Source organism: Pseudohongiella acticola (assembly GCF_001758195.1).
Classification (GTDB): Bacteria; Pseudomonadota; Gammaproteobacteria; order Pseudomonadales; family Pseudohongiellaceae; genus Pseudohongiella; species Pseudohongiella acticola.
Genome location: NZ_MASR01000001.1, coordinates 1614640 through 1845325 on the forward strand (window position 1 = coordinate 1614640; position 230686 = coordinate 1845325).

Sequence of the window (230686 nt, forward strand, 5' to 3'; positions counted from 1 at the left end):
GGGCACCAAAAAAAGCACGGATACAACCAGCTCTACTACTGGCAAATCTGCCGCCCGACAACCTGCTCCTCCGCCCGTGGTCGATAAAAAGGAAGCACGAAAACAGGCCGCCATCCAGCGCGAGCAACTGGCACCGCTGAGACGTGAAGTGCGCACGCTGGAAAAAACCATGGAGAAACTCAGCGCCGAACTGAGCGTACTGGAAGACAGACTCGGTGACGCCTCTCTTTATGAAGACAGCCGGCGCGATGAACTGACTGAATTGGTGCGCCAGCAGGGTTACTGCAAGGCCGAACTCAGCCAGGCCGAAGAAAACTGGCTGGAAAAAAGTACCGAGCTGGAGGAGCTGCTCGCGGAATAGTCTTATTCGCGAGTGGCCTGCAACTCTATCTGGTAAATAACGCGAGCATTATCCCGCAATGTAACCACCTCGACGGTATCGCCCGCTTCCCTGGCTTCCAGCACCGTAAGCAGATCATCCTCATTCGTCACCACGCTACCATCGACTTCGACAATGACATCGCCGAGCACGATGCCCTGCCGCGTCTCAGTCAGTCCGCGCATGCCCTCACGTTCCGGGCTGCTGCCCTGCAACACATCCAGCACAATCACGCCCTCAATGCGCCAGCGATTACGGTAATAATCGGCGTACTGCGGCGGGAACAGGCTGATGCCCAGTGTCGGTGTTTGCACACGGCCAAATTCAATCAGCTCCGGCACAATTTTTTTCACCGTATTCACCGGTATGGCAAAACTGATACCGGAGCTGGCACCACTGGGACTGTAGATAGCAGTGTTGACGCCAACCAGCTGCCCCAGCGAATTAAGAAGCGGGCCACCCGAATTACCGGGGTTGATGGCAGCATCGGTCTGTATCACATCACGAATCTGGCGCCGCGTAACCGAGTTGATCTCACGCCCCAGCGCGCTGATTACGCCTACCGTTAATGTGGTATCCAGACCAAACGGATTGCCAATGGCCAGTACCTTGCGCCCTACTTCCAGCAATCCCGAATCACCCAGTGCGACCGGCGTCAATTGCTCGGCCGGTGCATCAATGCGCAACACAGCCAGGTCCTTGTCCGGCTCTGCCCCGACGACCTGTGCCTGCCAGGCTGTGCCATCCTGCAGTGTCACGGTGACCCGGGAAGCATTTTGAATAACGTGGAAATTGGTGACGATATATCCGCGTTTGTCCCAGACAAACCCCGACCCACTGCCTTGCGGTATTTCTTCCGGATTAAGGTTAAATACGGAACGTCGCACCATGCGTGAGTTGGTAATGTACACCACAGACGGACTGGCACTTTTGAAGACGTCAATGTTGTTTTCTTCGTCGTTGGTGCGGAAACTGTCGTAGTCGGCGGCAAGCGCTGTGGTGGAGGCGGTGATAGCGGTAAAACCGAAAAGCAGCAGGGCAAGGAGGCGTTTCATAGGGTACTCCAGTATCTCTATCGACGTTTAGGGATGATGGCGGCGCCTAAAAGCAAATTCAAGGACTGATGTCAGTGGCATGGAGCCATGAGGCAGATGTGGGCGGGGCCACATCAACCCCATGACTCCTGTCAGGGCCAGTGGCTCGGCGTCAATCAACGGCCGTCAGGGTGGTGTCGGGCCGTTGTAAATTTCCTGCCAGTGGATCACCCGGTCATGGCTGCGGAATTGACCAAACTCCAGCTGCGCACGCGGGTTTTCATCATAATCCGCATCAATTTCCGGCCAGCGGAATTGCAGGAACGGCAGCCCCAACTCATCCAGGTCAAGCTCGACGTCTACCGTGCCACTGTTGCCTTCACCTGCCGCTGTTGCGGTAAAGGTTTCATCACTGGGGTTGGTGCCACTTTCAACGCCCTGTACCTGGCCGTTATGGAATTCAGTGGTCTGCGGCGTCACAATTTCAGTCTCGCCGTCATCCAGATTGCCAGTATACGTACCAGGCACCAGCGTCAATTCGTCCGCATCAATGATGGTACAACTGTCATCCGTATTCACCACAAAGCGCTCACCATCGAAGTATTCGACCCGGAAGGTGATAGCCAGATCTTCCGTTTCCGGCCCAAAGGCATTGTTGATAAGCAGGCGTCCGTAACGGAAATCATGCTCGGCAATCAGATTGTACTCCGGCGTTGCCTCGGTGATTTCAGTATCCAGATCACCCGGATCCAGCGTCACACCGTCACTGTCGATAGGCACAAAGGCAATCAGCGTATCCTCGAAGGGGCCATCGGGCACGGCCGGATCGGCTCGACTGAACGCCAGATTACCTTCCAGTGCCAGTTCGCCGCCCTGAACGCTGGACCAGGTCGCCTGATAATTTGCAGGTATTGAGATATTGTCCAGACGCGCACTCAAGTCGTTGTTGTCCGCGCTTGCGACCTCTTCAATGGCCCGGAAATTGAGCTGAGCGTAGGTGGCCAGTTTGGCAAAACCACCGCGATAATTCACTGTCGTTGCGCCCTGAATATTACGCGCCACCAGATCCAGCTCTATGCCAAAAGGTTCGTCCATATACGTGAACAGAGACGGCGGCACGCAACTGGCTGCGACTCGCGGCAACAGCGCCGTGGTCACTACGTCAAAGCGGCGCGGATAGAAGCGCCCAACATCGTTGACCACCCCCCGTATGACATCGGTGCCAAGATAGGCCAGCGCATTGTTGCCGCTATCCACCAGTTCTGCCTGCATGTCGATAATGCCCACTTCGTTGTAACTGATACTGGCACTACCGGTGCCTTCAATGGCACTGTAATTGTCGAAGTTGTTAAAGGTCAGCGTATCGCTGGTCAGGGAACCCCGCACACCGCCAAGCGCTTCGGCCTGATTCTCCAGCACCGTCAATCGGACTCTATAGTCATCTGCCTGTCCATCGGAGTCATAATAGAAATTGGGTGTTGGCCGGTTGTCATAAAGATTTGCACCGACGTCGGGCTGGCCATCCTGATCGGCATCATCATCGACTGCCTGCCAAGCCATGGCGGTCACCAGCGTATCAAAACCTTCACCGGCGTAAACAAACACATTCCCGTCCGAATCAGTCGCCAGAGAATCAGCGGTATTGCCGGCACGATCCGGGAAGTTGTCCGCCGGCTGACTGTCGGCACGATCCAGCCCTTCGTCACCCGGGAAGTCGATGGCAAAACCGAAAGGCCGAACCACAAACAGGTTACTGATGCCGGTCATGTAGTCGTTGGAAACGCCCGGTGGGTTCAGCGGGTCATCAGGCAAGGTGTCACCAAAGAAACCAAAGGGAATATTGTAACGGCTGTGCAGCTGCATGCGGCCCACATCAGAATAATTCAACTCAATGGTGGCTCCGATATCACCAGATGGCTGCGTGATGAAATCCAGTTCAACCTCAGTATAGGCCGAGGCACCAGCGCCGCCGTTGTCATCCACCAGTGCGACCGCCTCTCCGTTAACAGTGAAGCTCTCTCCACTGACGCAACTGTCATTGTCATTACACTCTGCAGCAATTTCGATCGGCAAGGTCTGTCCCGCGTCAAACAGCGGCACACACTGCATCGGGTCCTGATCCGAGCTTCTGACACCCTGCACGGTCAACAGATGCCCCAGCGGTGCAACATTGGAAGGCTTGCCGGCAATCTGTGTGCCGATAGTGTAGTTGTCCTGGGTTTCGTTGTAGAACACCAGGCCGGCTTCGGCTATCTGCAAGGTCGGGTCTTCACTCGAGTCCTCCGTTGCCGTGCTGGTCTGGCCCTGAACACTGATATTGACCGGTGTCATGGCGCCAGCCGGCACGGTGTAATTCAACAACAGGCTGACTGATTCTTCGCCTTGCGGGAAGGCATAAGTGGCAACACCATTGTCGGTCTGGCTGGCTATCGGTGTCAGTGTACCGCCACCGTTAAGCACCCGGGCCCAGACCCCTTTGGCCGGTGAAACACTGATATTAATGGTCTCACCGTTGGCGCTGATGTCGCCGTCGGCTGCGTCATGCGCGGTAATGGTAATGGGGGTTCCGACGCAGGAAATACCAAAGCCGCTGTGCGAGATGGCATAGTGATTCAGCGAACCCGAGCCAGTGTAGCCACACTCATCCGTGGCAGTCGCTATTTTCACGTTGTCGATAAAGAAACGACCGGTGACTGCATACCCATTGGCAATCCGGAACCGGATCTGAGACGTTGTGCTCAGATTGGGATTGCCGCCCAATGCCGTGGTCAGGTTCAACGATGCCATACCACTACCGCTTGCACTGGCGCTGGTGTACGACGCCAGTTGCGTCCACGCCGGGTTCCCAGTGCTGGTGCCTCGCGCCTCAACAACCACCTGGTCTGTCGGGGCAACACCGGTAAAATTGTAGTTAAAGCTCAGCACGACAGCTTCCGTGGCCGGCACTGACGCCAGGTTAAAGGTACGCATCAACGAAGGCTCAATGCTGTTATTAATGGCGTAATTATTCGAGCGCAGGCGCAACTTCTGATGCCCCGGAATGTTGTTGACATCATTGATTACCCTGACATTGCCAGTTGCGGGACTGGCAACAATTGCCGCACTTTCGCCGTCGACTTCAGTCCAGTCACCAGTCCAGTTACGGGTACCGTCATTACGGCTGTAGGACACCGTGTTGAACAGGTCTTCCCAGGTGATTTCAGTCAACTCGTCGTTAAAGACAAAGTTGGGACTTTCACTGGCCAGCACACTGGCGATGCCGTTAGTGGCGGTAATTTTGATAGTCGCCGTCTCATCATAACTCAGCCGCAAGACTACGGTGCCGTTATCATCCGGGTCGAAACGATAGACTGCCGCGCCATCATCCAGCGTGCCATTGTTGAGTGAGCCCATGACCCCTGTGTGTTCAGACCAGTTGCCCACGCCGGTACTGGTGGCAAGTCGCACAGAACCGTAGTAATCGGTGTCACGGTCGTGTGTCAGTCCGTCATGTTTGCTGATCCGCACCAGAGCAAAAGCGCATACACTGCCCGCCTGTACTACTCTGACACTGAAGTGACCATGATAGCCGTCTTCCACAAGGTGCAGGGCATCAAGGCGCCGCTCAGCGGCAGTCGGTTGAGCCAACACGTCTGGCGTAAATACGCCCAGCTCCTGGTCACCCAGGAACAGATTCTCGGTAGTATTGTCGGTACGATTCAACTGGGTAACGTCATCACGGGTGACAACGGTGCCATCCACCGGGTCCATGGCCGGATCATCACCGATGATCGCGGTTTCGTTGTCCACAGACAGCGCCAGCGTATCTATGGTTGCTGTCGGGTCATTGGGATCTACGCGTACGTAGAAGGCATCCAGATCGACATTGCCGTTGCCCTCTGTGGCACCAAAGACATCGTCGTCACTGCCCTCCAGATAAACAGACGCGGTCACATTGGCGCCGCTGCGGTCCAGCGCAATGATGTCTGACGACGTAAACGACAGGCTGTCGAAACTCGTGGTTGCCCCGCCGGTCGTGGACAGCAACACGGTGCATTCAGAATGGTTCGCACTGGCTGGACAATCATCATTGATGTAGACGCCATTGATGTTAACGGAGGCGAAATTATCAAACACCGTTGAACCCTGCAGGAACATGAACGCCTCGCCGGTAATCGGGTCGTAGCGCACCAGGTCCCAGGGTTCAAACGCCAGATTGTTGGTACCAATGACACTGCTGCCATTCGCGGACAAAATGATGTGACCATTCTTCAGCAAGTGCACCGCATTGATATCATCGATGCGGCTGCCATTGCTCACGCTGTCATCGAAGAACATCACCGCCTCATCGGTCTGTGGGTCATAGATGATCAGGTCATGGTTTTCAAAATTGTTCAGGCCGCCAATTGATGTATCGTTGCCGGGCGTTGATACCGACAACAGGAACCGTTCCTGACCCGCAACTGGCGGGCCAACAATCGTGCTACTGTTGGTAGACGTATTGTTGCTCTGGAAATTATCGAAGTTGCCGTCACCAGCAACCACCTGCGCCGTGTTGACCACATTGGTCCGGGCACTGCCAGTGACCAATACATCAAGCAGCAATGTCGTGCTTTCATTGAGCGCCAGTTCGCCGTCAAATTCACAATTCAGTGTCGGTGTCAGTGTGCTGCAACTCCACTCCGTGTCAGTGCTGCTGAAACCGGTAAAGGTAACGCCCGACGGCTGGACATCAGACAGGGTAAAGGGCACGGTGGTGTCATCAGGCCCCAGATTGGTCACCACCAATTGGTACTGACCGGGCTGATCAACTTCAAGTGAATCAACCAGAGTCTTGACGATACGCAGATCGGTACGAATACCCTGCACGGTGGAGATCACACTGGCGACATTGTTATTGCTGTCAGTTTTCGCAGTTACCGTGTTCGGGTTTATGGCGCCGCCCTGTAAGTCGTATTTGTTATCAAACTGCGGTGAGCGATCACAGGTACTTTCCAGTGGCACCAGACCGGTTGTGGTGGGCGTGCAGTTGCCTCCGGTATGGACGCCACGGGCTGTCACCGTGCGATTGTTCTGGTTCAACGTGAACACATCAGGACCACTCAGGTCCACATCGATATCAATCACAGGCAAGTCTGCGCCCGATGCCAGCGGGGTCACGTTGCCAATATCATAGGTGCAGGTAAATGCACCATCGGACGGCGCCAGCGTGACATTACAGGACCAGCCGGTACCCACGACCTGACCGGCATTGGCAAATGTCATACCTGCCGGCAGTTGCATCGCCACTGTGACCACGCCAGTGGCATCTCCGCCAGTCGACGTGCCGTTACCGTTATTGGTCACCGTTATCTGGTAGCTGCCGTCGCCGTTGACTTTGAAGTCACCGCTTTGACTGAGGAAAACTTCAATGTCGGCAATCGGGAAATTGGTAACACTGATAATTTCCGATACCAGCATCACCAGATCCTGACCGGAGCTGTAGCGCGTAGTGATGCGCTCAGCCTCATTATTGGGCTGGGAAAAATCAAACAGTGTTTCGTTACCCAGATAATGGGTATCGATGTCGACACCGTAACTGCTGCCGATTCGATCGCCGCTACGACCCGAGAGCTGTGCATCCGGGCCAGGAAAGTCAATTTCATAACCATCGTCATTCTGGCTATTTGTAATTATTCCCGGCGGCTCATTTTTTCCAATCCAGGAATAGAAGGGTGGATCAACGCCATTGTCATACAGCTCAAAGATGGGGCGCGTGATGGTACCGTTAAATTCATTGTTGATGGGGTTATAGCTGTTGGTGTGTTCCTGCGACATATTGTTGAACACGACCGAATCCGGCGCATCCTGAATGCCCAGAGACTCGTCGCCATTGTTCAGCGTCTCATCGCCTTCAAGCGTAAAGTGGGTGACCTGGCCATTAGGAAGGTATCGATCTTCGTCATAGGTCGCCATTCTGAAATTCCGTGGCACCAAGGTGAACGAAGCCCACTGGAAGGGTTGAAAGCCATGGAACAGGTTAACCACCCGCAATTGTTCATCATCATTGTCGTAAACAACAACCAGAGACCAACCGGCCGCGCAGGTCGCGTTATTATCCCAGTCACCGGTATTGGACACGGCAAAATCACTCACCCGGTAGTCACCGTTTTGGGTAACCAGCTCTGTGACATCAGCATAGCCGGCAAAAAAGTCCACTTCTGCCGTTGATGTACCAATAATATTAAAAATTTCGTCAGCAACAATCTGAAACTCGGGATCACCGTCACGGCCGAATGTCACGGTATCGTCCACCTGTGCCGGACTGCCCTGGCCCGCCCAATACAAGTACGCGGCCCGGACACTGGAACTGGGCGGCATATCCAGTTCCGCTTCGGTACCGACTGAGAAATCGACGAATGAACAGTCTACAGCACCATTAACAGCCGGATTGGAAGCCTGGTTGCGCAGAGAAGCACCAATCGCCCTGTAACTGATAGCGCCGGAATAGGTTTTGTAAAGAATCACCGGCTCAAAATCTTCCGCCAGCGGCACGCCTTCTACTCGCGGCTTGAATGCCGCAACGATATGCGCATTGATCGTTGGATCAACGTTTGTATCGATGTTACCGCCGGCGTTAAATGGCTCCACGACCGTAATAACGCCCAACGAACTTAACACACCAGCGGATCCACCCGAGTACCCATTGGCCGGTCTCGACTGTAATTCTGCTACTCTTGGCGGCGGGTTTGTTTGCCCGGTGTCATAACCGCCCCACACGCCCACCAAAGGTGACGGTTGCGCTGCAAGATAGTGATACAAAGAGTTAGCCGGATTACCATAGGTGTCGTTGGCGGTGGCGCTAAAAATGAAAGAATTATTAGCCTGTGTCGTAATTGTTGTGGTCGCGTCATGCCTGAAAGTGGTGCCATTCACAGCTTCACTGTAATTCGTTCCATTGAGCGGGCCGGTCGCAGGGTTAGCTGCTTCCACAGGGATTTCCTGAGCCACACCAATGACACTGGTCAGACAGATTGTGGTACTGGTACCAGCAGCGCCGCCGTTGAAGACACCGTCAAATGTTCCGGCACCCGTCGGCAGGTCGTCACCAAAAATTGCCCACATTTCCACGGCGACATCGAGTGAATACGGACCTTCATTATTGAACTGACGCTTGATCACCGCCATTGCGTCACCATCGAATGTCGCTGACGTGCCGGTGTTGACACTGGCACGATTCTCGATCTGGTGCGTGGTCATCAACACCATACGGGAGTCTGTCCCCGCTATCGGGCTGGCAGCCGGGATGGCAATACTTGCCTCATTGGTCGGCAGTCCACTGTTACCCTGACCACCCTGGTCTGTGCAAACCGGCCCGGCGAATATCTCCGGGAAACAGCCAGTATAAAACAGGGTTGGATCCGCGGATGTTGCCTCAACGATGAGCCCTTCATCATCCACCACATCAAAATTGTACTGTGCCGGCGACGCACTGCTGAACACCAGCGTTACCTGCCCGCTACCAGAGAAGGTATAGTCCGCGACACCGGCATCGGCACCCGAAGGCGCCGGCAACGCATCATAACTGCCGCCGTTTTCATACCAGTCACCGCGACCAACGTTGTTGGTGATGCGCATGACGCCTTCAAAGTCCGATGCGATTTGGGCGTCACGGTCACGAACGGTAAACTGCACCTGTGTGATGCTACAGGCGTTGCTTTCCGCTTCCGGCAAAATAATCTCGAAAGTACACAGCTCTATTTCAAGATTCTGGTCATACATGTTTGCACTGTTGCCTGCATCCTGATTGACATCGTCCGTGATGTTTATATTTACCGGGCCACTGCCACGACGATGCCGGAAACCGAGAGAAATCGTACCGTCATCGGTGTCCTCGAATTCATAGGTGGCAAAACCATCTTCGGCAAACGCATCGCTCAGCGTACCGTCAGACAGACTGATATCTTCCCAGCTGCCAAATCCGGTTGATGTGCTCAGTTCTACCTGTCCTTCATAATCGTCAACAGCATCGCCATCACGATCAACAATGGTGATATCAACCTGGGCTATCGAACATACATCCGAGTCGTTACCATCAGGGAATTCAATTCTGAATACGCAATTTTCGTAGTCAATGGTCGGATCAAAGTTGCCTGAGGGCTGTGCAACGTTAGCCGCGACAATATTAAAATTGATGGTCGCATCCGTCTCGACAGCAAAATCCAGGGTAATTTCACCTTCGTCTGTCAACTGGAAGGAATAAGAGGCACTACCATCTCCCGGACCCGAAGTCAGGGCGCCAAATGCATCCGCAGCGACACCTGTCTTACTCCAGTCGCCTGTGGTAATGCCCACCGTACTCAGGTTGATGGTGCCGGTATAGGGAATGACCGTTGCAGACGCATTGACCACACGAATACGAACTTCTTCCACGCGACACACACTGGAGTCCAGCGCAGTGACATCACCCGGCAGGAAGATACGGAACGAACAGGCACTCACGGTCAGCTGACCATCATCGTCGCTGATGGTGGCCACATCACCGTCTTCAGACGTGATATTGAATGTGTAATTGCCGGCGACATTGGTATAACCCAGTGTCACCTCACCGTCATCGTCCTCATCAAAGGTGTAGGTCGCGATGCCATCGCCCACGGCGCCGTTACTGAACTGCCCTTGTGCGCCAAAGGTATTGCTCCAGTTACCTGTTCCGGGCGAGCTGCTGATGGTGACTTCACCAACGTAATCGAGCAAGGGCTGATCGTCTGCGCCAAGCACGGCAAACGTGATCGGTGACGCAGCACAGACACCACCCTGAATATTGTGAGATACAGTGAAGGAACACTGCCCGATCTCCAGCGGTGGACCATAGTTCTCCGTTTCAATGGAACCGGAGTTAGCATCAAACGACAGACTCGCGTTGGCAGTGGTTGTATAAAACTCCAGATCTACGGTACCGGTGTCAGTGCTGATGAACTCATAGGTCGCCGAGCCATTGCCCAGGTTGGTGAAATTGCCCGGGAAACCCGATACCACATCATAATCACCATTATTGGCATCATTGGTGATGGTCACTGTGCCTTCAAAGTCCGTTACCGGGTCACCGGATGAGTCCACAACATTGATCGTGATTACGGTAAATGGCGAACAGGTGCTGCTGAGGGCGGCATGCTCGATTTCAAAATGTGGCCCGGCTATGATCTCAATATTGTTGGAGACCACAGAGCCTGTGGTGCCATTGACGGTGAAACTGAGCGTCCGGTTGCCGGTTGTACCGGTAATGCTGAGGCCGTTAAAAATCGCCTGGCCACTGGCATTGGTCTGAACGGCTGTTGTACCACCCAGGGTGCCGCCACCGCTGGCGATGGCAACATTGACTGTCGCATTCTGTACCGGGTTGTTGCTGGCGTCTCTCAGCACAACTCTTGGCGCCGTGGCAAATGCCTCGCCACTCTGCGCTGTCGTTGACGGCTGCACGTCCATGGTCAACCTGGGCGGGGCATAACGAACGATAACAATACCCGAGCCACCCGCAGCACCGTTGATCGAGTTATTACCGCCACCACCACCGCCGCCCCTGTTGGCGGTACCTGCAGTAGCAGGTGTGTCGTTACGACCACCGGCACCGCCACCGCCCTGACCACCGGCACCCGGATTGGACGAGTTCTGTGAAGCACCACCGCCACCACCACCGGCATAAAAAGTCGGTGTGCCGCTGATACTGTATTGCAGACCAACACCACCCTGGCCGCCATTTTCATTGGCATTGCCCGGGATATCCTGACCGGCGCCGCCAGCGCCACCGCCCCCGGTTGCAGGTGCGCCACCAGGTGAGCCGGGCATGTTGCCGCCACGAAAACCGAAACCGGTCGTTGCTGCCCCCGGTTGTGTTGCAACACCACCATTATTGCCGCGTGAACCGCCACCAGAACCGCCGCTGCTACCCTGCGCATTGCCACCGGCGCCGCCGCCGCCGCCCAGTGCAGTCAAACTGCCAAACACGGAATTGCCGCCATTAATACCATTGGCATGCCCGGTCCCCGGACCGCCAGCACCGCCGGCACCTACAGTGACCGCAACCGAACTGCCGACGGCAAAACCGGTCCTGTACACCAGGCCGCCTGCACCGCCGCCGCCCGCGCCCGCTGTCGAGAACGCACGGGAAGTACCACCACCCCCGCCACCGGCGACCACCAGCACATCCACCTGAGAGACACCTGGCGGACGGTTGAACGTACCCGAAGACGTAAAAGTATGGGTGATAAAGGTTTGCGTTGGGGCGATATAACGCACGATCACGATGCCGCTGCCACCGTTGGCGCCTGGGGTGCCGCCGTTATTACCGGAACCGCCACCGCCGCCACCGGTATTGGCCTGGCCCGCAGTTGCGGTGCCGGGTGATGAAGGCGGACCGCCAGCGCCACCGCCGCCCTGGCCTCCCGTGCCGGCGGTGCCACCACCATTACGCTTACCGCCACCGCCACCGCCACCGAACCAGCCAGCCTGACCGACACCGGTGCCAACGACTGCGCTAAAATCAAGGCCCGCACCACCGTTACCACCGGCATTGTCAGTACCCGCACTACCCGCCGCACCGGCACCACCGCCGCCACCGCCAGCACGGTTGGCGGCGGTTGTAGACGAACTGCCCGCACCACCATTGGATCCCTGCCCTGCAGTGCCGTTACCCGCTGGCCTTGGAGCATTTGCTGTCGTGCCGCCACCACCACCACCAGAGCCGCCATTGCCACCGCCCGCCGTGCTTTGAGCCCCACCCTGACCATAGCCGCCACCCAGTGATACTTCGGCACCAAAGGAGGAATTGCCACCATTTTGACCATTGCCAGAAGTGTCATTAGTCGTAGAAATGGCGGCACCGCCTGCACCGCCTGCGCCAACGACAACGGCATAGGAAGGCTGATTGACAGTAACGTTAGTCAACGCACGCACCCCGCCGCCACCGCCGCCGCCGCCATAGGTGCTGCCGCCACCGCCACCGCCACCCACAATGAGCACGTCCAGACTGCTCAACCCGGACGGAGGAGTAAAAGTCCCGTTGCTGTTGAATACGTGTACCGTGTAGGCACCCTGGGTGCTGATGGTGCCCCCAGTCCCGATCAATGGCGTGCTAACCTGCCCGATGGTGCCGCCAGTGCCCCTGACATTCACCGGACCCGGCACCTGCGCAATGACCAGACCCGCTGCCACCAGAACGCCTGCCAAAGCCCAAACGCCGCGCACGCACCAGCGCCACAAACTGGCTTCGTGGTCAGCGGTCGTTTTTTGAACTCGGGTGGCCTTTCGCCGTTCTTGGCGCATAGTCAAACGTTACCAACAAATTAACGATTTATTATTCACTTAGGGCATTATATCGGGTAAGGACTGCTTAATTGGTTCACAGTAGCAATATGCCCACTAATTGTCCCCATATTTACCCGATGCGAGGACAGTTTAGATTGCAAAATTGTGCACCCGAACACAAAATACAAAAAGAAATCAGACAGAATCAGCCAACCACACGGGGTCTACCATGGAACTGGAATACAAAATCGTGCAATCCACCACACCACACTTTGCCAAAGCCGCCAATCTCAAGGCCATTCTGGATGAGGAAGCGCAGGCAGGCTGGCAACTGGTGGAGAAGTTCGATAACTACAAACTTCGCCTTCAGCGCGACATCAGTCATCGTGCTGGCGACGCTGCACGCAATGTTGATGCCTATCGCACCCAGGTTGGTTTGAGCAATTTTGTCACGTATGGTTCAGCCACATTACTGACGCTGGCCGTGGTATACGCGATTTTCCGACTGGTCGGGACATTCTAGGATACCCTGGCCAGGCTCAGCCCTCCGCCGCCGATGAGCGCCTCACTCGGCAAACGTGGTTCTCACCTGAACCGTACGGCTGACATCACCACAGATACCTGTGCTGGTAATGGTGTAGTAGTTGAGACTGTCAATGGTTGTGTCCAGTTCGCAGGTCACTTCCGCCGAACACTGGGTCAGCCCTTCAGCGGCAAACTCGTAAATGCGGGGGCTGCCTGCGTTATCAGGGCAGATCGCGTTGGTATCATATTGCGGAAACTCATCCGGCGGAAACAGCGCATTCATGGCAAAGCCTGCGCCTGATTCCGCCGCGTAGAAAGCGCGTGTCAGACGCAACTCCTCTTCAAAGGTTTCCGCATTTTGCGAGACCAGCAAATTGATGGCGACAGCAATACTGGCCATCAGCGTAATGACAAAAATCGCCGCTGGAAGCCCCACTCCCCGTTGTCGCGCAGGCATGTTTGTCTTTAAGGCAGAGTATTCAGGGCACATTGCGCATCAAGACCTCATGCTTCAGATTGACCACGTCTCCCTCGCTGGTAAAGCTCAGGTCCATGGCTATGATGGCGTTTCGCCTCAGTGTTGGTTCCAACACGTTGAAGGCAGTTCGTCCGCTATTATCCAGGCTGTCACTGATCAAAATCCGGTCAGGCGCCGTCGCCTCCAGGCAGCTCGGGGTGGATGGTGTGCACTGGATTTCCTGCATACCATAATCCTGGTAACGAAACAGACGATCGCCGACCAGGCAGAAACTGACCGGAGACCGGGCGACATAAAAGCGGTCGACCGGTGAGCGCCGGGTAAAGCGATGCGTTGCATCAAGCCGCACGGTGACAACACCATCGGCACCACCGGTATCTTCCAGCTCATCAATCAGCGCCATCGGGCCAGGATTGTCAAACTCATACAGGGCTTCCGTGCTGATCGGATAAATGACGGCATAAACCTCAGCCGGTGACGTGTAAGTGAGCGTCGGATTAAAATCAACGGCTTCAAAGGTGTCATCACCGGAGCCGGTAAACGGTGCATCGCGATAACTGCTGGCGCCGGTAAATGGCATGAACTCCAGGCACTGATCGCCGCCCGGCTGTGCCGTGGTCACCCGGATACTGTTAGGCACGGCGTTATGTAACTCCAGGGCTATTCTGTCTACAACGGTTCTGCCCGATGATGCCAGCTTGTTGCGGTTGCCACTGGCCGCGAACCCTTCCACCGAGTCGCCAATGTAATTGACGATGCCGATCGCTATAATCGATGACACCACAATCGTGATGACCACCTCGATTATCGTAAAACCGCGCTGGCGGCCAGTTTCAATAGTTGGCTTTGTAGACACTGAAACTCCACTCGCTGAACATTGAGGCATGATTAACAGTGACGGTAATCAGCTTGGCATCCTGTACATCGGTCAGATCATTGGGCTCTGAGGCCAGCTCTTCTTCTGGTTGACCGACCCCCAGTTGCAAATAACGGACTGTTACGCGGACACGAAAATTGTCGTAGCCCAGCCGATCCATGCCTTCTGCGTCCTGCAGGGGCGTGGCCTGATCCAGGCCCTCGTCCAGACCATGATAATCATCAACATCATCATAATCTTCGCGATCTGTTTCGCCACCATCAAGCCCAAAATCGACTTCGTCGGTGCAATTGCTGCGACAGGGGGGAATACCGCGCGGTGCCGTGCGCTCATCAAAGCGTTTGGCCAGAATCTCGTCCAGATAGCTCTGCGCCAGTGCCACCGCTCTTGTTTCCAGCAGCACATCGGAGCTGCGGGAGACGGCGCCAGAAATGGCCGCAGACACACCGACCAGGGCAACAGCCAGAATAATGATGACGGCTACCAGTTCAATCAGCGTCAGACCGCGCTGCCGACCCGGTAATGTTTGATGTGGTTTATTCAACGCAAGCCCCTACATAAGCGAATCCGGACGGAGAAAAACACACCGACATGGCCGGGTCATTGTTGATGCACAGACGCGCGCCAGTGCTGACATCCTCAGGAAACCCGGGGGCGCCGGTGACGCCGCCATCAAGCAAGTCACCCAGTTCATTGTAATTAAGCACCATCGGCGTTGCCAGTGACACCACCGATCCGCCACCCACCACATCGCAGCTTGCCAGCTGATTCACATCACCGGAAGGAATGACTTCCGCCAAATCGGTATTGATGGTTTCCACGACGCCGGTTTCGTCTTCAATGCGGAATTGCAGGCTGTTGCCGATTGGCTGTATATGCAGGCTGACATCAGTTCGCCCGATGGCTTTCTGCTGGGCGGAGCGTGCAATCGACACAAGTTGATCACGCGCGATAATGGCATTGTAGGTGTCGCTGCGCAGAGTTCGAGTCATGGCAACAGCGGCGACAATGCCGATGACAAAGATCACAATGACCAACTCAATAACGGAAAAGCCGTCAGACTGTGTTTTATGATTGGGCATCAACAAGCTCCTGCCTGAGATTGCGATAACAGCACAATTACCGGGCTATTTGCAATCTGTAGCAAAAAAAACGGGCGCCTTATGACGCCCGTTTTTTTATTTCCGTAGTCATACCAGTTTAACTGACATGATCTTGTACGCTATGTCCAGACTTACGGAACCGCAGGGCCGTCGAAAGTAGTCATGGCTGTGTACAGGTCAGCAGCACTGGTGTAGCTCGCTACACGACCGTTCCACGGAGAGTACAGGATGAAGCGGTTGTTGTTTTCCGATTCCGCTGAGTACGCATATATGCAGGCAGGCGCGTTTTGCTGGTGGTTACGGGCTGCGCCAGATGCATTCGCGGCGACACCAACGTCAGAGTTATTCTGAAAGCCAGTGTTTACCTGAACGTTGGTACGAACGAAAGCCTGGAAGTCTGCAGCGCTAGCTGTTTGGGCCGTTTCTACGGCAGTTCTGACCGCTGCTGCATCGCCTGAAGCATCCAGAGTAGCTGTAGCAGCTGCAATCGTGGGAGCACCTGTCTGCAAAATACCGCTGAACACAGCTACACAGTCATCTGAATCGTAAGCCGCCAGCGTGGCAACCGTTTCAGTTGCATACGGGTAACCGCTCGCACGGCCTGAAAATGCGGTTTGCTGTACATATACAGAAGCGGTAGGGGCCGCAGTGGCTGCTGTATAGTTAGCAGAGTCCGCTGCAAATCCTGGCGCTACCAGCAGGCCATCGTATGAAGCCAGTGACGTATCAGTTGACGGCTGGCCGCGGGCAACCCACTCAGCACGATACAAAGCCGTACCCGTGGTGAAACCACCGGCCGTTGCTTCAAACGCAGAATCGTGCGCCTGGGTTGTTACATCAATAAATCGTGGCAGTGCTGTGGCTGCCAGGATGCCCAACAGCAGAATCACGACCACCAGCTCGATGATAGTGAAACCCTGTTGCTTGTTCACTCGTTGCATTTGCATGTTGTTGCTCCTTTGATCGTAGATCCCGTCTTAGCCGGGCATTCGATACTTCTATCACTACTTCGTTAATACGCCGGCAGATGCCGACAGATTTGGTTTAGAGAACCCGAGCTAATCTTTGCTCGTCATCAACTTAACAATCGTACTTAAACCAGGTTTGCTCTAGCTGGCGATCATGCTAACAGCAGTCCTGGTGCATCGCTATGCTGAAACCGCCTAATCATCCCTAAATTGGCCATATCAGGGTGTTTTTGCCTCGTTTTGCCCCAAATTCGCTGACAAAGCACATTTTTATCCATATTTTATATTTATATTTCAATGACCTATGTCGCTTTGTGCCCGGTTTTTACCCACCCCTACTGGGTACTTGTCAGACCTTCCAGAGACTGCGGGATCTCTGCTTGCGACTGCGCATCAGCCCGTGTTTCTGCTATTGCATCCATATCCAGCGGTACCCGGCGCCACTGGTAGGGCACTACAGGTGCCAGTGTCAGGCCCTGCCAGCCTTCGCCGGGCGCCGCATCTTCAGCCCGCAGACTACTGATCCGGAAGCGTATCTGGTCGCTTGGCTGGTTGCCATTGTCACCGACGGCGTAAAGATTCTGTGTGTTTTCAGCCAGATAAACCAGTTCTCCACGGCCAGTATCAAAATACCAGACGCGCCGGGGCATGGTGCGTGGCTCCACAATGGCAAACTCACCGACATAGTTGCTGGGCGCTTCCAGCATCAGGTCCATCGGATTGCTGCCTTCCAGCGAATCGGTACGTCCACTCCAGTTGCCACGGGCAATCATGTCAATCATCTGCAGGTTCACACCGGCTTTCAGTTGCGCCAACACCGCAGTAAAATTGGCGCGTTCCGCCTCACCGGGGAAGTCCCGGTAGCGGTTGATGACCGTGGCAAACAGGATGGAGGACACCAGCAGGTATACCACCAGCTCAAACAGTGAGAATCCTGTCTGCCGTGCATTACCTGGCCCTTTGCTGCCATTGCTCTTGTTCATAAATCCGCCTTGACCGTGTCAGTTGTTTACCGCGCTGCTGAGATCCCAGATGGGCAGGAACACACCCAGCGCCAGAACCAGTACCATGCCGGCAATAAACATGATCAGTATGGGTTCGATAACTTCACCAAGACGCTTGAGATCATACTCAACCTCGGCGTCATAAAAATCTGCCACTTCTTCCAATAGCTGGTCAATTGTGCCGCTTTCCTCGCCAACCGCAATCATCTGCAGCACCAGCGGCGAAAACATGTCTGCCGCTACGGCTGTGTTGTACAACGATTCACCGCGCGAGATACCATCGCGCATTCTCAGCACCCGACCGGCGACGAACTTGTTGCCCACAGCCCCCGCAACAACGCCCATACCATGCACAATCGGCACACCGGCTTTCATGATCATTGAGAATGTACGTGAAAAGCGTGCCAACGCGATGCGTTTAAACACAGGCCCTGCCAGCGGAAGTTTCATTTTCTGATGATCCCAGATCAGGCGTCCGCGCCGACTTCGCACCCACACCTTGAAACCAACGATGATGGCCACCGTTGCGCCCAGCAGAAATTGCCACCACTGCACGACAAAATCCGATATTCCTATCAGGATTCGCGTTTCCAGCGGCAATTCAGCCCCCAGACGGGCAAAGGTTTCCGAAAACGCCGGAATCACAAAGTAGGTGATGATGGCCAGCGCCACCGCAATGGTTATCACCACAAAGGTCGGGTAACGGGTAGCGCTCTTGACCTGTTTGCGCGTGTTCTTTTCCAGTTCCAGGTAGCGACTGATCTGCTCAAAGGCCAGATCGAGCCGACCGGTGTTCTCGCCGACATCTACCAGTGACAGGAACAGTGGCGAAAATACCTTGGGGTGATGTCCAAGCGCCGTGGACAAACTCTGGCCGGATTCCAGGCTGGCCAGCACTTCCGTCATCAACTGTTTGAAGCGGGGGTTTTTCATGGAGCCCATCAGCCCCGTCAGGGCACGGTCCAGAGGCAGACCGGCTTTGGTCAGGCTTTGCATCTGGCGACTGAAAATGATCAGTTCGGTAATATCGATTTTTTTTCGCAGCAACACTTCATTGATCTGCTGCATTGCGCTCTGTTCGGGTTGATTGCCTGGCCGTTTGCGTGTTGCAGGCCTCGGGCCTGCCGCCTCCGGAGGCGTGACAATGCGACCACGACTCGCCCGACCCGCTTTGATATCAATGGGTGTCATGCCCTGACCCAGCAGTTCGCCCGCCGCGTCATCCAGCGTTGCAGCATCAACTGCGCCAGAAATCAGCGCACCGCTGGCGTTTCTGGCTTTGTACTGGAACATGGGCATGAATTAATTCGCTCCGGGCTGTTCGCCTGTGCCCGGTTCATTCACCGTCTGCACAGGCTGACTTTCTTCAAGTTTGAAATCACCCTCTTCATCAATCTGTTCAGCTACCCGGTAGACTTCCTCCAGGCTGGTTACGCCATTCATGGCTTCCGCCAGCGCACTGACCACCAGCGGCCGATAACCTTTACTTTTGCGCGCCGCTTTTACGAACGCTGAAGAATCAGACCGGCGTAACGCATCAGCCATGTCATCATTCAATACCAGTAATTCGAAGACACCAATACGACCCCGGTAACCCGTGTTGTTGCAGCGGTGGCAGCCACTGGCTGCTTTCAGGGCTATATCACTGGTCTGTCCCGACCCCATGACATGGGCGATCCAGCTTCGCTCGCGGTTGTCCGGCGTGTAATCCACATAACAGTTATCACAGAGCCGTCGCACCAGTCGCTGCGCCAGTACTGCACGAATCGCGGTGGCCGCCAGGAACCCTTCGGCACCCATATCCACCAGACGCATGGCGCTGGATACTGCGTCATTGGTGTGCAGCGTCGACAACACCAGGTGACCGGTCATGGCGGCACGCAGCGCAATCTCGGCGGTTTCCTGGTCCCGGATCTCACCGACAAGCAGAATGTCCGGATCCTGACGCAGAGCAGCGCGCAGAACCTTGGCAAAACTCAAGCCGATCTTGGGGTTGATTTGAACCTGATTGATCCGACTGAGGCGATATTCCACCGGATCCTCGACGGTAATGATCTTTTTGCCAACATCATTGAGCTCCTGCAGAGCGCCATACAATGTCGTGGTTTTACCAGAGCCCGTAGGACCGGTGACCAGAATCAGGCCATGCGGCATGTGCACAAGTTTGCGGAACTGCTCCAGCATTTCGCCGTGCATGCCCACGTTATCCAGATCAGCAGCACCATCCGTCTGATCCAGCAGACGCATTACCACCGACTCGCCATGCTCCACTGGCATGGTCGACAGACGCACATCAATGCGGCGCTCCTTCACCTTCAGGCTGAAACGGCCATCCTGAGGCAGGCGTTTTTCGGAAATATCCAGCCCTGACATCAACTTCAGACGCAGAACCAGCGCGGGTGCAATGCGTCGCTCCTTCACCACCTGCTCCTGCAGCACCCCGTCTATGCGTTGCCGGATGCGCAAAACCTGCTCATCGGGTTCGATATGAATATCGGAGGCCCGGATCTGCACGGCATCCTGAAACAGTGATTGCAGGAGTTTTACCACCGGTGCATCACTGTCGTCGGACGAAGGTGCCAGCGACGCCAGGTCGAATTGGCCGTCAGTCAGTTCATCATCAAGCTGTTCGGCAAATCCGGCAATTTCGTCGGTCCGCCGATAGACCAGGTCCAACGTGGCAAGTAATTCACTTTCACGCACAACAGCCTGATCGATGGGCTGCTGCAACATGCGCTCAAGCGCATCAAACGCGTAGATGTCGGTCGGATCGGCCATGCCCACCAGCAGCGCACCGCCTTTCTCCGACAGGACAATGGCGCGAAAGCGGCGGGCGTGGGTTTCAGATAGTTTTTGCACCGCCAGTGCATCAAAGCGGTAACGGCGAAGATCAACAAACGGGATGTTCAATTGTTCGGACAGGAAACCCAGAAAGTTGTCTTCCTGCACAAATCCCAGGTTGATAAGCGTCCGCCCCAGGCGCAGCCCGGTTGATTTCTGCTTGACCAGCGCCTGCTGCAGCTGATCCTCACTGATCACACCGTTTTGCACCAACAGGTCGCCAATGCGGATTTTCTGTTTGATCGCCATGTGTGGCTCCGTTCAGTTCAGGCCGGCGGCCTGGCGCAAGGCCTGCAGTCTCTGCTGGCTGTTCTGCCGCAGGTTGGCACTCAGCTCGCCAGAGCGCAGCGCGCGTTCGTAAGCGTTCGCCGCCTCCGAGGTGCGCCCCTGTGCATCCATGGAAGCGCCCAGACCGTACCACCAGCGCCCTACCGTCTCGTCATGCTGCAGCAGCATCTGATAGCTGACAACGGCACTGTCAAATCGTTGCGATGACAGATTGGCTGTCGCCAGCAGGTCGTGATATTCCGGGTCGGCACTGACCGACGGTGCGCTGTTATTCAGCAGTGCCAAAGCGTCTTCGGCACTGCCCTGACCCAGTAACAACCGTGCTTTGATCTTGCGATAACCGTGAAAACGGGGCGCAATCGCCAGACCCATATCCACAACCTGCAGTGCCCGTTCATTTTCACCCTGCTGGATCAACAGTTTCGCCAGCGTTTCTCGCGATCGATGTGCCTCGGCGTTTTCGAAAGTGAAGCTGTCCAGTGTCTGCAACGCGCTCAGACGCTGACCACTGCTCCACTGTTCCAATGCCAGTTGTACCTGTTGCCGGTCGCTGTCTTCGAAACTCATGGCGCGCGGACTCCGCGAACTGCTGCCGCCCGCCGTCAATGGTGCGGCTGTCGATGATGTCACGTCCGGCTGCAGGGACACAGGTGCCGCCTGCGTGTCCTGCGAGAGCGTGCGTGTTGCCGTCTGAGCTGTCGCCGGTGCGGTGTCAACTGACCAGTCCTGAGGCTGCCAGTCGGTTTCAACCGGCGCAGAAGGGATTGATTGCGCTTGAGCCTGCTCGCGCAGCGCCTGATTCTGCTGTTCCAGTCGCGCCAATCTCGCTTCCAGTTCAGACAGCGCCGCTGTGTCCTGAACAGCGACGGCAGCTGTTGTAGCTGTTGGACGTGCCTGGGACTCGCCCGGGGTCAATGCTACCGCTGCGGTGCTGTCAGGCGCCGGGGCTGTTGTGGTAGTTGCTGTACGGGCAGGTGCTGTGCTGGCAGTTGCAGTTCTGTCGGCCGCAACCATCGTTTCGGTCGCTTCCTCGTTAGGCGTGATTTGCACGGGTGCCAGCGAACCACTACTGCCGTCCTGCGTTACCATCAGGAAAACAATCACTGCCAGTGTCAACACGCCCACTGATGCCACCAGCGCAACAATCTTAGCGCGCGAGCTGCGTATCGACGCCCCCTCTGTGGCAGGCACCAGTTTTTCCGAGCCGAGACCTCGGGTCGGCGCTTCACGTCGGCGCACATCCAGGTCCCGCAACATGTCATTAACCAGGCTCATAGATATCCAATTTCCTGTTCGCTATGGTAACCACAGCGAAAACTCATCGCAGGTAATAACCCACCAGATAAACAATTAATGCAACACAACCTGCGGCCATCACGGCGCTGGCGGCGGCATATTGCCTGACACCGCCCTGAGGCAGGCTGACTCCTTCGGTGTCTTCAATCGCTTTACGCATGTGTTCGCGATCGACCACGCGCTCACCTCGACCAAACGCAACCATCAGGGCCTTGTGACAAAGAATATTGACGATTCGTGGTGTGCCGTTGCTGGCATTAAACACGTCATCGAGGGCCTTGCCAGTAAATACCGAAGGCCCGTTGTATCCCGCAGTGGCAAGCCGGTGCGAAACATACCGCTCAAGCCCTTCCCGGTCGAGCGATTCCAGACGGTAGGAGAACGTGATCCGCTGCAGCAATTGTCGCAGTGATTTCTCTCGCAACATCTCGTCCAGTTCTGGTTGCGCAAACAGCACCACCTGAAAAAGCTTGGTCTGTTCCGTTTCCAGATTGGTCAGCAGCCGCAATGCCTCCAGCGTCTTTTCTGGCATGGCGTGGGCTTCATCAATAAAAAGAATCACCTGACGCCCTTCTGCTGAGTAGTTCATCAGGACTTTGGTAATTTTCTTGAGCAGACTGTGATGCCCGATATCGGAATCCGCTTCCAGTCCCAGCTCTTCGGCGAATGCAAGGAACAGCCCTTTGGGGCTAAGCACTGGATTTGCTATATAGGCAGTGACATAGGTGTCCGGATTCTCTTCCAGCGTATTTAGCACTTTGCGGCACAACATGGTTTTGCCCGTACCGACTTCGCCCACAACCTTGATAAATCCTTCCCGGTTGGACACGGAAACCATAAGCATATTGTATGCCTTATGGTAGCTGGCCATGTTCAGAAAGAACTCGGTATTCGGCGTCAGCGAAAACGGCAGTTCCTTGATGGCAAAGTGCTCTAGATACATCGCACTGTCCTGTGCTGGTTAGTTGGCAAACGGATTGATGTCATTTCGCAAACGCTGCAGGCGTTCATTGCCCTCACGAAGCAGGCGTTGCTCAGACAGATCATTGGCGATTAACGGTCGCAGCAAAATAATAAACTCACTTTTGACTGTGGTCCGACGGCGCTGATCAAAAACGCCGCCTACCAGCGGGATATCATTGGCAACTGGAACACCCGCTGCGTCATCCAGGCTGCGCTCGTAGGCCAGACCACCCAGGACCACTATACGTCCATCGTGCGCGCGAATAATACTGTCCAGTTCACGAACCGAAGGCCGGGCCAGCGGCACCTGTTCCCCAGCAATCTGCTTGGTCTGCTCGGTCACCGTGGTGATGGTCGGGTGCACGTGCAGAGTGATGATGCCGTTGTCACTGATCTGCGGCGTGATGTCCATGGAAATGCCGGAGAAAAACGACTGCAGGTTGTTGCCTGAGGTCTGCGTTGTTGAGGTTCCGGTACTGATCACACTGGAGCCGACACCGGTCTGGAAAAATTCGGAATCACCGTCCTGAAACACTGCTTTCTGATTGTTCATGACCTTCAGACTGGGGCTGGACAATACCTGCGTGGTACCGCGCGACTCCAGTATTCTGAAGACAGCATCAAAATCAGTAAAATTGGTGACGACTGCCAGCGGATTGGAAATGGCGTCAATACTGGAGCCGTTATTGCCGCCACCGAATGCGGCGTTGACTTCGTTGTCACTGGCAGCCAGACCAGCCGGACCAAAGGTGTCAAAATCGATGGCAGTCTGGAAGCCCTTGTTGAGCACCACCTCCAGAAACTGCACCTGAATGGTGACTTCGCGTGACAGTATATCCTGTGTACGCTCCAGATACTCGGCCACTCGATCGAGATCGCGCGGGTCCGCTGTGACCATGATCAGGCCCACCTGCGGCTGCACAATCACTCGTGAAGTATTTACAGCAGCACCTGCGCCTCCTTCCAGGCCTGCCAGCACACCGCTGCCGCCAGATGACTGTGCCACTGTGTTCTGTAACATTTCCTCCAGGGTCTCCTGAATACTGTCCCAGAAATCGGTTTCAGTGTCCGTGGATACCTGGCCGCCACCGCCAGCGCCACCGCCGCCGCCAGCACCACCGCCGCCGAGACCACCTCCGCCGCCGCCAAGTCCGCCGCCGCCGCCGCTGATCCCACCGCCACCGCCACCAATGCCGCCGGATGACCCACCACCGCTGCCCGATGCACCACTGGTGACCTGAACACTCGACGACCCCGACCGAGCGACATCAAGGTAGTCGATATTAAAAATGCGCGTCTGCATGCCGGGTGGACGAATCTGGTAGATGTTGTCACGGCGACTGATCTGGTAACCGTAGGTTTCCTGGACAGCCTGCATCACTTCATCAATGGTGACATTGGGCAGGTTGATACTGATTTCCCCGCCAACCTGCGGGTTAACCAGAACTCCGTAATCGGTACCAGCCACCAGATTGTCAAAAAAGTTCTGGGCACTTTCGCGTGACGCAACCACATTAAAACGTTCGGCCACCGGCGTCAGCAAATCATCACTCAACGCCATATCCGGCATCAGATCATTCACCACCGCCTGACTGGGCGCATCGGCCGTGACTTCGACATAGGATTGCTCCGCATCTTCCAGAATCACCTGCATGTCATCCAGCATGCTGACGTCCGGCGGCTGCCTGGCGCCCATGGCTTCGCAGGCAACCAGAAACACGCAGACGGACAACGTCAATCCGACTCTGATTCTGGCTGCCAGCCCGAATTGGTTTATATCTTCTGCCATCTCAACCATTCCCACTCCGTCGATGTGCCCGCAGGGGCACCTCCACTTATATCAATTCTCGACTGGTGTTCTGACCGGGCGCAAAAACCGCGTCAGCACCTGCTCCTCGCCATCAATCAACAACACGACTTCACCTGGCCGTATTTCAACAACCGGGGCTCCCTCAATTTCATCGCCCACCGTCACCTGGGTATCATTGATCACAGCAACGGGACTCAGGCCTCCGGCACGCACAAAACTCAAGCTCAGCTCGCTCAGGCGTGGCCCTGATGCCGCTGCTGACTCCGTTATCCTGATGTCCGTCACCGCCCAGGGTGGCTGCATGGGGTCGCGGAAGGTTTCCCCATCTATGGTCACGCTGCGGCCCTGCGCCAGAGCCAGCCCCGAGACAAAAAACAGCGAAAGCAGCATCAACCTATACACCAACAAAGCCCTCCTCTGTGCTCAAGGTGTGAATTTCAAGTCGAATAGTGCCCACCGGCCATTCAGTCCTGGCAAAGGTAATCTGATCCCAGAAAAATCGCTCGCTGAAGCCTTCTATACGCTGCAGATACAGAATCAGGCTCAGATAGTCACCCTCAAGGTCAAGCATCAAACTGTGCTTGAAAACCTGCTGACCAGTTGCCAGGCCATCAACTTCCTCAGAAATATCTCGATTCTGGTCTGTAGCAGCCCCGGGCGATGTTTGTCGCATTGGCTGCGGATCGCGATTTTCAACTTTGACCAACTCAAGGCCAGACTGGCTTTCCAGAATCGAGGTCAACAACCGCGTCATCGATTGCGGCGTCACCAGATTGCCGGCGAGTTGCTCAATGTCGCCCTGTAATTCCGCCTGCGCTGCGATGGCCCGTTCTATTCGCTGCCTGGCCGCCTGATTGGGGTCCTGAGTGGCTGATATTTCTGCCTGCCGTTCACGCTGCTGCATCACTGCCAATTGCGATCCGGCGGCAGTGATCTGCCGCGACAGGGCCGTATTTGCGTCCCGGCGCGGTGTCAGGTACAAAGCATTGAATGCCCAGACGACCAGCACGACCAGCAGGAGCCCGATCAGGCATTTTTCTGCCATTGAGCGACTGTCGAAGCTGTCTTCAATACGACGTATCTGGTCTTTTGGGCTCATCAGTTGGTCTCCAGCACAAAATCGTACACAGGCTCGTCAGTGCCTGCCCGTGTTCGTGTTGATGTCAGACGACTGAAACGCTGGTTGCGGATTTCGCTGTCTCCCATGCTTAAGCGACCGACAAAGTCAGGCAACATAGCGGCCTGTTGCGCACTGCCTTGCAGAAGCACGTGCGACGCGTCACCGCTGATGCTGAATTGCCGCAACCAGAGCCCGGGAAACGACGCCCGGGACAGATCCTTCAGGTGCTCAGAGTAACCGCTCAGATTGCCCAGTGTTGTTGTACTCATGAAATCATACAATTCACGCGATTGCGCCAGTCGCTGCTCCCGGCTTTCCATTTCACGAATCAGCGCCTGATCGGTGGCGCGGCCCGCGACATCGCGCTCAATCTCTTCTGTGCGTTCGGTCTGCGCATTCAAGGCCGCCTGCGCCACTTCCAACTGATCGGCTAGCCGCCCTGACTGCCAGGCAGTCCAGCCGGCATTCAACAACAACACGGTCACAATGGCGACCAACACCAGTGACAAACGCGCAGCGTTCAGCCAGTCACGGCGTGGTCGCAACTCCGGCAGCAGCAGGTTGATCTGTTGCGTGGTTGCTGCCATTACTGACCTCCCCCAACCAAATCTGTGCGCAAGCCCGCACCTATTGCCATCATGCATGCACCTTTCATTTCTGCAGTCACTGAATCGGGAGACGCCAGCTCATGGATGTAATCAAGCACCCCGACTGGCGCCGCCAGTGCTTCGCCCAGGCTGTTCATCATCGACTCGGTATCCTTGAGTCGGGGCGCAATCATGATCTGGTTGATGGGATTTTGCCCCATCTGACTTTCGTAATAGTCCAGAGACCGCTGAATCTCCAGCGCCAGCCGGTCTCGCACCATTTCCCAGTCATCCTGCATGAGCGCGTCGGGCCCTACTTGCGTGTTGATCTTGCGCGTCAGGTAAAGCTCACCGTTGCGGCTGACATTCATGGTGCTGCCGCTTTCTTTCAGTGAAATGAATGCCAGGCCATTGCGATCATCCATCACCTGAGTGCTGATATTGCGCATCGCCAGTTCCGGAATATCGATGGACTGAAGCTGGAGACCGGCGCGATCGACGGTATCAATCAGCTCTGCCACCGCGGTTCGCGAGGCAGCCACGGCATATACCATTTTGCTGCGGCCCTGAAACGCCTGCTCGGGCAAGGCAAAAACATCAACCACCGCCTGATCGACAGGCATGTCCAGCAAGTCCTTGATCTTCCAGCGCACGGCAGCACTGACTTCGTCTTCTGCAACCTGTGGCGACTCAACCAGGTAAATATTGTAATCCCGCGGCCCCAGCACACAGCTGCATTCGGCACCGACAAGGCCTGCCTCAGCCACTATATCGGCCAATTGCTGGTGACGTGAAGTCGTGGCAGTGATATCCCGCCTGACGCAGTTCTCCAGAAACACATCGTCTCGCGTGCGCGTGATATGAGCCAGCGCGATACGCTGGTCATTGATCGACAAGCCGACCAGACCTTCCGCGCGCTTTTTCTTACCAAACAATGCCAGCAAAAACCGTCTCCTTTCCCCAGCGCCTAAAATTGTTGAATTATAAAGCTTAAGTAGCCAGATTCTATAGCAAAAAGCCGGCTTCAGGGGTATATTTGGGGTCTATTTGACAGAATAAATTGAATAACGACTTGATACATATCGTTTTGTACCAACCCGAGATCCCGCCCAATACCGGCAACATCATCCGTCTGGCGGCCAATACCGGCGCCTGCCTGCATCTGATCGAACCACTGGGTTTTGATTTAAGTGAAAAGAGCGTGCGGCGCGCCGGACTTGATTACCATGCGCTAAGCAACGTAAAGCGCTGGCAAAACTGGACGCAATTCCTTGAAGGGTCTGCAGTGCAGCGGTTGTTAGCGTTTACTACCAAAACTACGCAGAGCTACAGTAGCGTGCTGTACCAGGCTGGAGACGGATTATTGTTCGGACCGGAAACCCGAGGGTTGCCCGCTGATATTCGGGAAGCACTGCCAGCGTCGCAACTCGTGCGAATCCCCATGCAGGCTGACAGCCGTAGCCTGAATTTATCCAATTCAGTGGCAATTGGCCTGTATGAGGCGTTGCGTCAGACCGGATTCTCCGGCCTCACCTAGCAGCGGCCTGTTGAAAACGTTTTACAACAGGCCGCTCAAGTGCAGATCAGGCTTGCGGAGCGGCCTGGCCCTGCTGCTCTTTCTGTGCTTTTGATTGCGCGTAAACGGCATCAAAATTGACCGGTGCCAGCATGACAGGCGGGAAGCTGCCGCGCACAACCAGTGCGTCGATAGTTTCACGTGCATACGGGAACAGGATGTTCGGGCATACAGTGGCCAGTGCGCGCTCAAGGTCGCCTTCGTTGAAACGGTCCAGCGTGAAAATGCCCGCTTGCTGAACCTCCACCAGGAACGCAATTGCATCTTCCTGTTTGGCTTCGATTGTCAGACGCAGGACAACGTTGTAAACGCCCTCGTCCAGCTTCTCGTTGCTGGTGTTCAGGTTAAACGTGATCTTCGGCGCCCACTGACCCTTGAATACATCCGGGCTTTTGGGGGATTCGAAAGAGGTGTCCTTCAAGTAGATGCGCTGCAGTGCAAACATCGGACCCTGTTGCTGGTCGCCCTGTGCGGCGGCCGCGTTACCATTCTGGTTGTTTTCGTTCTCTGCCATGATAAAACAGTCTCTCTTGCTTTCAGTCGTTTATGAAAAATTCAAACCTTACTACGGTGTTACCTGTTGTCTTGCCTGACCTCTTCCTGCCCGGCCGGCGCTTCCGCGGTCCTGCCGTCTTCGGGCTGCGACGCTTCCGGGGCTACTGATCCGGCCTCATCACTGGCACTGACTGCCGGGCCCGCTAGCGGGTCGGCCACCGGGGCCAACTCAGGCGCTGAGTTTGCGGTAGCTTTGTCACCTTTACGGGGCCGGGGTTTAGCAGCTTTTTTGCCTGCCTTCTTATCAGCCCCTTTTTTATCAGCGCCCTTGGACTTCTCAGCCTTCTGTATCAAAGGCAGATTCTGCGCCCGCCACTCGGCCATTCCGCCGCGTAGCTTTACAACCTGATCAAAACCCGCACTGCGCAGAATCTTGCAGGCATCTCCCGAATGCTGTCCCATTTTGCATACAACAATAATGGGGCGGGATTTCATTTTTTCCAGCTCTTTATCCGGACCCGCAACCTGAGCACCGAGTTTTGTGTGCGGGATGTGCACCGAATCAACAATGTGCCCGGTGTCATAATCCTTTTTTTCGCGGATATCGAGCACCACAGCATCGTTGCGGTTGATCATCATCACCGCCTGCTGCGGACCCACAGCCTGCGCACCAGTCTTGCTGCGATGAAAAATCAGCGCCAAAGCCAGTGCAATCCAGATACCCACAAGTACCAGATTATTACCGATAAATTCTAAATACTGCTCCATGACGTCTAAAGCCCTGAAATATCCTGATGTGGTATCAATGCGGTGTTACGCCGTTGCAAGGCTGCGAAGTATACACGGCTGTGGCCGGCAATGGTACTTTGCCACCGTTTCCGCGATAATAATGACCAGAAATCCCACAACGCATAGAGGCCATTCATGACCGCCAACACGCCGCGCCGCACTGCCCTGCTACTGATTCTTGATGGCTGGGGCCACCGCGAAGAAACCGACTCCAATGCCATCGCTGCTGCCAACACGCCGGTATGGGACCAACTCTGGCGCGAATGCCCCCATACACTGATTACGACATCGGGTATTGATGTGGGACTGCCCAGTGGCCAGATGGGTAATTCCGAAGTCGGTCACATGAACCTGGGCGCAGGGCGCGTGGTGTATCAAAGCCTGACCATGATCGACAAGGCGATTGAGACCGGTGATTTTTTTGACAACAAGGTACTGGCCGACGCCGCCAGCACGGCTGCCGCCAACAAAAAATCACTGCATATCATGGGCCTGCTGTCACCCGGCGGCATCCACAGTCACGAAAACCATATTCTGGCAATGATCAAACTGGCAAAAGACAAGGGCGTGAAACAGGTTTACCTGCACGCCTTTCTGGACGGCCGGGACATGCCTCCGCGAAGCGCCATGGCGTCACTGCAGAAGGTGGAAAAAGCACTGAACGATGCCGGCATCGGACGCATTGTGTCTATTGTCGGGCGTTATTTTGCCATGGATCGTGACCAGCGCTGGGATCGCATGCAGAGCGCTTATGACCTGATCACGCTGGGCGAGGCCGACTATCACTCCGATTCAGTTGATGCTGCACTGAATGCTGCCTATGCGCGCGAGGAAGATGATGAGTTCGTCAAAGCGACCCGCATTGGCGACGCCGTCCCCATGACCGATGGCGACAGCGTGGTGTTCATGAATTTCCGTGCCGATCGCGCCCGCCAGCTCGCCAATGCCTTCGTGAATCCAGAGTTCGACGGTTTCGAGCGCAAATCTGCGCCCAGGCTCGCCGAGTTTGTCACACTGACGGAATACTCGGCCGATCTGAAGTCATTCACACATTGTGCTTACCCGCCCCAATCCCTGCACAACACGCTGGGCGAATACCTGGCCAGCCAGGGCCGTACCCAGTTGCGCATTGCTGAAACCGAAAAATATGCCCATGTCACATTTTTCTTCAGCGGCGGACGCGAGCAGCCTTACGAGGGCGAAGACCGTATTCTGGTGCCTTCACCCGATGTTGCCACCTATGACCTGAAGCCGGAAATGAGCGCACCGGAAGTCACCGACAAACTCGACGCCGCCATTCGTTCTGGCGAATACGACGCCATCATCTGTAATTATGCCAATGGCGACATGGTGGGCCACACCGGCAGTTTTGAAGCAGCGGTAAAGGCGGTGGAAACACTTGATAAGTGTCTGGGGCAGTTGATGAAGGCGATTCGCGATAGTGGCGGCCAGTGTCTGATCACTGCCGATCACGGCAACGTGGAGCAGATGCTGGATGCCGAATCAGGTCAGGCGCTGACCTCGCATACCAGCGGCCCGGTGCCTCTGGTTTATGTCGGCGAACGCACCTGGCGCTTCACGCAGGAGGGAGCGCTGTCTGACATTGCACCGACACTGCTCAAACTGATGGACATGGAGGTGCCGGCCGAGATGACCGGCCATGTGCTGATGGCACCATGACGGCGACTGCGGCAGACACGCGCGACAGACGCATGATGCCCGCCGTTGCGCTGGTTTTCGGGCTGGGGCTGGCAGCGCTCAGTATCGCCTGGCCCGCCCATGCGCAGCAGGAAGCAACGGAGGCGCAACTGGCCGCGCTGGATGACAGCATCGGGCAGATCGAGAACTGGCTGCAACAGGCGCGCAGCCAGCGCTCAGAAGAGGAAGCGGCGCTCAGTGAGCTGAACCAGCGTATTGACGACATCAATCAGGACATCGCCAGCAATCAGCAGGATATCGCGCGCCTGGATGCGGAACTGGGCGAGCTGAATCAGCAGCAGGACCGGCTGCTGGCCGACAGCGAAACCCAGCGCACCATTGTTGCCCGCGCCCTGCGCGCCAGCTACATCAGTGGCGGTGACAGCCAGTTGCAACTGTTATTGACGCAACAGGATCCGACGACCGCTCAACGTATGATGGTTTATTTTAGTGCTTTCAACGAAGACCGTTTGCAGCAGATTCGTCAGTTTCAGCAAACGCTGGAGGCACTGGCGCAGACACGCGCCGACATTGATCAGACCCAGACCACGCTGGCCACAAGCAATGCCGCGCTGGCAATCCAGCGCGAAAACCTGGAGAACAGCCAGCGCGAGCGCACCCGCCTGATTGCCAGCCTCAATGCCGACATGGCCCTGCGCCGCAATGAACTTGAGCAACTGCTGCAGGATCGTGAGCATCTGCAGGAACTGATTGACGAGATCAATCGTATTATCGTTGATATCCCCGCGCCGGAAGACGCAACGCCGTTTGCTGAGGCCCGTGGCGAGCTGCCCTGGCCAGTCAGCGGCGACATACTGGCCCGCTTTGGCCAGACCTATGGCGGCAGCCTGCAGCGCCAGGGCATTATCATCGGCACCGAATCCGGCACCACGGTCAGAGCCGTGCACAATGGACGGGTGGTGTTCGCAGACTGGCTGCGAGGATCCGGCAACCTGATTGTAGTCGACCATGGCAACAGCTATATCAGCCTGTATGCCCACATGCAGAATTTCACCAAAGGGACCGGGGACTGGGTCAATCGGGGTGAGGCGCTGGCCGTGTCGGGAAGCGATGCTGGCAATGGCGCGCCGGGTGTGTATTTCGAAATCCGGCAGAACAGCCGGACACTGAATCCGCAGGACTGGCTGACCGCCGCTGACTGAATGGCTACCCAGCGAAGCCGCAAGCGCATAGAATGCAAATCAGTACGGTCTTAACAGCTAATCACAGGATCGCAGGAGCAGACATGTTGTCAAGTATCACCGCCTTTGTCACAGGCAGCACGAATCACACAATCGCAACCGCCGGCAGACATCACAGTGTCGCCCGCGTGCGCGGCGTTTGTCAGCGTGCACTGCTGCTGGCAATGTTCGCCACCGGTATGGGAGCTGCCTTCAGCGCTGCTGCCCAGCCAGTGGTCGAACCCGAAGCAGGCATCATTGACCTGGATGCGAGCGACGCGCCCCCGGAAGTCACCGGCGTTGATAGCACCAACAACATCAGTTCTGACAGCCGTGTCCGACCCTTGCCTATCGAAGAGGTCCGCCTGTTCGCTGAAGCCCTGGAGGCGATTCGTACCGCCTATGTGTCAGATATCGACGACCGGACCCTGATTGATTATGCCATCCGCGGCATGCTGGCCGGACTCGATCCACACTCTGCTTACCTGAGCGCAGACGATTACGACAACCTGCAGGAAAGCACCGAAGGCGAGTTTGGTGGCCTGGGCATTGAGGTCGGCGAAGAAGACGGTTACATCAAGGTCATCACACCGGTTGATGATACGCCAGCGGCACGCGCAGGCGTGATGCCAGGCGACCTGATTGTGGAAATCAACGGCCGCCCGGTTCGCGACATGCTGATCAATGATGCAGTAGAAATGCTGCGTGGCGAGCCCGGCAGTGATGTCGACATTACCCTGATGCGCAATACCGAATCCGAACCCATTGACGTCACCCTGACCCGCGAAGTGATCTCTGCTACCAGCGTGCGTCATCGCATGCTCGAGCCGGGCTTTGGCTATCTTCGCATCGCTCAGTTCCGGACCAACACCGGACGCGACGTTGTTGATGCTCTCAATGAAATGAAAGAGTCAAATGGCACACTCAATGGTCTGGTTCTGGACCTGCGCAACAACCCGGGTGGCATTCTGCAGTCATCGGTCCAGGTGGTTGATGCCTTTATCTCCAGCGGCCAGATCGTTTACACCGAAGGTCGCTTTGACGATTCCGATGGCAATTTCTTTGCCACCAGCGCTGACCCCAGCGACGGCGTACCGCTGGTGGTGCTGATTAACACCGGCTCAGCCTCGGCTGCCGAAATTGTTGCCGGCGCACTACAGGATCAAGGCCGTGCCGTTATCATGGGCACACGCAGTTTTGGCAAAGGTTCGGTTCAGTCGGTGTTGCCACTTAACAACGAACGCGCCCTTAAGCTAACCACGTCGCTTTACTTTACTCCGTCCGGCCGTTCAATTCAGGCGCAGGGAATCGAGCCCGATATCGTTGTTGATGAAGCGCTGGTGACACGCCAGATGCCACGACGCGGCATCTACTCTGAACGCGACCTGGAGGGTCACCTGCCTGGCGCCGACGAGTCAGAGCCAGGCAACAACGCACCGACCCCAATTACCAGTTCGGAACAGATTGTGGTCAGTGACTACCAGTTAAACGAAGCCCTGACGCTGCTCAAAGGCTGGCACATCATGGAGAGCGGGCGGCAACGTCGCCAGAGCGAGGAATGAACAAACACGTCGACAGCTTCATCAAGCGCTGGCGAAGCTTCGCGGCACAACCGGGTAATACCCATATCGCGTTGGCGGCTGCGTTGTTGTCTGGACTGATTCTGATGGTAGCGCTGGCTGACAGCGATCCTGACGGCACCGAACAGGCGGCTTTCGATACACCTGATGAAGCCACCGGCAGCATGATCAGTGACACCGCTAGTGATAGCAATAATAACGGAGTCAGCGATACAAGCACACTGGATTTCACTGAGACGCCTGCCACCGACACAGCTGGAATTGACGCACCAGCGCCGGAACACACGATAGCTGCCAACGCCGACGAGCCTGTCGTCGACACTACGGTGATTGCCGTCAACCGACTGGCCATCATACTGGATGACATCGGCTACAACGCCGAGGCTGGTGAACGAGCGGTCAACCTTCCGGGCGCTATCACCTACGCCGTATTGCCGTTCACACCACACGGCAAAATGCTGGCACAGATGGCCCATGACGCCGGCAAGGAAGTCATGCTGCACGCACCGATGAGTAATCTGGCAGGCATGGCACTGGGAGAAGGCGGACTGACTCTGACCCTGACCGAGGCAGAATTCACGCAGACCCTGCGCGCAGCAATTGCTGACATCCCTCACATCGCCGGCGTCAACAATCACACGGGCAGTGAGCTGACCGCCGTCGAACAGCCCATGCAATGGGTCATGCGGGAACTGAAAGCGCAGGACCTGTTTTTTGTCGACAGCATGACCACCGGTAAAAGTGTGGCGGCAAGAGTCGCTCTTGAGAATCAGGTGCCTACGATGAAACGGCACGTCTTCCTGGACAACGAAGCCTCACACGAAGCAATCGATCGCGAGTTTAAGCGCGCACTGGACATCGCGCGCAGCCAGGGTTTTGCCGTGGCGATAGGACACCCCTATCCGGAGACACTTGAGTATCTGGAGCAGGCACTGGACGACCTGCCCGCACTTGAAATTACGCTGGTGCCTGCCTCAGCGCTGCTCACGTTTCCCTGACCGGTTTTAATCATCGGCTTACAGGCTCGCGATGGTGCCAGCGGTCAACTGCTGTGGCGCAACGTGAGTCTCCACAAGCAAAGCCAGAAACCCAGCCTTCGCGTCAGCTAATATCCAGCCGCATGGTAATGCCCTGATCGGCCATGAACTGCTTGGCCTCGGGGATACTGTGTTCGCCAAAGTGGAAAATGCTGGCCGCCAGTACCGCGTCCGCACCGCCTTGGGTCACGCCATCGGCCAGGTGCTGCAGATTGCCAACGCCACCGGATGCGATCACGGGAACATCAACCGCATCGCTGACCGCCCTGTTCAATTCCAGATCAAAGCCAATTTTGGTGCCGTCACGATCCATGCTGGTGAGCAGGATTTCACCGGCGCCATAACTGACCATGCGCTTGACCCAGTCAATGACATCCAGGCCCGTCGGCTTACGACCACCGTGAGTGAAGATCTCCCATCGGCCAGGTTCGTCTACTGCGCTGACTCTTTTAGCGTCGACGGCAACAACAATGCACTGCGAACCAAATCGCTGCGCTGCCGCACGCACAAATTCAGGACTGGTCACCGCGGCAGTATTGATCGCTATCTTGTCTGCACCCGCGTTCAGCATGGTACGAATGTCTTCCAGAGTCCGAATACCGCCGCCCACGGTCAGCGGAATGAACACCTGACTGGCGATGGCTTCAACGGTCTTGACCGTAGTTTCCCGGCCTTCGCTGGAGGCCGTGATATCAAGAAAGGTTATTTCGTCGGCGCCGGCGTCACTGTAACGTTTTGCGATCTCGACCGGGTCACCTGCGTCACGGATATCAAGAAACTTGACGCCTTTGACAACACGACCCTTGTCGCAGTCCAGGCAGGGAATGATGCGCTTAGCCAGTGCCATATTACGCTCCCGCCCCGGTGTTCTCTGCGCCGCCGGCAAAGCGGTCGCAGTATGCCTGCGCCTGCGCCAGGTCCAGCGCACCTTCATAGATCGCGCGACCGGTAATGGCACCCATGATACCCGCGCCGACCTCAGTTCTAGCAACCTGACACAAGCCTTCTATGTCATCCATTCGACTGACACCACCAGAGGCAATGACCGGTATTGTGGATGCGCGCGCCAGCCGCAGGGTGGCTTCGACATTGACACCCTGCATCATGCCATCACGGGCAATGTCGGTATAAATAATTGCTTCAACGCCATTGTCGGCAAACTGACGGGCGAGATCGACGACATTGACCGTAGACACTTCCGCCCACCCGTCGGTCGCTACCCAGCCATCTTTGGCGTCGAGCCCGACAATGATACGACCCGGAAACGCTTTGCAGGCTTCGGCCACAAACGGCGGATGCCTGACCGCCTGGGTGCCGATGATCACATGTTTAACACCGACATTGAGATAATATTCAATGGTCTCAAGATCGCGGATACCGCCGCCGATCTGCAATGGCAGGTCCGGATAGGCTCTGGCGATGGCCTCCACAATTGCGCCGTTGACCGGCTCCCCGGCAAACGCGCCGTTCAGGTCGACCAGGTGAAGTCGACGCGCCCCCTGATCTCTCCAGTGACCTGCGGTTTTGACCGGGTCGTCGGAAAAAACCGTGGAATCTTCCATGCGGCCCTGCCGCAGCCGCACGCACTGGCCGTCTTTAAGATCGATTGCAGGGATTACCAACATTGTTCACACCTTGACATAAAATTTTGAAACTCTGACTCGCGACTGTTGTTCAGACGCGCCCGTCCCAGTGCAGGAAATTGTTCAGCAACTGCAGACCGCAGTGCTGACTCTTTTCCGGATGGAATTGCACAGCAAATAAAGAGTCCTTGCTCAACGCCGCCGCGAACACTTGACCGTATTCAGTGACACCTGATACTTGATCATCATTATCCGGCGCGACAAAATAGCTGTGCACAAAATAGAACCGGCTATCATCTGCAATGTTATGCCACAGGGGATGTTCGCCACGTTGCTGAACACAGTTCCATCCCATGTGTGGGACTTTTAAGCGCTGACCGTCCACATCAAGCAGGCTGTTGCCGCCACCAAATCGCTTCACTGAGCCGGGCAGCAGCCCCAGACAGTCAACGCGACCATTTTCTTCACTGCTGTTCATCAATGCCTGCATACCAACACAGATAGCCAGCACCGGTTTGCCTTGCGCCAGCGCCTCAGTGACGATGGCATCAACACCCAGTCGACGTATTTCTGCCATGCAGTCGCGGATGGCGCCAACGCCTGGGAAAATAATGCGGTCGGCGGCCAGAATACGCTCTGCATCACCGGTAACATCGACGCGGACGTCTTTGCCCAGACTTTCCATTGCTTTGGCAACAGAATGGAGATTGCCCATGCCATAGTCTATGACGGCTACGTTGTTCATAATTCAGAGGGTCCGGATTTTTTCAAACTGGCTTTAACCAACTGGCTGCTTACAAACTGCCTTTGGTCGACGGAATCACGTCCGCGCTGCGCGGATCAATTTCCATCGCCATACGCAGAGCACGGCCGAAGGCCTTGAACACGGTCTCAACCTGATGGTGGCTGTTCTGGCCGCGCAGATTGTCGATGTGCAGCGTCACCAGCGCGTGATTGACAAAACCCTGGAAGAACTCATAAAACAGATCGACATCAAAGCCACCCACCGAGGCTCGGGTAAACGGCACATTGAACTCAAGACCCGGGCGGCCGGAAAAATCGACCACGACACGGGACAGGGCTTCATCAAGCGGCACATACGCGTGCCCATAGCGGCGGATACCTTTGCGATCCAGCGCCTTGTAAAACGCCTGACCCAGGGTGATACCCAGATCTTCCACTGTGTGGTGAGCATCTATGTCCAGATCGCCTACGGCATGAATGTCCAGATCGATCAAACCATGACGCGCTACCTGATCCAGCATGTGATCAAGAAATGGCAGGCCGGTCTGGCACTTAAGTTCGCCGCTACCATCCAGGTTCACGCTCACGCGAATCTGTGTCTCTTTGGTATTGCGCTCTACACTGGCCTGACGATCGGGCTTTTCTGTGGTCATGGGTGTGCTCATGGATAAATCCCGGGCTGATTCGCTCATTCGAATAAGAAACGTGAAAATGCGCGCGCATTATACGCCTTTGCGAGCCCCAGGGGCCAGCTTTGCTGACCCGCGCTTTGTTTGTGAATGCTGCCAACGCCACCAACACCAGCGATGACGTGCTACTGCAAGCACTGGGACTGTGAGCTGCTGCCCATACCCGGGACAGTCAACTGGACACAGCTCGTCCCAGCTAGTATGGTCTGTAACGATTCACAAGTATGTGTATTGACACGCAAGGTGCCAGCCCTGACAGGCTCAGCCGCAGACTGCACTCTGGTGCTCGCGCTGTAACGGCATACCATCAATAAGTCACGCGCTGTTGTTTAGTCGCGCTACATCTTTGTATTTAAAATACATTTTTAGGTTTCAGCAGTATCATGCTAACCGCGATTGCAGCAACTCCGGTGACGTTGTAAAGGAGTTAACCATGATTAAGAAATTACTCGGCCTGCACGCCCTGTTTGCGCTCATTTTTACTGCCAGCGTTGCGCATGCCCAGCAGGCCGCACCGACTGAACCTGCTGCCGATGTGCCACAAAGCGCTGCTGACATTGACGCCGACCTGAAAGCAAAGTTTGTTGATGCCTATGGTGACATCATGTCTATTCAGATGCGCTATGCCGAACAACTCCAGGCTGTCACTGACGAGAATCAGGCCAGCACCCTGCAACAGCAGGCTCAGGCGGAGATGCAGGAAGCAGTAACTGACAACGACATTTCCATTCAGCAGTATAACCAGATCATCCAGCTGGCGGCCGCCGACGAGGAGTTGATGGCTGAACTGGAGACTGCGATAGCTGAAGAGATGGAGTCCTGAGACTTCATTCCGGACTCAGGGAGTGAGCCAGCCGAAGGCCCGCGAGTACTGCTCGCGGGCCTTTCTGTATCTGCACTCTTTGCTACGCTACAGCCACCTGAACCGCCTCGGCGAATCGTGCATTGGCCGCACTAATCCGTTAAACTTTTAAGTCCTTCCCCCACATTGCGGTACGGGACGCCAGAATCTATGTCGAAACTATTCAAGTATCTGATTTTCCTGCTGGCCGGCCTGGCAGTATTTGCTGTCGTGCTGGCGTTCATTCTGTTCTCTGTCATCGACCCCAATCGCTACAAACCCGCGATTGAAACAGCTGTCTCGCAACAGGCGGACATGCAACTGCGCATCAACGGGGACATCGACTGGACATTCCGCCCAGTGTTTGGCCTGAGCATAACTGATGTCAGTCTGCGCAACGGCGTCACGCCGCAGGAACTGGCCGCCTTCTCCAATATTGCACTGAAGCTTGATATCGGCAGCCTGCTGTACGGAAACCTGGCCGTACAGGAACTGGTAGCCGAAAACCTGCATATCAACTGGTTTGTTGATGCTCAGGGTCAGGCCAACTGGCTGGTTAACACTGACAGCAGCCCGGCGGCGCCGGAACAGCCCGGCGCCAGCAGTACTGACCTTCCCATAGACATTAACATTGCCGAAATACGCGTCATTAATGCCAGTATCGCCGTCCGCGACCTGAGCAATAATATTGACACACGCCTGCAGAATATAAACCTGAGCAGCCAGAACACCAACCTGGAGAACCGCCCCTTCCCACTCGAACTCAGTATGCGCCTGATCAATGAAGTCAGCGGTCAGGATCTGACCATGGAACTGGCCTCCACCGCGCAGGTCGATTTCAACGGCGGCAATATCAATCTTGATGACCTGCGGCTTAATGTCAGCCCGCTGGTACTCAGCGGCGACCTCAGTGTCAGCGATTTTCGTAATGCCATGCGCTGGCAGACCAGTCTGTCCAGCAATACCTTTAACCTGAGTCATCTGCTGGCGAACTTTATGGCCATTGATGAAGACAGCATGCCTGCGCACAATGAACAGCAATTCAGCATTCAGAACCTGCAGGCCAATGGCGATAGCACCGGCGCTACGCTTGGCGGACTGACCATTGCGCTGGACGGGACCACAGCGGAGTTACGCGGCGACTACCTGTTTGCCACTGACACCCGGCAGGCATTACTGGCTTACAACCTGACAGCAGATGCAATCGACCTGGATGCCCTGCTGCCGGCAACTGCGAACACCGAAACCGCTGCTGCCACCGATGCTTCAGACTCGCAACCAGGCTCGGCGACCGTGACCAGCAGCGCCGACACCGCACTGCCCATTGATTTCCTGCGCAGCATGAATATCCGCGGCGAACATCGACTTGAATCACTGGCTATGTCTGGCCTGCAATTCGCGCCGGTGGCGTTCGGCCTGCAACTGCAGGACGGTGTGCTTAATATCGACACCCAGCCAGTCGGATTCTATGACGGCGAGCTGGACGCCACCATCAATCTTGATGCCAGTGCATCGCCGGCACAGCTGGCCGTCGAGACCGGGCTCAATAATATCAGTGCCAGCGCCCTGACCGCCGATATGCCAAGACTGGATTTTTTCACCGGCCGCTTTAATGCCAGCACCACCCATATGATGCAGGGCGACACGGTAAACGCGCTGTTCGACAGTATAGATGGCGCCAGCACACTGCAGGTCAATGACAGCTCGGTCAACATCACCATGCTCAAACGCGTGTTCTCGGCCATTTCTGTGCTCAGCCCAAGCGGCAATATCGCGGCGCAGTGGCCCGACGTTGTCCGTTTCAACAATGCCGAGGCATTCCTGATTTTTGTTGATGGCATTGATGACAATCAGGAGCTGAATGTCCGCCTGGACAACTTTGACATCAGCGGTACCGGTGGCATTGACCTGGCGGCGGGTGAGTTCGATTACCGTCTTGATTTCTCCATTCTTGGGGAACCGGCATTACAGACCATACGCGTTAATGAAGATTTCCAGAATGTTGCCTGGCCGGTGCGTTGCGATGCCGCTTTCGACGATGCGGCGCTGCAATACTGCAGCCCGGATCTGCAACGTGTACGCGAGGTGTTTGCAGCCATCGCCAGGGACGAAATTCAGCAACGTGCCAGCGAGGCACTGGGTGAACAGGTTGACCGGCTGCGCAACCGGATTCAGGATCTGTTCCAGAACCAATAACATGCTGACAGTCTTTGGCGGAACACCACGTTGACTAATCTGATCGATACCGAGGCCGTGCTGGAGTGGTTTTACCAGCACGGCCGTCATGACCTGCCCTGGCAACAGTCCACGACGGCCTACCGGGTCTGGGTGTCGGAGATCATGCTGCAGCAGACGCAGGTGAGCACGGTCATTGCTTATTATCAGCGATTCATGGCGCGCTTTCCTGATGTGCAATCACTGGCCTCGGCACCGCAGGATGAAGTGCTGCATTTATGGACCGGCCTGGGCTACTACGCCCGTGCGCGTAATCTGCATAGAACCGCCCAGATGATTTGCGAGCAATACCAGGGGGAGTTCCCGCCCGACATTGAGGCATTGACCGCATTGCCCGGTATCGGCCGCTCTACCGCCGGGGCCATCCTGGCGCTGGCGATGGGACAGCGCGGCGTCATCCTGGATGGCAACGTAAAGCGTGTTCTGTGCCGGTACCACGCGATTCAAAGCTGGTCCGGAGAAACCCGAACACTGGCGCGGCTCTGGCAGATTGCCGAGGACACGACGCCGCAGAAGGAGATTGCGGCCTATACACAAGCAATGATGGATCTCGGCGCCACCGTGTGCACTCGCAGCAAACCTGCCTGCTCAAACTGTCCGCTGCAGTCCGGATGCGAGGCCTACAACCAGGGCATCACCTCGCAATTGCCAGTCAGCAAACCGAAAAAAACCTTGCCGCAGAAACAGACATACATGATTCTGTGTTATCACGACGATGCCACGGTCATGTTGCAACAGCGTCAGTCCAGCGGTTTATGGGGCGGCCTGTGGAGCCTGCCGGAGTGTGCTGACGATCAGGCACTGGCAGACTGGTTGCAAAGCCATGGCAGCGAACAGGATGAGCGGTGGCCCGCGCTGCGCCATACGTTCAGCCACTTTCATCTGCACATTACACCCGTGCTGGTGCGTGCTGCAGCATCGCCGCAGGTAAAGGATTCTGCCGGTTACCTTTGGTATCCACTGGACCATTCTCTCAAGCTCGGCCTCGCTGCTCCGGTCAAAAAATTGCTGGACCGGCTGGCTGGACACCACACACTAAACACAGACCAATCTTAGAGGGACACCATGAGTCGCACCGTATTCTGCAAGAAATACCAGAAACAACTGCCGGGCCTGCCCATGCCGCCGTATCCGGGAGCGAAAGGCCAGGAGCTGTTCGACAATGTCTCCGCTCAGGCGTGGCAGGACTGGCAGAAACAGCAGGTCATGCTGATTAACGAAAAGCACCTGAGCATGGCCTCGGCTGACGACAGGCGCTATCTGCAGGAGCAGATGGACCGTTTCTTTGCCAATGAGTCGTTTGACAGCGCCAGCGGCTATGTCGCCCCTGAGGCTGACCCGGACTCAAAGCCGGACGGCGAGTAAATCACGCCAGGCTTTTGTGCCCCGAAGACTTGACTAAGGCCGCCGCAACGGTTTTAATACGCGCCTTGTTGTGGCCGCAGCCTCAAACGCAGCCCCTCAACAAGGCAAGAAAAGATATGCCCAGATAGCTCAGTTGGTAGAGCAGAGGATTGAAAATCCTCGTGTCGGTGGTTCGATTCCGCCTCTGGGCACCATATACAAAAAGCCTCGCAATAGCGGGGCTTTTTTGTATGTGGAGCGTAGAGGCCGGATGAGAGCCACCGACCTGGTTCGAAAAACTGCGGCAGCAGTTTTCAACGAGTGCGACAGCACGAAGCCCGCAGGGGCCAAACAGCCCAAAGCTGTTTGGATTATTCCGCCTCTGGGCACCATATACAAAAAGCCTCGCAATAGCGGGGCTTTTTTGTATGTGAGGCCTTTCTGTCAGCTCCTAGCAGAGGCCAATCGGCCTGACGCAGTTCGGCTTCTTCCGCCTCTGGGCACCATTTAATCATTGATATTCAAACGATTCCCAAATACCCTCCTTTAGCTACGCCATAGCGCACCAAAAGCACCCTATAGTATTCTCAGCAATCACAACACCGAACAAAGCTTAATTTAGAGGCAACGTGTAAAAAAACCACTAGAGAGATCCGTGATGGAAAAACATCGGATACATTTTTGGGATCGCTGCTTCTTCAGGCGAGATATATCATTTCCTGAAAATAGTATGAGTTCTTCGATCCGCCGCCTGTCTATTGCTGTTGTCATCGCCGCAAACGAACCCTTTTTGTTTCGAGACGACAAGAATCGGGAAGAAAGTTTTCAAGGTATTATTCTCGGCCCGACTGTAAATGACGCCAGCATTCGCGCAATCGATTCCCATATCACCACCTTCGATGCATTTATTACGACGCCAACGTATAGGGATTTGCTTCATGCCCTGGATGGAAGATCTTCAAGGCCACTCACCGTTGCAGAACTACGCTCTACTCAACAAATTTGTAGAGAAAATTTTAACAAAACACTAAACCAGGCAGAGATTTCCCGGCTCTTCGACTCGGTTATGTACACGCTGTGTGACAAAAATTCGGCCCGTGCTCTCGACCCCAGGATCAGCAAAGTATGTGCTCTTGTGGAAAAACATCCTGCCAATGAAATAACAATCAAGTCACTCGCCGATCACGTACATCTTTCAGATTCCAGATTGCGGGCACTCTTTAAACAAGAGATGCAATGCACGCTCTCTTTGTATATTCGCAATGTATCTGCCTGGAAAACCGTACCAATGCTGGCCAGGGGCATGAACTTCACTGAGGCAGCGCAGGAAGCAGGGTTCCATGACTTGTCTCACTACCATCGAGCTGTGTCCGAAATTACAGGAGGCCCGCCGAGCAACATAAAGGATAAAAAATTCAGCGTGTCTTTCGGGTTCGATTCCAACTAGCCAGGCAGGGGCTAAAAGTCAGTCGATTGGTACAAGCGAAACATTCGCCCGCATCCTATACTCTTCTCCAATTGTCATATCTATGTGACATCCCGGAATCTTTTGGAGAAGAGACCAATCATGACACCCAAAGATCTTAAGACATTGAAATTATTAAAAATAAAACCTGCTGTCAGACGCGGCATAGCGGCGACACTGCTCGCCGGACCGATGGTTCTGTTTTTTGGTAGTGCTTCCTCAAATGAAGAGGAATTTTCCCTTTCTTTCTTTGGTTTCGAAGAAAGCGCTTACACGGACGAAGGTGCAGCCGGCCTGAACCAGATCCTTTCCGGAACGATGTTTGATTTGGCAATACCTTTAAGCGCTCTGCAGTTTCAGCAGGTGGTTGCTGCCAACCAGGCAGACGCACTAGGATATGATGCCTCTTCACTGGCAGGTAAGTATTACAGTGAAGGCTCCCTTCCTTCAGTGACGGAAGAAGCCGGATCTCCCCTGGATCTTGGTCTTTCACCATTCGAACGCGACGGCAAGCAGTACGCAAGCCTGAATTGCTTTGCCTGTCATGCTGGCGTCGTTAATGGCGTGGTTGTTGCTGGACTTGCCAGTAACAGCATCTTGCAGGAAGCAACTGCTCTAACCGATGTTCGGGGAGAGGTCGTACGAGGCGATAACTATGGCCAGTATGCCGTCTGGAACCTGGCGGCAAGCCTTGCCGATCCTGCAAAAACTGGCCTGTTAACGTCAGACGAAGAGACAGAGCTCACGGAACTCATGCAGAACACAACACGACCGCCAGTACAGGCAATGCCCTGGTGGACCATGAAGTACAAAGTTCGTGATTACTGGTATGGCGATGGTGGCCCTTACGATGCGGCTCATTTTTCGCTGAATTTTAGTATCGGAAACGAGCGCATTAACGACCGCCATGCAGAGCATGTTGAAATGACGGCTCGAGCTCTGGCATTTGCCAGGGAAACAGTATCACCGGTCTATCCTGAGCAGCTGGACGCCTCACTTGTAGAGATGGGAGCTCAAATTTTCCATGGGGAACTGGAGCCGGCAGACAGGTCTACATTTGCTGCATGCTTTCAATGCCACGGCGAATACACCAAAAACCCTTCTGCCCCAGACTATAGTTCGCCAGGGTCCTGGATTGTGAACTACAGCGGTTCGGAAATACTAAGAAACGTCGGAACGGATCCCAGCTATAGCGAAGTTATTGCAGAGTTCGGGCCCGTTATCGAACACCTTGATAAACTCGCCACTTACTATGAGGCACAAGGAACGCCTGAACTAACGCCGGTGGATAAACCATTGGAAGGGATCGGATATATTCCACCACCTCTCGTTGGCGTGTGGACGACAGCCCCCTATTTTCACAACGGCTCTGTTCCCACGATTGAAGCCGTGTTGAATTCAAAACTACGTCCTGAAATCTGGGTGAGGGATCAAAGCCCCTATGCCTATAATTTTGAAAGTGTGGGAATGGAGTACACGACACTATCCCAAGGACAATACGATGACCTGGCCGCCACCGCTGCCGCCGCCCCGGAGAAGAGTCGAGCTAGAATCGATATGACCTATATTTACAATACCAATAACTTTGCTAGAGGAAAGATGGGGCACACCTGGGGGGACTCCTTAAGCAATGAGGAGCGCATGGCCGTTATCGAGTTTTTGAAGAGTCTGTCAGGGCCAGATATGCCGCCAGCGTCACCAGGACAACAACAGGCCAATCTGTAACTTACGGATTTTAGCGCCCAACACAAAAAAGCCTCGCGGTAGCGGGGCTTTTTTGTGTTGGGCTGATTTGCATGTGGCTCGCAGAGACTCGGGGATCGCTGGTTCCGGGCAGCAGCCCGAAGTTTCAGGATCCACGCACTCCTAGTGCTTAAAGATCACGTAAAACGCATGAATAACGCCTGGAATAAATCCCAGCATGGTCAATAAGATATTGAGCCAGAACGGAAATTTTATGCCTACCTCAAAAAAGACACCCAGCGGTGGCAACAGTACAGCAAAAATCATTTTAATCGGATCTGTCGGTGTAAATGCCATGATATTCCCTCTCCATGATTGCTAACCAAGAGTCTCCACCATAACATACACCGGCAGGCGTGCGCTCACGCCCCATTCGCACGGCCACCGGGAGTGCTTACATCATGATTGTCGAAACGCCTCGCCAGGACCAGCTTGTTGATCAACCCCACCGAATTGAAAAAGACCTGCTAGGCCCTCTGGCCGTGCCGGCGGAAGCTTACTACGGTGTCCAGACTCAGCGTGCGCTGGAGAACTTTGTGTTGTCTGGCGTACCACTGGCACACTTCCCAAAGCTGATTCTGGGCCTGGCCATGGTAAAAAAGGCTGCTGCCGCCGCCAACCGCGACATCGGTGAACTCAGTGCAGCCAAGTACGACGCTATCGCCCATGCCTGCGATCGCCTGATCGACGGCGAATTTCACGAGCAGTTTGTTGTGGACATGATTCAGGGCGGCGCCGGCACCTCCACCAATATGAACGCCAATGAAGTCATCGCCAATGTGGCTCTGGAATACATGGGGCACGCCAAGGGTGAGTACAAACATTTGCACCCAAATAACGACGTCAATATGTCTCAGTCCACCAATGACGCCTACCCGACCGCCATCAGGGTCGGACTGCAGTTATCACATGCGGAACTGGTCGACAGCCTCGCGCTGCTGCAACAGGCTTTTGCGGTAAAGCGGGACGAGTTTCATGATGTCATCAAGATGGGTCGCACCCAGCTGCAGGATGCCGTGCCGATGACGCTGGGCCAGGAATTTGGCGCCTATGCCACCACACTGGGCGAAGACATTGAACGTATCGCTGGTCTTTATGATCTGCTGCGCGAGGTTAATCTGGGCGGCACTGCCATTGGCACCGGCATCAATGCCGACCCCCGCTACGCGGTGCTGGCGGTGTCCCACCTCAGTGAAGTGTGCGGTCATCCGATGCGACTGGCAAGCGACCTGATTGAAGCAACATCCGACATGGGGGCATTTGTCCTTTTTTCCGGCATGACCAAGCGCCTGGCCATCAAACTGTCAAAAATATGTAACGACCTGCGCCTGTTGTCGAGTGGACCGCGAACCGGATTCAACGAAATCAACCTGCCTCCCCAGCAGCCCGGCTCATCGATAATGCCCGGCAAAGTAAACCCGGTAATTCCGGAGGCGGTTAATCAGGTAGCCTATCAGGTCATCGGCAATGACCTGGCCATCACCATGGCAGCGGAGAACGGCCAGTTACAGCTCAACGTCATGGAGCCTTTGATTGCCTACAAGATCATGGAATCGATGCGCCTGTTGCGTCGCGCCATGGATATGTTGCGTGAACGCTGTATTGTTGGCATTACCGCCAACCGCGAGCGCTGTCTTGAACTGGTGAATAACTCCATTGGCCTGATTACGGCACTGAATCCGTATATCGGTTACGAAGATGCGACACGTATTGCCCGCGTCGCGCAGGAGACTGGACGCAGTGTGCTGGATCTGGTGAGAGAAGAGAATCTGCTCGACGAGGCCATGCTGGTCGAAATCCTGAAACCAGAGAACATGGTCAATCCACGCGCCATCAAACGCAAATAGACACAAAAAGCGAGGGGCGACAATGGAGACGGAGGGATTTGCGCAGCAAATCTAACCTCCGTCTCCATTGTCGCCCCTTTCTTCAACGTTTTACTCTGTCCGCCTTAGAACGTCTTGCGGATACCCACTTCGAACACACGTCCCAGCGGGTTGCCGATACGTGGATCGTAGCCGAATTCCTGACGTGAAGCCGGCGGTGCTTCATCCGTGATGTTGGTCACTGAAGCACTGAACGTTGCGAACGAATGATCCCAAATCCAGTGGAGATCACCTGACAACCAGCCGCCTGGGTCAACACCATAGAACGAAGGTCCGAACGGCGTAGTGGTACCCGGCTGGAAACCACTGGGAACCAGACCCGCTTCGTTTATTGAGCCATCGTCATTGTAGTAGCGCTCATCTTTAACGCCATCAATGTAGCTCAGCACAAAACGGAAATTGTGATCGCCCTGCCCGTAGTTCACGTTCAGGTTTGCGCGCCACTCCGGAGCCGCCTGCGCAATAGTGGCGAAGTTCAATGTTCCCAGGCGCTCATCACCCGGATCCAACTGGAAACCATCAAGCACGGTTTCGCCAAACGTGAACTCTTCTACCTTGGTCAGGGTCAGGCCCAGACGCATGTCACCGGCAAACGCCGGAAAGCTGTAACGCGCCTGAATATCAAAACCATTGGTAGTCTGGCCGGGACCATTACCGAACTCAGTCGTGATACTGGCAAAGTCATTGGCCGTCGTGACACCCTGATTACACGCACCGCCGTTGAATTGCACACGCCCAATCAGTGGGTGTGAACAATCTGCCAGCGCAGTGCGGTTGGTGGGCACACTGGTGGAACCGGGCGGTGGAATGCTGAATACCGAGTCAGCAATCGTATTCGCTGATGCCAACAAACCCAGCTCGTCTTCCGTTTCAATGCTGAAGTAATCAACAATAAACTGGAAGTCGTGTGAGGCATCAAATCCTTCTGACTGCCAAATTGCCCCAGTGCTCCACACTGTCGCCGTTTCCGGCTCAATGCCTGTCGCGGTAATGGTTGTAGCACCGCGCCAGTCACCACCAGCGATGGTATAGCTGTTAACACCCGTATTGACCTCACCCGGCACCAGGTCAGCCCCCGGCGCCTGATAGTTGGTGCCATAGGAGCCGCGGAATGACAGGTTGTCGGTCATATCATACTTGCCTGACACCTTGTACACCGTGGCACTCAGGTCCCCACTGAAAGCTTCGTGACGCACCGCTGCAGTCATTTGCAGTGAGTCGAGTAACGGCAGATTGAATTCGGCGAATGCCGAACGCTGATCCTGCGTGGTAGAGTCGGGCTCATTGATGCCAAAGAAGAAGAACGGGCCCGGGCCATCAGGCGTACAGCCATTGTACTCTGGATGATTCGGATCCAGCGGACGCTGCTCCGGCCAGAAACACGGTGTCGCACCATTGTAGATCGGGTCCGGCACGGTCTGTCGGTTCTTGGTATCACGGTACTGAACACCAGCACCCCAGGCGATGTTGCCACCGGGCAGTTCAATGCCGGTCTGGCCACTGAACACCAGGTCTACTGTGGCATTCCAGGAGGTGGTTTCGCCGTATCGCTCGTTGAAAATCCACTCGCGAAGCTCTTGTGGGTTCTGCAGGCTGGGATCATAGCTCGGGTTTGCCAGCCCAAGTTCCGGCTGACTGGCAAAGTTGGAGGCAAACGGGTTCCAGTACATACAGTCACCCACGCCGGCGAGGGCGGGGTTCTGTGTGCCCAGACGATCCGGGTTCTGGTCCTGAACATTACAGTTGGGCCCACCAAAACCGTACAGAGCATTCTGCAGTCTCGCGCCCATGATGTCAGGCGCTGACGCACGGCCATCAAACTGGTTATAGGTAATGGCAAAATCGTAGGCAATCTGGTTTTCGAACTCGCCGGTCAGACCGGTAGAGATGTGCCAGTATCGCGCCTCGTTCTCGTTGGGCGTACTGTGCAGACCATCGCTGGCGAATGTGTCATTACCACCGTGAGCAAAGGCCCGGTAGGTGATGGGCGTGAACCCCTGCGTAATGGCTGACAGCGGGTTATTGGCCCAGCCGGAGCGCTGCACGAATTCATCAACATACGGGTTGGTCACTGGCGCATAAAGCTGGTAGGTCAGACCTGATGTCTGCGCCGGCCCACGTACCACTGGCTGAGAGGGCGATCCATAAGCCTCGGGAGTATGGACACGGCTGTAAGCGGCACGTGCGTAAAACTCCATGCTATCTGACATCTGCGTGGTGATCTGACCAAACAGTCGATAAATCTCGTTTTCTTCAACGATGTTGTAGAACGGGATATAGCCGTAGTTACAGGTAAAGGCACCTACAAATACGCCGCCAACCGCTTCACAGGAAGACTGGGTAAAGTCGGAAACCAGGCCCAGAGGCGTACCCCATTCCGAGTTCGCGGTATTACCTGGCGTTGCAGGCAAGCCTGCTCGCGGCACCCAGCCTGCCAGGTTGGTCAGACCGGACCACGGCGCAGGGTTGACGCCATAAGGCAGACTGGCAAAGTCTCGTTCGCCGGACTGCAGGCGTGAACGGTGATCCCACTCGGCAGCCACCATCAGGTTGCTGTCGCCCACATCCCAGCCAGCTTTGGCGGATACGCTCCAGTCACCGTCCGAATCAAAACCGCCTTTGTAGGAGGAACTGAGCTCGAAGCCCTCGAAGTTGTCTTCGGTGATGAAGTTGACAACACCACCGGTCGCATCAGCACCGTAGGTTACTGCAGCGCCATCCTTGAGGATTTCGATACGACTGGTGACTGATGATGGGAATACTGAAGAGTTCTGCGGTGTACGGCGTCCGTTGAACAACGTCAGGGTTTTGTCCGAACCAATACCGCGCAGGTTGAAACTGACGTTACCGGTATTGCCGGACCCGCCAAAGTAATAGGCTTCCCCGGTGACGGGACCGCCTGCGGTCAGGGTTTTGACGAAATCAAGTGCGGTCGGGCTGCCAGTTTCCTGCAGCTCGGCTGCGGAGAAAACTTCAACCGGCAGGGCGGCGTCAAGCGGGGTACCACGAATCAGGGAACCGGTTACAACAACCTCTTCAATTTCAGGTTCCTGCGCGGCGACGGGAAGTGCGGTACCGGCCATCATGATCGCCAATACCAGGGACTTGCGTTTGCCTGGATAGACATTTCGCATGGGTCGCTCTCCTATAGTTTTTGTTCTTATTTTGCTGTTGTTTGTTTTTGTTTTCGGAAAAAAACACCACAACTACAACTACGTGGAATAGCCGACATCCTGGTATTGCCCAGGATCAAAACGGAGTCTATATCCGTCAAACGATCGTTTCAATATGTTTGTGACCAATTGTAGCGATTTATGACGCGCGCCTTATGTACCCCCGTTACACTTGTATATCAGTAGCACCTGACATCTAATAAATGGCTGCCGAACGTTCCCGGCATTTTCAGTAATCAGGAGTCCATGATGACAAACATGAAAAAAGCACTGGCTGTTGCTGCGGCCGCCATTTCTGCTCTGGGCCTTGCCGCCACTCTGGCTGCCCAGCCTTCAACGGCACCCGAGGGTGCAAAGGTCTATATTGTGTCGCCCCAGCACGGGGATACCGTAGGCACCAATGTTACCGTGGTGTTCGGGCTTTCAAACATGGGCGTGGCGCCAGCCGGAATTGCCATGCCCAACACCGGTCATCATCATCTGTTGATCAACAAGGAAGAGCTGCCGGCAGCGGGCCAGCCCATGGGCGCGGATGTCACGCACTTCGGCCTGGGCCAGACGCAGACGTCGGTCACGCTGGAACCAGGTCAACACACCCTGCAGCTGGTACTGGGTGATCACCTTCACATCCCGCACAGCCCGCCGGTGATGTCCGAAAAAATTACCATCACAGTGGAATAAAGCCGCCGCCACCGATGCCTTGTTCCACTGGCGTGGTGGCGGCATAATACGCACCATGAGTTACGCATTCCTGCCAACGACCAACAAGGCTGCGCCGACATGCTGAACTGGACAGATATCGACACTGTCATGTTCGATATGGACGGCACCTTGCTGGACCTGCATTTTGACAATTATTTCTGGGAAACGCTGGTGCCCGCCACCTATGGTGAGCGCATCGGCATGGATGCAGAAGCTGCCTGGTCGCAACTGCAGCAACAATATCGCGCCTTGCATGGCACACTGAACTGGTATTGCATCGATTTCTGGTCGGATAAACTGCAGCTAGATATTCAGGCCATGAAGGATGCAACACGCGACAAAATCTCCCTCCGCCCCAACGTGCTGCCTTTGCTGACCCGTTTACAGACGCACAACAAGAATGTGCTGCTGGTCACCAATGCCCACCCTGGCAGCCTCAAACTGAAAATGCAGCATACCGGCCTGCAGACGCATTTTCAGCAGACCATCAGCTCGCATGATCTGGGCCTGGCCAAAGAAAACCCGGGTTTCTGGCGTGCATTGCATCAGGTGGCCCCCTACGATCCGGCGCGAACCGTGCTGTTTGATGACAATTTTAATGTGCTGCAGCGCGCCCGCTCGGAAGGCATTCGCCACCTGTTCGGCATTACCTTGCCTGACAGTCAGCGCCCACCGGTACAGCACGATGATTTTGTTTGTCTGCATGACTTTGAGCAGATAATGCCCCCACTGCTTCAGGCAACCGGCACCAGCAATGATGGCCGCTGATAAAGGTCGCAATACAGATCAATCTGATACAACCCGGGTTCGCCTGGATAAATGGCTGTGGGCAGCCCGTCTGTTCAAGACCCGGGCGCTGGCAAAAGCAGCCATTGAAGGCGGTAAAGTTCAGATTGGCGGCAACAAGGCCAAGGCTGGCAAGGAGATCGGACTGGGCACAGAGATGACTGTCCGCCAGGGCTGGGACGAAAAAACTCTGACCGTCACCGGCTTGTCTGAACAGCGGCGTGGCGCGCCGGAAGCCCGGCAGCTGTATTGCGAGACCGACGCCAGCATCCGGCAACGTGAGGCTCTGGCGGAGCAACGCAAGCTGCAGGCAGCAGGGCAACACGCCCATGAAAAACCCAACAAAAAAGACCGCCGCCTGCGCCAAGCCATGAAGGGCCGCCGCGAGTAGCCTGGATGCCGTCCGCGGGCGTGTCTATCAGGTATTCACTTCCGGCTTTTTTTGCCATAATGCCGACACTAACAGACAAGGTGACGACAGGCATGACAATAACAGCTCAGGAAGCACGCCAGGACAATAACCGCACCATCTATCGCAACCTCACCCCCAGCCAGCTCGTTGAATTGGCCCTGCAGCGTCAGGAAGGCAAACTTGCCGACAATGGCGCTTTGGTCGTGGAAACGGGCCATCGCACCGGCCGCAGCCCAAAAGACCGTTTTGTAGTCCAGGAGCCCGGCACCAGCGACTTGATTGACTGGGGCGCTGTCAATCAGCCGTTACCTGCAGATCGGTTCGATGCCCTGTGGCAGCGAGTGAGTGATTATCTGGGCGATAAGGATCTGTTTACCGCCGACCTGCATGTGGGCGCGGATCCCGCACACTACATACCGGTACACGTGACTGCCCAGTACGCCTGGCATTGCCTTTTTGGCAGCACCCTGTTTATCAAGGCGGCCAACAACTACAACCCGGATAACAAAGATGTCTGGCAGATCATGAGTGCGCCCGACTTTGTCTGCGAGCCGGAGCGTGATGGCACGCATTCCGATGGCGCGGTCATCATCAATTTCGCACAGCGCAAAGTCCTGCTGGCCGGCATGCGTTATGCCGGTGAAATGAAAAAATCCATGTTCTCGGTTCAGAACTTCCTGCTGCCAGCCAAAGACGTGCTGCCCATGCATTGCTCTGCCAATGTCGGCGAAGAAGGTGACGTCTGCCTGTTCTTTGGCCTGTCCGGCACCGGCAAGACCACGTTGTCTGCCGATGAAGACCGTTACCTTATTGGCGACGATGAACACGGCTGGGGCAAAGGCACTGTGTTCAATCTGGAAGGCGGCTGTTATGCCAAGTGCATCGACCTGAGCCAGAAGAACGAACCGGTCATCTGGGATGCAATCAAATTCGGCTCAGTGATTGAGAATGTCAGCATCGACGAACACACGCGAGTGGCTGATTACAGCGATACCCGACTGACCCAGAACAGCCGTGCCTGCTATCCGCTGACGCATATCAGGAATCGTATTGAGGCCAATCGCGCCGGTGAACCCAAGGCCATCGTCTTCCTGACCTGCGACCTGACCGGCGTTTTGCCACCCGTATCGATTCTGTCACCTGAGGCAGCGGCGTATCATTTCCTCAGCGGTTATACCGCGCTGGTCGGCTCTACCGAAGTAGGCGCCGGCGATGGCATCAAGTCTACGTTCTCGACCTGCTTTGGCGCACCGTTCTTCCCGCGCCCGGCAGGCGTATACGCTGACCTGCTGATCAAGCGTATCGCTGAATTCAACAGTCAGGTTTATCTGGTTAACACCGGCTGGACCGGCGGCCCGCATGGTGTCGGCAAGCGCTTCAGCATTCCGGTCACCCGTTCCGTGCTGCACGCAATCCAGAGCGGCGCGCTGCGTGATGTCGACACCGAACATCTGGCCGGAATCAATCTGACCATTCCGATGCAGGTTCCGGGTGTCGACACGGCATTGCTTAATCCGCGCAACACCTGGGCAGACCCGGCAAAATACGACGCCAAGGCAGCTGACCTGATCGGGCAGTTCAACAATAACTTCAAGCGCTTTGAAGTATCGGACGCAATCGTGGCCGCGGGTCCGCAGCCGGTGTAACCGGCCACTCTTTTATAACCGGCCGCCATTGCAAACGGACCAAGGCGCCCCCAGAGAACAATGACAGCATCAAGGCTGTCATTGTTACCGCCTGTCGCAGGCAACAGATCATCAGAGGCCGACATCTTGACCAGATCATTTAACGCATCACTTGAGCGGTTTCAACTATCAGAGTTCAAACCAGCCTGGGCAAAGATTCAACGTGGTATCGAAAAGGAAAGCCTGCGTGTAACCCCCGAGGGCCGGCTGGCGCAGACACCGCACCCGGTGGGCATGGGCTCCGCATTGACGCATCCTTATGTCACCACTGATTATTCCGAGGCGCTGGTGGAAATGATTACACCGGTGTCAGACTCGATCGATGACTGCCTGTCCTTTCTGGATGATCTGCACAAGTTTGTTTATCAGAATCTGCCTGAAGGCGAGCGCCTCTGGGTCTCCAGCATGCCCTGCCTGCTGGAAAGTGAAGCACAGATTCCATTGGCGCAGTATGGCAAATCCAACATGGGCCGTCTCAAGACGCTGTACCGCGAAGGTCTGGGCCATCGCTACGGCCGACTGATGCAGACCATTGCCGGCATTCACTATAATTTTTCCATGCCCGATACGTTCTGGGATGATTTTCATTCCTTGTCGGGCTCTAACGAAACCATGCAGGCATTTCGGACCCGCAAATACCTGCACCTGATCCGCAACTTTCACCGCTACTCATGGTTGCTGGTCTATCTGTTCGGTGCCTCGCCTGCGGTGTGTCGCTGTTTTACCGACGATCGTAATCACGACCTGCAAGCGCTGGATGCGGCAACGCTGTACAAACCCGATGCAACCTGCCTGCGCATGGGAGACCTGGGTTACAAGAGTGACGCCCAGCGTTCAATTTTTGTGTGTTATAACGACCTGAACAATTACATCGACAGCCTGTATTCGGCGCTGTCGACACCCTATGCGCCTTACCAGCGCATCGGCATGAAACGTGATGACCACCACCTGCAGATCAACACCAACCTGCTGCAACTGGAAAACGAATTCTACGCCACCATCCGGCCCAAACGCGTCGGCGATGGCAAGCGCCCACTGCAGCTACTCAAGGAAAGTGGCATTCAATATATCGAAGTGCGGGCTCTGGACCTGAACCCCTTTCTCCCGCTGGGTATCGATGCGGAGCAAATTCGCTTTCTGGATGCATTCCTGGTTTATTGTCTGTTATCCGACAGTCCAGCATGCGTGGAAACCGAGAATCATGAAATTGAACAGAACCTGGCGCTGACTGTGAATCGTGGTCGCGAAGCGGGACTGGAACTGCAGCGCAAAGGCAAGCCGGTGACATTAAAAGACTGGTCCACCGAATTGCTGCAGGATATCGGCCACAGCGCCAGCCTGCTGGACCACGCGCACGAAACCGGCGCTTATTCGCAGGCCCTGGCAGCGCAACAGACCAAGGTTGATGATCCAACACAAACACCCTCGGCCAAAATCCTGCAGGCACTACAGGACAATAACCAGCCATTCTGTAAATTCGGCATGCAACACTCGGAAGGCGTACAACAGGGCTTTCTCTCCAGCCCCCTGCTGCCAGCACGTCAGGACCACTTCACGGCCACCAGCGCTGAATCACTGACCGCGCAGGCGCAGGCGGAAGCCAGTGATGAACTTGACTTCGAAAGCTTCCTGACGCAATGGAACGATTATCGGCTGTGACTCAGCCTTCTCGTCGAAAGGCCTGAAACAGGCACAGACTGAACAGCGCCACGAATCCCATTAACGCCAGCTCGGGAATTGAAAATATTCCCAGAAAGCGCCAGTTCACTTCTGCGCAGTTGCCATCACCGACCAGCAGGAAGCTCAGCGTATCCATGAGCGGAAAATTGTCCAGCATGTAACTGAAGCCCGGGCCGCACGCTGGCACCTGATCTTCCGGCAAGTAAGTCAGCCAGATCTGGCGAATGGCGAAATAGGCGCCCGCCACACACATTGTAGCGGCCAGCATGCCGTAATTGCGACGACCGGTGGCACCGGGGTTGTGCAGCGCCGCCAACAGACAGACCAGACCCGCTGCTACCACAAATACACGCTGGGTAATGCATAAACCGCAGGGTTCAAGCAGCATCACATGCTCCATGTAGAGCGCGGCACCGATAATCAACGCAGTGGCCAGAAAAATCAGCAGATTCAATAGTCGTGAGTTCGGCATCAACGCCATTAATTGAGCAATCATGTGGTTTTATCCTGCCTGGTTGATTCGTTTTTGTTCCGGTCGGGTTCTTTATTTGTACTCGTGTCCGCGCTTCTTTTCGTGCTTTTTTCCGTTTCTTTATCCGTGCTTGTGTCTGCATTCTCGCCTGGATTTGTGTCCGTGTCAGGCTCTTCATCGCCCGATTCATCCTTGCCGCCGTGCGATTCAGAATCCTCGTCGCCCGGCTCTCCTTCAGGCGTATTTTTTAAACTGCGTTCGTTGGCAGTGTCGTCATTATCGGGCGACGAATACGGGGTGGCAATTGATCGCATGTCGTAACCACTGGGTTGCTGGAACACCTGCAGCCCGAACTCCGGCAATATTGCCAGAATGTGATCGAAAATATCAGACTGGATACCCTCATAATCCACCCACTCCACGGTATTGGTAAAGCAGTAAATTTCGATAGGCAGCCCCTCTGGCCCAGGCCCCTGATGACGCACAATCAGGGTCAGATCCTGACGCACGCGGTCGCTGGCGCGCAGGTAATTGACCATGTACGCCCGGAAGGTACCGAGATTGGTCATTCTGCGGGTATTAACTGGCTCTTTGCCACGCTCTTCCAGCTTGGTGTTCCAGGAATCCAGCTCTTCCTGCTTATCCGTAAGATAGTCCTGCAACAGCGAGAAGCGACCCAGCCGCTCAATTTCTTCCGTACTCATAAAGTGCACGCTGTTCTGGTCCAGATACACCGAGCGCTTGATACGACGGCCACCGGTTTCCTTCATGCCGCGCCAGTTCTTGAAAGATCCGCTGATAAAGCGTCGGGTGGGAATGGTGGTAATGGTTTTGTCCCAGTTCTGCACCTTGACGATATGCAAGGCGATATCAATGACATCGCCATCGGCATTCAGGTCAGGCATCTCGATCCAGTCGCCCACGCGCACCATATCATTGGACGTAATCTGGACACTGGCTACCAAAGACAGCAGTGTGTCCTGAAAGACCAATAGCAGAACCGCCGCAAGGGCACCCAGACCTGACAGCAGTATCACCGGTGAGCGATCAAGCAGCGTTGCAATCATCAACAGGACAGCAATGGCATACAGAACAATCTTGATGACCTGCAGATAGCCTTTGATCGGCCTGTCTTTGGCATCCGGGCGACGCTGATACAGATCATTGATCAGGTCCATGACTGACCCCAGCGCGAGCGCAATGGTCAACACAATAAAGGCATTGGCAACGTTGTTTACCACTGTCACAACAACAGCGGGCAGGTCCGGCACCAACCGGATACCAAAGGTGATCACCAGAGCCGGAATAACATTGGCCAGACGACTGATGAAGCCGAAACGGTAATAAATACTTTTATCCCGTTTAACACGCTTCCCGTTTTCATCAGTCTTTGGCGGGCCTTCGATCAACGAGAATACGCCGCGCACCAGCCAGCGTTTGGTGATAAAATTGGACAACCAGGCTGCCACTAACAGAATCACAATCGAACTGACCACAGAGACCCATTCGTAGGTTTCCAGCAAGGCAGTGATCTGTTCAGGCAATTGGTTCGTTATAAAGTCAGGCATGCAAACAATTTCTCTGGCGTGATATTCTGGCTTTGATGCTGGCAATCGCCAACGCCGGCAGGGCTGTTGATGTTTACTGACGCCTTCGCGCAGCGAGGCGGCCGCCAAATTAAGCGCCCATGCTATCAAAGAAGGCTTCAGTGGCGCCACGGTCAGCCGATAATGCTTTTACGGACCCATTGCCAGGACCTTAAGAAATCACAATCCAAAACCGGATAACATCTTGATTTATATGATCAAAAAACTTTTGCGCAGCAAAACCTGGCTTATCGCAGCCAGCTTGACGGCGACAGTGTGTCTGACGCCGGCGCTGTTTGCGGCAGCCCCGGCGCCCGCTGATGGCGAGGCCGGCAGCGGCATGGCAGATCTGATCTACTACAATCTGGGGCCCAGTTTCATTACTAATTATGATGGCGCCGGTCGTCTGAAATATCTCAAAACCGACGTCACCGTGCGCATCCAACCCGGCTCAGCGGCCACACTGGATCGCCATCTGCCCTATATACGCAATCGTCTGGTGACGCTGTTTTCGACACAACTGGAAGAAAACCTGACGTCGATACGAGGCAAAGAGCAATTGCGGGCCGAGGCAATCAACGAGATCAAGCAGGCCCTGGATCTGGTGGAAGGCCCCGGCACCTCCAGCCAGGTCATCAATCTGTACTTCACATCCTTTGTGATACAGCGCTAGAGTCGGGAACGGAAGTACCGCTCGGCCCACGGCATAAGTCTGGCCGGCACCCGCGCGCTGCGCCAGGCATTGGCAGCAAAGCGGTTGGCCTCCAGCATGGTCGGGTAAATATGAGTGGTGCCCGCGATCTTTTTTAATCCCATCTTGTGGGTCATAGCAAACACAAAGCTACCGATCAGCTCGCCGGCATGCGGGCCTACGATACTGGCACCCAGGATTCGGTCACTACCAGGCGCGGTCAGTACTTTGACAAATCCGCGAGCATTACCCTCAGCCAATGCCCGGTCCAGATGATCGAGCTCATAGCAGGTCAGTTCATATTCAATGTCCTGTGCCTTCGCTTCTTTTTCGTTTATACCTACCCGGGCCACCTCAGGGTCAGTAAAGGTGGCGTGCGGCACGACCCCGTAGTTTGCCCGGAAAGTTTTTAACATGCCAGCCAGCGCATTCAGGGTTGCGTACCAGGCCTGAAAAGACGCCATGTGAGTGAATTGATACGGGCCGGCGACATCACCACAAGCCAGAATGCTGGGGTATGCCGTACGCATGGCACTGTCGACGCTAATCGCTCCCCGGTCGGTCAGTGGCATCTGCAATTCTTCCAGACCGAAACCTTCGACGTTGGGTTTTCGACCCAAAGCAACCAGTACCTTGTCAAACCCTACTTCCTTTTCAGAACCGTCGGGCGCAGACACGGTCAGGCAATCACCCGAGGCACCAGAGCGGAATGCCTGCATTTCATGCCCCAGCAGCATGGTGATGCCCTGCTCACGGAAAGCCTGCTCAACCAACGCCGAAGCATCATCATCTTCACGCGACATCAAATGTTCGGCACGGTCGAGTATGGTCACATCTGAGCCCAGACGGGCAAAGGCCTGCGCCAGCTCACAACCAATCGGGCCGCCCCCCAACACCAGCAACTTCCGGGGCAGTTCGCGCAAGCCCCAGACATTGTCTGAGTGCAGATAGTCGATATCCGACAGGCCGGGCACTTCCGGGATCAGCGGTCGGGCGCCGGTGGCGACGATAATCGCTCGGGTGTTGATGGTGCGACCGTCAACTTCAACCGTCCACGGAGAACGAATAAACGCTTCCCCCTGCACACAATCCACACCCAGCGACGTGAAGCGTTCCACCGAATCGTGAGGCTCTATGGCCTTGATGACCCCCTGTACCCGCTCCATCACCGCGGCAAAGTCCACTTCGCCGCTGGCACCTTTGATACCAAATGCTTCCGCCTGACGAATGGTTTCCGCGACCTTGGCGCTGGCAATCAATGACTTGCTGGGAACACATCCGGTATTAAGACAATCCCCGCCCATTTTGTGTTTCTCAATCAGCGTAACACTGGCTTTGGCGCCGGCAGCAACGATGGACGCCACCAGACCGCCAGAGCCGGCACCAATCACCACCAGGTTGGTATCGAATTTTGAAGGTTTTTTGTAGGCTTTAGCCAGACGGTTACGCTGGATCAGTGCGATGATCGCCTTACCCAGCCACGGCATTGCCGCCAGTAACACAAACGACAGAATCAGCGATCCGCTCAGCAGTCCTGCCAACGAGCTGAGCTGCCCCAGCTCAACGCCGGCATTAACAAACACGGCGGTGCCCAGCAGCATGCCCACCTGACTGACCCAGTAGAAGGTGACGGTTTTGATGGGCGTCAGGCCCATCACCAGATTGATCAGAAAGAACGGAAACACCGGCACCAGACGCAGGGTAAACAGATAAAAGGCGCCATCACGCTCGACCCCTTTGTTGATCGCCTTTAATGACCGCCCAAAACGGCTCTGCACCCAGTCTCGCAACAACAGACGTGATGCCAGAAACGCCAGTGTGGCGCCAATACTGCTGGCAAATGACACCAGCAACAAACCCCAGCCCAGACCAAAAATTGCACCGCCCAGCAAGGTCATGATAGCAGCGCCGGGCAAAGACAGGGCCGTCACCACAATATAGATGGCAAAAAATGCACCTGCCGTCAGCACAAAATTGTTTTCACTAAAGTCACGCAGCGTGTCGAGCTGCGACTGGGCATAACTCAGGGTCAGATACTGTCCGAGGTCGAGACTGAAATACGCAATGGCGGCGGCTGCAATGACAGCGACAACAGCCCATCTGGATTTACTCATAATTCTCCCGCTAATGTAATTTGCCAGCGCTGCCTGCAGTTTTTTGATCCGGCAGGACGCTGTGCTATAGTTTTTGTTACCAACTGGCCCCTGAACAATGAACCGAGAGCAACAAATCTGTGACCGATCATACCTCACGTAGCAGCACCAAGCGCCAATTTCCTTTGACACGACTACGCCGTATGCGCCGCGATGAATTCAGCCGTCGCCTGATGCGGGAAACACGACTGACCACAGATGACCTGATCTTCCCGATCTTCATCGTTGAAGGCAGCGGCCAGCGGCAGGAAATCCCGTCCATGCCGGACATCTTTCGACTCAGCATCGACGAATTGCTGAAAGAGGCGGCGGAACTGTGCCAGCTCGGCATTCCGGCCATCGCTCTGTTTCCCTCACCCAATCAGGACACCAAATCGCTGGACGGGCACGAAGCCTGGAACCCGGACGGCCTGGTGCAGCGTGCCGTCAAAGCGTTAAAAACCGACTTCCCGGACCTGGGTATTATCACCGACATCGCACTTGATCCGTATACGACCCATGGCCAGGACGGGATCATTGATGACAACGGTTATGTGTTAAATGAAGAGACGGTTACAGCCCTGGTCAAACAGGCGCTGTCGCATGCGGCCGCCGGCGCAGACATCGTAGCCCCCTCCGACATGATGGACGGTCGCATCGGTGCCATTCGTCATGCGCTGGAAGACAACAACCATATCTACACCCGTATCCTGGCCTATTCAGCCAAGTATGCGTCCAGCTATTATGGCCCATTCCGCGATGCCGTTGGCTCCAGTGGCAATCTCGGCAAAGGCAACAAGCATACCTACCAGATGGATATTGCCAACAGCGATGAGGCCCTGCATGAAGTCGGCATGGACCTGGCCGAAGGTGCTGACATGGTCATGATCAAACCGGGCATGCCTTACCTTGACATCGTACGCCGGGTTAAAGATGAATTTGGCGCCCCCACCATGGTCTATCAGGTCAGTGGTGAATACGCCATGCACATGGCTGCAGCCCGCAACGGTTGGCTGGATGAGGAAGCCGTTGCCATCGAATCTCTGGTCAGTATCAAGCGCGCAGGGGCGGATGCGATTCTGACCTATTTCGCCAAAAAGGCAGCGCGCTTGCTGCAAAGCACTTGAAACCATATTTTTTGGCCTTATGATAGAGAGTATAAACCTAGCCCGTCATTAAGCCGCTCAAGCCTCTCTTCGTTAGCCCGATGCCTGATGCTTACCCTGACCCAACATTGAAGGAATGTCCTATGAGCGACAAAATCGTTCACATTACTGACGCGAGTTTCGAACAAGATGTACTGAAAGCAGACGGCCCTGTCATGGTCGACTTCTGGGCAGAATGGTGCGGTCCCTGCAAAATGATCGCTCCCGTGCTGGATGAACTTTCAGACGAATACGCAGGCCGGTTGAAGATCTGCAAACTGAATATCGATTCAAACGCCGAAACTGCACCCCGGTTTGGTGTACGTGGCATTCCAACGCTGATCATTTTCAAGAATGGCCAGGTTGAAGCCACCAAGGTTGGCGCATTGTCAAAATCCCAGCTGGCTGCCTTTATCGACAGCGTAATCTGATTGCCTTTGGCCCCTGGTGCCGCCTCGCTTTTTCGCGACTGCACCAGGGGAAAAATAATGCAGATTTTTGTAGACAGCGGCGCTTGAAGCATTTATATTCAGCCGCATCCCCGTTTCGACGGCGCGGATTCCAGTCTCTTACCCGATCCAAACCAAGCCAGAATCTTGAGCTGAATCCGACTTTACCTTAGCCCGATTTTAAATCCGATTATTTTGAAATCCGACTTTTTAAACCCAACTGGCACCCAGCCCGTATTCATACCTTCGTTATATGTGCTCCGGCTGCGCTGCCCGTTACAGACTTCCTGTATCCCAAAAGAACTTAAAAAACCTAGCCTATGAATCTTACCGATCTTAAAAAGCAACCCATTGCCCAGCTTCTTGAAACCGCCGTGGAAATGGGACTCGAAAACCTCTCCCGCACACGCAAGCAAGACATCATCTTCGCAATACTGAAGAAACACGCCAAAAACGGCGAAGACATCAGTGGCGATGGTGTGCTGGAAATTCTGGCTGATGGCTTTGGCTTTCTGCGTTCGTCGGATTCATCATACCTGGCAGGTCCTGATGACATTTACGTCTCACCCAGCCAGATTCGACGCTTTAACCTGCGCACGGGCGACACCATCGAAGGCAAGATCAGGCCACCCAAAGACGGCGAACGTTATTTTGCTCTACTGAAGATCGCTGAGGTCAACTTCGCTAAACCCGAAAACTCCAAGCACAAAATCCTGTTTGAAAACCTGACCCCTCTGTTCCCCACCGAACGCCTTAAACTGGAACTGGGCAACGGCAGCACGGAAGACCTCAGCGCTCGCATTATCGATCTCACTGCCCCTATCGGCAAAGGCCAGCGCGGCCTGATCGTATCTCCACCCAAGGCTGGTAAAACCCTGTTACTTCAGAACATCGCTCAATCCATTACCCGTAACAACCCTGAGTGCCGCCTCATCGTGCTGCTGATTGACGAGCGGCCCGAAGAAGTTACCGACATGCAACGTTCGGTGCGTGGCGAAGTGGTTGCCAGCACATTTGATGAGCCCCCGGCGCGCCACGTTCAGGTTGCCGAGATGGTTATCGAAAAAGCCAAGCGCCTGGTCGAACACAAAGAGGACGTGGTTATCCTGCTCGACTCCATCACCCGTCTGGCGCGAGCCTACAACACAATCGTACCGTCCTCCGGCAAGGTACTGACCGGTGGTGTTGATGCGCATGCACTTGAGCGTCCAAAACGTTTCTTTGGCGCCGCACGAAATCTGGAAGAAGGCGGCAGCCTGACCATCATCGCCACCGCACTGGTTGAGACCGGTTCGAAAATGGACGAAGTAATCTACGAGGAATTCAAAGGCACCGGCAACATGGAAATCCATCTTGACCGGAAAATTGCCGAGAAGCGCATCTACCCTGCGATCAATGTTCGTCGCTCCGGCACGCGCCGAGAGGAACTGCTGACATCAGAGGAAGAGCTGCAGCGCATGTGGATTCTGCGCAAGATCCTGAGCACCATGGAAGACGTGCAGGCTGCCGAGTTTATCCTCGACAAGCTGAAGGACAGCAAGACCAACGACGAATTCTTCAACATGATGAAGCGCAAGTAATTTAAGCTGTCTGCGTTGCATTAACGTCGTTAAAAAAGGCCGGTCGTCAGGCGGAGGGCGAACTCGAGCGGGGCATCAAGGGCCTGTGCGGAGCCGCCTGACCAAGGGGTGGGGTCGGCAAGCGACCGCACTCCCTTGCCCAGACAGCTCTCCGGGCCTGTGCAAGACTTCAGCCGGATTCAGATCAGAGTTAACAGGAAGAGAACATGTCGTTCAAAGACCTCAGAGAATTCATCACCCTGCTGGAATCTGAAGGCGAACTCAAACGCATCACCGTCCCTGTCGACCCCAACCTTGAAATCACCGAGATTTGTGACCGCACTCTGCGTGCCGGCGGTCCGGCGCTGCTGTTTGAAAACCCCATCGGATCCGACATTCCTCTGCTGGGCAATCTGTTTGGCAATACCCGCCGCATCGCGCTGGCCATGGGGCAACAGGACCTGCAGGGATTGCGTGACGTCGGCACACTGCTGGCGTTCCTGAAGGAACCAACACCGCCCAAAGGCTGGAAGGATATCTGGCAGAACCTGCCGACCTACAAACAGGTACTGAATATTGCCCCTTCCGTGCGCAAAAAGGCGCCGTGTCAGGATGTGGTGATCAATGAAGCGGATGTTGATCTGGGCAAGTTGCCGGTGCAGACCTGCTGGCCTGGTGACGCCGGCCCTCTGGTCACCTGGCCGTTGGTGATTACCCGCGGACCCGAGAAAGAGCGGCAGAACCTGGGCATCTATCGCATGCAGGTCATCGGCAAGAACCGCCTGATCATGCGCTGGCTGTCACATCGCGGCGGTGCTCTGGATTTCCGTGAATGGCAGCTTAAACACCCTGGTGAGGGTTTCCCGGTATCGATTGCCATCGGCGCCGATCCGGCTACCATCCTGGCCACAGTAACGCCCATTCCCGACACACTGTCCGAATATGCCTTTGCCGGACTCTTGCGTGGCAGTAAAACCGAGGTCATCAAATGCCTCAGCAACGACCTGCAGGTGCCGGCCAGTGCCGAATTTGTGCTGGAAGGCGTGATCGAACCGGACGACATGGCAGACGAAGGTCCGTTCGGAGATCACACCGGTTACTACAATGAGGTAGACAGCTTTCCGGTCTTTACCGTGAAAAAGATCACCCATCGCAAAGACCCGATTTATCACAGCACCTATACCGGCCGGCCACCGGATGAACCGGCCATGCTGGGCGTGGCGTTAAATGAAGTATTTGTGCCATTGTTGCAGAAGCAGTATCCGGAGATTGTGGATTTTTATCTGCCCCCGGAAGGCTGCTCCTATCGCCTGGCGGTTATCAGCATCCGCAAACAGTACCCCGGCCACGCCAAACGAGTGATGATGGGCGCATGGTCATTCCTGCGGCAGTTCATGTACACCAAGTTTGTCATTGTCACCGATGACGATGTTGATATTCGCAACTGGCATGATGTCATCTGGGCAATGACAACACGAATGGACCCGGCGCGAGATACCGTCATGATCGAGAACACTCCGATTGATTACCTGGACTTCGCATCGCCCGTGTCCGGGCTGGGCTCAAAAATCGGTATGGATGCAACCAACAAATGGCCAGGTGAAAGCACCCGCGAGTGGGGCACACCCATAACCATGGATGCTGACGTAAAGAAAAAAGTCGACGATCTGTGGGATAAGCTGGGCATCTGAAGATTATTGTGCCAGCCCAGTCAATACTTCCGGGGCTTGCACCAAACCTGAGATCTGCCTGGAGGACAAGGGCGTGCGGCCACCGGCCGGCCCCACCCCTTGTTCAGGCAGCTCCGCACCACCCGATAAAATTCAGGTCAGGATTTTACCCGCTTTGACGAACGCCAGCGGAATGGGTTGAGCCAACCCAGAAGACTCAATACCAGCTTGATAATGGCCAGCAACAATAACAGCACCATCAGCAGGGCAAACAGGCTGGTCTCAAACGTGTAATTGCCGTAAGCGACCAGGATGTATCCCGGATCGCGCGCCAACTGAACGGCCAGTAAAACACTGGCGACCAGCGCGAGCAGAATCAATATAAACAACTTTCTCATGTTGGTTCTCCGAACCCCGCTTATCAGTTCAGGGGCTGGCCGTTGACCGCCGGCACAGAGCTGCTGTCAGGAACTGAGGTATTTTCAGGTACTCGCGGCGTTGCGGGAGCCACCGGCGTTGTCGGAGCAGCGCTGCTCGCCAGCTGCCGAATCAGCGCGGCCGTGCCTGACAGGTCCGGCAGCGCCATGTGTATTTCAATGGCCTGCAATTGCTCAAGTTCAGCCAGCAACTGACGGCCTCGTTCATTGTCTGATCCAACATAGCGCTGAATATTGTTGCTGACCTGCGCCAGTATTTGCCGGTAAAGCGACTCATCATCCTGCAGCATCGCCAGTTGTGCCTGCTCCAGTTGCAACTGCAACTGCTGCTTCAAAAGGTCCTCTTGCTGAAGCGGCAAACTTTCCACCGGCGTCTCGTCCCACTCACGCCAGACAAAGATACTGCGCAGTAGGTCAAGGCCGGCCTCCACCCAACCGACCTCTGACACCGCCTGTGCTGTTTCCTGCAACTGGCCCTGAACGCCTTCCTGATAACTGTCCTGACGGGATCCGGCGAGCGACATCTGGTCGAGATTATTGCCCAGCCTGACCAGGCGTTGTGACACCATGGCGCGATCGGGTAACTGCGTGTTACGGATCGCCTGCAGGTCATCGGCGAGGTTCTGACGCGTGGTGGCGACCAGAGGGCCGCTCTGGCCGGCCAGCAAGGTATCAATCATGCCCAGCAATAATTCCGCAGAAGCCAGATCGGATTCCAGCTGCAACTTTTGCTGGGCCAGTCGCATAAGATAATTGGCTTCGGCATTCAACCAGCGTGTATCGCGTTGCTGGAGAATCGCTACTTGCCGCTGCAGTGCGGCTACCAGACTCTGTGTGTCCGACATGTCACGGGCAACCTGTTGTTGCACTCGCTCCAGGCGTTGCTGGCCGGACTGCTCCTGCGTGTCTATTTCAGTCAGCGCTGTCTGCACGGCACTGTTGCTTTGCCGCAGCAATGCGGCCTGTTCTGTCATGTCTGACTGCAGTTGTTCACGCTGTGCTGTCAGCTCGGCCCGCATGTCGTTCACCTGTTGCTGCCAGCGAGCACTTTCGCTCTGCACATCGGTTACCGCCCGGGTCACCCGGTCCTGAGACAACCATTGCTGGTATCCCAGCCAGCCAGTTGCTGCCGCAAGCAACAATATCAACACAAACATGAATGCAAAAGCAGTCCGGCCGGCTGTGTTACTGCGCCTGGGGGCAGCGTGATTTTTTCGACCTATTTCGTCGAGCACGCTGGAGGTGTCCAGTTTTTTTCTGCTCTGAAACGGATCGTCATTCATCGAAGGCTGTTCTGTATCGACCATTATCTATTACCCCAGCGGCACAGCAACAGTGGCCAGTGCCTCCAATACGGTTTCGTCATTCGCGCCACCGGCATTAATCACGCGCACCACGCCGGCATTGATTGCATGCTGGCGTATACGTTCCGACGGAACGATCACCGGAATCGACGTTATGGTGGTCGGGTCATTCTGCAGGAAGTGCAATAGTACATCGAGAATCTGGGCACTGGTGACCACAATGGCATTGATCTGCTGTTGCCGGATCATCGTCAGCAACATATCAGTGCCGTAGTCTGGTGTGCGTCGATGATACAATTCCAGGTAGTCTACCGTGGCGCCGCGTTCGCGTAGCGTTTCAGCAATCAGCTCACGACCGCCAACGCCGCGAACCAGTGCGATTCGCTGGCCGCTGATATTCTGCAGCCCAGGCAGGGCCAGCAGGTCTTCGCTGGTGACGCCTTTGTCAGAACAGTTCACCGGCCAATCAAGAGCCCGAAGCACTTGCGCCGTGCCCGGCCCAACAGCATAGGCTGCCAGACCGTCAGGTACCTGCGGCCACCAGGCATCAATCCACTCCAGCGCAATGCGCGCGGCATTGGTACTGATGAATATCGCTGCGTCATATTGATCCAGACTCAGAATCCGCGCCTTGATTGCCTCGCAGGCATCAGGGTCATCAACCGGATCGATTTCGATCAGTGGCAACTCGCATACCTGGCCGCCATGGCTGTTGATGGCCTTAACCAGACTGGCCGATTGCATTTGCGGTCGTGTCAATAATACCGATAAGCCTGAAAGTTGCATCCGATTACCCGATCAGCTATTCCTCTGTAGTTTCATACAGCGCCGCCAGAATATCACCGGCGCCCTGGGCTAACAGATCTTCCGCTGCCGCGATCCCGATAGCCTCTGCATCGCTGCGGTGGCCACTGCGTTCAGTGCGCAGAATGCGACTGCCGTCCACATCCCCGACCAGACCGCGCAACAGCAATTGATCACCGTCCAGCTCAGCATAACAGGCTATGGGAACCTGGCAACCGCCCTGCAGACGACGATTCATCGCACGCTCTGCAATGACCCTGTCGGCGGTGTCCGGATGATGCATGACACTCAGCATGGCAATCAGTTCAGCTGCATCCTCCCGGCACTCAATGCCGACAGCGCCCTGGCCACCGGCCGGCAACGACACCGCTTCCGGGATAAACTGGGCAATGCGCTCGTCAAGTTTCAGTCGCAACAGACCGGCAGCGGCCAGCACGATGGCATCAAACTCGCCACTATCAAGCTTGCCCAGCCGGGTACCGACATTGCCGCGCAAGGTGCCCACTTTAAGGTCCGGACGCAGACTCAGCAGCTGACATTGCCGACGCAGGCTGGCGGTACCGACCCGGGCCCCCTGCGGCAAGGCATCAATGTTCGCGAAGTGATTGGAAACAAACGCGTCGCGCGGATCTTCACGCTCGCAGATGACCGGCAGGAACAAACCTGGCGGGAACTCCATGGGCACATCTTTCATGGAATGCACCGCAATATCCGCCTCTCCTGACAGCATGGCCGTCTCCAGCTCTTTGACAAACAACGCTTTACCACCAATTTTAGCCAGCGGTGTGTCGAGTATTTTGTCGCCCCGGGTAGAGATAGTCACCAGCTCTACCCGCAAACCAGCGTTATTCGCCATCAGGGCATCACGCACAAATTCGGCCTGCCACAAAGCCAGTGGACTGCGGCGGGTTGCGATGCGGATAAGGTCTAAAGCCATAGTTCTTCCATTGCCAATTGCTTGGGTTACTTAAATTAGTTACTCAGCATTCTACGCCAAATCCAGCCGGAATGCGCCCCGCCACGCACCTGCCCTCGTTGCACACCCGCGTGGTATACTCCGCCGCAATCGATAATGCAGGTATCCACTATGAGCGAATCCAGTAAACCAGCGAACATCCAATGGGGCGGCCGTTTCTCCGAAGCCACCGATGCCTTTGTGCAACGATTCACCGCCTCGGTCAGTTTTGATCAGCGCATGTACCGTCAGGACATCGCCGGCTCCGTTGCCCATGCGCGCATGCTCAAAACCGCCGGCATTCTCAGTGCCGACGAATGCGATGCCATTCTGCAGGGTCTGGAAGACATCAGGGCCGACATCGAAGCCGGTACCTTCGAGTGGTCGGTTGAGCTGGAAGATGTGCATATGAACATCGAATCCGCCCTGACCAAACGTATCGGCCTGACCGGGAAAAAATTGCATACCGGCCGCTCCCGCAACGATCAGGTGGCCACGGATATCCGTCTGTATGTGCGCGACGAAATTGACGTCATCGCCAGCGAACTGACGCGTCTGCAAACGGCGTTGCTGGCACTGGCAGAACGCGAGGCCGACACCATCATGCCCGGTTTCACGCATCTGCAGACAGCACAGCCGATCACGCTGGGTCACCACCTGCTGGCCTGGTACGAGATGCTGGATCGTGACTACAGCCGGCTGCAGGACTGCCGCAAACGCATGAATATTTCTCCGCTCGGGTCCGCTGCACTCGCCGGCACCAGCTTCCCGATTGACCGGCACTTCACCGCCGAGCAACTGGGTTTTGATGCGCCCAGCCGGAACTCACTGGACTCGGTCAGCGACCGCGATTTTGCCATCGAGCTGGCCGCCTGTGGCAGCCTGATCATGACGCACCTGTCGCGATTCTCGGAAGAGCTGGTACTGTGGACCTCAGCGCAGTTTGATTTCATTGACCTGCCGGACCGTTTCTGCACTGGCTCATCAATCATGCCGCAGAAAAAGAACCCGGACGTACCCGAGCTTGTACGCGGCAAAACCGGCCGCGTACACGGCCACCTTGTCTCTCTGCTGACATTGATGAAGTCGCAGCCGCTGGCGTACAACAAAGACAACCAGGAAGACAAAGAGCCGCTGTTTGACCTGACGGATACGCTGCGCGACTGCCTGAAAGCCTACGCCGACATGATTCCGGCACTGCAGGCAAAGAAGGACAACATGTATCTGGCCGCCAAAAAAGGCTATGCCACTGCAACTGACCTGGCGGATTACCTGGTCAAGAAAGGCCTGGCCTTCCGGGATGCCCACGAAATTGTCGGCAAGTCGGTGGCATATGGTCTGCAGCAGAAAAAGGACCTCAGCGAAATGAGCCTGGACGAGCTGCAGCAATTCTCCGATATCATTACTGACGACGTGTTTGCTGTGCTCAGCCTGGAAGGTTCGGTGCAGGCCCGGGACCATATCGGCGGCACCGCACCCAATCAGGTGCGAAGTGCCGTGGCGACCTGCCGGGAACTGCTCGAGCAACGCTAGTCGGGCTGGGCGCGATGCCATTAGCCGCTCCCGCCCTAACACGTTATAATCCCGGCACTATTAACAGTCAGACCGGTTCAGGTCTGCCAATCACGCCATCAACAGTCAGGCCAGACCTTTGAGCCCGGGATTCATAACGTGCAACGATCAGCCATTATTGTCATGACAGCCATCCTGATGAGCGGCCTGGGTGCGTGTGGCCAGAAAGGGCCTTTGCAACGCCCTGAAGCCCCGACGCTCAATGGTCAGCAGAATGCCGCCATTTCCATACCATCAGGACAATATGAATCCATTTTATTATCAGAACAACGAACTGTTTGCTGAACAGGTAGCCTTGCGCAACATCGCTGCCGAATACGGCACGCCATGTTATGTCTATTCCAGAGCTGCGCTTGAGCACAACCTGCTGGCTTACGAAAATGCGCTGGGTGACACCCCTCACCTGACCTGCTACGCCGTCAAGGCAAACTCCAATCTTGCCGTGCTCGATGTGCTGGCGCGCAAGGGTGCCGGTTTTGACATCGTGTCCGGTGGTGAACTGACACGCGTACTGGCCGCCGGCGGCAAAGCAGAAAAAATCATTTTTTCGGGCCTGGGCAAAACTGAAGCTGAAATAGAACAGGCGCTACAGGCAGAGATTCTGTGCTTCAACATCGAATCGGAACCGGAGCTGGATCGCATCAACGCCGTTGCCGCAGGCCTGGGTGTCAGGGCGCCGGTGTCTGTCCGGGTCAACCCCGATGTGGACGCGGGCACTCACCCCTACATTTCCACCGGCCTGAAAGAGAACAAGTTCGGCATCGACATCAACCGGGCATTTGCTGTTTACGAACGCGCGGCGGCGCTGGACAACATCCGTGTCACCGGTATCGATTGCCATATCGGTTCACAGCTCACTGCCATTGACCCCTACCTGGATGCGATCGACCGCGTTCTGAGCCTGGTCGACCAGCTGTCCGCTGCCGGCATCCAGCTTGAGCATTTTGATATGGGCGGTGGCCTTGGTGTTGTTTATCATAAGGAAACGCCACCTTCACCGCAGCTGCTGATAGAGGCGGTAAAGCGCAAAATGGAAGGCAGAAATCTGGTGTTAATGCTGGAACCTGGTCGCTCAATTGCCGCCAATGCAGGCATCTTCATCACCCGGATCGAGTTCCTGAAACACACGGAGCATAAGCATTTTGCCATTATCGACGGCGCCATGAATGATTTGCTGCGGCCGGCGCTGTATGGCGCCTGGCAGGAGATCGTGCCAGTTTCGACGGCACCGTCAGACTTGCGCAGCGAATACGTATATGATGTTGTGGGTCCGGTCTGCGAGTCTGGCGACTTCCTGGGCAAGGACCGTGAACTGAAAATTGCCGCAGGCGATCTACTGGCGGTGCGTTCGGCAGGTGCTTATGGATTTGTCATGAGCTCAAATTACAACACCCGCAACCGGGCAGCAGAAGTCATGGTTGACGGTGACAACGCCTCGCTGGTTCGTCAGCGGGAAACCATTGATTACCAGCTCAGCCTGGAAAACGTATTGGCAGAGTAATGCGCAGAAGTCCGATAACAACAGAACCCGGCCACAACCAGGATCTGGCCCGAACTCAGAATCGGGCCCCGGAGCAAGCGCTGCGCGTCAATTTTACCAAGATGCATGGTCTGGGTAACGACTTCATGGTGATTGACCAGATTTCCCATCCGGTCGAACTCAGTGCCGAACAGATTCGGTCGCTGGGTGACCGCCACCGCGGCGTGGGTTTCGACCAGCTATTGATTATTGCCCCGCCCACTCGCCCGGACGCCGATTTCAGTTACCGCATTTTTAATGCCGATGGCAGTGAAGTTGAGCATTGCGGAAATGGTGCGCGCTGCTTCGCACGCTATGTTCTCATGCGCGGTCTTGCCGCGCGCAGCCCGATTCGGGTGCAGACGCGCAATCGCCTGCTGGAACTGCACACTGACGACAATGCTCGGGTCAGCGTTGATATGGGCGAACCCGACTTCGCCCCTGCCTCCCTGCCCTTTGTTGCCGACACGCGTCAGCCGGGCTATCAGCTCAACGTTGAATCTTATGGGACGGTCGACTTCCAGGCGGTTTCCATGGGCAATCCCCATATCGTGTTGACGGTCGCCGACGCAAATACTGCGCCTGTCGGCTCGCTCGGGCCGGAACTGTACAGCCACGCCGCATTTCCTCAAGGTGTCAACGTGGGTTTCATGCAGATCGTTGACCGGGACACCATACGCCTGCGTGTATTCGAACGTGGCGCGGGTGAAACCGAAGCCTGTGGCACCGGCGCTTGCGCCGCCGTGGCATGTGGTATTCAGGCAGGTCTCCTGAACACCCGCGTGCGTGCGGTGCTGACCGGCGGGGATTTGACAATAGAGTGGGCCGGGGCCGGCCAACCCGTTATCATGACCGGGCCCGCAACAACCGTATTTGAAGGCAGCGTGCTGATATGAATATCAGACAGCAACAGCATCAAGCATTATCAACGAGGCATAACGAATGAGCAGCGACATTTCTTCAGCAAAAAAGACAGCCGTAACATCACGTTCAGAAGCGCTGTCGGCAGACGAAGTTGCCAGCTACCTGACTGAGCACCCGGACTTTTTTGTCGATCGCGACAACCTGCTTGCCGATATGACTGTGCCACATGAAAGCGGCGGGGCCATCTCACTGCTCGAACGACAGGTCAAAATTCTACGTGACCGCAGCATTGAATCCCGACACACGTTGAACGGCCTGTTGGAAAATGCCCGTTACAATGATCAACTGTTCAGTGTCACCCGCAACCTGATTCTGACACTGCTGGAAGAAGACAAACTTGATCAACTGTCGGTCGTCACCGAGTCCAGCCTGTCAACCCAGCCCGGGATTGATGCCTGCCGCCTTATTCTTGTTGATACCAGCGACGCTGCCACTGAATTGCAAAAACGCTTCCCTTCGCTGTTACGCAGCCGCCAGGTTCTGACGCAGGCGCTGGACAAAGACACATCCTGGCTTCTGTTTCCGGGCACAACCCCGGTATTGCGCTCGGCAGCCCTATGCCCGGTAACGCACCGAAACAGCCTGTTGGCGGTACTGGTTATCGGCAACCACGCACAGGACTATTTTACCGAAGAGCTCGACACCCTGTTCCTGGATTTTATTGCCGAGGTTCTGGGCGTACTGATCAGCAGGCTGACATCACCCGGAGAATAACGGCCACCACGCTGCCGACAATCATCGGACACCGGCCACGGAAGAACAACAGGCGGATTTTATGCTGTTTCGCACTCGCTCAATCCTGCAACTGACTGTACTGGGTTTTCTGGCGGTGACAGCATTGCTGATATCGGCGCTGGTCATCAGTGTCCGTCAGCTTGATACGCTGACAACTTCCGGACAACTGACCGTCAATCAATCCGCTTTTGCCATGCGCGCCAGCCGCGAATTAATTGAACACAGCGGCGCTCTTGAACGCAGCGCCCGGCAGTTTCTTATTTTGCGTGACCCGGCACTCCTTGAAGTCTACGACGACCGTCGCGAATCACTTCACGAGACGCTGGCACAACTGCTATCACTGAACAACGACGACGCCATTTCGGCCCAGGCCGAGGAACTGCAGGGCATGGAGATGCAGGCTTATAGCGAACTTAATGCCGCCACCTCACAGACCGATTTTGAATACCCGCGGTTGCTGGAAACCGCTTATGAGCTGACCCGACTGACATCCACCTGGGTCGATACCAGAGCCGCACTACTTCGGGAGCAGACCGCCAACAGCCAGCGCGCACTCAATATTCGCACCCTGCTGCTGGTCTGCACCGCACTGCTGCTGGCGGTCCTGTTTGTGACCCTGATTACCCGGCCATTGCGACAACTGGACATCGCCATCCGGGACCTGGGCAAAGGCGCCTATGAACAGAGAATCAGGATCGGCGGCCCCACCGACCTGCGTTTACTGGGCGCCCGACTGGACTGGTTGCGCGATCGCCTGCAGCAACTGGAACAGCAGCGCAGCGAGTTTCTGCGCCATATCTCTCACGAACTAAAAACACCACTGGCCGCGATGCAGGAAAGTGCCGCCTTGATGGGCGATGGGATCGCCGGCCCGGTCAATGCAGAGCAGAAAACCCTGATCGGCATTCTCAGCAATAACTGCCAGCGCCTGCTCGGTCTGATCGAAGGCCTGTTGCGTCATAATGCTGAGAGCTTTGCTATTGTTGATGCACCGCCGGAAGCCATCAAGCTGACAGCCATGGTGAAAGGCATCGTGTCCAGCCATCAGGCGTCGACACAAAACACCCAACTTAAATGGCATACGCGCCTGGACAAAGTAGCAATCAGTGGTGACCGCGAACGAATTCGCGTGATTGTTGACAACCTGCTCAGTAACGCGGTCAAATTCTCTCCACGAAATGGCAAAATAGCCATTACAATGGTGCGGGACAAAGAATTTATTGATATTGACGTTGCCGATGAAGGCCCCGGCGTGCCGGAGGAAGAGCAAGAGAAAATATTCTCAGCGTTTTTCCAGGGCACTGCCCGGCCTCGTGAGCATTACCATAGCACCGGTCTTGGCCTCGCCATCGCCCGCGAATATGCAGAACAGATGGGTGGCAAACTGATTATCATCAATAACAAGGCAGGACAGGGCGCCTGTTTCAGGCTGTCGCTGCCGAGACGCTGGCAAAGGAAAACCAAAGCATGATGCGTTTACTCTGTATTACCGCGCTGACAAGTGTGCTGGCCTCATGCCAGTCCTTGCCATCAGGCCTGGGCGGCAACAACGAGCTCTCTTCTTTACTCTACTTTCAACAGTCACTGGACAGCCGCGAACAGGCGGACCTGGTCACAGAAGCGGAACAGATCAGATCGTCGCTGAGCCAGGACTCTGACACATCCGCAGCCTCTCACCTGCGTCTGCGCATGCTCGAACTGCAGATACAATTGCGCGAACTTCAGCAGGTGCATGAAGTACAGCTACAGCAGATTCAGTCCCTTGAGAACCAGATCGAGGCACTGACGGCAATCGAGCAGCAGATTAACCGCCGCGGCCAGTTGCAGGAGACGGTCAATGAGTGACAAGCCCCGTATTCTGCTGGTCGACGATGACGAAGATTTGTTGCACCTGATCCGTATGCGCCTGCAGGCCAACAACCTGGATGTGAGTGCTGTCGACTCGGCAGAGAAAGCCATTACCGAACTCGGTCGTTACCGCCCGCACGTGGTCATTACCGACCTGCGCATGCCTGGCATGGATGGCATGGCCTTATTTGAATCTATCCAGGAACGCTTTCTGCAGCTGCCGGTCATCATTCTCACTGCCCACGGCACCATTCCTGATGCCGTTGCGGCCGTGCAACGTGGCGTCTTCAGCTATCTGGTCAAACCGGTAGACGCCGACATATTAATGGACAAAATTACGCAGGCGTTGAGCCAGAGCAGTCCGCAGGACGATGAAAACGGTGACGACAGCGACAGCTGGCGCCAGGGAATTGTGTCCTGCAGCCAGGCCATGGAAACACTGTTGCAGCAGGCCAAGGCCGCCGCACGAACAGATGTCAGCGTGTTAATCCAGAGTGAAACCGGCACCGGTAAAGAGCTGCTGGCAAAAGCGGTACATCGTGCCAGTAATCGCCACGATGCAGCCTTCATGACGCTGAACTGTGCCGCGATACCCGAAACACTGCTGGAGTCCGAGCTGTTCGGCCACACGGCTGGTGCCTACACCGGTGCCGGCAAGGCGACCGACGGGTTGTTCAAGGCAGCCGATAAAGGCACTGTTTTTCTGGACGAAATCGGTGATATGCCGCTGAGCGCGCAGGCCAAATTATTGCGGGTATTGGAACAGGGCGAAGTCAGACCCGTTGGCTCCACCGAAACCATCAAAGTTGATGTACGTATCCTGTCGGCAACACACCATGACCTGCACGAGAAAGTGCGTGCGGGAACGTTTCGCGAGGATCTGTTTTATCGGCTGAATGTGATCACCCTGGAACAGCCTCGGTTGGCAGACCGGCGAGAGGACATACCCCTGCTGGCCAACCACTTTGCACAACAGTTAAGCGATCGACACGGCCGGGAGGAAGGCATGCGGTTTGCACCCGATGCCATGGAAGTGATGGTCAGTGCCCCATGGCCCGGCAATGTCCGACAATTGCTCAATGTGGTCGAACAGTGTGTGGTGCTCAGCCCGCAAAACCTGATCCCGCGACAACTGGTAGAGCGGGCCCTGCGCTTCAAGGCAGAAAAGCTGTTGAACATGAACGATGCCCGCAATCAGTTCGAGCATGATTACCTGATTCGACTACTCAATCTGGCCGAAGGCAATATTGCACTGGCCGCCCGACTGGCCGAACGCAATCGCAGTGAATTCTATAATCTGCTCAAACGCCACGACCTGGATCCGGACCAGTTCCGCAAACCAGCAGAATAAGGCCCAGCCATCGGTGTCGGGCCAACCCGACACCGTTAACACTGTAAAATCAGACACTTAACAAAATCCCATCAAAAGTGTCTGCCACCCCCGACAGCAGTTTAGCCCTCCCCAACAAACGAATATCACAAGTCGCTGATTTATAAGCTTTTATATTTCTGGCACGGAACCTGCTATCTCCATAGTGACGGAGCAATCCCCGATTGTTTTCCCGCCTTTAACCCGCAAGGAGTCTGCTAAGGCTCACAGCCAAGGATGCATTGGAACGGACCTGTACCTACACCTTCCTTATAAGTCCGGCTGTTTTAACCCCCAGGAAACTGGGGGTTTTTTTTGCCTGCAGGAAACACCTGAGCCCATGACTTCACGTTGATGGTCAATACTCGGTACAATGCGTCTTCTGACCAAGCAGAGCAGATTGCCTGACTGCAGCAAATACAGCAGCAAACTCAGCAAAGGATGACCACCATCAACAACATAGACTCGTCGCCGCTGGTTTCAATAATCTGCCGCACCGTCGACCGGCCCAGCCTGACGCAGGCCCTTGATTCCGTGTTCAGCCAGACCTGGCCCAACATTGAGTTGGTGGTAGTCGACGCCCGCGGTCAGGGTTTGCAATCACCGGCTACGCCAGTACGGGATATCACGGTGAAAGTGGTCAGCACGGGTAAGCCCCTGAACCGGCCGGCCGCCGCCAATGCCGGCCTTGACCACGCCAGCGGAGACTGGTTGTTATTTCTGGATGACGACGACTGGATAGCACCCGAGCATATCCAGATCCTGATGAGTGCCTTGCAAGACAGGCCAGGCCTGGTGGCATACAGCGATACTCAGGTTACCGACCCAGACGGACACGCCACCGACAAAGTATTTGCACACGCATTCGATCCGGTCCTGCTCAAGCGGGACAACTACCTCCCGATTCATTCCGTCCTGTTCTCCAGATCCCTGATCGATAGCGGCTGTCGTTTTGACGAAACGTTGGCTATCTACGAAGACTGGGACTTCTGGCAGCAGTGCGCCCGTCATGGCGATTTCCTGCATGTCGAGTCCGTCACCGCGTTCTATCGACAGGGCGGTGACTCAGCGACAGCACTGGAGCAGGAACAGGAACAGGACAAATACAAAAGCGGGACACCGCAGGCACGCGCCAGAATTGACGTGCTCAACAAGTGGTTGCCATACTGGCGCGGCGAAGAACTTAACAGCCTGCTGGTCAGTTCAGCCGACTACAGCAACATCAAAGCGGAGCTTGCCGCGTGCGTCCAACACATCAGAAATCTCGAACAGGAAAACACTAACGTCGCCGGGCAATTACATCAGGCCAGGGTCCAGCAACAGAGTGCTGATGCCGAGTATCATAAAGTACTCGAACAATTGCAGACCGCGCAGAATCAGTTCGCGCAACTGCAGGCTCAGCACACTGAGTTGCAGGCCCACCATGAAGAACTGCAAGCCCACTACACAGAACTGAACAGACAACTGACCTACGTCAAAAATTCGCTGTCCTGGCGCGCAACCCGACCTTTCCGCTGGCTTGGCAGACACCTCAAACGCATAGGCGGACATCGCACCGATGAATGAAACTGAACCAATGACCGTAGCCGAACTCCCCAGCTGTAGCATCATCATTCCAACACGCGACAAACTGGAATTACTCAAGCCCTGTGTGGACAGCATTCTTGCATCCCCCTATGCCGGCGATCTGCAGGTATTGATCGTCGACAACGGCAGTACTGATCAGAAAACCCTGAGCTACCTTGACAGCATCCTGGCCGATGCCCGGGTAAAAGTGCTGAGCTGGAACAGACCATTCAATTTTTCCGAGATCAACAACATGGCCGCAAATCAGGCCACCGGCGATGTGTTGTGTTTTCTGAATAATGATATTGAAGTCAAATCCAGTGACTGGCTGGAGCGTCTGCTGCCCGTGGCCAACCTGCCAGACGTTGGCGCGGTTGGCGCCCTGCTGCTCTACCCTGACAATACCATTCAGCATGCCGGCGTTGCCCTGGACAGCAGCTGGGTCGGGCTCCACATTGCTCACGGCATGGCCATGGATGATCTTGCACAGCGTTTCGAAATCGACCACTGGTACGCCGTCGATGCAGTCACCGCCGCATGCCTGTTTACGCGCAAAGACCGCTTCCTGGAGTTTGGCGGGTTTGACGAAAAATCACTGGCGGTTTCCTTTAATGATCTGGATTATTGCCTGCGCTTACGTAAAGCCAGACTGCCCTGCCTGATCAACCCGTCTGTGCAGTTGGTCCATCACGAATCGCAAACCCGCAAAAGTGACAACCTGCCCGAGAATCAGCCACGGGCGATGCAGGAAAAACGTCTTATGCTGTCGCGCTGGCATAACTGGCTGGCCGCCGCCAGTTATCAGGGCACAGTGCCCTGGCAGGCGCTGGGCGAGAAGAAAAACAGTGCATCCATGGACAGTGTCATCGCCGCGATTGCCGATATCCGTGACTCACTGGCGATACCTGGCGCAGTAACCGCTAACGGACACAGGCCGGACTCGGTCGAGGAGCGTTATCGACTGCTCGAAATCGATTACCGGGCATTGGAAGTTCACGCCAGAAATCTGCAGTCTGAACTGACACTGATCACCGGGAGTCGGTTCTGGCGACTGACCGCCCCACTGCGTCGATTGCTTGGTGCGTTGATACGATTAAAACAACGGGCAGGCCGGGCACTGGTGTCTACCGCACTGGGTCGCCGGATATATGGTCTGAAACAGACAGTCGAACTGTCAAAACCTGTACCTGATGCTGTCATTGATGCCGACGACGTAAAAAAACAACATTCGCAGAATGCCAGCGCCGCGCTGGACGAATTCATTGATGACGCCCAGGCCCTGGTGTTGCCGCACTCGGACAAGCCCGTTGTCTCCATTATTCTTGTCCTGTTCAATCAGGCACCTTTAACCTTGATGTGCCTGAAATCGCTGATTGCCCATTGCGACGTCGACGTTGAAATTATTATCGTGGATAACAACTCCACGGACCGCACAGCAGAAATGATGGCATTGGTGGAGAACGCCACTACCTTGCATAACCAGGACAATGTCGGATTTGTCCATGCCGTCAATCAGGGCGCTGAAGCAGCCCGAGGTGACTTCCTGCTGTTCTTGAATAACGATGCATTGTTGCAGCCCGGTTCTCTGCGTGCGGCGCTCAACGTGTTTGGCCAGGAATCCAATGCCGGCGCCGTCGGTGGAAAAATTCGCTTGCTGGACGGCAGCCTGCAGGAGGCCGGCAGCATCATCTGGCAGGATGGCAGTTGCCTGGGTTATGGCCGCGGCATGCAACCGGACAACCCCGAGTTTATGTTTCGACGCGATGTTGATTATTGCTCCGGCGCATTCCTGCTGACACCACGCGCGTTGTTCGCAGAGCTGGGTGGTTTTGATATTGACTACGCACCCGCGTATTACGAAGAATCCGATTACTGCATCCGCCTGAACAAAGCCGGTTATCGAATCATTTATGAGCCGGCCGCCGACATTATCCATTACGAGTTTGCCAGTTCCGGCGGTTATGAAGGCGCCAGCAAATTGCAGCAGGAGCATCGCGAAATCCTGTGCCAGAAACACCAGGATTATCTGGCTAAGCAATACCCCGCCGCCGAGTCCAATATTCTAAAAGCCAGAACGGCTTCGCGACGCCAGAACGTGTTATTGATTGATGACAGGGTGCCACATGCCGCTCTCGGTGCCGGTTATCCGCGTTGCCGGGAAATCCTGCATGAACTGGTCGCTGCCAACTACAATGTAACGCTGTTTCCGTTACGGACTTCCTATGATGAGTGGCCCGATACCTACGCCACCCTGCCACCCTCCGTCGAAGTCATGCTGTATCTGGGCAAAGACCGGCTGGGTGAGTTTCTGACCCAGCGCCGCGATGTCTACGACACCATTATCGTCAGTCGCAGCCACAACATGGAATGGCTGAAGGACCTGCAACACAAACACCAGGCGATCACTGGCAACGCCCGCATCGTCTATGATGCCGAAGCCTTGATCGCACCGCGCGAGGCCGCCCGAATGCGCCTTCAGGGTGAATCAGTCTCAGCCCAGCGCGAAGCACGCATGGTCAAAGATGAACTGGAACTTGCCCGTGATGCTGACTGCGTGTTGGCCGTCTCTCAGGCCGAAGCCGATATTTACCAGCAGGCTGGTTTCGAAAACGTTCTGGTTCTTGGACACAAGACTGTGGCGACACCGACCCCGAGAAACTTTAAACAGCGCCAGGACTTTCTTTTTGTCGGGGCACTGCGTGATGACAATTCACCCAATGTGGATTCGCTGCTGTGGTTTACCGAAAAAGTTTTGCCCCTGATCAAAAAGCAACTGGGCAGTGACTTCAGAGTCCTGGTGGTGGGCGACAATATTGCCCCCTCCCTGAAGCGCATTCAGGCTGACGGTATTAAATTCATGGGCCGACAGCCTGACATTACCCCGCTGTATGATCATTGCCGGGTGTTTATCGCGCCGACGCGTTTTGCCGCGGGCATCCCCCATAAAATTCATGAGGCGGCGGCCTTTGGCATACCGGTGGTCGCCACTGAACTGCTCGCCGGTCAGCTGTCATGGACAGATTGTGACGAGCTGTTGGTAGGAGACAGTGCTGAGGCATTTGCCGATCAGTGTGTACGCCTGTACCAGGACGAGACACTCTGGGACCATGTCCGGGGTAAAGCCCTGGACGCGCTCGCCAGAGACTGCTCCCCGGAACAGTTTACCGCCGTCGTGCAATCACTGACGCAGGCTGCTTCCACACAGTCTCAGCAAACGTCGCCGGAGCTGGCAGCTACAGGCGCCTGAGCAAACGAAAGCTCAGCCGCCGAACCAGTGCACTGGCATGCTTCAGCGCAGCGACACGACGTAGCGCCCAACGCCTGGTCGGCCCGACTTCCGCCCCGTAACGCTGGTCGAAACACACGGCCTGCACTGCCAGTGTCCTGAACAGCTCACTGGCGTCCTGGGTGTCATTGTTGGCGAGCAGCGTCTGCAGACGTCTGAACCTGAAACCGGAGCGTGACGCAGCCCGCGCGCCCAGGGTATTGCCGCCATGCTGGCGATAGTCAACCAGCGCCGACGGTTCAAAGTATCGGTGCCCAAAGGCACTGGCGACCAGCGACAGCCACCAGTCGTGCATGACCGCCTCTGCAGGAATGGGCAGGGCTTTACGTACCAGCGCTGTATTCATCAAAGCAGTGCAGCCGGTCAATGTGTTACTGACCAGTTGCGCGACAAACCCCGTGTGTTGCACCCGCAGCATCTGATACGCGGCCAATGACGGCGCCAGTAACTGACCTGCTTTGTCTACCACGCGCAGGTCACTGTGCACCAACGCCGGGATGGTTGCCGACGTCGCTTCCAGTTGTTTCATTCGCTGCAGACAACACGCCAGTTTGTCCGCATGCCACCAGTCGTCCTGGTCGGCCAGTGCTACATAACACGGTGGAGACGCTGGTCTGTTATCGATCAGGGTCAGGGCGTGCTGCAGCAGCAGACCAAAACTTGCGGAAGCTCCCAGGTTACCCAGACTGTCATGAATCAACGATATCCGATCGGGAAATTTCCCGGCGTAGGCCTGCAGAATCTGTACCGAATGATCTGATGAACCATCGTCCCGGGCCAGCAACAGGAAATTCCGGTGGCTCTGGCCAAGAATCGAATCCAGCTGCTCCGCGAGAAATGCAGCGCCGTTGTAGACCGGCATCAATACCAGAATATCAGGCAAGCCATGCTGATCAGTCATTGAGTGACCCGGCATCCTTGATGCCCCGGCGAATCTGCGCAGCGTATTCACCTCGTTGAGGGGAAAACAGCACCAGCCAGGCCGTCTTTAGTACAAAACGGAAACAGTCGCGCAGCTTCCAGGCCACAGGGGCATAGCTCTGCCGGTACAGGTGCAGGCGATTGCGGGTGGAATAATAACTGCGGGCGGGACTATGCCGAACCATTACGCCGGCACGAACCAGCGGATTACGACTGGGTTCGCCGATACTGTGCAACAGAATGGCAGCGTCAGTGCCAACAAGCGCATAGCCTTTGGCTTTGGCCCGGAAGCACCATTCCAGGTCGATATTATCGATGAAATAGTCATCCTTCATGGGGCCAATCGCGGCAACAGCGGACAGCGACATCAGGCTGCCGGAGGAAATCAGAAAATCGGCTTCGAACAGGTCATCGGCAGTGGCCATCGCACAATCCGAACGTCGACCTAACCGGAACAACCTGAACGGTGTGCGACGGCCCGTGCCCGGGTCCTGCAGGCGGGGCCCGACGGCGCCGACGGGCTGTGAACTGACATCGCACGCACGATACCAGGCCTGCAACATGGACTCACAGAACCCGTCGGTAAGACGACTGTCCTGATCAAACAAAAATACAAATTCGTACTGGTTCTCGCGCAGATACTGCAGTCCGGCATTCATCGCGACGGACAGACCCCGGTTCTGTTGCCACGGGATCATGCTTGCTTCAGGCGCCAGCGAATCTACCAGGGCTTTGACCTGCGCCGCGTTGTCGGATCCGTTATCCACCACCACAACATCACATCCCTGCGCCGTCAGATCCGTCAGCAAGGCAGCCAGCGTCTCGATATCGGGCTGCCAGGTTACCACCACGGCACCACATTGATTGATGCAGGTGTTATGAGCTTTCACAGACTCCATCAAGTAACCCCGGCTAACCGAATTCTGCGTAGCGAACTGTTGTCAATCGCTGAGCGCTCAGACCTGACCTTCTATCGTCGCTGCCAGAGGCACATCGGTCGCCACTGGCAGGCTGCCCGGACCATTCTGCCGAAGTTGCACCAAATAGAACAGAATCGACGCAACACCAACGACCAGACCGGCAACCACGCCAACATCAACCATACTGCGCCATGGTTGCGGCAGCAGCCTGACCATAAAAACAAAGGTCAGAATCATGCTAGTCAGCGCAATCGACAGAATTCTGCGACGGGTGGTGGCATGGATGTATCCCATGCAATACAGAGGTGCCAGCAGTACATGGACAGGCCTGGGGTTATTGGCAAGATAGTTGGCTCGAACCACTACCCGAGGTGCAAACGCCAGATGAAAACCTTTGTAGCCTTCTGCCCAGACCATATAGACCAGCCACACCAACACCAGTCCCCATTGCCAGACCGTCAACGGATAGCCGCCCAGCTCCAGTGCCACGCCACCCAGGCGCACAATGGCAAAGCTCAGCAGTAACAGAATGCCTCCAACTCCCCAGACAAATCCAAATGTTCTCACAGACCACAGCTCTCGCGTAAACGGTAAGCGCTCTGGCAGAAAGCTGCTTACGATGACTAAAGCCGCCATTATAGCCGCTTTAGGCGGCTCACTCCTAGCGCGCTGCTGTCAGACCCTGATGCGTATGCGACGGGCGTCGCCAGCAGGTCTTCCTGACTACGCAGCAGTTCCTGCATCAGCACCCGAACGCTGTCCAGATCGTGACATTGCCTGAGTATTTTCCGCAACCGCCAGTTGATATTCAGACTCTGTTGCCGGCTATCGTGACCATGTGTGTGTTCGCGCACAGCGTCGTGCCGTCCTGGACGCGAACTGTCTCCGTCCAGGCTGGCATAAAGGCTGTTTATCATGCGCCTGGCATTACCAGGTGTCTGCCAGGCCGCTGCCTGGTCCAGCATCCGGCAAAGACTGCGATGGGCACGCCGCATCACTGCCACCGGTGGGCGCTGCTGCACCTGACAGGCGTCAATCATGACCCAAACCAGCGACTCTATGGTCTGGATCCTCAGGACACGAGCGCCCTTTAACAGTAAGCGCAGTTCATTCAGCATTTCCGGTTGCACCTCTGCCGCCCAGTTGGGTGCAACAGACATAGACGGCAGCAGCCGCAATCCCGAGGCGAGGGCGTGGTGTACAGACAGACCGTTAAAGTCATCCTGCTCCGTATCCAGCTCCAGTACCGCTGCCTGCCAGCAGCGCCCGGCTGTCAAAGCCAGGCGTGACTCAAGCATCAGGATTTGCCGCAGACAACCCGCCGCATCAGGATGACCTGCAGCCCATGCAGACATTGCATCCAGCATAAACCTTAGCGTTTGCTGTTCGACAGCCGTCTGCACAGGTAACTGATGGCAATAGCCGATACAGCGATAGACGCTGCCAACCAGCACCAGCCAGACGTCCAACGCCTTGTCACCAACCTGTCCCGGGCTGTCTGCGCCTTGACTGGCCGCCGAATTCAGATAACCGCCAACCAGCATACGCAGGTGCACCAGCAGGCGGTAACAGTCGATACCAAGATCACGCCAGATCATGGTGGTCGAAGGCATTTTCTGGCTGGCTTGCACCAACGTCGCTAACGTGTGGGCAAGTTCGTCAGACAACGCAGGCACAGCCAGTGACAATGCCGGCTCAAGAAGTGGATCCAGCCCCTTGGTGCCGGGCTCGCCCAGCAGTGTCCACTTCATCAGCAACACCCGCTTCAATACCCGCTTCAAGCTTGCTGGTGTTGCTGCACTCTCCTCTGCCTGAAGATGAAGAATGACGCCACAATCATTGATAATGGCGTCAGCCAGCTCAGCGATGAGATCCGGTTTATTGTGTCTCTTGTCGCCGATAGCCAGTACAGCTCTGACCGAACGGCTCAGCTGTATTGCCCGCCAGATAAATTTGCGAATAGCGAGGACCTGCTCCTCAGACTCCGGCTCGTCGCCCGTATTGGCTGTGCGCGGGTAAGTTCGCAGATGCCGGTCCAGCTCCAGCCCGATAACCTGTTTCCAGTCCCGACAATCACACGTCCCGAAGGCACTGGCGTGACCTGCCTGCGCCAGGCTGGACTGCAAATGCAGTACGGCCTTGAGCAGTTCAATAGCTGTCAGGTCCTGCGGCGGAGAATTTCGATCGGCGATACGCAGGCCACACCTGGGTAATGATTCCGGCAAAAAACTGCTGGCGCGCTGAACATCCACATACAGCGGCCAGGCTTGTCTGAGCCAGGTTACCGGGTGCTGTGTGGCGGGGCCATCCGGGCTGTCTGCTGCTTCCCCGGAGACTGGTGCCGTGGCGCTCGCTGCGGCCGTGCACTGCTGCAGCGATACCAGCAAAACCTGCCGTAAATATTCGCTTGCCAGTGGCCGGTTCAACAACTCGCGGCACTGAAGTACTTTACGCAGTAGACGTTTCAGCACCGCCGATGGCTGGCTGGCGTGACCATCGGCCAGGCGTATGTAACGCCCCACATGACGGCAATACCGCGACAATGCGCTGTCGGCGACAAAACATGCCACTGCCTCGATTCGACCAGATCCGGCCAATAACGCCTGCCACGCACGCTCCTCCGACGACCCGGTCAGTGCTGACTGACCACAACGTTGCATTGCAGCAAGCTCCACATCCATGACCCCTTGAAGCGCAGCCTCCGCTGCATCAGGCGCAAGCATTGTCACCTGCCGTTGCGTGCAGAATCCGCGCCAGATGTGCAGTGAAATCCGCCGCACTGAGTCTGCGGGAGAGTGTCCATTCGATGCCCCGGGAACGGGCCCACAGACTGTCTGCCAGTTCCCCGCGATCACTGAGCAGCACTGACCTGCCCAGGCCTCTGGACTGCAGCCAGACAGCAAGACTGAAGCCGTTCCCCTGCTCTCTCACCAACTCAACAAGACACAATGCCGGCTTCAACGAGTCAGCACCACGTCTGTGCGCCGACATCGACAACGCCTCACGAACCTCGGCCAGGTCTCTCGCCTGCCATGTCCGGTAGCCCTGACAACGCAAAAAATCACAGAGCGCCTGACGTTGCCAGTCATTCTCGTCAACAACAAGGATCAATGTCATCAGGCCGCTGTCTCGTTTCGCTGCGCTGGGTTCTGCGACATCACCGACAGTGCCTGCCTGAACTCATCCATACGGAAGGGCAATGGCAGACAGCCATTGGCGCCGGCCATGTCTGCTTGTGCCTGGTCCAGCAGCGAATGCTCCTTCCCCATCAGAATGACCGGCAGTGAACTGAAGTCCGGGCACTGTCGAATCAGACTGCAGACCTGGGTTCCGCTCAGCCTTGGCAGCTCAGAAGCAATCAACAACAGGTCAGGCCGCCATTCAGGCAGACGACACAGGACCTCAAAGCCGTCGTCTGCGTTGACCACCTCAAAGTCCTGCGCCTGCAACATTTCTTCCATACATTCACGTACATGTGCACCGGCTTCTGCCAATAGCACCCGGAATGGCCTCGCCGTCTCGTCCCGCGGAATTGCATCAATCACAACAAATCCTCCCTGATCTCCGTTTTAACAATCACCTGCAAACGTTGTAGCACAGGGCCAGCGCTGCTGCCCGGAGCAAACATGCTATGATACTGATAATCGTATTGACCCCTGGGCAAGAGGCTGAACCATGCACCTGAAAGTCGGCATCGTGATGGATCCCATCGCAGATATTACCTACAAAAAAGACACCAGCCTGGCGATGCTGGTCGCCGCTCAGGAGCGCGGCTGGGAGCTGCATTACATGGAGCAGGGAGACCTGTACCTGAATGGGGAAACTGCCATGGGGTCAATGCGGCCGCTGTCAGTGGCCTATGATCCGGACCACTGGCATACCCTGGGTGAGGCCAGCGACCGGCCCCTGGCCGATCTCGACGTGATCCTGATGCGAAAAGATCCGCCGTTCGACAGCAACTATATCTACTCAACCTATCTGTTGGAACGCGCCGAACAGGCGGGTACGCTGATCGTCAACAAACCGCAGTCCCTGCGCGACTGCAATGAAAAGATGTATGCCACCCAGTTTCCGCAATGCTGCCCACCGCTGCTGGTCAGCAGCCGCGCGGACAAACTGAAGGCGTTTCACAAAGAACACGGCGATGTCATCTTCAAACCGCTGGATGGCATGGGCGGCAGTTCGATTTTCCGGATCCGGGCTGACGATACCAATATCAGTGTCATCATTGAAATGCTGACCGGTCACGGACGCAACCCGATCATGGCCCAGCGCTACATCCCCGAGATCGTCAAAGGTGACAAACGCATTCTGCTGATTGACGGTGAGCCCGTACCATACGCCCTGGCAAGAGTGCCCGCCATCGGCGAAAGCCGCGGCAATCTGGCGGCCGGCGGCAGCGGTATCGCCCAGCCCCTGTCTGATCGCGACAAATGGATTTGCGCTCAGGTGAGAGAAAGTGTCCGCGCCAAAGGTCTCATGTTTGTCGGGCTGGATGTGATCGGTGACTACCTGACCGAAATCAACGTCACCAGCCCAACCTGTATCCGCGAAATCGACGCGGCATACGATCTTGATATAGCCGGCCAGCTCATGGACTGCATCGCGGCTAAATTGGCAACAGACAAGAAGTAGATAACCGGAACTCTCTGGCGCAATGACAAACGACAGCAACGTACAGAACACAAAGCAGATCAAGTCAGCTCCGGGCAGTTCAGGGCAGAGCAGCGGACTGGCACAGGAACGCTTTGGTTTCACCATATTTCTGTCCGCCTGCCTGCATGTCATCATCATCGCTGGCGTGGGTTTCAGCTTCCTAAGCGAAAGTCGCAGCGTACCGGCCATTGAAATTACGCTGGCGCAATATCGCAGCGAACGACCGCCAGAACTGGCGGATTTTATTGCCCAGGAAAATCAGCTCGGCAGCGGCTCCGTTGACGAAAATGTAGCGCCAGCAACACCAGTGGAGTCGCAGTTCCATGATGAAATCATACAGGAAGTGCAACCCATTCCCTCGCCCGCGGCATCGGCTCAACAGATGCAGGACAATCGCATTCTGACCAGCACCGACGCCGACGACCAGTTGCGTCAGCAAACCGAATCACAGCAGCCCAGCGACAGCAGCGTGCTCTCGGAGCACTCCACACCACAGGACATTTCACTGGCCATCGCCAGCCTGCAGGCGCAGCTGGATGTGCAGCAACAGGAATACGCCAGGCGACCACGGCGCTACACCATTTCATCTGCTTCTACCCAGCAACGCCACGACGCCCTGTATCTGGACAACTGGCGTAAACGTATTGAGCTGGTCGGCAACGAACATTACCCGCAACAGGCGCGGCAGGATGGCATCTTCGGCAGCCTGCGCATGCTGGTGTCGATCCGCCCTGACGGCAGCGTGCAGGAGATCCGGGTGCTGCAGGGGTCAGGCGAACAGGTGCTGGACCAGGCCGCCGTTGATATTGTGCGACTGGCCGCGCCCTTTGACGAATTTCCGGCCGAGTTGCGCGGTGAAGTCGACCTGCTGGAAATCATTCGTACCTGGCGCTTTCGTCCTGGCAATGCATTCAGCAGCAATTGAACTACAGCAGCCAGTAATACCTTCGCCGGGTAACATACACCTGACAGTAACGGGAGTCCGTAAGTAATGAGCCATGATTCTGATGCTGATAATACACGTCCAGACGATGCCAGCGAAAACGCTGCCAGTACCGGCAACGCCAGCTGTTTTGAGAACCACTTCCTGATCGCGATGCCGCACCTGAAAGACCCGAACTTTAACGGCTCGGTCACCTACTTGTGGAAACATGACAATGAGGGCGCGCTGGGCCTGGTGATCAACAGACCGTCCAAACTGATGATACCCGACCTGATGGATGAACTGGGTATCACCATCAAAGAGGACTTCCTGGCCCGTCTTCAGGACAGCAGTATTCTTACTGGCGGACCGGTGGAGCGCAACAAGGGCTTTATTCTGCACGAAGCCGGCACGGAGTGGGACTACACGCTGGCGGTAAACGACGACATCAGCCTGTCCATGTCGCGGGATATTCTGCAGGAAATCGCCGATGGCGGTGGTCCGTCGCGCTACCTGGTAACACTGGGCTGCGCCGGCTGGGACGCCGGACAGCTGGAACAGGAAGTCAGTGACAATGTCTGGTTGACCGTGCCTGCCAACAACGAGCTGTTATTCTCCACGGACTATGACAACAAGGCGGCAGAAGCAGCTGCCATTCTTGGTGTAAGCCTGAGTCAACTGGCATCCTTGGCCGGGCATTCCTGAACCTGAAGGCACACACCATGGAGCGTTACCCGCAGAAATACACCAAAGCACTGAAGGTGCTTGCGTTTGATTTTGGCACCAAGCGAATCGGAGTTGCCTACGGCCAGAGCCTGACCGGCACCGCCCAGGCGGTGGGAGTTATCAGGGCAAACGATGGCATTCCTGACTGGAACGAACTGGAAGCGCTGGTAAACAACTGGCAACCAGACGTTTTTGTTGTTGGTCTGCCGTTTAATATGGACGACAGCGAAAGCGAGTTGCTGTTACGCGCCCAAAAATTTGGCAAGCGCCTGAATGGCCGTCTGCACAAACCCTGTTTTGGTGTTGATGAACGCCTGACCTCATTTGAGGCACGAGGCGAGATGCTGCGCGGCGAATCCAGCGGAGAAGTGGACGCACTGGCCGCGCGTCTGATCCTGGAAGCATGGCTGGATGGATTGCCTCCGCTGGCGGCAACTGCGGATTGATCAGATCATCCTGAAGGCCAGTTGACCCACGCCTTCGATTGTTGCCTCCACCGCATCACCTCTGTCCACTGCCCCGACACCGGCAGGCGTGCCGGTAAAAATGATGTCGCCAGGCTGCAACGTATAGTAGGTCGACAGCTCGGCAATAATCTCATCCACTTTCCAGATCATATCGGACAGATCACCCTGCTGCCTGGCCTGCCCATTCAATGTGAGCGTGATGGCGCCTTTTTCAAGCCAGCCGCAATCTTCCAATGCTACCAATTCGGAAACTGGCCCCGATGCATCAAAACCTTTTGCCGTGTCCCAGGGTCGCCCCTGTTTCTTGGCCTCCGCCTGCAGATCCCGTCGGGTAAAATCGATACCAACGCCGTAGGCAAACACACAGGCACGCGCAGCCGCCAGTGTCAGCGACGCGCCACCTTGATGCAGTGCCACCACCAACTCGGCTTCATGATGCAGATCCTGAGTTCGCGGCGGGTAGGGAACCGTTCCATCAGGCCTCCATACCGCCGCGGCCGGTTTACTAAAAAAGAAAGGCGCCTCGCGGCTGGGATCAGCGCCCATTTCTTTGGCATGCTCTGCGTAGTTGCGACCCACACAGAAAACCCGACCGACCGGAAAGCGTGTCTCACGCCCCCGAATCGGCAGACTGGCAACAGCTAAATCAAATTCAGTTTTCAATCGCTTACCTCGACACATATTTAAAGAACTCAAATCGGGGCGCCGGGCGGCATGGCCAGCGGCGCCGACAGCAGACTATCCTGACTGGCATTATCAGACCAGTTCTCCAGCTCGGCAAGCGCCATGCGGTAATGTGCGCGCCAACTGTTGTCCGTGGTCTCGTCTACAGCCGAATCAAGCCAGTCTTCCAGATCCTGCAGCGTCGAATTCACCGCCGCCTTCACCTGATTGTCAGTTTCGTCTGAACGCAGCAGCGCCAGCAAACGGTAAAGCGTGACATTGTTGACGGCCTGTTGCACACGTCCCGACTGCCCCGCCGACTTTTCAGCGAACCAGCTGTTGTTCATGACGCGGTCAAAGACATCGTGGATGGACGGCAGGGTTGGGTCCAGGCTGTTCAGATTGACCAGCCGTGCCAGTCGTTCGGCCTGCAGTATCCCGCTCAGTGTATGATCCGCTGCCGTTTCGGCAATGGCAGCAAAATCCAGTCCCAGAGAGGTTCGCAAGGGAAAACTTTCCCGGTTGCGCGAATAGCCCAGCGGTTTGGGCGGAATCGCTGCCAGAGTCTCTGGTGACAGCGCCAGCGCACTCGGTGTCAGTGTGTTCATCAGGGCATCCAATGCCCGCATCTGATCCTCAGCACTGATCGGCGTGATCTGCTCTGGCTGGGCATTTTCACCGTCGTAGATACTGTATTCGTAGTAGATGCCGCCAATCAGTCGGTGAACCGCTTCCACCTGGTATCGGTGCAGAAAGTAGAGCGGCACCAGAATTTCTTCCAGCTCCGCGTAGGGTTGCCCAGCACGCAGGTTCTGCGCGCCAAAACGTTCAAGCGCAGAGCCGCGCACAGCCAGCAGGCGCTCCAGCTCCGTCACCGGGTCGGCGCCGTTGTCCCACATATGAGCCAGCGGGTGGGCACCGCCGGGAGCACGGCTGTCAGCGTCGGAGATAAAATGCAGCCCGGCATCGCGGTTTTCCTGCAGTGTTGTGGACAGACCAACGGATTCTTCCAGCGCGGTAGCGTAGTCAGCATAACCATATTTTATGGTCTGGAAATCCCACTGTCCCAGTCCGATATCGTAGGCATTAAGCGCATCGAGAACACCGTTGTCACTGATTTCCAGTGCCGGGTGCGGATAGTCCATCACCGACGCGCGCGCATTAACACTGGCCGCGAAATTGTGGGCAATACCCAGTGTATGCCCGACCTCATGCGCAGACAACTGACGGATACGCGACAACGCCAGCTCCTGGATGGCTTCATCGGAGCCTTCCTGCGCCAGTCCGATCAGCGATTGTGCGATACGATAGTCCTGTCGCACCCGCAACGAGCCCAGCGTGACTTTGCCCTTGATGATCTCCCCGGTTCTGGGATCAGTGACACTCGACCCGTACGACCAGCCACGGGTCGAACGATGCACCCATTGAATCACGTTATAACGAATATCCATGGGATCGGCGTCCTCCGGCAGCATCTCCACCTGAAAGGCATTGTCATAACCAATCGCCTCGAAAGCTTCGTTCCACCAGCGTGCGCCATCCAGCAAAGCGCTACGCACCGGCTCCGGCACACCCGCGTCCAGGTAATACACAATCGGCTCAACCGCTTCGCTGCGTGCTGCTTCCGGGTTTCGTTTTTCCAGGCGATGCCGGGAAATGAAGCGCCGGGTCATGTCCTCGTTAATGGGTGCGGCAAAGTCCTCATAGCTGCGCGACCAGAAACCGGACTCGGGATGAAACGCCCGCGCCCGATAACCGGCTTCAGGCAACTGCACAAAGGAATGGTGCTGACGCACGGTGATGCTGCCTGGCGAGGGTGCCACCGAGCGCACCAGCGCTCCTGGCTGGCTGCCGGCAAACGTAAGCTGTGCCTCAAACTCGGAGTTCAGCGGAAAGTTACGCGTCCGCTCCAGATAAACCGCAGAACGCTGTTTGTCCAGGCTATAGCTGCCCTGCTGGCTCCGTGCCAGTGTGGTGGCGACACCGTGGACATCATTGAGCAGAAAGTCGGTCAGGTCGATCAACACGCGATTGCCTTCAACCGCTTCCACCGCAAATCCGGCCAGAATTGATTCGGCGAAGGCTTCCTGCACAGACAAGCGTTCAGCAGCGCTGTCCGACACCGCCCGGTAATCCAGGTTGATATGTTTCAGAAATACCTTGTTGCCATGGCGCTCAAACTTCACCACACGACCGCCACCAAGTTGACCACGATCCAGGCCAATATCATTGGAGCCGATGCCGGTTGCCAGTGCGCTGGCGTACAGGAATTCTTCATTCCATCGCTCCACCTCCAGCAGAATCTGTCCCGTATTGGGCTGATAATAGAAGTCGAAGTAACCCTCCTGCCGATCTGCCCCCGCAACCACATCCGCGATCGCAGGCGGTGCATCCGCAGCCTGCGCCACACCGGCAAGCATCAGAAACGGCAACAGCAGCACAAAACCCAATTGAGGCAGCATTTTCATTATTGGTTTCCTTTCATGACATCAAAGATTCAAAACAGTGTACCCACACCGAACCACAACGACCATACGTCTTTCAGCCGCTGAACCCTGAATGAGTATTTTTCTCCCCTCTACTCTGGAAATTGGCAGCATTCAGAAACATTCTCAGGGCTCACTCTACTCTAAGAATCGTTCTCAGGACCGGTCAGGCGAGGCAAAGTCTGACGACAGAAGCGGAGTTTACTTATAGTAAATGAGCATTCTGGCGTCTGACTTTAACGAAGCATCACCGGCCCTGAGGACGTTTCACGCGAGATAGCTGCGCAGGCGTGGATTCATGTCGTTTCGGCGGACAAGCTGTTCCAGCGCCCACTGATACTGACGGGGCACCTCGCGCAAAAAGCGCACTGCATCCCCGTCCAGCACCGCCAACGGTATGCCGTCACGGTACAACACCCGGTTACGATTGTTGCGCGCCAGCTTTACATCGGGCAGAAACAGCGGCAAATGGTTAACCGGGTCGGTCGCGGCCAGGCTGCAGTATTGCGAGTCATCGAAGTCAGTGCCCGCTTCGGTCTTACTTTTGGCGCGCAATGGCGCAATGGTTTCTGGCAAGGCAAACTGTTCGCCGCCCAGACCTTCAATAAAGCGGCCGCCGCGCAAGGTGCCACGTAACTCGAAACGCCGCAGCACCGGCAGCAGGTCGCGCCAGGCAGGTGCGCAGGATTCGCGCGACAGAATCTGACGACTGACCACACCCCAGCGCCGCAGATAAATCATGACCAGCTCCTCCAGTGCCTCGGTGTCCAACGCCGTGGTTGGGTCCGGCTCCGGGATCAGGGACCAGCGTCCCGCCTCTTCGATGCCGAAACCGCCGCGCCGACCCCGTTGACGACTGCTGCCCCGATTGGAAGGCTTGCGTGACTCCGGTGTCAGCAGGGCCCGCAGTCCAGTAAAGCTGTCACTGGTCAGCAGACCGTTGGCCACCAGCTCTGCCAGTGCCTGTTCCAGCTGTGCTGGCAACAGGCCGCTGTGCTGTTTGATGTCAGTAAAAAAACTGGCGCCGCGCTGGCGCAGTGTGTCCAGCGCCTGTTTTGCTGGCGCAGAAAGCTGGGGCTGGTGCGCCACCGCCGGCGCCGACAGACTCTGCCAGATAGCCATGTTCTGGCGTGAGCAAAGGGTCATCGGCGTCGCCTTGATGGGCCCGGCGCTGCGCCGGCTGCCTGAACGTACTGCCGTTAATTGCGCTGGCGGTGTGTAGCGACCCCATACCACGCGCCCGCTGATACACATCATGTCCAGCCAGGATGGGTCATACATGCCCAGTCGGGCCGGAATGATTTCGCCTTCCCACGCAGCGGCAGGTGCGGCCATGCCATCGAGCCGCTCCAGCGTTCGTTCCAGCACGGCCTGGCCCTCGGCCATGGAGGGTAGCGGCACCGGTCGCGGCGTCAGGGTCTGCAACCTGATTTCATGGTGTTCAAACAGGAAGCGGGTATAGGCCTGCAGTGACACCGGTTTGATGGCATCACGATGGCTGTCGAGCGTATAGCGATGAATTCGCTGCAGCAGACGGCGCTCACACCATTGCAGCGACTCATCGTCCGTATGTCCAATACTGTCTGCACTGAAGCGGCCGCGGAAAGCAAAACCTTCTGCTTCCAGCTTTAACAATGCCTGATCAAGCTGACTGCGCGCCAGTCCGGTCTGCTGTTGCAGATCGGCAACCGTGACCGGGCCCAATACATCCAGCCGGCGCCGCACCAGTATCTGTGCCGCTTCGCCCGGATCCGGACGGGTTGCTGTCATCTCGGCGGGTAGCTCAATGACCGGCTCAAACATCTGGTCAGGCTGCAGGGCGCTGAATATCGGCATCATCTCGGCACTGATGACGTGGCCGCTGGTTTTCACCCGGCACGCCCTGCCCTGGGCAACCAGCTTATCAAATAGTTCGATATGGCGCTTACTGGACAACTCAGCACCGGTAAAGAAACCGGCGCAGTAAAGCGCATCATGCATTTCTTCAACATCGCGCATCAGCGGCCAGGCCTCTTCGCGCACCCGGGCAATGGCTGCCTCATCAAGGCGACTGTAGGCATCCGTTTCCGCCGGGTCAGTCCAGCTGCGATTGCGAATCGCGTTGGTGCGGCGCTCTTCAAACGGTGCATCGTCGAGGAAGGCATAGGGCCGGGCGTTGATAATTTCCTGCGCAAACGGCGACGGTTCGCGCAGGTCCAGCGCCACCAGGTTCAGGGTTTTGTTTTCAATCGCCCGCAGCAGTTCCAGCAAGCCGTCGATATCCATGGCTTCGGTAAGACAGTCATGAATGGTCTGCTGCACCAGTGGATGACCGGGAATTTCACGCTTACCGGTAATATTTTCCTGACAGGCAAGCTGATCCGGAAACACCTGCGCCACCAGGTCTTCTGCATCCATACGCTGGAATTGCGGCGGCACCCGTTTACCGGAACGGTTACGCTGGATGGCCAGCGAACGGGTCGCGTTCCAGCGCCAGCGCACCTCAAACATCGGCGAGTCCAGCAAGGCCTGTGTCAGCACGTCTGTTACCGTGTTGCTGTGCAGATAGGCAAACACTTCCTCCAGGGCAAAGCTGTGCACTGAGCCCAGCGAGATGACAATGCTGTCCTCATTGGCAGCAGCCTGCAGTTCAAAGTTGAAGGTTTTACAGAAGCGTTTGCGTAGCGCCAGACCCCAGGCCTTATTGAGCCGGCTGCCAAAAGGCGCATGTATCACCAGATGCATGTCGCCGACTTCGTCAAAAAAACGTTCCATGACAATATTGTGTTGCGTCGGCATCACCTGCAGGGCGTTGCGGCCCGCGTGCAGGTAGTCAACCAGTTGACTGGCCGCCCCCTGCGGCAGACCCAGTTCACCGGTCAGCCATAGCACAGCCTGCGCCGGGCCTTCATCAGTCAGGTAGTGATCAATGGTTTCCCGCAGCCGCGCGACCGACGATGACAGCTCAAGGGTGCGCCCCGCCGCTTCACCAAACCAGAATGGCACGGTCGGTTTCTGCCCATGCGCGTCACGTACGCGTACTTTAAGACCATCCACTGCCATCATCTGCCAGCTGTGCGAGCCCAATGTAAAAATGTCACCAGGCAGGGTCTCAAGTGCAAAATCTTCGTTGAGATTACCCACCACAATATCATCCGGATCCAGCACCACCTGATAGTCAAACATGTCAGGAATGGCGCCGCCGTTGGTCAGGGCGGTCAGTCGTGCACCGCGCCGGGCGCTGGCACGCTGATTGATACGATCCAGGTGCAGCCAGGCACCACGGCGGCCCAGACGTGTTGAATAACCATCTGCCAGCATTTGCACCAGTCCATCAAAAACGCTGCGCTCCAGCGAACGATACGGCCAGGCGCGTGTCATCAGTGCAAACAGTTCATCCAGTGCCTGCGGCGCCGGGTCTTCATCCTGTCGCGCGGCCAGTTCCGCCACCAGTTGTTGCGACAGAATATCCAGCGGTGCATCCGGCATCAGGATCTTGTCGAGTTCGCCGCGATGGATACTGTCCACCAGCGCAGTGCATTCAGCCAGGTCGTCGCGCGTCAGCGGGAACAGGATACCTTTGGGCGTGCCACCGACTGAGTGGCCGCTTCGGCCAACACGCTGCAGGAAAGTGGCAATGCTTTTGGGTGAGGCAAACTGCACCACCAGATCGACGGCGCCGATGTCGATACCCAGCTCCATGGACGCCGTGGCCACCAGTACTTTCAACTTGCCCGCTTTCAGTTGCTGCTCCGCGCGCAGACGGTGTTCTTTGCTCATGCTGCCATGATGAGAGCTGACCAACTTCACCGCGCCATCACCGGCGATGTTGTCTGCTTCCAGGCGCTCTGCCAGCGCCAACGCCAATCGCTCGGATAAGCGCCGGGTATTCACAAACACCAGCGTGGTCTGGTGGCTGTTGATCAGCTCTACCAGGCGCTCATAAAGTTCCGCCCAGACGTCATTGCTCATTAGTGCCGACAACGGCGATGATGGTACTTCAATACGGATATCGCGCTTGCGATTGTGGCCACTGTCAACAATGACACAGTCATTGGCGCCTGCGGCGAGTGACGATGCACCGACCAGATAGGACGCCACCAGATCAATCGGTTTCTGGGTCGCAGACAGGCCAATGCGCTGCAGCGGGTTGCCCGTCAGCGACTGCAGCCGCTCCAGCGACAACGCCAGATGCGAACCGCGTTTGTCGCCCAGCATGGCGTGAATTTCGTCAATAATGACCGAGGTGACACCGCGCAGCATGTTGCGTCCATGGACGCTGGTCAGCAACAGGTACAGGGATTCCGGTGTGGTCACCAGAATATGCGGGGGGTTCTTCAACATCTTCTGCCGCTCAGCCTGCGGCGTGTCACCGGATCGCACCGCCACCCGAATCCCGGCCGGATGGCAGCCCTGCAGAAACAGTTCATCTTCGATACCGGCCAACGGCACCTGTAGGTTACGTTCGATATCGTTGCTCAGGGCTTTGAGTGGAGACACATACAGAATCCGGGTCTGTGCTGGCAGCGGCGCGCGCTGTGCCTCCTGCACCAGCGTATCAATGGCCGCGTAAAAAGCGGCCAGCGTTTTACCGCTGCCCGTGGGCGCTGCCACCAGGGTATGACGGCCCGCCCGGATTGCCGGCCACGCCTCGGCCTGCGCCGGGGTGGGGACGCCCAGGTTATGCTCAAACCAGGCCCGGCAAGCGGGATGAAAAGACTGCAGCGGCATGGATTAGTCCGGTCTCGTCAGCGTGTTGGCAGGGTAATTGGGAACTACATCGCAAAATATACGTTATTTATCGCATCAGTACAGCCTCGTTGGCCCGGCGCCGTTGACCGGCGCCAGCGATCCGGCTAACGTTAGGTCTGTTTATGCCGTTAAACCCGTCAGCAAAGGTCAGAAACATCAACCGAGGTGGAACTTTTGAGTCCGATAAAATCGTATCTTGTTTCGTTCTGGCGTGAAAACCGGAAATTCCTGCTGATTCTGGCCAGTATCGTCTGTTTCAAAAGCGCCGTCGCTGATCTCAATTCGATTTCCGGCCGCTCCATGCAGCCAACCCTGCTGGATGGCGACAAGGTCTGGGTCAATAAACTCGCCTACGACGTCAAACTGCCCTTTACCGGCATCTCCGTGCTGGCGCTGGCTGAACCTACCCGAGGCGACATTGTCATTATCGACTCCGAAGTTGCCGGCAAACGGCTGGTAAAGCGAATTATCGGGCGACCCGGTGATACCGTTTACATGCGCAACAACCTGCTCGTGGTCAACGACGAAGTGGTCGATTACGAAGTGGTGACCGAGAGCCGCGAAGGTACCATCATCATCGAACATCTGTTTGACGAAACCTACCAGGCCCTGCTCTCCACCCAGGGGGCAAACCGTTCAACCCGCAGCTACGGGCCCGCGCAGGTCCCCGATGATCATTTTTTTGTGCTCGGTGACAACCGCGACAACAGTGCCGACAGCCGACTGTACAACTTCATCCCCCGTGACCAGATAGTGGGTCGCTCCAGCTCGGTCGTGTTTTCCATGGACAGCGACCATGCCTTCCGGCCACGCAGCGGTCGCTTCCTGACAACGCTGGACTGAAGACCCGGCACCCGGCCAAAAACGCACAACAGGGACAAAAAGTACCAAAAGCGACCACGCTCGCCTGTTAAATCCGCCTGCCAGACAGTAAACTACCCGTCTTTTCCAAAGCTGCCATCACACGTCGATATCGCGTCGGGGGAACTTTACCTGTGGGACAACAGACTGCACTGTACGCCAAGCACCTGGAAGCCGGGGCCCGGATCGTTGACTTCGGCGGCTGGGACATGCCCATCCAGTACCAGTCACTGATCGAAGAGCATACTGCAGTGCGCCAGCAGGCGGGCGTTTTCGACGTTTCCCACATGACCATCGTCGACATTGAAGGTGCCGATGCGGAGCCGTGGCTACGCCATCTGCTGGCCAATGATGTGGCGCGGCTCAAGGCAACCGGCGATGCACTTTACACCGGCATGCTGAATGACGCCGGCGGCGTCATCGACGACCTGATTGTCTATCGCATGAACGCCGGCTTCCGCCTGGTGGTCAACTGCGCCACGCGCAAGAAGGACCTGGCCTGGATGCAGAGCCAGCAGGCAGGTTATACGGTGACGCTGACCGAACGCCCGGCGCTGGCCATTTTGGCGGTACAGGGCCCCAAAGCCATAGACATTGTGGCGCAGATCATCAACCAGCGTTTTTCAGATGAAGATTCCAGCCGGGTCAGTGGTCTGAAAAATTTTGCCGGCGTAGAACTGGAACAATGGTTTGTCGCCCGCACTGGTTATACCGGCGAAAACGGCGTCGAAATCATGCTGCCCAACCTTGAAGCACCGCAGATCTGGGATCAGCTGCTGGCGGCAGGGGTCAAACCCATCGGCCTGGGGGCGCGCGATACGCTGCGCCTGGAGGCCGGCATGAATCTGTACGGCCATGACATGGACGAAAATATTTCACCGTTGTCCGCCAATATGGCCTGGACCATTGCCTGGGAGCCCGCCGAGCGCGATTTTATCGGCCGACAGGCCCTGACAGAGCAGCGGAATGCCGCCGACGCCCTTCCCGTGCTGAAGGGGCTGGTGATGGAGGAACGCGGCGTTCTGCGCGAAGGCCTTCGCGTGGAATGCACGATGAGTGACGGCTCCACGCAGGACGGCGTGATTACCAGTGGCACGTTTTCACCCACATTGAAGCATGGCATCGCATTGGCTAGAATTCCGGCTGACACTGAACAGTGTGCTGTCGATATTCGCGGCAAGCTGGTGCCTGTGCGAGTGGTCAAACCCGGCTTTGTTCGTCACGGCAAAAAAATTTTTAGTTAGCCCCAAGTCTTCAGCCCATTTTTACAGCCCGTAATTTGTGCCCGTAATTTTAGAAAGACCCGTAATAACATTTACCATCCAAGCAAGGCCATTACCCGGCCGTTAAGCGATCAACATGAGGAACATCCCGTGAGCGAATTCCCCGATGACCTGAGATATGCCGCCACCCACGAGTGGGTACGCGTTGAAGAAGACGGTAGCGTCACCATTGGTATTTCCGACCATGCACAGGAGTTGCTGGGTGATATCGTTTTTATCGAACTGCCGGAAGAAGGCGCCGTGGTCAGCGCCAAAGACGAAATGAGCGTGGTGGAATCGGTCAAGGCTGCGTCAGACATCTACGCACCGGTCTCGGGTGAAATCATTGCCGTCAATGAAGATCTCACTGACGCGCCTGAAACCATGAACTCTTCGCCCTACAGCGACGGCTGGTTGTGCCGTATTCTGCCCAGCAACCCGGATGAACTGGAAGAACTGCTGGACGCCGACACCTATGCCGGAATGTGTGAATGAACATCAATACGCCCCTGCGATCCCTGCAAGACAACGATACCTTTATCGGTCGTCACATTGGCCCCGATGAAGAACAGATCCAGACCATGTTGGCCGCACTCGGTTACAGCTCCCTGAGCGAACTGACGCGCGCCACGGTACCTGGCAGCATTGCGTTGAACCGTCCGCTGGCACTCGACGAGCCGCACAGCGAACAACAGGCATTGGGTCGCCTCAAGCAATTGGCGCAAAAAAACGTACTCCATCGCTCGTTTATCGGCCTGGGCTACTATGACACGGTGACCCCACCCGTCATTCTGCGTAATGTGCTTGAGAATCCGGGCTGGTACACGGCGTATACGCCCTACCAGCCAGAGATTTCCCAGGGGCGTCTGGAAACACTGCTTGCGTATCAGCAAATGGTACTCGACCTGACCGGCATGGAACTGGCGAATGCGTCATTGCTGGACGAAGCCACGGCCGCAGCAGAAGCCATGGCGTTGGCCAAACGGGTCAGCAAGGCGCGCAGCGCCAATGCATTTTTTGTTGACCAGCGCTGCCTGCCCCAGACCATTGACGTGATCCGCACCCGTGCCGACAGTTTTGGTTTTGAGCTGATCATTGGCCCTGCACAGGATGCCGCCTCGCACAACGTCTTCGGCGCCATTCTGCAATACCCGGATGCTGATGGTCATATCGAGGATATCAGCGACGTCATCAAGGCACTGCAGGCCAACCAGGCCGTCGCCTGTGTCGCCGCGGACCTGATGAGCCTGGCGCTGTTGACCGCACCCGGTGAGATGGGCGCAGATGTTGTGGTTGGCAACACCCAGCGCTTTGGCGTGCCGATGGGTTTTGGCGGTCCGCATGCAGCCTATTTCGCCACCAAGGATGAATACAAACGTGCCGTGCCCGGCCGCATTATCGGTGTATCCATTGATGCCCGCGGCAAGCAGGCGTTTCGCATGTCATTGCAGACCCGCGAGCAGCATATCCGCCGCGAAAAAGCCAACAGCAATATCTGCACAGCGCAGGTGCTGCTGGCCAACATTGCCGCCATGTACGCCATGTATCATGGCCCTGAAGGTGTGCGCCGCATTGCGCTGCGCATTCACCGACTAACCCGGGTGCTGGCCAGCGGCCTGTACAAAAAAGGTATCAAGGGCAACAACAGCTTCTTTGATACGCTGACGCTGGAACTGTCCGCCGAGCAACGCAGCGCCGTGCTGGCGCGCGCCGCTCAACAGGGCATCAACCTGCGCACGCAGACCAGCGACACCAGCGTTGGTATCAGCCTGGACGAATGCAGCACGGTGCAGGACATTGAAACCCTGTGGCAGGTGCTGCTGGGGTCCGATGCCACCGACCTGAGCGTGACCGGTGTCGATGCCGACCTGAGCGACAATGACAGACTCGGTATTCCGGCGACGCTGCAACGACAGTCAGCGTACCTGCAGCATCCGATGTTCAATCGTTACCACAACGAAACCGACATGCTGCGTTATCTCAAGCGTATGGAGAACCGCGACCTGTCGCTGGCTCACGCCATGATTCCGCTCGGCTCTTGCACCATGAAACTCAATGCGACAGCAGAAATGCTGCCCATCACCTGGCCTGAATTCAGCAAGCCGCACCCATTTGTGCCGCGCGATCAGGTCAGTGGTTATATCCAGATGATTGAAGAGCTGGAAGCCATGCTGGCCGAGATCTGCGGCTTTGATGCCGTCAGCATGCAGCCAAACTCCGGCGCCCAGGGCGAATACGCCGGCCTGCTGGCTATCCGCAAATATCTGGACAGTAAAGACCAGCAGCAACGCAATGTGTGCCTGATCCCCAGCTCGGCGCACGGCACCAACCCTGCCAGCGCTCAGATGCTGAGCATGAAAGTGGTGGTGGTCGCCTGCGACAACAAAGGCAACATTGATGTTGAGGATCTGCGCGCCAAGGCAGAGAAACATCGCGACACGCTGGCGGCGCTGATGATCACATACCCGTCCACCCACGGTGTGTTTGAAGAAGCCGTGCGTGAAATCTGCAAGATTGTGCATGATCACGGCGGCCAGGTTTACATGGACGGCGCCAACCTCAATGCCCAGGTCGGGGTTTCACGTCCGGGCGACATTGGTGCCGACGTTTCCCACGTTAACCTGCACAAGACTTTCTGTATTCCCCACGGTGGTGGCGGCCCTGGCATGGGGCCCATTGGCATAAAACAACACCTGGCACCCTTTGTGTCAAACCATGCGGTTGTCAAACTGGACGGCCCGCAGGCAGGTAACAGCGCGGTCTCGGCAGCGCCCTGGGGCAGTGCCAGCATTCTGCCCATTTCCTGGATGTACATCAGCATGATGGGCGCCGCCGGTCTGCTGAAAGCAACCCAGGTGGCCATCCTCAGTGCCAACTACATTGCGCGCCAGCTTGATGGGCATTACCCGGTGCTGTACACCGGCCAGAATGGCCGTGTCGCGCATGAATGCATCATTGACCTGCGCCCCCTGAAGGCAAGCTCGGGCATCACCGAGGAAGACATCGCCAAGCGTCTGATGGATTATGGTTTCCATGCACCGACGATGTCATTCCCGGTTCCCGGCACCCTGATGATTGAACCCACCGAAAGCGAACCACTGGAAGAGATCGATCGCTTCATCGAAGCCATGATCTGCATTCGCCAGGAAATCGCACGAGTTGAATCGGGTGCGCTGGACGCTGACAACAACATGCTCAAACATGCGCCACATACGCTGGCAGACATCATGGATGAGGGCTGGGAGCGTTCGTACAGCAAAGTGGAAGCCGCGTTTCCGGTTGACTCACTGCGCGACAACAAGTTCTGGCCGGCCGTCAATCGCATCGACAATGTCTACGGCGACCGTAACCTGTTCTGTGCCTGCCCCGCCATGGACTCTTATACCTGAGTGTCCGCAACAGCGTGGCAGGTGATTTTTTGAGGCAGCAGGTGATTTCTTGAGAAGGTACAGATGAGCCAGACTTTGAGGCAACGGATTGCGGAATGGATTGAGAGCCCGATGGTGCAGAACTTCATCATCGGCGTCATCATTTTTAACGCCATCACGCTGGGCCTGGAAACGTCCACTGCCATCATGCGAACCGCCGGTGGCCTGTTGCGCGCCATCGAGCAGATTGTATTGGTGATCTTTGTCATCGAGATTCTGCTCAAGCTGTTTGCGCATGGCCCACGCTTTTTCCGCAGCGGCTGGAACGTATTCGATTTTATTATTGTGGGTATTGCGCTGGTGCCATCATCAGGCCCATTCGCGATTCTGCGGGCATTGCGTATTCTGCGAGTGCTGCGCCTGCTCACCAAAATTAAACGCCTGCGCATGATCATCGAATCACTGCTGGCTGCCTTGCCCAGTATCGGCTGGATCGTGTTTCTTTTGGGTATGGTGTTCTACATATTTGCCGTCATGGGAACACAGCTCTTCGCCTCCGCGTTCCCGGATGACTTTGGCACTCTGGGGCGCACGCTGTACACGTTGTTTCAGGTGATGACGCTGGAGAGCTGGTCGGAAGGTGTGTCACGGCCAGTGATGGCGGTTTACCCCTACGCCTGGATCTACTTCATCAGCTTTGTTTTGGTCACCGCCTTCGTGGTACTGAACCTGTTTATCGGTATCATCGTCAGCACCATGCAGGAGCGTCACTTCGAGGATGAGTCACAGCGTCAGGCCGAACAGGACGAACGTGCCCATGTCGAACGCGAGGAAATGCTGCGCCTGATTCGGGAGCTCAATGAAAAGATGGATCGCTTGCAGCGCTGACCCGGCCAACGCTGCAGACTGACTGTTCTATCTCGCCAACTTAAATGCCAGTATTACATAAATGCGTCAGGCGACTTGGCTTTCATACGGGCGTCTTCCTTGCTGACCACACCGGCCTGAACCAGCTCTTTCAAATGCTGGTCCAGCGTTTTCATGCCAGCATTGGAGCCAGTCTGAATCGCTGAATACATCTGCGCTACCTTGTCTTCACGAATCAGGTTGCGGATCGCCGGTGTACCCATCATGATTTCATGCGCGGCCACCCGGCCACCACCCACCTTTTTCAGCAGCGTCTGTGAAATGACAGCCTGCAGTGACTCCGACAGCATGGAACGGACCATGCTTTTTTCCGCCGCCGGAAACACATCGATAATACGGTCAATGGTTTTAGCCGCCGATGTGGTGTGCAGCGTCGCAAACACCAGGTGACCGGTTTCTGCCGCCGTCAACGCCAGTCGAATCGTTTCCAGATCACGCAGCTCACCAACCAGGATGATATCCGGATCCTCTCGCAGCGCCGACCGCAATGCATGACTGAATCCTTTGGTGTCGCGGTGTACTTCACGCTGGTTCACCAGACATTTTTTGCTCTGGTGAACAAATTCGATGGGGTCCTCAATGGTCAGGATGTGCTCATAACGGGTGTCATTGATGTAGTCCATCATCGCCGCCAGTGTTGTACTTTTACCTGAACCGGTGGGCCCGGTGACCACCACCAGCCCGCGCGCCAGGTTGGCGATCTGCTCAAATATTTTGCCCATGGACAATTGCGACATGGTCAGGACTTCAGACGGGACGGTGCGGAATACCGCCGCAGCCCCACGGTTCTGATTAAACGCGTTTACCCGGAAACGTGCCAGCCCGGGGATTTCGAAGGAAAAGTCGGTTTCCAGAAACTCTTCATAATCCTTGCGCTGCTTGTCCGTCATGATTTCGTAGATCAGCCCGTGCACCGTTTTGTGATCCATTTCCGCAGCATCAATACGTCTGATGTCGCCGTCTACGCGGATGACAGGTGGCATACCTGCCGTCAGGTGAAGGTCGGAAGCACCGTTCTGCACGGCAAAGGTCAGTAATTTGGTGATATCCATAAAATCTCTCTGTCTCTTTATGTTTCTCTGATCCGCTTTCGTGGTTTTATCGCTAACTGTTGTTTTATCACTAACTATAGCATCCCTGCCTCGGCTGATTTCACTGAAAACATGAAACTGACAATTTTTTTCCCATTCTCGGGAATAAACACTGAGGTGTCGCCGTTGAAGGACTGACAGCCAATCAAAAAGGAGATTTTGACAATGAACAAGATCACAATGACACAGATATTCAAACCATCCATGCTGGCACTGGCTTGCGCCATGGCAATCTCGCCCCTGTCGCTGGCTCAGCAGCAGTCTTCCGGTGATGCCGATGTTCAGGCTCAGAGCCGTGTTTCAGCCAATGTTGAAACCAATGCGTCTGTCGACTCACAGGCTCGTGCCGGTGACAATACAGAGGTGTCCATGCAGGAAGATGCCAACATGGAAGCCAACGTGGATCAGCAGACAGATCTGAGTGTGTCTGTATCAAGCGCCGTTGCTGAAGCCCGTGAGAACGGTGAGTCAGTTTCCAATGCAGCCATCAGTGCCGCAGCACAAGCTGGTGCCGAAGCTGAGGCAGCGATGACACAGGCAATGGAACAGGCACGCGCCAACGGTGAGTCGATGGCCGATGCAGCCATAACCGCCAGCGCCGAGATTTCAGCACAGGCACGTGCTGAAGCCCGTGACAATGCCGCCGAAGCTCAGGCCACGGCACGCCTGGCCGGGCAGGCAGCGACAAATGCGGCGACCAATGCCGCCAATGAAGCACGCAATGCCAGTCAGCGGGCTGCTGCTGAAGTATCCTCAACCGTCGATGTGACCGGCCGTGCTGCCGCTGATGCCGCACGTGAAGCGCGTGACTCGGTACAGGAAAGTGCCCAGCAATCGGTTGGCGCTGAAGCGCGTCAGGAAGTTCGCGGTGACATCAGTGCCACCATCAACGAAGAAGTGTCATCGGAAACCGCTAGCAGCGTCCGCGACAGCGTTCGCGCTGACGTCCAGGGTGATGTCAGCCAGGAAGTGCGCAGCGATGTCACGGGTAACATTCAGGGAAGCGCGCAGGAAAGCGTTCGCGAGAATGTCCGTAACACTGTTCGCGACGATGTACGCGGTAACGTAAACTCCGAGGTAAGCGCAGAAGTCGCTGGCGAGGTCACCAGCTCAGTGCGCGATAATGTGCGCAACAGCATCACTGGCCAGTAAACGCTGCCAAACCATACGGTTTGTTATCTCGATGCTCAAGGACGAAGGTCGGCTCTGCGGAGACTGGCCTTCGTCGCTTGCTAGACGATGGACACAGCAGGGAACTATTCTAACGCTCATGGCGTAATCACACACATATCAGGGGAAGGATATGACAAGCAAATACCGGCATTTCAAAACCTCAGGCCGTTGCCACTGCGCTACCGGACTGCTACTTCTGGCCGCTGGCATTGGTTCCGGCATAACCTGGGCTCAGTCCGATGACGCTCTCACCTGGTCCGGCTCGCTGGAAGCCGGGGCCGAATACAACAGCAATGTCAGTGTCAGCGAACTGGAAAGCGCCACCGGCGAGGCCGACTCATCCGCCAACGTGGACGCAGGCATAAATGCCAACTGGCAGGCTTCCGAACGATTGTCCGTTGACGCCGGCTACAGTTTCAGTGGCCAGCGTTATCAGGACTTTGACGCCTTCGATCTCGACCTGCATCTGCTGTACGGCGACGTCAGTTACGAGTTCGATCAGTTCAGTGTCGGCACCAATTATTATCATGCGGATGCCAAACTGGGTGGCGATGATTTTCTGACCCTGAAACAGTATTCTTTCTATGCTGGCAAGCTGTTCGCAGACCAGTGGTTTGTGCGCGGCGCACTGAATTTTGCCGACAAGACATTCGACGATTTTGCACAACGGGATGCCGACACTGAAGGCCTGAGCCTGGACCTGTTCTGGTTCTTTAATGAGGGCAACAGCAATCTGGTACTGGGTTATGCCTTTGATGACGAGCAGGCACGTGAGCCCGCATTTTCATACGAAGCCGATACCGTACGACTGCGCTACACCCATGACTTTGTTTTGTTTGATAAGGAGACAGAGTTTGGTGTGGGCACACGCTTTCAGGACAGAAATTATCAGGCGGTGACACCCGGACTGGGAGCTCGTCGCGATGACCGTCAGCAGATTACTGATGCTCGACTGGAAATGTCATTGAACGAAGCTTTGGCAGCTGCCATTCAAGTTGAACGCGGCAATTATCAGTCGAACCTGGCGAGCGCCGACTACACGGAAAACCGGGTATCGGCAACCCTGATACTGAGTTTCTGACTCTCCTGAGCCACTTCAAGGATGCAACAGGCCGTGACCAAAAACAGGGTCATGGCCTGTTGTCCCCAGGTCCATCGCTGTTGCCATCAGTCGACGCCGGGCCTGTTCAGGACTGGACCCTGACGCCAGTTCACAGGCAAAAAAAGCACTGACAACCGGTGCAGCCATCGACGTCCCGGATTCACGCCCGAAACTGCCATCTCCCCGCGCTGTGGGCACCGAAACACCCAACGCAGCAAAATCCACATGATCGCCTTGCGCCGCCCAACGGTAAGCAGAGCGATCATCCGCCACGGCCGTTCCCGTCACCACGCCACTGTATGCTGCGGGGTACAACAGGGCCGCATGCGGCCCGGCATTGCCAGCGGCAGCCACCACGATTCTGTTCTGTGCCTGTGCTGCCATGATCACCTGCTCCAGCAGTCGGTTGGCGGGCCCGGCCAGACTCATGTTGATCACCCGTACCTGCTCCTGCCCCAGCATCCAGTTGATGGCCTCCAGCAAATGCACAACGGTAGCGCCCTGATGATAGACATCCTGTGAATAAACAACACTGGCATTGTAAATGGTTGCACCTGGCAACAAAGGCGCCAGGTCACCTCCATGGGCTCTACCATCACCTACCAGTACACCGGCGACGGCAGTGCCATGACCCGAACTCATATCAACCTTGTCCTGCAGAAATTGCCGACTGACAAACACAGACGCAGCATCGGAGGGCCTGGAGAATGCAGCATGATCGGTGTTGATCATCGAATCAATGACGCCAACCGACACCGGGTCTTCACACACCGCACGCATAGGCGTCGATAAACGATCGGCATTATCATCAACCCCATCATCCGCATGAGTATTGTCTGGCGGCTGGACAGACTGGGCAGAGTAAACGTGATTGCGATCAATGAGCTCACGCATCGTTTCAGGCACCAGCGCCAGCAATTGGTCATTGGTATCCAGATCCGGCGGCACCCGGAACCTCAGCACCACGCTGTCCAATGCATCCAGATCACTGGTTTGTGTCAGATAACGCATCAGCTCCGGCGCTTCGTCAATAAGCTGGTCACGCTGTGCCTCGCTCAGCATCATCACCCACTCGCGCTCAAGCGCGCGGATGTCTGGCGCGATCGCAACTTCGACAAACATTTCGCTGCCATCTGCACCTATAATGGGAAGACGGTCGGGTAAAGAGGCCATCGGGCTGGGTCCGGGAATGCGTTCGCGCACCAGCTGTGTTGCCTGTTGCGCTATCTCAGCGCCCGACTGGGTCACCGCTGGCAGCAGGCGTCCAGTGGCGACGTCGGATGCCCGTCCTGTCACGCTCTCGAGTTCCTGCTGAGTCCGCTCAAGTTGCTGCCCGGCGCGCTCAAGCTGCTGTGATGTGCGCTCAAGCTGTTGCTCCGTGCGCTCAAGCAGCTGTTCCTGCACACGCGATGTCTGTCCACCCTGCACCCGATCCAGCACCTGGTCCTGAACCTGCTCCTGCAACTGGTCTTGCGCAGCCTGCGCCTGGCCCTGAACGCGATCAATGGTCTGACTCTGCACGCGATCAATCGCCTGTTCCTGCGTTCTCTCGGCGGTCTGCTGCTGGGTCCTTTCCGCGGCCTGCTGCTGAGCTCTATCAGTCGCCTGCTCCTGGGCACGCTCTGCTGTACGTTCCAGCACCTGTTCCGTAGTCTGCGTCTGCACGCGATCCTCTGCCTGCTGCTGCACACGCTCACGCGCCTGTTCCAGTGCGCGGTCGGCGGCCTGTTGCTGTGCCTGCTCAGTCTGGCGATCAACAACATCCTGCACCGCATCGGGCACCAGCTGGGCCTTAGTCGCCATGGAAAGCAGCAACATAGCACTGCATAAACTTGTCAATCGCCGGTTAAATCTCATCAGAGTCCTGAAAATCAAAGGGTTACAGTCATTCTAACGGCTCAGGTCGAAAAAATATTCCACCTTCATGGAATATTTTAAATTACCATCCGTCAATGAGCTAAGGAAGGGGAAAAACAGGAAACCTATGACAGACCAGTTGATGGACATATTACCGGGCCTCAGACGATTTGCCTGGTCACTGACGCAGTCAGTACATGATGCCGACGACCTGTTGCAGGCAACCGTCGAGCGTTTATTGAAAAAAGGTGTCCCTGAAGGCGTGGAAGTTGCCCGATGGGCCTACACCGTGTGCCGAAACCTGTGGATCGATGAATATCGGTCGCGCCGCGTACGCAAGAGTGTCGATGTCGACACAGACCTGGCCGATGCAGGGCAGATTGACGGCGAAAACGATGTGCAGGCGCAGATGGAATTGAAGCAGGTCATGCAGATAATGCAGCAACTGCCGGAAGAACAGCGACTGACGTTGACCATGGTAACCGTTCAGGGGATGTCGTATCTGGATGTGGCAGAGGCACTGGAAATTCCTGTCGGCACGGTCATGAGCCGGCTGGCACGGGCACGCAGCAAGCTTGTAGAACTGGTAAATGCATAGCAATAGAAGTTTTGGAGCCTACGGGATGGTGGAGCATCAACATGAATATTAGCGACGAAAAACTGGGCGCATTTCTTGATCGGGAATTGCCCGACCACGAGATGAATGCAATCAATATTGCGGTTGCCAACGACAACACTCTGGCTGCACGCCTGGCTGCTCTGGCCAGTGCCGATGCTCTGCTTAAGCGCCACGCGTCAGCACTGGATTCACGGCCCATGCCGGACGGCGTGCTGACTCTGCTGCAGGCTGAGGCTGATGAAAGCGCATTATCTGCCACTGCAGCCCAGACACATAAGGATTCGGCAACAACCGACAACGTCGTGCCGATGTCACGCTGGCAGGAAAAACGCCAGTCAGCCGGACAATGGTTCAATCGGCACGTGGCACTGGCGGCCGGCATTGCACTGGTTGTAGGTTTCACCGGCGGTCAGTTCCTTGACGATGCCGATCGTGACGCTACAGGTTCAATGATGGCGATGACGCTGGACTCCGATGTAAGCAATGCATTGGACACTCAAGTCAGCGGCGAAGCCCTGATCATTGACGATGCCACGCGAATTCAGAGTCGCTTCAGTTTTGTTGATACCAATGCAAGACGTTGTCGTCAGTTCGTTCTGCAGCAAAATGGACATAGCAGCGAGAACATTGCCTGTCATACCCAGCAAGGCTGGGAACTGATCGCCAGTGTGGTTGCTACCGGAGCCAATGCCGGTGAGTACCAGACTGCCAGTGGCAACTCCATGCTCGACAGTGCGCTCGATGCCATGATGACCGGCAACGCATTGAGCCTGGACAAGGAAAATGAACTGATCTCACGTCAATGGCAGTAAGCGATTGCGCTATCTTTGACGCCACTTTTTGATACACCGCCAACAGGAGATACAGCATGAACAGGTTTAACCAACATGGATTCACGTCTGACAATCATCATACCCGCGGCATGATGGCACTGGTCGCCGTCGTGCTGTTCAGTGTTTTGACTGCGTGCGCCTCCCAGCCGGAGTATCGCGCGGCTGACGGACGCGGCTACGGCTACACCGAGCAACAACTGAGCAGCGATCAATACCGCGTCAATTTCAAGGCCCGTGGTGACGATACCGGTCTGGCGATGGACTACGCCATGCTGCGCGCCAGCGAACTGACCATGGAAAAAGGCTACGACTGGTTTGATGTGGCTTCGCGCGACACTCTGGTGGATCGCGAACGTGTCAATTCGGGTGTCGCAGTCGGCACCGGTGTTACCTACACCACGGTGCAGGACTGTGGCCTGCTCACCTGTCGCACCTACCAGCGCCCGAGCCAGTCTTACCATACCGGTATGCACCTGGGCGATGAACGCAGCGATGTAGAAGTCATCATGGAGATTCGTATGGGCAACGGCATTCGTCCCAGCGGTGAACAGAACTACGATGCACGTGAAGTGTATGAAAACCTGAAGCCGGAAACCGAATAAACGCACAAAGGGCGGACCCTGGTTTGCCCGACTAAAGCAATTTCCCGGTTTGCCTCTGGCGGACGGTGTCGGTACCTCGCGGGCCGACACCTCCTCCCCTTCCTTCTGCCGCCAGAGGTATTTATTCACATTGCAACCACGGCTTGCCAGCGAACCCCGTGTCCGCAAACGGAACCCCTGCCCACAAAAAAAACCAAAGTCCCAGCCATGATATGATGGTCTCAGATTTCCATCAGGTCCGGCTCACCATGACCCAGAAGCAACCACACCACAGTATCGCGGACAACTACCAGCAGGTACTCGCCAGCATCCGGTCTCAGGAAGATCGATTCCATCGCCCTGCTGACAGCGTCCACTTGCTGACTGTCAGCAAAACCCACGATGCCGACAAAGTGCGGCAGGCATATGTCGCCGGTGCGCGGGACTTCGGTGAAAATTATGTGCAGGAGGCGCTGGACAAGATTACGGCACTGGCACAATCACCCCAGCCCCTGAACGACGCCACCTGGCACTTTATTGGCCCGATTCAGTCCAACAAAACGCGGGACATTGCCGGAGAGTTTGCCTGGGTACACAGTGTCGACAGACTAAAAATCGCGCAACGCCTGAATGATCAACGCCCTGACAACCTTCCACCACTGAATGTCTGCGTCCAGGTCAATCTCTCCAACGAAGACAGTAAATCAGGCGTTCCATTGGATGCAGCGGAGTCACTCTGCGCCAGCATCGCTGCGATGCCCCGCTTGCAACTCCGAGGTCTGATGGCCATACCTGCCCCCTGCGCTGAGCATGAACAGCAACGTAAAGCGTTTCAGCCACTGCATGCAGCGTTTAAAGAATTGCAGCAACGCCACCCAACCATGGACACATTATCGATTGGCATGAGCAATGATTTTGCTGCCGCGATTGCAGAAGGTTCCACCATGATCCGGGTCGGCACCGCCATTTTTGGCGCCCGCAGCTAATTTGGCGCCCGCAGCTAATTTGGAGCCCGCGCCTAAGCCGCCTTCGACACGCGCACCAGATCAATCAGGTCATTCACAGTGTCCACCTGAAACAATGCGTGCTCGGGTATCTCGACACCAAAATGCACTTCAATTTCGAACACAATCTGGATCATTTTCAGAGAATCGATCATCAGCGAACTGACCGTGGTGTCTGCCTCAATGGCGTGAACCTCGGCGGCCGGCTCAATGCAGTCACGAATGATTGTTACGATTCTGTTTTCCATCTCTGGTCTCTCCTTTGGGTAACGCTTCCTTCCGTTTCTGTGGATCACCGCCTGTCGCGCGCACTCGCACGCTACTTTCCCCGTACCGGCAACAGTCGCAACAACATTGAGCCATCCAGCAAAGCATCTGCGCAGCTCTGTCTGTGTACGATACCGCTGACGGCAGAGAACAGACTTCCCGGGCGCAGTATGATGACCCGGTCAAGCCGGCACCCGGTATGACGCTGCACTTGTTCTATCATCGTCGGCACCACGCCCTGCCAATGCTCGGCAAGTTGTTTGCTGGCACACTCTGCCAGCAGAACCGTCTGCTCTATTTCGTCAATACGAAGTGCCACGCAACGACTCAGACCCCGCTCACCAAACACCTGCAATATGAACGCTTCAATATCTTCAGCCTGAAAGGTACGGCCCGAGACTGTAAAGCGATGATTGATACGGCCGGTGCAGCACAACTCATTATCGATGTGAATCCAGCGACTTCCCGTCATCGTTGCCCGCAGACCCCGCGTATCAGACACACCCAGCGCAAGATAGGCAATGTCGTTCTTTACCAGCGTTTTGAAACCCAGGCGGCCAGCCAGATAGCTGCCAGCGCCGGACAAACCGAGACAGCAGAATAGTTTGTCGGCGGAAATACCGTTATTGCCGTACTGGTCAATAAAATGGGAAATCAAAGCAGGCGTAATAGACCGCTCACCGCTGACGCAGATCATGCGTATTGCTGACAGGTCAGGTTGTACATTTCCGGTAAGCTCGCCATTTCTTGCCGCAAGAGTCAGGACAGCCACCGGCGCACTGACAATGGTGCAGGAAAACGTCGATGCTGCCATCACCCAACTGGCGGCATCAGCCAAGGCCAGTTCGATCGGCAACAACAACGACGGCAACCGAGCCTGCAGCGGCACCAGTATGTGCAATGCCAGGGCAAGCCCGTCAGCCAGATCCAGGCAGGTCAACAACCGGTCATCCGTGTTTAGTGACAACGCCTGTACCAGGCCTTCGGCGCTACGCAGCATGTCCGCGTGTGACAGGGAGACCAGCGGTAGCTCCTCGTCACTGGCAACGCCGGGATAAAGCACTGCGACTTCCGTGTCGGATATAGTCGGTAGCTCGCCCTGTATATGTTGCAGCGTATCCGTGGCCAGGTATTCCAGCTGATGCCGGGCATCAATGAAGCGGGGGTTTGTTCGGCAGCGCCCGGCCCTAAACTGCGTGAGCACGTCCTGATTACCGACCACGATCCGCAAACCGGTTCTGGCAATGATGCTGGAAATATTGGCCATGCCCAGCCGGGCGTGAAACGTCACCGGTACACATGGGCAACCGGCCAGCATGGCACCAAACACCGTTTCCAGAAAGGCCGGCCCATAGGAATTCAGGACCATCACCGGCTCACCCGACAGATTGCGTGCACACAGATTGCCCGCGATCTTTTGCGCCGCAAGCAACAGCTGCCGGCAAGTCAGCACATCGGTTTTATCCTGGCCAGAAAGCAGAAATGTGTACAGTGGCAGATCCGGCTGTTCCCGGGCCAACGTAACCAGCAATGACACAATGCTGTCGCGGTGGTGCGTCAAACTCATGCCAACTCCCTGGCGTTGAAATTTGTTTTGTCGCTGTGCTAGTGATTTTGCAACAGTGTTAAAAGTCTAGTTCACGATTCTGCCGTGTTCCACTTTTTATGACATACTGCCTGTCAACGCATCCGACCATACCCAGGCAGCCAAGCACAGACAAACGGAGCCATATGAAAAAAATAATTGCCACCGCCATCATCGTGTTCATTCTGGCGATTGCTTTCGCCAATGGCGTCACGCCGTCTTATGTTGTCAATGCCCCGGGTGTTGCCACCGGCATCGGCGCAAAGCTGTTGTGCAGTTCACGATTTGTCAGTGGGCTGTCGCCGGAACAGTCATTTGACGACCTGGTTCAGTACTCATCGATTCTGCAATACCTGGACGTAAGTTATGACGATGCCAACCAGGAGGTCACTACCTCACTGTTTGGCATGGCAACAAAAACCGCCAGTTATCAGCCCGGCCTGGGCTGTTACACCGAACACGACGGCTTTGATGAACGCAGCACCGCTGACATCCAGCCCATGCCAGTATTCAACAGCCGCTGGCCGCATGGGACGCGCGTGGAAACCATTGATGCGCAGATGCAGCGCACACTGGATGCCATGGTGGCGGAAGATAATAACAACGGACTCGATACCCGGGCACTGCTGGTCGTCAAAGACGGCGATATCGTTGCCGAAAGTTACGCCCAGGGCGCGGGTCCGGACACTCCCCTGCTGGGCTGGTCCATGGCCAAAAGCCTGACCTCGGTCATGCTGGGCAACCTCGCCTACCAGGACCAGCTTGATGTTGATGAACAGCTGGATTTTGCCAGCTGGAGCGAAGACAAGCGCGCCGACATCCGCATTCGCGATCTGTTGACGATGACCGATGGCCTGGATTTTTCCGAACAATATAACCCTGGCGATGACGCCACCGCGATGCTGTTTACCGAGCCTTCTGCATCCGGCTATGCCATTGCCAGGCCTGCTCTGCATGCGCCGGGCACACGCTTCAACTACAGTTCCGGCACAGCCAATATTCTGTCCCGAATCTACTTTAATCGCACCGGTGGCACCCTCGCGTCCAGCCTGGCAGAATACCGGGCGCATATTGCTGGTCCACTCAGTTTCCAGCACGCCGTGTTTGAGCCGGATGCGCGCGGCGTTCTGGTCGGCAGTTCGTATCTGTACGCGTCAGCGCGAGACTGGGCGCGACTGGGACAAATGATGCTGCAGGGGGGCGTTCTTAATGGTCAGCGTATTGTCAGTGAGGACTGGGTTGAGCAATCGACGCGGCCGAACAATTCGGGCAATCACAAGGCATACGGCTATCAGTGGTGGCTGAACACCGGTGACGCGGCGCCACGCTGGCCGGACCTGCCCGCAGACGCATACGCTGCACAAGGCAACCGGCAGCAGAGCCTGACTGTCATTCCATCAGAAAACGTGGTGATTGTGCGGCTGGGGTGGACATCCGGTCGTTACCCGGCGAATGAACGTTTTGCGGAAATCGTCGGGGCGCTGCGGTAGCGCCCCGACCGGGAGCGAGATTACTTGGTCAGGCAGAACACGGTGAGTTTGTTACCGTCCAGATCCCTGAAATAACCGGCATAGAAGCCGTCATCACCGCGGGGGCCAGCAGCGCCCTCGTCCTGCGCGTTCAGTTCCAGCGCCTTTTTGTAAACGCGATCGACTGTCTCCGCACTGTCGGCGGCCAGCGCCACCATGACGCCGTTACCGACAGTTGCCGGCTCGCCGTCATAGGGTTTGATGATTGCCATCATCGGCTGCCCGGGATTGTTACCCCAGGCAATAAAGGTCTCCATTTCCATAAAACGTTTGCCACCCAGCTCTGCCAGAAGAGCATCGTAGAATGCGGCCGCACGCGGCATGTCGTTAGTCCCTACACACACATATCCAATCATGGTTTACCCCAAAAGGTGTTATAAAAAATCAGTGCTTGTACGACAATCCACAATGCGCGCAGGTGCGGCGAAGCGGATTGAGGAAGTACTTTTTCACAAAAAACGCCTGGTGGCAACGCGGGCAGCGACGCACCGACATGTTAATGCCAAAACCGGCATACAGCGCCATGTAGGCAAGCATCAGCCAGGTAATATCCTGGCCCTGACCGACCAGACGGGCGACGGTATACACATAAATCGGAAAGGTCAGAAAACACACCATCAGGCGATTTCTGGATATGCGGATTTTATTCAGCGTTTCGTTAAACGCATCCTCGGACGGGGCTGTCATAAACCATGCTCTCGACAGTGAATCATGGCCGATACACTACCATGAAGCCGGTACTCATGCATTGTCAGCGGTAAAACTGATGACCTCCCCGATGTGAGCTGCGCCCGCGGCCAGCATCACCAGACGGTCGAAACCCAGCGCCACGCCAGCACATTCAGGCAGGCCATGCTGCAGCGCCGCCAGTAGACGCGCATCCACACCCCTGGCAGACAAACCCGCCGCTTGCCGCTGCCGATTATCGCTTGCAAAGCGACGGGCCTGCTCGACACTGTCAGTCAGTTCCAGATAACCATTGGCCAACTCCATGCCGCTAACAAAGAGCTCAAAGCGACGGGCGACAGCATTGCCGTCGGCATCGCAGGTCACCTGCGCCAGCGCTGCCTGACTGGCGGGAAAATCAACTACAAAAACAGCCTGCCGCAACTGCGGCTCAATAACACAGGACATCAACAGGTGCAGGCAATCGTCCCGATCAAGCGCCATATCACCCAGGTCGGTGTGCTGGCGAGCACACGCGAACAACTCATCGTCACTGGCAGTGAAAGGATCCAGCGCCAGCATGTCCTGAAACAACGTGCGGTAGCGAATGCGGGGAATATCAGCATCCGTAGCTGGCAGACAGACTGCCAGCAGGTCGGCGATTTCTGTCATCAACTGGTGATCATCGAAACCCGGTCGGTACCATTCCAGCATGGTGAATTCGGGATTGTGACGCTGACCGGTTTCATCACGTCGAAATGCCTTGCCCAACTGATAAATGGAACCGCTGCCGGCGGCCAGCAGTCGCTTCATGGCAAACTCGGGGGACGTCTGCAGATAACGCCACTGACCCGGCGCCAGTTCCAGCGTCAGCGCCTCAAGATGCGGATCGGTGCCGGTGGCGTGGCACATCAGCGGCGTTTCCACTTCAAGCACGTCACGCCCGGCAAAGAACTGACGGGTACGCGCCAGCAGCTCAGCACGCAGACGCAGGTTGGCAAGCGTGGCATCAGGCCGCCATGGCAGGACATCGGACATAAGCAGCTTCCTGGCTGGCATCGCGCGAATGCCGGAGCGGGTTTTATCTGACCCGGTTCTGGTATTCGCCGGTGCGCGTATCCACCTTCAGCACATCACCAATATTGACAAACAGAGGCACTTTAACCACGGCGCCTGATGCCAGTGTTGCGGGTTTGCTGCCGCCCTGAGCCGTATCGCCTTTGAGGCCGGGGTCAGTTTCCACCACTTCAATTTCAACAAAATTGGGCGGGCTGACGTTGATCGGGTTGCCGTTATAAAGCGTGACCAGATACACGTCTTCTTCTTTCAGCCAGTTCAGCGCATCGGCAATGGCGGCCTTGTCCGCACCGAACTGTTCAAAGCTGCCATCAGTCTTCATGAAATGCCAGAACTGGCCATCGGTATACAGATAGGACATATCCGTTTCCATGACATCGGCCGCTTCCAGTGATTCACCGGATTTAAACGTACGCTCCCACACCCGGCCATTGAGCAGATTTCGCAATTTCACGCGATTAAAGGCCTGGCCTTTGCCGGGTTTAACAAACTCGTTGTCCAGAATGCTGCAGGGATCTCCCTCCAGTAGTACCTTGAGGCCAGGTTTGAACTCATTGGTAGAAAATGTCGCCATTGTTCCCTCTCAATTTTAGCCATTCGGTTTTGCGGCTTTTGGTTTAATGCCTTTTAGTTTAGGCCTTGGTAATGCCTGACAGGCGGTTTAACATGGCCAGCATGTTATATGCCTGTGTGTACCTTCAAGCGGATAAATGTATTCGATGTCTTCTCTAGTGCTGGCCCAGCGCCACCCTGATGGCAGCGCGCGGCGCTGGCAACAGGAACTGTCCAACCTGATCACAGAACCGGAGGAACTGCTGCAACTGCTGGGGCTCAGCCCCGATGATGTCAGCATTCCGGCTGACGTCCTGCACGCATTCCCACTCAAGGTGCCCCGGCCGTTTGTCGCCAGGATGCGGCCCGGGGATCCGCGAGATCCGCTGTTACTGCAGATACTGCCAACGGCCCAGGAAAGTGATGATACCCCCGGATACGGCTTCGATCCACTTTCGGAGGCCGATTTTAACCCGCAACCGGGCATTCTGCACAAATACCAGGGCCGCATCCTGATGCTCGCCGCCCCGCACTGCGCGGTACACTGCCGTTATTGTTTCCGTCGACACTTCCCCTATCAGGACAAAGTCCCCGCACGCCAGGTGTGGGAGCAGAGCCTGCAATGGCTGGCGGAGCAGCCGCAGATCAGCGAAGTCATCTACAGTGGCGGTGATCCACTGGCTGCCAGCGACAAACATCTGGCCTGGCTGACAAATCGTATTTCAGAAATCCCACACATCGGCCGATTACGTATACATACGCGCACACCCGTGCTGGTACCTGCGCGCGTGGACGAACAGTTGACGGCATGGCTAAGTGGCAGTCGCTTGCAGAAAGTCATGGTCATTCACTGCAATCATGCCAATGAAATCGATGCTGATGTGATTGCGGCCATGCAGCGGCTGCGTGCGGCCGGTGTCACATTGCTGAACCAGAGTGTGCTGCTGAAAGGGATCAATGATTCTGTGCAGGACCTGGCGGATCTGAGTGAAGCCCTGTTTGCTGCCGGAGTGCTGCCGTATTACCTGCATGCACTGGACAAAGTACAGGGCGTCGCACATTTTGACGTCAATGAAGATAAGGCCATGAATTTGATAATGGAATTAAAACAGCGCCTTCCCGGTTACCTGGTCCCCAGGCTGGTGAGGGAAATACCCGGCGAATCGTCTAAAACCGGACTACTATAAAGCTATGGATCTTACGGTTACGCATAACATTCTGGTCAATCATTGCCCATCCGGCAAAGCCGACAAGATCATTGGCCTGCTGCGCCGTGCCGGACTGGGTGTGCGGGTGCGCGAATTTGAAGGCAACCATCTGCCAGACTGTGTTCCGGGCTGTGACAGCCATGACCTGATCCTGTTATTCGCCGATGTTCCAGGCCAGGCCAATGAAACCCTGCTACGCCAGTTGCAGTCATCACGCCGCGACATACCCTGCCTGCTGATCTGCCGCGCCCCGGCCCGCTGGCTGCCGCTGCTGAATCTGGGGGCTGCCGGCCTGATCAATGACACGTTGCTGGATTCGGCTGCCGGTCAGGTTGAATTTGTCTATCGCATCAAGCGGGAGCTGGAACAACTGAAACTGCGACGCGAAGCCAGGCGCGCCAACAGCAGCCTCCGCGAACTGCATCAGCGACTGCAGAGTTTCATGGACGCCACCTCCGAGGCCATCGCCTGCCTGCAGGACGGCCTGCATCAATATGCCAATCAGGGCTGGCTGACGTTTTTTGGCTTTCCCAGTCAAGCAGCCCTGCACGCCGTACCCTTCATGGACCTGGTTGCTGACGAAGATTTGGAAAAAGTACGCGATTTCCTGCGCCACCGTCTGGATGCCGGACAACAGCGCTGCGAATTTACCGCCCTGCGCCGCGACGGTAGTGAAATACGCGCCACGCTGGACAGCTCCGCCATCACCATCAATGGCGACAACAGCCTGCAGGTGCTGATCCAGCCGGCCAAAGGCAATTCCGTTCACCACAACGCCATCAGTGCCGCGCGCAGCAAAGACCTGCAAAGCGGGCTGCTTAACGAATCCGGCCTGGAACGGCTGCTGAACCAGGCCATCAGCAGCGCGGTATACCAGGGCCGCTTCAGCGCCGTGATTATGCTGAGTGCCGCCAATCTGTCCGACATCGCCGTGGTCCTGGGCAGAACCGATATGTATCTGCTGCTGAGCGAAATAGCGTCACTGCTGGCATCGGCCTGTCCGACACAGGCAGTCCTGGGTCGGCTTGATGCCGGTGATTTTATTGTGCTGATGCCGGATGCCGATACCGAAAGCTGCCAGCAGCTGCTTGCCCGACTGGACAACCAGCGTAATCTGCTGGCGGGTCTGGCGCCCGATGGCACCGAATTACAGTTCAGCATCGGCGCCGCCATGATCACGGATGAAGCCCCGGATGTTGATACGCTGCTGATCCGCGCCCGCCAGCACCAGACGCTGCGGCAGTATCAACACGCCAATGCATCCTCCGCCGGAGAAACCGGCGCCACGATGACGCTGTTGCGCCAGGCGCTGAGTGAAGACTCACTGCTGCTGGTATATCAACCCACAGTCAGCCTGAAAGTCGATGCCAGCGAATACTATGAGGTCAGAGTAAGATTGCCGATGGCAGACCGCATCATTTACCCGGGTGAGTTCCTGGATGCCGCCAACCAGCACGGCTATGGCGAACGCATCGATCGTTATGTCATCAGCCATGCGCTGCGTGCGATTGCCGGGCACAACAACGCGAAGCTACGTCTGACCATCAACCTGACCCCTAATTCACTGCTTAGCCAGACACTGCTGGTCTGGTTGACGCAGGAGCTGCGACGACACAAACAAAGCCCTCGCCAGCTTATTCTGCAGATCAGTGAGATGGATGTAGTCAGTGCGCCGGTCGAAGCACGACGATTCTGTCTGCAGGTGCGCGAGCTTGGCTTCGAACTGGCGCTGACGCACTTTGGCTGCAGCCTGGACCCATTCCGGGTTCTGGGACAGGTGCAGGCCGACTATGTGAAACTGGATCGCTCACTGTTGCATCAGGTTGAGCTGGATGCCGATCAGCGCGAACGATTACACGACGTGGTCAGCACCCTGCATGCGCAGGGCGTCAGGGTGATTGCACCGATGGTTGAAGATATCGAAGTGTTGCCGTTGCTGTGGCAGTGCAATGTCAATTTTGTGCAGGGCAACTGTCTGCAGCAACCTGAGCAGAGCATGGAGTTTGGCCTGTTCAAGACAGAAGAGATCAGCCTCGACTCGGTAGGCTGATCTCTTAAACCGGATTAACCGGCAACGTCTACCCGGTCAACATTCTGGAAACCACGTGGCAGTTTATTACCCCGGCGGCCACGCTCTCCGTGATAATGAGCCAGGTCTGCCGCTTTCAGGGTCAGGTGCCGCCTTCCGGCAAACACGGTGACCGCGCCCTCGGCCGGCAACACAGTCATCGACACCACAAACTCCAGCCGATCGGCCACCCGGCCAGACGGAATGCCAATAATCTTGTTGCCCTTGCCGCGCGCCAGCACCGGCAATTCGGCAACCGGGAAGCACAACATACGCCCCTCATTGGTCACGGCCACCAGCAAATCTGTTTCCGGATTCTGAATCAGTGTCGGCGTCAATACCCGCGCCCCCTTGGGCAGGCTCAATACTGATTTACCCGCCTTGTTCTTGCTCTGCAGATCACCGACATTGGCAACAAAGCCATAACCGGCGTCACTGGCCATCAGCACCGGCTGCTTGTCATCCGCCAGCAACACACCTTCAAACGATGCACCCGACGGAGGCGCCAGGCGTCCCGTTAAAGGTTCACCCTGCCCGCGCGCCGACGGCAGCGTATGCGTCTGCACACTGTACGCTCGCCCAGTCGAATCCAGGAATACGGCGGACTGGTTGCTCTTGCCTTTGGCAGCAATTTTGAAGCTGTCACCGGACTTGTACTGCAGCGCTTCAGGGTCAACCTCGTGACCTTTGGCCGAGCGCACCCAGCCACTTTTCGACAACACAACTGTCACCGGTTCCGAGGAAATCAGTTCAACTTCGCTGAAGGCCTGTGCTTCCGAGCGCTGCACCAGTGGCGAGCGCCGGTCATCACCATACTGCTCCGCATCGGCGATCAGTTCTTTCTTGATCAGCGTTTTCAGTTTGCGCTCGGAACCCAGCAACGCTTCCAGTGAGGCGCGTTCCTTGGCCAGCTCATCCTGCTCGCCGCGAATCTTCATTTCTTCCAGCTTGGCCAGATGACGCAGTTTCAGCTCCAGGATGGACTCGGCCTGCACGTCGTCGATGCCGAAACGCTCCATCAGCACCGGCTTGGGTTTGTCTTCCGTGCGGATGATGTGAATCACTTCGTCAATGTTCAGGAACGCCACCAGCAGGCCTTCCAGAATATGCAGACGGTCGAGCACTTTCTGCAGGCGATACTGCAGGCGACGGCGTACGGTTTCGGTCCGGAACGACAACCACTCACTCAGAATGACACGCAGGTCTTTCACCTGTGGTCGGCCATTGGTGCCAATCATGTTGAAATTGACGCGGTAACTTTTTTCCAGATCTGTGGTGGCAAACAGATGCAGCATGGTTTCATCGGCATCAATCCGATTCGAACGCGGCACGATGACAATGCGGGTGGGGTTTTCGTGATCAGACTCGTCACGTAGATCCACCACCATAGGTAGTTTCTTTTTCTGCATCTGCGCGGCAATCTGCTCCAGCACTTTGGCGCCGGACACCTGATAAGGCAACGCAGTGATGACAATATCACCGTCTTCCACTTTATAGACAGCCCGTGCCTTAACCGAACCGCGACCGGTTTCATACATAGTGCGCAGATCGGCAGCCGGCGTGATGATTTCCGCTTCAGTGGGATAGTCCGGGCCTTTGACGTGCATCAGCAGATCGGCCAACACGGCCTTGGGCTCGTCCAGAAGATGCACGCAGGCACTGACCACTTCGCGCATGTTGTGTGGCGGAATATCGGTGGCCATACCTACCGCGATGCCACTGCCGCCATTAAGCAGCACGTTGGGCACGCGCGCAGGCAACAGCGCCGGTTCATCCATGGTGCCGTCAAAATTGGGTTTCCACTCCACTGTGCCCTGACCCAGTTCGGACAGCAACAGCTCGGCGTATTTCTGCAATTTGGACTCGGTGTAACGCATGGCAGCGAAGGACTTGGGATCATCCGGCGAACCCCAGTTGCCCTGTCCATCGACCAGCGGATAGCGATAGCTGAACGGCTGCGCCATCAATACCATGGCCTCGTAACAGGCAGAATCACCGTGCGGATGAAACTTACCGATGACATCACCGATGGTCCGCGCTGACTTCTTGAACTTGGACGAGGCTTTTAAGCCCAGCTCCGACATGGCATAAACAATGCGCCGTTGCACCGGCTTGAGGCCGTCGCCAATATAGGGCAGCGCGCGATCGTTGATCACGTACATGGAGTAGTTCAGGTAGGCCTGACGGGTATAGCTGCTGAGCGCAATCTGCTCAGTGCCGTCGGCGTTTATGGTGATGTTCATGGTCATACGCTAAAGTATATCTCTGACTAAGGGAAACGGATGTGGTGTTATAGCACATTCGGCCGGGGCATCTGTAGTGTCCCGGCGCCGGACAGGCTTGCGTATCCCCGTCTACAGCCGTACACTACTGTTTATTTATACAGTATTGGTAATGCCTTGTCTTCTTTTTCTGATCCAGAATCGCCCGCCGCCTCTCGTGCCATCAAAGGACGTGGCGCCCTTAGCAATCTGCAAGGCCGCTTCGAGCACCAGTTGCGCGAGGACTTCCATGATGGTTGGAGTGATGGTTGGAGTGATGGCTGGAGTGATGGCAGGAACGGCGCGGAAAATGAGGCTAGTGCACCTCGCACCCAAATCACCGAAGAAATCGCGCACAGCATCCTGACCCGCAACCAGTCACCGGACATTCCGTTTAACGTGTCGCTGAACCCTTATCGCGGCTGCGAGCATGGCTGTGTTTACTGTTTTGCCCGGCCGACACACAGTTATCTGGAACTGTCGCCGGGGCTGGATTTCGAAACACGACTGTTCGCCAAGATCAATGCTGCCGAGCTGCTGCGACGCGAACTGGCAAGCCCTTCCTGGCGTCCGGAGGGCATTGCCCTGGGCGTTAACACCGACGCTTATCAACCCTGTGAACGCAAACTGGGCATCACCCGCCAGGTTCTGGAAGTCATGCAGGAATGCGGGCAGCCGGTGGGCCTGATCACCAAATCGGCACTGATTGAACGTGACATTGACATCCTGGCGGCGATGGCCAAAAAACGCCAGGTGACCGTGACCATCACCATTACCTCCCTGGACCATGCGCTGTCACGCAAACTGGAACCGCGCGCAGCCTCGCCGACCCGGCGCATCAAAACCGTGGCCCGGCTGGCCGAAGCCGGTATCCCGGTAGGTGTAAACGTAGCGCCCATCATACCGTTTATCACCGACCAGGATTTTGAACAGGTGCTGTATGCCGCGGCGGACGCCGGCGCCACGTCCGCCGGCTATATTGTGCTGCGCCTGCCCTGGGAGGTGAACCCGCTGTTTCAGCAATGGCTGCACATGCATTTCCCGGATCGCCTGGAACGGGTCATGGGGCGGCTGCGCGATATGCGCGGTGGCAAGGACTACGATGCCAGTTACGGCACGCGAATGCGTGGCGAAGGCGTCTGGGCGGAACTGATCCGACAGCGGTATGATGTCGCCATGCGTCGAAGTGGCCTGGCAAGCCGGCGACAGGACTATGCCGAGCTGGACGCCAGCGGATTTACCCGCCCGCGCTACATTCCCGCTGCTGCCGCCAAAACCGATGGTTCGCCGCACCAACAGGATATGTTTTAATGCCCGAACAGAGACTCAAGGACCCACACTCATGCGACTTATTTCCTGGAATGTAAATGGCATTCGCGCTGCCATCAAAAAAGATTTTCTTAGCAAGCTGCCAGAATTGAATCCAGACGTGTTGTGCCTGCAGGAAACCAAGGCGCAGGATGATCAGGTGATGACCGCGCTGGGCGATGACCACGGCTACCAGGCGCTACCGCATTCGGCGGTTAGGCCGGGCTATTCCGGTACAGCCATACTAAGCCGGCAGAAACCGTTATCAGTCGACTTTGGCCTGGATATCGAGCAGCACGACCAGGAAGGCCGGGTGATTACTGCCGAATTTGATGACTTTTACCTGGTGACGGTTTACACACCCAATTCCGGCAGCGAACTGAAACGCCTGGCGTACCGCGAACAGTGGGACCGGGATTTCCAGAAACATGTTGAACAGCTGGAGATAAAAAAACCAGTCATCATCTGCGGCGACTTGAACGTCTGTCACCAGCCCATCGACATCGCCAGGCCAGATGCAAATTACAACAAAAGTGCCGGGTATACCCAAATAGAAATTGATGGCATCAGCAACCTGCTCAAGGCCGGTTACATCGACAGTTTCCGTCATCTTTATCCGGATACCGTGAAGTACAGCTGGTGGAGTATGCGCGGTGGTGCCCGTGCCCGGAACGTGGGCTGGCGGCTGGATTACTTTCTGGTGTCGGAAAAACTGGCGAGCAGAATCAAAAGCGCCGAGATCCTCAATGACGTGTTTGGCTCGGATCACTGCCCAGTGGTGCTGGAGATCGACTGATCTGTTGCCAAAAATCAGTAGCCCAGTTAGTCGCCCAGCGTCACGCGGGCTTCCTTGATAACCAGGACAACCGCCTGTTCTGATCGGTTCACCAGGGTGAAATGCTGTCCCTCGGTCAGCGCCGACCAGTGACCAGCCGCCTGCAACTCTGCGGTGATACCATCGCTACGCAGCAACTGAATTTCGCCTGCGGATGCCTGCACCACAAACGCCGGGTGTTGATGCTGAATCATGTCGGTGGTTGCACCCGGCGGCAGCGTCAGCCGCCAGGCACGGAACCAGCCATTGTTGATATCCGGCGCTTGCGCCAGACCGGTCGGCAAATCAGCAGCAGACTCAGCATCCGTCACCGGCTCAGCGTAGCTGGTCAGAGCAATGATACGGAACAGGCCCGGACCCGGGTTACTGACACGATGGGTGTACTGCTCATCGATATAGCGTGTGACGCTGGACAGACGGCCGTTTAACGGGCCTTCGCCATTGCTGATAAAGGTATACAGAATGGCGGCATCATGGGTATGCGGCAGTGTCATGTCGCCGGGATTGATCTGCACGTCCAATAACCGCACGTCTGCCCCCGCGTCAGTTTCCAGTCGATGAACCGTACGATGACGCGGTTCCTGCACAATCGGCACCACGCGTACCGGGTCCGTCAGACCAGCAAAATCTTCAGGTGCGCCTTCTGTCAGGGTCTCTGGCTGGGCATGAACGTCCATACCCAGCAGTGCTGTGCAAAAGGCCGTGGCGAACATTGATTTTTTAATGAAAACTCTCATCACTGAATTAAACCGCCCCTTGCTGTAATAAGCAAACTGAAAATGACAGGAAAATCAAAAACGAAGAAGACCCTGATTGCGCTGGCTCAGCCGGAGTATGTCACCACCGAACTGGAGATTGATGTTGAGCGTCCCGCCGACCAGGCCGCCAAAGACACCGACACTCAGCGCCCGCCACCACCTCCGCCACCACCACCGCCCCCGGAAAATCCACCGCCGCCTGCACCCGAGCCACTGCCCGGTGGATGCGAGGCAGACGAAATCGCGGAGGAAAAGCCGCCACTCACTGCCGTCGAGAACTCTCCCATCCGTGTGGCATTAAAACTGCCGTAGTACCACGCAGGATGGTAAGGCGTGCCTCGCTCCTGCTGCAGGCTGGCAAATACACGGCTAAACTTTTCAGCCCACGCCTGCTCAACACCGAGCGCGATGGCAAAAGGCATGTAGCGTTCAAATAACGCCGGTGTCAGCTGGGGCGGATGGCGCAGGTTGAGCTCATCTTTCTCCGCGACTTCCAGATACAGTTTGAAACCGTCTACCCGATCCAGCAATTTGCGACCCGCCTCGGTTGGCGCATGCATCAACCAGAAAAATAACAACAGCAACGGGATATTAACCACAAAGGCAATCACCGACAGGGGTGTAATACCGCCGATTAGAAGCACCACCAGAAACATGATCACGATGCCAGCAATCGGCGGCAACAGGGTGCGGGCGTTGCTAACAAAATACTTGTTGCGGTAATCGGCCGCCAACGACTTTTTATGCACGCTGATGGCACGCGAGACTTCACTGTGGTTTTCCTGCTCCAGTTTCAGGCTATCGCCGCTACGAAAAAGCCGGGTCAGCAGCGCCTGTTCACCCGCGGCCAGCGGCTGGGTCGAATCGGTTTTACTCAGGGTGTACTCCTTGCCGCTTTGGTTGATCGTCAGATACCCCTTCACTGCCAGATTGACAATGGCCGCCGTCAGCGTGGTGTGGTCATAGCTCATGCGTTTAATGTAGCGCAAAGACGCTGGCGAGTAGCCGGCCGGCGGCTCATAGCGGGGAAAGACCACGCCGGCTTCCGGATCGCGCCCGACCCGCACCCAGCTCGAGAACAGGTAGGCGATACTGGCGATCAGCGTCAGCAGTGCCAGCAACAAGCCGCGATTGTCGACTAACAGATACTGAAAGCGCTGCCAGCTGGTTGGCTCTGCCACGACGCCTTTGGGCCAGCTGAACACCAATGTCAGCCCGTTCTGCGGTGGCAATGCCTGTGTGGTTTGCACGCTGGCCGAGCCTGCTGTGGTCTCCGCCTCGTATGCCTGGCCCTGATCGCCACTGACGCCTGTATACGCTTCCACGGCCAGTTCACCTGACGCAACTGCCTGCGGTAAGGTCACTGTTGCGCTGGCCTGCTCAATGGCAAAATCCCAACCATTGCCGGTGACATTCCAGTACAGTTCGTCATGGTCATCGTAATAACCAAGCTGCCGGTTGGTACGATAACGAATGCTGTATTCATACTCCGCCGGCACAGCCAGAAAATCATCGCCACCAAAGTCGACACGCACACCATTGGCACGACGGGTCGCCTGCCAGATCTCCGGCTCACCATCACGGGTGACCTCCAATACCTCAAAACCAACCCGATAGCGGTTGCCGAGCCGGTCACGATAACGGGTGGGGAATTCCCGGTAGATGCCACGGCGAATATTGTTGCCTTCAGCCCTGACCCGAATGGTTTCGGTGACCTCCATGGACGCATCCGCGGCAATGTCGATATCACTGTGGTAAGAAAGAATCCGCTCCTGCGCCGCCACCGGCGTGATCAGCAGACTTAGCAGCAGGGCCGTTAATACAGACGTCAGTTTTTTCATGATGACAGCTCCACGCTAACAAGCTCACGCGCCTGCGCCTCATCCACCGCAAAAAATTCGGCAGGCCTGAATTGCAACGGTCTGGCCAGCAGCAAATGAGGAAAGGACTGGATACGGGTATTCAAAATGCGCACCGCGCCGTTATAGAAGCGCCGGGCATACTGTATATGATCTTCGATGCTGGTCAGCTCGGTCTGTAGCTGCCGGAAATTGTGATCGGCCTTCAGGTCCGGATAGTCCTCTGCCACCACGGTAATCCGGGTCAGCGCACTGACAAGCTGCTCTTCTATCGCCGCCTTGTCCGGCAGATGATTGGCTGCCTCACTACGCGAGCGCAGTTCTGTCACTGCCGCCAGTGTGGCTTTTTCGTAAGCGGCATAGGCTTTTACGGTTTCCACCAGCTGCGGCACCAGCTGATGCCTGCGCATCAACTGCACATCAATGTCACTCCAGGCGGCCTGTACCTGATTGCGATCCGCGACCAAACGGTTATATATCCAGATGCCCGGCACCACCAAGAACGCCAGCGACACCAGCAAAACAAGCAGAAAATCAAGCATGTCACACCCTTTCTTAGCGAAGCATTTCCCATCAGCGGCCGGATCACCACCCTGCCCGCCCGGGCGTGTTTTAGACCGTGCTCGGGCATGTTTTAAATCCATGTTTTGAACCATGGTATGATCAAAAACGGTTGAATTGCCAATTTTATCAGGAGAATCTTATGTTCAGGGACCCGCGGCGTTTAATAACTGACTTTCGTGATCGCACGGTTGTGCGAGGACTGGTGACTGCATTCGCACTGCTCTGTAGCGGCGGCGCAATTCAGGCACAACCCGATGAAGTGACTGGCACCTTGCCCATTGAGGCGGTGACGGTTTATGTCAATTCAGCCAGCATCACGCGCTCTGGCGAGGTTGCTATTCCAGCGGGGACCAGCACGCTGATAATTGACGATTTGCCCAGCAGTCTGAACCCTGCCCTGCTGCAACTGGACATCAACAACGCTGGCGTCCAGTTCAGCAACATGCAGATTCAGGAAAGTCTGCTTTCCAGCGCTGGCAGCGGTCGCGAAAACGAACTGCGTGAACAGCTTCAGGCGCGCCGTGATGATCGCCAGGTTATCGTCGACCGCATCGCTACTGCCGAATCCGAACTGAGATTGCTGGAAAATCTGACCGGCGGCACCGGTTCAACGCCATCAATCAGTGGCGATGAACTGGCCACCTTGATCACGGTGATGTCAGAAAATTCTGCACAGGCACGTGAACGGATTCGCAGCGCCAACATTGAATTGCGCACACTGGACCAGCAGATTGCGGCGTTGCAATTCCAACTTGACCAGGTTGCCAGTAACCGTCCTGCCAGCAGCCAGTTGCGCATCAGCCTGCAAAGCAATAACGCGGTTAGCACCGAGGTTTCACTGACTTATCCGCAAGGCGGTGTTTCCTGGAGCTGGCTGTACGAAGCCCGGTTGGACACAGCTTCCCGCAACCTGCGCCTGTTCCGACAGGTCGCCATTACGCAGGGCACCGGCGAGAACTGGGACGATGTTTCCCTGACACTGAGTACCGCCACGCCTTCCAGCAACCCCACCACGCCCGAACTGCAGCCGCTGTTTGTCGATAATCAGCGTCGTCGGCCTGTCGCCAGAAGTCGCAGCGACAGCGTAGAAGAAGTTGTCGTCACCGGATCGCTCATCGGCGGCGCTGGCATGACTTTCGCGCCGGCCACCCCTGTCGACACCCGTTATCAGGTGGATTATGTCATTCCCGGACGCGTCAGCCTGGCCGCCGATCGTCAGCAACAGATATTCCCGGTCGACCGTCGCGATATCGAGGTTGATCTGGTTTCGCGCGCCGTGCCATCGCGTGTCGCACAAGCGTACCTGGAAGCACGTTTTGACTACAGCGGGGAAACTCCTGTGCAGAATGCCCGTCTGCAGCTTTATCGGGACGGCGCACTGGTCGGCAGCACACGTGTAGCAGAAATGCTGCCCGGCCAGTCCGTTCGACTTGCGTTTGGTGTGGACCAGCGTATCGAGGTGGTTCGCTTTGATGAGCAACAGGAATCCGGCACCACCGGCCTGCTGCGTCGCGCCGATGTACGCGAAGAGCGCATTCGTTACGAGATCACCAGCCGCCACCCGGAGCCAGTACAGGTCGAGGTGCTGGACCAGGTGCCGGTAACGCGCAATGAAGACATCAGTGTGCAGATACCCCGGCAGGCAACCACCGCAGACGAGACCGATGTCGGTGGCCAGTCCGGCCTGATGTTGTGGCAATTTGAACTGGCGCCACAGGAAACCGAGAGCATTCGTCACTATTACGATATCCGGTACCCGCAGGACAGCGATATTTATATATCGCCATGAATCTAACACTTTTTTAGACTAGCTAGCATGTCTATGTGCCACCTACTCAGCTCAGCATTTTTATACCTGAAAACCATAGCTTTTGGGGCTTGTTAATAAAGTATTTTGGACTACAATCAGAAATATACGGTTTTTTACCTGAATCGAATGGGTTACGTGCCTTTTATAAGTGAGCGATATTATCAAACCAACGGAACCTCGTCAGTTAAGTGTAATTGAACGAGACTCAATATCTGCCTTATACGAAAATAGCATGGGCGGCCTGTTTGTGACCATAGCTTGTGCGTTAGCACTTGTCTTCGGTTTTCCTGACCCTGATTTAAACGGTCCCAAATACCTGTGGGGCGTGATATTCCTTTGTCTCATGTTGTTTCGTTTACTCGATACACTTTATTGGCATCGGAATTTACGGCACACCAACTTTCAGACCTCAGGTCCCAAGAGTCGATTTGTCGTATCGGTGCTGATTACATCGATATTATGGATGACATATGCCTTGGTTCTCATACAGTCGGTTGATTTGTTGGAATTGACCACGCTCATCATTGTTTTATCTTCCCTGGCTGGCGGCGGAGCCACTGTTCTATCTGGCAATATGATGCTATCAGTAACCTATTCGGTTCTGATGATAGCGCCACTCTCGGTCATGATGGTGTTAAGTGACGATAGAAATCAAAATATTCTAGGAGTGCTGGGCTTATTCTTCGCTGTAGTGCTTGCGCTTGGCAGTATCAGAGCTGCAAATTTCACACGCAATGCGATTATGCTGAAAAACCAAAACGCCGATTTGGTTGAATCGATGGAAGAGAAAAACAAAGAAATCTCTGAAGCGAATTCAGCGCTCGAAAGCAAAGTACAAGACAGAACAAGAGAGATTTTTGCGCTATCAAATATAGACCCGCTGACCGGCTTGTTTAATCGTACTGCGTTTTCCACTAGCTTGTCTAAAATCCTCGCGAATTGTGAAGCTCAAGGGGGCTCATTCGCGTTGTTGTTTATTGATCTCGATGGCTTTAAAGCAATTAACGACACTCAAGGGCATGGCGTCGGAGATAAGGTACTGTTTGCTATTGCTCAACGACTCATCTTGTTTTCAAAAGGGCCAGACCATATCTGTCGCTGGGGTGGAGATGAATTTATAATTGTCATTGAGGATATTGACAGTGATGGTGCCATTCTTTTTGGCAGAGACCTCATTAAATCTTTATCCCAAAGTATCCAAATTGATTTAAACAAGCTCACGGTTGGCGCAACCATTGGCGTCGCGATGTATCCTGAACATGGTAACGACGAATCTGAGCTCATTTCGCTTGCAGATACCGCAATGTATATACAAAAAGAGGAGGAAAAATCAGACGTTCGTGTCTTTTCTGTCGACATGCGAAAATCACAGCTGCGCGAACAGCAACTAAAAGAAGGCTTGGCACTAGCATTGCAAAACCATGAATTTCATCTCGTGTATCAGTCTGTTATCGACAACCAAACAAATGAAGTGTCATTTTGTGAAGTGTTGCTCCGCTGGGAGCTCAATGGTGAACTGGTGCCGCCCCACGAGTTCATTCCAATTGCCGAGCAATATGGGCTTATCCACGAAATCGGTGAATGGGTGCTGATGACGGCCTGCGCAGAGTCAAAAAATTGGTGTTTTGGAGACAAGGTTGATATTTCAGTCAACGTGTCAGTACCTCAGTTATTGCGCAATGACTTCATCGGAATTGTAAGGGAAGCACTCTTCAGCTCTGGATTTCCTGCTACCAGGTTACATTTGGAAATTACGGAATCTGTTTTTGCAAATAACACAGAGGTCATGTTTGCGAGAATTAAGGAATTACGAAGTTTGGGCATCAAAGTCTCTGTAGATGATTTCGGTACTGGATTTTCTTCTCTGTCACAACTTCAAAAGATGTCCGCCGATATTGTCAAAATCGATCGCTCTTTCATCGCATCCATGAACGAGGGCGGTCAAGCTATTATTCAAGCTACTCAATATATGGCAAAGCAGCTCGGCTATTCGGTGGTCGCAGAGGGTGTTGAAACCAAACAGCAAGCAGATGAGCTATCTGACATCGGCATTGGCTGCTCACAAGGCTATTATTTCAGTTACCCTATGACTATCGACAAGCTAGCTCAGTGGCATCAAGACTATAAACAGGGCAAGCGGAATGACCTGACATAAGGTGACCGCACTATATTGGATTGTATCTTGCCAATTAAGATCTTTATCTTTGCGATACTTTGCTGGTCTTCTGACTATTGATGGCGCTCTTCAACCTTCCTGCCATGGGAAGGTGTAGAATGCCCGCCCATGACAGTAGAAACTTCAACAGATCGACAATTTGACGTTGTGATCATCGGCGCCGGTGCCGCCGGGCTGATGTGCGCGGCGGTGGCGGGCGCGCGTGGTCGGCGCGTGCTGGTGCTGGACAGCGCCAACAAAGTGGGCAAGAAGATCCTGATGTCGGGTGGCGGTCGCTGTAACTTCACCAACATGCATTCGACGCCGGATAATTTTATTTGCAGTAATCCCCATTTCGCGAAATCCGCCCTCAGTCGCTACACGCCCTGGGACTTTATTGCGCTGGTGGAAAAGCACGGCGTGCCCTATCACGAAAAGAAGCTGGGTCAGTTGTTCTGCGATCACTCTTCAAAAGACATCGTGCGTTTGTTGCTGGACGAGTGCGAAGCGGTGGGCGTGAAGGTGCTGACCCAGTCGCCCGCGAGTAATATCACCCTGGGTTCTCCACATCGCCTGCAAACACCGAAGTTCTCGGTCAGTTGCGAATCCCTGGTGATTGCCAGCGGTGGCTATTCCATCCCTACCCTCGGGTCGACCGGTTTTGGGTTTGATTTTGCCCGCTCGCTCGATATCCCCGTGCTGCCGACACGGGCGGGTCTGGTGCCATTCACACTGGAGCCGCGGCAACTCAAGAATTTCCAGGATTTTGCCGGTGTATCTGTCGACACCGTTACCACCGCCCAGGGAACCGCGTTCCGCGAGAACATTTTATTTACTCACAAAGGGCTCAGTGGTCCCGCCATTTTGCAGGCTTCTTCCTACTGGCAGCTTGGCGAGGCAATTGAAATCGACCTTTTTCCTGATCTGGATCTGGCAGAGCACATTCAACAAATGCAGCAGCAGCGCCCAAAACTGGAACTGAAGAACCTGCTTGGCGAGCAGCTTACCAAACGCGTCGCCCAGCGTTGGTGTGACCTGTGGTTGGAAAACAAACCACTCGATCAACTAACTGCAAACGATATTCAACGCATTACCTCTGCCTGCCAGCCCTGGACAGTCTGGCCCGCTGGGACTGAGGGATACCGAACCGCCGAAGTGACACTGGGCGGTGTCGACACAAATGCGCTGTCCTCAAAAACCATGGAAGCGCGCAATCACCCCGGGCTGTATTTCATCGGCGAAGTGGTCGATGTAACTGGTCACCTTGGCGGCCACAATTTTCAGTGGGCCTGGGCGTCGGGACATGCTGCAGGCGAATACGCTTGATGGCAGTTGCCGGGGACAACCGAAACACCGGTTATTGAATAGAACCCAATCAGAGATACACGACTATGAGCGAAAACACCGAACCAACAAACGCCGATATCGAAGCCCAGATGCGCGCATGGATTGCCAGCTTTGTGGTGGGCATGAACCTGTGCCCCTTTGCCCGGCAGCCCGTCGAAGGTGGACGGGTGAAAATCGTGGTCAGCGAGGCACGCGATAACGAGGCGCTGTTGGAAGCGTTACAGAGCCAACTGGAGTGGCTTGATGCACAACCGCCCACCTCTACTGAAACCACATTGGTTGTGATTCCACAAATGCTCGGTGATTTTCTCGACTTCAATGATTTCCTGGATTTGGCCGATGCCCTGTTGGAAGAGTTCGGCTGGGTCGGTCAGTTTCAGTTCGCCACCTTCCACCCCAACTATCAATTCGCTGGCACTCTGCCCGGCGATGCGGAAAATTTCACCAATCGCGCACCCTGGCCAACCCTGCAACTGCTGCGCGAAGACAGCCTGGAAGCAGTGCTCGCGAACTACCCGGACCCGGAACAAATCCCGGAACGCAATATCGACGCGATGGAGGAACTGGGGTCCGCGAAGCTGGCGGATTTGCTACAGGAATGCCGCGACAAATCTTCTGTGAGATCGTAGAACCCGCGTCAACCGCCAGGTTCTACCTTTCGGTAAACGGACTCCAATACGCTATACATGCCAAACGCGAACAGCCCCACCGCCACGAATGCAAGCACCCATGGGCCAAAGGGTTGATCGCGAACGGTATTGAATACGTCGGCGATGCCACCCGCGTCGTCCGGATCAACGTTGTAGGCCGCTAGCAGATAAAAGCCGCCGACCATGGCAAATACCAGCCCACGCATGGCCAGACCAAAACGGCACAAGGGATAAGCCCAGGTTTGGGTCGCGGTCTTCATGTCAAAATAGCAGTCGAATTTGGCTTTCCAGCCCTTGGAGACCAGAGCCAACCCGACGCCGATCAAGACCAGCCCGGCGCACCCCACGAGCCAACGTCCAAAAGGTTGGCCCATCAACCAGCCGGCGAAACTTTGTGAGCCGCCATCCTCGCCAGAAGAGCCACCCAGGGTAACTATCAGGCTCACTGCAAAAAATGCCAATAAAGTATGCGTGACGGCGCTCACCAGCATACTGATTCGGATGACCGCGCCTGATGCACTCATGCCGTGACCGTCAGGATCCTTGATTGCCTGAATGCTGCGCCAGGTAGCATAGCCCAGCAATCCAGCCGCGATAATGCTGAGTAGCACATCTCCCAGAGGCACTCCCAATACCCACTGCAGAGCACCTCGGCTGCCTTCGGTCTGGCCGCCCCGCCCGATCACCGCCAGCGTTGCCAGCCCGCCAACCAACAGGTAAACGATTCCGCGCGCGGCGTAACCAAGCCGAGCAAAGTATACAAGCGCCTGCTTTTGATCGGACTGTGAGGGGCCGTTAACCATCGCGTGTTCCTTGTGATTCAGATATAGGAAAATGACCGTGTCACACTTTTACCAAGATGTGAAACATTCTCAACCGATTTCACGAATTTTAGCGATATTGAGGGTTTTTAGCCACTTCATTAAAGGCGGGGACTTGAAATCCCAGTCAGGAAAAGATACAAACTTATTACCAATCAAGATCGCACAAGCGCAGGTATTTAGCCTGCCCGGGAGGGCAATCCATTGAACCACACCTCTGCGGCCTCTGAATCTACTCCGATAGATTATCAGGAGGCCCTTGAAAGAACGCTCGGCGTTCCCTTCACCGCGGGCAACCAGGTTAAGATTCTGCGCAACGGGATTGAAATCTTCCCGTCCATGCTCGAGGCGATTCGTCAGGCCCACTCCACGATTGAGTTCCTCACCTTTATTTACTGGACCGGGGATATTGCCCAAGAATTTGCCGAGGCCCTGTCCGAACGTGCACGCGCCGGGGTTCAGGTGCGGGTAATCCTGGACGCAGTGGGCGCTGCAAAAATGTCCAATGAATGGCTTGATTCCATGAATGCCGCAGGCGTAGACATCGCCTGGTTCAGACCCCCGGTTCGCTGGAAAATATGGGAAGTCGACAATCGTACGCATCGCAAAGTCCTGGTGTGCGACGACAAGGTCGCCTTCACCGGGGGCGTGGGCATCTCCAAAGAGTGGGAAGGTGACACCCGAAACTCCGATGAGTGGCGCGACACTCACTTTCGCATTGAGGGCCCAGCCGTTAACGGTGTGCGAGCGGCCTTTACTGATAACTGGGTAGAAACAGACCGATCAGTTCGCGATGAGGTCGAGCAAATGCTGCACGCGAAACCACGGGACACGGTGGGCAGCTGCAGGATACAGGCGATCAAGACGTCCGCTGCCGTTAACTGGAGTCCCATCGCCACCATGTTCCATGTACTGCTTACTCTGGCCCGCCGCAAAGTACGCATTGCCACCGCCTATTTTGTGCCAGACCCCGGCATGGTAAGACTACTCAAAGAAACAGCGGAGCGCGGCGTCGACATCGAAATTCTGATTCCCGGCCCCCACCACGACGAGCGAGTGGCGCAACTGGCCCAGGAAGATGAGTATATTCCGCTGTTGCAGGCAGGCGTGCGGATGTGGGCATATCAACCCTCCATGATGCACACCAAAACAGTCATCATCGATGACGCCGTTGCGTGCATCGGCTCTGCCAACTTTAATCAACGCTCCATGAGTAAAGACGACGAGCTGGCACTTCTCCTCATTGACGACACCACGGTGCGAGAGCTCGACGGCCACTTCGACGAAGACTGTGCCCGCGCCACTGAATTGACGACCGAACACCTGCACCGGCGCGGGCCACTGAGAAAATTGCTGGCGAAATTTGTCGGCCTGTTTCGGCAGCAGATGTAAGCCGCTGTCAGTCGGGAGGGCGGCGATAGGCACATGCCTGGCACTGCTGCTGGTAAGCCAGTTGCAGCGCCGCTTCGTCACCAGCCAGCAGATCCGGCACGGTGCCGGTCATCGTCATCAGCCGCTGCTCGAGCGCCGACTGCGTTTCCAGTGAACCGTCGTGGGTGATGTGCTGCAACTCGACGTTGTACTGGTGCTTGAGTGACCAGCCTATCAGAAGACTGCGGTGGCAGATTGCCGGATCCTTGCAGGCGCAGGTCATGGCGATGCTGAACCCTTTGTCCACGCCATCGAATAACCTCTGCACCCCCGATTGATACAGCGTCGATGCCATCAGTCGGTCAAACTGCACCTGACTGCTGTCATCATAATGTGCGCGATCTTTTGAGCGCGGCCCCAGCTCCTCACCCAGATAGACATAACGCAACCCGGCCTGCTGCAGATGCTGCCGCAGCGCTTCCTGATGGTAGTCGTGAAATACTTTGCTATACGGCACCGAGCGCACGTCGGCCACCACGTTAACACCGTGGTGCAGCAGCTGTTCAATATAGCGATCAATGGGTTTGGTGGCGTAGCCGATTGTGAACATAAGGGTCGGTCCCGGCGGCACTGTGGTCGTTTATAGTTTAAAAATTTGGCCAAAGGGTAGCAGCATGCCACGCGAAGAAAAAGCAGCCAAGGGCTCCTATAAAAATCTTCTCGGTTGACTATTTCGAGAATATAAGTAAGCTACTTATCAATTAAGTTACTTAGCTATTATCCTGAGCTTCTTTCTGGCAGATCAAACCATGCCCAGCCGCAAACAAACCATCGCCACGATTCTCGGCAGTTTTCAGATCATTCGTCGCGCCCTGCTGCAACAGGTGGCCGAGCGCCCGGCCTGCGAGCAGGGTGAGAGCAACGTCAGTCTGGCCGAGCAAATGACGCTGCTGACAGTCGCTGCGCGTGGCGCCGTGAGCGTGAAAGACATTGCCAGCGCCCGCATGATCAGCAGCAGCGCCGCCACACAAGTTGTCAATTCGCTGGTAAAGAAGGGCTATCTGATCCGCAGCCAGGACGAAGCCGACCGGCGCGCCACGGTGGTCACACTGGGCGCGGCATATCAGAAGCTGGTCGCATCACGCACAGATAACGCCGCCAGCTACCTGACACCTGTCTTTGCAGCTCTCACCCAGAAAGAGCTTGAAGAATATGACCGGCTCAACAGAAAGCTGGTCGATTCATTGCGCGACAACGCCTCACCCGAATAACCGCAGCCCCCAGGAAAATCTCTCTCATGAACATCCCCCAGATCGATATTACGGATCAGCAGAGACGACTCTCACTGATTGCCATTCTTGTTGTTTTTATGCTCGGCGCCCTCGACATGACGATCCTGTCAACGGCCACGCCCACCATTGTGGCTGATCTGGATGGTCTTGAACTGTATGCCTGGGTGACAACAGCCTACATGCTGTCATCAACGGTGCTGGTGCCGATCTTCGGCAAACTCGGCGACATGTATGGCCGCAAACGCATTCTGGTCTGGGGCATCAGCATTTTTCTGCTCGGTTCGGTCTTGTGCGGCCTGAGCGGAGAGTTTGGTGACCTGCCCATTCTCGGCGATGGCATGCAGCAACTGATTGTGTTTAGAGCCGTCAAGGGCATTGGCGGTGCAGCGCTTTTCACCAGCGCCATCGGCATCGTTGCCGACCTCTATCCTCCTTTGCAGCGGGCCAAGTTCATGGGTCTGTTTGGCGCCGTGTTTGCGCTGGCCAGCTTGATCGGTCCGACCATCGGCGGGTTATTGACCGACCATGCCAGCGCCACCTGGTTTGGACACTACGTTGCCGGCTGGCGCTGGGTGTTTTATGCCAACCTGCCACTGGGCCTGATCGCCCTGTACATGGTGTCCAACAAGATGCCGACGCTGAATACACATCAGGGTGGCAAGATCGACTATCTGGGCGCGATGATCCTGTTGATTGTGTTTATCCCCTTCCTGCTGGCACTGACCTGGGGCGGCAACCGCTACGCCTGGAATTCACCGCAGCTGCTCAGCATGTTTGCGCTGAGCGCAGTCGCTTTTGTAGCGTTTATCCGGGTGGAGTCGCGTGCGTCTGACGCGGTCATGCCGCTGGACCTGTTCCAAAGCCGGATATTCGTTTTTGCCAACTTATCGTCGTTTGTGCTTGGCATGGCGTTTATGGGCGCGGTGATGTTTATGCCGCTGTACATGCAGGTCGTGTTGGGCGTGGACGCGACCGGCAGCGGTTTTGCCATGTTGCCGCTGATGGGCGGCCTGATGTTAACCAGTATTTTGAGCGGCCGCCTGGTATCACGATCAGGTCGCTATAAAGCCTACATGGTCGGCGGTGTTGTCATTCTGGTCTGCGGCATGTATCTGCTTACAAACCTGGATGTGGATTCAAGCCTGATGCAGCTCAACATCGCCATGGCGGTAGTAGGCCTGGGACTGGGTCCGTCGCAAAGCCTGACCAACCTGATCGTGCAAAGCGCGTTTCCGGTATCCAAAATCGGTGTCGCCACCAGTACCACCCAGTTTTTCCGACAGGTGGGCAATACCGTTGGTGTCGCAATATTCGGCGCGGTTCTGGTGACCAGTCTGGCGGAGGAGCTGCCTAAACAGTTACCCCAGATGGCAGGATCAGCTACTGAGTTCAATATGAACCAGGCGCAGTCCATGGCCATGAACCCGCAGTCGATGCAGGCAACGGTGCAGGCCCAATTTGACGCATATACACCGCTGGTAGAACGTGCATTTGCCGGTGAGCGCGCGGCGGCGGCAGAGTTGATCGCCAACCCTCTGCTACCTGATGAATTAAAGGCGCCTCTGGAGAATTATCTGGCACGAGATGACGTCACCGAAGTACCGAATGCCGAGCGCTACCTGACGGCCTACAAGGCTGGAATCGAACAGCAGGTGTCTGCAGCGGTGGTAACGATCAAGCGAGGCACACGGACTGCGTTTGCCAATTCGATTAATTCGATGTTTTTCACCAGCCTGTGGATCTGTCTGTTGGGGCTGATCGTCACGGTATTTATCCCGGTCATACCGCTGGGAACGCGCGACCAGGAGAACAACGCCACTTCAGCAGACGTCAGCTGACTACCACGGACCTCTGCTTAATAGACTGTATGGCTAAAAACAGCAGCAACCCCAACGGCCCATATAAAAACGTCAACGCCAGACAAGGCAACAAGAGCAGGTGAGGCAGTCCAACCTTCCTCCCTTTCTCTACCTGCCATGCGCCAATAAAAAGATCCAGCGCAAGAAAATGTATCCAACCGGTGAGCAGGTTGCCCATATTTGAGAATCCCGCTGCAACGCCGGCAAGAGAGGAAAAATTGCCTTCGGGCTCGACACCCCACAGGGAGATCAGAAAGGTTGTATAGATGATTGCCAACACGACACTGACTGCGCGCGCGGCAAGAATCAGGAACGCAGGCCTGAGCGGGGAAAACGCTAACGCGCCCCAGCCAACAAACGCCAACACCCCAACAATAGAAAACAGGGTTTCGTAGTCAGTATTAAACATAGTTTATTCCACCGATAAATTTGGTTGTCCGTGTGCAAATCAAGAGCGCGTTTGCCACAAAGCTCATTGCATGCGCTATCATTGATTACTGCTTGTGTGCGCAAGTATTAGTCAAACAACATCCCTTGTCAACCACTGTGGTACGAACTTATCGTTTATCTATCACAACGGGCGCTCAGCCTATCGAAACCGGTTTCTCCAGCTCAAGCAACAGATCTGAAATCTCGGACACCTTTCCGGAGATCAGCGTTTCTGCATCATACAAATGATCACTCACAGCAACACATGCACATTGATTTGAGTTTTTAGCGACGGATTATCCCTAATGCCCCGTATAGGTCCGTGACCAAGCAACATGATTGGATGAATTCACTAAAACGGGGTAGAAACAACGAATGAACAACAGTGGCCGGCCTGGCAGTAATAAAGGTAAACGTAATTTATGGTTACTGACATGCGCAGTTGTCATGGTTGTACTGATTCTGCTTCGCACTCAGCAAGGAAGCAGTGAGGAAGTACAGGACCAGGCACTTCTGGCAACGGTTAATATCGGTTCTATCGAAAATACCATTGCTGCCGCCGGCAGTCTGCAGCCCAGCGACTACGTCGATGTCGGCGCGCAGGTGTCCGGGCAGTTGCAGCGACTGTATGTGGAGATTGGCGATATTGTCAGCGAGGGGCAATTGCTGGCGGAAATTGATGCCCGCGTGCAAGAGGCGCGCGTGGAAGCAAGCCGGGCCAGTATTGAATCCCTGGAGTCCCAGATTGCTTCGCGCCAGGCCACGCTGGAACTGGCGCGTTCAAATGCAAAGCGGCAGGCACGGTTGAACACCCAGAATGCAACCAGCCAACTGGATTACGACAATGCCATGGTGGCGCTGGCAACGGCTGAATCCAACGTAATTCAACTGCAGAAACAGATCGAACAGAGCCAGGCCAGCCTTGAGTCAGAGGCGACCGAACTGGAGTTTACCCGTATCTACGCGCCCATGGCGGGCACCGTCGTGTCCATCGCCATGGAGGAAGGACGAACCCTGAATGCATCGCAGTCGGCGCCTACCATCCTGCGCATTGCCGACCTGGGCACAATGACAGTGGAGGCTGATATCAGTGAAGCCGACATCGGTGACATCAAACCCGGCATGGAAGTGTATTTCACCACCCTGGGCGGCGGGCAGCGCCGCTGGTACGGCAGCGTGCGGCAGATCCTGCCGACACCGACCATTGAGAGCAACGTGGTACTTTATACCGGCTTGTTCGACGTCGAAAATACCGATGGCTCCCTGTTGCCCGAAATGACCGCCCAGGTTTTTTTTATCACCGCATCTGCCCGGGATGTTCTGACCGTGCCGCTGGGCGCGATCACGCTGCTTGACGCACCGCGACGCAGAACTCCCGCCGAACGCGACTCTGCAGCATCCGGCGACTCGCCTCCTGCAACCGAAAACGCCCTGCCCCGCGAAGTCATGGCCAGCATCATGACGGCCGCGCGGGAACGAGGCATCACGCCACGACCAGCACTGGCCACGGTTATTGACGCCAACGGCACCGAAGTCCAGAAACAGCTCATGATCGGGGTCAGCAGTCGCGTGTCAGCCGAAGTATTGGCAGGACTGGAGGCCGGCGATCAGGTGGTTGCCGGTATTATCCAGAGACAGCAGGCCAGCCAGGCGGCAAGGCAGAACTCCCCTACCGGCGGCTTCCGCCCTGGGGGGTTCTGAGTCCATGACCAACTCAACACGCGACAACGAAGTCACTTCGGATACGCCGTTTATCGAGCTTCAGGGGATTCACCGCACCTTTACCACCGACGGTGGCGTGCAGGTTCATGCCCTCAGAGGCATTGACCTGAAGATCTATCCGGGCGAGTTCCTGGCGATCATAGGACAATCCGGCTCAGGCAAATCCACGCTGATGAACATCCTCGGGTGTCTCGACCGCCCCAGCGAAGGAAGCTATCTCTTCGGCGGGCGCGACATACGCAGTTTTGACGCTGACGGCCTTGCCTGGTTGCGGCGGGAAGCGTTCGGGTTTGTGTTTCAGAGCTACAACCTGCTGGCCAATGCCACCGCCGAAGAGAACGTGGAAATACCCGCCATCTATGCCGGCACCGGACACAGCGAGCGACGCCAGCGGGCGGAAACCCTATTGACGTCACTGGGCCTGGGCGAGCGCATGGACCACCGACCCAGTCAGCTTTCGGGTGGTCAGCAGCAGCGTGTGTCGATGGCGCGGGCACTGATGAACGGCGGCAAGATCATCCTCGCAGATGAACCCACTGGCGCACTGGATTCGCAGAGCAGCATTGAAGTCATGAAGCTTCTCACTGACCTGGCACGTCAGGGTCATACGGTCATCATCATTACTCACGAACCAGAGGTCGCGGCACACGCAGACCGCGTGGTTGAATTCAGGGACGGCGCCATCATCAGTGATTCCGGCACGGTACGCCCGACTGACGGCGAGCAAACCGGCAGCGCCATTGAAACCCTGTTCGGGGAACGCAAACCAGTGTCACCTCTGGGCAGCCTTCTGGAAGCCGTCCGCATGGCAATGCGCTCACTGCGCTCCAACCTGTTCAGAACCATCCTGACTTTGCTCGGCGTTGTTATTGGTGTTGCCTCGGTGGTGGCGATGCTGGCGATTGGCGAAGGCGCGCAGCAGGAAATTGTGGATCGAATCAGTTCCATTGGTACCAATCGACTGTCATTACAACCCGCTCGAATGGAAGGCCAGCGCCGTAACCTGCCCTCCACACTGACCTTTGAAGATGCCGATGCCATCTCCGCCGACCTGAGCAATATTCTCGGGGCCATGCCCCAGATCAATGGCAGCAGTACCGTGCGATATGGCCGGCAGGACTCGGACACATCAATCACCGCAACCAGCGAGAATATGCCCGATCTGCAGAACTGGCCTCTCGCCAGTGGCGTATTTTTTACGCGCGACGACAGTGAAAGTTACACCGCGGTTGCAGTACTGGGCGCCACCGTTGCCAGCGAACTGTTCCCCGACGGCAATGATCCGCTGGGCAAATACATTCTGATTCGCAACATTCCGTTTCAGATTATCGGCGTGCTCACCAGTAAAGGTGCTGCCGCTGGACCCGGCGGCGGTGACCAGGACGATGTGGTTTATGTGCCACTGAAAACCGGCGCCTTGAGACTGTTCGGAGAGACCCGGGTCAATTCGATCTCGGTCATGGTGGACGACATCGAACAGATCGACACCACCGAAAAACAGCTGCGTGAACTGATGGTGGCTCGACACGGGAGTGAGGATTTCCGGATCTTCAACAGTGCCGAATTACTGGCGACAGTCTCGTCATCACAACAGACCTTCACACTTTTGCTGGGATCGGTCGCGGCAATATCCCTGCTTGTTGGCGGCATTGGTGTCATGAACATCATGCTGGTCTCGGTCACTGAACGCACGCGCGAAATCGGTATCAGGATGGCGACTGGCGCCCGTCAACTCGACATCATGTGGCAGTTCCTGTCTGAAGCCATTGTGGTCTCAGGTCTTGGCGGAGTGATCGGTGTGCTCGGCGGCCTTGGTGTTGGTTTCATTCTGTTGCAGTCCGGTGTCGCCATCAAATTCACAGCATTGCCTGCCATCGTCGCATTCTGCTGCGCCACTGCCACAGGATTGATCTTTGGCTTCACACCCGCGCGCAAAGCATCGCGTCTGGACCCGGTCACTGCACTGGCTAACGAGTAATTACCAACATGAAAAATGATTTTCTTAAACCTTTGTTCATAGCGCTATTTTTTACCGGCTGTTCGACAACGGATCTTCCGGAACTGGCGCCAGGTGATCTACCAACACAGTGGCAGGCTGCCGCTGCGTCAACCGCACGGGAGTGGCCCGATCAGAACTGGTGGACAGAATTTGATAACGAGGAATTGAGCAGCTACCTGGAACAGGTTAAATCCAACAATTTTGATCTGGCAATAAACGATCGCAACCTGACATCGGCGCAAATTCTGTTACGCGATGCGGGTTTCGATCTGCTTCCCAACCCGGTGGTCTCGATCAGCACGCAACCCTCATACAGTGAGGTCAGGGTTGACGGCGAAACCCAGCGCGGCTCATCCGGGTCCGATCTGGTGCTGGGGGTCGCTGCCAGCTATACCAACATCCTCAGCAAACCTGCAATCTATGACGAGGAGTTGGCTGACTATGACTATCGGGTGGCACAAGCCGCCGACGTGTCACTGAATACATTCTCCACTGCCGCATCCGTGTATTTTCAGCTGCTGCTGACGCGTGATCGGATCGAATTTACCGAACAGAACGTGGAGAACGCCCAGACCATTTATGAAATCGCACAGGCACGGGTCGACTCTGGTGTTGCGGTGCCCATCGAAGCATTGCAACAGCAGATCTCGCTGGAACAACAGCGCATCAGCCTGCAGAACCTGAGACAGGATGAGATCTCACTGCGAGGGTCACTGGCCCTGCTCAGCGGGCAATCCATGCAAGGGTTTAATCTTGACGGCACCACACTGGACGCCATTGCGATTCCAGACATTCAACCCGGTTTGCCGTCGGAATTACTAAGCCGAAGGCCCGACCTGGTATTGGCTGAGGCAGACCTGCGCAGTGCTCGCGCAAACGTTGACGTGGTTAAAACCAGCTTCCTGCCACAAATATCCCTGACCGCCAGTGGCAGTACTTCGAGTAGCTCACTCAGTGCGCTGGTAGCAAATCCGGACAGCGTGATTGCACTTAGCAGCAGCATTGCCCAGGTGCTGCTGGACAACGGCCAGCGTGGACGCAATATCGATCTGGCAACACTGACTCTGGAAAACAGTTTGAGCCGTTATCGCGCGGCCGTTATCAATGCCTTCAACGAAATAGAAATTATTCTGGGTAATGTGGCGTTTCTGGCAGCACAGAGTGAGGTGGCGATACGCAATCTTGACGCTGCCGAAGAATCGTTTCGTATTGCCGAATTGCGCTACCAGGAAGGCGTCGTCGACTTTGAAACGGTATTGAATACCCAGAATGTTCTGTTTCAGACGCGTTCCAGCTACCTGGATAGCAAACTGGCGCAATTGAATGTTGCTGTTGCACTGTATCAGGCACTCGGTGGCGGCTGGGAGGTTGCAGAGCGGTCTGCCATCTGACTCTGAGTCAGAACAGCCGATATCCTGAATCGGTTTCCGCCGGATTTGTCCTGCCTGGAATCTAGCCACGCTCACCACTGGTTAGCGCCTGCAACTCCAGCAGCGAGTACTTCAGCGCATCCCGGGTTTCAGCTGGCAAATTTTTCTTGTCCTTGATTGCCGCCAGCACGAAGTAGCCGGTACGGGCGACCTGTCGCCAGCGTGGGCGCTTGGGAAAACTTTCCTCGCTCAGATAGCGATCAAGTGTCCGTGTGCGCAGCCGGCCATTGTCGATGACGATAGCCCACAGCTTGCTCTGCTGGGCGAGCTCTACCTTGGTATTGCCGGTATACATCTCCCAGCACTCCACGGCCAGGCACATTGTCTCGATCAGGCGCGCCTTCAGGGAGCTACTGGGCTGGGCATCTGTCGGATGACCGGTCAGTTCGCTTAATTTGTCATAAACATCCTGCAATTGCTGACGGGCTGCCGGTGCCGCATCGATCAGCAGGGGTTCCAGCGATTGCAGCTGTTTGGACATGGAACCCAGTCGGTCTCTGGCTTTGGCCATCATACGGAAGGCCTGCAATGGATCCTGCAAACTGTCGTCAGTAGCCGGATCGTTTAACACCAGCAGATAAAAAGCATCGTCCACACCAATCTGTGCCAACCGACCTCGGGTCAAAATCTCCCTGCCGCTGGCTTTCAGGCAAAGATCTTCAACGCTAACAGCGTGATCTTCGTCATCTTCGTGGCTGGCCAGGCGGTTGAGCGCGAAAGGCGTTTCTCCCCGTGCGTGCGACACCAGTTTGTTGAAATCGATATCCTGCAACTCGACTTTGCTGAAACCCAGCATATTGCAGAAACCTTCGGAGGCAAAGGTGATATAGCCGGCCTCGTTCAGGGCGACCAGCCTGAGATCACTGTGCTCGAGAATCTGTTGCAGGCGGGTCTGGGACAGCTTCAGCTGCTGCTCTGCCTGCTGGAACTGCTGAATCTCGGATTCCAGGCGCGCAGTCTCCTGCAGGGCCTTATCCTTTTCACCTTCCAGCAACTTGAAACGCCAGGCCAGGGCGAAGGAGAACAGCACGGTTTCTGCCATCAGACCAATGAACGTGGCATTATCATTGAACCAGTTGTGCGGAAACCAGCCCAGCACCAGCGTACCAAAGCCAATAATCAGTCCAATCTCACCGGCCAGCGTCACCAGCAGATAGAGTTTGGCCAGCGCATGTCCCCGCGCAACGCCATCCACCATGGCATAGATAGTTGCCGAAAACGCAAAAAAGCTGAAGATCACTGAGCTGACCTGAAACAGACCAAAATCCTGCGGCACTATGGCCAGCAACAGCAATATGACCGCGCCGGCAATCAGCAGGTCAAAGACCCTGGCAAGCACCCGGTGGTAGGTATTGATACCCAGGAAGGAGCGCGTGAACAGTAGCCGGGTGAGACTCATCAATGCCACTGACGCACCACTAAGATGACGCATGAAATAGTTGTCATTCAGATCCAGAAACACCATGTGGCCATTGACGCCCAGATATACCAGCAAAACGGCGGTCGCATAGGCTACATAGTAGAGGTAGTTGCGGTCCCTCACGGTCAGAAACAGGAACAGGTTGTAGAGAATCATGATGCTGATGGTGCCGTAGAACAGGCCCATGATCAGGATTCCCCAGGCTTCGTCGCGCTTGAAAGCGGATTCCGACCACAGCGTCAACGGGACATGGAAGTTGCGAAACGATGTAGCCCGTACATAAACAGTACTGTCGGTATCCGGAAACAGGCGAACCACGAAGCCACCTGGCAGCGTCCGCACCTCCCTGGCATGAAACCGGGTCTGGTTATTGTGCATGTGCAGACTTTCCAGCACGTCACCATCGCCATCGAGTACCCAGACAAATACATCATTGGTCGGTTTGGGCGGCCCTATTTCCAGCAAAAAGGGCAGGCCGGCGTCCCGCAAATCAGGCGCCCAGTCCAGATCCAGCCTGAACCACAGCGCAGAATCGGTATATCCAAAATCCAGATCAAAGGGGACATTGCTGCCGAAATCGGCAATCGACAGAGACCCGGATACCTCCTCAAATGTCAGCATGGCGGACGTGTCTTCCAGCAGCTGCACATGGTCTGCCAACGACAGCGAGTCGACCCCTGCATCAATTCTGATTGATTCGGACCAGGAATTTGAAAATGCGATTGTCAGCAGAAGACTGGCAATCCAGGCAATGGGACGTACGCACGAGCTTGAGGGAGGGGTCAACAATGGATCCTGTTTCTTTATTAAATACATATTGTTATTGCTTCTTTGGCCCAATATTAGCCCCATTTATTCAGCTTGGCCAGACAACTTGCACATGGATTGCTGACATACTCCGATCAATACAAAACTATCACCAGCGTTAACAGGAAAAATCCGTGCCCCCAAAGCAATTCAAACGTCTTGAATTGGCTGTCGCCATTTGCGCCGCCAGCCTGACCATGCACGCCAGCCGCGCTCAGGACCTGCCCCAGGGCGCCGATGTCGGCCACGGCAAGGTCAGCATCGATGTGCAGGGGCAGCACATGGCTATCCAACAGGACAGCCAATACGGTATCGTCAACTGGGACAGCTTCAGTATAGGTGCCGGTTATCACGTCAATTTCGACAATGGCAGCGGGGCCACGCTTAACCGCGTCACAGGCACCGACGTTTCCAGCATTTACGGCGAGCTCACCGCCAGCGGCAGTGTCTTTCTGTTAAACAGCAACGGCATCGTCATCGGTAAAGGTGGACGTGTGCTCACCGGTGGTCATTTCATTGGCTCTACCCTCGACATCACCGACACCGACTTCCTGGACGGTGGTGGCTTCACGCTGTCTGGTGAATCCCTGGGTGGCGTCACCAATCTGGGCAGGATTTCATCCTCCGGCGGCAATGTCCTGCTGGCGGGCTACACCGTGGACAATCGCGGCGATATTAATGCTTCGCAGGGCCATGCAGGACTTGCTGCCGGCACCCGCGTGGATGTGCTGACTGACACCAGCTGGGCGCGCGGCGCCTTTGCCGTAAAACTTGGCGAACGTGACAATTCGGTCAGCAACGAAGGTCGCATTAACGCCATGGTGGCCGAACTGCGCACCCATAACGGCAATATTTATGCCCTGGCCGGCAACAACAGCGGCCTGATCCAGGCCACCGGTGTGCGCAGCGAGGGTGGAAAAGTCTTCCTGACCGCCGGCGACGGTACTGTGCAAAGCAGCGGTACCATTGCCGCCATCAACGCCGATGGCAGCGGCGGCGACATCGAGATCAACGCCCAGGCCATTGAGAACTTCGGCGGTGTGCAGGACGTCAGTGGCAGCTCAGGCGGTCGTATCGAGCTGACCGCAGAGTCGATCATCACCGATACCCTGATGCATGCCGACGGACTTGACGGCAATGGCGGTCTGATTACGCTGGAAGCAGAGCACGAGGCACTGCTGACATCAGCTGGCACAATCAGTGCCCGGGGCACCATTGCCGGCGGTGAAGTGGTGGTGGACGCCGGCACGGGCAAGACCCTGTTATCCGGGACTATCAACGTTTCCGGGCGTCTGCAGGGCGGTCGCGCCAGCCTGTGGGGCAACAGTGTGTCGATGTTCGGGGGCAACATTGCCGCCGAGGGCAGTGCGCTGGGCGGCGAGGTCTACCTGGGCGGTGGCTGGCAGGGTGACAGCATCTGGCAGAACACACCGCTACTGGCGGTCGCCAATTCCCGGTCCACTTATATCAGCGACACCAGCCATATCAGCGTCGACGCAGGCTTGCTCGGCAAGGGCGGTACAGTAGTCGCCTGGTCCGATGGCGTCACACAGTTCGCCGGCACCATCACCGCCCGTGGCGGCCTGCGCGGCGGCAATGGCGGTCGCGTGGAGACCTCAGGGCTGCAGGGCCTGGGCGTTGATGGCAATGTGGATGCCAGTGCCCGCGCCGCCTATGGAATCAATGGCGCATGGCTGCTGGATCCCAAAAATATCACCATTATCGAATCCGCCGCACCGCTGGAAGAATTCCAGCGGGTACTCAGCGAACCGGGCTTCATCCCAACATCGACGTCGAGCTGGAATTTTGGCCAGGACGTGGATATCAGTGGCAATACGTTTATCGTGTCGACGGACGATCGCACTTCAGGAGGCCGGTCCTCCGGGGGTGTTTATGTATTCGAAGACGGTATGTTTAAAGCCACACTGACCAGTGGTCTTTCCAGCGCAGTCAGATTTGGCAAGACGATTGCCATTGCGGGCGACTTTGTTGCCGTATCCGCGCCCGGCGATAATCAGACGGTGCAAAACACGGCCAACCAACAGCGAGGCTCGATCTCCTTTTTTCACCGGGGCAATGGCTGGAAAAACGGCACACAAAGCCTGGTAAGCAAGCAATACAACCCCTACTCCAAACAATCCAACGATTTTTCCAGTGACGACTGGGGCGCTGCGCTGGTCGGTGCCAAGTTTTCCGGCACTGCGTATTTCTACATCAGCAACCCGCTGGCTGATCCGAATTCAGTGAATGGCCAGGACGCCGGCACGGTGCACGTTTATGGCTGCTACTCATCAACCAACTGCGGAGCGGCCGGTGAGTTTACCGCTGTCGAGAGGGTTGCCGATCAACGTTATGGCACGACCCTGGCAGCCGATGGCGACGTGGTCGTGATCGGCAGCACCAAGTCTTACCACCCCACGATTCCGGCCAATCAGCTGGATGTGTTTGTCGGATTTAATCGCTTGAATCTGACGGTAACTGATTTTTCCAACATAACCAGTTTCGACGTTGATGACAGGACCCTGGTGGTAAACGCAGGCAACAACTTCCGACAATTTGATCTGTCTGTTGGCGACAGCGGCACGCAGGCTCAGCAAAGCGCTGCGTGGACCATTGCCAATCCCGGCACCGGCAACTGGTCTGGCAACCACATTGCTGTATCAGGCGATTCACTGCTGGTTGAGAACGCTTTTACCAGCGGCGGTTTATCGCACGCAATCTATCAGCGACCAACTGCCGGTTGGGGCGCCTGCGCCGAGACCGGTTGCACGCAGGGTTTGGCCGTCAACCTCAGTGGCTTACATCCCTATGCCATTGCCCTGGACGGCGATCTCTCCATCATCGGACAGAAAGACTGGGCCTCCCCGGTGGTGCAGGCTGGCCGCATCAATACCTTTACGCGTCATAACGGAAACTGGGCCTATGGCGATACTTACGGTACCACCCGACTTAATTACTCAACGGAGTTTGGCCAGTCTGTTGCCATCGATGGTGATACCTGGGTAGTGGGCGATCCAGGCGTCGCGCACAACGTTACTTTTGAGGGCGCTGCCTACATTTTTGAAAACGGCAGCCTCGCTGCCAGGCTTGGTCGACGTTATCAGCGCATTATCAGCGGGAGTTCGTATAACTTCGGCCTGGACGTCGGCATCAATGGCTCGACGGTGGCGGTCATCAGCCCGGGCGACGCCTACATTTTTGAAAAAGGCGCTGGCTGGAAGAATGGCAACACCAACCTGACCGGTTATAAATTCTTTGGCAGCAACACAGTGAACAGTCTGTCGCTGGACAACAACCTCATGGCCGTTGGTTTTACCCACCAGAGCAAATCCACACCGGGTCAGGTAAAACTGTTTCAGAACAGTGGCGCGGGATGGCAGAGCGCCCTCGACAATGCCATTGCCAGCCTGACGCCCAGCACCTCCCAGAACAGCGATGGGTTTGGCATCGACGTGGCACTGGACGGCAATACGCTGCTGGTCGGACAGGCTTCGACTGACAACAGTATCACCCAGCGCGGCTTTATCTTTGAAAACAACTCCAATGACTGGTCCACTGCGGCAGAGACCATTTTGAACCGCGGCCTCGGCGCTTCCAATGACCTCGCGTCAGGCCTGTTTGGTGGCTCCGTCGCGCTGGACGGCAACCTCGCGGTGGTCGGCTTTGGTACGCAATTCGGCAATATACAACAGTCCAGTACCACCGGCGCCTATGTGTTCGACAAACAAGGCAGCTGGGCAGCCTCCAGCCAGCCGGCGGCGCGTCTGCAGGTTAATCATAGCGGATTCGGTGCTGCGGTCGCCGTTGACAATGGCCTGGTGGGCGTCAGCGCCTTCCCGGGCAGCAGCAGCGTCGGTGGCGCGGTTTATCTGTTTGACAAACAGGGCGGCTGGCAGGACGGCAGCAACAACATGATCGCAACCCTGGCTGCGGCCAACGGCGGTGGCAGCGACAGTTCCAGCATTGGTTTCAGCCTGGCTATTTCTGGTGACAGAGTCGTCTCCGGTGGCACACCAGCGTCAATCTCCAGCAGCACGCCCTGGCGAGCCGCCTACCGGTATCAAGGCCCGTTCCAGTTCGGCCGCCGGTTCGCCTTCGGCAACCAGCCCGGCGACACCCTCAGCCTGAAGGCCAGTTCGCTGGCCGGTGCCTTGTCGCTGGGGACCGACGTCAGGTTGCAGGCCAACAATGATATCAATGTCGTTGACGCCATCACCGTGAACAACCCCGGCGGCGATGGCGGCAAATTGACACTGGAAGCCGGCCGCTCCATTCTGGTCAACGCATCTATCACCACTGACAATGGCGACCTGCATTTGCTGGCCGGCTCGCCCAGTGCCAACGCCACCTACCGGGACAGCGGGGAAGCACGGGTGCTGGTGGGCACGGATTCCAGTAACAACTCGGCGACGCTGAACCTGGGCACCGGCAGTGTGCTCATCAATGCCCCTGACCGCTTCGAAAACCGCGCACTGACCAATAATATTTTCCGTTTCGATGCAACCAACCCAGGCGTATTCCGTGTGTTTTCTAAAACACCAGAGAACACTGGTGCCATCTCACCCAGTAACCTGCGCAATGATCTGGACATCACCGGCCGCGACTTTGTGCATTACAATCGCGCCTTCGATGTCAGCAACCCGATTCCTGATAACCTGCCCGCAGGCAGCGGCTTTTTCTACACGGTGCGGCCTTCCGTGCAGGTCTCGGTGGGCGATGCCACCATCACTTTCGGTGATGAGGCCGACACCACGCTAAAGCTGGATTCGGCCACGCTGGATGGCAACGACATCGACGCTGCCGCCTGGGGTATTACGCCAACCAGCCTGACCAGTGTGGTACTGGCCGGTCCGGCCGACAGCGTCGGCACCACGGCTGGCGGTTTTGCCGAAGTGGGCAGCTACACCAACGGCCTGGTGGCCACAGTCAGGCAAAATGCCACTACCGGCAGCCTGTTTGGCTTAGACGTGACGGCTGGTGAGGCCGGCGACCTGACCGTCACCAAGAAACCCATCCGCGCCATTATCGACAACGTCACCCGCGAATATGGCACCGCCAACCCGGCCTTCACGTTCACCTTTATGAATTTGCTGGATGATGGCGACGGCCTTGTGGCTGGAGACACGGCAACCGTCTTCGACACGCCGCTCAGTGTCACCACCGACGCCGTGTTGAATACGGACGTGCGTGCCCAGCCCTTTGACCTGGTGGCTGCCGGTGGTCTGGACAACAACTATGACGTTACGCTGGTCGATGGTTTATTGACAATCGTACAGAAACAATTGCAGGTGGGCGGGCTCAGTATTGCAGACAGAGTTTATGACGCCACCATCAACGCCTCACTGGTCGGCAATGCCAGTATTTCACCCCTTGCCGGTGACGACATATCACTCGGGGGCACACTCACGGCCACTGCCAGCTTTGCCGACAAACAGGCCGGCAACAACAAGCCGGTGTCGATCAGCGGTCTGCAGCTCAATGGTGCTGACGCAGCCAACTATACATTGGTGCTTCCCGGTCTGACTGCCAATATTACCGCTTTGGCGCTAAACCCGATGGGGCTTACCGCAGCGGATCGCATTTATGATGGCACTACGCAGGTCGATCTTAGCGGTGCTGCCACTATTGAAGGCCTGGATGGCGATGACCTCAGCCTGAACGGAACGCTCAGCGGCAGTTTCAGCGACAAACATGCGGGCTCCAACAAACCAGTCATGCTTGCCGGGTTGTCGCTCGCCGGCACTGATGCCTCCAACTACACCTTGAATCTGAACGGATCAGTGTTCGCTACCATCAGTCGCCGCGACCTGCAGGTAACCGGGCTCACTGGCCAGAATAAAATCTATGACGGCACGCTTGCTGCAATAACCAATGGCACTGCCTCTATCGCCGCACTGGGCGGCGACACAGTGACTCTGGGCGGCTCTGGCCTGTTCCAGTTTGCCGACCGCCACGTGGGTGCGGACAAAACCATTTCAGCAAGTGGTTTTACACTGTCAGGCATCGATGCGGGCAATTACACGCTGTTACAGCCAACTGGTCTGAGCGCCAATATCACCGCAAGAGACCTGGTCATCACGGGTCTAAGCGTGCTTGACCGAATCTATGACGGCACTGCCACGGCGCAGCTTAATGGCACGGCCCTGATCAGCGCACTGGGAGGTGATGATATCAATCTGCAGGGTGACGGATCAGCCCTGTTCATCGACAAACACGCCGGCACAGACAAAACTGTCAGCATCAGTGGCTTTACCCTGTCCGGCGCCCAAGCCAACAACTACACCCTGCTTCAGCCCACCGGACTCAATGCTGACATTCTGGCACGGCCGCTGACCGTCTCCGGCCTTAGCGTGAGTAACCGGGTATATGACGGCACTACAACAGTCTCAGCCAGCGGCGATGCCGTATTTGGCGGCACCGTGGATGGGGACGACATGATCCTCGACAGCAGTGCCTATTCCCTGAGTTTTCTCGACAAGCACGCAGGCACCAACAAGAAAGTACGTATCGACGGCATTACTCTCAGCGGCTCTGATGCTGGCAATTATGACGCCACCGATGCCGGCCTGATGGCCTCCGTCAGTCAGCGTCAGTTGGATCTGCGGGACGTCAATGTGGCGGACAAGGTGTATGACAGCACGACAACCGCTTCGCTTACCGGTGGATATATCTTTGGCGTGCTGGACGGCGACGCAGTCGATCTCGATACCAACGTGCGCTTTGGCAGCTTCGCCGACAAACATACAGGGCAAAACAAGACCGTTGCTGTCGGGGGCTACTCACTGACCGGTGCCGATGCCGCCAACTATGGCATCAATCCGCTGAGCCTTAGTGCCAGTATCACGCCCTTTACACTCAATATTGCCGGGCTTACCGGTGATAAAGTCTACGATGGCAACGTCGCAACCACGTTGCAACACAGCGGTCTGGATGCCGCTTTTGTCGGTGATGATGTCGAGCTGGATGATTCAGCTGTGTCTGCCAGTTATGCTGACAAGCATGCCGGTACCGACAAGGCAGTCACGCTAAGCGGCAGCTTCAGTCTCAATGGTAACGACGCTGGCAACTACACGCTAAACCTGCCGAACGCTCTGACCGGCAGCGTTAGCAAACGTAATATTACGGTAGACGGACTGACCATCGCCGACAAAGTCTATGATGGTACAAGCGTGGCACAAATCTCCGGCACGGGTACATTCGGTGGCACCATCGCCGGTGATGACCTGGCCATCGACGTCGGCGAAGTGGAGCTCGAATTTGCAGACAAGAACGCCGGCAACAACAAACCGGTAGCCATGTCGGGTGTTACATTCAGCGGCGCCGATGCCGACAACTACTCGGCAGCGACGCCTACCGGGCTGACCGCGTCCATTACCCCCAAGGCACTCACTGTCGCTGGCATCAGCGCCAGCGACAAAGTCTATGATCTGACGACATCGGTGGTATTGACTGGCAATGGTGTGCTGGACGGCCAGATCAGTGGTGATCAGGTAACGCTTGACGAATCCGCCCGCAGTGGCAATTTTGCCGACCGTCACGCCGGTGAAGACAAGACCGTCAGCGTCTCCGGCCTGGCGCTTGCAGGCACAGACAGTGGCAATTATCGCATTTCACCAATCAGTGGCATTACCGCGAACATTACCCCGGCCAATGTGTTGCTTACCGGCCTCGCCGGCGAGGCCCGCGTTTATGACGCTACAACGCTGGTCAGCCTCACTGGCCAGGGCACTCTTGATTTCGGCACATTGGGCACGCTGAAGAACATTCAGGATGACCTGGCACTGTCAGGAACAGCAATTGCCAATATGAAAGACAAACACGTAGGCGACGACAAGGTCCTGACAGTGAGCGGCATCAGCCTGGGCGGACTGGATGCCGGCAACTTCAATCTGATACTGCCCACTGGCCTGACTGCCAGTATTACCCCGCTTACCGTCAAAGTCACGGGCATTGCGGCACAGAACAAAATCTATGATGCAAACAACCGGGCAAGCCTGTCCGGCACCCCTGCCGCAGCTTTCAAGGTGGGAGACAATGTCTCCATCGCCGGTTCGCCTGCAATCACCTTTAGCAGTCAGAATGTTGGCACCCACAATGTCATCGCCCGTGGCTTCGCGTTGTCCGGAGTTGACGCCAGTAATTATATTCTGCAACAGCCCGATCCGCTTAGCGCGTCGATCTCACCATTTGAACTGGCACTTAACGGCGTGATTGCCAACGACAAGGTTTACGACGGCACCACACTAGCGCCGCTGAGCGGTAGCCTTTCTGTCACCGCGCTGGGTAGCGATACGTTGTCGGTCAGCGGGCAGCCAGTTGCCAGCTTTGCCAGCAAAAACGTCGGCGACTCCCTGCCTGTGACCATCACCGGGATCAGCCTTGCCGGCACAAACAGCGGCAACTACCGACTCAGAGTTCCCGAGCTGCAGGCCTCCATCACGCCCCGCACCGTGTCGGTAACGGGTATTGTCGCAGAGGATAAAATCTATGACGGCAATGTCACCGCTACCTTCAGTGGCAGCGCATCGCTGGCCAATAGGGTGGGCGGGGATGACGTGGGCTTTGATGCTAGCTTGCTCAGCGGCAGCTTCCGAAACAAGAATGTCGGCAACGGCAAACTGGTCAGTGTCGAGGGTGGCGGCCTCAGCGGCGCCGATGCCGGCAACTATCGGTTGCAACTGCCTGGCAGTCTGACTGCCGCCATCACGCCCAAGTCGCTCAGTATCAGCGGCGTCGCTGCCGAGGATCGGGAATACAATGGCGACACCTCAGTAGCCGTCTCCGGTGGCGTCCTTGCTGGCCTCATTGCCGGTGACAACGTGCAGCTATCCTCCGCAGGTGTCAGCGGTGCGTTAGCCGACCCTGATGCCGGCAGCAACAAACCGGTCACGGTTTCCGGCTTTTTGCTGTCGGGTGCCGATTTCACCAACTATACATTGGCACCGCTACAAGACGTGACGGTCGACATCCGTCAGCGCCTGTTACAGATTGCCGGCGTCCAGGTAGCTGACAAGTTCTTTGACGGCAACACCAGTGCCACGGTCAGTGGCGGCAATCTTCAGGGCGTTCTCAGCGGTGACGATGTCGGCCTGATCGGATCACAGATCAGTGGTCAGTTCGCAGACCCCGGCGTCGGCGACGGAAAACCGGTCATTCTTGAAGGCTTTCAGCTGACCGGTGGTGACTCGGCGAACTACACTCTGGGTGGGACACCTACCGCTTCCGGTAACATCAAGCGCGAACTGCAATTGATTACCGACGTAGTACCACCGGAGGTGCTGCGCGCCCAGGCCAACAACGATCTGGAGACACAACGTGCAACCCTCACCGCCATGGCAAACTCCCAGGCGGATGCGGTTACGGTGGTCGAATATGAAGCAGCGGCAGCTAGTACTTTCCAGAGCGTGACAACTGCCCCGGTTAACAACCTCATCCTGTCCACGCCACCAACGCAGCGCGACAGTTTCACCCAGGCCTATACTGCCGCTGCCCAGGCCATGCAGCAGCGACAACAGGAGTATGTGCAACTGGAAGCTGGCTATCGCAGCGAAGCGCGCTATTTGAAGTCTCTGACCCAGAACTTTAACCAGGCGCAGCGTGACATTCAGGTAGCCAGCGCCCTGATACCCACTATCGAGTCTTCGCTCGCCAGCGCCAGCGCCGTGCTGACGGATATCGACGCCAACCTGGCGGAAATCCAGGAAGCCAGAGAACGACTGGATGAGTACACCCGCCTGGAGCAGGAGGCGCTGAACACCGGCCGCGGCGCTGAGGCTGCGCAGTACCGCGAGCTTCAGGCTGGCCTGCAGGAATTGATCGACCAGGAAGACGAGATCTTGCAGCAACGCGAGGAAACCGAACAGCTAATCGCGGCGCAGCAACAGGAACTTGAAACTACCCAACTTAGCATTGCCGAGCTGCAAGCCCAAAGTGACATCCTCAGTCAGGAAATGAACGACACTGAGATAGAAGTACAACTGGCAGCCGAGCGCGCCAGCGCCTTACGAAACGGCATCGCCGAAGCCAGCGAGGAAATGGAATCGGCCCGCGTTGCTGGTGCTGCCGCGTACGAGCAGCGGGCCGCAAACCTGGCGCAATCGCGGCAGGAGGCCGAGAGTAAACTCAACAGTCTGCAGGCCGTGGTGTCATCTGATCTGGCTCAACGCACCGCCGCCAGCCTGGTCGATACCGATCCGGTGGTGGTTGCCACGCTGGCCGGGCGCGAGCAGGCGACTGCCGCCAAAAACGCCGTGGGCGATACCATTTCGCAAACGCTGGGCGCCGGCGCACTGAACTATGCCGAGCAACTGGCGCAGCAGGCCAGCTCCGGACAGGGACTGGACGTAAACCCGCAACAATTGCGCGATGGCCTGGTCAGCAGCGTGCCCGAACTCAACCAGCTGCAAACCCAGTATCAAAACGCGATGGCGTCACAGCAATCTGCGCTGAGCAGCATTGAAGACCTGTTTGTTGCTGGCCCCCTTGCCGCAGTACAGATCTTTGGCACAGGCACCGGCCAGGCAGATAGCGCGCCCATGGTCGTCGCCGCCCGGCAGCGCATGAACAACCGCATCGCCCAGCTGGCCGGCGTCGATCTCAGTACCGTACCTGAGGTGGATGCCAGCGGCAATGTGCTGCCATTGGTAGAGCGCATTGCGTTGGGCATGCTGGCTACCCAGGGTGCGACCAATCTTGCTGCCGCTGCGAATCCGGGCTCGGCGGCGGCAGGTTACCAGGCGCGTATTGATGCCGCCGTTGGACGGGAATTCGGGATCACGCCAACCCAGGCACTGAATGATCCCAACGCCGCGATCGGCACCGCGGTAGACCTGGTCCCTACCGATCGCGGCAGCGCCATCGATCTTGCCGAGCAGATGGCTGTGGCCCGGGTCCGACTGGACGGTGCGCTGCAGGATGCCGCCATGCAGGAAGCGGCTGCGCAAGACCCAACCGGCACGCTGGTGGAAGTGAATAACATTGAGGTGGCTGCCGAACAGGCCTTCGCCGACACCTATGGTCAGACGCCGGAAGAGATGCTGATCAGCTACATCAATGGCCAGGCAGATGCCGCCCGCGCCGCAGATACTCCCGAAGAGATGCTGGAACTCTACCTGCAGAACAATATGCCTCAGGCGGCGATGGCTCGTGATGTCATTACCGGCATGCAGGAAGGTCGCTCGCCGGAAGAACTGCTGGCCATGGTGGCGAGTGGTTCCACCGGCGGTCGCAACAGCCCATTGTCCATCAACAACACAGGCGATGCCGCGACGGCAGGCCGAACAGGACTGGCCATGCAGGATGCGGCCATTACCCAGGCCGAAGTGGCGGACCGAACCGGCACCCTGCGCGCGGTCAATGACGTGCGTGGCGCCGTGGATGCAGAGTTCGCAGCTGTGTTCGGGGGCAGCCCGGAGGAGCTGGCACTCAATGCCCTGGAAGATCCGGAAGCGGCGGCAGGCCAGTTGCTGGCACTGGGTGAAGACCTGTTCTCCAATCCGGAAGGTGCCACCCTGGAGGCCGTTAACATAGTCGGCACTGGTGCCGTCAGCGCCGCCAACAGTGCCCTCAGCACGGCGCGCAATCAGCTGGAAGTCCTGGCCGGACCGCTGGGCGGTGTCGGTGAGGCCATGACCACCATCGCTGACTGGGGCGGCGATATCGTCGGCGGCGCCATCGACTTTGCCGGCGACCTGTTCGGGTTTGGCGGAGGCGGTCCCTCCGACGCAGAAATCGCGGCAGCGCAGGCCTTCGTCGCACAGCAGGCCCAGGTTGCGGCCATGGAACAACAACAGGCCGAAGACCAGGCCATCATGGCCTACCTGCAGCAGGCACAGGCAGTGGCGGAATCCAAATATCGCCTGGCTGTGGGCGTGGAGAAGGCCAAGGATCAGGTCAGCCAGTACGTGCTCAACGCCAAGGTGGAATCAAATCGTCAGCAGGAATATGAAGTAACCCGACAGGCCAGTAACGAAGTGATACGCGAGTACGTACAGAACAACCTGGAGCAGGAGGCCGGTGCCGCCCAGCGTCAGGTGCAAGCACTGTCCGGCGGACCGGAAGAACTGGCCGCACGCGCCGACGCCTGGAGGGCGGGAACATGAACAGGTTAATTTGCCCGGCCGCTGGCCTTGTATTACTGATGGCCGCCATACCGGCATTCGCCCAGTCCCAGCCTCAGGCCCAGACGCAGGAGCAGTCGCCCGGCGTGCAGGTCATCGGCCCACAACCCACCGTGGAAAGTTATAACGCCCCCGTGCTGCCGGCAGGTTCCGCAGAGGGCATGATCGACTTCCCTTCGCTGATCAGTGCCCCCGGCGCCGACGACGGCATCCAGATCATACCGGCTTTCGACGCCATGACCATCGAGCTGCTGGACACCGGGGACGAGCGCAATGACGGCGAATTCGTAGACTTTGTCGGCCGCAGTCGGGTAGACGGAACCGAGCGTGACGCCCTGTACATCGCCATTCGTGATGCGCTGTCAGTCTACCGGGGGTTGCCACTGACCCTGGGCGATGTCCGCTTCATTCAGCGGGACATTACTGATGCCTACCGCGCCAATGGTTATCCGCTGCTTTCAGTTATCGTGCCGCCCCAGGAAATTGCCGATAACCGCCTGCTTGTGCAGGTCAATGAGTTCCGCCTGGCCGATGTTCGCATCAGTTTCGGACGCGGTGATGGCAGCTACCGTGCAGACGACCCATGGTGGACTGATCCCGACAGTATCAACGCGCGCTTTCAGCCGATTCTTGAAGAACCGATCCTGCGCCAACAGTCACTGGATGACGCGGTGGAACAACTGAACCGCAGCCCATTCCGCAGCGCCCGCGTGGTGTTTGAGCCGGGGGCACAACTGGGACAGAGTGTTGCCAATGTCCAGATTGACGAGCAGCGCCCATGGGGCATTCAGGCGGGCTACAACAACCACGCCACCGAAAGTTCCGGCACCGACCGTTACTCGCTCAGCGGCAATCTTGGCAATGTCCTGGGCGAGAACAACCAGTTGTCACTGAACGCCACCGTCGGCAATCGTATTGATGAATTCAGCAACTATTCCGCCGTGCTGACCATGCCTAATCGCTGGGGTCACACGCTCACGCTCAATGCCAATTACTCGGATACTTCATCCAGCACCATTCCCGGCATTGATTCGGCCAGCACTTCTCTGCAGCTCACCACCGACTATCGGCTACCGTTGCGCAGCGGTGACAGCTGGGAGTTGCTGGGCAACGTGGCACTGTCTCTCAAGCAATTCGAACGGGCGAGCCTGTTTGGTGGTACCGAGGTGGGGGGCGCCGCCTACGATGGTGTCCAGTTGTCCACCGGGCTGACACTGAATCTGCAGCGCGACCTGAGTTCCAACCAGATTACCGCTACCGTGTTCAACAGCCTGGCGGGCCTGACAGACCTCAATGATACAGAGAACTTCCGGCGCTTTTACAACAGTGTCTCTGGAGAGCCGGAATACTCACACCTGAGTCTGAGTTTTGCCCACATGCAGCAACTGGCCATTTTCGGCGAACGCTGGCAGAACTGGCGCACCGAAACCCAGTTCTCCGCGCAATACGCCGCCACCGAACTGGCCGGCAGTGACAATTTCGCGCTGGGCGGACCGGGCATTTTGCGCGCCTACCAGTCCAGCGAGGGCGCCGGCGACCGAGGCTGGTTCGTCAATCAGACCCTGCATCTGCCGCCCCTGAACCGGCCAATACTGTATGGCCTGGTCCAGAACATCCAGTGGTCAACATTTGTGGAGACCGGCACTGCCTACTACGACAACGGCGGCAGCGAGTCCCTATGGGATGCGGGCCTGGGCTTCAGTCTGCAAATGATGGGCAACTCGCGCTGCAGCTTCACCCTGGCTGTCGCAGGTAAAGACACACTGCAGACGGCATCGGGAAACACCCGCTTTTTTGCTGGCTGCAATTACTCGTACTAGGGCGTGAAAGCCAATTACCAGCGAGCAAACAGCACTTCAGCTTGCCGGGGCTTTGTTGGTTTTTACCGCTTGTTCACGTGCATGGCACCATCCACCTCATGCAGCATGTCATGGTCATCCTGCACAAAATCGCGAGGCTCTGTAGCTATGATACACCGTGTGCCCATGGGCTGGCCGCTCATCGTGCGTAATGGATAGCCTGGCCACATAATGAGATATCGCGGTCAGGAACTCGACGCCCCGGCGGCAACTTCATGCTACCATTGCCTGCCTCCGAACAGTGGTCAAGGTCTGGTTGAAGCCATACCCTGACCCGCACAACAGGCTCCCGGGTAAAAAGATGGCAAGCAAAAACACCAGCACTGACCAGCATCTGCGCCAGGCACGCAATGTGGTGCTGGTCGCGTTACTGGTGGGATTCTCCGGCGCCCTGCTGGGCGTGATCTTTGGCATCCTGTCGGGCTCTGTCACCGGACCTGAAGCCTGGCTTATTGCTGTGCTGGGCGTAGTAACGGGCAGCCTGATTTTGCTGGAGCTGGTGAAACCGGCGATGGCGACCAGTGTCGTCACCGGGGTGCTAACCGTCTATTTTGCCGTTCACCTCAATGCCGGCGCCATCATTGTCTACCAGGCAACCGGCGAGATGCTGCGGACGCTGCCCTATCTGATCTGGTTCTTCCCACTGATGGTGTTTCACCAGTTCACCAATTTTGGTTTTCATAAACGCAAGATCGGCATTCTGGTCAGCCTGAGCCCGATCCCGATGTCCGCGTTTGTGCTTGCCCATCCGACTCATGCCGTGGCCATCCCAACGCTGGACGCGGTAGTGACATTGCTGTTCAGTTTTTTCATCTTTGTGCTGTGTTTCGGCTTTTTTACCCGTCATCGTGACCAGGAGGTGCAGCGCGCCGCCAGGGCGGAAGAGGCAGATCGCAGCGCGGCCCTGCTACGGGTGAGCGAAGAGCGCTTCAGGCTGCTGGGCCTGGCCACTAATGACCTGATCTGGGACGCTGACCTGACCACCGGCAAGGTCTGGTGGAGCGACTCACTGCTCACCACCTTCGGCTATGACCCTGAAGGCCCAGGCACTGACTGGGAGTCATGTCGACGCTGGGCACACGCCGATGATCGCGAACGGGTGGTCAGTAGCCTGAATCGGGTGATCGAAAACCGCGAGCACGACTGGACCTGTGAATACCGCTTCGTATGCGCGGACGGTCGCACGCTGGAGGTAGTATCCCGTGGCATCGTCCTCAATGATGACGCTGGAAAACCTATCCGGGTGATCGGCAATACAACAGATGTCACGGAGCTGCGGGCACTGGAGCAGAAGTTACGCCAGTCGCAGAAAATGGAGGCCGTGGGTCAGCTGACCGGCGGTATTGCCCACGATTTTAATAATCTTTTGACCGTCATTCTGGGCAGTGCCGATGCACTTGTCGATATTCACACCAACAACCCGATTGCGCGCGAGCTGGCAACCAACACCATGCAGGCCGCAGAGCGAGGTGCAACCCTGACCGCCCGCCTGTTGTCCTTTGCGCGGCTGCAGGCGCTGACGCCAGAGCACCTCAACCCGAGGGACCTGCTCAATGGCATCGGCGGCCTGATCCGGCGCACCATCGATGAGGACATCGAGATAGATACCAGGATTGCGGTCGATGTGTTGCCTATCGATGTGGATCGGGGCCAGCTGGAAAACGCCGTACTGAACCTGGTGATCAACGCCCGCGACGCCATGCCTGAGGGCGGGCGACTGACCATCGAGGCAGCCAACGTCACGTTCGCAGACGATGACCTGCTGCACGCCGACGGCGACGGCATGAAGGCGGGTCGCTATGTCGTTATTGCCGTGTCCGACAACGGCTGCGGTATGTCTCCTGACACTCTGGAGCGGGCGTTTGAACCGTTTTTCACCAGCAAGGAGGCCGGCAAAGGCTCAGGACTTGGCCTGTCCATGGTCTGGGGGTTCGTGCAGCAGTCCAATGGTCATGCCCAGATCTACTCGGAACCTGGCGAGGGCACCACGGTCAGGCTCTACTTCCCGGCGGCGGAGAAACTGTCTGTGCCCGCGGCCACCCCGGTCACGTCAAGTGCACTGGTGGGCGGTCACGAGAACATACTCCTGGTCGAGGACAACGAACACGTGCGCGAGCATGTTGCGGCGCAACTTGGCAGCCTCGGCTACCAGATCAAGGAAGCGGCGTCTGCCACTGAAGCACTTGCCATCATGGACACTGGCTGGCCAATTGACCTGCTGTTTACCGACGTGGTGATGCCCGGCGGCATGAATGGCAAGCAGCTTGCCGATGCTGCCCGCCAGCGCCAGCCAGCGCTCAGGGTACTGTTCACGTCAGGCTACACCGAAGATGCGATTGTGCATCAGGGCCGGCTTGACCCTGGCGTGGTTCTGCTGGGCAAACCCTACCGCCGCGCCGAACTTGTCGCCAAAGTGCGGCAGGTGCTGGACGAGGAGCTGTCAGCCTGACGGCAATGCCTGAATTCTGCGCAGCGCGCTCAACTCAGGGAAACCGGCTTCTCCAGCTCCAGCAACTGATCGGATATCTCGGAGACTTTTTCGGTGATCAGGGTCTCGGCATCATAGAGGCCCCGATTGTAGAAAAAGCCACCCATTTCCCGGGCAAAGAAATCGACCAGGAACTCAGCATCAAAGCCGCCGATGTCCTGATTCAGCTCATCGCGAAAGTACACCTTGACCTTCTGGGCCATCAGCTCTTTTTCCTGGCGGGTAAATTCTATCTTGTCCATCGTGGAGTCCTTGAAATCATTAGGCATTCTTATAATTTTGCAGTCGCGTCGGTGGCGAGGATCACCCCGCCCTGCTCTCTTTCCGGTACTGATTGGGCGTAATCCCCGTGTCTTTTTTGAAAGCAGTATAGAACGAAGACTTGGCATTAAAACCAACGTCCATCGCGATATCCAGCACCGTATTGTCAGTGTTTTGTAGTTGTTCTTTGGCGGCATTGACCCGGTAGCGATTCACGTAATCAAAGAAGTTCACTCCCAAGGTTTCGTTCAAGGTTTGCGATATGTGGTACGCCGACCGCGAAATATGCTTTGCAAGCCTGGGCAAGGAAAGAGAAGCCTCCAGAAAGAGACGGTCGTGTTCCATGGCATGGTTCAGTTTGCTGACAATACTGTCGGTCAATTGTTCGTTTAAAGCAGAGCGCTGATATTTATTGTCGGTAATCGATTTGAGTACCTCTTGTGTCCCATGATTACTTTGATACAGCTCTTCAAAGCCTGGTTTTTGACGCAATCCCCATATGGCAACGCTCCAGATCATGATCAGCACCACCAGATTGCTGATCACAGCCTCTGTTGGCACAGAGGCAACCAGGTTGTCGTACAGGAGGGTGCCCGCGGTAAACAGCCAGACACCGCCTACCGCGAGTAACAGCCACAGGATCCAGCGCCCTTCCTGCGCCTCGGTGCTGGCGAACAATTCTCGCAATTGAGCGCGATAGTCATGCAGGCGACGAAATACTGCATGCACATAGAACCCTGCCTGCAGGACCCAGCCCAATACCATCAAGAAGGTGATAATCACCAGGCCATAAACAATAAAACGCACCAGACCCGATGTGGCTGTCAGCGCAGTGTCGTCCCCTTCTACCAGGATCGCATGGCGTAACTCGCCGGGCAGCAATAATGCAGAAATAACAATGACCAGCCCGATGCCACTCAGCACAAAGTGTTTAAGATGGGCACGCCCCGGACGCCACCTTGTACTGCTGGTGATCCCTTGTACATAAAACCAGAAGCAAGGCGGGATGAGGTATAGCGCGGGTAACGCAAGCAGCAGAAACAACACTTGCAGACCGGGTGCGAGCGCTTTGACTACCGGTTGACCAATCAACACGGCAATTGCCGCCAGGCAGCCTGCCAACGGCAAATACACCGGCTGTTTCGTCGATCGCAACAGCAGCAAATGAATGCTAAACCCGATGATAGCCAAGGAAATACACGTCAAAAAGTAAGCAACAGCGCTAACAGACACGGCGACCTTCCACTTAAAAAATAGGTACGAGCCCTTGGATCCGGACGACGATTTCCACGGCCTGGCGCAACATGTGAAGCATCTTAACCAATCAGCAAAGTAGGAACAAACAGATGACTTTCACCAGTACCCATAAATTCGACAATCCAGCTGCTACCACAACACATAATTGGCCACTGGTAAGCACGTTATTTGTGTTATTTGCCATTCCCGGGATTCCGGCCATTTTTATTGTACTGGGCGTATTAGCGGGGCCAACGGACTCCCCGCTTCTAGTGTCCCTTGTCAATGCACGCTACTTTGAATCGCCACTGGCAGTATTGGTTCACGGCGCCAGTGGTATCGCCCTGTTTCTGACGATCCCATTGCAGTTCTCGTCGGCATTTCGGCTTAAACATACCCAATGGCATCGCGTCAGCGGACGAATTGCACTACTCAGCGCCTATATCCTGGCTGTTTCAGCGGTGTGGATGCACCACGTTCTAACACCTGAAGAGCTTGGTACGCGCTACATTGGCCTGATTATCGTGAGCCTGGGATTGGTCATGGCCTTTACCCTGGCGTTCTACCATGTGCTCAACGGCGAGATCGCAGCGCATAGACGATGGATGGTCAGGGCGGTTGCGATCACGCTGGCAGTGGTCACACCTTTGTTTGTCGAAGTCCTTGCCGTGTTCACGCTTGGACAGGTTGAAACATTAAGGCCATTTCTGGCGCAACTGCTTCATGACTACGACAGACTCATTGGCTTGGTTATCAATCTTGTTATCGCCGAGTGGTTGATACGAAGCAAGCCATAGCCAGCGATGGATCATCGGCTGTCGGTGTGCTACCGCACTGTACATCGCGCTGCCCGGCGGCAATATCGGTGTTTTCCGGGGATTGCTCAATGTCGCCGAAAATCAACCCCAGCTCGCCACCGTTATCGGCCATGAGATTGCCCACGTCACCGCCAGGCACTCCGCGGCCCGTGTTTCCACTCAGCTGGCAACACAGATGGGCGTCTCGGTACTCGCCCAGACCACGGGCATGGACCCGGGACTGATTGGCATGGGGGCGAGAGCTTGCCTGCCGGCCCTGATACTTTTGTCACTCGCGACCTGGCGCTGTTAACTCTTGGGTATCGTTTCAGGACGTATGAACGGAAACAAATGCGCCACGTAATCGGCTTTGCCAAGTTCAACCTTCTCGCTGCGCAGTATCGAATAGGCTGTCATCAGGTGAAAGTAGAACTGGGACAGTGACCAGTCGCGCGCATACTGCTCCGCGGTCAGATCCAGAATCATGCCGTTGGGCAGTTCGTGCACGAGTGGTTTTTCTGCATTTACATCCAGCGCGTCGAGGGCCAGGCCATTCAGCAACGCCATGGTTTCGTCAATTCTGGCCTGAGCCTCCGCCAGCGTTCCAGGTTGTTCGCCAGCGTTACGCCCTTCCTCCAGTAACACGCCGATAGCTGCCGGGAAGGCCTCACCCTTAAGCCGACAGATGGCCTCTTGTGCCTGAACGCAGGCAAAGCGAATCTGGGTCGAGAGCGGAAACATGTCCGGTGCCAGTCGCGCCGATAGCAACGCTTCCGCTTCTGCGGCTGACAATTGTGTCTGCGCTTTTTTCAGCCAGCCCGACAGCGAGCCGAGCATTTGTGTGTAGGTTGGCACGAGCAGTGAGGTGAGTGACATAATTTTCCTTTGATTATTCCCTATTTGTGTACAACATATCAGTATTGCATCATCTGGACTTCCCCAGCCGGAACTCCTATGCTTCAGCCACGCATTCTATAAAAAAAGAGAGCCGGTATGCCTGCACAACCGATACTTCGCTTGCTGTTCGTCGCATTGCTGACGCTTTGTCTGCCCATCGCAGCGTTCGCTCAGAATCCGCCGACAGAACATACCATCACCTCAGACGGACATCCACTGGCCCTCTGGGAAAAGTCCGTCGAAGACCCCAAAGGTCACATACTTCTGCACCATGGTCGCACCTGGAGCGCCCTGCCTGATTTTGATCTGCAGGTTCCCGGCGAAGATCTGTCGCTGATGGAAGGTTTTAATGCCCTTGGCTACAGTGTCTGGGCACTGGACGCACGGGGTTATGGCGGCACGCCACGCGATGCCAGTGACTGGCATACACCCGACAAGGCAGCCAAAGACCTCGCCGTGGTACTGGACTGGTTACAGGCGCGCACCGGACAACAGATCAACGTGTGGGGCTGGTCATATGGCTCCATGGTGGCGCAGCTGACGGCCCAGCGTTTTCCTCAGGCGATTCGCAGTGTCACGTTGTTTGGTTACCCAACTGACCCGGATGCAGAAGTGCCGGTTGCCTCTGGTGAAAGTGAACCTGAGCGTCGGACCAATACCGCAGAAGCGGCGGCCTCTGACTTTATTGTGCCTGGCTCAATCAGCGAGGCTGCCATCGCCGCCTATGTTGATGCGGCACTGGCTGCTGACCCGGTCAGGGCTGACTGGAATCAGCTGCATCAGTGGAATGCGCTGGATGGTGAAGCACTGGATGTGCCTGTGCTGCTGTTACAGGCCGAGTTCGACCCACTGGCAAACACCGATGCACATGCCCGCTTCTTTGTGAAAATCGCCAACCCCAATAAGCAGTGGGTCGTGCTGGCCGGCGGTGATCATGCCGCGCTGCTGGAAACGCCTCGAGCACGATTGATCAAGGCATCGGTGGATTTTATCGAGTGGCTGAATCTGTAAACACTACGATGAGTTCTCTTGAATGGGTTTATCAGGGATTTTATGTATACCGTAGCCCAAAATACGTTCAGACCCACAGTGCCTACAATTCATGGGTAAATCGGCCGCTCAACGCCCGTATTAACGCGCCAGCGGAGCTGGTCGCGGGCAATTGATGGTTATGCGGCCCTTCACGGTCACCGGAATGTAGGCAGGTGCAGATTCCAGCGCAGCGCACCCAGTCGCAACGCCACTACTACTATCACTCCTCCTACGAAGGCCACGGGCTGAGGCAATCCTAATGCCTGCATCAGCAGATAAGCAGCTACGCCCGCGATGGCCGCCGACGCATAGATTTCTCGCTGCATGATCAGCGGCACTCTTGCCGTCACGATATCCCGCAACACCCCGCCAGTAACGCCGGTCATGGTACCCATCAATATGACGATAAGCGCCGGCGCCTGTGCCGCCTCAGCATAGCTGGCACCCAGCAGGGCAAACAATGCCAGTCCAAAAGCATCTGCCACACGCAAACTAAACAGGGGTGCCGGCCGGTAGCGCACATAGACGATGGTCGCCAATGCCGCCACGATGATAACAACAAGATAAGTGGTATCAGTGAGCCAGAAAATAGGGTGGCGATCGAGCAATAGGTCTCTCAGTGTTCCGCCGCCGATAGCCGTCATAGCGGCCACCACGATCACGCCCAGTACATCCAGCTCACGGTCCCGCGCCGCCAATACGCCACTGATCGCGAAAACGGCCACGCCAACAAGATCGAGAATGTACAACAACATTAAAAGCGCCTCATACAGTAGCTGGCGATGACAGTGGCTCGAACTTTCGCCATATCCTTATGGTAGCACTATCGATAACTGTCGGTAGCTGGTGAGTTCCTATAGACTCAATAACAAACAAGAACCTGGAATCAGGAGAACCCCGTGCCCCAACATCCCCAAGCCCGACTGTTAATCAACAAAAATGCGCTGTCGCAGACGCACATCGAGGCGCTGTCACCGCCAGCTGCACCCGCGCCGGGTGAAGTACTGCTGGCTCCGGACCTGTTTTCGCTGACCACCAATAATGTCACCTATGCCGCCTACGGTGAGGCCATGCGTTACTGGGACTTCTTCCCTACCGACGATGCCGCCTGGGGACAGGTGCCGGTGTGGGGTTTTGCCAATGTGGTGGCCTCGGCGGTTGAGGGTATCAGTGAGGGTGAGCGCTTCTACGGGTATTTTCCGCCGGTGAGTGTGTTGCGTGTGCAGGCCGGGAATGTGGGCAAGCGTGGTTTTCGCGACACAACGGCGCATCGTCAGGCCCTGCCGGCTGCCTACAATCAGTACCTGCGCTGCCAGGTTGATCCGCTGTACACCGCAGACAGCGAGGCATTTCAGGTGATTTACCGGCCGCTGTTTATCACCTCATTTACGCTGGCCGACTTTCTCGCCGACAACAACTGGTTTGGCGCCGAGCGGGTGGTGATCTCCAGCGCATCCAGCAAGACCGCTTATGGGTCGGGTTTTTGTATTGGCGATGCCGTGGAAACCATAGGGCTGACCTCGGCACGTAATCGTGACTTCGTGGCCAGCTCCGGCTGTTACCGACACACCCTGACCTACTCGGAACTGGACACGCTGGATACTCAGGTGCCCACACTGTATGTGGATTTCTCCGGTGATCGCGAGCTGCGCAGCGCCATTCATCATCACTGCCGTGAACTGAAGTACAGCTGCGTGGTGGGATCGGCGCAGACCGTGGCGATGCCGACAAAACAGACGCTTCCGGGACCTGCGCCGACGTTTTTCTTTGCCCCTGATCAGATTATCAAACGCACGGCCGAGTGGGGTGCGCAGACCTTCGGTGAGCAGCTGGGCAATGCCTGGTCGCGCTTTGGTGATCACGTTAATGATCCACAACGTAAGTTGCTCAGGATCGTTGAAGGCCACGGCCTTGACGCGGCGCAGCAGGTCTTTGCACAGTTGCTGGCCGGTAGTGTGACGCCGCAGGAAGGACACGTGATACGCCTGTAGTACAAATTTGGAGTGTAAAGGGAGTTGCTTATGAAACTGCTGCGCAGCCTTCGCGTTGTGATGGCCGCGATCCTGCTGAGCCTCAACTCGATCATTCACGTCACGCCACTGTTGCTGGTGGCGCTGATCAAAGCCGTCACTCGTGTGCGACCTGTACAGTCGGTGTGTGACCGGGTGCTGATGGCCATTGCCGCGAGCTGGATCGATGTAAACAGCTGGATGTTTGATCACCTGACCGATGCAGAGGTTGTGGTGACCGGATTGCCCGACGCCATGCCCGAGGGCCATTTTCTGCTGCTCTGCAATCACCAGTCCTGGGTGGATATTCCCGTCCTGCAGAAACTGTTTAACCGGCGCCTGCCCATGTTGCGCTTCTTCCTGAAAAGCCAGTTGATCTGGGTGCCGGTATTGGGATTGGCCTGGTGGGCGTTGGACTTTCCGTTCATGAAACGTTATTCGCGTCAGCAGATTGAAAAGCGTCCGGACCTGGCCGGCAAAGACGTTGCGGCAACACGACAGGCCTGTGAAAAATTCCGCCGCATACCGGTGTCCGTCGTCAATTTTGCCGAGGGTACGCGTTTTCGCCCCGGCAAACATGCACAACAACAATCGCCGTTTCGGCATCTGCTCAAACCCAAGGCTGGCGGTACTGCGCTGGTGCTCGATGCCATGAGTGAATCGCTGGATACCCTGGTGGATGTCACCATCACCTACCCTGACGGAGTAGGTGAACTCGGCGACCTGTTTGCCAACCGCATCGGGCGTATCGTGGTCGACATCCAGACCTTGCCCATACCGGCCGAGCTGCGTGGAGGCGACTACCAGAACGATGAGGCGCATCGCGCGCGCATACAGGCGTGGGTCAATGAGCGCTGGCAGGCCAAGGACAATACCATCGATCGTTTGCTGGACGAGGGGTTAAAAGCCAGGGCTTAAGGGTCAGGAGTTAAAAGATAGAGACGCTGAGTTTTTCGCGATCACCCTAACTAGTTGGGATATTTCACCATGCCCTCTTTAGCCTCCCCGAAGAAATAGCTTAAAAAACAGATGATTATTGAGTGGTATGGTTTTTGCTGAGTTCTAAGACAAGTACAAATCAACAATCATCACATCAGAATTTTCGGAAGAACGCATGCGCACCATCGGCAATATCATCTGGTTACTCTGCGGGGGTCTGGTCATGGGGCTGTTATGTTCTTATTTCGTCAATCAGAGATCATTATGAAAAACTCTAAAGATACAACGTTAACTCTAGCGACTTTTTTTATATTGGTTGTAGCTTTTTATGTTTTAGGGTACTGGTTAATTTATCGAATGGGCCAAGCGACACCATTAATGTTGTCAGTTGGCGCGGCTACATTGCTTACTTGCCTTTTAAGAAAGCGAGAATTATCGAGCCTGGGTTGGCAATGGGGCAAGTGGAAGCATCAACGTACAAGCTATCTTTTACCACTTATTATAGCGCTTATCTCCTATCTGATTATATGGGCGTGTGGTTTCGGTGAATTTTATAATGCTGAGTTTCTGTCCAATCAAAAAGAAAGCTATAACTTAGGAAACTGGAATGATTTTTCTATACTTCTTTTTCATTTCGGATTGATTGCGACTGTTAGTTTTTTTGTCTCATTACCGTCTATTTTGGGCGAAGAGATTGGTTGGCGAGGCTTTCTGGTACCCGAGCTTGCTAAAACGATGTCTTTTACTGGTGTTGGACTGGTAAGTGGATTTGTTTGGGCATTATTTCACTGGCCTCTAATTATTTTAGGGTTATATGGTAATGACGTAACACCATTATATTATCAGCTGTTTGTGTTCTCAGTTTTTATAACTGCGACAGGGATAATTATGGCTTACTTTCGTATCAAAACTAATAGCCTTTGGCCTGCGGTTATTTATCATGCTAGTTCGAATATATTTATCCAAAAGTTATTCACACCTATCACAGTAACAAACACAAACTCTGCTTGGTATATAGATGAGTTTGGAGCTGTCATAGCAATTGTAGCAACTTGTGTGGCTATATATTTTTTAAGAAAAGGTAAAGCTGAATTCAAGCTTGTCAGAACATAACAAGCGCCTCAACAAAGGACGCAAAAAGCTTGGCTTGCGTCGCTTCTTTCCTAATGTTAGCCAAGCCTTTTTCGCCTGTTAGGCAGGCGTTGTCGATCAGGCAAATTCTGGTGCACAAAATAGCCCTGGCGCGGGAGATGACGTGGCTATTCAAGCGGCAATTCCAACAATGCCGACAGCTCCTCGAGAACCAGATCAGGCTCATCCTGATGCACCATGTGCCCACTGCCTTCAGTGACTACAGCACGGCCCCGAGGAAACTCACTGACCCACTCACTGTGAAACTGGCCCCATAGTGCACGCGCCGCGTCGATTTCGAAAACCATGGATGGCTCTTCGACCTTCCTGACACCGGAAATGACCGTTATTGGTATATCACCGATCTCCGCAAAACCCAGATCGCCATCCTTGAGCCAGGAATCGTGCAGAAAACACCAATTACCCTCGCCCACGGCAAAGTCATTGGCCTTGATCGCTTCGATTTCTCCAGGGCCATTCACCGGATCAAGTGTTGTAATAATCTCAACATCCCGGTCCGTGCTTGGATCAACGAGCAGCATCGAGCGAACGGCATTCGGGTTGCGGGATGCAAAATCACGGGCGACGTCGCCACCGTAGGAATGCGCAACGTAGATGATGGGCGAGGATATCTCCAGCTTTGCCAGTAACTCAGCGGCGTCATCTGCATAATCGGCCGCCGACATCTGCCCCGTACAAGCGCCGGAGCCGCCCTCGCCTCTGCGGGAGTATCTAATCGCAGTGATACCGTCAGGCAGGTTGTACCAGATAGAATCCCAATCAACCATGCCCGGCGTAGCGCCGGCTTCGAACAGAACGACCTGGGGGCCGTTGCCTTTGACTTCGTATTCAACGAAGGAGTTGTCGATGGTGGTTTCTGCTGCTGACGCTGTGGTGACTGCGCAGATAGGGACAATGCATTGCAGGAAAAATCGGAGAGTGGACAGGGTGTGCTCCTTCATTTCTCAGAATATGAATATGGCAAGAATATACATCATCGGCAGCCTTCTGGCTTACGACTTCAGCGCATCTCGTTCACTGATCGCACTCACGAAGATTCTTCAACCATGACGAGCTTGGTGCGGCCGGATGCGCCGGCCTTGATAGTCACGGCTGTCTTTGGGCATTGAAACTTCTGCGCCACAAGACCCACCAGTTCCGTATTGGCTTTACCGTCCACAGGCGGTGCCTTTAGTGTTGCAACCCACGTACCATCTGCTGCCTGGGCGAGCCCTGACACGCGGGCTCGCGGTTTCACTTTTACCTGTAAGATTGTCGCAGCCATGCTGAGTCTACTGTCCAAATGGAACTGGTTATGAGCCTACCGTTCTTAAGTTCAAAGTGCAGGACGGCTTTCGGCGTTACCATTAAGCGGTTTATTCGCAGCTTCAGCTTGCAAACGCTCAACCAGCCAAACTTTTATGATCGACTGCCGTGTGACGCCAATACGAGCCGCTTCACGATCCAGTGACTCGACTACCCAGGATGGGAAGTCGACATTTATTCGTTTCTGGTCCTGATTGGCGCGCCGCGCCGTGGACAAATCAAGATCATCAACGATGTCTTTTTTCCCCTGATCAAATTTCTTGTCAAAATCTTTAGCTTTCATACAGCTCTACCTCTCGTTTACGAGAACGTCTCGTCGTACTCGAAATGGCTCATGAGTATAAATTAACCCTTTTCTACTCAGCTGGCAAGAAAGGTGGTTCTTGGGCGGCTGCCGTCGGCCTTGTCAGTGGCAGTTGTCAACCAATGGTTGACAACTGAATCCTCAACTCGCCCTCGGAGAAGATTGCCTTGAGGTGTTTGGCAACACTCTGCCTGGTCGCGCGCAATTGATTGTTGCATCAGGACTTAATTGAGTTTACTGGAGACGAGCCGGTTCAGACTTACCCCTGACTCAGCAGCCTCAATGGCAAGCATGCGATGTGTCTCTGGCGGAACACGAACCATGAACTTACCGCTATAGTTTTTTGCTGATAGTGGCTCGGGAATTTCCTCCCCGCTTTCATTCATGTCATTAACGCACTCACGGACCAATTGTCGAATGCCTTTGAGTGCCTTCTCGGGATTCTCTGCAAGCCAGCTAAGGCTGGAGAACTCGATACACATCCCTATATGTTCCTGATCTTCTTCAGACCAGGTAACCCGGTAAGTATAGCGATCAATATCTTTTGCCACTTTGCACCCTTGTACTTTTCGCCATATCCTTATGGTATCACTATTGATGGACGGGCCATTCAATCTCCGGAAAAACGTTTCCGCGGAAACGCTTCTGAGGTAGCTCTAGTCGCTAATCACCGAGTCTACATCAACCAGATCAAACGCGCCGGACTCCTGTGCAAATTGCCTCAGCAAGTAGGCATGGCCTTGCCCATAGATGACCAACACCCGGTCTGTCGAACTTTCAGTCAGCTTTACCAATCGGGAAAATATCTTCAGGTTTCGTGCATACCAGGTGCCTACCCAGTTGGCCCCCAGCAATTCCTCACCGCGTCCAATCGCTGCGATGTCAAAGTAGACCCTGTGCGAAGCTGCCAGCGCCTCCGGGGCATTCAATTGCTTTATCCACTCACTCACCGTTTGGGAGCCCAACTCGATGTAGTACTCCTTCGCGGCTTCTGGATCTGTAATTCGTTCGATTTCTTCGTCGAATCCATTCGCCAAACCAAAGCTATGCCAATCATAGTCGGTCGCAATATCTCCCGGAGGATTGTCATTCCAGTCCACTGCATAGACCTGCTCATGTCCCAACATCGCGGCCAGTCTGAGGCCAATCTGATCGGACTCATCCCGCCCAAGTTCATAGTCACCTTCACGATACCGAGCATAGCGTTCATTCAGGTCATCCTGGTTACGACTCAGCACTTCCAACGCAATGTGGGTAGGCTTGAATTCAGCAAGCTCGTCTACAAGCGCTTCAATTTCAACCTGCCTCTGCGCATTGAGCACGTCGTCTACTTCGAAGTTAATCGAGTCGCGGCTTGGGTTGTTGAAATGAGCTACGCCAAGAACCAGCAAATCCGGTCGGTCCTGACCGTAGGTTGCGGACGGGGACAAAGTGCTCGATACTGCCCAGAACAATAACAAAAATAAGCGCGATCGCACTTTCATTACCCCGCCAAATATTTATTTATGCTAATTGAGATCTCCCAACGCCGTATTGTGCAGCGGCTGGCAAGCAATGAAGGCATTCCCTGCCAGCTTTCTGGCGACATAAATCCATCGCTGTGCCTTTTGATCATCAGATACAACTAAATGTAAGCTCTACTCTAGGATATTTTCCAAGAACGTATGGCCCTTCATTTTCATCAAGCTGGATAATATTTAGTCTCTTACTTTGGGTCTGACAAAAACTTGTAGCCTCCCCAAGGGCATCGTCCTTAATTCCGCCAGTTCCAGGAAAACCTGTTGCCGCCTGTTTGGCTATAAAATATTCATTTTCGCCAGAATTAATAATCCCACTGTCTGATGCACATGATGCCATCAGAAGTAGAGTAAGAAATAGAGTACGTTTGGGCATTTTGGGTGCCTATAAGTATGAGCGGATAATGGTTAGCTAAGGTTTCGGCCAGACAAATTTTGCTAGCTTAACACCCTTTGATATTTCGGTCCCATACGATTCCTGAAGCCCCGCTGAAACCGCAAGCTGCTTCATAGAAGCATCGCAGGCTTTTATTTCTTTGGCATACTTGATACCAAACAAATGGATCATTACTACCGCCTCACCTTCCTCTGAATTAAAGTACATATCATTAAGAATGGCTGTTAGTGTCTCAAATTTCATCGCTGCTCCTCCCCTTCAGAAACGAATGACGCCGCATTCGGCGGCTTGTTCTCTGCAATACTTTGCTAAGTATCTAAATGGTTGGGCCTCAACGAATATCCAGACATGAGCCTATGAGCGAGAAGCATGCTCGACAGGACAGCAATTCCGAATACATACAGACCAAAGTGGACCGTAATACTAGCAAACATGCCTAATTTAACAGTCGCGGCTATAATGGAAACTACAAATACATCAGCCATCGACCACTTTCCTACTATAGCCAATCTTTGGATTAACAACATTCTTCTTTCGCTATTATTCAAGCTTCCGTCGATAACACATTTGATGAGATAAAGCTTGTATAATGGCAAAACTATACTAAAGGAAAATACCGCTACGAAGAGAAGTATCTCACCCTCGATGAGAAGATATAGAACCCCGCTGAACAATGAATATGTATCGCTAAATATAAGAAATTTATTGAACGTAAACATTGGCAGCATGGCGCCAGTTAGGAAAAGCGCTGCCGATGCCAGCCAGAGTTGCCTGTCGCTTATTTTCGTAACGTATCTCATCGATTCCTTAGGTACTCAACGCACTGCACAACGGCACACTCGTAAGGCGATGCCGAAGACGCGCACTTCATGTAATTGTCAGGACGGGCTCAAATGCTTCTCGAATAGAGCCCAGTTATCTTCAAAAGGCTCAAGATCTGTAACGTAGTACCTATTGTCTAGAGAGCGGAAGTTCTTGGGCCTCTTCCAATCGTGCTTGGACATCCAAGCCCGATAATTTCTAGCACATATAACCTGAATGTCTCGCTTCAGCAATATGAAATAGCGATCAACTTGATCTGCCTCGGGGCCCGCTAGCAAAACGCATACATAAATGAGATCAGGATGCGAAATATCAGAGTCACCGTGATCAATCTGCTTTTCCCCCGCCTCATCGATAGTGACGTCGATCCACCGACTGGCAGTCGTTGGCCAGCTATAACCTCGGGAAGTCTTGACTTGTACAGGTAACGTCTTGAGTGAGCCATCGGCAACGATTAGGTCAAACTCCGGGACGTTACCTGTGAATGACGTGGCGATGAGCCCCCGACGGCCGAGCTCTGCACAGACAAGAAACTCACCAACTTGGCCGGCTAGCTTGCTACTTAAACCCTTGCTCATATTGAGTCCTAACGCCTCAATAATAAGTGAACCATGTGCTGGCGGGCGATTTACTCAGCAAATGGCATGACAGCCTTGGTGAATCTTAATTTATTGACTTGTTAACTTTTTTCTATCAATTATTTTCTAATATTCCAATACTATTATAATAAGGTGAGGCAGTTTTTCGTTTACTAAAGTCGGAACTATTTTTTGGCGTTATCTGCTTTCTTCATAGACAGCAACTGCATCATATTTGAAAGAATCTGGCTGAATTTGCTAAGCATTGATACATTACTTTTTTCCAATGATTAGAAAACTGCCCTGAATTTATAACTGGTTGCAAGTTAGCATTAACAAACGCATCTTTGATTTCTCCAGTAGTAGCTTGGGGGTCAAATCCAAGAATAACGTCTACAAAAGCATTTTTTTGGTCAATAACTTCACTCAAATGTTTACCAGATTCTAAGCTGTACCTATTAGCCAAATCTAAACTATTGAAGTGGTTTTCAGCTCTGTTCTTTTCCTCTTGGCTCCAAGCGGCTGGGCATTCAACGTAATAAACTAAAGCACCGTCATCCTCATCAATGTACTCTGCATATACCCATTGCTCCTGATAAAAAATATCTTTATCAACATAAGGATGAATAGCTTGGTCGTCTTCTACAGTGGCATAATCTTGACCTTTCTCACCCATGTTGCAATCACGACATGACGGAACTAAGTTAAGCGGCATCACTGAAAACTCTGGAAAATGAGCTTTTGGTAAAAAGTGATCCAAATTCTTGGTTTGTCCTATGTCACCACAAAATGGGCAACGTTCCCCAGAAGAAACCAATAAAGCATCATAATAATCTCTAGCAGGTTTATCTTTATCACGTAAATTATTTTCATATAGATTAACTAATTTTCTTTTTGTCAGGTGCCCAACAACTCTAGTTGTATTAGTTAAAGGGTTAACTTTAGGGTACGCGTATAAATTACCTGCCAGACTTAATTCTTGATATTGTTGTTCTTTAGCGTAGAAGGCTGGGAAAACCGAAATAAAGCTATTACGCACATTAACTTGCTCCATTCCTTCTGAGCATTTTACTAACATGCCATTGAACGAAATATTAGGTAGGGCTAGTCTTTTCATTGTACTTTATTCGCATCTCTACTTAGAACCATTGCTTTTAGAACGGTTCTGCCTTCCAAGCCTATTTGATTTTTATATTCTGACAATATTCCATCATAGGATGCTCCAGACTCAACAGACTTAGTTAAAAGTGAGTGATATCCTGAATTTGCTACTTCAAGAATAAACACCTCACGAGTTAAAACGCCAAGGTTTTCTCCAAAGGTTTCTATTTCTGGCCTTTCAACAGTAATCGCTTCTCTAGAACGAATGACTTTCCATACACAGGATTTAGGTATTTCCTGAAGAACTACTGGAGAATGAGTCGCGATTATTGCAACTCCATTTTTGATATACAATAAATCGCTTAGAACACGCAAAAATGCAGATAGAAGAGGTGGGTGAAGATGCCCCTCTGGTTCATCTAATAATACTAGAGATTTTTCACCAACGTTGTTAACTAGTCTCGTGATAGTAAACAACACTATTGCGTGACCTGAGCTCATGCGTTGTAAGTAATTAGTTATGTCTTGGTGAAATAGGTCTTCAAATTTATCATTATCAACTTGAAGATTTTTGTGCTTTTCTTTAAGGCTGACATATCTAGCGTTGAGAATGCTTAACCCCATATTCTCGAAGTTCTGATCACTACTCAAACTATTAATAGCATCTAACCATAGATTTTTTTTACCTTCGCTACTTAAACAACCTACTAATGCTGAAACAAAGTCTTTTCGAAGATCTCCCAAAGAACTTAATGCTTCGCTATTTTCTCTGTTTTTTAAGCCGATATAAAAATACTTTGTTCCTTTAGCCGGATCCGGTTGTTCTTGAGGTGGAGTAAATGGATCAAATGCACTAAAAGATACAGAAACTAAGGAGCGAAAATAGCCTGTAGGAATACGAGATTCACTAAATGGGCTACTTTCTGTAAAAAGACATGATTCATGTTCAGGGTTGGTAATGGCATCAATCATACCGTTTAAAAGAGTAGTTTTTCCACAACCATTACGCCCGATAAACGCATGAATGTTTGTACTTGGAACTGAGCCGACTTTTACTTTAAATGGTATTTTTACGTTGCAAAAGCCATTTAACCCATGTCTTACAAAGTTAAAATCAAAATCTGATAACTCAGCAAGACCGCTTAATACTCTTGAGAATTGACCATGCACATCGGATAATGTTACCCCACGAAAGAGAGATGTATTTAATACTTCTTCATCTTCAATATCTTTTAATTTTTCAGGTTTATAAACAATATCTTCTAATGCATTTAGGATGTGCCGTTTTAACTCAGGGGGCAACTTATTTAAATTTTTATAGTATTCTGTATTAGTCCCTAATGAAAAATACTGTTCATTTAAAAACGGAAAGTTTTTACCCAGTGTTTTATATGTGCTTTTTTCAATAGTTTGACCTTTAAAAGCAATTTTTACATTACCGATCTCATGCTCTACTCCTCCTTCATCAAAAATGGTTAGATAGAACATGGTGACAAAGGAGTAATCATTCCAATTATCTACACTTAAATATGCTGTATTTACAGAGGCAGGGTGTTTTCGACCATAATTATCTGTAACTACAAAATTCATCTCTACATACCCCATAAAACATCTTAAAAAAGCCTTTCGCTTTTCAGTTCGAATTTTTATATAGTCGAAGCTATTCGCTAGATACGGACATTTAACGCCGCGCACTGCGGCAAATTTGGAGCGAAGCGTAAAATTTGTCCGACAGCAGCGATTTGTTAAATACTACTTTTTAGGTTCTTCAAATGAATCAAGGCCATTTACAACGCTGCCTACATATCGTATTCGTTTATTTCTTAATGCCCCATATGCGAAATCTAGAAAATCTAAAAATTCGTAGATTCTATTACCAAATTCATATTCAGGTGTATTCTCTTTAATCACGGACTTACCAAGGAGAGTGCTAGCCTCATCTGAATCAATTACAAAGCCGTGATCCTTATAATGATTGGTAAGGTGGTGTGCTAATCGCTCTTCATCCCAACTGTCAGGTAATTTCTTCCCTCGCAACAAACGCTCTGCATATTGCACCGCAGACTCGTTAATACGTTCAAAATATCCTAAATCTTTAATATCAAGGTTGTCTGTTAGATATTTAGCAAACATGTCTGATGCTTTCGGAAACTTACTAGACATCTCGGCAATTTTTTCCATTGCATTGGCTAGGCCAGACGCAGGGAACCCCCCAAACTGCGGATCAATAGGGCCTAACTCGCTTAAAAGCCCCATATGTAGCTCTGATGCACCTAGAGAAAGAAGTGTCGCAGCAGATTTAGCGCGCCTCGGTATGGCAACTACAAACTTGCTCTTGCATAGCCTTTTGCACGATTTGCTAACAAGGTAAGCCGGTTCGATTTTTCCTCCCCCACTTTGCAAAACGAGCAGAATATCCGATTTCTTATTAAGATCGGATACCGCTTTGTAAATTTGATTCGAATGGTACGGAGAAATTGAGTGCCAATCATCAAAGAGGAACACCACCCGGTATTTATCCATTTTTGAATCGGATATTAGGCTCTCAATATGCTTGGCGACATGAGACTTTATCTGCTCGTCATTCAATTCATCTCTAAATAACGCAACAACATCACCCCAGTCGTGAAGATTATAGGTCTTTTCTTCCTCTATCGCTGCTTCTTCTTGTTCAATCTCTTCGTTATTCTCGTCTGCCATTTTCCCTCCGATGTTGGTTAGTATTTAACATTTATATGGTGCGCGCGCAGGTTAGCCCGTGCTACTTGCTCGCTATCTCAATTCAGCAAAACAATAACTGTGTCAGTTGAACTAATAAGCTAGTTCAACATCGCAAAAGCTGCAGACTCTGGAGCCTCAATATTCGAGCGCATGCTTATTCGATTATGGGTGCCTACTCACTATCCCTGTCATTGTGCCCGCATGGGAATGGCTTCTCAGCCACGCTACCGCCGACTAGCGCAGTTGCATGTTTGGCGACCGCAGATGCCAGGCCAGTGATCGATATCAGCAGATTCAAGGGGATAGCACAAGTAGCCAATGGGCTAATATGGGGCTAATTGCGACGAAGGGGAGTTTTGCGGGGACGATCAGGCGCCCTGGCGGGCGCCCTTTTCTGACTAATCAGTCGACTTCGGCGAGATTACCGTATTCTTCAAGCCAACTCTTCCGATCCCCCGCCCGCTTCTTCGCCAGCAACATATCCAGCGCCTCATCCGTAGCACTGTTGCCAGCAACCACATCATCATCCGGCAAGGTCAGCTGTACCAGCCGGCGTGTATCACGGCTCATCGTCGTCTCACGCAGCTGCAGTGGGTTCATCTCACCCAGCCCCTTGAAGCGCTGGACGTTGGCTTTGGCGTTTTTCTTCTCCGCAGCTATTCGGTCAAGGATGCCGATGCGTTCGTCTTCGTCCAGGGCGTAGTAGACGTCCTTGCCGGCGTCGATGCGGTACAGAGGGGGCATGGCGACGTAGATGCGGCCTGCGGCGACCAGGGGTTTGAAGTGGCGCACGAACAGCGCGCACAGCAGCGTGGCGATGTGCAGGCCGTCGGAGTCGGCGTCGGCGAGGACGCAGATTTTGCCGTAGCGCAGGCCGGTGATGTCGTTGGAACCGGGGTCGACGCCGAGGGCGACGGAGATGTCGTGCACTTCCTGGGAGGCGAGGATTTCGTTGGAGTCGACTTCCCAGGTGTTCAGGATCTTGCCGCGCAGGGGCATGATGGCCTGGGTTTCGCGGTCGCGGGCCTGTTTGGCGGAACCGCCGGCGGAGTCACCTTCCACCAGGAACAGTTCGCCGGCCATGACGTCCTGGGTGGCGCAGTCGGCGAGTTTGCCGGGCAGTGCCGGGCCGCTGGTCACCTTTTTACGCGCCACCTTCTTGCTGGCCTTCATGCGGCTTTGGGCATTGTTGATGCACATCTCCGCCAGTTGTTCGGCGTCGGCGGTGTGCTGGTTCAGCCACAGGCTGAAGGCGTCTTTGACCACGCCGGCGACAAACACCGCGCACTGGCGTGAGGACAGGCGTTCTTTGGTCTGGCCGGAGAACTGCGGGTCTTTCATCTTGGTGGAGACCACGTAGCTGCAGCGGTCCCAGATGTCTTCCGGGGTCAGTTTGACGCCACGCGGCAGCAGGTTGCGGAACTCGCAGAACTCGCGCATGGCATCGAGCAGGCCGGTGCGCAGGCCGTTGACGTGGGTGCCGCCCTGGGCGGTGGGGATCAGGTTAACGTAGCTCTCTTGCAATAACTCCCCGCCTTCGGGCAGCCACAGCACGGCCCAGTCCACGCCTTCGTCATTGCCTTTCATCTCGCCATTAAAGGGCTCTACCGGCAACGTGATGGAATCACCGGTGCCCTGCAGCAGGTAGTCGATCAGGCCGTCCTGGTACAGCCATTCTTCGCTTTGTGACTTGTCTTCATCGACGGTGTTGTCGATAAACACCACGCGCAGGCCGGAACACAGCACGGCTTTGGCGCGCAGCACGTGTTTCAGGCGGACAATGGAAACCTTGGATGAGTCGAAGTATTTTTCATCAGGCAGGAAGCGCAGGATGGTACCGGTCTGGCGCTTGGCGACGGTGCCGATCTCTTTCAGTTCGGTGGCTTTGTCACCGTTCTCAAAACGCATCTGGTGAACCAGGCCGTTACGGCGCACGCTGACTTCCACGTAATGCGACAGCGCGTTGACCACGGACACACCGACACCGTGCAGACCGCCGGAGAAGTTGTAGTTCTTGTCGGAGAATTTGCCACCGGCATGCAGGCGGGTCAGGATCAGTTCAACACCGGAGACTTTTTCTTCCGGGTGGATGTCCACCGGCATGCCACGGCCGTCGTCTTCCACTTCAATGGAGCCGTCCTTGTGCATGGTCAGGGTGATGGTCTTGGCGTGGCCGGCCAGCGCTTCGTCGACGCTGTTGTCGAGGACTTCCTGCACCAGGTGGTTGGGGCGGCTGGTGTCGGTGTACATGCCCGGACGCTTGCGCACCGGATCAAGACCGGTGAGGACTTCAATGGCGTCTGAGTTATAGCTGCTGCTCATAGTGTTATGGAACCTTCTGTCTTAAATCTAATTTTTTATTGGCTTTTATCAGCCGCGGGCGCTTTTTGTAGCCGCGAGCTCTTTTTAGCCGCAGGCGCTTTTTTAGCCGCAGGCGCTCAGTACCCGCCCGCGCTCTGATCCACGTCCATGGTATAGGCCTGCAGGCGCTCCACCTGCGAATCGATGCGACCGTCGGCGTGCAGATCGAACCAGCGGTAGGCCGGGTTACGCAAGTCCAGCGCAAAGTCTTCCACGCCGGGTTTAAACTGAATGCAGGTGGAGGGCGTGCAGAAAAAACGCAGGTTGTGTGCTTCAAAATCCAGTGTCTGGTGAATATGGCCATAGACCACACCACGCACACTGTCGTAGCGGGCCAGAATATCCAGCAATGCCTGGGCGTTGTGCAGACCGATGTCCTGCATCCAGCCGGCTGTGCCGGGTATCGGATTGTGGTGCAGGCAGACCAGCGAGTGCTGCAGGCTGTCGTCAGTGGCAACGCTGGCCAGACTTTTTTCCAGATGCGCCAGCTCATGTTCGGATAACAGGCCGTGTACTTCGCCCGGCACACTGGTGTCGAGCATGATGATCTGCCAATTGCCCAGTTGCACACGTTCTAAAAAGGCGGCTTTGAAGGCAGGCGTGCTGACCATGGTCTCACGGTTGTCATGATTGCCGGGTATCCAGCAGAACGGGGCGGGTAACCGCGCCATGGTGTCGGCGAAATGCTGGTAGGCCTGCGGCGTTGAATCCTGCGTGATATCACCGGTGGCGATAATCCAGTCGGGATCCGGTTGCTGACTGGCAATCAGGTCGACTACTTTGGCAAAACTGTCCTGTGTTTTCAGGCCCAGCAGGGCTCCCGCAGGGTCCCGGTACAGATGTGTGTCCGTAATCTGTATCAGTCGCAGCGGCCGTGCCTGATTATCCCTTTTCTGTGTCTGCATACTTTTTTGGGCTCTGGCTCTGACTCTTGCTCAGGCTCTGGTTTGGCTTTGGCCGGTTGTTTTCGGCCATGGCTATTGTTTTCGCTACTCGGTGCATAGAAAGTCTGCTGTTCGTGCACTGATGCCTGAACTCAGACACAGACGCAGCCACTCTGCCAGAAATTCGTTGATCTGCCGCTTTTCGTCCTGGTGGTACATGCCCACATTGGGAACGGCACACCGGGCGGGTATTTGTCGGTGGCCCTGAAAGCTGATCGGCTCGGCGGTATTGGCATCATGATACATTCTGACCACAATCACCGGCGCCGGACTCCAGGCCGGAAAGCCGCTCTGCACCTGAATTTCCAGGGTACTGGTGTAGGCAAATGCTTCCAGCCGACTGACCTTGACCCGGATCGGCGGGCGACCCGTGTTTTCCTGGTTTTTTCGACCCCCGGATCCTATCAGGAATTCCCATTCTTTAATGTCGTCCAGGTCACAGTTCTGCTGATTGACAGCGAGCTTTCCGCTGCCGCCAGCTCTTTCAGATTCTAGTGCAGGGATCAGGGTTAGTAAACGAATATAGTTGGCATCACAGGTCGCCATGTAATCGGCAAGGTTGACCCGGTAGCGTGAGCGCTCGCTGACTTTGTCGATTATCTCGCTCATGGCAGACTCTTGCTCATGGCTGTCGCCCGCTCATGGCTGCTCATGGTAGCGTCGATGCCGGCGCGGCGAAGACGCAGCCACTGCAGGGCAATGATCGCCATGGCATTATTGATGTGCCCGGACACAAACGCATCCCACACATCATCAAAGCTCATGACCACAACGCGGATATCTTCGTTTTCCTCAACCAGGCCATGGATGCCGTCAGCCTGGTCGGCGTCCACTTCAGCGTAGAACAGTTTGATTCGCTCAGTACTGCCGCCCGGGCTGTTGAAATAGTCGCAGATGAATAACGGGGATCCGATCTCAAGACCGGCCTCTTCATGGACTTCACGGCGCGCCATGTCGGCAGCGGACTCGCCCTCGTCGACAATGCCAGCGACCAGCTCCAGCGCCCACGGGCTCTGGTCCATGGCATCGAGCATGCCCACGCGGAATTGCTCAACCAGCACCAGTTGGTCGGACTTGGGGTCGTATAACAGCACACCGGCGGCCGGGTCACGACGAAACAACTCGCGGCTGAAGTCGTTGCTCCAGCCACCGGCAAAGAGGCGGTGACGCAAGACGATGCGGTCGATGGCAAAAAAGCCCTGGAAAGCGGTATCGCGGCTTACAATCGTCACATCCTGACGATCATAGACCGGTCGGTAAGCGGACATCGGGATTCCTGTTACTGCTGCGACAGTCAATACTGGGTAACTTGTCTTCAACGTTTCCCAGCATTATGCCGCAGCAATCGGTCAGCGGCTAGTTGCAGACCGGGTTGCCGCAGCAAAAAACGGCCTAATTGCTCAGGCCGGACAGGCGGTACTGGACCAGGGGCTCGAGCAGGCGGTACCAGACCGAGCTGGGCTTGACTGGCTGCTCCAGACTGACCAGACAAATGCAGTCCGTGTCCAACGTTGCGGTGGGCTGGTGACGCTCACCGGCGTGGCGCACAACAAAATCGCCTTTGACGTATTTGCCCTCGGCATCGGAGAAGCTGCCTTTGAGCAGGACCGTGATTTCCTCACCCCGGTGTTCATGCTCCGGCATCTGACCACCGGCTTTAATGTCATAAAGGGCGGTTTCGCGTGATTCGCTGTCAATCCTGATTGGCGCAATGCGCAGAGACTTGCCGAACTGCCCCCACTTCAGGCTCTGCACACCTTCGCTGGCCAGCTTCTGCACCACACGTGGCAGACCCAGCGGATTGGCTGAACTGACACGCGCTGTCGCCGCCGGCGCCGGTGCCGGTGAAATCGACATGCCGGTGTCACCGGCATCAATGCGCTGCATCAGGGCATCAAAACCGTCATCGCCTGCATCCTGTTCATCAACAGGCATTGGCTCTACTTCCAGGCGGCTCATCAACTGAGCCCCCAGATCGCTAAGCTGTTGCACATGGCTGCGACATTTTGAGCAGAACTCAAGGTGGGCAGCGACACATATCGCCTCTGACAAAGCCAGATTGCCTGCGGCAAAATCAGTCAGAAATTTAGCGTCCGGATGAAAAGAAACCATAGTGATACCTGAAAAATGAACCCCGTCCAGGGTGGCTCTGTTTACGTAAAAAATACTGTTGTTTCAATCGTGTCTGTCATCAGCGATCGCCTTTCAGCGACCCCTTTTTAACGGTCAATCAGAATCTGCATCTTGTTCAGTGCCAGCCGGATCCGCGATTTCACGGTTCCCAGCGGCAGGCCCAGTTCCTCGGCCACTTCGTTGTGCGACTTGCCTTCCATGAACGCCTTGTGCAGCACCTGTACCTGCTCATCCGGCAGCGTTGCCATGGCCTGCTTGATCACCTGTTCTGCGCGACGCTGCTGCAGGTCGACCAGCGGTTCCGGTGACTCGGGCTCATGCCAGATGTCTTCAATAGCGATTTTTCGCTCATTACGTTCGTTACGGCGAATGAAATCAATTCGGGTGTTTCGGGCGATGGTGAATATCCAGGTGTTCACACTCGCTTTACTGCTGTTAAACGACGCTGCTTTGTTCCAGACCTTGATCAGCGCTTCCTGCGTGATCTCTTCGGCTTCCGAGCGGTTGGCTCCCGCCCCCATGCTTTTTAGCAGGAACGCCCGGATCATGGGCGTAAAATGGTGGTAAAGCTCCTGAAACGCAGCACGGTCACGGTCGGCTGCCACGCGCCTGACGGACTCTGCCCACGGATCCGGGAGCGGGCTACGACCCTTATGCACGCTTGCTGTGTTTTCCATATCGTCTTTATTATCCACTGATAACCCGGTCTACCTGGATGAATTACCGTAACAAATGCGTTTTATTCGGACCTATTACGCGGCAGTTTGCGACGCGGATCACAAAACAGCAAAGAAACAGACATAAATGTTGCATGTCGGTTCAGGCTGATCCAGCCAATTCACCGGCGCGTATCAACACTCACTATCAGAGGCGCCTTCTGCGCATGACGACAGACAGAAAGAGACCCAACCATGGCTAGTGAAATGAGTTCCGTCAGTGCAAACCTGCGGATGGCACTGATCAATGACTTCAAGGACTTCTACCGCAGCCCGGGCATCGCCGGTCTTGAAGACATTGATCGGATCTATACCCAGGACGTTGAGTTTCACGATCCGGTACACACGGTCAATGGCCGCCTGGCGCTGAAAAACTATCTGCGCGGCCAGTACCAGAGTGCCCGTGGCATGAGTTTCACCTATCAGGACGAACAGATTTCGGATCACACGGCCACGATTACCTGGGTGATGCGCTTCAGTCACGGGCGCCTCAACAAAGGCAAGCCCATTGACGTCAAAGGCATGACGCTGATTCACTTTACCGACCGGGTATATTACCACGAAGACTTTTACGATCTGGGTGCCATGCTCTATCGCCACATTCCGGTGCTGGGTTCGCTGGTCCGGTTCATCAACAGACGACTGGCAGCCTGAGCCCGGAGCAGCTTGAGCCAAGAGCAGCTTGAGCCAAAAGCAGCATCGCCGGCGCAGTGCAGCACAGGCAGCGCGAGGCAGGCGACAGCACAACACATGACAGGGAGAAGCACTATGCAGATATGGATAACCGGGGCCGGCTCGGGCATCGGCAAATCACTGGCACTGGGCTACGCTGCCGGCGGCCACACTGTCATCATCAGCGGTCGCACGCTGGATAAACTGGAAGCTGTGCGCGATGAAGCTGACAAGCTGAGCGGACAGATCATTCCGATGACCTTTGACGTTACCGACGATGACACCACGGACAGCAGCCAACAACTGGCCGCATTGGCGCCGCATCTGGATCTGGTCATCATGAACGCCGGTGCCTGCGAGTACATAAAAGGACAGACACTGGACCCGGCCATGTTCAGACGGGTCATGGACGCCAACTTCTTTGGCATGATCAACACCACCAATGCAGCGTTACCGCTGTTGCGCCAGGCACCCTCCCGGCCCTTGCTGGCCGGCGTCTGCAGCCTGGCCGGGTTTATCGGGTTTCCGCGCGCGGAAGCATACGCTGCCTCCAAGGCGGCCAGCCGCTACCTGATGCATTCGCTGCGCATCGATTTCAGCGACTTTGTTGACGTCTGCGCCATCAACCCGGGCTTTGTTAAAACCCCGATGACCGAGCAGAACGACTTTCCGATGCCCTTCCTGATGGACGCCGAAGAGGCGGCTGAGCGGATCCGCAAGGGCCTGCAAAAACGCCCGCGCGAGCTCAACTTCCCGCGTCGGCTAACCTTTGTGCTGCGGCTGGCGCAGTTTTCCGGCGGGCTCTGGTATGCTCTGATGTCCCGACAACGCCAGCAACAACTGCGGAAAACCTCAGCATGAGCAAACGCTTTCCCGCCGAGCACAGCGCCATCTATACCGGCACTGTACGGCACCGCCGGCTGGGCCGGGTGCTGCATCATTTCCGTTACCGGGTCTTCATGATGTACCTGGACCTGGATGAATTACAGGATGTGGTATCGCGCAGTCCTCTGTGGTCGGCCTCGGGTCCGGCGCTGGCATGGTTCCGGCGTCGCGACTACCTGGACCCGGAAACACCGTCACTCGACGAGGCAGTGCGCCAGCGTGTGTTTGCCGCCAGCGGCGAGAGACCAACCGGGCCGATTCGCGTGCTTACCAACCTGCGTTATTTCGGTTATTTAATCAATCCGATTACTTGCTACTACGTGTTTGATGATCAGGAACACTTGCGTTTTATTGTCGCCGAAGTCACCAACACACCCTGGGATGAGAGCACGCCTTATGTGATCCCGTGCTCACCGGGCCGCGATGTCTGCCATCACCGCTTTGCCAAACAGCTGCATGTCTCACCTTTCATGCCCATGGATATGGAATATCGCTGGCACAGCACCACGCCGGCAGAGACCCTGAACCTGAACCTGCAGAATTGGCGACTGGGACGTCAGGCCTTCAACGCCAGCCTGTCATTGCAGCGTCAGGAAGCCACCGCAAGCAATCTGAACCGGGTACTGCTGACGTATCCCCTGATGACAGCAAAAGTTGGTTTGGGCATTTACTGGCAGGCAATGCGCCTGTGGCTAAAACGCATCCCGATTCAGCCACACCAGCGCCCGACTCACGCAACCATCAAACACACGAATCAGACAGACAAGAAGTCCGATGCAGGCATGCAACGACAGGAATGAGAAAGGAGACAGACATCACCATGAAATCACCAGGCAACCGCCAGACCGGCTCAGTACACACAGGCGCACTCGGGCAGAAATTTGACTTTGCCGCAACGCTTGGCAGCAACAGGCCGGCTGGCAGCCACGCCATGACGCTGGCCGGCAGTCAGCAGAAAATTGCGCGCAGCCTGTTGTTCCGCCAACTGGGCAAAATCAGCAAAGGCCGTATTGTCATCGACGAAGGCCATGAGGTGCATGAGTTCGGTGAGCAGGGCGACGATGTCGTCACTGCGCATCTGGTGGTAACCGACCCGGCCTTCTATCAGGCGGTGGTGTTCAACGGCAGCATTGGTGGCGGTGAGTCCTACATGAAACAGCAGTGGCACACCAACGACCTGGTGCCGCTGGTGCGCATCATGGTGCTTAACATGTCGGTACTCAAAGGCCTGGATCGAGGCAAGTCCCGCATCGCGCGTTTCATGAACGGGCTGCTGCATCGCCGCAATCGTAATTCACTGGAGGGCTCACGCAAAAACATTTCCGCACATTACGACCTGAGCAATGACTTTTTTGCCACCTTTCTTGATCCCAGCATGATGTATTCGTCGGCCATTTTTCGTGACGAATCACAAAGCCTGCACGAGGCCTCGTTAAACAAACTCAGCCATATCTGCGAACGCCTGCAGTTGAGCCCTGACGATCATCTGCTGGAAATTGGCACCGGCTGGGGCTCGATGGCGATTCACGCGGCCAAACACTACGGTTGTCGTGTCACCACCACCACGATTTCCCAGGAGCAGTACAATCACGCCAGTCAGCGGGTGAGAGAGGAAGGCCTGCAGGACCGTGTAGAACTGCTGCTAAAAGACTATCGCGACCTGGACGGACAGTATGACAAGCTGGTTTCCATTGAAATGATTGAGGCGGTGGGGCATGAGTACTTCGCTACCTATTTTGCCAAATGCTCATCTCTGCTCAAGGCTTCGGGACTGATGCTGATTCAGGCCATCACCATTTCCGATCAGCGTTATGAAGACGCCAAGCGCACCGTGGATTTTATTCAACGCTACATTTTCCCGGGTGGTTGCCTGCCCAGCAACAGTGCCATTGCGCATCACGTGGCGCGTGACACCGATCTGCAGATTGTCGGCCTGGAAGACATCACCCGTGATTACGCCATGACCCTGGAGCGCTGGCGTAAAGCATTTCTGGCACACATGCCGGAAATTCAGGCGCAGGGTTTTGGCACTGATTTCATTCGCATGTGGGACTATTACCTGGCGTATTGTCAGGGAGGGTTCATGGAGCGGGTCATTCACACCGCACAGATTGTCATGGCCAAACCCGACTACCGCCTGGCACCATTGCACGCGCGTATTCAGTCGCAGCAGACAGGCCCGGTACACGCACAGGACCACCGGTGACGGCATTGACCAGTCATCGTCCGGTCGTGTTGTTGGGCGCCCTACATCTGTCACAGCGCCAGCACACTATTCCGAACGCAGTTGCCTTTCAGCTTGGCTGGTGGGCGTGCGTGCTGGGTGGCTCCTGGCTCGCGATGGCAGTGATGCCGGCGGTGGTTGCGTTACACCTGAACGCAGTGCCAGACAAACGCACCGAGTTTTTATTCCTGCTGCAGTGCACTGCCCTCGGTTTCATCTGTGACATGGCGCTCATTTCGGCGGGCATACTGGAGACCGGGTATTTTCTGCCACCGCTCTGGCTCACCAGTCTCTGGATCCTGTTCGGTACTACGGTGGGTTATGCGTTACGCTTTTTCCATGACCGCCTCGCGCTTTGTATCGCCGGCGGCGCCGTGTTTGCACCTACGTCGTACTTTGGCGGGGCGAAACTGGCCGACGTTACCCTGCTGGAACCGATCTGGCTGGCCCTGCTGATCATCAGTTTGATGTGGGCCATGATGTTCCCTTTGTTGATCAGACTGCATGCCCTGAACAAAAAACGGTTTAGCAAAAAAGCACTGACCCATTAACTCGAACGTCGAATTCAGATGGAGGACCGCATGACCAAACACCTGCTCTGCCTGGCGCTGTTAAGCGCACTCGCGGCTTCCCAAGCGCTGGCCCAAGCTTCTTCACAAGAGCCTTTAGCGAACTCAGGAAAAGAGCCTTCAGCGAACTCAGGAAAAGAGCCTTTAGCGAACTCAAAAAAAGAGCCTTTAGCGAACTCAGGAAAAGAGCCCTCAGCGGAGCCCTGGGCCATCGGCACGGCCTGGTCCACCGATAAATCGGAAGTACTGTACCGGGAGATTCATTTTGCCAACGACCCCGATCTTGATCTGACCACGCGCGTTGAGTACCGAACTCCGGATGGCGAACTGTTCGGCGAAAAGGACATCGATTATTCGGTGTCCACCACCGCGCCAGCAATTTCCCAGGCGGACCACCGCAATGACGCCCGCATCACCACGCGCCATCCCAATGCCGAGCCGGGCCCCTACGTGGAGCTTGAGGTACGCCCACACGACAGCGATGAGATTCAGCGCGAGCAGTTTGATTATGAAGAAGGCCTGATCATAGACGCCGGCTTTGATCCGTTTGTGCGCGAGCACTGGGACCGCCTGGTCGATGGCCGCCGCATTACCACCGATTTCCTGGTACCTGCGCGCATGGATACGGTGCACATCAGTATCCGCAAGACTGACAACGACGAGTGCAACTTCCCGTCACAGAACATGCACTGCTTTATCATCAACCCGGCCGGACTGTTGCGCATGGTGAGCTGGTTTGTTGACCCCATACTGATTGGCTATGATGCTGATTCGCGCCGTTTGCTGATGTTCGAAGGCGTCAGCAATTTCCGCGATGATGCCGGCGAACCACGCAACACGCTGATACACTTCGAGTATTTCTGAACCCCTGGTCACAGAGCGGGCGTCCGGTTTTTGCGGTATAATCCTCCGCCCTGAGCGGAGGAAAGATTAATGGCATTGACACAGGCAGTAGCGCGCGAACATATCCATACGCGCCAGATCAACTTCACCGGCTATGAACGTGAGGATGGCTGGTTTGACATCGAAGCTCATCTGACTGACACCAAGACCTATGCCTTTAGCAACAACTGGCGTGGCACCATTGAGCCGGGTGAAGCGCTGCATGAGATGCTGCTGCGCGTCACCATCAATGACAAATTCCAGATTCAGGATATTGAAGCCGCCACCGAGCACAGTCCGTTCTCCATCTGCCCGGATATCACCCCGGTCTACAAGGCGCTGATTGGCGTCACCATGGGGCCGGGCTGGCGTCGTGTCATCCGCGAACGCGTGGGCGGCATGCAGGGCTGCACCCATCTGACCGAACTGCTTTATCCGATGGCAACCGTGGCCATTCAGACCATCAAGCCGCTGCAGAACCACCGCCGCAAACTCGCCGACTCCGACAGCAAGCAGCATGTGGGTCGCCCGTTTGTGCTCAATACCTGTCATGCCTGGGCCGAGCACTCGCCGGTAGTGAAAGAGAATGCCCCGGACTACTATGTTCCACGCGCCAAGGAATCTGAAGACAATGCGGCATCCGGAAACAACGACAGCATTTCGTTAACGTCGCTTAGCGATGCGGATCCGGCAACAGAGGAATCAACAGGGTAATTGCCACGCCTTCAAATTCGGCGATGTTCTCGGCGCGAATCTGACCCTGATGAAACTCGGAAACCAGTCGTGCAATGTGCAGCCCCATACCCAGATGGGGTTCGCGCTGCTTCTCCTGCGGCCGCACTGAAATCATGGAATCAAACAGACGTCCCTTCATTTCTTCCGGAAGATAGGGGCCGTAGTTTGTCACCCGCAGCACCGCCCTGCCCTTGATGGCACGACAGAAAACGGTAATCGGTTTTTGCGGGTAGGTGAACTCAACTGCATTGGCGATCAGCTTGTCCATTAACTGCGCGATATATTCGGGCACACCATTGATCATCACCGGCCCCTGCAGGTCCGCCTTGATCACCGCATCCGGGTACGCCAGCCGATAGCCTTCAACACAGCCAGCCAATACCTTCTCCAGGTCAATCACTTCTTTCTCTGAGGTTTGCAGCATCTGCTCGAGTCGCGTGGCTTCGCTCATGTTGGTCAGAATCAGGTTGAGTCGACTGATGCCTTCTTCCGCGCGCTGAATATAAACCGAGGACTCTTTGTCTTGCGCCGTCATGCCCAGATTCTCCAGTGACGAGCGCACCACAGTGACCGGTGTGCGCAGCTCGTGCGACAGGCGTGATGACATGTTCTCCAGATAATTGGTGTATTGCCCCAGCCGTTCCACAATATTGTAGAAACTGCGTGACAGGTCACCGATCTCATCCGAGTTGCCGCTGGCGACGATGGTGTTTTTCAGGCGCCCATTGTCATCGATGATATTCTCCGCCTGGTTACGCAGCGCCCGGATCCGCGCCGATATACGCGACGCAAAAAAGAACAGACCGAATACCACCAACAGCATCACGCCCAGAATGGTATTGAACAAAGTTTCCAGGGCCTGGTTACGGAATGTGCGTATGCCATTCATGTTCTGATCCACCGCCACCGCACCCATGATTTCACCATCGGCATAAATGGGGTAAGCCGCTTCCAGAATACGTGTGCGGTTGTCGTCAATGGAGCGGAACTGAGTGCGCGGCTGACCATCGAGCGCGGCGCTCAGGTGCGCGCCCGCCAGCGTACTGCCGGTATAAAGCTCGTCAATAAAGTCATTGGAGGGTTTGGTCAGAACCCGGTAATACATCGGGTGCAGAATATTGTTTTCAATATAGCGCCAGTACCGGTTGTCCGATTCCTCCGGGGATTCCGGCGCAATGCTGAGACCGCTGGCTGACTGGATATCGCCGACACTGAGCAATACACGACTGCCCCGGTCCACCACCTGAATGCGCGAGTTGGTGTGCCCCATGCCTTCAACAATCTTGTCGATCTCCGGTGTCGGGCGCAGTAGTGAGCCCAGTCGCTGTGGATTATTGACACTGGATGTCGCCACCACCGCGTTGACATTCCTGGCCTCGGCGCTGTCGACGTCATAGATGGCCAGACCAAAATTGTCGCCCAGCATGTTCAGCGGCATGCGCATTTCAACAATATAACCGTCTTCGGTTTCATACCATTGCCCGCTGATACGCTCCTCATGCTCCAATGCGCCAATGTCGCGCAGATCGTCGCCTATTTCATAGGCGTAGATGAATTCGGGGCCGCGCGGCGAGATGACAAAACGCTGCAACTGGTTGTCTCGCGACACCATGGACACCTGCAGAAAGTCACTGCGATGAATGCTGAGACTGTCCGGTGCGCGGTAGACAATGTTGTTATCTACCACTTTGACGTAGGCGTACAGGTAGCGGTTGTGTTCGCCCAGCAGCAGTTTGAAGTTCAGCGATTCGTCATTGTGGTAATAACGCGAGAACTCGCTTTGCGGGTTCAGCGGTGTGGCAATGGTGTTGGCACGGCCGTAGGACAGCTCATAACGCTGATAGTCGCGCCAGTCGACCAGGGTGAGGTCATCCAGCGACAAGGGTGAATAGATTGGATACACGTACAGGTTTTCGCTGCGACGGGCCGGACTGAAGGTGCCTTCGTCAAACAGCTCGGGCCGTTCGTTCAGAGCTGTCGCCAGCGCCTGGGCGGTGCCCAGCACGACCTGTTCCTGGCCGCGGCGCAGGTATTCTTCCATCTCCAGAATATACTGATACCCAAGCCAGGGAATGACCAGCAGAAAGCTGGACAGAAACACCAGCTTCGAGCGAATTCCAAATGGGTTTTTCAGTGCCCCGGGCATGCGTTTTCCTATGGTTACCTGACGTTCAGGACTGGCCCTGGCTGTCAGCGCTGGCGCCGGTCACGGTTGTGTTCCAGCGATAGCCCATGCCGTACACGGTTTCGATACAGTCAAAGTCGGCGTCAACCTGAATAAATTTGCGGCGGATGCGTTTAACGTGCGAGGTGATGGTGCTGCCATCAACAAAAATTTTCGACTCCTGCATTAACACCTGCCGGCTTTTGACATGACCGGGAAACTTCACCAGTGCGTGCACCATCCAGAATTCGGTTACCGTCAGTGGCACCGGAATACCGTCCCACTGCACGGTCAGGCGCCCGATATCCAGCACCAGCTTGTCGCGCTGCAACAGATTCTCCGGGGAAGTGGGCAGGTTGAGCGCGTCCTGGCGACGGAACAGCGCCGCAATGCGGGCTGACAGGTGCGGCAGGCTGATATCCTTGGTCAGGTAGTCATCTGCGCCCATGCGCAGACCGCTGACGGTGTCGAAGTCATTGTCACGTGCGGTCAGGAAGATGATGGGCAGGGTCTCTGACATTGAGCGCAGGCTCTGGCACAGGGTAAAACCACCGTCGATCTCGTTCTCCAGACCGATATCGATGATAGCCAGGTTGGGCAAACGCAGATCAAACGCCTTCATCGCCTCGCGGCGATTGGCAAAGGTCTGGACTTCGTAACCCTGCTTGCGCAACACATCCGCGTAATTCTCGCGAATCGCCGCTTCATCTTCCACAATTGCAATTCTTCGCGCCATAACCCACCTTTTCTTTCATTCCGGTTAGCCCGGTCGTTAGCCGTCTAGCCCGGCACCACATCAGCGGCAAATATACGCTAATTATCGGGCGTTTAAAGCCTGCTGCCAGCGCTTCACGGCGGTTGCCATGATTTTGCCATATTTATTCAGGACAAAGCCCTTGTTGAGAACTGACACAGCAACAAAGCTGGTGTCTAATCCTTCAAACAGACAAAAACGGCAAAAACCAGACAACACACCTATTGCGGAGTCATTTTAAATGAGCAGCACCCGATTGGTCATTGGCAACAAAAACTTCTCCTCGTGGTCGATGCGGCCCTGGCTGCTGCTGAAGCACTTCGAGATACCGTTTGAGGAGGTCAATGTCGCCCTGTATCAGCGCAATACGGCCGAAAAGCTGGGTCCGTTGTCGCCGTCGCTGAAGGTGCCTGCCCTGCTGCATCATGAAACCACGGTCTGGGACTCAATGGCGATTTGTGAGTATGTTTCCGAGGCCCTGCTTGACGGTAAAGGCTGGCCTGCCAGCCCGCGCAAACGCGCCACCGCCCGATCAGTGTGCGCGGAGATTCATGCCGAATTTGCCAATCTCAAGAAAGACTGGCCGATGAACTGCAAAGCCAGTGTCGACCTGTCTGTGTCCGAGCCTATAGCAGAGGAAATTGCCCGTATTGATGCGATCTGGAGCTGCTGCCGCCGCAAGCATGGCCTGGGCGGTGAATATCTGTATGGCCGCTTCTCCATAGCCGACTGCATGTCCGCGCCCATTGCCCTGGTCTTACGCAGTTACGGTGCCGAGCTCAGTGCCGGGGCACAGCGTTATGCCGATACCCTGCTGGCACATCCGGCCGTGCAGGAGTGGATCAGCCAGGGTCAGGCCGAGGAAGATCCCGATACCGCAATGCCGTTCGCCAGCAGTATGTGATGGTCAAGGCTATAGTAAACGTGCGCGCCACCCGGTAAAGCACTCAGGACCAGGACGACGCCGCTGGCGCCTTTATTGTCCTTCGTATTTTACCGACCGCTACACACGCTCAATGCCAGTAAATTCGCGGTGCGGCTATCAGGCTTTGCGGGCCGGCAACACGTCTTTCAGTTTGGCGGCCATTTCCCGGATTGTGCGCTCGGTTTCACTCCAGTCGATACAGGCATCGGTCACTGACACACCGTATTCCAGATCATTAAGATCCTTGGGGATCTTCTGGTTGCCAAAATTGATGTTGCTTTCCAGCATCACACCAATAATGGACTGGTTGCCTTCCAGGATCTGGTTGGTGACATCCTTTAATACCAGCGACTGAATCGACGGATCCTTGTTGGAATTGGCGTGGCTGCAGTCAATCATGATGTTGGTGTTTACACCGCCTTTTTCCAGCGCGGCTTCTGCCTGCGCAACATGCACCGAGTCGTAATTGGGGCCGGCATTACCGCCCCGCAGCACAACGTGTGCGTAGGGATTGCCTTTGGTCTTGACCACGGCGACCTGACCTTCCTTGCTGATGCCCAGGAAACGGTGCGGGTGACTGACCGACTGCATGGCATTGACCGCCACGGTCAGGCCACCGTCAGTGCCGTTCTTGAAGCCAACTGCTGACGATAGGCCACTGGACATCTCACGGTGAGTCTGCGACTCCGTGGTGCGGGCGCCAATGGCTGACCATGAAATCAGATCCTGAAGGTACTGGGGCGAAATCGGATCCAGTGCTTCGGTTGATGCTGGCAGGCCCATGCCCACAATATCCAGCAACAGCTTGCGCCCGATGCGCAGGCCTTCTTCTATCTGGAATGTGTCATCCATAAACGGGTCATTGATCAGACCTTTCCAGCCCACCGATGTCCGGGGTTTCTCAAAATACACACGCATGACCAGGCACAGCGTATCCTTGACCTCGTCAGCCAACTTCTGCAGGCGACGGGCGTAATCCAGCGCAGCTTCCGTATCGTGAATCGAACACGGCCCCACCACCACAAACAGGCGCGGGTCTTTTCGATCCAGGATATTAAAAATGCTCTGCCGGGCATCGCGCACTGACGCCAGTGCGGCACCTTCCAGTGGCAGGTCAGCCTTAAGCTGTTGCGGGGTCATCAAGGCCTCGATGGACTCAATGTTCAAATCGTCTGCTTTTATGTCAGTCATGCGTCAAAACTCTTTTCTAATGTTATCTGGTTCAGGGTGAATAACAGCGGTATCGCTTACACCTTGTGATACAACTGGCGCCCGGTCTTGTTGTACTCTTCAGCCATCTGTTCCATACCGGCGTCAACATCCACTATACCAACGCCATCGGCAGCTTCCTGCGCTGCAGCAAAGTCACGCACTTCCTGACTGATTTTCATGGAACAGAACTTGGGTCCACACATGGAGCAGAAGTGGGCCACTTTGCCTGATTCCTTGGGCAGCGTCTCGTCGTGATAGGCACGCGCTGTATCCGGATCCAGCCCCAGATTGAACTGATCTTCCCAACGGAATTCAAAGCGCGCCTTGGACAGAGCATTGTCACGCAACTGCGCACCCGGATGGCCTTTGGCCAGATCCGCGGCATGCGCCGCGATCTTGTAAGCCATCAGACCTTCTTTCACGTCCTGCTTGTCCGGCAACCCCAGATGCTCCTTAGGGGTCACGTAGCACAACATGGCGCAGCCGAACCAGCCGATCATGGCGGCGCCGATACCGGAGGTAATATGGTCGTAGCCTGGTGCGATGTCGGTGGTCAACGGTCCGAGTGTGTAGAACGGAGCCTCGGCGCAAACTTCCAACTGCTTGTCCATGTTCTCTTTGATCATGTGCATGGGCACGTGACCGGGCCCTTCGATCATGCACTGCACATCATGTTTCCAGGCGATCTTGGTGAGTTCGCCCAGTGTTTCCAGTTCGGCAAACTGTGCCTCGTCGTTGGCATCGGCAATCGAGCCCGGACGCAGACCGTCACCCAGCGAGAAAGAGACATCGTATGCTTTCATGATCTCGCAGATATCTTCGAAGTGCGTGTACAGGAAACTTTCCTTGTGATGCGACAGGCACCACTTGGCCATGATGGAACCACCACGGGAAACAATGCCGGTAACGCGCTTGGCAGTCATGGGCACATAACGCAGCAGCACCCCGGCATGGATGGTGAAATAGTCCACGCCCTGCTCGGCCTGTTCAATCAATGTGTCACGGAAAATTTCCCAGGTCAGGTCTTCGGCAACGCCGCCGACTTTTTCCAGTGCCTGGTAAATCGGCACCGTACCAATCGGCAGCATTGAATTACGAATGATCCATTCACGGGTTTCGTGAATGTTCTTGCCGGTCGACAGATCCATGACCGTGTCCGCGCCCCAGCGCGCCGACCAGGCCAGCTTCTCGACTTCCTCTTCGATGGAAGAGGTCACCGCCGAGTTGCCGATGTTGGCATTAACCTTGGTCAGGAAGTTGCGACCGATGATCATCGGTTCAATTTCCGGGTGGTTGATGTTCATCGGGATGATGGCACGACCACGGGCCACTTCATCGCGCACAAACTCCGGCGTAATTTCTTTGGGGATGGCAGCGCCAAAGGACTGGCCCGGATGCTGGAAACCCAGATCGGTGACATCACCTTTGCCGGTCAGTTGCTGCTGTTGCATCTGGGCAATGCTCATGTTCTCGCGAATGGCGATGAATTCCATTTCCGGCGTGATGATGCCCTGGCGTGCATAGTGCAGCTGGGTAACGTTGGCGCCGGCTTTGGCACGGCGCGGCTTGTGCAGGTGCTCAAAGCGCAGGTGAGCGGTCTGCACATCGTTCTGGCGTTGACGGCCGAACTCGGAGCTGACCCCGGTCAATAGCTCGGTATCATCACGCTCGTCGATCCAGGGCGCGCGAATGGCCGGCAGACCGGTGCGCAGGTCAACGTGGGCCGAGGGATCGGAATACAGGCCGGAGGTGTCATAGACACGAATTGCCGGATTTGACTCGTTGCCTTTTTCAGTCAGGGTGTCGGACTGGCGGATTTCACGCATCGGCACCTGAATGTCAGTACGGCTTCCCTGCACGTATACTTTACCGGAACTGCTGAACTCGTAACGGGTTCTGTCGTCCAGTTCGGTAATTCTGTCGAGAAAGTGTTCTGGCTTGGCACTCATTGCTCTATCCTAAGTCGAGCCCGGGTCACAGGTGGGGGCCACGGTGGCGCCACGGTGTGAATGCAGGCGTGAATAACAACGCCGTATTATGCCTTAAACCCGGGCAAAGTGTTACCGCTGGCATCAATCCTGACCGTGCGACAGCGGCGAATAACGATATGATGCGATGGTCGGTTGGTTTTTACAGCCGCAGTTTATTGGCTCCTTTGGTAACACTGTGTAGAATGCCGACTGTACCAGCCGGACTGTTCCTTGCCTGTCAGCCGTCAGCGGCAAGTGTCTGCGCTCCCTGATCCGAAACATGATCGACAGAATAATAAAAAAGCACCGTATAACAATAGCCTGTACAGTAATCGAGCATTGCAGAACTCGGCTACTGGCGTTAATTGCAGACATATTGAGATAAAAATACGATACGTGGACCCACAACCAGGCCGACAGCAGGCCTGTATAACAGGTCCGACTAAAAAGATAGATGGTTTTCAGTCAACGATTGAACTGACAGGATTTCTGATTATGCGATGTTTCCCCCGCACGCTGGCTCTTGCAGCCGGGCTGCTTATTTCTGCACAACCCGTCCTGGCGGACGATCTGGTAAGTATTCTGGAATTGGCCATGCGCAACGACCCGACCCTGCGTCAGGCGCAGGCGCAATTGCGCTCCGGCCAGCAACAGGTAACGCTGGCCCGCTCCAGCCTGCTGCCTCAGGCCAGTGCCAACTTCTCAGAACAACGCCAGGCGGCCGGCCCCGAAGATGTCGTCGACCTGACTGACCTCAACTCCGAATCAACGCGCTACGGTCTCAACGTCAGCCAGGCGCTGCTGAACATGCCCAACTGGTATAGCTACCAGGGAGCAAAAGAAGCCGACCAGGCGCGCATGTTCAACTTTGCCGCGCAGGAACAGGCACTGATCATCCGGGTTGCCACCGCGTATTTTAATGTCCTGCGCAACATCGATCAGCTCGACACGCGCCGACAGGAAGAAGAAGCCTCACAACGCGAATTCGAGCGCACACAGCAACGTGAAGAAGTCGGCCTGGTTGCCATCACCGAAGTCTATGAAGCACAGGCCGTCTACGATCTGGGCCGCAACAATACCCTGCTGGCCGAAGACGCGCTGGCAAGCAGTTATGAAGCGCTGGAAGCGATTACCGGTCAGCCGCATCCGAACATTGATGTGCTGAGCGAGGAGTTCCCCGTTGTTGAGGCCGATGGCAGCATGGCGGACTGGGTCAATGAGGCACTCAACAGCAACCCCCAATTACTGGCGGCACGCTACAACGTGGAAGCCCAGTCCCAGATCGCCAAGGCCCGCAGCACAGAACGCTGGCCCACGGTAAGCCTGCAGGGCGGTTACTCCAACAGCGAGACCAACAGCGGTCAGGGTACGGATGGCAGCCAGCGTGCGGTGGGTGCGATTGAAGGCGTGAGCATTGCACTGTCGGTCAGCATTCCGCTGTACACCGGGCATGCCCTGACGGCACGTCGACAGCAGGCCGAGTACGACCTCGTGGCGCAACAGGAACAGGCCAACCTGATCCGCCGCACCACCACGCAAGATATCCGTAACGCCTACCGTCGCGTCAACACCGACTCCATGGTCATCGCGCAACGCCAGCAGGCAATCATTTCAGCGCGCTCGGCGCTGAATGCGATTGAAGCCGGTTATGAAGTGGGTACGCGCAATATTGTTGACGTGCTGCAGGCCCGCCAGCAGTTGTTCGGCGCGCTGCGTAACTATTCCGATGCCCGCTACAACTACATCATTGATACCCTGGAGCTGAAACGCACCGCTGGCGTGTTGACGCCACAGGATATCATTGACCTGAACCAGTGGCTGGTCGACGAACCCGCCACTGCGCCCTAACAGTTCCGTTGTTATTCGGAGGCGCCCTGAGCGCGGGCACGAGCCTGACGCTCCGGGTCTGCCTCCGGCGCCTGCCATCCGGACAGATGTAACTGCACCAGGTCAGCCAGCGCGCTGATGTGTTCGGGCCTGTCGTTCAGGGCGCTGATATATTCATAGCGCTCCCCGCCCGCCTGTTCAAAATACTCCCGATTCTCCTCGCCAATTTCTTCGATGGTCTCCAGGCAGTCAGCCGAAAACCCCGGACAGAAAATCTGTACCGATTTGACGCCCTGTGCCGGCAGTGATTTCAGGGTTTCATCGGTGTACGGGTTCAACCATTCTTCACGACCAAAACGCGACTGGAAGGTGGTCATCCATTCATCGTCACCCAGCTCCAGTGCCTGCGCCAGCAGGCGCGAGGTCTTGTGGCATTCACAGAAATACGGATCACCGTTGAGCAGGTATTTTTTGGGCACGCCGTGATAGGAAAACATCAGTTTGTCGGCGCGGCCATGCTCTGCCCAGTGCGCCTGAATACGCTGCGCGGCGGCAGCGATAAACGGCTCAAAATCATGATAGTGATTGACGAATCTCAGCTCCGGCAGCAAGCGGCGCCGCTTGAAATCATCACTGACAGCATCGAAAGTCGACGCCGTGGTGGAGGCTGAATACTGCGGATACAGGGGTACCACCAGCAGTCTGCGCACACCCTGCTGCATCATGTTTTCCAGTACTGAGGGAATCGAGGGATTGCCGTAGCGCATGGCAAAGTCCACCACCAGATCCTCGTGACCACGGGATTGCAGCATCGTTGACAGTGCATTGGCCTGATTGCGGGTATGGAATAACAGGGGCGAACCTTCATCGGTAAACACGGTGGCGTAGGATTTCGCGGAGCGGCGCGGACGAATATTGAGAATGACGCCGTTCAGAACCAGCCACCATAATGGCCTGGGCAACTCCACCACACGCGGGTCCCACAGGAATTGTTTGAGATAGCGATACAGCGCCGATGGCGTAGGTGCATCGGGTGTTCCCAGATTGGTGACCAGCACGCCGATGCGATCGCGCTGCGCGTGAGTGAAACCCGGACTGCCTTGGAATTTCATAACTTATCCTGTGAAGATGTGTCGTCGTTGCCAGTGCTGTGCTCTGGATTACCGTGCTGCGCCTGCCGGGCTTTGCCGGCGCGGGCCCCAAACGCACCGGCAACAAACTGTGGTATTGAAAGCAGGGTCACAAACAGCATCGCCTGCAATATAAAATTGGCATTGCCAAAGAATATTGATGAAAACACCTGGCCCAGCATCATACTCAGCGTCCAGCGCCAGTTGTTGTGCGGATACGCTCGGGCCAGAAAATAGATCACTGCACACATCAATGGCCAGCCCAGCACAAAGTACACCGGTGTCCCCCAGGCCACTGGCGTGCCACCCATAAACGCCACGGCACTGGCAATAATGAAGCCTGCTGCTGCCGCGGTCAGGTGCACTTTGCGGTCACGCAACAGCCGTTTTTTTACTGGCGGCGACTGCTGTTCTGGCTCTTGCTCTTGCTCTTGCTCTTGCTGTTCTGGCTGTGTCGGCTCAGTCATGACTCAGACCGATACTTTATCAAGTGCCTGATTGATATCTGCCAGGATATCGTCAATATGCTCGATGCCGACGGAAATCCGCACCAGGTCTTCACTGACACCGGCGCGAGCCAGTTCCGCCGGGTTAAGCTGGCGGTGCGTGGTGCTGGCCGGATGACAGGCCAATGACTTGGCATCACCAATATTGACCAGGCGCAGAATCATCTGCAGGGCATCAATAAATTGTGCACCGGCCGAAAGGCCGCCGTTAATGCCAAAACTCAAAATACCTGAGGCCTGGCCACCGCAGATCTTCTGGCACACCGGATAATACGGGCTGTCTTCCAGACCGGCATAATTGACCCAGGCTACTTTTGGGTGTTTCTGCAAATGTCTGGCCACTGCCAGGGCGTTTTCGCAATGCCGTTCTATACGCAGACCAAGCGTTTCCAGACCCTGCAGAATCAGGAAAGTGCTGTGCGCTGACAACGCAGCGCCCGTGTTGCGCAACGGCACTACACGGCATCGTCCAATATACGCGGCTTCGCCCAGCGCCTCTGTGTAGACCACACCATGGTAGGACGGATCCGGTTCGTTCAGCATGGGGAAGCGTTTTTTGTTGGCAACCCAGTCAAATTTGCCGGAGTCGATGATGATGCCACCCACGGTGGTGCCATGGCCTGCGATATATTTGGTAAGCGAGTGCACAACAATATCAGCACCATGATCAAACACGCGACACAGGTACGGAGTCGCCACGGTATTGTCGACGATCAGCGGCACGCCATGGCGATGCGCAATGTCTGCCAGGCGCTGAATGTCCACAACATTACCCGCGGGATTACCGATCGATTCGCAGAACACCGCTTTGGTGTTTTCATCGATCTGTTTTTCCAGCCCTTCGTAATCGTCGAAGGAGGCCATACGCACTTCTACACCCTGCGTAGGCAAGGTATGGGCAAACAGGTTATACGTGCCCCCATACAATTGACTGGTGCTGACAATATTGTCACCGGCACGGGTGATACATTGAATGGCATAGGTAATTGCGGCCATGCCTGAGGCCAGCGCCAGAGCACCGATGCCGCCCTCCATTTCCGCTAGTCGCTGCTCGAGCACGGCATTGGTCGGGTTCATGATACGACTGTAAATATTGCCCGGTACTTTCAGGTCGAACAGATCCGCACCATGCTGGGTGTTGTCGAAGGTATACGACGTGGTCTGATAAATCGGTACGGCGGCGGCCTTGGTAGTCGCTTCCGATTCGTAGCCATGGTGCAATGCCAGTGATTCAAGTTTCATGTCAGTTCCCCGTTATGTAGACAGAGGCCCCGGTTTGTCGAAGCACCCTGAATGACGATTGCTTTAATTTGTATGTTTAATGGGTGATTGTATTTTTTCTGCCAGCAGTTCGCTCAGTTCGTCTACCGCGTTCTGGCGACGATCTTCAAAATCGAAGTTGGGTCTGGCCGTTATCCACTCCGGATTGGAGCGCGCCTGACGCAGTGGCGACGGCAGACGCTGGCCTTCGAATACCGGTTCCGCCGCCTCCGCGGTGATGATTTTATGCTGCGCGGCGTGGCCACGTGTTTCCAGCGCCTTCAGTAACTGGCATTGCCTGGCCGCCAGTGCTCGCAGAATATTGTCATCCACGCGCAGAATCTTTTCGCCCGAGATCAGCGCTTTCAGACTGCTGCCATAGTGCCGCAGGGTCTGCAGACCACCGCCCAGCAGCGCACCGGTGGCGGCGGCAACCCCGAGGGTAATACCACCCACCATCAAATCCACACCGACGCCGGCGGCAGCACCCGCGGCCGCCCCACTGCCCACCTTCAAGCCCATCGCCTGTAGCGTATAGGGATCAAACAGGTCCTGCTGCCAGCGGCCTTCCACCAGCGGCAGCGCCGCACTTTCAATGTCATCCGGATAGAACCGATACAGGCTCAGCAGCCGCTCTACGCAGGCCTGCTCGCGTTTACGCACGCGGTCGTTGAGCGCGCCCGACGCCTTGCCCAGCACACTGGCGTCAATTGAAGACACCCGGTGTTGCAGGGCTGCCACGTCGATCAGCAATTCCGCGATCAGCGTCAGCGCCGACTGGTGACGCTGCACGGCATCGTCGGCATGGCTGGCGATCAATGCATTCAGAATATCGCTGTGGGCATCCAGCAAACTGGCGAGCTTGCTGTACAGTAAACGCTCACCATCCTGTGTTGGTGTCACCGTGTCGAAGCGCACGATGGCGTGCAGACCCAGACCGGCCAGCGCATCCCGCCATTCATCCTCGCGCGCCTCAGGGTCGGCAACAAAATTCAGCAAGGGCAATAGCGGCACCCCGCAAAGGCGCAGAATTTCCAGTTCATCACGATGTTTGGCGAGCACCGGGTCTCTGGCATCGAGCACATAAAAAGCCGCATCGCTTTTCATCAGTTGCCGCAGCACTTTGGCTTCCTGCTCATAACGACTTTGCGCAGGCTCGGACGCGAGAAACCGACGAATGCGTTCACGGCCATCTTCGTTGCCAGCCTTGCCAGCCTGCTCTGTTAACAGCGCCAGCAGATCAATAGGCTCTTCAATCCCCGGGGTGTCAAACAACTCCAGCAGCACCTTGCCATTAACCAGCAGTCGGGCAGCTTCAACATGCCGGGTGGTACTGGGCCGGCCCGACACCTCGCCAAAACGGGCGTCCCGCGTCAGCGTGCGAAGCAGCGAGGTTTTACCGGTATTGGTATGGCCAGCCACGGTCACGCGCAGCGGCTCGCCGACCGCATTCAATAATTGCTCGTCAATCGACATCAGGGTGCGTCTCCCAGCCAGGCCAGAGCCTTGTCAGTGGCGTCAAATATGGCCTGATCGGCGATGCCCATGTCCTGCAGATACTGGCGCCAGATAGCCATTCGTTCTGCCGTTGCGCGATCGGCGCCCATCAACCAGACCGCGACGTCTGATGTCTGGCTGGCAGCATCGGACAGCCAGTGCAGGCTGCCGCGATCAGGTGACTGGGCCGCAGCGCAGGCCAGCAATAATTTTTGCGGCGGATCGTCGCTCAACTGTTCCAGTACATATTCCCGCTGCTGCCGGCTGTCGACCAGATGCGTCTGCACCCGGTCAGCCAGGTCGGCTGGGGGCCAGTTCAGGTTGCCGGGGATTTCCAGCCCGACCAGGAGCCTGGCTTCTCCAGTCTGACCTTTGCGCGCACGACGTTTGAATGTCGGGGATGGCGCAGTGACCGCCGGGTCTGTGACGCCACCCTGCTCGCTGTCCGGTACCAGCCGTGATGACAACGACACCCAGGCCAGGGAATTTGTTGGCAGTCGGACATTGCGCGCACCGATTGCCAATCGAAACCCGCACAATACGCTCAGCAACAGGCGTGGCAGAATGCCGTAAACCAGGACGCAGCCGCTCAGCCAGGAAGCCCATGCGCGGCGAGCCATGTCATCCTGCCCGGCCAGGGTGACACCTGCCTGGGAACTGCTGCCGGTAATGGCATCCGCTGCCGGCGTGGCAAAGCCGAGCAATCCAGGCAACGCGCCAAGCGACTCTACCAGCGTCACAAAAACCGATGCCGGTAAAATCGTGGTCTCCCAGACAAATACATAACTGCGCAGGGCCAATGCCAGCATCAGGCCCGCCAACACCCCCAGCATGATGCACAGCCAGCTCAGATGGCTGACCACACTGAGCCACCATCGACTCAGGCCTGCCTGCGCAGTGAGCGAGTTGAAAGCCTGCGTGATGGCCGCAGCATGGCCGTTATTCTGAAATCGTTTCTGAAAGGCAACCGTGATGACATACCAGAGGCGCCCCAGCGAACCACCCTGAGCGTTGACACTGAAGCTCAGGAACCAGATGACCAGCAGCAACAGGTTGATACCGAGCAGACTGCCCAATGCCCAGATGACATTGACCGGCGCCTGGCTGTTGCCCAGTACCGCAAGGGCGGCGGTGAAACCGCTCAACAGACCGAGCACCAGCAGGCCAGACAGTGCCAGCAGGGCACTTTGCCGCCAGCGCTGCAGGCTTTCACCCACACCATCGCGCTCAGCAATAAACTCCGCCCACGCCAGAATACGCTGTTCAGCGTTCCCGTCGCAGCGACGGGCATACCTTTCCGCTGCCTCGTCCCGTGCTTCTGCCCTGCCCCGCCTGACGGCCTCAGCGAGCCAGCGCCTGTTGAATTCCGACATCTATTAGTCTTTGTAGTCTTTGTCTGTTATTAGACTGTCTGTTATGAGTCTGTCTATTATGAATGCTTGTCTACGCGTCTTTTACTGGATCATTGACCGACATTCTATCCGATACGCGCCAGACACTGTAACTTTGTTAACATGGCTTGTCAGCATCAGGCTGAACATCACGGCAAAGGGAGTTATTGTGGCGAGACCGGCATCCAGAATACAGCACTTGTCTACTGCGACGGTACTGACTGTCATCTATGCCGGACTGTGGCTGCTGCTGAGCAACAATCAGGGCTGGGGCTTTGGTGTCGTGTTTATTGCGCTGGCGGTGCTGTGCGCACTGTCGGCTGGCCTGAGCCTGCCCCGCGTGGCCTGGCGCTTTCTGCCTGGGTTCCTGGCTTTTTTTGGCGGTCGAATGGTACTCGGCGGCATTGATGTTGCGCGTCGCACGCTGGGGCGCCGCACCGATGTTAAACCCGGCTGGGTGCAACATAAACTCAGCACCTCCTCTGACTCCGCCCGCCTGCTGCTGTCGGCGATCTGCGGCCTGCTACCCGGCACGCTGGCTGCCCGCATTGACGGCGATATCATGCAAGTGCATACGCTGGATACCCGGCGCGACTGGCAAAGTGACCTGACCAGCCTGGAATCCTACCTGGCAAGGCTGTTTCCCGTCTCAAAGGAGGCCTCATGATCTGGCTTGGCAGTGTCATTCTGCTGACCTCAATGGCCGGCCTCTGGCGCGCAACACATGCTGCCAGTATCGCTGACCGGCTGCTGGGGCTGCAGATGATCAGCAACACCGGCATCGCCTTCCTGCTGTTGCTGGCGCAATGGCAGGACGATGCGATCTGGCGAGACGTGGCGCTGGTACTGGCATTGCTGGCGGCGGTGATCACCGTGGCTCTGGTGCAGATGCTGCGGAGGCAGATATGATGGATATGGCGACTTTTTTATCTGATGCTGTGTTTTATCTAGGCTGGGGCTTCATGCTCGCTGGCACCGCATTCTTTGTCACCGCCGCCCTGGGTCTGTTGCGTTTCCCCGACCTGTACAGTCGCCTGCATGCCATCACCAAAACCGACACACTCGGGCTTGGCTTACTGGCACTTGGCCTGGCCTTGCTCGACCCGTCCTGGCGCACCTGTCTGATTCTACTGTTGGTCTGGTTGCTGGTCATGGCCTCCGGCTCTGTCAACTGCCAGTTACTGGCGCGATTCAATCTGGCTCAGGATGAAGCTGGATCCGATGTTCCGAACAAGGATTTGACCGAGGGAGACAACAGCGATGTCTCCTGAACTGCTGCCCGACCTGACCCTGACCCTGTTGCTGCTCATCATGGCATGGGGTGCCCTGTATGCGCCTCAGCGCTCCGATGCGATGACGCTGTTCATCGCCTTTGGTGTGGTGGTTGCCCTGATCTGGGCACGACTGGACGCGCCCGACCTGGCGCTGGCAGAGGCGGCCATTGGCGCAGGCCTCACCGGGGTGCTGCTGATGCATGCCGCCAGAGCTCTGCCTGATGAACTGCATACAACGAACAAAAGCGCCAGCTACTGGGGCGCGCTGGCGTTCGCGGTGATCGCCAGTCTGATGTTCCTGGCGCACCTGCTCTACGACGACTCACTGATACAGACGGGGCTGCTTGAGGCGGAGCGCGACCTGACACCACGCCTGCGGACGCTGGCTGATGCCGCCGTGCCAGAGAGCGGCGTAAAACATCCGGTCACGGCAGTGCTACTGAACTTCCGCGCCTGGGATACCTTACTGGAACTGTTGGTGTTGCTGTTTGCACTCAGTGGCCTGCGACAATTATTTCACAGCCACCCCACGGAAGAGGATCATGCGCGCCCAAGTTGGCCCCAAAGCCTGACACTGATGTCTGCGTGGGCTCGCGTGCTGGCGCCGCTGTTAGTGCTCACCGGCGGCTACCTGCTTTGGCGAGGCTCCAGCGGGCCCGGCGGGGCATTCCAGGCCGGTTCGCTGCTGGCTGCCGCCGCCGTTATCCTGCGCCTCACCGGTCTGTTGCCACCGATACGCTGGGCCTCGGCATGGCTGCGTCTGTCGGTGGTTGCCGGCGCCCTGTTTTTTCTCATTGTTGCTGCCGCGACCGCGATCTGGGGCGACGGCTGGCTGACCTATCCCGCCGACTACAGTGGCGTATTGATTGTCAGCATCGAAATCCTGGCGACGCTGTCAATCGCCATCACACTGAGCCTTCTGGTGATCGGTGAACGCGAGGACCTGCGCTCATGACTGCCATAGAGTTATACCTGACACTTGGTGTGGCCGTGTTTTTGTTGTCACTGCATGGCCTGATGACCCTGCATGATCCAATACGGCGCCTGATCGCTGTCAATCTGATGGGGGCCGCGACCTTCCTGGTGATGGTCAGCCTGGCCACACGCAGCGCCGTACCCGATCCGGTACTGCATGCGCTGGTGGTCACCGGACTGGTGGTGGCGATCAGCGCCACAGCGTTTGCCCTGCGTCTTATCATCGCTGCAAGCCAGCAGGACCGTACCGACAGCGGGGGCAAAGACCCGGAATGAACTTCGCCCTCATCAGCCTTGCCACCCCACTGTTTGCCGGCCTGCTACTGCTGTTGTGTGGCCGCACGATTAAAACCCGGACCACTGGTTTTGTTGCCATTGCCAGCACCCTGGCCAGCCTGATTGCCGCTTGGTTTGCGTTGCTGCACGTGGCGACAGTGGAGACCGAGATACTGTTAAACATTGGTGGCTGGGAAACCGGGCTGGCCATTCGTCTGCGACTGAGCTCGCTGAGCGCACTGTTGCTTGTGTTCACTGCGCTAATGCACCTGCTGGTCGGGCTTTATGCCGGCCTCAGCCGGCAGGGCATCAATCGTGACTTCTGGCCATTGAGCTGTTTTCTGCACGGGTCGCTGGCAGCACTGTGGTTGTCAGCTGATCTGTTTAACCTGTACATCACCCTGGAGCTGCTCGGACTGACAGCGGTCGCCATGGTGGCGCTGTCCGGAAAAAAAGCCTATCGACCCGCAGCCAACTACCTGATCCTGTCACTCGCCGCGTCGATGTTTTACCTGTTAGGCGTGGCGCTGCTCTATGGCCGCTACGGCGAACTGGATGTGCTGTTGCTGGCACCACGCACGCAGGCGGATGTGATTACCCGACTGGCATTATTGCTGATGACCACCGGGCTGATGCTGAAGTCGGCGCTCTGGCCACTGCACCTGTGGCTGCCGCCGGCTCACACCAGCGCGCCGACCGCGGTCAGTGCCTTGCTGTCCGGGCTGGTGGTCAAAGGTCCGCTGTTCATTCTCTGGCTGTTATGGAGCGAGGTGGCTCCTCCGGAGCTGGCGCAACAGATTGGACCGGTATTGGCCGTGGCCGGCATGATCGCGCTGACGGCCGGCGGCCTGTCTGCCATTCGCAGTCCGCATATCAAAACCGTGGTCGCTTACTCCACTGTCGCGCAATTGGGTTATGCCCTGATGGCGCTGGGATTGCTGCTGACCTGGCAGTTGCCGCAAATGCACATCGCACTATGGTTGTTTGTGATTGCTCACGGACTGGCCAAGGCTTCGCTGTTCCTGGCTGCCGGCGAGATGCAATCCAGTCTGGGCACCCGCCGCGTTGAGGGGTTGCGCGGCGCAACCCAGACCGTACCCATCGCCATGTTTGCTTTTGCCGTCGCCGGTGGCAGTCTCATCGGCCTGCCGCCCAGTGGTGGTTTCCTGGCCAAATGGCTGCTGCTTGAACCCACACTGAGTCAACCCGAGAACTGGCCGTGGGCAGTGGGTGTGCTGTTAGGCACACTGGTGTCGGCCGCTTATATCTTCCGTATTGTGGCAATCGCGTTCGACCGCGCTCGCATCAACCCACCGGACATCAATCCGGATCGGCTCGGCCACTGGCTGGCGCTGCTGCCAGCGTTGATGGTGTGGGGTATGGCGCTGTCCGGTGAATGGCTGATTCAACTGCTGGCCGGAGGTGGCGTATGACACTGACCTGGAGCACCATGCTGCCGGTACTGATCATCTTCAGTTCCCTGATACCGGGCCTGTTGATTTTTGCTACCCCGGAAGCCGCAGCGCGCCGACGTGTCTTTCTGAACCTGTCAGGTGTCTTTCTAAAACTGGTGCTGGTCGCATTGATGCTGGCCGGTGTCAGTCAGGGTCTGGAGTTCCGTTTCAGTATTGCCTTTCTGCCCGGTGCCGCGCTGGTCCTGCATGGTGATGCGCTGGCGCTGCAGTTTGTTGCTTTGTCCTCCGTACTCTGGCTGATGACCACCGTTTACGCAATCGCCTACCTGGAAAATTCACCGCTGCGCTCACGCTTCTTTGGTTATTTCAGTCTGTGTGTCAGTGCCACCGTGGGCATTGCGCTGGCCGGAAACATGATCACCTTCCTGCTGTTCTACGAACTGCTGACACTGGCAACCTTTCCGCTGGTTGTGCATCGCGGCACGCCGGAAGCACTGCGCGCGGGCCGGATCTATCTGGCCTACACCCTGGGTGGCGGCACTGTGTTACTGATGGGCATTGCCCTGCTCCACTCCATTGCAGAGACGCCTGACTTTGTGCCTGGCGGTTATGTCACCAGCCTGGTTGACGGCAACAGCCTGAGCCTGCGCATCGCCTTTGGTCTGATGATTATCGGGCTCGGCGTGAAGGCGGCGCTGGTGCCATTGCATGGCTGGCTGCCACGCGCCATGGTGGCACCGGCACCGGTCAGTGCCCTGCTGCACGCCGTGGCCGTGGTCAAGGCGGGCGCCTTCGGTATTATCCGTGTGGTCTATGATGTTTATGGCATTGAGGCGACCACGTTGCTGTCACTGACCCAGCCTTTGATGTGGCTATCGGCAGTCACGATTCTGTTCGCGTCGATACGCGCGTTGCAACAACAGGACATCAAAAAGCGGCTGGCGTATTCCACCGTCAGCCAGGTGTCCTACATTGCGCTGGGGGTATCGCTGGTCGGCCCCATTGCTGCCGTTGGCGCCATCGTGCATCTGGTGCATCAGGGTCTGATGAAAGTCACGCTGTTCTTTTGCGCCGGCAATTTTGCCGAGACCTTGGGCATTCACAAAGTTCAGGAAATGGACGGTCTGGGCCGGCGCATGCCCTGGTCCATGACGGCCTTTACCGTTGGCGCACTGGGCATGACAGGCATCCCGCCCATCGCCGGTTTTATCAGCAAATGGTACCTGCTGACGGGCGCTCTGGAAGTCAATCAGCGCTGGGTGGTGCTGGTGCTGATTGGTTCCTCGCTGCTGAACGCCGCCTACTTTTTGCCGCTAGTTTATCGCGGCTGGTTCCGCGCGCCACCTGCCGGTGGCTGGCATGAAAATAATTTTGCCGGGCAGCGCCTGGAGACGCACTGGATGTTGCTGCTGCCGCCCCTGGTAACAGCGCTGATATCAATTCTTGTGGGTATCTTTGCCGGTAGCATCTTCAGCCCCCTGGGTTGGAGCCAGTTCATTGTTAATCGGGAGTTTGGCCTGTGAGCGCCTGGATCTGGTTAAGCGTGCCAGTGGCGCCGCTGCTGGCGGCACTGTTGCTGTTTGTGTGCCGCAACCGGCTGCAGACGCTCGCCCCCTGGATGTGCCTGAGTCTGCTGCCTGCAATACTGGCGAGCGTTGGCAACAGTCCTGCTTTTGCGCTTGATGTGCTGTGGCAAGGCGCGCGCTGGGCCGCAGACGATACGGTCACCCGACCCTGGCTGATGTTCACCGCGACGTTGTGGGCCATTGCCAGTTTTTATGCGGCTTACAGCCAGCGCAAGGATGAAGGCCTGCTGCGTTTCTGGCTATTCTGGCTGACCGCGCTTAGCGGCAATCTGCTGCTGATCATCGCCCAGGATGCGCTCAGTTTTTATGTCGGTTTTTCCATGATGAGTCTGTGTGCCTATGGCCTGGTGGTACACAGTGGCAAACCCCGTGCCCGCCGGGCGGGTCGCTTGTATCTTCAGCTGGCCGTGTGTGGCGAAATGTTATTGCTGGCAGGGCTGGCGTTGCGGGTGCAGGCGGCTGACGGCTCGATGTTGTTTGCCGACTGGATAAGCACGCCGGCAACGCCGTTAAGCACCGCCGCACTGCTGGTTGGCCTGGGCCTGAAAGCCGGCTTCTGGCCGCTGCACGTATGGCTGCCGCAAGCGCATCCGGTGGCACCGGCACCCGCCAGTGCCGTGCTGTCGGGCGCCATGTTAAAAGCCGGCATTCTGGGCCTGTGGCAATTTCTGCCGGGCGAACTGCCCGACGTTGGTACTGGCCTGCTGCAGTCCTGGGCGCAGCCGGTCATGATCATTGCTCTGACCAGCATCATTCTGGCCGCGTTGCTGGGACTGAGCCGGCGCGAAGCAAAACAGGTGCTGGCATATTCCTCTGTCAGCCAGATGGGTTTTTTGCTGTTCCTGATTGCGCTGAGCTGGCAGCTGCCCGAGCAGCGCGCAGCGATAGGCGTGGCATTAACGTTATATGCAGTGCATCACGGCTTTGCCAAGGGCGCGCTGTTCATGGCCGCCGATGTGGTCAAGGTTCACGGCGGCAGGCATCTGCGCTGGCTGTTGCTCGCCACTGCGTTGCCCGCCCTGGCGCTTGCTGGTCTGCCGTTGAGCAGTGGCGCTGCCGCCAAGACGGCCCTGAAAGCGTTTCTGGATGACCCGGCACTGGCACACTGGCTGATCTGGCTGCAAATCGGCGCGCTGGGTACAACCGTGATTGTGGCTCGCGGCCTCTATCTGCTCTGGCGTCTGCGCCAGCAGGCACTGGCCGACGACACAACTCATGCCATGCCCGTCGCGCCGCTGGCTGGCTGGCTGTTGTTGTGCCTGCTTGGATTGATACTGCCCTGGTTGTGGCCATTGATGCAGCCGGCCGCCCAGGACAGCCTGCCGCTGTACAAATGGTTTGAGCTGGGCTGGCCAATCGGCGCCGGTCTGCTGATTGCAGCCGCTGGTCTGAGCCTCAAATGGCAACCGCCGGAAACATTGCAGACCTCGCATACCCCCTTTGTCACGCTGTCATTGCGCCTGAAACGTCGCCTGAACAAGTCGCTATTGCCTTCCTTTGATCTGCGCTGGCTGGATCAGGACTGGCGGCGCTACGAGCGGCGCTGGAGCCGATTCTGGCAGGGCCACACCGTCAACAAAAGCGCGGCCCTGCTACTGGGTTTTATTATCGTTGCGGCGCTGGTTATATTCCGTACCCCGATCGGGTGATTCAGCCTCCGATTCGGCGCCAGGTCAGGGTACCGGTGGTGCGGCCATCATCGTCGCGAATGGACAACTTCAGCAGGCCGTCATCGGTGAATTCGTAGTAGCGCACATTGTCTTCGCCAACCCAGCTGCCTCGCGTGGGCGAACCTTCAACGTGGTGCGTCACTCTGCTATTGGCAACATCCCAGGTCACCGGTCCCCAGTAGGCGAAGCCACCACGCACCAATTCAGTGGTCTGAGCGGCCCGCGCTGGCAGGTCTTTGGGCATACCCTGTGCCGACATGTGGCCATGCTCGTCATACATGATGCGACCAATGTAGTTGGCGTCCACTTCCCCGCCTGAGGCCGGGTACTGGATAAAACTCACCAGCTCGTAGTGACCGATAAACTGTTGCTTGACGGTTTCTTCGCTTTCCGCAGCTGTGGCGGGCGTCATTTGCATCCAGGTGGTCGCTGCGGCAATCGCTACCACGGCGGCAAGAGTCAGGGTCTGGTGTCGCATATAAGTCTCCTGTGAGAGATCAGTTGTTGTTATTTTTTCCGTGCTCTGATCATACGCCGGGCATCTGAAGCGGTAAAGACTGCCAACGCCCTCCCACTATTCAGTGTCGGCAACTCCCGGGAGGGCGCCGGCAGCGCCCGCAGGCTCGGAGAAATCAGGGATAACTGCTAAACTTCCACCCAATACACACAGACGCTGCTTCACCACCCAGCTTTACACTAAGGTAACCACGCCCATGGCAGTCACACCCGACGCACAGGAAAACCAGCAATTACAACAACTTTTTGATCATCTGGAGCTGGAAAAGCTCGATGAAAATCTGTATCGCAGCGCCCACAAAAACGAGGGCTGGTTTCGCGTTTATGGTGGCCAGGTGCTGGCGCAGGCCCTGCTCAGTGCCAGTCACACGGTACCGGATGATCGACATGTGCATTCCCTGCACGCCTACTTTCTGCGCCCGGGCGACCTCAAGCAACCCATCATCTTCCAGGTGGATCGAATCCGCGACGGCCGCAGTTTCACCACCCGCCGCGTCGTCGCCATGCAACACGGCAAGGCGATTCTCAACATGGCAGCGTCATTTCAGATACCGGAAGAAGGACTGTCGCACCAGGCACAGATGCCCGACGTTCCGCCACCCGAGGAATGCGCCAACCGCAAGGAAATGGCGGAGCAGTTTCGCGGCAAGGTCAGCGACGATCTGCTGGATCGCTTTTCCCGCCAGTTCGCAGTGGATCTTCGCCACGTCGACATCAACAGCCTGTTCGACAACACGCCGAAAGAGCCGGTTACCAGTGTCTGGTTTCGCGTCAACACCGAACTGCCTGCCGACTACGACCGCCACGCCCACATGCTGGCCTACGCCTCTGACATGACGCTGCTGCAGACCAGTCTGCGCCCACACGGTCAGAGCCTGTTCGATCCTAAACTGCAGATTGCCAGCCTTGACCACGCCATGTGGTTTCATCGCCCGTTCCGCACCGACGACTGGTTGCTGTATGCCCAGGACAGCCCGTCATCGTCGCAGGCACGCGGCTTCAATCGCGGCAACATCTTTACCCGCGACGGTGTTCTGGTGGCGTCCGTGTGTCAGGAAGGCCTGATGCGGGTACGGGGCTGACACGGGCCATTGTCATAACTCCAGTGGAAGCGCCAGTTGATCTGAGGCGCGCTCATCCCTGGGTTCCAGCCTGACGCCAACGCCGATCAGCCTGACCGGCCGCTGGTGCCGGGCCCATGCCTGCACCATCAGCCCCGGAAACAGCTCCAGCTCACACGACTCTGCACTTTGTTCCGCGGTGGTGGAGACAAAATTGTCGAACTTCAGCTTCACAAAAGTGCCACCAACCTGATACCGCGACTGCAGGGGCTGCCAGCGTTTCAGCATCTGCGCATGCAGCTCCTGAAGGCGCTCAATGCAAGCGGGCAGGTCCGCCAGATCCTGAGCAAAGGTATTCTCCACACTCAGCGATTTGCGCTGACGCTCAACCTTCACCTCGCGCTCGTCGATGCCCCGGCTAAGCTGGAACAGACGCGCACCAAAGCTGCCAAACTGAGCCGTCAACGCCTCTTCACTGAAACCACGCAGATCGGCGCAGGTCTGCACACCAATGGCATGCAGGCGAGCAGCCGTGACCTTGCCCACACCAAACAGTTTTTTCACCGGCAACTGCAGCACAAAGCCATCGATCTGTTCTGGCCGGATAACAAACTGGCCATCCGGTTTTTCCCAGTCACTGGCGATTTTGGCGAGAAACTTGTTAGGGGCAATGCCAGCGGACAGGGTAATACCCAGCGTCTCCCGCGCGCGCTGGCGAATATCCTGTGCGATCAGTGTCGCACTGCCCTGAAAGGCGGAGGCGTCACTGACATCCAGGTAGGCCTCATCCAGTGACAGCGGCTCAATCAGGTCCGTATAGTCTGTAAAAATCTGCTGTACCTGACGGGAAACGCCGCGATACACATCCATGCGCGGAGGCACCACTATCAGATCCGGGCAGCGCCGCAGTGCGCTTGCTGTCGGCATCGCCGAATGGATACCAAATCGCCGCGCCTCATAATTGCAGGTCGCCACCACCCCTCGCCGCTCGCTGGCACCGCCCACGGCCAAAGGCTTGCCGCGCAGTGACGGGTCATCGCGCATTTCGATAGCGGCATAGAAACAGTCGCAATCACAATGAATGATCTTGCGCTGACGGGGCGGGGCCTGTTTATCTGCAGTCGTCATCGGGCGACAGAATTTCCTCAGCCAGGCGATGTGTGGATGGCTATTTTCGCGTATTATCCCACAGCATGGATACCCAGACGCTATTTCAGCAACATATCGACGCACTTCAGCAACGCTGGAGCGACGCCCTGCACAACACGCTGCCCGACTGTGACGCCATTCTTGTGCACAGCGGTGGCAGCCACAACTATTATGCCGATGATCACGCGCCGCCTTTCAAGGCCTGGGGACACTTTCTGCGCTGGCTGCCGCTGGACCGACCGGATCAGTTTGTGTTGTTCACGCCCGGCAACAAACCCCGCCTGCTGGCGTGGGTGCCGAGCGACTTCTGGCATGACCAGACGCTGAACACAGAAAGCTGGTGGGCGGACAGTATCGATATCACCGTGATGGAAAACCTGTCTGAACTGGCGGCACAACTACCCCGTGGTCAGACCCTGGCGTTCCTGGGCGAAAATGCGGGCTTAGCGGCCGAACTGGGCATCGCCGCCGACCGCATCAATCCGGCCGCGCTGCTGTCATGGCTGGACTTCGACCGCGCCGTAAAAACCGATTACGAAATCAGTCGCCTGCGCGAGGCCAATGTGCACGCGCTGCGCGGTCATGCGGCTGCGGAACAGGCTTTCCGCGCCGGCGGCGACGAATACGACATCCACCAGGCTTACCTGGCCGCTTGCCGTGTGCTTGATCAGGAACTGCCGTACTCCAACATTATTGCGCTCAACGAAAAAGCGGCGATTCTGCATTATCAGAATAAACGCCGCTATGCCGATCGCGCCAGCCAGCCAGAGAACCAGGTGCTGTTGATTGACGCCGGTTGCCGCGCCCACGGTTATTGTTCGGATATTACACGAACCTGGGCCGCTGCGGATGCGCACCCGGTATTCCACGACCTGCTGCTTGGCATGCAGACCCTGCAGGAAGAACTGGTGCAACGCGTCAAACCAGGGACTTCCTTCGTCAGTCTGCACCGGCAGGCGCATGTCGCCATCGCGCAGTTGCTGGTGGACAATGATATCTGCCACGGCAACGCCGAAACCCTGGTCGACAATGGCACCAGTACGGTCTTTTTCCCGCACGGTCTGGGGCATCTGCTTGGCCTGCAGGTTCATGATGTTGGCGGTCGGCTCGCCAGCCGCAAGGGTGACATCGCGGCACCACCTGAGGCATGGCCTGGACTGCGCAATACCCGTACGCTGGATGCCGGCGCTGTGGTGACGATTGAGCCAGGCCTGTATTTTATTCCGGCGTTGCTGGAGAAAGCACGTGGATCGTCACTGGGCAAGTCAATCAATTGGACGTTGGCGGAAGAACTGATGCCGTTTGGCGGCATTCGTATTGAAGACAATGTGCTGGCCACCAGCGACGGTGCCGTCAACCTGACCCGCGGCGCCTGATTCTCAGGAGCCGCTCATGCCATCGGCAGGTACTGTACCGTCAGATCATAAATGCGATCCAGGGCCCCTTTATTCGCGGCCACGCTGCGCTTGCCGTGCTCTCCCATGGCGCGACGAGCCGTGTCATCGCGCAACAGCCTGACCAACTCGCGGGCAAGTTCGTTTTCATCTGCCACCGTGCGCAGCGCGCCCTCATCAGTCAGCTGTTCGCAGATGGTCTGAAAATTGAACTGGGATGGTCCGACCAGCACGGGCAACCCCAGAGCAGCCGGTTCAAGCACGTTCTGGCAACCCGTGTTGACCAGGCTGCCACCGACGAAGGCCAATTGTGCCAGCCCATAATAAACCAGCATTTCGCCCATGCTGTCACCGAGGAAGATATCGGTGAGCACATCAACAGCTTCCTCGCTGCTACGTCTGACCACACGCAAGGATTGTTTATGGCACAGCCGCTCCACCGGTACGAATCTTTCCGGGTGACGTGGCACCAGAATCAGAAGCGCATCAGGAATCTCACGCTTGACAAGCTTGAAGGCTGCCAACACCTTCTCTTCCTCGCCGTCTCGGGTACTGGCGGCAATCCAGACTGGCCTGTCGCCTTCTATTCGCTGTTTCATGACGGCGGTCTGAGTCACCAGATTGTCTGGCAGACTGACATCGAACTTCATGCTACCGGTAATATGCAATGCCTGCCCTGACACGCCGAGTCGCTGAAAGCGATCGGCATCTTTCTGTGCCTGCGCGGCAATGCAGTCGATTTTCTGCAACATGGGTTTACCCAGTGCGGAGAATTTCTGATAACCACGATAGGATTTTTCCGACAGGCGCGCATTGGCCACCATGATGCGGGCGCCGCTTTTCTTGCTGTAGTGCACCAGGTTGGGCCAGAGTTCAGTTTCCACCAGCACCACCAGCGCCGGCCTGAAGGTTTTCAGGAAACGCTTTACCGCACCGGCATAATCATAAGGTGCGTAAACATGACAGACATCGTTGCCAAACAGTTCTTCGATTCGCTCCGAACCTGTCGGCGTCATGGTGGTGACCACAATGCCCCATTCCGGACGCTGCCGACGCAGACGGGTCACCAGCGGCGAGATTGCTACCGACTCGCCAACAGAGGCGGCGTGCACCCATATCCAGCGCGTTTCAGTGCGCTCAGCGCGTGCAACATCAACAAACCCCAGTCGTTCGCCCCAGCGTTTGGCATACGCCGGTGCTGGCAATACCAGCGCACGCCACAGCAGGCGCAGCACAATAATGGGCAACAGCAAATAAAATGCGAAATTGTAGATTGTTCTGTTCACGCGGATTCCCTTCAATGCCATGCGCAGTCATGCGCCAGCGTGCTACCATTGACGCCGTAAAACGAAGATGATTGCAGGAATTGACATCCAGCGCAAATCCCCAACCCAAGGGGCAGACATTCAGGTGAGTATGAGCACTGAACTCAAGGTACAGGTCGCCATCATCGGTGGCGGCGTCGCCGGCTTATGGTTGCTCAACCGGCTCAACCAGGCCGGTTATGACACCATTCTGCTGGAGAAAAACGCGCTGGGCGGCGGACAGACACTGGCCTCTCAGGGCATCATCCACGGCGGCCTGAAATATGCGCTGGATGGTAATCTCAGCCCCGCCAGCAGCGCCATTGCCGCCATGCCGGATCGATGGCGCGCGTGTCTGCAGGGAGACGGTGAGCTGGATCTGCAGGGCTGCAAGGTGTTGTCGTCACATTATTACATGTGGTCCAGCGGCAGCTTCCGTTCCCGCCTGAAGGCGTTTCTGGGCAGCAAGGCCTTGCGCGGGCGCATTGATGCACTGAAGCCAGTGCAGTATCCGGATTTTTTCCAGAACACGGGCCAACACAAGGTAGAGGGCACGGTGTATCAATTGACCGATTTTGTGGTTGATACCCCTTCATTGCTGGAGACACTGGCAGCGCCGTGGCGCGACCGCCTGTTCCAGTGCCGGGACCTGCAACTGACCCACAACGACAGTGGTACCGAACTGACACTGGACACCGGCGACGCCTATGTCACCCTGCAGGCAACGCGAGTCATTCTTTGTGCTGGCGAGGGTAACGAGGCGTTGTTAAATGGCTGGGAACATCCGCACACCGTCAACCCACCTGCCATGCAGCGCCGCCCATTGCACATGGTCACTGTTAAAGTGCCACACCCGGCGCCACCCTACCTGCACTGCATTGGCGACAGCTTTGGCATGACACCCCGCCTGACACTGACCGCACACCCCTGCAAGGAAAGCAGCGACGCACAATGGATCTGGTACCTGGGCGGTGAGCTGGCCGAATCCGGCATGAAGCGCGACGAACAGTCACAACAGGCGTTTGCCCGTCAGGAACTGCAAACCCTGTTCCCGTGGATTGATTTCAGCCAGGCAGTGTGGAGCAGTTTCTTAATCAATCGGGCAGAACCGCAAGTCAGCGACCAGCAGCGCCCAGACAATGCTTATGTCGAAGCCTGTGGGCCACTGCTGATCTGCTGGCCCACCAAACTGACGTTGTGCCCAAACCTGGGAGACTCGGTAATCGACATGCTGGATGCACAGTCCCTGATTGGCCATGACGATTCCCGGAACACGCTTCAAACACTCAGTGAATTGTTGCCCACTCCCGACGTGGCGCCATCACCCTGGGAGGCGCTGCGCTGATGTCGACACTGCCGTACCGCACGCTGGGCTGCACCGGCATCGACGTATCGTGCCTGGGACTGGGCACCGTTAAAATCGGGCGCAGCGAAGGCGTCAAGTATCCCGATAAATTTGTCATTCCCGATGACGCCGCGGTTCGCGCCTTACTGCAGCAGGCACATGAACTTGGCATCAATCTGATTGACACTGCACCGGCCTATGGCAACAGTGAAGAACGCCTGGGCAAGCTCATGCAGCGACGCCAGGACTGGGTCATCTGCAGTAAAACCGGGGAAGAGTTTGTTGATGGAAGATCGGTTTTTGATTTCAGCGCAAAACACACGCGCCACAGCATTGAACGCAGCCTGAAACGCCTGGGCACCGACTATCTGGATCTGGTACTGGTGCATTCCGACGGCAACGACAGACAGATCATTGAACAAAGCGACTGCTTTGAAACATTGTCACGCTGTCGGGAACAGGGCCTTATTCGGGCATTCGGACTGTCAGGAAAGACAGTTGCAGGTGGCCTGCTGGCTGCGCCACTGTGTGATGCCGTGATGGTCAGTTACAACCCCGATCATACCGCCGAAACCGAAGTCATTGATCAGGCCAGCACACTGAACAAAGGTGTCCTGATCAAAAAGGCTTTCGCCAGCGGGCACGCACTGGCCGGGTCGCATCAGGGCGCCGACGCCGTTGACACCAATATGCGGTTTATCTTCGGTCGACCCGGTGTCACCGCTATTATCGCCGGCACCATCAATCCAGCCCACCTGCAACACAATGTGGCGACCGCTTCGCGAGTGCTGGCGGACCTGTCGTAGAGTGTCAGGGCGACGGCGGCCGCTGCGGAAATGCATCACGATTGATGTTAAAGCGCCGCTGCTGAATCATTTCCAGATCGGCAAACACCTGCCGCGCCATGCTGGCATAGGCATCCTTTAGTGCTGTTTTCATCGCCGCCTCGTCGCTGGCAAGCACAGCCATCATGTCCGCGCGCATCTGTTCACGATTCAGCGATTCGTCGACTTCGTTGATCAACAGATCAGTACCGATCCAGGTAGCTGCCGCCAACGCCGGTGCACACAGAATGACCAGTGGACCGCACAAGGCACCGGCGCCTCCCGCTGCAGCACTGCTCGCCACCCTGCCGCTGAGCCGGGCAAAGCCACCGGAAATCACCCGTTTGGTCGCGCTGCGACTGATCACCCGAGAACCCATTCGCATGCTGGCCCGCGCGGCCAGAATTCCTGCCCCGGAGCCCGCCCCCACCATGGATTTACTCAGGTGTTCCTCAAGTGCCAACGTCGGTGGTGGCAGCGTAATGCAGTCAGCACTCGCCAGCAATTGCGCCATCAGTGAGTCCTGTGCCTGAGCGACCTGTTGTATCCGGTCATTAAAGTTTTGTGTCAGTGACTCATCTACATCTGCAATACCTTCTGCAACGACGCTGCCGACAAAGCTGTCGATCTGGCCACCTATGTAATCGGTGAATGTGGTTTCGGTCACGGCAGAACGCCCCATAAAGGCCAACTGGGTATATTGGCCTCTCAAGCTGAAATTCCAGTCCAGAAACTTCTCAACGCCTGCTGCCGCTGGCGCAAACGCCTGTTCAACACGCCTGTCGATTTCGCTATTGACCTGAGTAAGCATGGCCTGTTGTTGCGCGGTTAAAGCCTGTTGGGCGCGGTTCGCCAACGCCTGCCGCTGCTGTTGCTGCTGCCCTGCGCTGACATTGACACACGGATTCAATGGACCGGTGGTTATCGGTGCATTGGCGGCGGAATCGGGCATGGCGTTCGGGGCAAAATAGGACCCGATGTTGAGTTGCGTCATCGCCAGGTAGAACAGTAACAGCACAATCATTGTAATACTGAAATAACGACTGAAGGGCGAGGCGCCTAATGCCGTAGAATCCAGCGCGACCGAACCGGCCATTTGCCTGCCGGCAACCAGCGTGGTTAAACCCAGCAGTATCACCCAGATTGCGCCCAGTTTCACTGCGTTCACCAGCAAAAAGACCAACCACACGCCCAGCTTCACAGGAGTCAATAATGCATTGTTATCCGAAGCAATCTGCATCAGGTGCCACATGCCATCATTTATCGCTGCATTCACACCCAGCAGCACACCAACGGGCGCCAGAGCTGCCTGCCCGACCTGCTGTTGATAGCCAGACTGCAGCACCGAGATCAGATCAAGGTGTCGAGTGTCGGGCACGTCGGCGACATAGAATTGCAGCCCGGCCAGAATCAGAGCACTCACCGTCAGTGTGCATCGATGGCTGAACCTGAGTAGCACGGGCAAACGATACTGTGGTGCCAGTTCGCTGGCAAAGAGCCGGAAACAAAGCCGGTAGAAAATCAGAAACAGGGGCAGACTGCCAACAATGACCCACCACTCCAGGTCTGTCAGTTCGCTGCTCATGATTAACGCGATGATGGCACTGACCAGTGCAAGGCATACCCATAACGCGCGCAGCAGCAGACTGTCCCAGAACATGCGCCGTAGTCGGCCGCCCTCACTGGTAACATGGCTGAGAAAGGCGTGGCGGCGCATCAGATTGATCTGCGACAGATACTGGAACGCCAGCCATGAGAACACCAGCACCACGACCAGCAGACCCGACACATTCATCGCCGCCAACGGGTAATGACGGATCACGCCCAATATCAATAATGCACCGGCCAGGGTGTAAAGGCCGGTTCTCATGACCCAGCTTTGTGTACTCTTTATACTTCGCGTTCCTGACATACCGCCTCCAGCGACGGCTACCTGAAGAATCCTGCGTCAGTCAGCGCCGTGCCAGCAGATGCTAAGGCGTCAATGCGCAGATATCGCATACCATCAAGGTACGAAGGCGTTGCGCAGGATAGTTGCCCGGCAGCACCAGATCCATCATGGCCTGCCAGCGGCGCACTTCATGTGCCGGCAAACCGGCCAGCACCCTCGACATGTCCAGAGACTGGCCCGCAACAACAGCCGGGACATTGCCAATCAGGGCGCCAGCCCACTGACTCAACACCTGCGCGCCACCCATGCTGTCCATCATCTGTATCAGCATCTGCTCGCCAAAACTTAATGGCCGTTCCATATAAACGTTCTGCCAGGTTTGCAGACCGGCCAGATCAGCGGCCGAGGCAATAGCCTGTTCAAGATCACCCAGTTCGTCTACCAGGCCCAGCTCCAGCGCCTGCGCACCGGTCCACACCCGTCCTTGCGCCAGTGCATCGACCTCGGCCAGTGGGATATCGCGACCATCGGAGACCAGCTGAATGAAGCGCTGGTAAGCGTCGTCAATCGTGCTTTGATAGATAGTGCTGACCACGTCATCCATACCGGTTAATGGATCACCCACACGAGAAAGTTCCGTAGTGCTGACACCGTCGACACCAATGCCCAGGCTGTCCAGGGCTTCTTCGAATGTCGGGATCATGCCAATCACGCCAATGGAGCCTGTGATTGTTGTCGAGGACGCCAGTATCCGGTCTGCTGTTGCCGCAATCCAATATCCACCCGAGGCTGCGGTGCTGCCCATGGATACCACCACCGGGCGACCGGACTGCTGAAACTGGGTCAGGGCGACCCGGATTTCTTCCGACGCCAGCGCGGCACCGCCGGGTGAATCAATGCGCAGCACCAGCGCTTTGACGGCACCGTCCTGCTGCGCCATCCGCACCAGTTCGGATACGGTGTCAGCACCGATCACACCCTGGGGCTGATCACCGGGCACAATCGTGCCTTGTGCCACAATCACCGCGACCTGGTCATTCATTGGCGGCATCAGCCGGTCAGTGGCATTGAGGTAGTCTTCAAAATGGATTTGCCGGAAGCTGCCATTGTCAGTACCCACGCTGGCAGCTACCTGTCGCCGGAAACTGTCGACACCGGCAATATTGTCAACCAGACCCTGTTCAAAGGCGACCCGGGACATATCACCGCCGGCGGCTGTCAGGAGCTCGGGGAACCGGTTGGCGTATTCCTGCAACTCGCCCGGACTGCGCTCGCGGTTGGGCGCGACGCGTGTCAGAAAACCGGACCACAGTTCACCGAGCAGATTCTGTGCATCGGCGCGTGCTTCATCAGACATATCCATGCGTGTAAAAGGCTCGGCGGCAGACTTGAACTCACCCACCCGAAACACGTGAACATTGATGTTGAGCTTGTCCAGTAGGTCGCGAACGAACAATTGATTGCCACCGTAACCGGTGATCATGACGCTGCCCATCGGGTGCAGGGTAATGGTGTCAGCATACGAAGCCAGCGCGTATTGGCCCTGCGAAAAGTAATCGCCATAGGCATAGATCAGTTTGCCGCTGGCTTTGAAGTCCGCCAGTGCGTCGCCCAGAATCTCGATATGCGCCGGGCTGACGCCGAGCAGATTCTCCAGATCCATGACCAGTGCCGTGATGCGCTCATCGGTTCTGGCCCGTGTCAGGGAATCCACCAGATCCTGTAGCACAGAGTTTTGCGGCAACGCAGGGCCCACCAGCAGATCGGCCGGATTGACCCGGCTGCGCTGCTCGGTAATGGTGCCCGATGGTGCCCACACCAGTGCCGATTGCTCCGGCACTGTCAGCGGCTCCGGACCGGAAAAGATAAGAAATAAAACAACGCCGACAATCAGCAGAAAAATCAGACGGCCCAGCACCACGCGCACAGCATCAATCATTCGTCCCAGAAATGACAAAAGTTTTTTCATACCTGCTTTATCTCCCAGTATCCGTGGTGTTGCATCCATTCATCGGAATTGTCGATACGTATGCGCCATTAATTGCGCCATTCATCGGATGTTTTTCCATTAATCTATGTTCATTCATTCTAGCAGGAGGAATCATCCATGACTCGAGTACTAGTGCTATACCATTCCATGTACGGCCATATTGAAACCATGGCAAAGGCGGTTGCTGAAGGCGCTGCCCGCGTCGAAGGCGCCGAGGTTACCATCAAACGTGTGCCGGAAACCATGCCAGCAGAGGCCTTCAAGGCCGCCGGTGGCAAGACCGAACAGGCCGCAGACATCGCCAGCCCGGCCGAGTTGGCCGAATATGATGCCATTATCTTTGGCGTGCCAACCCGCTTTGGCAATATGTCCGGCCAGATGCGCAACTTTCTCGACCAGACTGGCGGTCTTTGGGCCAAGGGCGCGCTCGCGGGCAAAGTCGCCAGCGTATTTGCATCCACCGGTACCGGCGGTGGTCAGGAAATGACCATCACCTCAACCTGGACCACGCTGGCGCATCACGGCATGGTTATTGTGCCGCTGGGCTATACCGCACCGGAGCTGTTTGACATTTCGCAGGTCAGTGGCGGTACGCCTTACGGCGCAACCACGATCGCCGGAGGTGACGGTTCACGTCAGCCGGACCCGCGCGAACTGGCCATCGCTCGTCATCAGGGCGAACACGCTACCCGCATTGCCGCGAAATTGTCGGTGTAAGCTTTCTGCGGTGGTTGCTGCAAGCGCTCAGCGCACGTCCAGCACCCGCCGCAACGCCAGATAGTCAGCGTGGAATTTACGGATGCCTTCGGCCAGCTTCTCGGTGGCCATGGCATCTTCGTTCATCTGCCAGCGGAAATTGGCTTCCGGCAGGCTCAAGCGTGTTTCCTCGCTCACCTGCGTCGGGTCCAGTGCCCGTGGCAATTCACCGGTGTCGGCAGCGAGCTGCTCCAGCAGCGCGGGTGAGATGGTCAAACGGTCACACCCGGCCAGAGCTTCAATTTCACCGGTATTACGAAAACTCGCTCCCATCACGATAGTGCCGTAACCATGCGTTTTGTAATAACGATAAATACGCTGCACCGATAACACACCGGGATCATCGGCAGCCGTGTAGTCGTTGCCAGTGCTGGCCTTGTACCAGTCCAGAATGCGACCGACAAAGGGTGAAATCAGGTAAGCACCGGCCTCGGCACAGGCAATGGCCTGATTAAAGCTGAACAACAAGGTCAGATTACACTTGATGCCCTCCTTTTCCAGCCGGCGCGCGGCCTGAATGCCTTCCCAGGTGGAGGCAATCTTGATCAGTATCCGCGATGTGTCGACACCGGCCTGGGTATACAGCTCCAGCAGGCGATTGGCCTTGCGGATAGTGCCTTCAGTGTCAAACGACAGGCCGGCATCAACTTCCGTGGACACGTAACCAGGCACCGTCGCGGCAATACGCTGGCCAAAGTTCACCGCCAGCTTGTCGATGGCGGCATCGGTGCGTGACTCGGTGGAGCTGCCCATGCGTTGCCCGAACGCAATGGCGTCCTCGACCAGTTCGGCATACTGCGCCTGTTTCGCAGCGTTCAGCAGCAGTGACGGATTGGTGGTTGCATCCTGCGGCGTGAAGCGTCTGATTGCCTCGAAATCGCCCGTATCGGCCACCACCGTGGTCATTTGCTTAAGGGCGTCCAGTTTGTTCATAACGATATCCTGTTGAATCCGGTAAATTTTCCATTCAATTAAGCCAATCTGTGAATATCCTGCATATCAGCCCCCAGCGTCAATGTAATAAATCTGCAAGAACCGGAAGCAATGCTGTTGGCGTCGGCGACCGCGTTAACGACGAGTCCCTGTATTGGCTCAGTAATGCTGACAGACAGCGACAGCTGAGGTATTGTTTCGATCATGTTAACGCTGGTATAACTTACCTTTGGTATCCCTTATGAGAACCTTGATTGTCGCCCTGCTTATGACCCTTATCAGTTCTGCCCTGCATGCACAGACCAACCGAATCGACCTGATCCGTCCTGATGCCCCCGAACTGGCACACTTCGGCGAATTCGATATTGGCGTAAGAACCGTCGATGTTACCGACGGTGAGCGCGCCGATGTGCTCAATATGCAACGCGATGAAGAGACACCACTATACGATCGCACACTGACACTGGAGATCTGGTACCCGGCACAATTGAGCGCGGACCAGACACCCGGTACACAGTATCAGGCGCGCACGCGTAATGTGGACCTGACGGCCACCCTGCATGGTCGCGCTGTCCGTGATGCCGATCCGCTACGCGGCGAGTCCCGCTACCCCCTGATCATCATTTCCCACGGCTACCCGGGCAATCGTTACCTGCTCAGCCACCTGGGCGAAAATCTGGCCAGCAAAGGGTATGTGGTGGCGTCCATCGATCATCGCGACAGCACCTATGAAGACCAGCAGAACATCAATAGCACGCTCTATAACCGTGCCATGGATCAGCGCTTTGTGCTATCAGCCATCGCTGACTTCGGTGCTGACGATGACCACTTTCTGGGCGGCGTGGTTGACGCTGACAACACCGGCCTGATTGGTTACTCCATGGGCGGTTATGGCGCCGTTAACAACCTGGGCGCCGGTTACAGCGATGGCGGCGTGGGTTTTATTGCGGCCCCGCCCAATCGCCTGCTGGATGAACTGGCTGCCTCGAATCCGGATTTCAGCGCCAGCCTCGATCCGCGCATCAAGGCCGGTGTGCCAATCGCGCCCTGGGGCATGAATACCGGTTTCTGGGATGCTGAGGGTCTCGCCGGTATTCAGGTACCGACGCTGTTTGTCGCCGGTGATGCCGACACCACGTCCGGCTATGAAAATGGCATCAAGGCGATCTATGACGGCGCCGTCAACAGTGATCGCTACATGCTGGTGTTCAAGAACGCCGGTCACAGCGCGGCGGCACCGATTCCGTTGCCGGTCGAGTTTCTGGATCGCGAAGACACCAGCGGCGCCGGCCATTACACGGATGCGGTGTGGGACACGCTGCGCATGAACAATATCCT

189 protein-coding genes and 1 tRNA gene (2 of these 190 running past the window's edge) are annotated in these 230686 nt (G+C 55.9%); 97 read left to right on the plus strand and 93 right to left on the minus strand.

The annotated features are described in order from the left end of the window. Window positions 1-361 carry the end of an ATP-binding cassette domain-containing protein gene (locus PHACT_RS06820; protein WP_070116496.1) on the plus strand. The gene continues 1592 nt to the left of window position 1, outside the view, so only the last 361 of its 1953 coding nucleotides appear in the window; its start codon lies off the left edge, out of view; its stop codon occupies window positions 359-361. Window positions 362-363: 2 nt separating this feature from the next. Here the strand turns inward: PHACT_RS06820 and PHACT_RS06825 are convergent, their stop codons facing one another. Continuing rightward, window positions 364-1434, minus strand: coding sequence for a S1C family serine protease (locus PHACT_RS06825; protein WP_070116497.1), 1071 nt, complete (start codon window positions 1432-1434; stop codon window positions 364-366). Between the two features lie 165 nt (window positions 1435-1599). Further along, on the minus strand, window positions 1600-12612 hold the full coding sequence (locus tag PHACT_RS06830) for a DUF6701 domain-containing protein (RefSeq protein ID WP_139141458.1): 11013 nt from the start codon (window positions 12610-12612) through the stop codon (window positions 1600-1602). Window positions 12613-12901: 289 nt separating this feature from the next. Here PHACT_RS06830 and PHACT_RS06835 point away from each other — a divergent pair, with 289 nt between their 5' ends. After that, window positions 12902-13195: a hypothetical protein gene (locus PHACT_RS06835; protein ID WP_070116499.1), complete on the plus strand. Its 294-nt coding sequence runs from the start codon at window positions 12902-12904 to the stop codon at window positions 13193-13195. 42 nt (window positions 13196-13237) lie between these two features. Here the strand turns inward: PHACT_RS06835 and PHACT_RS06840 are convergent, their stop codons facing one another. The 15 genes from PHACT_RS06840 to PHACT_RS06910 all read right to left on the minus strand — a co-directional run bounded on the left by PHACT_RS06840 (window position 13238) and on the right by PHACT_RS06910 (window position 27476). Beyond that, on the minus strand, window positions 13238-13654 hold the full coding sequence (locus PHACT_RS06840; protein WP_139141459.1) for a hypothetical protein: 417 nt from the start codon (window positions 13652-13654) through the stop codon (window positions 13238-13240). 22 nt (window positions 13655-13676) lie between these two features. Further along, on the minus strand, window positions 13677-14531 hold the full coding sequence (locus PHACT_RS06845; protein ID WP_070116501.1) for a prepilin-type N-terminal cleavage/methylation domain-containing protein: 855 nt from the start codon (window positions 14529-14531) through the stop codon (window positions 13677-13679). Continuing rightward, window positions 14509-15096 (minus strand): type IV pilus modification PilV family protein, encoded by a 588-nt coding sequence (locus PHACT_RS06850; protein WP_070116502.1) that lies wholly within the window; start codon window positions 15094-15096, stop codon window positions 14509-14511. Before PHACT_RS06850 ends, PHACT_RS06845 begins: the two co-directional genes overlap by 23 nt. Then, a complete protein-coding gene (locus PHACT_RS06855) occupies window positions 15089-15634 on the minus strand; it encodes a prepilin-type N-terminal cleavage/methylation domain-containing protein (RefSeq protein WP_070116503.1) in 546 nt (181 codons plus the stop codon). Before PHACT_RS06855 ends, PHACT_RS06850 begins: the two co-directional genes overlap by 8 nt. A 152-nt stretch (window positions 15635-15786) precedes the next feature. Beyond that, window positions 15787-16602, minus strand: a complete 816-nt coding sequence (locus tag PHACT_RS16615; protein WP_070116504.1) for a type II secretion system protein — start codon at window positions 16600-16602, stop codon at window positions 15787-15789. 356 nt (window positions 16603-16958) lie between these two features. After that, complete coding sequence (locus PHACT_RS06865; RefSeq protein ID WP_070116505.1) at window positions 16959-17606, minus strand: prepilin-type N-terminal cleavage/methylation domain-containing protein; 648 nt, start codon at window positions 17604-17606, stop codon at window positions 16959-16961. An 18-nt stretch (window positions 17607-17624) separates the two neighbouring features. Then, complete coding sequence (locus PHACT_RS06870; protein WP_070116506.1) at window positions 17625-18926, minus strand: type II secretion system F family protein; 1302 nt, start codon at window positions 18924-18926, stop codon at window positions 17625-17627. Window positions 18927-18929: 3 nt separating this feature from the next. After that, window positions 18930-20717, minus strand: a complete 1788-nt coding sequence (locus tag PHACT_RS06875; protein ID WP_070116507.1) for a GspE/PulE family protein — start codon at window positions 20715-20717, stop codon at window positions 18930-18932. A gap of 12 nt (window positions 20718-20729) precedes the next feature. Next, window positions 20730-22031, minus strand: a complete 1302-nt coding sequence (locus PHACT_RS06880; protein ID WP_070116508.1) for a hypothetical protein — start codon at window positions 22029-22031, stop codon at window positions 20730-20732. 43 nt (window positions 22032-22074) lie between these two features. After that, on the minus strand, window positions 22075-22995 hold the full coding sequence (locus PHACT_RS06885; protein WP_070116509.1) for an ExeA family protein: 921 nt from the start codon (window positions 22993-22995) through the stop codon (window positions 22075-22077). A gap of 18 nt (window positions 22996-23013) precedes the next feature. Further along, window positions 23014-24813, minus strand: a complete 1800-nt coding sequence (locus PHACT_RS16620; RefSeq protein ID WP_070116510.1) for a type II secretion system protein GspD — start codon at window positions 24811-24813, stop codon at window positions 23014-23016. A 42-nt stretch (window positions 24814-24855) separates the two neighbouring features. Next, complete coding sequence (locus tag PHACT_RS06895; protein WP_139141460.1) at window positions 24856-25227, minus strand: hypothetical protein; 372 nt, start codon at window positions 25225-25227, stop codon at window positions 24856-24858. Next, window positions 25220-25924, minus strand: a complete 705-nt coding sequence (locus PHACT_RS06900) for a hypothetical protein (RefSeq protein ID WP_070116512.1) — start codon at window positions 25922-25924, stop codon at window positions 25220-25222. Before PHACT_RS06900 ends, PHACT_RS06895 begins: the two co-directional genes overlap by 8 nt. Next, a complete protein-coding gene (locus PHACT_RS06905) occupies window positions 25924-26532 on the minus strand; it encodes a hypothetical protein (protein WP_070116513.1) in 609 nt (202 codons plus the stop codon). Before PHACT_RS06905 ends, PHACT_RS06900 begins: the two co-directional genes overlap by 1 nt. Further along, window positions 26532-27476, minus strand: coding sequence for a type IV pilus biogenesis protein PilM (locus PHACT_RS06910; protein ID WP_070116514.1), 945 nt, complete (start codon window positions 27474-27476; stop codon window positions 26532-26534). Before PHACT_RS06910 ends, PHACT_RS06905 begins: the two co-directional genes overlap by 1 nt. A 128-nt stretch (window positions 27477-27604) precedes the next feature. Here PHACT_RS06910 and PHACT_RS06915 point away from each other — a divergent pair, with 128 nt between their 5' ends. Then, window positions 27605-28069: a tRNA (cytidine(34)-2'-O)-methyltransferase gene (locus PHACT_RS06915; protein WP_070118204.1), complete on the plus strand. Its 465-nt coding sequence runs from the start codon at window positions 27605-27607 to the stop codon at window positions 28067-28069. A gap of 46 nt (window positions 28070-28115) precedes the next feature. On the opposite strand, the gene secB is transcribed toward PHACT_RS06915, so the two are convergent. Together secB and PHACT_RS06925 are read right to left on the minus strand one after the other, a co-directional pair. Next, entirely contained in the window at window positions 28116-28622 is a 507-nt protein-coding gene (gene secB / locus PHACT_RS06920) for a protein-export chaperone SecB (protein WP_070116515.1), read from the minus strand. A gap of 59 nt (window positions 28623-28681) precedes the next feature. Beyond that, window positions 28682-29371 (minus strand): rhodanese-like domain-containing protein, encoded by a 690-nt coding sequence (locus PHACT_RS06925; protein ID WP_070116516.1) that lies wholly within the window; start codon window positions 29369-29371, stop codon window positions 28682-28684. A 156-nt stretch (window positions 29372-29527) separates the two neighbouring features. Here PHACT_RS06925 and gpmI point away from each other — a divergent pair, with 156 nt between their 5' ends. The 4 genes from gpmI to PHACT_RS06945 all read left to right on the plus strand — a co-directional run bounded on the left by gpmI (window position 29528) and on the right by PHACT_RS06945 (window position 34849). Beyond that, a complete protein-coding gene (gpmI, locus tag PHACT_RS06930) occupies window positions 29528-31072 on the plus strand; it encodes a 2,3-bisphosphoglycerate-independent phosphoglycerate mutase (RefSeq protein ID WP_070116517.1) in 1545 nt (514 codons plus the stop codon). After that, entirely contained in the window at window positions 31069-32253 is a 1185-nt protein-coding gene (locus tag PHACT_RS06935) for a murein hydrolase activator EnvC family protein (protein ID WP_070116518.1), read from the plus strand. The genes gpmI and PHACT_RS06935 overlap by 4 nt, the downstream gene beginning before the upstream one ends. Before the next feature lie 83 nt (window positions 32254-32336). Next, window positions 32337-33833, plus strand: coding sequence for a S41 family peptidase (locus tag PHACT_RS06940; RefSeq protein ID WP_070116519.1), 1497 nt, complete (start codon window positions 32337-32339; stop codon window positions 33831-33833). Further along, window positions 33830-34849 carry a divergent polysaccharide deacetylase family protein gene (locus tag PHACT_RS06945; protein ID WP_083264406.1) on the plus strand — a complete coding sequence of 340 codons (1020 nt, stop codon included), beginning with the start codon at window positions 33830-33832 and terminating at the stop codon, window positions 34847-34849. Before PHACT_RS06940 ends, PHACT_RS06945 begins: the two co-directional genes overlap by 4 nt. A 103-nt stretch (window positions 34850-34952) precedes the next feature. On the opposite strand, the gene hisF is transcribed toward PHACT_RS06945, so the two are convergent. The 4 genes from hisF to hisB are packed head-to-tail and all read right to left on the minus strand — an operon-like array spanning window position 34953 to window position 37868. Next, a complete protein-coding gene (gene hisF, locus PHACT_RS06950) occupies window positions 34953-35735 on the minus strand; it encodes an imidazole glycerol phosphate synthase subunit HisF (RefSeq protein ID WP_070116520.1) in 783 nt (260 codons plus the stop codon). A gap of 1 nt (window position 35736) precedes the next feature. Further along, complete coding sequence (gene hisA, locus PHACT_RS06955; protein WP_070116521.1) at window positions 35737-36513, minus strand: 1-(5-phosphoribosyl)-5-[(5-phosphoribosylamino)methylideneamino]imidazole-4-carboxamide isomerase; 777 nt, start codon at window positions 36511-36513, stop codon at window positions 35737-35739. Between the two features lie 49 nt (window positions 36514-36562). Beyond that, a complete protein-coding gene (gene hisH / locus PHACT_RS06960) occupies window positions 36563-37216 on the minus strand; it encodes an imidazole glycerol phosphate synthase subunit HisH (RefSeq protein WP_070116522.1) in 654 nt (217 codons plus the stop codon). A gap of 49 nt (window positions 37217-37265) precedes the next feature. Next, a complete protein-coding gene (hisB, locus tag PHACT_RS06965) occupies window positions 37266-37868 on the minus strand; it encodes an imidazoleglycerol-phosphate dehydratase HisB (RefSeq protein WP_139141554.1) in 603 nt (200 codons plus the stop codon). Window positions 37869-38337: 469 nt separating this feature from the next. Here hisB and PHACT_RS06970 point away from each other — a divergent pair, with 469 nt between their 5' ends. From PHACT_RS06970 to PHACT_RS07000, 7 genes are all read left to right on the plus strand, one after another. Next, a complete protein-coding gene (locus tag PHACT_RS06970) occupies window positions 38338-38727 on the plus strand; it encodes a DUF4168 domain-containing protein (RefSeq protein WP_070116524.1) in 390 nt (129 codons plus the stop codon). 189 nt (window positions 38728-38916) lie between these two features. Beyond that, entirely contained in the window at window positions 38917-40941 is a 2025-nt protein-coding gene (locus PHACT_RS06975; protein ID WP_070116525.1) for an AsmA family protein, read from the plus strand. A 30-nt stretch (window positions 40942-40971) separates the two neighbouring features. Continuing rightward, window positions 40972-42036, plus strand: coding sequence for an A/G-specific adenine glycosylase (gene mutY / locus PHACT_RS06980; RefSeq protein WP_070116526.1), 1065 nt, complete (start codon window positions 40972-40974; stop codon window positions 42034-42036). A 9-nt stretch (window positions 42037-42045) separates the two neighbouring features. Further along, the gene (locus tag PHACT_RS06985; RefSeq protein ID WP_070116527.1) at window positions 42046-42345 is read left to right on the plus strand and encodes an oxidative damage protection protein; all 300 of its coding nucleotides are present in this window, start codon (window positions 42046-42048) and stop codon (window positions 42343-42345) included. A gap of 118 nt (window positions 42346-42463) precedes the next feature. Beyond that, a tRNA-Phe gene (locus PHACT_RS06990) sits at window positions 42464-42539 on the plus strand. 515 nt (window positions 42540-43054) lie between these two features. Then, entirely contained in the window at window positions 43055-43771 is a 717-nt protein-coding gene (locus PHACT_RS06995; RefSeq protein ID WP_070116528.1) for a helix-turn-helix transcriptional regulator, read from the plus strand. A 120-nt stretch (window positions 43772-43891) separates the two neighbouring features. Further along, window positions 43892-45514, plus strand: coding sequence for a c-type cytochrome (locus PHACT_RS07000; RefSeq protein WP_070116529.1), 1623 nt, complete (start codon window positions 43892-43894; stop codon window positions 45512-45514). A 141-nt stretch (window positions 45515-45655) separates the two neighbouring features. Here PHACT_RS07000 and PHACT_RS07005 read toward each other — a convergent pair whose 3' ends face one another. Continuing rightward, window positions 45656-45829: a YqaE/Pmp3 family membrane protein gene (locus PHACT_RS07005; protein WP_070116530.1), complete on the minus strand. Its 174-nt coding sequence runs from the start codon at window positions 45827-45829 to the stop codon at window positions 45656-45658. Between the two features lie 104 nt (window positions 45830-45933). On the opposite strand from PHACT_RS07005, the gene aspA reads away from it, so the two are divergent. Further along, window positions 45934-47379 carry an aspartate ammonia-lyase gene (gene aspA / locus PHACT_RS07010; protein ID WP_070116531.1) on the plus strand — a complete coding sequence of 482 codons (1446 nt, stop codon included), beginning with the start codon at window positions 45934-45936 and terminating at the stop codon, window positions 47377-47379. A 104-nt stretch (window positions 47380-47483) separates the two neighbouring features. Here the strand turns inward: aspA and PHACT_RS07015 are convergent, their stop codons facing one another. Then, the gene (locus PHACT_RS07015; RefSeq protein ID WP_070116532.1) at window positions 47484-50552 is read right to left on the minus strand and encodes a TonB-dependent receptor domain-containing protein; all 3069 of its coding nucleotides are present in this window, start codon (window positions 50550-50552) and stop codon (window positions 47484-47486) included. A 297-nt stretch (window positions 50553-50849) separates the two neighbouring features. On the opposite strand from PHACT_RS07015, the gene PHACT_RS07020 reads away from it, so the two are divergent. The 5 genes from PHACT_RS07020 to gshA all read left to right on the plus strand — a co-directional run bounded on the left by PHACT_RS07020 (window position 50850) and on the right by gshA (window position 55835). Continuing rightward, window positions 50850-51272, plus strand: coding sequence for a DUF4399 domain-containing protein (locus PHACT_RS07020; RefSeq protein WP_070118206.1), 423 nt, complete (start codon window positions 50850-50852; stop codon window positions 51270-51272). Window positions 51273-51371: 99 nt separating this feature from the next. Then, window positions 51372-52061, plus strand: coding sequence for a GMP/IMP nucleotidase (gene yrfG / locus PHACT_RS07025; RefSeq protein ID WP_070116533.1), 690 nt, complete (start codon window positions 51372-51374; stop codon window positions 52059-52061). Further along, the gene (locus tag PHACT_RS07030) at window positions 52048-52470 is read left to right on the plus strand and encodes an RNA-binding S4 domain-containing protein (protein ID WP_245730617.1); all 423 of its coding nucleotides are present in this window, start codon (window positions 52048-52050) and stop codon (window positions 52468-52470) included. Before yrfG ends, PHACT_RS07030 begins: the two co-directional genes overlap by 14 nt. A 92-nt stretch (window positions 52471-52562) precedes the next feature. Next, a complete protein-coding gene (locus tag PHACT_RS07035; RefSeq protein ID WP_070116534.1) occupies window positions 52563-54137 on the plus strand; it encodes a phosphoenolpyruvate carboxykinase in 1575 nt (524 codons plus the stop codon). A 126-nt stretch (window positions 54138-54263) separates the two neighbouring features. After that, window positions 54264-55835: a glutamate--cysteine ligase gene (gshA, locus tag PHACT_RS07040; protein WP_070118208.1), complete on the plus strand. Its 1572-nt coding sequence runs from the start codon at window positions 54264-54266 to the stop codon at window positions 55833-55835. A gap of 1 nt (window position 55836) precedes the next feature. On the opposite strand, the gene PHACT_RS07045 is transcribed toward gshA, so the two are convergent. Both PHACT_RS07045 and PHACT_RS07050 read right to left on the minus strand, forming a co-directional pair. Further along, the gene (locus PHACT_RS07045; RefSeq protein WP_245730619.1) at window positions 55837-56352 is read right to left on the minus strand and encodes a disulfide bond formation protein B; all 516 of its coding nucleotides are present in this window, start codon (window positions 56350-56352) and stop codon (window positions 55837-55839) included. Continuing rightward, entirely contained in the window at window positions 56349-57896 is a 1548-nt protein-coding gene (locus tag PHACT_RS07050) for a mechanosensitive ion channel family protein (protein WP_070116535.1), read from the minus strand. The genes PHACT_RS07045 and PHACT_RS07050 overlap by 4 nt, the downstream gene beginning before the upstream one ends. A 232-nt stretch (window positions 57897-58128) precedes the next feature. Between PHACT_RS07050 and PHACT_RS07055 the strand changes: the two genes are divergently transcribed. After that, on the plus strand, window positions 58129-58587 hold the full coding sequence (locus tag PHACT_RS07055; protein WP_139141461.1) for a flagellar basal body-associated FliL family protein: 459 nt from the start codon (window positions 58129-58131) through the stop codon (window positions 58585-58587). On the opposite strand, the gene PHACT_RS07060 is transcribed toward PHACT_RS07055, so the two are convergent. Next, window positions 58584-60719, minus strand: coding sequence for an FAD-dependent oxidoreductase (locus tag PHACT_RS07060; protein WP_070116536.1), 2136 nt, complete (start codon window positions 60717-60719; stop codon window positions 58584-58586). The genes PHACT_RS07055 and PHACT_RS07060 overlap by 4 nt on opposite strands. Before the next feature lie 119 nt (window positions 60720-60838). Between PHACT_RS07060 and hemB the strand changes: the two genes are divergently transcribed. The 4 genes from hemB to ubiD all read left to right on the plus strand — a co-directional run bounded on the left by hemB (window position 60839) and on the right by ubiD (window position 65581). Further along, entirely contained in the window at window positions 60839-61864 is a 1026-nt protein-coding gene (gene hemB / locus PHACT_RS07065) for a porphobilinogen synthase (protein ID WP_281201722.1), read from the plus strand. Between the two features lie 122 nt (window positions 61865-61986). After that, complete coding sequence (gene trxA, locus PHACT_RS07070; RefSeq protein ID WP_070116538.1) at window positions 61987-62313, plus strand: thioredoxin TrxA; 327 nt, start codon at window positions 61987-61989, stop codon at window positions 62311-62313. Window positions 62314-62651: 338 nt separating this feature from the next. Beyond that, entirely contained in the window at window positions 62652-63911 is a 1260-nt protein-coding gene (gene rho, locus PHACT_RS07075) for a transcription termination factor Rho (protein WP_070116539.1), read from the plus strand. A 206-nt stretch (window positions 63912-64117) separates the two neighbouring features. Then, a complete protein-coding gene (ubiD, locus tag PHACT_RS07080; RefSeq protein WP_070116540.1) occupies window positions 64118-65581 on the plus strand; it encodes a 4-hydroxy-3-polyprenylbenzoate decarboxylase in 1464 nt (487 codons plus the stop codon). 137 nt (window positions 65582-65718) lie between these two features. On the opposite strand, the gene PHACT_RS07085 is transcribed toward ubiD, so the two are convergent. From PHACT_RS07085 to hemC, 4 genes are read right to left on the minus strand one after another with little or no spacing between them, the layout of a single operon-like run. Next, window positions 65719-65958: a hypothetical protein gene (locus tag PHACT_RS07085; RefSeq protein ID WP_139141462.1), complete on the minus strand. Its 240-nt coding sequence runs from the start codon at window positions 65956-65958 to the stop codon at window positions 65719-65721. Window positions 65959-65981: 23 nt separating this feature from the next. Further along, entirely contained in the window at window positions 65982-67304 is a 1323-nt protein-coding gene (locus tag PHACT_RS07090; RefSeq protein WP_070116542.1) for a uroporphyrinogen-III C-methyltransferase, read from the minus strand. Window positions 67305-67310: 6 nt separating this feature from the next. Beyond that, entirely contained in the window at window positions 67311-68045 is a 735-nt protein-coding gene (locus PHACT_RS07095; protein ID WP_169819412.1) for a uroporphyrinogen-III synthase, read from the minus strand. Between the two features lie 58 nt (window positions 68046-68103). After that, window positions 68104-69042 carry a hydroxymethylbilane synthase gene (hemC, locus tag PHACT_RS07100; protein WP_070116544.1) on the minus strand — a complete coding sequence of 313 codons (939 nt, stop codon included), beginning with the start codon at window positions 69040-69042 and terminating at the stop codon, window positions 68104-68106. 150 nt (window positions 69043-69192) lie between these two features. Here hemC and argH point away from each other — a divergent pair, with 150 nt between their 5' ends. From argH to PHACT_RS07145, 10 genes are all read left to right on the plus strand, one after another. Continuing rightward, on the plus strand, window positions 69193-70593 hold the full coding sequence (gene argH / locus PHACT_RS07105) for an argininosuccinate lyase (protein ID WP_139141463.1): 1401 nt from the start codon (window positions 69193-69195) through the stop codon (window positions 70591-70593). Between the two features lie 162 nt (window positions 70594-70755). Continuing rightward, a complete protein-coding gene (lptM, locus tag PHACT_RS16770; RefSeq protein ID WP_281201743.1) occupies window positions 70756-70917 on the plus strand; it encodes an LPS translocon maturation chaperone LptM in 162 nt (53 codons plus the stop codon). Continuing rightward, window positions 70877-72133 carry a diaminopimelate decarboxylase gene (gene lysA / locus PHACT_RS07110; RefSeq protein WP_070118211.1) on the plus strand — a complete coding sequence of 419 codons (1257 nt, stop codon included), beginning with the start codon at window positions 70877-70879 and terminating at the stop codon, window positions 72131-72133. The genes lptM and lysA overlap by 41 nt, the downstream gene beginning before the upstream one ends. Before the next feature lie 80 nt (window positions 72134-72213). Then, entirely contained in the window at window positions 72214-73047 is an 834-nt protein-coding gene (gene dapF, locus PHACT_RS07115; protein WP_317622277.1) for a diaminopimelate epimerase, read from the plus strand. A gap of 46 nt (window positions 73048-73093) precedes the next feature. Beyond that, window positions 73094-73789 (plus strand): DUF484 family protein, encoded by a 696-nt coding sequence (locus PHACT_RS07120; protein WP_070116546.1) that lies wholly within the window; start codon window positions 73094-73096, stop codon window positions 73787-73789. Window positions 73790-73850: 61 nt separating this feature from the next. Beyond that, a complete protein-coding gene (locus PHACT_RS07125; protein ID WP_070116547.1) occupies window positions 73851-75281 on the plus strand; it encodes a HAMP domain-containing sensor histidine kinase in 1431 nt (476 codons plus the stop codon). Then, the gene (locus tag PHACT_RS07130) at window positions 75278-75655 is read left to right on the plus strand and encodes a hypothetical protein (protein ID WP_070116548.1); all 378 of its coding nucleotides are present in this window, start codon (window positions 75278-75280) and stop codon (window positions 75653-75655) included. Before PHACT_RS07125 ends, PHACT_RS07130 begins: the two co-directional genes overlap by 4 nt. Next, window positions 75648-77009, plus strand: coding sequence for a sigma 54-interacting transcriptional regulator (locus PHACT_RS07135; RefSeq protein ID WP_070116549.1), 1362 nt, complete (start codon window positions 75648-75650; stop codon window positions 77007-77009). Before PHACT_RS07130 ends, PHACT_RS07135 begins: the two co-directional genes overlap by 8 nt. Before the next feature lie 459 nt (window positions 77010-77468). Next, complete coding sequence (locus PHACT_RS07140; RefSeq protein WP_070116550.1) at window positions 77469-78593, plus strand: glycosyltransferase; 1125 nt, start codon at window positions 77469-77471, stop codon at window positions 78591-78593. Further along, a complete protein-coding gene (locus tag PHACT_RS07145) occupies window positions 78586-81840 on the plus strand; it encodes a glycosyltransferase (protein ID WP_083264411.1) in 3255 nt (1084 codons plus the stop codon). Before PHACT_RS07140 ends, PHACT_RS07145 begins: the two co-directional genes overlap by 8 nt. On the opposite strand, the gene PHACT_RS07150 is transcribed toward PHACT_RS07145, so the two are convergent. The 6 genes from PHACT_RS07150 to PHACT_RS07175 form a co-directional block, all read right to left on the minus strand. Then, complete coding sequence (locus tag PHACT_RS07150) at window positions 81827-82780, minus strand: glycosyltransferase family 2 protein (protein ID WP_070116551.1); 954 nt, start codon at window positions 82778-82780, stop codon at window positions 81827-81829. The two genes, PHACT_RS07145 and PHACT_RS07150, sit on opposite strands and share 14 nt — an antisense overlap. Then, window positions 82773-83690, minus strand: coding sequence for a glycosyltransferase family 2 protein (locus PHACT_RS07155; RefSeq protein WP_169819413.1), 918 nt, complete (start codon window positions 83688-83690; stop codon window positions 82773-82775). The genes PHACT_RS07150 and PHACT_RS07155 overlap by 8 nt, the downstream gene beginning before the upstream one ends. 66 nt (window positions 83691-83756) lie before the next feature. Continuing rightward, window positions 83757-84287, minus strand: coding sequence for a hypothetical protein (locus tag PHACT_RS07160; protein WP_139141465.1), 531 nt, complete (start codon window positions 84285-84287; stop codon window positions 83757-83759). Between the two features lie 68 nt (window positions 84288-84355). After that, complete coding sequence (locus tag PHACT_RS07165; RefSeq protein ID WP_070116554.1) at window positions 84356-86443, minus strand: hypothetical protein; 2088 nt, start codon at window positions 86441-86443, stop codon at window positions 84356-84358. Continuing rightward, the gene (locus tag PHACT_RS07170) at window positions 86430-86837 is read right to left on the minus strand and encodes a response regulator (RefSeq protein ID WP_070116555.1); all 408 of its coding nucleotides are present in this window, start codon (window positions 86835-86837) and stop codon (window positions 86430-86432) included. Before PHACT_RS07170 ends, PHACT_RS07165 begins: the two co-directional genes overlap by 14 nt. Then, the gene (locus PHACT_RS07175; RefSeq protein ID WP_070116556.1) at window positions 86837-87265 is read right to left on the minus strand and encodes a response regulator; all 429 of its coding nucleotides are present in this window, start codon (window positions 87263-87265) and stop codon (window positions 86837-86839) included. Before PHACT_RS07175 ends, PHACT_RS07170 begins: the two co-directional genes overlap by 1 nt. A 130-nt stretch (window positions 87266-87395) precedes the next feature. On the opposite strand from PHACT_RS07175, the gene gshB reads away from it, so the two are divergent. From gshB to ruvX, 4 genes are all read left to right on the plus strand, one after another. After that, on the plus strand, window positions 87396-88355 hold the full coding sequence (gene gshB / locus PHACT_RS07180) for a glutathione synthase (RefSeq protein WP_070116557.1): 960 nt from the start codon (window positions 87396-87398) through the stop codon (window positions 88353-88355). A 22-nt stretch (window positions 88356-88377) separates the two neighbouring features. Beyond that, the gene (locus PHACT_RS07185; RefSeq protein WP_083264413.1) at window positions 88378-89301 is read left to right on the plus strand and encodes an energy transducer TonB; all 924 of its coding nucleotides are present in this window, start codon (window positions 88378-88380) and stop codon (window positions 89299-89301) included. Window positions 89302-89367: 66 nt separating this feature from the next. After that, window positions 89368-90003 (plus strand): YqgE/AlgH family protein, encoded by a 636-nt coding sequence (locus tag PHACT_RS07190; RefSeq protein WP_083264414.1) that lies wholly within the window; start codon window positions 89368-89370, stop codon window positions 90001-90003. Window positions 90004-90020: 17 nt separating this feature from the next. Further along, a complete protein-coding gene (gene ruvX, locus PHACT_RS07195; protein WP_070116558.1) occupies window positions 90021-90470 on the plus strand; it encodes a Holliday junction resolvase RuvX in 450 nt (149 codons plus the stop codon). Here the strand turns inward: ruvX and PHACT_RS07200 are convergent, their stop codons facing one another. From PHACT_RS07200 to PHACT_RS07210, 3 genes are all read right to left on the minus strand, one after another. Next, on the minus strand, window positions 90471-91154 hold the full coding sequence (locus PHACT_RS07200) for a fumarylacetoacetate hydrolase family protein (protein ID WP_245730621.1): 684 nt from the start codon (window positions 91152-91154) through the stop codon (window positions 90471-90473). It lies immediately after the preceding gene. Between the two features lie 29 nt (window positions 91155-91183). Beyond that, entirely contained in the window at window positions 91184-93622 is a 2439-nt protein-coding gene (locus PHACT_RS07205) for a zinc-dependent metalloprotease (RefSeq protein ID WP_070116560.1), read from the minus strand. A gap of 285 nt (window positions 93623-93907) precedes the next feature. Beyond that, window positions 93908-98350, minus strand: a complete 4443-nt coding sequence (locus PHACT_RS07210) for a DNA glycosylase AlkZ-like family protein (RefSeq protein ID WP_070116561.1) — start codon at window positions 98348-98350, stop codon at window positions 93908-93910. A 195-nt stretch (window positions 98351-98545) separates the two neighbouring features. Here PHACT_RS07210 and lepB point away from each other — a divergent pair, with 195 nt between their 5' ends. The 5 genes from lepB (at window position 98546) to PHACT_RS07235 (ending at window position 104750) form a co-directional block, all read left to right on the plus strand. Beyond that, window positions 98546-99214: a signal peptidase I gene (gene lepB, locus PHACT_RS07215; protein ID WP_245730623.1), complete on the plus strand. Its 669-nt coding sequence runs from the start codon at window positions 98546-98548 to the stop codon at window positions 99212-99214. A gap of 152 nt (window positions 99215-99366) precedes the next feature. Beyond that, a complete protein-coding gene (gcvT, locus tag PHACT_RS07220; RefSeq protein ID WP_070116562.1) occupies window positions 99367-100476 on the plus strand; it encodes a glycine cleavage system aminomethyltransferase GcvT in 1110 nt (369 codons plus the stop codon). 129 nt (window positions 100477-100605) lie between these two features. Beyond that, on the plus strand, window positions 100606-100989 hold the full coding sequence (gene gcvH / locus PHACT_RS07225; protein ID WP_070116563.1) for a glycine cleavage system protein GcvH: 384 nt from the start codon (window positions 100606-100608) through the stop codon (window positions 100987-100989). Beyond that, window positions 100986-103883, plus strand: a complete 2898-nt coding sequence (gene gcvP, locus PHACT_RS07230) for an aminomethyl-transferring glycine dehydrogenase (RefSeq protein WP_070116564.1) — start codon at window positions 100986-100988, stop codon at window positions 103881-103883. The genes gcvH and gcvP overlap by 4 nt, the downstream gene beginning before the upstream one ends. 63 nt (window positions 103884-103946) lie before the next feature. Then, window positions 103947-104750 (plus strand): ion transporter, encoded by an 804-nt coding sequence (locus PHACT_RS07235; protein WP_070116565.1) that lies wholly within the window; start codon window positions 103947-103949, stop codon window positions 104748-104750. A 53-nt stretch (window positions 104751-104803) separates the two neighbouring features. On the opposite strand, the gene PHACT_RS07240 is transcribed toward PHACT_RS07235, so the two are convergent. Further along, complete coding sequence (locus PHACT_RS07240; RefSeq protein ID WP_070116566.1) at window positions 104804-105841, minus strand: type IV pilus twitching motility protein PilT; 1038 nt, start codon at window positions 105839-105841, stop codon at window positions 104804-104806. Window positions 105842-106045: 204 nt separating this feature from the next. Here PHACT_RS07240 and PHACT_RS07250 point away from each other — a divergent pair, with 204 nt between their 5' ends. Continuing rightward, entirely contained in the window at window positions 106046-107032 is a 987-nt protein-coding gene (locus PHACT_RS07250) for a hypothetical protein (protein ID WP_139141466.1), read from the plus strand. Between the two features lie 151 nt (window positions 107033-107183). Further along, window positions 107184-108134, plus strand: a complete 951-nt coding sequence (locus PHACT_RS07255) for a porin family protein (protein ID WP_070116569.1) — start codon at window positions 107184-107186, stop codon at window positions 108132-108134. 15 nt (window positions 108135-108149) lie between these two features. Here the strand turns inward: PHACT_RS07255 and PHACT_RS07260 are convergent, their stop codons facing one another. Next, complete coding sequence (locus PHACT_RS07260) at window positions 108150-109958, minus strand: S8 family serine peptidase (protein WP_139141467.1); 1809 nt, start codon at window positions 109956-109958, stop codon at window positions 108150-108152. Window positions 109959-110139: 181 nt separating this feature from the next. Between PHACT_RS07260 and PHACT_RS07265 the strand changes: the two genes are divergently transcribed. From PHACT_RS07265 to PHACT_RS07280, 4 genes are all read left to right on the plus strand, one after another. Next, on the plus strand, window positions 110140-110610 hold the full coding sequence (locus PHACT_RS07265; RefSeq protein ID WP_070116571.1) for an RNA polymerase sigma factor: 471 nt from the start codon (window positions 110140-110142) through the stop codon (window positions 110608-110610). Between the two features lie 41 nt (window positions 110611-110651). Beyond that, window positions 110652-111443 (plus strand): hypothetical protein, encoded by a 792-nt coding sequence (locus PHACT_RS07270; protein ID WP_070116572.1) that lies wholly within the window; start codon window positions 110652-110654, stop codon window positions 111441-111443. Between the two features lie 56 nt (window positions 111444-111499). Further along, window positions 111500-112066, plus strand: coding sequence for a CC0125/CC1285 family lipoprotein (locus PHACT_RS07275; RefSeq protein WP_245730625.1), 567 nt, complete (start codon window positions 111500-111502; stop codon window positions 112064-112066). Window positions 112067-112314: 248 nt separating this feature from the next. Then, window positions 112315-113031 (plus strand): YggS family pyridoxal phosphate-dependent enzyme, encoded by a 717-nt coding sequence (locus PHACT_RS07280; protein ID WP_070118218.1) that lies wholly within the window; start codon window positions 112315-112317, stop codon window positions 113029-113031. Window positions 113032-113063: 32 nt separating this feature from the next. Here PHACT_RS07280 and PHACT_RS07285 read toward each other — a convergent pair whose 3' ends face one another. Both PHACT_RS07285 and PHACT_RS07290 read right to left on the minus strand, forming a co-directional pair. After that, window positions 113064-113297, minus strand: coding sequence for an acyl carrier protein (locus PHACT_RS07285; RefSeq protein WP_070116573.1), 234 nt, complete (start codon window positions 113295-113297; stop codon window positions 113064-113066). A gap of 71 nt (window positions 113298-113368) precedes the next feature. Beyond that, window positions 113369-114883 carry an AMP-binding protein gene (locus tag PHACT_RS07290; protein ID WP_070116574.1) on the minus strand — a complete coding sequence of 505 codons (1515 nt, stop codon included), beginning with the start codon at window positions 114881-114883 and terminating at the stop codon, window positions 113369-113371. A gap of 164 nt (window positions 114884-115047) precedes the next feature. Between PHACT_RS07290 and PHACT_RS07295 the strand changes: the two genes are divergently transcribed. After that, window positions 115048-116391, plus strand: a complete 1344-nt coding sequence (locus PHACT_RS07295) for a serine hydrolase domain-containing protein (RefSeq protein WP_070116575.1) — start codon at window positions 115048-115050, stop codon at window positions 116389-116391. Between the two features lie 20 nt (window positions 116392-116411). On the opposite strand, the gene PHACT_RS07300 is transcribed toward PHACT_RS07295, so the two are convergent. From PHACT_RS07300 to efp, 4 genes are read right to left on the minus strand one after another with little or no spacing between them, the layout of a single operon-like run. After that, on the minus strand, window positions 116412-116786 hold the full coding sequence (locus PHACT_RS07300) for a VOC family protein (protein ID WP_070116576.1): 375 nt from the start codon (window positions 116784-116786) through the stop codon (window positions 116412-116414). A 28-nt stretch (window positions 116787-116814) separates the two neighbouring features. After that, window positions 116815-117117: a hypothetical protein gene (locus PHACT_RS07305; RefSeq protein WP_070116577.1), complete on the minus strand. Its 303-nt coding sequence runs from the start codon at window positions 117115-117117 to the stop codon at window positions 116815-116817. A 54-nt stretch (window positions 117118-117171) separates the two neighbouring features. Continuing rightward, window positions 117172-118134 (minus strand): EF-P lysine aminoacylase EpmA, encoded by a 963-nt coding sequence (gene epmA, locus PHACT_RS07310; RefSeq protein ID WP_070116578.1) that lies wholly within the window; start codon window positions 118132-118134, stop codon window positions 117172-117174. A gap of 43 nt (window positions 118135-118177) precedes the next feature. Then, window positions 118178-118747 carry an elongation factor P gene (efp, locus tag PHACT_RS07315; RefSeq protein ID WP_070116579.1) on the minus strand — a complete coding sequence of 190 codons (570 nt, stop codon included), beginning with the start codon at window positions 118745-118747 and terminating at the stop codon, window positions 118178-118180. Window positions 118748-118883: 136 nt separating this feature from the next. Here efp and epmB point away from each other — a divergent pair, with 136 nt between their 5' ends. Together epmB and PHACT_RS07325 are read left to right on the plus strand one after the other, a co-directional pair. Then, a complete protein-coding gene (epmB, locus tag PHACT_RS07320) occupies window positions 118884-119912 on the plus strand; it encodes an EF-P beta-lysylation protein EpmB (protein WP_245730627.1) in 1029 nt (342 codons plus the stop codon). A 4-nt stretch (window positions 119913-119916) separates the two neighbouring features. Next, on the plus strand, window positions 119917-121983 hold the full coding sequence (locus tag PHACT_RS07325; protein ID WP_070116580.1) for an EAL domain-containing protein: 2067 nt from the start codon (window positions 119917-119919) through the stop codon (window positions 121981-121983). Window positions 121984-121997: 14 nt separating this feature from the next. On the opposite strand, the gene parC is transcribed toward PHACT_RS07325, so the two are convergent. Next, window positions 121998-124250: a DNA topoisomerase IV subunit A gene (parC, locus tag PHACT_RS07330; protein WP_070116581.1), complete on the minus strand. Its 2253-nt coding sequence runs from the start codon at window positions 124248-124250 to the stop codon at window positions 121998-122000. Between the two features lie 150 nt (window positions 124251-124400). On the opposite strand from parC, the gene PHACT_RS07335 reads away from it, so the two are divergent. Continuing rightward, on the plus strand, window positions 124401-125573 hold the full coding sequence (locus PHACT_RS07335; protein WP_245730629.1) for a PA0069 family radical SAM protein: 1173 nt from the start codon (window positions 124401-124403) through the stop codon (window positions 125571-125573). 31 nt (window positions 125574-125604) lie between these two features. Beyond that, window positions 125605-126366, plus strand: coding sequence for an exodeoxyribonuclease III (locus PHACT_RS07340; RefSeq protein WP_070116582.1), 762 nt, complete (start codon window positions 125605-125607; stop codon window positions 126364-126366). Window positions 126367-126392: 26 nt separating this feature from the next. On the opposite strand, the gene PHACT_RS07345 is transcribed toward PHACT_RS07340, so the two are convergent. The 3 genes from PHACT_RS07345 to PHACT_RS07355 form a co-directional block, all read right to left on the minus strand. Next, window positions 126393-127142, minus strand: coding sequence for a cupin domain-containing protein (locus tag PHACT_RS07345; RefSeq protein WP_070116583.1), 750 nt, complete (start codon window positions 127140-127142; stop codon window positions 126393-126395). A gap of 164 nt (window positions 127143-127306) precedes the next feature. Continuing rightward, window positions 127307-129004 carry a DUF2207 domain-containing protein gene (locus PHACT_RS16320; protein ID WP_070116584.1) on the minus strand — a complete coding sequence of 566 codons (1698 nt, stop codon included), beginning with the start codon at window positions 129002-129004 and terminating at the stop codon, window positions 127307-127309. After that, a complete protein-coding gene (locus tag PHACT_RS07355; protein WP_083264418.1) occupies window positions 129001-129564 on the minus strand; it encodes a LemA family protein in 564 nt (187 codons plus the stop codon). Before PHACT_RS07355 ends, PHACT_RS16320 begins: the two co-directional genes overlap by 4 nt. 161 nt (window positions 129565-129725) lie before the next feature. Here PHACT_RS07355 and PHACT_RS07360 point away from each other — a divergent pair, with 161 nt between their 5' ends. From PHACT_RS07360 to PHACT_RS07375, 4 genes are all read left to right on the plus strand, one after another. After that, window positions 129726-131375, plus strand: coding sequence for a mucoidy inhibitor MuiA family protein (locus PHACT_RS07360; RefSeq protein WP_070116585.1), 1650 nt, complete (start codon window positions 129726-129728; stop codon window positions 131373-131375). A 169-nt stretch (window positions 131376-131544) separates the two neighbouring features. Next, window positions 131545-133551, plus strand: a complete 2007-nt coding sequence (locus tag PHACT_RS07365; RefSeq protein WP_139141468.1) for a putative bifunctional diguanylate cyclase/phosphodiesterase — start codon at window positions 131545-131547, stop codon at window positions 133549-133551. Between the two features lie 129 nt (window positions 133552-133680). Next, the gene (locus tag PHACT_RS07370) at window positions 133681-134877 is read left to right on the plus strand and encodes a BaiN/RdsA family NAD(P)/FAD-dependent oxidoreductase (RefSeq protein ID WP_070116586.1); all 1197 of its coding nucleotides are present in this window, start codon (window positions 133681-133683) and stop codon (window positions 134875-134877) included. Window positions 134878-134942: 65 nt separating this feature from the next. Then, window positions 134943-135527 (plus strand): DUF1415 domain-containing protein, encoded by a 585-nt coding sequence (locus tag PHACT_RS07375; RefSeq protein WP_070116587.1) that lies wholly within the window; start codon window positions 134943-134945, stop codon window positions 135525-135527. 8 nt (window positions 135528-135535) lie between these two features. Here PHACT_RS07375 and PHACT_RS07380 read toward each other — a convergent pair whose 3' ends face one another. Then, entirely contained in the window at window positions 135536-136351 is an 816-nt protein-coding gene (locus PHACT_RS07380) for a DUF1206 domain-containing protein (RefSeq protein WP_070116588.1), read from the minus strand. A 222-nt stretch (window positions 136352-136573) separates the two neighbouring features. Between PHACT_RS07380 and PHACT_RS07385 the strand changes: the two genes are divergently transcribed. Then, window positions 136574-137761, plus strand: coding sequence for a phospholipase D-like domain-containing protein (locus PHACT_RS07385; protein ID WP_070116589.1), 1188 nt, complete (start codon window positions 136574-136576; stop codon window positions 137759-137761). Between the two features lie 7 nt (window positions 137762-137768). Here PHACT_RS07385 and PHACT_RS07390 read toward each other — a convergent pair whose 3' ends face one another. After that, on the minus strand, window positions 137769-138350 hold the full coding sequence (locus PHACT_RS07390) for a DUF488 domain-containing protein (RefSeq protein ID WP_070116590.1): 582 nt from the start codon (window positions 138348-138350) through the stop codon (window positions 137769-137771). Window positions 138351-138549: 199 nt separating this feature from the next. On the opposite strand from PHACT_RS07390, the gene PHACT_RS07395 reads away from it, so the two are divergent. Further along, window positions 138550-139011 carry a MarR family winged helix-turn-helix transcriptional regulator gene (locus PHACT_RS07395; RefSeq protein ID WP_070116591.1) on the plus strand — a complete coding sequence of 154 codons (462 nt, stop codon included), beginning with the start codon at window positions 138550-138552 and terminating at the stop codon, window positions 139009-139011. A gap of 26 nt (window positions 139012-139037) precedes the next feature. Next, entirely contained in the window at window positions 139038-140870 is a 1833-nt protein-coding gene (locus PHACT_RS07400; protein WP_070116592.1) for an MDR family MFS transporter, read from the plus strand. Here the strand turns inward: PHACT_RS07400 and PHACT_RS07405 are convergent. Next, window positions 140863-141300 carry an ABA4-like family protein gene (locus PHACT_RS07405; protein WP_070116593.1) on the minus strand — a complete coding sequence of 146 codons (438 nt, stop codon included), beginning with the start codon at window positions 141298-141300 and terminating at the stop codon, window positions 140863-140865. The two genes, PHACT_RS07400 and PHACT_RS07405, sit on opposite strands and share 8 nt — an antisense overlap. A gap of 467 nt (window positions 141301-141767) precedes the next feature. Here PHACT_RS07405 and PHACT_RS07410 point away from each other — a divergent pair, with 467 nt between their 5' ends. From PHACT_RS07410 to PHACT_RS07420, 3 genes are read left to right on the plus strand one after another with little or no spacing between them, the layout of a single operon-like run. Next, window positions 141768-143021, plus strand: coding sequence for an efflux RND transporter periplasmic adaptor subunit (locus tag PHACT_RS07410; protein WP_169819414.1), 1254 nt, complete (start codon window positions 141768-141770; stop codon window positions 143019-143021). A 4-nt stretch (window positions 143022-143025) separates the two neighbouring features. Further along, window positions 143026-145020: a MacB family efflux pump subunit gene (locus PHACT_RS07415; protein WP_070116595.1), complete on the plus strand. Its 1995-nt coding sequence runs from the start codon at window positions 143026-143028 to the stop codon at window positions 145018-145020. A gap of 8 nt (window positions 145021-145028) precedes the next feature. Further along, window positions 145029-146432 (plus strand): efflux transporter outer membrane subunit, encoded by a 1404-nt coding sequence (locus PHACT_RS07420; protein WP_070116596.1) that lies wholly within the window; start codon window positions 145029-145031, stop codon window positions 146430-146432. A 61-nt stretch (window positions 146433-146493) separates the two neighbouring features. On the opposite strand, the gene PHACT_RS07425 is transcribed toward PHACT_RS07420, so the two are convergent. Further along, complete coding sequence (locus tag PHACT_RS07425; protein WP_070116597.1) at window positions 146494-148707, minus strand: 7TM diverse intracellular signaling domain-containing protein; 2214 nt, start codon at window positions 148705-148707, stop codon at window positions 146494-146496. Window positions 148708-148832: 125 nt separating this feature from the next. On the opposite strand from PHACT_RS07425, the gene PHACT_RS07430 reads away from it, so the two are divergent. The 3 genes from PHACT_RS07430 to PHACT_RS07440 all read left to right on the plus strand — a co-directional run bounded on the left by PHACT_RS07430 (window position 148833) and on the right by PHACT_RS07440 (window position 165125). Beyond that, window positions 148833-160799 carry a YDG domain-containing protein gene (locus tag PHACT_RS07430; protein WP_070116598.1) on the plus strand — a complete coding sequence of 3989 codons (11967 nt, stop codon included), beginning with the start codon at window positions 148833-148835 and terminating at the stop codon, window positions 160797-160799. After that, entirely contained in the window at window positions 160796-162637 is a 1842-nt protein-coding gene (locus PHACT_RS07435) for a ShlB/FhaC/HecB family hemolysin secretion/activation protein (RefSeq protein WP_070116599.1), read from the plus strand. Before PHACT_RS07430 ends, PHACT_RS07435 begins: the two co-directional genes overlap by 4 nt. A 340-nt stretch (window positions 162638-162977) precedes the next feature. After that, window positions 162978-165125, plus strand: coding sequence for a PAS domain-containing hybrid sensor histidine kinase/response regulator (locus tag PHACT_RS07440; RefSeq protein ID WP_070116600.1), 2148 nt, complete (start codon window positions 162978-162980; stop codon window positions 165123-165125). A gap of 29 nt (window positions 165126-165154) precedes the next feature. Here the strand turns inward: PHACT_RS07440 and PHACT_RS07445 are convergent, their stop codons facing one another. Together PHACT_RS07445 and PHACT_RS07450 are read right to left on the minus strand one after the other, a co-directional pair. Next, entirely contained in the window at window positions 165155-165406 is a 252-nt protein-coding gene (locus tag PHACT_RS07445; protein WP_070116601.1) for a DUF2164 domain-containing protein, read from the minus strand. A gap of 61 nt (window positions 165407-165467) precedes the next feature. Next, window positions 165468-166580 carry a helix-turn-helix domain-containing protein gene (locus PHACT_RS07450; protein WP_211284384.1) on the minus strand — a complete coding sequence of 371 codons (1113 nt, stop codon included), beginning with the start codon at window positions 166578-166580 and terminating at the stop codon, window positions 165468-165470. A 191-nt stretch (window positions 166581-166771) separates the two neighbouring features. Between PHACT_RS07450 and PHACT_RS07455 the strand changes: the two genes are divergently transcribed. Together PHACT_RS07455 and PHACT_RS16675 are read left to right on the plus strand one after the other, a co-directional pair. Next, window positions 166772-167458, plus strand: a complete 687-nt coding sequence (locus PHACT_RS07455) for a DUF2306 domain-containing protein (protein ID WP_070116603.1) — start codon at window positions 166772-166774, stop codon at window positions 167456-167458. Between the two features lie 82 nt (window positions 167459-167540). After that, the gene (locus PHACT_RS16675; RefSeq protein WP_070116604.1) at window positions 167541-167771 is read left to right on the plus strand and encodes a M48 family metalloprotease; all 231 of its coding nucleotides are present in this window, start codon (window positions 167541-167543) and stop codon (window positions 167769-167771) included. Here the strand turns inward: PHACT_RS16675 and PHACT_RS07465 are convergent. Beyond that, window positions 167768-168334, minus strand: coding sequence for a DUF1993 domain-containing protein (locus PHACT_RS07465; RefSeq protein ID WP_070116605.1), 567 nt, complete (start codon window positions 168332-168334; stop codon window positions 167768-167770). The two genes, PHACT_RS16675 and PHACT_RS07465, sit on opposite strands and share 4 nt — an antisense overlap. Window positions 168335-168451: 117 nt before the next feature. Between PHACT_RS07465 and PHACT_RS07470 the strand changes: the two genes are divergently transcribed. Further along, window positions 168452-169366: an alpha/beta hydrolase gene (locus tag PHACT_RS07470; RefSeq protein ID WP_070116606.1), complete on the plus strand. Its 915-nt coding sequence runs from the start codon at window positions 168452-168454 to the stop codon at window positions 169364-169366. Between the two features lie 176 nt (window positions 169367-169542). On the opposite strand, the gene PHACT_RS07475 is transcribed toward PHACT_RS07470, so the two are convergent. Next, complete coding sequence (locus tag PHACT_RS07475; RefSeq protein ID WP_070116607.1) at window positions 169543-170142, minus strand: trimeric intracellular cation channel family protein; 600 nt, start codon at window positions 170140-170142, stop codon at window positions 169543-169545. 144 nt (window positions 170143-170286) lie between these two features. Here PHACT_RS07475 and PHACT_RS07480 point away from each other — a divergent pair, with 144 nt between their 5' ends. From PHACT_RS07480 to PHACT_RS07490, 3 genes are all read left to right on the plus strand, one after another. After that, window positions 170287-171378, plus strand: coding sequence for a DUF2855 family protein (locus PHACT_RS07480; protein WP_070116608.1), 1092 nt, complete (start codon window positions 170287-170289; stop codon window positions 171376-171378). A gap of 30 nt (window positions 171379-171408) precedes the next feature. Then, window positions 171409-172314 carry an acyltransferase gene (locus tag PHACT_RS07485; RefSeq protein ID WP_211284385.1) on the plus strand — a complete coding sequence of 302 codons (906 nt, stop codon included), beginning with the start codon at window positions 171409-171411 and terminating at the stop codon, window positions 172312-172314. Window positions 172315-172599: 285 nt separating this feature from the next. Beyond that, a complete protein-coding gene (locus PHACT_RS07490; RefSeq protein WP_070118223.1) occupies window positions 172600-173448 on the plus strand; it encodes a CPBP family intramembrane glutamic endopeptidase in 849 nt (282 codons plus the stop codon). A 146-nt stretch (window positions 173449-173594) separates the two neighbouring features. Here PHACT_RS07490 and PHACT_RS07495 read toward each other — a convergent pair whose 3' ends face one another. The 17 genes from PHACT_RS07495 to PHACT_RS07575 form a co-directional block, all read right to left on the minus strand. Next, complete coding sequence (locus PHACT_RS07495; protein WP_083264422.1) at window positions 173595-174428, minus strand: alpha/beta fold hydrolase; 834 nt, start codon at window positions 174426-174428, stop codon at window positions 173595-173597. 86 nt (window positions 174429-174514) lie between these two features. Continuing rightward, the gene (locus tag PHACT_RS07500; RefSeq protein WP_070116610.1) at window positions 174515-174751 is read right to left on the minus strand and encodes a DUF167 domain-containing protein; all 237 of its coding nucleotides are present in this window, start codon (window positions 174749-174751) and stop codon (window positions 174515-174517) included. A gap of 51 nt (window positions 174752-174802) precedes the next feature. Then, the gene (gene brnA, locus PHACT_RS07505; protein WP_070116611.1) at window positions 174803-175075 is read right to left on the minus strand and encodes a type II toxin-antitoxin system BrnA family antitoxin; all 273 of its coding nucleotides are present in this window, start codon (window positions 175073-175075) and stop codon (window positions 174803-174805) included. A 245-nt stretch (window positions 175076-175320) separates the two neighbouring features. After that, a complete protein-coding gene (locus PHACT_RS07510) occupies window positions 175321-175647 on the minus strand; it encodes a type II toxin-antitoxin system HicB family antitoxin (protein WP_070116612.1) in 327 nt (108 codons plus the stop codon). Between the two features lie 105 nt (window positions 175648-175752). Then, entirely contained in the window at window positions 175753-176526 is a 774-nt protein-coding gene (locus PHACT_RS07515; RefSeq protein WP_139141470.1) for a DUF5694 domain-containing protein, read from the minus strand. A gap of 184 nt (window positions 176527-176710) precedes the next feature. Beyond that, window positions 176711-176989: a hypothetical protein gene (locus tag PHACT_RS16180; RefSeq protein WP_139141471.1), complete on the minus strand. Its 279-nt coding sequence runs from the start codon at window positions 176987-176989 to the stop codon at window positions 176711-176713. A 36-nt stretch (window positions 176990-177025) separates the two neighbouring features. Continuing rightward, window positions 177026-177253, minus strand: a complete 228-nt coding sequence (locus tag PHACT_RS07520; protein ID WP_070116614.1) for an HTH-like domain-containing protein — start codon at window positions 177251-177253, stop codon at window positions 177026-177028. 65 nt (window positions 177254-177318) lie between these two features. After that, complete coding sequence (locus tag PHACT_RS16775) at window positions 177319-177810, minus strand: paraquat-inducible protein A (RefSeq protein ID WP_070116615.1); 492 nt, start codon at window positions 177808-177810, stop codon at window positions 177319-177321. An 829-nt stretch (window positions 177811-178639) separates the two neighbouring features. After that, window positions 178640-179527, minus strand: coding sequence for an HNH endonuclease (locus tag PHACT_RS07535; protein WP_070116617.1), 888 nt, complete (start codon window positions 179525-179527; stop codon window positions 178640-178642). Next, the gene (locus PHACT_RS16035; protein ID WP_083264597.1) at window positions 179524-181101 is read right to left on the minus strand and encodes an AAA family ATPase; all 1578 of its coding nucleotides are present in this window, start codon (window positions 181099-181101) and stop codon (window positions 179524-179526) included. The genes PHACT_RS07535 and PHACT_RS16035 overlap by 4 nt, the downstream gene beginning before the upstream one ends. Before the next feature lie 162 nt (window positions 181102-181263). Continuing rightward, entirely contained in the window at window positions 181264-182211 is a 948-nt protein-coding gene (locus tag PHACT_RS07545; protein ID WP_070116619.1) for an SDH family Clp fold serine proteinase, read from the minus strand. 423 nt (window positions 182212-182634) lie between these two features. Further along, entirely contained in the window at window positions 182635-184554 is a 1920-nt protein-coding gene (gene parE / locus PHACT_RS07550; RefSeq protein WP_070116620.1) for a DNA topoisomerase IV subunit B, read from the minus strand. A 116-nt stretch (window positions 184555-184670) separates the two neighbouring features. Beyond that, window positions 184671-185498: a 3',5'-cyclic-AMP phosphodiesterase gene (gene cpdA, locus PHACT_RS07555; RefSeq protein ID WP_070116621.1), complete on the minus strand. Its 828-nt coding sequence runs from the start codon at window positions 185496-185498 to the stop codon at window positions 184671-184673. Window positions 185499-185582: 84 nt separating this feature from the next. Then, window positions 185583-186146 carry a DUF1249 domain-containing protein gene (locus PHACT_RS07560; protein WP_070116622.1) on the minus strand — a complete coding sequence of 188 codons (564 nt, stop codon included), beginning with the start codon at window positions 186144-186146 and terminating at the stop codon, window positions 185583-185585. Beyond that, a complete protein-coding gene (locus PHACT_RS07565) occupies window positions 186143-186805 on the minus strand; it encodes an NUDIX domain-containing protein (protein WP_070116623.1) in 663 nt (220 codons plus the stop codon). Before PHACT_RS07565 ends, PHACT_RS07560 begins: the two co-directional genes overlap by 4 nt. 124 nt (window positions 186806-186929) lie before the next feature. Continuing rightward, window positions 186930-187649 carry a ChrR family anti-sigma-E factor gene (locus PHACT_RS07570; RefSeq protein ID WP_070116624.1) on the minus strand — a complete coding sequence of 240 codons (720 nt, stop codon included), beginning with the start codon at window positions 187647-187649 and terminating at the stop codon, window positions 186930-186932. Between the two features lie 107 nt (window positions 187650-187756). Then, complete coding sequence (locus tag PHACT_RS07575; protein WP_083264424.1) at window positions 187757-188347, minus strand: sigma-70 family RNA polymerase sigma factor; 591 nt, start codon at window positions 188345-188347, stop codon at window positions 187757-187759. 234 nt (window positions 188348-188581) lie between these two features. Between PHACT_RS07575 and PHACT_RS07580 the strand changes: the two genes are divergently transcribed. The 7 genes from PHACT_RS07580 to PHACT_RS07610 all read left to right on the plus strand — a co-directional run bounded on the left by PHACT_RS07580 (window position 188582) and on the right by PHACT_RS07610 (window position 194332). After that, window positions 188582-189040 (plus strand): nuclear transport factor 2 family protein, encoded by a 459-nt coding sequence (locus PHACT_RS07580; protein WP_083264425.1) that lies wholly within the window; start codon window positions 188582-188584, stop codon window positions 189038-189040. A gap of 114 nt (window positions 189041-189154) precedes the next feature. Continuing rightward, complete coding sequence (locus PHACT_RS07585) at window positions 189155-189919, plus strand: SDR family NAD(P)-dependent oxidoreductase (protein WP_169819415.1); 765 nt, start codon at window positions 189155-189157, stop codon at window positions 189917-189919. Beyond that, window positions 189916-190743 (plus strand): DUF1365 domain-containing protein, encoded by an 828-nt coding sequence (locus PHACT_RS07590; RefSeq protein ID WP_070116627.1) that lies wholly within the window; start codon window positions 189916-189918, stop codon window positions 190741-190743. The genes PHACT_RS07585 and PHACT_RS07590 overlap by 4 nt, the downstream gene beginning before the upstream one ends. A 131-nt stretch (window positions 190744-190874) precedes the next feature. Next, window positions 190875-192149, plus strand: a complete 1275-nt coding sequence (locus tag PHACT_RS07595; RefSeq protein ID WP_070118226.1) for an SAM-dependent methyltransferase — start codon at window positions 190875-190877, stop codon at window positions 192147-192149. Further along, the gene (locus PHACT_RS07600; RefSeq protein ID WP_070116628.1) at window positions 192146-192718 is read left to right on the plus strand and encodes a DUF2878 domain-containing protein; all 573 of its coding nucleotides are present in this window, start codon (window positions 192146-192148) and stop codon (window positions 192716-192718) included. The genes PHACT_RS07595 and PHACT_RS07600 overlap by 4 nt, the downstream gene beginning before the upstream one ends. Before the next feature lie 30 nt (window positions 192719-192748). Next, on the plus strand, window positions 192749-193600 hold the full coding sequence (locus PHACT_RS07605) for a hypothetical protein (protein WP_070116629.1): 852 nt from the start codon (window positions 192749-192751) through the stop codon (window positions 193598-193600). A 69-nt stretch (window positions 193601-193669) separates the two neighbouring features. Beyond that, window positions 193670-194332: a DUF2889 domain-containing protein gene (locus PHACT_RS07610; protein WP_070116630.1), complete on the plus strand. Its 663-nt coding sequence runs from the start codon at window positions 193670-193672 to the stop codon at window positions 194330-194332. On the opposite strand, the gene pdsS is transcribed toward PHACT_RS07610, so the two are convergent. Further along, a complete protein-coding gene (gene pdsS / locus PHACT_RS07615; protein ID WP_070116631.1) occupies window positions 194292-196499 on the minus strand; it encodes a proteobacterial dedicated sortase system histidine kinase in 2208 nt (735 codons plus the stop codon). The two genes, PHACT_RS07610 and pdsS, sit on opposite strands and share 41 nt — an antisense overlap. Window positions 196500-196524: 25 nt before the next feature. Then, window positions 196525-197253: a proteobacterial dedicated sortase system response regulator gene (gene pdsR, locus PHACT_RS07620; RefSeq protein ID WP_070116632.1), complete on the minus strand. Its 729-nt coding sequence runs from the start codon at window positions 197251-197253 to the stop codon at window positions 196525-196527. A gap of 259 nt (window positions 197254-197512) precedes the next feature. Here pdsR and PHACT_RS07625 point away from each other — a divergent pair, with 259 nt between their 5' ends. After that, window positions 197513-198175 carry a glutathione S-transferase family protein gene (locus tag PHACT_RS07625; RefSeq protein ID WP_070116633.1) on the plus strand — a complete coding sequence of 221 codons (663 nt, stop codon included), beginning with the start codon at window positions 197513-197515 and terminating at the stop codon, window positions 198173-198175. Window positions 198176-198313: 138 nt separating this feature from the next. Here PHACT_RS07625 and PHACT_RS07630 read toward each other — a convergent pair whose 3' ends face one another. Further along, window positions 198314-199387 (minus strand): 3-deoxy-7-phosphoheptulonate synthase, encoded by a 1074-nt coding sequence (locus PHACT_RS07630; RefSeq protein WP_070116634.1) that lies wholly within the window; start codon window positions 199385-199387, stop codon window positions 198314-198316. A gap of 56 nt (window positions 199388-199443) precedes the next feature. After that, entirely contained in the window at window positions 199444-201357 is a 1914-nt protein-coding gene (gene thiC, locus PHACT_RS07635; RefSeq protein ID WP_070116635.1) for a phosphomethylpyrimidine synthase ThiC, read from the minus strand. A 516-nt stretch (window positions 201358-201873) separates the two neighbouring features. Between thiC and PHACT_RS07640 the strand changes: the two genes are divergently transcribed. Continuing rightward, window positions 201874-203226 carry a TolC family outer membrane protein gene (locus tag PHACT_RS07640; protein WP_070116636.1) on the plus strand — a complete coding sequence of 451 codons (1353 nt, stop codon included), beginning with the start codon at window positions 201874-201876 and terminating at the stop codon, window positions 203224-203226. A gap of 11 nt (window positions 203227-203237) precedes the next feature. On the opposite strand, the gene hemH is transcribed toward PHACT_RS07640, so the two are convergent. The 5 genes from hemH to PHACT_RS07665 form a co-directional block, all read right to left on the minus strand. Then, complete coding sequence (gene hemH / locus PHACT_RS07645) at window positions 203238-204317, minus strand: ferrochelatase (protein ID WP_070116637.1); 1080 nt, start codon at window positions 204315-204317, stop codon at window positions 203238-203240. Then, window positions 204314-204802: a hypothetical protein gene (locus tag PHACT_RS07650; protein WP_070116638.1), complete on the minus strand. Its 489-nt coding sequence runs from the start codon at window positions 204800-204802 to the stop codon at window positions 204314-204316. Before PHACT_RS07650 ends, hemH begins: the two co-directional genes overlap by 4 nt. 3 nt (window positions 204803-204805) lie before the next feature. Continuing rightward, complete coding sequence (locus tag PHACT_RS07655; protein WP_070116639.1) at window positions 204806-206083, minus strand: O-acetylhomoserine aminocarboxypropyltransferase/cysteine synthase family protein; 1278 nt, start codon at window positions 206081-206083, stop codon at window positions 204806-204808. Window positions 206084-206146: 63 nt separating this feature from the next. Continuing rightward, entirely contained in the window at window positions 206147-207577 is a 1431-nt protein-coding gene (locus PHACT_RS07660) for a DUF3482 domain-containing protein (protein ID WP_070116640.1), read from the minus strand. Beyond that, a complete protein-coding gene (locus PHACT_RS07665) occupies window positions 207577-208971 on the minus strand; it encodes a DUF2868 domain-containing protein (RefSeq protein WP_070116641.1) in 1395 nt (464 codons plus the stop codon). The genes PHACT_RS07660 and PHACT_RS07665 overlap by 1 nt, the downstream gene beginning before the upstream one ends. 217 nt (window positions 208972-209188) lie before the next feature. Here PHACT_RS07665 and PHACT_RS07670 point away from each other — a divergent pair, with 217 nt between their 5' ends. Genes PHACT_RS07670 through PHACT_RS07705 form a run of 8 tightly spaced genes read left to right on the plus strand, consistent with a single transcriptional unit; the run spans window position 209189 to window position 216164 of the window. Then, window positions 209189-209656 carry a Na+/H+ antiporter subunit E gene (locus PHACT_RS07670; RefSeq protein ID WP_245730634.1) on the plus strand — a complete coding sequence of 156 codons (468 nt, stop codon included), beginning with the start codon at window positions 209189-209191 and terminating at the stop codon, window positions 209654-209656. Further along, on the plus strand, window positions 209653-209898 hold the full coding sequence (locus tag PHACT_RS07675; protein WP_070116642.1) for a monovalent cation/H+ antiporter complex subunit F: 246 nt from the start codon (window positions 209653-209655) through the stop codon (window positions 209896-209898). Before PHACT_RS07670 ends, PHACT_RS07675 begins: the two co-directional genes overlap by 4 nt. Further along, window positions 209895-210260: a cation:proton antiporter gene (locus tag PHACT_RS07680; protein WP_317622251.1), complete on the plus strand. Its 366-nt coding sequence runs from the start codon at window positions 209895-209897 to the stop codon at window positions 210258-210260. Before PHACT_RS07675 ends, PHACT_RS07680 begins: the two co-directional genes overlap by 4 nt. Next, window positions 210250-211218 (plus strand): hydrogenase subunit MbhD domain-containing protein, encoded by a 969-nt coding sequence (locus tag PHACT_RS07685; RefSeq protein WP_070116643.1) that lies wholly within the window; start codon window positions 210250-210252, stop codon window positions 211216-211218. Before PHACT_RS07680 ends, PHACT_RS07685 begins: the two co-directional genes overlap by 11 nt. Further along, entirely contained in the window at window positions 211215-211514 is a 300-nt protein-coding gene (locus PHACT_RS07690) for an NADH-quinone oxidoreductase subunit K (protein ID WP_070116644.1), read from the plus strand. Before PHACT_RS07685 ends, PHACT_RS07690 begins: the two co-directional genes overlap by 4 nt. Then, entirely contained in the window at window positions 211511-212947 is a 1437-nt protein-coding gene (locus PHACT_RS07695; protein ID WP_070116645.1) for a complex I subunit 5 family protein, read from the plus strand. Before PHACT_RS07690 ends, PHACT_RS07695 begins: the two co-directional genes overlap by 4 nt. Then, entirely contained in the window at window positions 212944-214452 is a 1509-nt protein-coding gene (locus PHACT_RS07700; protein ID WP_317622252.1) for a proton-conducting transporter transmembrane domain-containing protein, read from the plus strand. Before PHACT_RS07695 ends, PHACT_RS07700 begins: the two co-directional genes overlap by 4 nt. Next, on the plus strand, window positions 214449-216164 hold the full coding sequence (locus PHACT_RS07705; protein ID WP_070116646.1) for a complex I subunit 5 family protein: 1716 nt from the start codon (window positions 214449-214451) through the stop codon (window positions 216162-216164). The genes PHACT_RS07700 and PHACT_RS07705 overlap by 4 nt, the downstream gene beginning before the upstream one ends. A gap of 1 nt (window position 216165) precedes the next feature. Here PHACT_RS07705 and PHACT_RS07710 read toward each other — a convergent pair whose 3' ends face one another. Then, window positions 216166-216663, minus strand: a complete 498-nt coding sequence (locus PHACT_RS07710; RefSeq protein ID WP_070116647.1) for a lipocalin-like domain-containing protein — start codon at window positions 216661-216663, stop codon at window positions 216166-216168. Window positions 216664-216898: 235 nt separating this feature from the next. On the opposite strand from PHACT_RS07710, the gene tesB reads away from it, so the two are divergent. Further along, window positions 216899-217783: an acyl-CoA thioesterase II gene (gene tesB / locus PHACT_RS07715; protein ID WP_070116648.1), complete on the plus strand. Its 885-nt coding sequence runs from the start codon at window positions 216899-216901 to the stop codon at window positions 217781-217783. A 12-nt stretch (window positions 217784-217795) separates the two neighbouring features. Here tesB and dinB read toward each other — a convergent pair whose 3' ends face one another. Next, window positions 217796-218890: a DNA polymerase IV gene (gene dinB, locus PHACT_RS07720; protein ID WP_070116649.1), complete on the minus strand. Its 1095-nt coding sequence runs from the start codon at window positions 218888-218890 to the stop codon at window positions 217796-217798. A gap of 32 nt (window positions 218891-218922) precedes the next feature. Between dinB and pepQ the strand changes: the two genes are divergently transcribed. After that, the gene (gene pepQ, locus PHACT_RS07725; protein ID WP_083264428.1) at window positions 218923-220287 is read left to right on the plus strand and encodes a Xaa-Pro dipeptidase; all 1365 of its coding nucleotides are present in this window, start codon (window positions 218923-218925) and stop codon (window positions 220285-220287) included. A 14-nt stretch (window positions 220288-220301) separates the two neighbouring features. Here the strand turns inward: pepQ and waaA are convergent, their stop codons facing one another. Beyond that, entirely contained in the window at window positions 220302-221591 is a 1290-nt protein-coding gene (gene waaA / locus PHACT_RS07730) for a lipid IV(A) 3-deoxy-D-manno-octulosonic acid transferase (RefSeq protein WP_070118231.1), read from the minus strand. Window positions 221592-221721: 130 nt separating this feature from the next. On the opposite strand from waaA, the gene PHACT_RS07735 reads away from it, so the two are divergent. After that, window positions 221722-222954 carry an NAD(P)/FAD-dependent oxidoreductase gene (locus tag PHACT_RS07735; protein ID WP_070118232.1) on the plus strand — a complete coding sequence of 411 codons (1233 nt, stop codon included), beginning with the start codon at window positions 221722-221724 and terminating at the stop codon, window positions 222952-222954. Beyond that, entirely contained in the window at window positions 222954-223760 is an 807-nt protein-coding gene (locus tag PHACT_RS07740) for an aldo/keto reductase (RefSeq protein ID WP_070116650.1), read from the plus strand. Before PHACT_RS07735 ends, PHACT_RS07740 begins: the two co-directional genes overlap by 1 nt. Window positions 223761-223764: 4 nt before the next feature. Here PHACT_RS07740 and PHACT_RS07745 read toward each other — a convergent pair whose 3' ends face one another. Together PHACT_RS07745 and sppA are read right to left on the minus strand one after the other, a co-directional pair. Next, a complete protein-coding gene (locus tag PHACT_RS07745) occupies window positions 223765-225690 on the minus strand; it encodes a hypothetical protein (protein ID WP_139141472.1) in 1926 nt (641 codons plus the stop codon). Window positions 225691-225751: 61 nt separating this feature from the next. After that, on the minus strand, window positions 225752-227638 hold the full coding sequence (gene sppA, locus PHACT_RS07750; RefSeq protein ID WP_070116652.1) for a signal peptide peptidase SppA: 1887 nt from the start codon (window positions 227636-227638) through the stop codon (window positions 225752-225754). A gap of 138 nt (window positions 227639-227776) precedes the next feature. Here sppA and wrbA point away from each other — a divergent pair, with 138 nt between their 5' ends. Further along, the gene (gene wrbA / locus PHACT_RS07755; RefSeq protein ID WP_070116653.1) at window positions 227777-228376 is read left to right on the plus strand and encodes an NAD(P)H:quinone oxidoreductase; all 600 of its coding nucleotides are present in this window, start codon (window positions 227777-227779) and stop codon (window positions 228374-228376) included. Between the two features lie 27 nt (window positions 228377-228403). Here the strand turns inward: wrbA and tal are convergent, their stop codons facing one another. Beyond that, window positions 228404-229348, minus strand: a complete 945-nt coding sequence (tal, locus tag PHACT_RS07760; protein ID WP_070116654.1) for a transaldolase — start codon at window positions 229346-229348, stop codon at window positions 228404-228406. A 241-nt stretch (window positions 229349-229589) separates the two neighbouring features. Between tal and PHACT_RS07765 the strand changes: the two genes are divergently transcribed. Further along, window positions 229590-230686 carry the 5' portion of an alpha/beta hydrolase family protein gene (locus PHACT_RS07765; protein ID WP_070116655.1) on the plus strand. It continues 196 nt past the right edge of the window, so only the first 1097 of its 1293 coding nucleotides appear in the window; it begins with the start codon at window positions 229590-229592; its stop codon lies off the right edge, out of view.

Coding starts and splice junctions, on each gene's coding strand:
- PHACT_RS06825 (WP_070116497.1), bottom strand. CDS start 1,434: ATGAAACGCCTCCTTGCCCTGCTGCTTTTCGGTTTTACCGCTATCACC.
- PHACT_RS06835 (WP_070116499.1), top strand. CDS start 12,902: ATGGAACTGGAATACAAAATCGTGCAATCCACCACACCACACTTTGCC.
- PHACT_RS06840 (WP_139141459.1), bottom strand. CDS start 13,654: ATGCCTGCGCGACAACGGGGAGTGGGGCTTCCAGCGGCGATTTTTGTC.
- PHACT_RS06855 (WP_070116503.1), bottom strand. CDS start 15,634: ATGCCCAATCATAAAACACAGTCTGACGGCTTTTCCGTTATTGAGTTG.
- PHACT_RS16615 (WP_070116504.1), bottom strand. CDS start 16,602: ATGCAAATGCAACGAGTGAACAAGCAACAGGGTTTCACTATCATCGAG.
- PHACT_RS06865 (WP_070116505.1), bottom strand. CDS start 17,606: ATGAACAAGAGCAATGGCAGCAAAGGGCCAGGTAATGCACGGCAGACA.
- PHACT_RS06870 (WP_070116506.1), bottom strand. CDS start 18,926: ATGCCCATGTTCCAGTACAAAGCCAGAAACGCCAGCGGTGCGCTGATT.
- PHACT_RS06875 (WP_070116507.1), bottom strand. CDS start 20,717: ATGGCGATCAAACAGAAAATCCGCATTGGCGACCTGTTGGTGCAAAAC.
- PHACT_RS06880 (WP_070116508.1), bottom strand. CDS start 22,031: ATGAGCCTGGTTAATGACATGTTGCGGGACCTGGATGTGCGCCGACGT.
- PHACT_RS06885 (WP_070116509.1), bottom strand. CDS start 22,995: ATGTATCTAGAGCACTTTGCCATCAAGGAACTGCCGTTTTCGCTGACG.
- PHACT_RS16620 (WP_070116510.1), bottom strand. CDS start 24,813: ATGGTTGAGATGGCAGAAGATATAAACCAATTCGGGCTGGCAGCCAGA.
- PHACT_RS06900 (WP_070116512.1), bottom strand. CDS start 25,924: ATGAGCCCAAAAGACCAGATACGTCGTATTGAAGACAGCTTCGACAGT.
- PHACT_RS06905 (WP_070116513.1), bottom strand. CDS start 26,532: ATGGCAGCAACCACGCAACAGATCAACCTGCTGCTGCCGGAGTTGCGA.
- secB (WP_070116515.1), bottom strand. CDS start 28,622: ATGGCAGAGAACGAAAACAACCAGAATGGTAACGCGGCCGCCGCACAG.
- PHACT_RS06925 (WP_070116516.1), bottom strand. CDS start 29,371: ATGGAGCAGTATTTAGAATTTATCGGTAATAATCTGGTACTTGTGGGT.
- gpmI (WP_070116517.1), top strand. CDS start 29,528: ATGACCGCCAACACGCCGCGCCGCACTGCCCTGCTACTGATTCTTGAT.
- PHACT_RS06935 (WP_070116518.1), top strand. CDS start 31,069: ATGACGGCGACTGCGGCAGACACGCGCGACAGACGCATGATGCCCGCC.
- PHACT_RS06940 (WP_070116519.1), top strand. CDS start 32,337: ATGTTGTCAAGTATCACCGCCTTTGTCACAGGCAGCACGAATCACACA.
- PHACT_RS06945 (WP_083264406.1), top strand. CDS start 33,830: ATGAACAAACACGTCGACAGCTTCATCAAGCGCTGGCGAAGCTTCGCG.
- hisF (WP_070116520.1), bottom strand. CDS start 35,735: ATGGCACTGGCTAAGCGCATCATTCCCTGCCTGGACTGCGACAAGGGT.
- hisA (WP_070116521.1), bottom strand. CDS start 36,513: ATGTTGGTAATCCCTGCAATCGATCTTAAAGACGGCCAGTGCGTGCGG.
- hisH (WP_070116522.1), bottom strand. CDS start 37,216: ATGAACAACGTAGCCGTCATAGACTATGGCATGGGCAATCTCCATTCT.
- hisB (WP_139141554.1), bottom strand. CDS start 37,868: ATGACCACAGAAAAGCCCGATCGTCAGGCCAGTGTAGAGCGCAATACC.
- PHACT_RS06970 (WP_070116524.1), top strand. CDS start 38,338: ATGATTAAGAAATTACTCGGCCTGCACGCCCTGTTTGCGCTCATTTTT.
- PHACT_RS06975 (WP_070116525.1), top strand. CDS start 38,917: ATGTCGAAACTATTCAAGTATCTGATTTTCCTGCTGGCCGGCCTGGCA.
- PHACT_RS06985 (WP_070116527.1), top strand. CDS start 42,046: ATGAGTCGCACCGTATTCTGCAAGAAATACCAGAAACAACTGCCGGGC.
- PHACT_RS06995 (WP_070116528.1), top strand. CDS start 43,055: ATGAGTTCTTCGATCCGCCGCCTGTCTATTGCTGTTGTCATCGCCGCA.
- PHACT_RS07000 (WP_070116529.1), top strand. CDS start 43,892: ATGACACCCAAAGATCTTAAGACATTGAAATTATTAAAAATAAAACCT.
- PHACT_RS07005 (WP_070116530.1), bottom strand. CDS start 45,829: ATGGCATTTACACCGACAGATCCGATTAAAATGATTTTTGCTGTACTG.
- aspA (WP_070116531.1), top strand. CDS start 45,934: ATGATTGTCGAAACGCCTCGCCAGGACCAGCTTGTTGATCAACCCCAC.
- PHACT_RS07015 (WP_070116532.1), bottom strand. CDS start 50,552: ATGCGAAATGTCTATCCAGGCAAACGCAAGTCCCTGGTATTGGCGATC.
- PHACT_RS07020 (WP_070118206.1), top strand. CDS start 50,850: ATGAAAAAAGCACTGGCTGTTGCTGCGGCCGCCATTTCTGCTCTGGGC.
- yrfG (WP_070116533.1), top strand. CDS start 51,372: ATGCTGAACTGGACAGATATCGACACTGTCATGTTCGATATGGACGGC.
- PHACT_RS07030 (WP_245730617.1), top strand. CDS start 52,048: ATGATGGCCGCTGATAAAGGTCGCAATACAGATCAATCTGATACAACC.
- PHACT_RS07035 (WP_070116534.1), top strand. CDS start 52,563: ATGACAATAACAGCTCAGGAAGCACGCCAGGACAATAACCGCACCATC.
- PHACT_RS07045 (WP_245730619.1), bottom strand. CDS start 56,352: ATGATTGCTCAATTAATGGCGTTGATGCCGAACTCACGACTATTGAAT.
- PHACT_RS07050 (WP_070116535.1), bottom strand. CDS start 57,896: ATGCCTGACTTTATAACGAACCAATTGCCTGAACAGATCACTGCCTTG.
- PHACT_RS07055 (WP_139141461.1), top strand. CDS start 58,129: ATGATCAAAAAACTTTTGCGCAGCAAAACCTGGCTTATCGCAGCCAGC.
- PHACT_RS07060 (WP_070116536.1), bottom strand. CDS start 60,719: ATGAGTAAATCCAGATGGGCTGTTGTCGCTGTCATTGCAGCCGCCGCC.
- trxA (WP_070116538.1), top strand. CDS start 61,987: ATGAGCGACAAAATCGTTCACATTACTGACGCGAGTTTCGAACAAGAT.
- rho (WP_070116539.1), top strand. CDS start 62,652: ATGAATCTTACCGATCTTAAAAAGCAACCCATTGCCCAGCTTCTTGAA.
- ubiD (WP_070116540.1), top strand. CDS start 64,118: ATGTCGTTCAAAGACCTCAGAGAATTCATCACCCTGCTGGAATCTGAA.
- PHACT_RS07085 (WP_139141462.1), bottom strand. CDS start 65,958: ATGAGAAAGTTGTTTATATTGATTCTGCTCGCGCTGGTCGCCAGTGTT.
- PHACT_RS07090 (WP_070116542.1), bottom strand. CDS start 67,304: ATGGTCGATACAGAACAGCCTTCGATGAATGACGATCCGTTTCAGAGC.
- PHACT_RS07095 (WP_169819412.1), bottom strand. CDS start 68,045: ATGCAATCGGCCAGTCTGGTTAAGGCCATCAACAGCCATGGCGGCCAG.
- hemC (WP_070116544.1), bottom strand. CDS start 69,042: ATGGCTTTAGACCTTATCCGCATCGCAACCCGCCGCAGTCCACTGGCT.
- argH (WP_139141463.1), top strand. CDS start 69,193: ATGAGCGAATCCAGTAAACCAGCGAACATCCAATGGGGCGGCCGTTTC.
- lptM (WP_281201743.1), top strand. CDS start 70,756: ATGACAGCCATCCTGATGAGCGGCCTGGGTGCGTGTGGCCAGAAAGGG.
- lysA (WP_070118211.1), top strand. CDS start 70,877: ATGAATCCATTTTATTATCAGAACAACGAACTGTTTGCTGAACAGGTA.
- PHACT_RS07120 (WP_070116546.1), top strand. CDS start 73,094: ATGAGCAGCGACATTTCTTCAGCAAAAAAGACAGCCGTAACATCACGT.
- PHACT_RS07125 (WP_070116547.1), top strand. CDS start 73,851: ATGCTGTTTCGCACTCGCTCAATCCTGCAACTGACTGTACTGGGTTTT.
- PHACT_RS07130 (WP_070116548.1), top strand. CDS start 75,278: ATGATGCGTTTACTCTGTATTACCGCGCTGACAAGTGTGCTGGCCTCA.
- PHACT_RS07135 (WP_070116549.1), top strand. CDS start 75,648: ATGAGTGACAAGCCCCGTATTCTGCTGGTCGACGATGACGAAGATTTG.
- PHACT_RS07140 (WP_070116550.1), top strand. CDS start 77,469: ATGACCACCATCAACAACATAGACTCGTCGCCGCTGGTTTCAATAATC.
- PHACT_RS07145 (WP_083264411.1), top strand. CDS start 78,586: ATGAATGAAACTGAACCAATGACCGTAGCCGAACTCCCCAGCTGTAGC.
- PHACT_RS07150 (WP_070116551.1), bottom strand. CDS start 82,780: ATGACTGATCAGCATGGCTTGCCTGATATTCTGGTATTGATGCCGGTC.
- PHACT_RS07165 (WP_070116554.1), bottom strand. CDS start 86,443: ATGCTTGCGCCTGATGCAGCGGAGGCTGCGCTTCAAGGGGTCATGGAT.
- PHACT_RS07170 (WP_070116555.1), bottom strand. CDS start 86,837: ATGACATTGATCCTTGTTGTTGACGAGAATGACTGGCAACGTCAGGCG.
- gshB (WP_070116557.1), top strand. CDS start 87,396: ATGCACCTGAAAGTCGGCATCGTGATGGATCCCATCGCAGATATTACC.
- PHACT_RS07185 (WP_083264413.1), top strand. CDS start 88,378: ATGACAAACGACAGCAACGTACAGAACACAAAGCAGATCAAGTCAGCT.
- PHACT_RS07190 (WP_083264414.1), top strand. CDS start 89,368: ATGAGCCATGATTCTGATGCTGATAATACACGTCCAGACGATGCCAGC.
- ruvX (WP_070116558.1), top strand. CDS start 90,021: ATGGAGCGTTACCCGCAGAAATACACCAAAGCACTGAAGGTGCTTGCG.
- PHACT_RS07205 (WP_070116560.1), bottom strand. CDS start 93,622: ATGAAAATGCTGCCTCAATTGGGTTTTGTGCTGCTGTTGCCGTTTCTG.
- PHACT_RS07210 (WP_070116561.1), bottom strand. CDS start 98,350: ATGCCGCTGCAGTCTTTTCATCCCGCTTGCCGGGCCTGGTTTGAGCAT.
- gcvP (WP_070116564.1), top strand. CDS start 100,986: ATGAACATCAATACGCCCCTGCGATCCCTGCAAGACAACGATACCTTT.
- PHACT_RS07235 (WP_070116565.1), top strand. CDS start 103,947: ATGAGCCAGACTTTGAGGCAACGGATTGCGGAATGGATTGAGAGCCCG.
- PHACT_RS07240 (WP_070116566.1), bottom strand. CDS start 105,841: ATGGATATCACCAAATTACTGACCTTTGCCGTGCAGAACGGTGCTTCC.
- PHACT_RS07250 (WP_139141466.1), top strand. CDS start 106,046: ATGAACAAGATCACAATGACACAGATATTCAAACCATCCATGCTGGCA.
- PHACT_RS07255 (WP_070116569.1), top strand. CDS start 107,184: ATGACAAGCAAATACCGGCATTTCAAAACCTCAGGCCGTTGCCACTGC.
- PHACT_RS07260 (WP_139141467.1), bottom strand. CDS start 109,958: ATGGCGACTAAGGCCCAGCTGGTGCCCGATGCGGTGCAGGATGTTGTT.
- PHACT_RS07265 (WP_070116571.1), top strand. CDS start 110,140: ATGACAGACCAGTTGATGGACATATTACCGGGCCTCAGACGATTTGCC.
- PHACT_RS07270 (WP_070116572.1), top strand. CDS start 110,652: ATGAATATTAGCGACGAAAAACTGGGCGCATTTCTTGATCGGGAATTG.
- PHACT_RS07275 (WP_245730625.1), top strand. CDS start 111,500: ATGAACAGGTTTAACCAACATGGATTCACGTCTGACAATCATCATACC.
- PHACT_RS07280 (WP_070118218.1), top strand. CDS start 112,315: ATGACCCAGAAGCAACCACACCACAGTATCGCGGACAACTACCAGCAG.
- PHACT_RS07285 (WP_070116573.1), bottom strand. CDS start 113,297: ATGGAAAACAGAATCGTAACAATCATTCGTGACTGCATTGAGCCGGCC.
- PHACT_RS07290 (WP_070116574.1), bottom strand. CDS start 114,883: ATGAGTTTGACGCACCACCGCGACAGCATTGTGTCATTGCTGGTTACG.
- PHACT_RS07295 (WP_070116575.1), top strand. CDS start 115,048: ATGAAAAAAATAATTGCCACCGCCATCATCGTGTTCATTCTGGCGATT.
- PHACT_RS07300 (WP_070116576.1), bottom strand. CDS start 116,786: ATGATTGGATATGTGTGTGTAGGGACTAACGACATGCCGCGTGCGGCC.
- PHACT_RS07305 (WP_070116577.1), bottom strand. CDS start 117,117: ATGACAGCCCCGTCCGAGGATGCGTTTAACGAAACGCTGAATAAAATC.
- epmA (WP_070116578.1), bottom strand. CDS start 118,134: ATGTCCGATGTCCTGCCATGGCGGCCTGATGCCACGCTTGCCAACCTG.
- efp (WP_070116579.1), bottom strand. CDS start 118,747: ATGGCGACATTTTCTACCAATGAGTTCAAACCTGGCCTCAAGGTACTA.
- epmB (WP_245730627.1), top strand. CDS start 118,884: ATGTATTCGATGTCTTCTCTAGTGCTGGCCCAGCGCCACCCTGATGGC.
- PHACT_RS07325 (WP_070116580.1), top strand. CDS start 119,917: ATGGATCTTACGGTTACGCATAACATTCTGGTCAATCATTGCCCATCC.
- parC (WP_070116581.1), bottom strand. CDS start 124,250: ATGACCATGAACATCACCATAAACGCCGACGGCACTGAGCAGATTGCG.
- PHACT_RS07340 (WP_070116582.1), top strand. CDS start 125,605: ATGCGACTTATTTCCTGGAATGTAAATGGCATTCGCGCTGCCATCAAA.
- PHACT_RS07345 (WP_070116583.1), bottom strand. CDS start 127,142: ATGAGAGTTTTCATTAAAAAATCAATGTTCGCCACGGCCTTTTGCACA.
- PHACT_RS16320 (WP_070116584.1), bottom strand. CDS start 129,004: ATGAAAAAACTGACGTCTGTATTAACGGCCCTGCTGCTAAGTCTGCTG.
- PHACT_RS07355 (WP_083264418.1), bottom strand. CDS start 129,564: ATGCTTGATTTTCTGCTTGTTTTGCTGGTGTCGCTGGCGTTCTTGGTG.
- PHACT_RS07360 (WP_070116585.1), top strand. CDS start 129,726: ATGTTCAGGGACCCGCGGCGTTTAATAACTGACTTTCGTGATCGCACG.
- PHACT_RS07370 (WP_070116586.1), top strand. CDS start 133,681: ATGACAGTAGAAACTTCAACAGATCGACAATTTGACGTTGTGATCATC.
- PHACT_RS07375 (WP_070116587.1), top strand. CDS start 134,943: ATGAGCGAAAACACCGAACCAACAAACGCCGATATCGAAGCCCAGATG.
- PHACT_RS07380 (WP_070116588.1), bottom strand. CDS start 136,351: ATGGTTAACGGCCCCTCACAGTCCGATCAAAAGCAGGCGCTTGTATAC.
- PHACT_RS07390 (WP_070116590.1), bottom strand. CDS start 138,350: ATGTTCACAATCGGCTACGCCACCAAACCCATTGATCGCTATATTGAA.
- PHACT_RS07395 (WP_070116591.1), top strand. CDS start 138,550: ATGCCCAGCCGCAAACAAACCATCGCCACGATTCTCGGCAGTTTTCAG.
- PHACT_RS07400 (WP_070116592.1), top strand. CDS start 139,038: ATGAACATCCCCCAGATCGATATTACGGATCAGCAGAGACGACTCTCA.
- PHACT_RS07405 (WP_070116593.1), bottom strand. CDS start 141,300: ATGTTTAATACTGACTACGAAACCCTGTTTTCTATTGTTGGGGTGTTG.
- PHACT_RS07410 (WP_169819414.1), top strand. CDS start 141,768: ATGGTTGTACTGATTCTGCTTCGCACTCAGCAAGGAAGCAGTGAGGAA.
- PHACT_RS07415 (WP_070116595.1), top strand. CDS start 143,026: ATGACCAACTCAACACGCGACAACGAAGTCACTTCGGATACGCCGTTT.
- PHACT_RS07420 (WP_070116596.1), top strand. CDS start 145,029: ATGAAAAATGATTTTCTTAAACCTTTGTTCATAGCGCTATTTTTTACC.
- PHACT_RS07425 (WP_070116597.1), bottom strand. CDS start 148,707: ATGTATTTAATAAAGAAACAGGATCCATTGTTGACCCCTCCCTCAAGC.
- PHACT_RS07435 (WP_070116599.1), top strand. CDS start 160,796: ATGAACAGGTTAATTTGCCCGGCCGCTGGCCTTGTATTACTGATGGCC.
- PHACT_RS07440 (WP_070116600.1), top strand. CDS start 162,978: ATGGCAAGCAAAAACACCAGCACTGACCAGCATCTGCGCCAGGCACGC.
- PHACT_RS07445 (WP_070116601.1), bottom strand. CDS start 165,406: ATGGACAAGATAGAATTTACCCGCCAGGAAAAAGAGCTGATGGCCCAG.
- PHACT_RS07455 (WP_070116603.1), top strand. CDS start 166,772: ATGACTTTCACCAGTACCCATAAATTCGACAATCCAGCTGCTACCACA.
- PHACT_RS07465 (WP_070116605.1), bottom strand. CDS start 168,334: ATGTCACTCACCTCACTGCTCGTGCCAACCTACACACAAATGCTCGGC.
- PHACT_RS07470 (WP_070116606.1), top strand. CDS start 168,452: ATGCCTGCACAACCGATACTTCGCTTGCTGTTCGTCGCATTGCTGACG.
- PHACT_RS07475 (WP_070116607.1), bottom strand. CDS start 170,142: ATGTTGTTGTACATTCTCGATCTTGTTGGCGTGGCCGTTTTCGCGATC.
- PHACT_RS07485 (WP_211284385.1), top strand. CDS start 171,409: ATGAAACTGCTGCGCAGCCTTCGCGTTGTGATGGCCGCGATCCTGCTG.
- PHACT_RS07490 (WP_070118223.1), top strand. CDS start 172,600: ATGAAAAACTCTAAAGATACAACGTTAACTCTAGCGACTTTTTTTATA.
- PHACT_RS07495 (WP_083264422.1), bottom strand. CDS start 174,428: ATGAAGGAGCACACCCTGTCCACTCTCCGATTTTTCCTGCAATGCATT.
- PHACT_RS07500 (WP_070116610.1), bottom strand. CDS start 174,751: ATGGCTGCGACAATCTTACAGGTAAAAGTGAAACCGCGAGCCCGCGTG.
- brnA (WP_070116611.1), bottom strand. CDS start 175,075: ATGAAAGCTAAAGATTTTGACAAGAAATTTGATCAGGGGAAAAAAGAC.
- PHACT_RS16180 (WP_139141471.1), bottom strand. CDS start 176,989: ATGCCCAAACGTACTCTATTTCTTACTCTACTTCTGATGGCATCATGT.
- PHACT_RS07520 (WP_070116614.1), bottom strand. CDS start 177,253: ATGAAATTTGAGACACTAACAGCCATTCTTAATGATATGTACTTTAAT.
- PHACT_RS16775 (WP_070116615.1), bottom strand. CDS start 177,810: ATGAGATACGTTACGAAAATAAGCGACAGGCAACTCTGGCTGGCATCG.
- PHACT_RS07535 (WP_070116617.1), bottom strand. CDS start 179,527: ATGAAAAGACTAGCCCTACCTAATATTTCGTTCAATGGCATGTTAGTA.
- PHACT_RS16035 (WP_083264597.1), bottom strand. CDS start 181,101: ATGAATTTTGTAGTTACAGATAATTATGGTCGAAAACACCCTGCCTCT.
- PHACT_RS07545 (WP_070116619.1), bottom strand. CDS start 182,211: ATGGCAGACGAGAATAACGAAGAGATTGAACAAGAAGAAGCAGCGATA.
- parE (WP_070116620.1), bottom strand. CDS start 184,554: ATGAGCAGCAGCTATAACTCAGACGCCATTGAAGTCCTCACCGGTCTT.
- cpdA (WP_070116621.1), bottom strand. CDS start 185,498: ATGCAGACACAGAAAAGGGATAATCAGGCACGGCCGCTGCGACTGATA.
- PHACT_RS07560 (WP_070116622.1), bottom strand. CDS start 186,146: ATGAGCGAGATAATCGACAAAGTCAGCGAGCGCTCACGCTACCGGGTC.
- PHACT_RS07565 (WP_070116623.1), bottom strand. CDS start 186,805: ATGTCCGCTTACCGACCGGTCTATGATCGTCAGGATGTGACGATTGTA.
- PHACT_RS07570 (WP_070116624.1), bottom strand. CDS start 187,649: ATGGTTTCTTTTCATCCGGACGCTAAATTTCTGACTGATTTTGCCGCA.
- PHACT_RS07575 (WP_083264424.1), bottom strand. CDS start 188,347: ATGGAAAACACAGCAAGCGTGCATAAGGGTCGTAGCCCGCTCCCGGAT.
- PHACT_RS07580 (WP_083264425.1), top strand. CDS start 188,582: ATGGCTAGTGAAATGAGTTCCGTCAGTGCAAACCTGCGGATGGCACTG.
- PHACT_RS07585 (WP_169819415.1), top strand. CDS start 189,155: ATGCAGATATGGATAACCGGGGCCGGCTCGGGCATCGGCAAATCACTG.
- PHACT_RS07590 (WP_070116627.1), top strand. CDS start 189,916: ATGAGCAAACGCTTTCCCGCCGAGCACAGCGCCATCTATACCGGCACT.
- PHACT_RS07595 (WP_070118226.1), top strand. CDS start 190,875: ATGACGCTGGCCGGCAGTCAGCAGAAAATTGCGCGCAGCCTGTTGTTC.
- PHACT_RS07605 (WP_070116629.1), top strand. CDS start 192,749: ATGACCAAACACCTGCTCTGCCTGGCGCTGTTAAGCGCACTCGCGGCT.
- PHACT_RS07610 (WP_070116630.1), top strand. CDS start 193,670: ATGGCATTGACACAGGCAGTAGCGCGCGAACATATCCATACGCGCCAG.
- pdsS (WP_070116631.1), bottom strand. CDS start 196,499: ATGCCCGGGGCACTGAAAAACCCATTTGGAATTCGCTCGAAGCTGGTG.
- pdsR (WP_070116632.1), bottom strand. CDS start 197,253: ATGGCGCGAAGAATTGCAATTGTGGAAGATGAAGCGGCGATTCGCGAG.
- PHACT_RS07625 (WP_070116633.1), top strand. CDS start 197,513: ATGAGCAGCACCCGATTGGTCATTGGCAACAAAAACTTCTCCTCGTGG.
- PHACT_RS07630 (WP_070116634.1), bottom strand. CDS start 199,387: ATGACTGACATAAAAGCAGACGATTTGAACATTGAGTCCATCGAGGCC.
- thiC (WP_070116635.1), bottom strand. CDS start 201,357: ATGAGTGCCAAGCCAGAACACTTTCTCGACAGAATTACCGAACTGGAC.
- PHACT_RS07640 (WP_070116636.1), top strand. CDS start 201,874: ATGCGATGTTTCCCCCGCACGCTGGCTCTTGCAGCCGGGCTGCTTATT.
- hemH (WP_070116637.1), bottom strand. CDS start 204,317: ATGAAATTCCAAGGCAGTCCGGGTTTCACTCACGCGCAGCGCGATCGC.
- PHACT_RS07650 (WP_070116638.1), bottom strand. CDS start 204,802: ATGACTGAGCCGACACAGCCAGAACAGCAAGAGCAAGAGCAAGAGCAA.
- PHACT_RS07655 (WP_070116639.1), bottom strand. CDS start 206,083: ATGAAACTTGAATCACTGGCATTGCACCATGGCTACGAATCGGAAGCG.
- PHACT_RS07660 (WP_070116640.1), bottom strand. CDS start 207,577: ATGTCGATTGACGAGCAATTATTGAATGCGGTCGGCGAGCCGCTGCGC.
- PHACT_RS07665 (WP_070116641.1), bottom strand. CDS start 208,971: ATGTCGGAATTCAACAGGCGCTGGCTCGCTGAGGCCGTCAGGCGGGGC.
- PHACT_RS07675 (WP_070116642.1), top strand. CDS start 209,653: ATGATCTGGCTTGGCAGTGTCATTCTGCTGACCTCAATGGCCGGCCTC.
- PHACT_RS07680 (WP_317622251.1), top strand. CDS start 209,895: ATGATGGATATGGCGACTTTTTTATCTGATGCTGTGTTTTATCTAGGC.
- PHACT_RS07685 (WP_070116643.1), top strand. CDS start 210,250: ATGTCTCCTGAACTGCTGCCCGACCTGACCCTGACCCTGTTGCTGCTC.
- PHACT_RS07690 (WP_070116644.1), top strand. CDS start 211,215: ATGACTGCCATAGAGTTATACCTGACACTTGGTGTGGCCGTGTTTTTG.
- PHACT_RS07695 (WP_070116645.1), top strand. CDS start 211,511: ATGAACTTCGCCCTCATCAGCCTTGCCACCCCACTGTTTGCCGGCCTG.
- PHACT_RS07700 (WP_317622252.1), top strand. CDS start 212,944: ATGACACTGACCTGGAGCACCATGCTGCCGGTACTGATCATCTTCAGT.
- PHACT_RS07710 (WP_070116647.1), bottom strand. CDS start 216,663: ATGCGACACCAGACCCTGACTCTTGCCGCCGTGGTAGCGATTGCCGCA.
- tesB (WP_070116648.1), top strand. CDS start 216,899: ATGGCAGTCACACCCGACGCACAGGAAAACCAGCAATTACAACAACTT.
- dinB (WP_070116649.1), bottom strand. CDS start 218,890: ATGACGACTGCAGATAAACAGGCCCCGCCCCGTCAGCGCAAGATCATT.
- PHACT_RS07735 (WP_070118232.1), top strand. CDS start 221,722: ATGAGCACTGAACTCAAGGTACAGGTCGCCATCATCGGTGGCGGCGTC.
- PHACT_RS07740 (WP_070116650.1), top strand. CDS start 222,954: ATGTCGACACTGCCGTACCGCACGCTGGGCTGCACCGGCATCGACGTA.
- PHACT_RS07745 (WP_139141472.1), bottom strand. CDS start 225,690: ATGTCAGGAACGCGAAGTATAAAGAGTACACAAAGCTGGGTCATGAGA.
- sppA (WP_070116652.1), bottom strand. CDS start 227,638: ATGAAAAAACTTTTGTCATTTCTGGGACGAATGATTGATGCTGTGCGC.
- wrbA (WP_070116653.1), top strand. CDS start 227,777: ATGACTCGAGTACTAGTGCTATACCATTCCATGTACGGCCATATTGAA.
- tal (WP_070116654.1), bottom strand. CDS start 229,348: ATGAACAAACTGGACGCCCTTAAGCAAATGACCACGGTGGTGGCCGAT.